General features: G+C 40.8%; 175 protein-coding genes, 1 tRNA gene and 1 pseudogene (2 of these 177 only partly in view). 70 read left to right on the top strand and 107 right to left on the bottom strand.

Going from position 1 to position 230,686, the window contains the following annotated elements; genetic code table 11:
- From ABTV71_RS18780 to ABTV71_RS18805, 6 genes are all read left to right on the top strand, one after another.
- Window positions 1-332, top strand: the final stretch of a protein-coding gene (locus ABTV71_RS18780; RefSeq protein WP_121123534.1) for an alpha/beta hydrolase. The gene continues 487 nt to the left of window position 1, outside the view; the window shows 332 of its 819 coding nt (coding positions 488-819); its start codon lies beyond the left edge, outside the window; it ends in the stop codon at window positions 330-332.
- Window positions 319-1,182, top strand: a complete 864-nt coding sequence (locus ABTV71_RS18785) for a DMT family transporter (RefSeq protein WP_433900677.1) — start codon at window positions 319-321, stop codon at window positions 1,180-1,182. The genes ABTV71_RS18780 and ABTV71_RS18785 overlap by 14 nt, the downstream gene beginning before the upstream one ends.
- Window positions 1,183-1,198: 16 nt before the next feature.
- A complete protein-coding gene (locus ABTV71_RS18790) occupies window positions 1,199-1,588 on the top strand; it encodes a hypothetical protein (RefSeq protein ID WP_433900678.1) in 390 nt (129 codons plus the stop codon).
- A gap of 54 nt (window positions 1,589-1,642) precedes the next feature.
- Window positions 1,643-3,166, top strand: a complete 1,524-nt coding sequence (locus ABTV71_RS18795) for a sulfatase-like hydrolase/transferase (protein WP_433900679.1) — start codon at window positions 1,643-1,645, stop codon at window positions 3,164-3,166.
- 14 nt (window positions 3,167-3,180) lie between these two features.
- Window positions 3,181-3,438, top strand: a complete 258-nt coding sequence (locus tag ABTV71_RS18800; RefSeq protein WP_245971299.1) for a sulfatase-like hydrolase/transferase — start codon at window positions 3,181-3,183, stop codon at window positions 3,436-3,438.
- A 557-nt stretch (window positions 3,439-3,995) separates the two neighbouring features.
- Window positions 3,996-4,586, top strand: a complete 591-nt coding sequence (locus ABTV71_RS18805; RefSeq protein WP_121123544.1) for a riboflavin synthase — start codon at window positions 3,996-3,998, stop codon at window positions 4,584-4,586.
- A 140-nt stretch (window positions 4,587-4,726) separates the two neighbouring features.
- On the opposite strand, the gene ABTV71_RS18810 is transcribed toward ABTV71_RS18805, so the two are convergent.
- Both ABTV71_RS18810 and ABTV71_RS18815 read right to left on the bottom strand, forming a co-directional pair.
- Window positions 4,727-6,526, bottom strand: coding sequence for a chloride channel protein (locus tag ABTV71_RS18810; RefSeq protein WP_121123546.1), 1,800 nt, complete (start codon window positions 6,524-6,526; stop codon window positions 4,727-4,729).
- Between the two features lie 6 nt (window positions 6,527-6,532).
- Window positions 6,533-7,471, bottom strand: a complete 939-nt coding sequence (locus ABTV71_RS18815; protein WP_104381078.1) for a hydrogen peroxide-inducible genes activator — start codon at window positions 7,469-7,471, stop codon at window positions 6,533-6,535.
- A gap of 225 nt (window positions 7,472-7,696) precedes the next feature.
- On the opposite strand from ABTV71_RS18815, the gene ABTV71_RS18820 reads away from it, so the two are divergent.
- Window positions 7,697-9,859 (top strand): S46 family peptidase, encoded by a 2,163-nt coding sequence (locus ABTV71_RS18820; protein WP_433900680.1) that lies wholly within the window; start codon window positions 7,697-7,699, stop codon window positions 9,857-9,859.
- A 108-nt stretch (window positions 9,860-9,967) separates the two neighbouring features.
- Here the strand turns inward: ABTV71_RS18820 and ABTV71_RS18825 are convergent, their stop codons facing one another.
- The gene (locus ABTV71_RS18825; RefSeq protein WP_433900681.1) at window positions 9,968-11,140 is read right to left on the bottom strand and encodes a MalY/PatB family protein; all 1,173 of its coding nucleotides are present in this window, start codon (window positions 11,138-11,140) and stop codon (window positions 9,968-9,970) included.
- Window positions 11,141-11,380: 240 nt separating this feature from the next.
- On the opposite strand from ABTV71_RS18825, the gene ABTV71_RS18830 reads away from it, so the two are divergent.
- Window positions 11,381-11,776 carry a diacylglycerol kinase family protein gene (locus ABTV71_RS18830; protein ID WP_121124077.1) on the top strand — a complete coding sequence of 132 codons (396 nt, stop codon included), beginning with the start codon at window positions 11,381-11,383 and terminating at the stop codon, window positions 11,774-11,776.
- On the opposite strand, the gene ABTV71_RS18835 is transcribed toward ABTV71_RS18830, so the two are convergent.
- From ABTV71_RS18835 to ABTV71_RS18880, 10 genes are all read right to left on the bottom strand, one after another.
- A complete protein-coding gene (locus ABTV71_RS18835) occupies window positions 11,756-12,223 on the bottom strand; it encodes a hypothetical protein (protein ID WP_121123550.1) in 468 nt (155 codons plus the stop codon). The two genes, ABTV71_RS18830 and ABTV71_RS18835, sit on opposite strands and share 21 nt — an antisense overlap.
- Window positions 12,224-12,872: 649 nt before the next feature.
- Window positions 12,873-14,606 carry a thiamine pyrophosphate-dependent enzyme gene (locus ABTV71_RS18840; RefSeq protein WP_245971301.1) on the bottom strand — a complete coding sequence of 578 codons (1,734 nt, stop codon included), beginning with the start codon at window positions 14,604-14,606 and terminating at the stop codon, window positions 12,873-12,875.
- A 257-nt stretch (window positions 14,607-14,863) separates the two neighbouring features.
- Entirely contained in the window at window positions 14,864-16,645 is a 1,782-nt protein-coding gene (locus tag ABTV71_RS18845; protein ID WP_433900682.1) for a glycoside hydrolase domain-containing protein, read from the bottom strand.
- Between the two features lie 74 nt (window positions 16,646-16,719).
- Window positions 16,720-17,502 carry a zinc-dependent peptidase gene (locus ABTV71_RS18850; RefSeq protein ID WP_433900683.1) on the bottom strand — a complete coding sequence of 261 codons (783 nt, stop codon included), beginning with the start codon at window positions 17,500-17,502 and terminating at the stop codon, window positions 16,720-16,722.
- A 1-nt stretch (window position 17,503) separates the two neighbouring features.
- Window positions 17,504-18,265 carry a hypothetical protein gene (locus ABTV71_RS18855; RefSeq protein WP_433900684.1) on the bottom strand — a complete coding sequence of 254 codons (762 nt, stop codon included), beginning with the start codon at window positions 18,263-18,265 and terminating at the stop codon, window positions 17,504-17,506.
- 59 nt (window positions 18,266-18,324) lie between these two features.
- Window positions 18,325-19,608 carry a glucose-1-phosphate adenylyltransferase gene (locus tag ABTV71_RS18860; protein WP_121123560.1) on the bottom strand — a complete coding sequence of 428 codons (1,284 nt, stop codon included), beginning with the start codon at window positions 19,606-19,608 and terminating at the stop codon, window positions 18,325-18,327.
- Between the two features lie 6 nt (window positions 19,609-19,614).
- Complete coding sequence (locus tag ABTV71_RS18865) at window positions 19,615-21,027, bottom strand: glycogen synthase (protein ID WP_433900685.1); 1,413 nt, start codon at window positions 21,025-21,027, stop codon at window positions 19,615-19,617.
- A gap of 89 nt (window positions 21,028-21,116) precedes the next feature.
- A complete protein-coding gene (gene glgB / locus ABTV71_RS18870; protein ID WP_433900686.1) occupies window positions 21,117-23,075 on the bottom strand; it encodes a 1,4-alpha-glucan branching protein GlgB in 1,959 nt (652 codons plus the stop codon).
- A 2-nt stretch (window positions 23,076-23,077) separates the two neighbouring features.
- Window positions 23,078-25,537 carry a glycoside hydrolase family 31 protein gene (locus ABTV71_RS18875; RefSeq protein ID WP_121123564.1) on the bottom strand — a complete coding sequence of 820 codons (2,460 nt, stop codon included), beginning with the start codon at window positions 25,535-25,537 and terminating at the stop codon, window positions 23,078-23,080.
- Between the two features lie 142 nt (window positions 25,538-25,679).
- Window positions 25,680-26,153, bottom strand: a complete 474-nt coding sequence (locus ABTV71_RS18880) for a Dps family protein (protein WP_121123566.1) — start codon at window positions 26,151-26,153, stop codon at window positions 25,680-25,682.
- 148 nt (window positions 26,154-26,301) lie between these two features.
- Here ABTV71_RS18880 and ABTV71_RS18885 point away from each other — a divergent pair, with 148 nt between their 5' ends.
- Window positions 26,302-27,990, top strand: a complete 1,689-nt coding sequence (locus tag ABTV71_RS18885; RefSeq protein WP_433900687.1) for a pseudouridine synthase — start codon at window positions 26,302-26,304, stop codon at window positions 27,988-27,990.
- A gap of 301 nt (window positions 27,991-28,291) precedes the next feature.
- A complete protein-coding gene (locus ABTV71_RS18890; protein ID WP_433900688.1) occupies window positions 28,292-30,889 on the top strand; it encodes a DUF5686 family protein in 2,598 nt (865 codons plus the stop codon).
- Window positions 30,890-31,437: 548 nt separating this feature from the next.
- On the opposite strand, the gene ABTV71_RS18895 is transcribed toward ABTV71_RS18890, so the two are convergent.
- Both ABTV71_RS18895 and ABTV71_RS18900 read right to left on the bottom strand, forming a co-directional pair.
- Window positions 31,438-33,120, bottom strand: coding sequence for a protein-disulfide reductase DsbD family protein (locus ABTV71_RS18895; RefSeq protein WP_121123572.1), 1,683 nt, complete (start codon window positions 33,118-33,120; stop codon window positions 31,438-31,440).
- Window positions 33,121-33,237: 117 nt separating this feature from the next.
- Window positions 33,238-34,305: a PLP-dependent cysteine synthase family protein gene (locus tag ABTV71_RS18900; RefSeq protein ID WP_121123574.1), complete on the bottom strand. Its 1,068-nt coding sequence runs from the start codon at window positions 34,303-34,305 to the stop codon at window positions 33,238-33,240.
- Between the two features lie 158 nt (window positions 34,306-34,463).
- On the opposite strand from ABTV71_RS18900, the gene ABTV71_RS18905 reads away from it, so the two are divergent.
- A complete protein-coding gene (locus tag ABTV71_RS18905; RefSeq protein WP_433903721.1) occupies window positions 34,464-34,925 on the top strand; it encodes an Lrp/AsnC family transcriptional regulator in 462 nt (153 codons plus the stop codon).
- 89 nt (window positions 34,926-35,014) lie between these two features.
- Here ABTV71_RS18905 and ABTV71_RS18910 read toward each other — a convergent pair whose 3' ends face one another.
- The 3 genes from ABTV71_RS18910 to yihA form a co-directional block, all read right to left on the bottom strand.
- Window positions 35,015-36,691 (bottom strand): PNGase F N-terminal domain-containing protein, encoded by a 1,677-nt coding sequence (locus ABTV71_RS18910; protein ID WP_433900689.1) that lies wholly within the window; start codon window positions 36,689-36,691, stop codon window positions 35,015-35,017.
- Between the two features lie 79 nt (window positions 36,692-36,770).
- On the bottom strand, window positions 36,771-37,625 hold the full coding sequence (locus ABTV71_RS18915) for a UbiA-like polyprenyltransferase (protein WP_433900690.1): 855 nt from the start codon (window positions 37,623-37,625) through the stop codon (window positions 36,771-36,773).
- A 97-nt stretch (window positions 37,626-37,722) separates the two neighbouring features.
- A complete protein-coding gene (yihA, locus tag ABTV71_RS18920) occupies window positions 37,723-38,352 on the bottom strand; it encodes a ribosome biogenesis GTP-binding protein YihA/YsxC (protein ID WP_433900691.1) in 630 nt (209 codons plus the stop codon).
- A gap of 189 nt (window positions 38,353-38,541) precedes the next feature.
- Here yihA and ABTV71_RS18925 point away from each other — a divergent pair, with 189 nt between their 5' ends.
- Window positions 38,542-39,477, top strand: coding sequence for an ABC transporter ATP-binding protein (locus tag ABTV71_RS18925; protein ID WP_433900692.1), 936 nt, complete (start codon window positions 38,542-38,544; stop codon window positions 39,475-39,477).
- On the top strand, window positions 39,470-40,795 hold the full coding sequence (locus tag ABTV71_RS18930) for an ABC transporter permease (protein WP_433900693.1): 1,326 nt from the start codon (window positions 39,470-39,472) through the stop codon (window positions 40,793-40,795). Before ABTV71_RS18925 ends, ABTV71_RS18930 begins: the two co-directional genes overlap by 8 nt.
- A gap of 161 nt (window positions 40,796-40,956) precedes the next feature.
- Here ABTV71_RS18930 and ABTV71_RS18935 read toward each other — a convergent pair whose 3' ends face one another.
- A complete protein-coding gene (locus ABTV71_RS18935) occupies window positions 40,957-41,484 on the bottom strand; it encodes an Mpo1-like protein (protein ID WP_121123587.1) in 528 nt (175 codons plus the stop codon).
- Between the two features lie 140 nt (window positions 41,485-41,624).
- On the opposite strand from ABTV71_RS18935, the gene ABTV71_RS18940 reads away from it, so the two are divergent.
- Window positions 41,625-42,275: an HAD-IA family hydrolase gene (locus ABTV71_RS18940; protein ID WP_121123589.1), complete on the top strand. Its 651-nt coding sequence runs from the start codon at window positions 41,625-41,627 to the stop codon at window positions 42,273-42,275.
- 57 nt (window positions 42,276-42,332) lie between these two features.
- Here the strand turns inward: ABTV71_RS18940 and rny are convergent, their stop codons facing one another.
- The 4 genes from rny to pheT form a co-directional block, all read right to left on the bottom strand.
- Entirely contained in the window at window positions 42,333-43,886 is a 1,554-nt protein-coding gene (rny, locus tag ABTV71_RS18945) for a ribonuclease Y (protein WP_104381053.1), read from the bottom strand.
- Between the two features lie 421 nt (window positions 43,887-44,307).
- Entirely contained in the window at window positions 44,308-44,598 is a 291-nt protein-coding gene (locus ABTV71_RS18950; RefSeq protein WP_121123591.1) for a cell division protein ZapA, read from the bottom strand.
- Window positions 44,599-44,655: 57 nt separating this feature from the next.
- Window positions 44,656-44,961, bottom strand: a complete 306-nt coding sequence (locus ABTV71_RS18955) for a hypothetical protein (RefSeq protein ID WP_077432703.1) — start codon at window positions 44,959-44,961, stop codon at window positions 44,656-44,658.
- Between the two features lie 40 nt (window positions 44,962-45,001).
- Complete coding sequence (gene pheT / locus ABTV71_RS18960; RefSeq protein WP_433900694.1) at window positions 45,002-47,398, bottom strand: phenylalanine--tRNA ligase subunit beta; 2,397 nt, start codon at window positions 47,396-47,398, stop codon at window positions 45,002-45,004.
- Window positions 47,399-47,861: 463 nt separating this feature from the next.
- On the opposite strand from pheT, the gene purL reads away from it, so the two are divergent.
- A complete protein-coding gene (purL, locus tag ABTV71_RS18965; RefSeq protein ID WP_433900695.1) occupies window positions 47,862-51,536 on the top strand; it encodes a phosphoribosylformylglycinamidine synthase in 3,675 nt (1,224 codons plus the stop codon).
- Window positions 51,537-51,580: 44 nt separating this feature from the next.
- On the opposite strand, the gene ABTV71_RS18970 is transcribed toward purL, so the two are convergent.
- A complete protein-coding gene (locus tag ABTV71_RS18970; RefSeq protein WP_121123595.1) occupies window positions 51,581-52,027 on the bottom strand; it encodes a DoxX family protein in 447 nt (148 codons plus the stop codon).
- A gap of 134 nt (window positions 52,028-52,161) precedes the next feature.
- Window positions 52,162-53,076 (bottom strand): AEC family transporter, encoded by a 915-nt coding sequence (locus ABTV71_RS18975; RefSeq protein ID WP_121123597.1) that lies wholly within the window; start codon window positions 53,074-53,076, stop codon window positions 52,162-52,164.
- A 107-nt stretch (window positions 53,077-53,183) separates the two neighbouring features.
- Between ABTV71_RS18975 and ABTV71_RS18980 the strand changes: the two genes are divergently transcribed.
- The gene (locus ABTV71_RS18980; protein WP_433900696.1) at window positions 53,184-54,017 is read left to right on the top strand and encodes an AraC family transcriptional regulator; all 834 of its coding nucleotides are present in this window, start codon (window positions 53,184-53,186) and stop codon (window positions 54,015-54,017) included.
- 31 nt (window positions 54,018-54,048) lie between these two features.
- On the opposite strand, the gene ABTV71_RS18985 is transcribed toward ABTV71_RS18980, so the two are convergent.
- The 12 genes from ABTV71_RS18985 to ABTV71_RS19040 all read right to left on the bottom strand — a co-directional run bounded on the left by ABTV71_RS18985 (window position 54,049) and on the right by ABTV71_RS19040 (window position 69,060).
- Window positions 54,049-56,391 (bottom strand): mechanosensitive ion channel family protein, encoded by a 2,343-nt coding sequence (locus ABTV71_RS18985; RefSeq protein WP_121123601.1) that lies wholly within the window; start codon window positions 56,389-56,391, stop codon window positions 54,049-54,051.
- Between the two features lie 120 nt (window positions 56,392-56,511).
- A complete protein-coding gene (locus ABTV71_RS18990) occupies window positions 56,512-57,915 on the bottom strand; it encodes a radical SAM protein (protein ID WP_433900697.1) in 1,404 nt (467 codons plus the stop codon).
- A gap of 13 nt (window positions 57,916-57,928) precedes the next feature.
- Complete coding sequence (locus ABTV71_RS18995) at window positions 57,929-58,165, bottom strand: hypothetical protein (RefSeq protein WP_121123605.1); 237 nt, start codon at window positions 58,163-58,165, stop codon at window positions 57,929-57,931.
- A 3-nt stretch (window positions 58,166-58,168) separates the two neighbouring features.
- Window positions 58,169-58,930 (bottom strand): prolipoprotein diacylglyceryl transferase, encoded by a 762-nt coding sequence (locus tag ABTV71_RS19000; RefSeq protein WP_433900698.1) that lies wholly within the window; start codon window positions 58,928-58,930, stop codon window positions 58,169-58,171.
- A gap of 104 nt (window positions 58,931-59,034) precedes the next feature.
- A complete protein-coding gene (lysA, locus tag ABTV71_RS19005; protein WP_121123607.1) occupies window positions 59,035-60,195 on the bottom strand; it encodes a diaminopimelate decarboxylase in 1,161 nt (386 codons plus the stop codon).
- A gap of 15 nt (window positions 60,196-60,210) precedes the next feature.
- Window positions 60,211-61,524 carry an aspartate kinase gene (locus ABTV71_RS19010; RefSeq protein WP_433900699.1) on the bottom strand — a complete coding sequence of 438 codons (1,314 nt, stop codon included), beginning with the start codon at window positions 61,522-61,524 and terminating at the stop codon, window positions 60,211-60,213.
- 123 nt (window positions 61,525-61,647) lie between these two features.
- Window positions 61,648-62,595 carry a D-2-hydroxyacid dehydrogenase gene (locus ABTV71_RS19015; RefSeq protein ID WP_433900700.1) on the bottom strand — a complete coding sequence of 316 codons (948 nt, stop codon included), beginning with the start codon at window positions 62,593-62,595 and terminating at the stop codon, window positions 61,648-61,650.
- A gap of 152 nt (window positions 62,596-62,747) precedes the next feature.
- Window positions 62,748-63,818, bottom strand: coding sequence for a 3-phosphoserine/phosphohydroxythreonine transaminase (serC, locus tag ABTV71_RS19020; RefSeq protein WP_121123613.1), 1,071 nt, complete (start codon window positions 63,816-63,818; stop codon window positions 62,748-62,750).
- A gap of 187 nt (window positions 63,819-64,005) precedes the next feature.
- Window positions 64,006-64,263, bottom strand: a complete 258-nt coding sequence (locus tag ABTV71_RS19025; protein WP_433900701.1) for a hypothetical protein — start codon at window positions 64,261-64,263, stop codon at window positions 64,006-64,008.
- A 55-nt stretch (window positions 64,264-64,318) separates the two neighbouring features.
- Complete coding sequence (icd, locus tag ABTV71_RS19030) at window positions 64,319-65,581, bottom strand: NADP-dependent isocitrate dehydrogenase (RefSeq protein ID WP_433900702.1); 1,263 nt, start codon at window positions 65,579-65,581, stop codon at window positions 64,319-64,321.
- A 26-nt stretch (window positions 65,582-65,607) separates the two neighbouring features.
- The gene (locus ABTV71_RS19035) at window positions 65,608-67,731 is read right to left on the bottom strand and encodes a cation:proton antiporter (RefSeq protein WP_121123618.1); all 2,124 of its coding nucleotides are present in this window, start codon (window positions 67,729-67,731) and stop codon (window positions 65,608-65,610) included.
- A 111-nt stretch (window positions 67,732-67,842) separates the two neighbouring features.
- Window positions 67,843-69,060 (bottom strand): ABC transporter permease, encoded by a 1,218-nt coding sequence (locus tag ABTV71_RS19040; protein WP_121123620.1) that lies wholly within the window; start codon window positions 69,058-69,060, stop codon window positions 67,843-67,845.
- 149 nt (window positions 69,061-69,209) lie between these two features.
- Between ABTV71_RS19040 and fmt the strand changes: the two genes are divergently transcribed.
- On the top strand, window positions 69,210-70,127 hold the full coding sequence (fmt, locus tag ABTV71_RS19045) for a methionyl-tRNA formyltransferase (protein WP_433900703.1): 918 nt from the start codon (window positions 69,210-69,212) through the stop codon (window positions 70,125-70,127).
- Between the two features lie 5 nt (window positions 70,128-70,132).
- Here fmt and ABTV71_RS19050 read toward each other — a convergent pair whose 3' ends face one another.
- Complete coding sequence (locus tag ABTV71_RS19050) at window positions 70,133-70,345, bottom strand: helix-turn-helix domain-containing protein (RefSeq protein WP_121123624.1); 213 nt, start codon at window positions 70,343-70,345, stop codon at window positions 70,133-70,135.
- A 388-nt stretch (window positions 70,346-70,733) separates the two neighbouring features.
- On the opposite strand from ABTV71_RS19050, the gene ABTV71_RS19055 reads away from it, so the two are divergent.
- On the top strand, window positions 70,734-71,594 hold the full coding sequence (locus tag ABTV71_RS19055) for a sigma-70 family RNA polymerase sigma factor (RefSeq protein WP_028068906.1): 861 nt from the start codon (window positions 70,734-70,736) through the stop codon (window positions 71,592-71,594).
- Window positions 71,595-71,723: 129 nt separating this feature from the next.
- Here ABTV71_RS19055 and ABTV71_RS19060 read toward each other — a convergent pair whose 3' ends face one another.
- Window positions 71,724-74,579 carry a M16 family metallopeptidase gene (locus tag ABTV71_RS19060; RefSeq protein ID WP_433900704.1) on the bottom strand — a complete coding sequence of 952 codons (2,856 nt, stop codon included), beginning with the start codon at window positions 74,577-74,579 and terminating at the stop codon, window positions 71,724-71,726.
- A 223-nt stretch (window positions 74,580-74,802) separates the two neighbouring features.
- Here ABTV71_RS19060 and xerD point away from each other — a divergent pair, with 223 nt between their 5' ends.
- Window positions 74,803-75,705 carry a site-specific tyrosine recombinase XerD gene (xerD, locus tag ABTV71_RS19065; RefSeq protein WP_433900705.1) on the top strand — a complete coding sequence of 301 codons (903 nt, stop codon included), beginning with the start codon at window positions 74,803-74,805 and terminating at the stop codon, window positions 75,703-75,705.
- A 324-nt stretch (window positions 75,706-76,029) separates the two neighbouring features.
- Window positions 76,030-76,101: transfer RNA gene (locus ABTV71_RS19070), tRNA-Arg, on the top strand.
- Between the two features lie 125 nt (window positions 76,102-76,226).
- On the opposite strand, the gene ABTV71_RS19075 is transcribed toward ABTV71_RS19070, so the two are convergent.
- From ABTV71_RS19075 to ABTV71_RS19085, 3 genes are all read right to left on the bottom strand, one after another.
- Entirely contained in the window at window positions 76,227-77,321 is a 1,095-nt protein-coding gene (locus ABTV71_RS19075; RefSeq protein WP_433900706.1) for an acyl-CoA dehydrogenase, read from the bottom strand.
- Window positions 77,296-77,916: a nicotinamide riboside transporter PnuC gene (pnuC, locus tag ABTV71_RS19080; protein ID WP_433900707.1), complete on the bottom strand. Its 621-nt coding sequence runs from the start codon at window positions 77,914-77,916 to the stop codon at window positions 77,296-77,298. Before pnuC ends, ABTV71_RS19075 begins: the two co-directional genes overlap by 26 nt.
- 213 nt (window positions 77,917-78,129) lie before the next feature.
- Window positions 78,130-79,629 (bottom strand): malate:quinone oxidoreductase, encoded by a 1,500-nt coding sequence (locus tag ABTV71_RS19085; protein ID WP_121123634.1) that lies wholly within the window; start codon window positions 79,627-79,629, stop codon window positions 78,130-78,132.
- Between the two features lie 315 nt (window positions 79,630-79,944).
- Here ABTV71_RS19085 and fabG point away from each other — a divergent pair, with 315 nt between their 5' ends.
- Together fabG and ABTV71_RS19095 are read left to right on the top strand one after the other, a co-directional pair.
- Window positions 79,945-80,688: a 3-oxoacyl-[acyl-carrier-protein] reductase gene (fabG, locus tag ABTV71_RS19090; protein ID WP_121123636.1), complete on the top strand. Its 744-nt coding sequence runs from the start codon at window positions 79,945-79,947 to the stop codon at window positions 80,686-80,688.
- Window positions 80,689-80,826: 138 nt separating this feature from the next.
- Window positions 80,827-81,807 carry an acyl transferase gene (locus ABTV71_RS19095; RefSeq protein ID WP_433900708.1) on the top strand — a complete coding sequence of 327 codons (981 nt, stop codon included), beginning with the start codon at window positions 80,827-80,829 and terminating at the stop codon, window positions 81,805-81,807.
- 94 nt (window positions 81,808-81,901) lie between these two features.
- Here the strand turns inward: ABTV71_RS19095 and ypfJ are convergent, their stop codons facing one another.
- Window positions 81,902-82,771, bottom strand: coding sequence for a KPN_02809 family neutral zinc metallopeptidase (gene ypfJ, locus ABTV71_RS19100; protein ID WP_433900709.1), 870 nt, complete (start codon window positions 82,769-82,771; stop codon window positions 81,902-81,904).
- A gap of 168 nt (window positions 82,772-82,939) precedes the next feature.
- On the opposite strand from ypfJ, the gene ABTV71_RS19105 reads away from it, so the two are divergent.
- The gene (locus ABTV71_RS19105; protein WP_433900710.1) at window positions 82,940-83,521 is read left to right on the top strand and encodes a PhnA domain-containing protein; all 582 of its coding nucleotides are present in this window, start codon (window positions 82,940-82,942) and stop codon (window positions 83,519-83,521) included.
- Window positions 83,522-83,614: 93 nt separating this feature from the next.
- Here ABTV71_RS19105 and ABTV71_RS19110 read toward each other — a convergent pair whose 3' ends face one another.
- Window positions 83,615-84,541 (bottom strand): polysaccharide deacetylase family protein, encoded by a 927-nt coding sequence (locus ABTV71_RS19110; RefSeq protein WP_121123644.1) that lies wholly within the window; start codon window positions 84,539-84,541, stop codon window positions 83,615-83,617.
- Window positions 84,542-84,851: 310 nt separating this feature from the next.
- The gene (locus tag ABTV71_RS19115; protein WP_121123646.1) at window positions 84,852-85,367 is read right to left on the bottom strand and encodes a hypothetical protein; all 516 of its coding nucleotides are present in this window, start codon (window positions 85,365-85,367) and stop codon (window positions 84,852-84,854) included.
- A gap of 216 nt (window positions 85,368-85,583) precedes the next feature.
- On the opposite strand from ABTV71_RS19115, the gene ABTV71_RS19120 reads away from it, so the two are divergent.
- Entirely contained in the window at window positions 85,584-86,159 is a 576-nt protein-coding gene (locus ABTV71_RS19120; protein WP_121123649.1) for an NADPH-dependent FMN reductase, read from the top strand.
- Between the two features lie 39 nt (window positions 86,160-86,198).
- Here ABTV71_RS19120 and ABTV71_RS19125 read toward each other — a convergent pair whose 3' ends face one another.
- Window positions 86,199-87,065, bottom strand: a complete 867-nt coding sequence (locus ABTV71_RS19125; RefSeq protein ID WP_121123651.1) for an aminotransferase class IV — start codon at window positions 87,063-87,065, stop codon at window positions 86,199-86,201.
- 20 nt (window positions 87,066-87,085) lie between these two features.
- Window positions 87,086-88,132 (bottom strand): RluA family pseudouridine synthase, encoded by a 1,047-nt coding sequence (locus tag ABTV71_RS19130; RefSeq protein ID WP_121123653.1) that lies wholly within the window; start codon window positions 88,130-88,132, stop codon window positions 87,086-87,088.
- Between the two features lie 18 nt (window positions 88,133-88,150).
- Between ABTV71_RS19130 and ABTV71_RS19135 the strand changes: the two genes are divergently transcribed.
- The 7 genes from ABTV71_RS19135 (at window position 88,151) to ABTV71_RS19165 (ending at window position 94,722) form a co-directional block, all read left to right on the top strand.
- A complete protein-coding gene (locus tag ABTV71_RS19135; RefSeq protein WP_433900711.1) occupies window positions 88,151-89,086 on the top strand; it encodes a 1-aminocyclopropane-1-carboxylate deaminase/D-cysteine desulfhydrase in 936 nt (311 codons plus the stop codon).
- A 109-nt stretch (window positions 89,087-89,195) separates the two neighbouring features.
- Window positions 89,196-89,759, top strand: coding sequence for an NADPH-dependent FMN reductase (locus tag ABTV71_RS19140; protein WP_121123655.1), 564 nt, complete (start codon window positions 89,196-89,198; stop codon window positions 89,757-89,759).
- A 77-nt stretch (window positions 89,760-89,836) separates the two neighbouring features.
- Window positions 89,837-90,415 carry a DJ-1/PfpI family protein gene (locus ABTV71_RS19145; RefSeq protein WP_121123657.1) on the top strand — a complete coding sequence of 193 codons (579 nt, stop codon included), beginning with the start codon at window positions 89,837-89,839 and terminating at the stop codon, window positions 90,413-90,415.
- A 10-nt stretch (window positions 90,416-90,425) separates the two neighbouring features.
- Window positions 90,426-90,803: a hypothetical protein gene (locus ABTV71_RS19150; RefSeq protein WP_121123659.1), complete on the top strand. Its 378-nt coding sequence runs from the start codon at window positions 90,426-90,428 to the stop codon at window positions 90,801-90,803.
- Window positions 90,804-90,966: 163 nt separating this feature from the next.
- Window positions 90,967-93,036, top strand: coding sequence for a polyphosphate kinase 1 (gene ppk1, locus ABTV71_RS19155; RefSeq protein ID WP_121123661.1), 2,070 nt, complete (start codon window positions 90,967-90,969; stop codon window positions 93,034-93,036).
- 134 nt (window positions 93,037-93,170) lie between these two features.
- Entirely contained in the window at window positions 93,171-93,848 is a 678-nt protein-coding gene (locus ABTV71_RS19160; protein ID WP_433900712.1) for a M15 family metallopeptidase, read from the top strand.
- A 1-nt stretch (window position 93,849) separates the two neighbouring features.
- Window positions 93,850-94,722: a helix-turn-helix domain-containing protein gene (locus tag ABTV71_RS19165; RefSeq protein WP_433900713.1), complete on the top strand. Its 873-nt coding sequence runs from the start codon at window positions 93,850-93,852 to the stop codon at window positions 94,720-94,722.
- Here the strand turns inward: ABTV71_RS19165 and ABTV71_RS19170 are convergent, their stop codons facing one another.
- The 6 genes from ABTV71_RS19170 to ABTV71_RS19195 all read right to left on the bottom strand — a co-directional run bounded on the left by ABTV71_RS19170 (window position 94,723) and on the right by ABTV71_RS19195 (window position 100,507).
- The gene (locus ABTV71_RS19170; protein WP_433900714.1) at window positions 94,723-95,430 is read right to left on the bottom strand and encodes an HAD family hydrolase; all 708 of its coding nucleotides are present in this window, start codon (window positions 95,428-95,430) and stop codon (window positions 94,723-94,725) included.
- Between the two features lie 2 nt (window positions 95,431-95,432).
- Complete coding sequence (locus ABTV71_RS19175; RefSeq protein WP_121123668.1) at window positions 95,433-96,422, bottom strand: lysylphosphatidylglycerol synthase transmembrane domain-containing protein; 990 nt, start codon at window positions 96,420-96,422, stop codon at window positions 95,433-95,435.
- The gene (locus tag ABTV71_RS19180; protein ID WP_433900715.1) at window positions 96,412-97,365 is read right to left on the bottom strand and encodes a CDP-alcohol phosphatidyltransferase family protein; all 954 of its coding nucleotides are present in this window, start codon (window positions 97,363-97,365) and stop codon (window positions 96,412-96,414) included. The genes ABTV71_RS19175 and ABTV71_RS19180 overlap by 11 nt, the downstream gene beginning before the upstream one ends.
- Entirely contained in the window at window positions 97,346-98,239 is an 894-nt protein-coding gene (locus tag ABTV71_RS19185; protein ID WP_121123672.1) for a hypothetical protein, read from the bottom strand. Before ABTV71_RS19185 ends, ABTV71_RS19180 begins: the two co-directional genes overlap by 20 nt.
- A 4-nt stretch (window positions 98,240-98,243) precedes the next feature.
- Window positions 98,244-98,981: a nucleotidyltransferase family protein gene (locus ABTV71_RS19190; RefSeq protein ID WP_245971304.1), complete on the bottom strand. Its 738-nt coding sequence runs from the start codon at window positions 98,979-98,981 to the stop codon at window positions 98,244-98,246.
- Between the two features lie 197 nt (window positions 98,982-99,178).
- A complete protein-coding gene (locus ABTV71_RS19195) occupies window positions 99,179-100,507 on the bottom strand; it encodes an inositol-3-phosphate synthase (RefSeq protein WP_108633174.1) in 1,329 nt (442 codons plus the stop codon).
- A gap of 555 nt (window positions 100,508-101,062) precedes the next feature.
- On the opposite strand from ABTV71_RS19195, the gene ABTV71_RS19200 reads away from it, so the two are divergent.
- Complete coding sequence (locus ABTV71_RS19200) at window positions 101,063-102,922, top strand: CocE/NonD family hydrolase (RefSeq protein ID WP_433900716.1); 1,860 nt, start codon at window positions 101,063-101,065, stop codon at window positions 102,920-102,922.
- 116 nt (window positions 102,923-103,038) lie between these two features.
- Here the strand turns inward: ABTV71_RS19200 and ABTV71_RS19205 are convergent, their stop codons facing one another.
- Complete coding sequence (locus tag ABTV71_RS19205; protein ID WP_433900717.1) at window positions 103,039-103,914, bottom strand: MFS transporter; 876 nt, start codon at window positions 103,912-103,914, stop codon at window positions 103,039-103,041.
- A 23-nt stretch (window positions 103,915-103,937) separates the two neighbouring features.
- Between ABTV71_RS19205 and ABTV71_RS19210 the strand changes: the two genes are divergently transcribed.
- The 3 genes from ABTV71_RS19210 to ABTV71_RS19220 all read left to right on the top strand — a co-directional run bounded on the left by ABTV71_RS19210 (window position 103,938) and on the right by ABTV71_RS19220 (window position 107,299).
- Window positions 103,938-104,468, top strand: coding sequence for a helix-turn-helix domain-containing protein (locus ABTV71_RS19210; protein WP_121123678.1), 531 nt, complete (start codon window positions 103,938-103,940; stop codon window positions 104,466-104,468).
- 862 nt (window positions 104,469-105,330) lie between these two features.
- Window positions 105,331-106,644, top strand: coding sequence for an NYN domain-containing protein (locus ABTV71_RS19215; protein WP_433900718.1), 1,314 nt, complete (start codon window positions 105,331-105,333; stop codon window positions 106,642-106,644).
- Window positions 106,645-106,936: 292 nt separating this feature from the next.
- Window positions 106,937-107,299 (top strand): hypothetical protein, encoded by a 363-nt coding sequence (locus ABTV71_RS19220; RefSeq protein ID WP_433900719.1) that lies wholly within the window; start codon window positions 106,937-106,939, stop codon window positions 107,297-107,299.
- Between the two features lie 120 nt (window positions 107,300-107,419).
- On the opposite strand, the gene ABTV71_RS19225 is transcribed toward ABTV71_RS19220, so the two are convergent.
- Complete coding sequence (locus tag ABTV71_RS19225; RefSeq protein ID WP_121123684.1) at window positions 107,420-108,085, bottom strand: DUF2625 domain-containing protein; 666 nt, start codon at window positions 108,083-108,085, stop codon at window positions 107,420-107,422.
- A gap of 223 nt (window positions 108,086-108,308) precedes the next feature.
- On the opposite strand from ABTV71_RS19225, the gene ABTV71_RS19230 reads away from it, so the two are divergent.
- On the top strand, window positions 108,309-108,845 hold the full coding sequence (locus ABTV71_RS19230; protein WP_121123686.1) for a YfiT family bacillithiol transferase: 537 nt from the start codon (window positions 108,309-108,311) through the stop codon (window positions 108,843-108,845).
- 66 nt (window positions 108,846-108,911) lie between these two features.
- Here the strand turns inward: ABTV71_RS19230 and ABTV71_RS19235 are convergent, their stop codons facing one another.
- The 9 genes from ABTV71_RS19235 to ABTV71_RS19275 form a co-directional block, all read right to left on the bottom strand.
- The gene (locus ABTV71_RS19235; RefSeq protein WP_433900720.1) at window positions 108,912-109,142 is read right to left on the bottom strand and encodes a hypothetical protein; all 231 of its coding nucleotides are present in this window, start codon (window positions 109,140-109,142) and stop codon (window positions 108,912-108,914) included.
- Between the two features lie 8 nt (window positions 109,143-109,150).
- On the bottom strand, window positions 109,151-111,724 hold the full coding sequence (locus tag ABTV71_RS19240; protein ID WP_433900721.1) for an SEL1-like repeat protein: 2,574 nt from the start codon (window positions 111,722-111,724) through the stop codon (window positions 109,151-109,153).
- Window positions 111,725-111,733: 9 nt separating this feature from the next.
- The gene (locus ABTV71_RS19245; protein WP_433900722.1) at window positions 111,734-114,211 is read right to left on the bottom strand and encodes an SEL1-like repeat protein; all 2,478 of its coding nucleotides are present in this window, start codon (window positions 114,209-114,211) and stop codon (window positions 111,734-111,736) included.
- A gap of 196 nt (window positions 114,212-114,407) precedes the next feature.
- Window positions 114,408-115,247 carry a hypothetical protein gene (locus ABTV71_RS19250; protein WP_433900723.1) on the bottom strand — a complete coding sequence of 280 codons (840 nt, stop codon included), beginning with the start codon at window positions 115,245-115,247 and terminating at the stop codon, window positions 114,408-114,410.
- A 342-nt stretch (window positions 115,248-115,589) separates the two neighbouring features.
- The gene (locus ABTV71_RS19255; RefSeq protein ID WP_433900724.1) at window positions 115,590-116,297 is read right to left on the bottom strand and encodes an NUDIX hydrolase; all 708 of its coding nucleotides are present in this window, start codon (window positions 116,295-116,297) and stop codon (window positions 115,590-115,592) included.
- A 1-nt stretch (window position 116,298) separates the two neighbouring features.
- A complete protein-coding gene (locus ABTV71_RS19260; protein WP_433900725.1) occupies window positions 116,299-117,213 on the bottom strand; it encodes a hypothetical protein in 915 nt (304 codons plus the stop codon).
- Between the two features lie 92 nt (window positions 117,214-117,305).
- A complete protein-coding gene (gene nadE, locus ABTV71_RS19265; protein WP_433900726.1) occupies window positions 117,306-118,088 on the bottom strand; it encodes an NAD(+) synthase in 783 nt (260 codons plus the stop codon).
- Complete coding sequence (locus ABTV71_RS19270) at window positions 118,078-119,586, bottom strand: nicotinate phosphoribosyltransferase (protein ID WP_433900727.1); 1,509 nt, start codon at window positions 119,584-119,586, stop codon at window positions 118,078-118,080. Before ABTV71_RS19270 ends, nadE begins: the two co-directional genes overlap by 11 nt.
- Window positions 119,579-120,388 (bottom strand): phosphoribosyltransferase family protein, encoded by an 810-nt coding sequence (locus ABTV71_RS19275; protein WP_121124093.1) that lies wholly within the window; start codon window positions 120,386-120,388, stop codon window positions 119,579-119,581. Before ABTV71_RS19275 ends, ABTV71_RS19270 begins: the two co-directional genes overlap by 8 nt.
- 400 nt (window positions 120,389-120,788) lie before the next feature.
- Between ABTV71_RS19275 and ABTV71_RS19280 the strand changes: the two genes are divergently transcribed.
- The 3 genes from ABTV71_RS19280 to ABTV71_RS19290 all read left to right on the top strand — a co-directional run bounded on the left by ABTV71_RS19280 (window position 120,789) and on the right by ABTV71_RS19290 (window position 123,231).
- Window positions 120,789-121,283, top strand: coding sequence for a hypothetical protein (locus ABTV71_RS19280; protein WP_433900728.1), 495 nt, complete (start codon window positions 120,789-120,791; stop codon window positions 121,281-121,283).
- A 79-nt stretch (window positions 121,284-121,362) separates the two neighbouring features.
- Entirely contained in the window at window positions 121,363-122,232 is an 870-nt protein-coding gene (locus tag ABTV71_RS19285) for a hypothetical protein (RefSeq protein WP_433900729.1), read from the top strand.
- Window positions 122,233-122,553: 321 nt separating this feature from the next.
- Window positions 122,554-123,231 (top strand): YiiX family permuted papain-like enzyme, encoded by a 678-nt coding sequence (locus ABTV71_RS19290; protein ID WP_433900730.1) that lies wholly within the window; start codon window positions 122,554-122,556, stop codon window positions 123,229-123,231.
- Window positions 123,232-123,248: 17 nt separating this feature from the next.
- Here ABTV71_RS19290 and ABTV71_RS19295 read toward each other — a convergent pair whose 3' ends face one another.
- From ABTV71_RS19295 to ABTV71_RS19325, 7 genes are all read right to left on the bottom strand, one after another.
- On the bottom strand, window positions 123,249-124,253 hold the full coding sequence (locus tag ABTV71_RS19295; RefSeq protein ID WP_433900731.1) for a Gfo/Idh/MocA family protein: 1,005 nt from the start codon (window positions 124,251-124,253) through the stop codon (window positions 123,249-123,251).
- Window positions 124,246-125,445: a M20 metallopeptidase family protein gene (locus tag ABTV71_RS19300; protein ID WP_433900732.1), complete on the bottom strand. Its 1,200-nt coding sequence runs from the start codon at window positions 125,443-125,445 to the stop codon at window positions 124,246-124,248. The genes ABTV71_RS19295 and ABTV71_RS19300 overlap by 8 nt, the downstream gene beginning before the upstream one ends.
- A 77-nt stretch (window positions 125,446-125,522) precedes the next feature.
- The gene (locus ABTV71_RS19305) at window positions 125,523-127,088 is read right to left on the bottom strand and encodes an SLC5 family protein (protein ID WP_433900733.1); all 1,566 of its coding nucleotides are present in this window, start codon (window positions 127,086-127,088) and stop codon (window positions 125,523-125,525) included.
- The gene (locus tag ABTV71_RS19310; RefSeq protein WP_433900734.1) at window positions 127,069-128,460 is read right to left on the bottom strand and encodes a hypothetical protein; all 1,392 of its coding nucleotides are present in this window, start codon (window positions 128,458-128,460) and stop codon (window positions 127,069-127,071) included. The genes ABTV71_RS19305 and ABTV71_RS19310 overlap by 20 nt, the downstream gene beginning before the upstream one ends.
- A gap of 3 nt (window positions 128,461-128,463) precedes the next feature.
- Window positions 128,464-129,234 (bottom strand): SDR family NAD(P)-dependent oxidoreductase, encoded by a 771-nt coding sequence (locus ABTV71_RS19315; RefSeq protein ID WP_433900735.1) that lies wholly within the window; start codon window positions 129,232-129,234, stop codon window positions 128,464-128,466.
- A 13-nt stretch (window positions 129,235-129,247) separates the two neighbouring features.
- A complete protein-coding gene (dgoD, locus tag ABTV71_RS19320) occupies window positions 129,248-130,426 on the bottom strand; it encodes a galactonate dehydratase (RefSeq protein WP_121123724.1) in 1,179 nt (392 codons plus the stop codon).
- 8 nt (window positions 130,427-130,434) lie between these two features.
- The gene (locus ABTV71_RS19325; RefSeq protein ID WP_121123726.1) at window positions 130,435-131,757 is read right to left on the bottom strand and encodes an aspartate aminotransferase family protein; all 1,323 of its coding nucleotides are present in this window, start codon (window positions 131,755-131,757) and stop codon (window positions 130,435-130,437) included.
- A gap of 155 nt (window positions 131,758-131,912) precedes the next feature.
- Between ABTV71_RS19325 and ABTV71_RS19330 the strand changes: the two genes are divergently transcribed.
- Entirely contained in the window at window positions 131,913-132,710 is a 798-nt protein-coding gene (locus tag ABTV71_RS19330; protein WP_433900736.1) for an SMP-30/gluconolactonase/LRE family protein, read from the top strand.
- Window positions 132,711-132,748: 38 nt separating this feature from the next.
- On the opposite strand, the gene ABTV71_RS19335 is transcribed toward ABTV71_RS19330, so the two are convergent.
- The 4 genes from ABTV71_RS19335 to ABTV71_RS19350 all read right to left on the bottom strand — a co-directional run bounded on the left by ABTV71_RS19335 (window position 132,749) and on the right by ABTV71_RS19350 (window position 140,984).
- Window positions 132,749-133,387, bottom strand: a complete 639-nt coding sequence (locus tag ABTV71_RS19335; RefSeq protein WP_121123730.1) for a GntR family transcriptional regulator — start codon at window positions 133,385-133,387, stop codon at window positions 132,749-132,751.
- 70 nt (window positions 133,388-133,457) lie between these two features.
- The gene (locus ABTV71_RS19340; protein WP_121123732.1) at window positions 133,458-136,181 is read right to left on the bottom strand and encodes a hypothetical protein; all 2,724 of its coding nucleotides are present in this window, start codon (window positions 136,179-136,181) and stop codon (window positions 133,458-133,460) included.
- A 55-nt stretch (window positions 136,182-136,236) separates the two neighbouring features.
- The gene (locus ABTV71_RS19345) at window positions 136,237-137,856 is read right to left on the bottom strand and encodes a RagB/SusD family nutrient uptake outer membrane protein (protein ID WP_183078658.1); all 1,620 of its coding nucleotides are present in this window, start codon (window positions 137,854-137,856) and stop codon (window positions 136,237-136,239) included.
- Between the two features lie 11 nt (window positions 137,857-137,867).
- On the bottom strand, window positions 137,868-140,984 hold the full coding sequence (locus tag ABTV71_RS19350; RefSeq protein ID WP_433900737.1) for a SusC/RagA family TonB-linked outer membrane protein: 3,117 nt from the start codon (window positions 140,982-140,984) through the stop codon (window positions 137,868-137,870).
- Window positions 140,985-141,359: 375 nt separating this feature from the next.
- Between ABTV71_RS19350 and ABTV71_RS19355 the strand changes: the two genes are divergently transcribed.
- The 7 genes from ABTV71_RS19355 (at window position 141,360) to ABTV71_RS19385 (ending at window position 152,169) form a co-directional block, all read left to right on the top strand.
- Window positions 141,360-142,883 carry a PQQ-dependent sugar dehydrogenase gene (locus tag ABTV71_RS19355; RefSeq protein ID WP_433900738.1) on the top strand — a complete coding sequence of 508 codons (1,524 nt, stop codon included), beginning with the start codon at window positions 141,360-141,362 and terminating at the stop codon, window positions 142,881-142,883.
- 4 nt (window positions 142,884-142,887) lie between these two features.
- Window positions 142,888-144,120: an Nramp family divalent metal transporter gene (locus ABTV71_RS19360; protein ID WP_121123741.1), complete on the top strand. Its 1,233-nt coding sequence runs from the start codon at window positions 142,888-142,890 to the stop codon at window positions 144,118-144,120.
- A gap of 7 nt (window positions 144,121-144,127) precedes the next feature.
- A complete protein-coding gene (locus ABTV71_RS19365; RefSeq protein WP_121123743.1) occupies window positions 144,128-145,150 on the top strand; it encodes an NAD-dependent epimerase/dehydratase family protein in 1,023 nt (340 codons plus the stop codon).
- Window positions 145,151-145,168: 18 nt separating this feature from the next.
- Window positions 145,169-146,227, top strand: coding sequence for a dihydrodipicolinate synthase family protein (locus ABTV71_RS19370; protein WP_433900739.1), 1,059 nt, complete (start codon window positions 145,169-145,171; stop codon window positions 146,225-146,227).
- 32 nt (window positions 146,228-146,259) lie between these two features.
- Entirely contained in the window at window positions 146,260-149,328 is a 3,069-nt protein-coding gene (locus tag ABTV71_RS19375; protein WP_433900740.1) for a SusC/RagA family TonB-linked outer membrane protein, read from the top strand.
- 19 nt (window positions 149,329-149,347) lie between these two features.
- Window positions 149,348-150,823: a RagB/SusD family nutrient uptake outer membrane protein gene (locus tag ABTV71_RS19380; protein WP_433900741.1), complete on the top strand. Its 1,476-nt coding sequence runs from the start codon at window positions 149,348-149,350 to the stop codon at window positions 150,821-150,823.
- 146 nt (window positions 150,824-150,969) lie between these two features.
- Window positions 150,970-152,169 carry an MFS transporter gene (locus ABTV71_RS19385; RefSeq protein ID WP_121123751.1) on the top strand — a complete coding sequence of 400 codons (1,200 nt, stop codon included), beginning with the start codon at window positions 150,970-150,972 and terminating at the stop codon, window positions 152,167-152,169.
- A 182-nt stretch (window positions 152,170-152,351) separates the two neighbouring features.
- Here ABTV71_RS19385 and ABTV71_RS19390 read toward each other — a convergent pair whose 3' ends face one another.
- The 9 genes from ABTV71_RS19390 to ABTV71_RS19430 form a co-directional block, all read right to left on the bottom strand.
- Entirely contained in the window at window positions 152,352-156,527 is a 4,176-nt protein-coding gene (locus tag ABTV71_RS19390) for a hybrid sensor histidine kinase/response regulator transcription factor (protein WP_433900742.1), read from the bottom strand.
- A 62-nt stretch (window positions 156,528-156,589) separates the two neighbouring features.
- The gene (locus ABTV71_RS19395; protein ID WP_433900743.1) at window positions 156,590-159,295 is read right to left on the bottom strand and encodes a hypothetical protein; all 2,706 of its coding nucleotides are present in this window, start codon (window positions 159,293-159,295) and stop codon (window positions 156,590-156,592) included.
- A 73-nt stretch (window positions 159,296-159,368) separates the two neighbouring features.
- Window positions 159,369-160,556: an alginate lyase family protein gene (locus ABTV71_RS19400; protein WP_433900744.1), complete on the bottom strand. Its 1,188-nt coding sequence runs from the start codon at window positions 160,554-160,556 to the stop codon at window positions 159,369-159,371.
- 19 nt (window positions 160,557-160,575) lie between these two features.
- Window positions 160,576-163,146 (bottom strand): glycoside hydrolase family 95 protein, encoded by a 2,571-nt coding sequence (locus ABTV71_RS19405; protein ID WP_433900745.1) that lies wholly within the window; start codon window positions 163,144-163,146, stop codon window positions 160,576-160,578.
- A 4-nt stretch (window positions 163,147-163,150) separates the two neighbouring features.
- Window positions 163,151-165,625, bottom strand: a complete 2,475-nt coding sequence (locus ABTV71_RS19410) for a glycoside hydrolase family 2 TIM barrel-domain containing protein (protein ID WP_433900746.1) — start codon at window positions 165,623-165,625, stop codon at window positions 163,151-163,153.
- 36 nt (window positions 165,626-165,661) lie between these two features.
- Window positions 165,662-167,116, bottom strand: coding sequence for an alpha-L-fucosidase (locus ABTV71_RS19415; RefSeq protein WP_433900747.1), 1,455 nt, complete (start codon window positions 167,114-167,116; stop codon window positions 165,662-165,664).
- 18 nt (window positions 167,117-167,134) lie between these two features.
- Window positions 167,135-167,404: a carboxypeptidase-like regulatory domain-containing protein gene (locus ABTV71_RS19420; RefSeq protein ID WP_433900748.1), complete on the bottom strand. Its 270-nt coding sequence runs from the start codon at window positions 167,402-167,404 to the stop codon at window positions 167,135-167,137.
- 342 nt (window positions 167,405-167,746) lie between these two features.
- Window positions 167,747-169,261, bottom strand: a complete 1,515-nt coding sequence (locus tag ABTV71_RS19425) for a RagB/SusD family nutrient uptake outer membrane protein (RefSeq protein ID WP_433900749.1) — start codon at window positions 169,259-169,261, stop codon at window positions 167,747-167,749.
- A gap of 115 nt (window positions 169,262-169,376) precedes the next feature.
- Window positions 169,377-172,478, bottom strand: a complete 3,102-nt coding sequence (locus ABTV71_RS19430; RefSeq protein WP_433900750.1) for a SusC/RagA family TonB-linked outer membrane protein — start codon at window positions 172,476-172,478, stop codon at window positions 169,377-169,379.
- A gap of 384 nt (window positions 172,479-172,862) precedes the next feature.
- Between ABTV71_RS19430 and ABTV71_RS19435 the strand changes: the two genes are divergently transcribed.
- From ABTV71_RS19435 to bglX, 5 genes are all read left to right on the top strand, one after another.
- Window positions 172,863-175,685 (top strand): triple tyrosine motif-containing protein, encoded by a 2,823-nt coding sequence (locus ABTV71_RS19435; protein ID WP_433900751.1) that lies wholly within the window; start codon window positions 172,863-172,865, stop codon window positions 175,683-175,685.
- Between the two features lie 266 nt (window positions 175,686-175,951).
- Complete coding sequence (locus tag ABTV71_RS19440; RefSeq protein WP_433900752.1) at window positions 175,952-179,056, top strand: SusC/RagA family TonB-linked outer membrane protein; 3,105 nt, start codon at window positions 175,952-175,954, stop codon at window positions 179,054-179,056.
- Window positions 179,057-179,075: 19 nt separating this feature from the next.
- Window positions 179,076-180,506, top strand: a complete 1,431-nt coding sequence (locus ABTV71_RS19445) for a RagB/SusD family nutrient uptake outer membrane protein (protein WP_433900753.1) — start codon at window positions 179,076-179,078, stop codon at window positions 180,504-180,506.
- Between the two features lie 70 nt (window positions 180,507-180,576).
- Window positions 180,577-181,962: a glucoamylase family protein gene (locus ABTV71_RS19450; protein ID WP_433900754.1), complete on the top strand. Its 1,386-nt coding sequence runs from the start codon at window positions 180,577-180,579 to the stop codon at window positions 181,960-181,962.
- A 195-nt stretch (window positions 181,963-182,157) separates the two neighbouring features.
- A complete protein-coding gene (gene bglX / locus ABTV71_RS19455; RefSeq protein ID WP_121123775.1) occupies window positions 182,158-184,434 on the top strand; it encodes a beta-glucosidase BglX in 2,277 nt (758 codons plus the stop codon).
- A 67-nt stretch (window positions 184,435-184,501) separates the two neighbouring features.
- On the opposite strand, the gene ABTV71_RS19460 is transcribed toward bglX, so the two are convergent.
- Together ABTV71_RS19460 and ABTV71_RS19465 are read right to left on the bottom strand one after the other, a co-directional pair.
- Window positions 184,502-185,869, bottom strand: a complete 1,368-nt coding sequence (locus tag ABTV71_RS19460) for a sulfatase-like hydrolase/transferase (protein ID WP_433900755.1) — start codon at window positions 185,867-185,869, stop codon at window positions 184,502-184,504.
- 291 nt (window positions 185,870-186,160) lie between these two features.
- Entirely contained in the window at window positions 186,161-187,147 is a 987-nt protein-coding gene (locus ABTV71_RS19465) for a hypothetical protein (RefSeq protein WP_433900756.1), read from the bottom strand.
- Window positions 187,148-187,396: 249 nt separating this feature from the next.
- Between ABTV71_RS19465 and ABTV71_RS19470 the strand changes: the two genes are divergently transcribed.
- Window positions 187,397-188,740 carry a cytochrome ubiquinol oxidase subunit I gene (locus ABTV71_RS19470; protein ID WP_433900757.1) on the top strand — a complete coding sequence of 448 codons (1,344 nt, stop codon included), beginning with the start codon at window positions 187,397-187,399 and terminating at the stop codon, window positions 188,738-188,740.
- Between the two features lie 5 nt (window positions 188,741-188,745).
- Window positions 188,746-189,822 carry a cytochrome d ubiquinol oxidase subunit II gene (gene cydB / locus ABTV71_RS19475; RefSeq protein WP_433900758.1) on the top strand — a complete coding sequence of 359 codons (1,077 nt, stop codon included), beginning with the start codon at window positions 188,746-188,748 and terminating at the stop codon, window positions 189,820-189,822.
- A 17-nt stretch (window positions 189,823-189,839) separates the two neighbouring features.
- Here cydB and ABTV71_RS19480 read toward each other — a convergent pair whose 3' ends face one another.
- From ABTV71_RS19480 to ABTV71_RS19500, 5 genes are all read right to left on the bottom strand, one after another.
- Window positions 189,840-190,463 carry a response regulator transcription factor gene (locus ABTV71_RS19480; protein ID WP_433900759.1) on the bottom strand — a complete coding sequence of 208 codons (624 nt, stop codon included), beginning with the start codon at window positions 190,461-190,463 and terminating at the stop codon, window positions 189,840-189,842.
- Window positions 190,464-190,477: 14 nt separating this feature from the next.
- Window positions 190,478-192,424, bottom strand: coding sequence for an ATP-binding protein (locus ABTV71_RS19485; RefSeq protein WP_433900760.1), 1,947 nt, complete (start codon window positions 192,422-192,424; stop codon window positions 190,478-190,480).
- Window positions 192,425-192,681: 257 nt separating this feature from the next.
- The gene (locus ABTV71_RS19490; RefSeq protein ID WP_121123788.1) at window positions 192,682-193,254 is read right to left on the bottom strand and encodes an NADPH-dependent FMN reductase; all 573 of its coding nucleotides are present in this window, start codon (window positions 193,252-193,254) and stop codon (window positions 192,682-192,684) included.
- Window positions 193,255-193,260: 6 nt separating this feature from the next.
- Complete coding sequence (locus tag ABTV71_RS19495; protein ID WP_433900761.1) at window positions 193,261-193,752, bottom strand: DUF2480 family protein; 492 nt, start codon at window positions 193,750-193,752, stop codon at window positions 193,261-193,263.
- Window positions 193,753-193,797: 45 nt separating this feature from the next.
- Window positions 193,798-194,421 carry a superoxide dismutase gene (locus ABTV71_RS19500; RefSeq protein ID WP_433900762.1) on the bottom strand — a complete coding sequence of 208 codons (624 nt, stop codon included), beginning with the start codon at window positions 194,419-194,421 and terminating at the stop codon, window positions 193,798-193,800.
- 197 nt (window positions 194,422-194,618) lie between these two features.
- On the opposite strand from ABTV71_RS19500, the gene ABTV71_RS19505 reads away from it, so the two are divergent.
- The 3 genes from ABTV71_RS19505 (at window position 194,619) to fabF (ending at window position 197,223) form a co-directional block, all read left to right on the top strand.
- Window positions 194,619-195,245: a helix-turn-helix transcriptional regulator gene (locus ABTV71_RS19505; protein ID WP_433900763.1), complete on the top strand. Its 627-nt coding sequence runs from the start codon at window positions 194,619-194,621 to the stop codon at window positions 195,243-195,245.
- 84 nt (window positions 195,246-195,329) lie between these two features.
- Window positions 195,330-195,923, top strand: a complete 594-nt coding sequence (locus ABTV71_RS19510; RefSeq protein ID WP_433900764.1) for a TetR/AcrR family transcriptional regulator — start codon at window positions 195,330-195,332, stop codon at window positions 195,921-195,923.
- A gap of 61 nt (window positions 195,924-195,984) precedes the next feature.
- Complete coding sequence (gene fabF, locus ABTV71_RS19515; protein ID WP_433900765.1) at window positions 195,985-197,223, top strand: beta-ketoacyl-ACP synthase II; 1,239 nt, start codon at window positions 195,985-195,987, stop codon at window positions 197,221-197,223.
- 543 nt (window positions 197,224-197,766) lie between these two features.
- Here fabF and ABTV71_RS19520 read toward each other — a convergent pair.
- The 4 genes and pseudogenes from ABTV71_RS19520 to ABTV71_RS19535 form a co-directional block, all read right to left on the bottom strand.
- A pseudogene (locus ABTV71_RS19520) lies at window positions 197,767-197,939 on the bottom strand (transposase); the annotation flags it as partial.
- A 59-nt stretch (window positions 197,940-197,998) separates the two neighbouring features.
- Complete coding sequence (locus tag ABTV71_RS19525; protein ID WP_433900766.1) at window positions 197,999-199,510, bottom strand: SusD/RagB family nutrient-binding outer membrane lipoprotein; 1,512 nt, start codon at window positions 199,508-199,510, stop codon at window positions 197,999-198,001.
- Between the two features lie 43 nt (window positions 199,511-199,553).
- A complete protein-coding gene (locus ABTV71_RS19530) occupies window positions 199,554-202,787 on the bottom strand; it encodes a SusC/RagA family TonB-linked outer membrane protein (RefSeq protein ID WP_121123800.1) in 3,234 nt (1,077 codons plus the stop codon).
- Window positions 202,788-203,125: 338 nt separating this feature from the next.
- Window positions 203,126-204,010, bottom strand: coding sequence for an AraC family transcriptional regulator (locus ABTV71_RS19535; RefSeq protein ID WP_121123803.1), 885 nt, complete (start codon window positions 204,008-204,010; stop codon window positions 203,126-203,128).
- Window positions 204,011-204,548: 538 nt separating this feature from the next.
- Here ABTV71_RS19535 and ABTV71_RS19540 point away from each other — a divergent pair.
- From ABTV71_RS19540 to ABTV71_RS19550, 3 genes are all read left to right on the top strand, one after another.
- Window positions 204,549-205,937 carry an aminopeptidase P family protein gene (locus ABTV71_RS19540; protein WP_433900767.1) on the top strand — a complete coding sequence of 463 codons (1,389 nt, stop codon included), beginning with the start codon at window positions 204,549-204,551 and terminating at the stop codon, window positions 205,935-205,937.
- A 68-nt stretch (window positions 205,938-206,005) separates the two neighbouring features.
- Window positions 206,006-208,180: a DPP IV N-terminal domain-containing protein gene (locus ABTV71_RS19545; protein ID WP_433900768.1), complete on the top strand. Its 2,175-nt coding sequence runs from the start codon at window positions 206,006-206,008 to the stop codon at window positions 208,178-208,180.
- A gap of 4 nt (window positions 208,181-208,184) precedes the next feature.
- Entirely contained in the window at window positions 208,185-209,858 is a 1,674-nt protein-coding gene (locus ABTV71_RS19550) for a M1 family metallopeptidase (protein ID WP_433900769.1), read from the top strand.
- Between the two features lie 497 nt (window positions 209,859-210,355).
- On the opposite strand, the gene ABTV71_RS19555 is transcribed toward ABTV71_RS19550, so the two are convergent.
- Window positions 210,356-210,886, bottom strand: coding sequence for an NAD(P)H-dependent oxidoreductase (locus ABTV71_RS19555; RefSeq protein ID WP_433900770.1), 531 nt, complete (start codon window positions 210,884-210,886; stop codon window positions 210,356-210,358).
- Between the two features lie 160 nt (window positions 210,887-211,046).
- On the opposite strand from ABTV71_RS19555, the gene ABTV71_RS19560 reads away from it, so the two are divergent.
- Window positions 211,047-211,406 (top strand): winged helix-turn-helix transcriptional regulator, encoded by a 360-nt coding sequence (locus tag ABTV71_RS19560; protein WP_121123811.1) that lies wholly within the window; start codon window positions 211,047-211,049, stop codon window positions 211,404-211,406.
- Window positions 211,407-211,956: 550 nt separating this feature from the next.
- Here ABTV71_RS19560 and ABTV71_RS19565 read toward each other — a convergent pair.
- The 4 genes from ABTV71_RS19565 to ABTV71_RS19580 form a co-directional block, all read right to left on the bottom strand.
- Entirely contained in the window at window positions 211,957-213,372 is a 1,416-nt protein-coding gene (locus ABTV71_RS19565) for a Gfo/Idh/MocA family oxidoreductase (protein WP_121123813.1), read from the bottom strand.
- Window positions 213,373-213,383: 11 nt separating this feature from the next.
- Window positions 213,384-214,775: a 3-keto-disaccharide hydrolase gene (locus ABTV71_RS19570; protein ID WP_121123815.1), complete on the bottom strand. Its 1,392-nt coding sequence runs from the start codon at window positions 214,773-214,775 to the stop codon at window positions 213,384-213,386.
- Window positions 214,776-215,112: 337 nt separating this feature from the next.
- Window positions 215,113-215,613: a DUF2199 domain-containing protein gene (locus tag ABTV71_RS19575; RefSeq protein ID WP_121123817.1), complete on the bottom strand. Its 501-nt coding sequence runs from the start codon at window positions 215,611-215,613 to the stop codon at window positions 215,113-215,115.
- Between the two features lie 223 nt (window positions 215,614-215,836).
- Window positions 215,837-215,974, bottom strand: coding sequence for a glycoside hydrolase domain-containing protein (locus ABTV71_RS19580; RefSeq protein WP_433903722.1), 138 nt, complete (start codon window positions 215,972-215,974; stop codon window positions 215,837-215,839).
- A 571-nt stretch (window positions 215,975-216,545) separates the two neighbouring features.
- Between ABTV71_RS19580 and ABTV71_RS19585 the strand changes: the two genes are divergently transcribed.
- On the top strand, window positions 216,546-217,031 hold the full coding sequence (locus ABTV71_RS19585) for a hypothetical protein (RefSeq protein ID WP_121123819.1): 486 nt from the start codon (window positions 216,546-216,548) through the stop codon (window positions 217,029-217,031).
- A gap of 26 nt (window positions 217,032-217,057) precedes the next feature.
- On the opposite strand, the gene ABTV71_RS19590 is transcribed toward ABTV71_RS19585, so the two are convergent.
- The 4 genes from ABTV71_RS19590 to ABTV71_RS19605 form a co-directional block, all read right to left on the bottom strand.
- Complete coding sequence (locus ABTV71_RS19590; RefSeq protein ID WP_433900771.1) at window positions 217,058-217,636, bottom strand: Crp/Fnr family transcriptional regulator; 579 nt, start codon at window positions 217,634-217,636, stop codon at window positions 217,058-217,060.
- A gap of 434 nt (window positions 217,637-218,070) precedes the next feature.
- Complete coding sequence (locus ABTV71_RS19595) at window positions 218,071-219,177, bottom strand: AAA family ATPase (RefSeq protein WP_433900772.1); 1,107 nt, start codon at window positions 219,175-219,177, stop codon at window positions 218,071-218,073.
- Complete coding sequence (locus tag ABTV71_RS19600; RefSeq protein WP_433900773.1) at window positions 219,178-219,879, bottom strand: RNA ligase family protein; 702 nt, start codon at window positions 219,877-219,879, stop codon at window positions 219,178-219,180.
- 265 nt (window positions 219,880-220,144) lie between these two features.
- On the bottom strand, window positions 220,145-221,116 hold the full coding sequence (locus ABTV71_RS19605) for a hypothetical protein (protein WP_433900774.1): 972 nt from the start codon (window positions 221,114-221,116) through the stop codon (window positions 220,145-220,147).
- Window positions 221,117-221,652: 536 nt separating this feature from the next.
- Here ABTV71_RS19605 and ABTV71_RS19610 point away from each other — a divergent pair.
- Window positions 221,653-222,048, top strand: a complete 396-nt coding sequence (locus ABTV71_RS19610) for a hypothetical protein (RefSeq protein ID WP_121123828.1) — start codon at window positions 221,653-221,655, stop codon at window positions 222,046-222,048.
- Window positions 222,049-222,404: 356 nt separating this feature from the next.
- On the opposite strand, the gene ABTV71_RS19615 is transcribed toward ABTV71_RS19610, so the two are convergent.
- Both ABTV71_RS19615 and ABTV71_RS19620 read right to left on the bottom strand, forming a co-directional pair.
- On the bottom strand, window positions 222,405-222,701 hold the full coding sequence (locus tag ABTV71_RS19615; RefSeq protein WP_147430363.1) for a hypothetical protein: 297 nt from the start codon (window positions 222,699-222,701) through the stop codon (window positions 222,405-222,407).
- A 542-nt stretch (window positions 222,702-223,243) separates the two neighbouring features.
- Complete coding sequence (locus ABTV71_RS19620; protein ID WP_433900775.1) at window positions 223,244-224,947, bottom strand: Eco57I restriction-modification methylase domain-containing protein; 1,704 nt, start codon at window positions 224,945-224,947, stop codon at window positions 223,244-223,246.
- 98 nt (window positions 224,948-225,045) lie between these two features.
- On the opposite strand from ABTV71_RS19620, the gene ABTV71_RS19625 reads away from it, so the two are divergent.
- The 4 genes from ABTV71_RS19625 to ABTV71_RS19640 all read left to right on the top strand — a co-directional run bounded on the left by ABTV71_RS19625 (window position 225,046) and on the right by ABTV71_RS19640 (window position 227,451).
- Complete coding sequence (locus ABTV71_RS19625; protein ID WP_262707634.1) at window positions 225,046-225,177, top strand: hypothetical protein; 132 nt, start codon at window positions 225,046-225,048, stop codon at window positions 225,175-225,177.
- A gap of 197 nt (window positions 225,178-225,374) precedes the next feature.
- A complete protein-coding gene (locus ABTV71_RS19630; protein WP_121123837.1) occupies window positions 225,375-225,908 on the top strand; it encodes a GNAT family N-acetyltransferase in 534 nt (177 codons plus the stop codon).
- A 253-nt stretch (window positions 225,909-226,161) separates the two neighbouring features.
- Complete coding sequence (locus ABTV71_RS19635) at window positions 226,162-226,692, top strand: NADPH-dependent FMN reductase (protein ID WP_433900776.1); 531 nt, start codon at window positions 226,162-226,164, stop codon at window positions 226,690-226,692.
- Window positions 226,693-226,707: 15 nt separating this feature from the next.
- Window positions 226,708-227,451, top strand: a complete 744-nt coding sequence (locus ABTV71_RS19640; protein ID WP_433900777.1) for a hypothetical protein — start codon at window positions 226,708-226,710, stop codon at window positions 227,449-227,451.
- 44 nt (window positions 227,452-227,495) lie between these two features.
- Here ABTV71_RS19640 and ABTV71_RS19645 read toward each other — a convergent pair whose 3' ends face one another.
- A complete protein-coding gene (locus ABTV71_RS19645; RefSeq protein ID WP_433900778.1) occupies window positions 227,496-227,831 on the bottom strand; it encodes a winged helix-turn-helix transcriptional regulator in 336 nt (111 codons plus the stop codon).
- Between the two features lie 111 nt (window positions 227,832-227,942).
- Between ABTV71_RS19645 and ABTV71_RS19650 the strand changes: the two genes are divergently transcribed.
- The 3 genes from ABTV71_RS19650 to ABTV71_RS19660 all read left to right on the top strand — a co-directional run.
- Window positions 227,943-229,007, top strand: a complete 1,065-nt coding sequence (locus ABTV71_RS19650) for an NADH:flavin oxidoreductase (RefSeq protein ID WP_121123843.1) — start codon at window positions 227,943-227,945, stop codon at window positions 229,005-229,007.
- 231 nt (window positions 229,008-229,238) lie between these two features.
- Window positions 229,239-229,901, top strand: coding sequence for an alpha/beta hydrolase (locus ABTV71_RS19655; RefSeq protein ID WP_433900779.1), 663 nt, complete (start codon window positions 229,239-229,241; stop codon window positions 229,899-229,901).
- 275 nt (window positions 229,902-230,176) lie between these two features.
- Window positions 230,177-230,686: the 5' portion of an RNA polymerase sigma factor gene (locus tag ABTV71_RS19660; protein ID WP_121123847.1), read on the top strand. The gene runs 78 nt beyond the window's last position; 510 of the gene's 588 nt are visible here — the first part of the coding sequence; it begins with the start codon at window positions 230,177-230,179; the stop codon falls past the right edge of the window.

The following is a 230,686-nucleotide window of genomic DNA, read 5'->3' on the forward strand; positions in this document are numbered from 1 at the left end:
GCGCCATTGATTTTAACCACTTTGGCAAAGGATATCAAGATTACCAAGTTGACAAGGTACTCGGCGAGTTAGAAGAGCTATCCCCAAGTTTCCGAATCTATAACAATGTGGATAAAATGATCCATAATGAGCAGCGATATATACTGGATTGCGGCACTGAAGATATCCAAATGCTGGAAATGAACCGATCCTTGCACCAACAGCTAACAGACAAAAATATAGAGCATCTGTACATAGAGTCTCCCGGGGCACACGATTCCGCTTATTGGCACAAATCGCTAGTCAATCAATTGGTCCTGTTTCAAAATTATTTTGGCCATGAAGGATTATAAATCTATTCTTTACGTCGCCGCGGGGGCCTGCAGCTACGGTTTGCTCGCTACACTCGTCAAATATGCCAATAAGCTAGGGATTCATACTAGCGTATTGACTTTTTTGCAATTCTTGATAGGATTCCTGTTTTTGCTGGGATTCAATTATTTTTCAAAATCAAAAATACAGGAACAGGCAAACCTGACCGTAAAATTAAAACTAACTGCCTGGGGAATGTCTCTCGGATTGACATCAACACTGTATTACCTTGCCATACAATATATACCTGTATCTGTGGGAATTATCCTACTCATGCAATCCATTTGGATAAGCTTAATAGTTGAAGCGCTAATCAGAAAAAAAATGCCTTCAAAAGCAAAAATAATAGGTGTTATCACCGTCTTATTGGGAACCGCTCTTTCAACCGATATCTTATCAGAAACAAAGGCCTTGGACACAAGAGGCCTCTTACTCGGCTTTGGGGCCGGCATCAGTTATGCCGTTGCCATTTTTTCATCCAGCAATATCGCCAATCAGCTATCAAGTCCTGTCCGAAGCCTGTTTTTGGTACTCGGTGGGCTCCTCCTGATCATTATTTTCTGGAATATACAAATTGTTCAGCAGATGACGCTGAAAGCCTTACCTTGGGGACTGATCATCGCCTTGTTTGGTACAGTTCTTCCCCCCCTATTCTTTACGCGGGGTATTCCCAGGACCGGTATCGCTTTGGGAAATATCATTTCCAGCCTGGAGATTCCCATATCTACCATCTCCGCGGTCTTATTACTGCACGAAACCGTCTCAGGGATTCAGTGGGTCGGCATAGTGCTTATCCTACTTGCTGTCACTGTTATCAATCTCCGAAAATAATGGCAAAGGATGCTCCATGTTGTTTTTCAAGATAAGCACATCGAGGATCTTTTTCAGTGCTGAAGCACGTTTTATTCGCGCCTGTCAGTACTTCTACCTATCACAGTACTGCGGGGACGTCCCTCTGGTGATCAAAACATTGACACCTGACGAAGCCGATCTTGTCTCAAAAAATAAAAAACAGGATTTGGTCGAATGTGAACTGCAAGATACTGTAAATGATTTCTTAAATGGTGATTTCTACGGCTCACCATATCCTGTGGCCAAAAATATCCGCGTAAAGTCCGGCGGAATCAGAGACAGCTTTAGCCGCAGGTATGTAACAAGAAAATCCTTTAGAGCCGGTCAGGACAGCCATTGGCCGATTCCGCAAAATGAAATTGATATCAATCCAAATTTAAAATAGTATATTGGGATCTGTCGTTTTAATGATGGATTCTTATCAACGTATTTGTACAATATGAAAAAGACCTTATTTCTTACCATTCTTCTTTCCTCAAGTCTGGCGATAACCCTGCCCGCGACCTCACTGGCCCAAAAAATAAGTAAACCGAACGTCATCTATATTTACGCCGATGATCTTGGTTTCGGTGATTTGAGCAGCTATGGCGCCAAACAGATTGAAACACCTCACTTGGATAAATTGGCCCAAAACGGCACACGCTTTACCAATGCACATAGTACCTCTGCAACCTGTACTCCCTCCCGTTTTGCGTTGATAACAGGGACCTATCCCTGGCGCCAGGATGGAACCGGGATTCTGCCCGGTGACGCCAAACTGATTGTCCCGACAGACAAAATTACACTGCCCAAAGTCTTTAAAAATGCAGGTTATGCTACAGCAATTGTCGGTAAATGGCATATGGGACTTGGTAACGAAGTCAAAAAAGATTGGAATGCAGCCATCAAACCTGGCCCTAACGATGTCGGGTTTGATTATTCTTTTATCTTTCCCGCAACAGCAGATCGAGTTCCGACCGTATTCTTAGAAAATGATCAGGTTGTTGCGACCGAAGCAAACGACCCTATCCTGGTCGATTATGAGAGAAAAATAGGCAATGATCCAACGGGAAAAGAACATCCAGAATTACTCAAAATGCAATCTTCCCCCGGTCAAGGCCACAACCAGACAATTGTCAATGGCATCGGACGAATTGGTTACATGAGCGGCGGTACGCGTGCTCGCTGGGTAGACGAAGAAGTTTCCACAACCTTTCTACATAAAGCACAGGACTTTATTGCACAACATCAGAATAAACCTTTTTTTCTTTACTTCTGTTTGACAGAGCCCCATGTACCCCGTATGCCAGCCACACAGTTTAGAGGCAAAAGCAAGCTCGGTTACCGCGGTGATGCCATTCTCCAATTGGATTGGACGGTCGGACAGATCCACCAGCAATTACAGCTACTGGGAATGGACAAAAACACCATTATTATCTTCAGCAGCGACAATGGTCCTGTACTAGATGATGGCTATGTGGACGGTGCAGTGGCTCAACTCAATGGACATCAGCCCGCAGGACCGCTCAGAGGTGGTAAATATAGCATCTTTGAAGGCGGAACACGCGTACCGTTTATCGTCAGTGGGCAAGGGATTGCCAAAGGCAAAGTGTCCAATGCACTGATCAGTCAGATGGATCTGTTGGCAACAAGTGCACAACTTGTAGGCGTAAGATTAAAAGCCGACGAAGCAAAAGACAGCAAGGCTTTATTAAAAACCTTAACCGGTGAAAACCCCAAAGGGCGCAGCACCATGGTTCAGCATGCCCAAACCCTTGCCATTGTCAAGGACGACTGGAAATATATCGCGCCAAGTAAAGGTATCCCCTATATGAAATTGACGGATACCGAAACCGGAAATCTCCCCGAAGATCAATTGTATGACCTTAAAAATGATATTGGAGAGAAAAACAATGTTGCAGCTAAATATCCCGAAAAAGTGACCGAGTTAAAACAGTTATTGGAAGAAGAGCAAAAAAAATGAAAAGCAGATAGGTTTTGCTATTTTCCTATTACCCAAGAGCCACCTATGCTGGTATGATTACTTACTTGGATGATCAGGTAGGCCTGATCATGAAACGTATCCAATCGTTGGGTCTAGTTGATACCATTATCCTATTCTCCAGTGACAATGGCCCAGGTTTCAATGGCGGTAGCATTTTGGAAGGCCCGGAAACCGAAGAAATCTGCAAAGCACTGGATACTACGCCTTCAAAAATCTACTATGCCCGTTCTAAGGCACTACAGGCCTTATAAGAACGTTTCAAATCTAAGAATTTTGAATATCTGCTCCTGATTTCAATGTCTATTTTACATACCCTCAAAAACTAAGCAGATCGCTTATCTATTGAATCCACTACCATTAAGATAAAAATACACTAAAAGAAGACAAGCACTTGTAAAACAATGATTTACTTTAAAATAAAAAAGCTTAGCATCCGGTCGGGCGACCTGCTAAGCTTTTATAAATACCTCTTTGTAAGAGGCAATCAACCTAAACCTATCACAAAGATAGTGCTTCCAATGATATAAACAAAAATTTTGTAATATTTTTTTTCAACTCCCATAAATTTGTTTTGGCATAGCTATGACAAAAGGAATAGTAAGTGTACATTATACACACAATCTTTTTACTATTTCTAATAAGCCCTTATTTACCATACCCTATTAATGCCGTTTCTATTACAGTATTTATCTTGGTCATGAATTATGTTTACAATAGATTATTCTGTCATTCATGCGTCTATTTTGTTCACAAAAACAATGTTTCCTTTGATTATTTAGTAACTTTGATTCAATCAAAATTTTATTACATGTTTACCGGAATCATAGAAACCTTAGGAAAAATCGAACATATTGAACATGAAAAAAGCAACATCCACTTTTATGTCAGCTCCTCGATCTCCAATGAACTTAAAATTGATCAGAGTGTAAGCCATAACGGTGTATGTCTAACGGTTGTCGGATTGGATGATCAGGTACACAAGGTAACAGCGATAGATGAAACCTTGCAAAAAACCAATCTGGCACAGTTGAAAATCGGAGATCTGGTTAACATTGAACGATGTACTTTAGCTGGCGGAAGATTTGACGGACATATCGTCCAGGGGCACGTCGATCAGACCGCCACCTGTATCAAGAAGACAGATGAAAACGGTAGTTTTATTTTTACTTTTCAATACGATCCCAACAAGCTGAATATCACGGTAGAGAAAGGATCCATCACCGTTAATGGTATCAGTTTGACTGTGGTCGATTCCCATGATGACCGATTTTCCGTGGCGATCATTCCGTACACCCTCGAACACACCAATCTTCAACGAGTCGAAGTAGGCTCGACAGTCAATATCGAATTTGATATTATTGGAAAATACGTCACAAAAATTATGGCGATGCGCGGCTAATTCAGCCCGAGCAATACTTACATGGATTAATATCAAATAATGCATATGTCCATGTAAGTGTCTGATAAGTGTCAAGATAATTGAGAAGAACAGTAAAAAATTTGCTAGCGCCCTTATTTATGAGCAGTCCAAATAGGGTTTTACTCCAGATAATGTCCCTGACGGATAAGAAGTGCACGATATTTATTAAAGACGCTGGATTTGGATACAAAGCCCATATATTTGTTTTCATCCCCAAGCACAGGTAATATCCATGTGTCGTCCTTGTTCATCTTAGCCATGACTATTTCCATATTCTCATTGATCCCAACGGTATCATTTGGCTTCTGTGCCAATTTTTCAAATGGGGTATCCCCCCCTTCTACCTCTCCTAGCAGAACCGAAAAAAGAAACTCACTATAGAGAAGCCCAATAAATTTACCTTCATGGCTCACCACGGGGAAAATATTGCGTTTGCTATGGATGATATCTGTCTGTCGGCTTTTGGGTGTTTCATCGGGTCGCAAAATGACAAAATTAGTTTCCAGAACATATTTAATCCGCATCATACTCAGTACAGAGCGGTCCTTGTCTTCGTACGAAATTAAGTCACCCGACTCAGCCAATACTTTCGTATAGATCGAATGTTTCAATACAGCGCGGTTAATCAGATAGGAAATTGAACAGACCAGCATCAAGGGTACCATCAGCGTATAGCCGCCGGTCACTTCTGCGATCAGGAAGATACCCGTTAACGGTGCATGCATAATACCGCTCAGCGCACCCGCCATACCAGCAACCACAAAATTCGGCACATTTAATTCCGCTATTCCGGTCAAATTTATACCGTAGGAAAAGGCAAACCCCAATAGCCCGCCCATCACCAGACTCGGTCCGAACACTCCCCCGTTCCCACCTCCATTCAACGTAAACAATGCAGCAAAAGATTTTCCAAATAAAGTCAGAACTGTATAGCCCAGCACCACCATGCCCATGTCTTTATAATCAGAAAACAAACTGTTTTTTACAATCGAGTTAAATTGTCCATTGAGAATCTGCTGGATCGTAATATAGCCTTCACCATAAAGAGCCGGAAAGACAAAAATCATAAGTCCCAGGGATATACCGCTTACCCAAACTTTGTTGTATGGGTTTTTTATTCTTGAAAACCATTTTCCTACCGTACTGGAGACACGGGCAAAATAGATTGTATACAAGCCAATCAATACCGCCAATAACAAATAAAATAGCAACGCTGAGATCTGCCAGTCCGAATTGAATGTACTGAATAAAGGTTCACTGTACAGAAGCCGCGATACGACCGAAGCAAGCGCCGAAGAAATCAAAAGTGGAATAAAAACTGGAATGGAGAATTCGGGAAGCAATATTTCTATCGCAAAGATCATTCCCGCCAAGGGACTGTTAAATGCGCCCGAAATTCCCGCCGCCGCCCCACAGGCCAAAAGCATGGTAACCTCCTTGTATTGCAGGCCAAAAAAGCGGGCAATATTGGAACCAATTGACGAACCGCCTAAAGCAACCGGAGCTTCCAATCCACAAGATCCTCCAAAACCTACCGTAATTGCTGAAGTGACAACCTGTGAATAGATATTGCTTGGATCCAATCGGCTACCCTTGCGGCTGATGGCATAGATAATGGGTGTAATTCCATGTTCCATCTTCTTACCCTTCAAAAATTTCCGGACAAAAAACACGCTCAATAATATCCCAATTAATGGGAAAATCAAATAAACGGAATACTTAACCTTCCAGTCAATATCATCCTGAATTGTCGCCGCAATAAAATGCGTTAGTCTTTTTAAAACAGACGCCATCAGCCCACCAACAATACCAACTAAAAAGGCTAAGAGAATAATAAAGTTTCTGTTCGAAACTTTTCTCATCCGCCATTGATTGATCTGATCTATCTTCTTAAAAAAACGTACACTGAGATTTGCCATGTCTTCTTATTGAAAGCTCAACACTTCCTTTTTCTTTTTTGTTTTGAATTTATCGGGTACCACTGCTAATATTTCTTTTTCCAATGCCTGGATTGCATGTCGTTTAACATAATTCTGAGTCGTAACCAAAGATATTTCCCGCACAGGCTCCGGTGATTTGAAATACCGGATCTTATCCAGCTGCTCGTCCACGTAATCCGAGATTGATAGCTCAGGCAATATTGTTATACCATCATTGATATCCACCATTCTTTTGAGGGTTTCAACGCTGCCGGTATTATATTCAAAACGTCCGGAGAGATCCTGATTATGTTTATGATGACAGATATTGAGCACCTGCCCACGCATACAATGTCCTTCATTGAGCAACCAGAGCTTGTCATCAGCAATATCATCACCACTTAACACTTTTTTTGAAAACAAGGGACTATTTTCAGAGATATAAGCGACAAAATTTTCATAAAATAAAGGTGATTCCAGTATGCCCGGATCATTTAACGGTGTCGAAAGTACACCACAATCCAAAAGACCAACTTTCAGTTCATGAACTATACGTTCGGTCGTATATTCCCAGATCTGCAATTGTAGCTTAGGGTACTTTTCCATAAAAGTTGTCAGTACTTTGGGCAGCAAATATGGCGCAATTGTCGGAATAACCCCAACTTTTAACGTTCCCTCGATCTCGCCCTTTTTATCTTGTACAATCTCATTGATCTTCCGGCTCTCGGTCAAGACCAATCTAGCCTGGAGAATGATTTTCTCTCCAATTTCAGTAGGCACGACAGGCTGGCGGCTCCGGTCAAAGATTTTGGCTCCCAACGATTCCTCCAGTTTCTGGATCTGCATACTTAATGTCGGTTGTGTCACAAAACACTTTTCAGCTGCAGCGACAAAACTACGATAAGTATCAACAGCAATGATATATTCCAATTGGATTAAGGTCATGTTAAAATCTTTAAAGCGCAAAATTACGAATACTCCTGTAAAACGATGGCAAATACACAATATTTAAGGCTTGACCATTGCCCGCGCTATCATATAATACAATAAATACCTTGCCAAAAAGCTGTAATTGTTCTGCAATTATGACAATAGTTGACAGAAAAGTCGAATCATCAAAAAGCTTTTCTTAATTTTGGAGATTTACAACAGTTGACATTTAAGAATCCTATGAAGTTTAAACATCATACTACAATTGCATTGGCACTATTGTTATCCGCTACAAATGTCCCACTTGGTAAAGCAAATCCAGACGAAGGGATGTATCCGTTGAGTGACCTGAATAGAGCCGGATTAAAAAAAGCCGGACTAAAGATCAATGAAAAGGACATTTACAATCCCGGTCAAGTTGGACTGGTGGACGCTTTGGTTCAGGTCAGCGGATGTACTGGATCTTTCGTTTCCAATCGCGGCTTGATCATTACCAATCATCACTGTGCGTTTTCAGCCGTTCAATTGGCCAGTACTGCCATCAACAATTATCTTAAAAATGGTTTTGTGGCACAAAATCAGGAACAGGAGATTGAAGCAAAAGGATTAAAAATAAGAATTACAGATTCGTACGAAGATGTATCGGCTAAAATATTAAATGCTGTAGCTAATATCAGTGATCCGGTCGAACGCATTAATACGATCAAAAGAAAACAAGAAGAACTTGTTAGACAGGCCGAAAAAGAAGATCCAACGATCAAAGCCGAAGTCTCCGAAATGTTCATCGGCAAGAGTTACGTACTGTTTCGCTACAAAACGATCGAAGATGTTCGTTTGGTGTATATTCCACGTCAAAATATTGGTGAGTTTGGAGGTGAAACCGACAATTGGGTATGGCCACGCCATACAGGCGACTATTCATTCCTTCGAGCCTACGTTGGTAAAGATGGAAAATCGGCGTCCTTTTCGAAAGATAATGTGCCTTACCAGCCAAAAAAACACCTGAAAGTCAATCCAAATGGCGTGAATGAAAATGATTTCACCTTTATCTTGGGTTATCCGGGGAAAACATTCCGACACCGTCCCGCACAGTATATCAAATACCAACAAGATTATTTATTACCCTATGTTTCTAACCTGTACGATTTCCAGAATAGGCAAATGGAAGAAGCAGGCAAAGACAATACGGATATCGCACTCTCTCTCGCAACACGGATCAAACGTAACGCCAATGTACTCAAGAATTACCGCGGTAAGCTAAAAGGACTGCGTGGTATAGACCTTCTCTCAACCAAAAAGCAAGAAGATGAGGCCCTGGCAGCATTTATTTTAAGCAAACCCGAACTTAAAGATAAGTATGGCAATCTGTTAAACGATATCGCTGCCTACTACAGGCTCAGTGATCAAGATGCGCTGAAAGAGCTCTGGATTAACAATATTTATAACAGCACCAGTTTACTGAAAGTTGCCCGGGACCTGAATACCTTAAAAGTTGCAATGATTAAAGAGCGATCTTCACAAACAGCCAAGCAGTTGTTTGATTACAATGTTGAACAGCTTAAAAAGAGCATTCAGGAGACTTATGAAAGCTACAACAAACAAGCCGACGAACGTATTTTTGGGAAAATGCTCGCCGACGCTGCTGCTTTCCGGGATAAAAATCAGATTATGGCAGTTCAAAAGCTTCAATTGGACACCGAATCGGCCAATAACTATGCGACGCAAATCATCAATGGTAGTAAATTAACTGATCAAAACTATATTTTAAATACAGTTTTGGCCAATGCAAGCGCCTTACAACAATTTGATGACAAGCTATTGAATTTTCAAAACGAACTGGACAATGATATTGTCATCTTCGCTGCCGAACAGAAAAGACGTGAAGGGGTTTTGAATAAACTGATGGGTGACTATGTCGCTGTAAAGGAAATCTTTCAGGCCAAAAACTTCGTTCCGGATGCCAATTCCACCCTGCGTTTGACCTATGGGCACATCAAGGGATATGCTCCTGCAGATGCCACCTATATGAAGCCTTTCACGACCATTGAAGGAATTATTCAAAAAGGAAACCTCGGTCTGCCCGAATTTGACTATCCGCAGGAAATCAAGACTGCTTATCTCAATAAAAACTTCGGTCCATACCTCAAGAAAGACTTGGGATCGGTTCCTGTCAATATACTGTATGATATGGATACAACGGGCGGTAACTCCGGCTCCCCCATCATGAACGCAAATGGTGAGTTGATAGGTGTAAACTTTGACCGTGCTTACGATGCCACAATAAACGATTTTGCTTGGAATGAACGCTATAGCCGATCTATTGGTGTGGATATCCGTTATGTGCTCTGGGTCGCTGACAAAATTGATAATGCAAATTTTATCTTAAAGGAAATGGGTATATAACCATAACCACACACTGCGAAGGCCCCCCTGCAATAAAAAAGCATCTGAATCAAATTGTTCAGGTGCTTTTTTACAATCAGGATATACCAAATTAAGTTCAATGGCACGTTATTCTCCTGCCAGATTCAGCAGTACCCGTTTCAATCTGTTTAATCCTTCCAGTAAAATGGGTCTGGCACAGGCAATATTCAGACGGATAAAAAAATCACTGCCTTTACCGTACATGGCACCAACATTTACCTGTAAGTGAGCATCCTCCAGTAACATCTGTCCCAGCTTTCGGCTAGGGATTTTCAAAGCCGAACAGTCTATCCAGACCAAATATGTACCCTCCAACGGAACAACTTTCAACGCCGGCAGATGCCCAGCCACAAAATTTTTTAAATAACGATAGTTATGATGGATATAGACCAGCGCTTGCTGCAACCAGTCCTCGCCATGTTGATAAGCAGCAATTAGCCCCGTGATCGCGAACGGACTTATGCTCGCAATCTCATTGACCAGAAAGGCATGCTGCACCTTCTTGTTCAGCAGCGGATCTGCTACAATGACAGTGGCAACTTGTAACCCTGCCAGATTAAAGGTTTTACTTGGCGCAATGCAGGTTATTGTATTCGCAAGAAAGTCCGAATTGATCGTTCCGAAAGGAATATGCTGATTTCCTTCAAAAACCAGGTCGCAATGGATTTCATCCGAGACAACAAGAACATCATGCTTTAGGCAGATTTCACCAAGGCGTTCAAGCTCCCCCTTGGTCCACACCCTACCCGCCGGATTGTGTGGACTGCAGAGGATAAAAAGTTTTACCTTTGGATCGCTCGCTTTAACTTCGAAGTCTTCGAAGTCTATCGTATATTGTCCATCTAGGTACCGGAGGTCATTAGAAACTACCTCACAGCCATTGCGTTCGATGGATGAAAAAAAACAGTGATACACGGGTTCCTGGATGAGCACTTTGTCTCCAGTTTCGGTCAATGCGGCAACAATTGCCGACAGGGCCGGCACAACACCCAAAACCGGAAGTATCCATTCGCGCTGCAATGGAAAACCATGTTTACGTTTAGACCAGTCTGATACCGCTTCATAAAAAGCATCCGGAACTTTCGCATAGCCATAAACGCCATGTTGGACACGTTCCGTCAGCGCCTCTATAACCTGCCTTGAAACAGAAAAATCCATATCAGCAACCCAAAGCGGGATTAAATCAACATAGTCCAGCTGGTTCCATTTTACGGAATCGGTGCCCCTACGGTCGATTATTTCATCAAAATTGTAGATCATAAGGCAATTTACTCAAAAATAAAACGTATTGCCAATAAAATCATTGGGAAAAATTGCTTACCAAAATGATTCAAATCCAGCTCAAAACACAATGGATATCCCTCGGCAAAACAATTACAGATCGGTAAAGTGAGCTATTAGCAAAAGTTACGCAAATTAGACCAACTTCAGCAGCAAACATAAATTAAGTCAGTGCAAAACAAAGGGAAAGATTATATTTACATAAAATTTAAGAACGATATGGCCAGGGGCAATTTTTCATGGAAAGATAGAATCCGAAGTTTTAGTCACGCCCTCAACGGATTAAAAATTGTTGGGCAAGAAGAACATAATTTCAGGATACACCTCGTTGTAGCAATTTTAGTAATTATACTTTCCTGTCTGCTCCGAATCAGCCGTTATGAATGGCTGGCCATTATTCTTTCCATCGGTTTTGTTCTCGTTTGTGAATTGCTTAATACCACCATCGAACACCTCGCTGATTTTATCTGCCGGGAAAAAAATCCCAGCATCAAAAAAATCAAGGACATTGCCGCGGCAGCAGTTCTGCTAAGCAGTCTAATGGCCTTGCTGATCGGACTGATCATATTCACCCCAAAGCTCCTGTCAATGAACTCATTGTCCCAGCTTTTCTAAAACAAATTTCTGATCATATACCAATTTGTCCGGAGCAACAAATGACATCTTACCGCCTTTATCTTCCATTGCACCATATCCTTCAACGACGCGGTTTTTACCAAATTTGAAAGCTACCTGACGGATGGATTGCTGTCCCTCGGAGGAAAAGGTATAGTCCGCCAATAAAATGCTGTCTTTAAGAACACCATCTATATGCCCTATATTTCGATCTTTCTCTTTCCAGATATAATTGAGATCGCCATGTACCTTATCGCCATCAATAGCGATTGTTAACGAAATTGTATCTCCGTTTTTGAGGTATTGATAAGTCCCATTTTCAGCAACTACTGCTGTAGCACTTGTGATATCTGACCCCATTTGTACAGGGTCACTTTGCTTTTTTCCGGTTTGCTGACAGGCAGCGGCAAAAACCAGTAATGACAATCCAAAATTGATTATTTTCATGTGAATAATTTCTTTTAAAATATGCAGCTAAAGCTGATCAATACGCGTTGGGGAAAGTCTGTTCACACCGTGATCGATACTGCCGAACAGCTTATATCCTCTATCTTCGTTTATTGATATAAATAGCAATCAAAACAGTATATTGTTTTAAATAACTAACATTTAATATTTTGGAATTAAGAAAACAAAAATCACACCAATATTGTTTATAAGTTATAATGCGATAAAAGATTAAAAATAAACAATTTAGGAACAATAAAATTATCCCTAGCGTATTGTAAAGCTAATTTTTATTAGTAAATTGTACACTATAAAATTCAGGAATTCTTAACCAATATTAGTATGAAAGATGTAAGCTTTAAGAAATTTGATAGTGGGTGTACATCCCTCGCTAAATTATCCATTGAAACAGATTTGGCTATTATTGTTAAAGAGAACGTTTCTATTTCTTCGGAATCGAAAATAGAAAAGCTTCGACGCTGTAAAGAAGAGTTATTGAAAAGCCTTTGGTTCGTTCAGCGCCAGTGTTGATATTTAATTCATTAAATTAATAGTCCGAACATTTTTTCTTGAAAAAGAAAGCCTCCCCAACTCTATTTTATATTGGAGAGGCTTTTTTATGATGGATTAAGCGTGTTGTTCAGCATTATCAGAGCGATTTCAAGTGCTTATAGTTTGATTTGATGGTATCCCAGACTTCTTCAAAGTTGCCTGACAGCATCAATTTCGCCATACTTTCGGTCATTCCCTTCATTTGGCTAAAGGAAATTTTAGGAGGCATGGCCAAGGCATTTGGACTGGTATAAATATCAATAAGCACAGGTTCATCCATTATGCGAAACGCTTCACTGAGTACACCATCGACCGCTTCTGGTTGAGTCACGGTAAATGCGCGGATTCCCATCGCCTGTGCGACCATGGCGAAATCCGGATTGACCATATTCGTTTCCTGATCCTTCAAACCGGCCACCTGCATCTCTAGCTTGACCATCCCAAGCGAACGGTTATTAAATACGATCAGTTTTATTGGCAGATTATACTGTTTTATCGTAGCCAAGTCCCCGAGCAGCATCGAAAGACCTCCATCACCGCAGAAAGCTATAATCTGTCTTTCAGGATGTGTCAATGCTGCACCAATTGCCATCGGCATGGCATTCGCCATGGATCCGTGATTAAATGATCCAAGCATCTTACGATCCCGCCGCTGATTGATATAGCGTGCTCCCCATACACAGGACATGCCTGTATCCACCAAAAAAATAGCGTCGTCGCTCGCCTTTTGGTCAATCGTATGGGCCACAAACTCCGGTTGAATAGCACATTCACTACCCGAATCATCCACATAGATCATTAAATCCTCTTTTACTTTCTCGTAAGCTGCCAATTGTTTTTCAAGAAAACCTGAATCGCTTCTTGCCTCCACAAATGGTAAGACAGCTTTCAGCGTATGCTCAATATCGCCGACCAGGCCATAATCCACGATCGACCGTCGGCCGAGTTTCTCTCCTTCGATATCTATCTGAACAATCGTTTTATTGGTAGGTATAAAATCCTTATAGGGAAAATCTGTTCCCAATAACAGGATTAGATCGGAATGGTGCATACTCTGAAAGGCCGAGGCAGTTCCCAAAAGTCCTGTCATACCGATTTCATTGGGATTGTCCCGTTGAATATCCAATTTAGCCTTAAACGAATAGCCTACCGGTGCATGAATTTTCTGGGAGAGCTGAACAATCTGTTGCCGCGCATTCTTAGCACCAACACCACAGAATAAGGTCACTTTTTCTGCCTGATTGATATATTGTGCCAAACGACCAATTTCCAGATCAGAGGGTCTCACCTGTGGCTGTGTAAAAAACACTTTTGAAGAAGTATTCATATGAACGGCTTCCATTTCAGAAACATCCCCCGGTAAGCCGATGACAGCAACATCGCGTTTGGAAATCGCTTGCTGTAATGCGTTTTGAACCATACGCTGTACCTGTTCCGGACGGGTAATCATCTGATTATAACAAGAACAGTCGTCAAACAATTTAATCGGATTGGTTTCTTGGAAATAGTCTGTACCAAACTCATAGGTGGCACAGGTCGAAGCAATTACCAACATCGGAACACGTGTCTTATGCGCCTCGTAAACACCATTGATCAGGTGAACATGGCCTGGCCCACTACTTCCAGCACAGCAGGCAATCCCGTGCAGATCCGCTTCGGCGGTCGCAGCAAATGCACCGACCTCCTCATGCCTAACATGTATCCATTGCATGGTTCCATCCTCATGAACAGCCTCATTAAAAAAATTCAAACTATCTCCCGTCACGGCATAAATACGTTTGATTCCCGCATCTTTTAAAATACCAACGATCTGGTGTGCTACATTTTTCATACCCATATGATGATTTAAGATTTTGATATCACGACGATGTGTTGATTACGCTATCGCTTCTTTATAACAACAATATTGCGAAACAATGGTTTTGGGTATTCTATTATTGAAGAAAGTACATACCGATCGATCCGTAGTTTTCAGAACAGAGATGACGATTGCAGGCCACGTTTTGCAAGAAAGACGCTGCCTAAAAAAACAGGCTGCTCCCATCGTATCGAGGAGCAGCCTGTTTATTCAACGCTATGAAAGTTTGGTTACTTGATCTTATTGGATAATTCGGTTACAAATGCTTTAGCATCATTGAGGTCATCATTCCAGGCAGCATAACGTCTAGATTTTTTTAGTTTGGCAATTTTTGCATTCAGTTTTGCCAAATTCGTTTGATCGTTAGATTTTTCCAACTTTTCTTTCAGTATATTCACTTTGGTAAAATCCTGAATACCTTCCAACATACGCTCATAACGAATCGAGCTACGACCTTGCGGATAAACAATATAAGTGTCTCCAGCGGGCCATGTACGGAATCGTGAATCCTGCAGCGGATTGGCTACCCAGGAATTAAAGGCCCAACGTAACGCGCCATCAAATCCCGCAGCGAGTGCGTACCACCCCAGATAGGTCGATTCTGCCGGATCAGAAAATGTAAATTGATTTGGAAACTCATCTGAACAGCAAACATAGAATGTAGTGATATACCCTTTTTTACGTCTTTCAATTAAATCATTTTGATCGAAAGGATCGCCTACAGCAACACTGATATCGGTACTTTTTTGATAACGCTTATAACTTTTATGGTTGTCTGCAAAAGCAATTCCAAATTCAGGTACAACACGTTCCAAAAGTTCTACTGCTGGATCCATCTGCTCCTGTGCCCGCTCATCCATCGCGATATTGGTAATTTTCAACCAACCTTTGGCGCTGACATGTTTACTAAAATCCTTTAAGAAAGGTGTCCATAGCTCCTCAAATACTGGCGTTCCGGGTTTTGCGACAACATTGACCAGTTCATTTTTTGCTTCATCAAAATAATGTACTTCATTATTCCATGGCAATAATGAATAGCAATTGATCTGTTTGTTAATTCCCAGATCCATCATAAATTGCACCCACCTGTCAAATACCGCATAGTTATAACTCCAGGATCCGTCTTTTGCTTTCTTCCAGGTAATCATATCCGCATAGGGATCATAAGTCTGTACATTCCAGGCATCCTTATTTAACGTCGCCGTAATGACCTTCTGCCCTGCAGCAGCCAGCTGCTTCATTGTTGGCTTTAAGGCTTCAAAATGCTCATCACTCCACATCTTAACATTGTTGACACGTGCTACGGATGATGGATGTTGCCACTGATCCAAATGGAATGACCATTGTGAAGCTGGTGGTAATACCTGATCTTGAACATTAACAGTCAGATCCAAATTTTGTATCACCTTACCTTTTTGTTTAACAGCAATGACTGTCTTATATTGACCTGCCGCTGCTCCAGCAGGTACTTTTACAGTAATCCATACCGGACGGACGCGCTTTGCTTCGAGATTATAGCTTTTGAGATCATCCAACATATCTGCAGAAAGTGCGGCCTTAAAGTCCTCAGGTTTACGATAACCACATCCCTCCGCAAATTCATCTGTCATCACATAGCGAACAAATCGTGCTTGTACGGCTTCAGCCGAAATAGATTTGCCAGTAGTTGATTTTAAATCACCTGTCGAAACAACAACATCAGAGGCTGCTGAACTAGTCCACAGGAGTATCTGCGCAGATACCTGCTCCCCTTTCCAGGCATCCACCCTGTTATTGGGCTGGATAGCGATGTTGGGATTTAAAGATTTTGGAAAACGTTTATCGATCGACACAAACGATGCGTGCACACCAGGTTTAACATTTGACCAATCAGAAAGCGTATCCCTTGACGGGTCCGCCATTTCAGTAAAGGTCGTCCCCACAGCATAACGCCCCTGAGAAAAACCTTGATTATTGCCGCAAAATAATAGACATGCGAATGCAATAGTAGAATAAATAGTAGTTTTAGGCATAACAGTTGTAATTAACAAAAAAAGCAAACATTTTCTGTTTGCTTTAAAAATACTAAAATTTTATTTATCTCCACTTAACTTTGCTCAAAAATTCTAGAAAGTGCAGTATAGAGTTCTGGATGGTTTTTTTGAAATTTCGTTGGATTTTCAAAAAAGTATTCGGATGCGACAGCAAAAAACTCTCCGGGATTAGTCATGCCGTAAGTGTCAATATCGGATGTATGTTCTTTGATCTTGTTAATTTCCTCCCGTATTAAATTCATAAAAGGAATTATGGCAGCCTTATCCAATAAATAAGTCGGAACGCCGTCTACTGTACCATCTGTTTTGTCAATGAGATGCACAAATTCGTGGATCGCGGTATTCTGTCCGTCATTTGGATTTTCAAAACCATATTCCAATGCCGATTTGGATAAAATCATCTGTCCATTCATAGCACCCTCACCTACCATTCCCATAATATTCCGGTTTGCATGTCCTTCGAATTGGTAATCTGCATTAAAGTGTGATGGGTAAACCATAATATTGGTCAGGTTTGGATAAGTCCATTTCTTAAAGGCAAATATCGGAATAACGGCGCTCGCAGCAATGAGCATATAATCTTTCAGTTCCAGGGTTACTCCCACACCTTCAATCTTGACCGTATCCAAAAATGCCAGACAGCGCGTTTCAAACTCCTGTTTATCGACAACTGAAAGATGACGATAGTAGGCAACCTCCTGTTCCAGTATATTTTTCCCCTCATCACTCAAAACACGTTTAATTGCCTTATTATTTTTAGAAGTACGGTTCAACAGGTAATAGACAACATAAATCACTACTGGTAAGAGCAGTATAATAAAAATCTTTTCCAACATATTATTTTATCTTTATCCAACGTGGGTCTCTGGCTTGCAAATTACGCAAAAAGCCTTTAAAATGAGATGTCCCAAATAAGATTAAAATTTTCTGCTGAGGGGCATCAGCCACCAGGGAGGCCAGATTTTCTTCTCTTTGCTGCATAACAAATTCTTTGTCAAACTTATTTTTGAGCGCTGTTTTTATCGGTTTGCAGCTATAAGGTGCATTTAGTGGGGTATTATAGTCGCAGGCATCCAGCTGTATGGTACCATAACGGTATTCAAAATCATCCAGTAATTTGTTTTTAGGAATGTCAGCATTGACAGCAGTTTCATAGTTGACCAGAAAAAAAGAATAATCCGGCTGGCTGATAATACGCTGTCCCAGTTTGCGGTACAATGGAGCTCTCAATACGCGGGAAGTATCTCCGGGAGTTTCAATACATTGCTGCAGTCCGAGGCGATTACCAGTCAATTTTCTAAACTTGCGGTCATAAAGGTCGCGTTGAGCTGCGCTATCCACCTGATAAGCGATACTTTCATAAAAAACGACATATCCTGATTTTTGAAGAGAATCTACAGCAGTCTGTATCTGATCATAATATACGCGAGTCCCTAAATGCCGCATCGGAATATAAATGATACGGCGATCGCCGTTATGGAGTTCAAATTTCCGCGATGCATCCCGCAAAACGCCTGTACTCTGCACCATTAGGGAAGTATCACAGGCGGCCAGTACGATCAACACAAAAACAAGGGAGATAATCTGTTTTAACTGCATTTTTTTATTACAATAACACGCAATTATAACAATATATTATCTCCCTTGTTTAAATAAATTTATACTGTTGTCAGCCCGATAGTGGTACCACTCGGGATAACGGCATTTTTCTTGATGACCACGATGCCATCACAAACCGTGTAAGTCTGGTGGTTAGCATCCAATAAATGAGGACCGCCATTGATGCGAACATCATTTCCAATGCGACAGTTCTTATCCAGAATCGCATTTTCGATATAGCAACGTTCTCCTACTCCTACAATAGGCATATTTTTTCTTTTGGCTTCGTCCATATCTGAAAAGTCCTCGTAATAGTCTGATCCCATCATATAGGTCCCGCGTACCACCGAACCGATACCGATACGCGAACGCACACCGATCACAGAACGGTCGATCTTATCGGCATGAATAATACATCCATCGGAAATAACGGAGTTGATCAAGGTTGTCCCCGAAATCTTAGATGGTGGCAACATGCGTGGTCGCGTAAAAACCGTATTTTTATCAAACAGGTTAAAGGCCGGAATATTATCGGTCAGCCCGATATTGGCTTCATAAAATGAGCCGATCGTTCCGATATCTGTCCAATAGCCCTCATATTGATAACTGAGCACTTTTATATTTTCAATCGCATCCGGGATAATTTCTTTTCCAAAATCCATCCCACTGTTTTCTTCCAGCAGACGTTTTAGTACACCTTTACTAAACACATATATACCCATAGATGCGAGGTACTCCCTTCCCTCCGACTTCAAATGATCGCTCACTTCTGAACTCCAGTCCGCCAGCTGTTCCCGATTGGGTTTCTCTATAAACGAGGTAATGTGGTTGTGCTCATCCGATTTAAGAATTCCAAATCCTGTTGCGTCTTTGCCGTTGACAGGAATGGTCGCAATTGTCAAATCGCCTTCATTCTGTACGTGAAAATCCACAAGTGCATCAAAATCCATCTGATAAAGCTGATCCCCTGACAAAATTAAGACGTAATCGTAATCTATGCTTGCCAGCTTTTTGAAGGATCTGCGCACGGCATCTGCTGTACCTTCAAACCATTTGTCACCATCATTAGTTTGTTCAGCCGCTAAAATGTCGACAAAACCCTTACTAAAAATACTAAAGTTGTACGTATTCTTAATATGCGAATTCAATGAGGACGAATTGAATTGTGTCAACACAAAAATCTTATTGAATCCCGAATTGAGACAATTCGAGATGGGGATATCAACCAAGCGATATTTTCCTGCAATAGGAACAGCTGGTTTAGACCGTTGATCGGTCAAAGGATATAGACGCGAGCCCCTTCCCCCGCCCAGAACGATAGCTACTACATTGTGATGTGACATATCAAATTAAATTAATTGGTTATATAGACTTATGTATTTTGCTGCGGATTTATCCCAGGAAAAATCCAAACTCATTATTTTGTGCTGGTTGTCCTCAAATTCAATCCTATTTTCATAGTATTCGACCGCCCGGATAACCGCCTTTCTGATTTCAGCCACCTCAAGCGACTCAAAACCAACGCCGTACCCATTGTTTTCCAAATCAATGACCGTATCTTTCAGACCACCCACACGGTGTACAATCGGCAAAGTACCATACTTCATGGCATAAAGCTGATTGAGCCCACAGGGTTCAACCCGTGAAGGCATCAAAAGAAAGTCTGCGCTTGCATAAAGCCAGTGCGCAAGATTTTCATCATAACCAAAGAACACATCCAAATTTTCTATCTTTTCATCCACGAGCATTTTTACCCGTGACTGAATTGCCGGATCCCCGGCACCCAATATAAATATACTCAATCTGCCCGAAAAATTTTCCGTCAAATCCAAAATTATATCCGGCAACAGATCAGCGCCTTTTTCGGTCGCAAAACGCCCTATAAATACGAGCAAAGGGAGCTTCGGATCAATTTTATATTGTTGCGCAAGTGCCTGCTTATTTTTAAGTTTACCTGCAAAGGCTGAAGCAAGATCGTAATTTTCAATCAAGGTATAGTCTTTATCCGGACTCCAGATATCCCAATCAATTCCATTGACGATACCGACGGACTTGTGACGCTCGTCATAAAACAGATGCTGGAGACCATTTGCCTCCACGTAGAGTTCTTCAAGATACCCCTCCGAAACGGTCGTATAGGCGTCACAGCACTTAATCAATGCGGCAAGTGGATTGATCAGACCATCCCAATCCAAAAGCCCCCATTTCCAGCTGTCGAATCCGGGTAATAGAATTGCCTTGCTCCAATGTGTCCAGCCCTGGTATTGACCGTTGTGTACTGTCGCAACAGTCATCACTCCGGAAAGGAAATTATATTCATTGCTATACTTCATCAGAAAAGGCATCAAGCCAACATGATGATCATGGCAATGCACAATATCCGGTATTATTGCCTTCGCTTTGAACCAGTTTAATACCGCATGCTGAAAAGCTATAAACTGCTCTCCTTCATCCGGATAACAGTAGACCTCCTGACGATCCAGTTTACCCGGTATTTTTATTAAATAGAGTTCAAAACCAAGTGTGTTTTCTTTTTCTTTAAAAACAGAATAGTTCAATAATTCAGACCCTTGATAAAAAGCTCCCTCTTGAATTACATCAAAGGAATGCTCCCTAACAAATGGGCGATCATACCAAGGCATGATCACCGCCGCTTCCACGCCAAGTTTAGTTTGATACTTGGGCAGTGCACCAACGACATCCGCAAGACCACCAACCTTGGCAATTGGGTAACATTCGACACTTAAATGAAATACTTTCATCTGTACATATTTTTCCTCCATCGCGCAGATGGAACTTATCCTATTAAAATTTACTTTCACCGACCCTCTCCGGTCATGGACACATCACCCTAAACAGGAACGCGTTCCGCAGACTTCACGGGAGCGGTTTCTTCTCGATCCTTCTTACGTTTGAGGATATAGCCACCAAGCGGTGGAAGATCTACCTGAGCAGACTGCGCCCGGTTCATCCAATGCAGTTGTTCACTTGCAACATGTTGACTACAGATTCCTGAACCGAAATAATGAAGATCGTCCGAACTTAATACCACTTCCCATTCACCAGCATAAGGCAGACCTATTCGAAAATCTTCACGGACAACAGGCGTCAGGTTGATTACGATCACCGTATCATTCCAGGAGTCAAAAGCTTTACGCCAATAGACCAAAACCGAATTTTCCCGGTCGCCGGCATCTATCCATTCAAATCCAGATGAATCAAAAGCTCTTTGAAAGAGACTGGGCTGCTGCCGATACATCGCATTTAAGTCTGCCACAAATTTTTTCATTCCCTGATGCGGCATAAATTCCAGCAGATGCCAATCGAGCGATTGATTCACGTTCCATTCAGACGTTTGGCCGAACTCGCCCCCCATAAACAGCAGTTTAGTTCCCGAAAAAGTGTACATAAACAGGTATAAAGCCCTCAAATTGGCAAATTTTTGCCACTCATCACCGGGCATTTTATAAATAAGAGGCTGTTTTCCGTAGACAACTTCATCGTGAGACAAAGGAAGCATGAAATTCTCATGAAATGCATATACTGTAGCAAAAGTGATGCGATCATGATGGTACTTTCTATTGATCGGGTCTTCCTTAAAATAATCCAGGGTATCGTGCATCCACCCCATCATCCATTTCATCCCAAAACCCAAGCCTCCGGCATAGGTCGGCCTACTCACTCCCGGCCAGGATGTAGATTCTTCAGCGATCGTCTGCACATCTGGAAAATGAGCATACACAGCCTCGTTAAATTCTTTTAGAAATTGAACAGCTTCGAGGTTTTCATTACCACCAAACTCATTCGGAATCCATTCACCCGCATTTCGGCTATAGTCTAGGTATAACATCGAAGCCACAGCATCGACACGAAGCCCATCGATGTGAAAGCGATCCAGCCAATAGAAAGCATTGCTGATCAGGAATGAACGCACTTCATTGCGTCCATAATTAAAAATATAGGACTGCCAGTCTGGATGAAAACCTTTCCGCGGGTCTTCATGCTCATAGAGACTCGTACCATCAAAACGAAAAAGTCCGTGGGCATCCCCCGGAAAATGTGAAGGCACCCAATCCAGTAGCACGCCAATACCCGCAGCATGTAATTCATCAATCAAGAACATCAGATCCTGAGCGGAGCCATACCGCGAACTTGCTGCAAAATAACCCGTAATCTGATAACCCCAGGAAGGATAATAGGGGTGCTCCATCAGCGGCATAAATTCCACATGTGTAAAATTCATTCCCTTAACATAAGTCACCAATTGCACGGCGATCTCGCGGTAATTTAATAGTGTATCCGGGCTCTCCGGATCCCTTGCCCATGACCCCAAATGCAGTTCGTAGACCGACCAAGGTTGATCCAGTCTATTCTTTACGATACGCTCCTTCATCCAGTTGCCATCATTCCATTCATACCAAGTCGAATGAACAATGGAAGCTGTCTTAGGGGCTACCTCCCACCTGAATGCAAATGGATCACCTTTTTCCAGTTCCTCTCCCGATGAAGTCTGAACACAATATTTATAGGTTTCACCATTGGCTATTCCGGGAATGAATCCTTCCCAGATGCCACTGGTATCCCAACGGACATTTAACGGATGACTCCCCTTGTCCCAAAAATTGAAGTTTCCCGTTACGGAAACGGATTTTGCATTTGGGGCCCAAACCGCAAAATAAACGCCTCTTTCACCCTCTACTTCCAGTTCATGCGAACCAAATTTTTCATACAGTTTGAAATGCCTGCCCGCCTGGAACAGTGCGACATCAAATTCCGAAAAAAGACTATGCGGTATTACTTGATTGGCCATGTTTAACCCTCGATCAATATGTTATCAAATTCACGTGCGACATTAATCCAATATCGCCCCTGTTCATCTTGTTGTACTTTTGTGTCTATTCCATCTGTTTTTACTTTTTTTACCCTAAACGGCAACCCGATCAATTGCAATTTATATTCTTCGTACCGCTCCGTAAATAATCCATCGCGGGTCTGTTTGATTGACAGGGAATCTTTTAATCCGGACACCGTAAAGCATTTCTCCAGATAAATATCCTGCTCATACGCGAAGGTATCACCATGATCGGAATACACGTAAGAACGATGCACCCCCTCCGAAAAATAGATATTCAATTGCAGTTCCTCCACTTTCTTTTCTCCGGTATACTGCATGACGGGATATTCCGGAATAACTGATCCACCACGAATAAATAGTGGCATTTCATCCAAAGGTGTTGCAATGGTATGTTCCTTGCCGCCCACATATACCGCGTTACTAAAATAATAGAACCAATCTCCTGCAGGAAGGTAGACAATCTTGCTTTTCTGGCCGGGCTGCAACACTGGCGACACCAATATTTTATCGCCAAAACAGAACTCCTCTTCCCGCTGCCAATTGGTCGGAATATGTTGCTCAACCATTGAAATAGGACGTAAGATCGGATAGCCATATTTGGTCTGTTCCCAAAAACAGGTGTAGATATATGGCAAAAGCTGATAGCGCAGCTCAATAAATTTTTTATTTATTTTTTCCCAATCTTCACCAAAGCTCCAGGGCTCGCGGTCACGGGTATCACCTGCGGAATGCACACGCATAAATGGTGAAAAAACGCCAAATTGCATCCATCGCGTAAAAAGCTCACCATCCGGTTCCCCTGTAAATCCGCCAATGTCGGTTCCACAGAAAGACATTCCTGAGGTCGACAAGCGTTGCAACTGTAAAGTCCCCAGTTTGAGATGCTCCCAGCTGGCTAAGTTATCTCCTGTCCATACCGAGGAATAACGCTGTGTGCCTGCATAAGCCGCTCGTGTAATGGTAAATGGCCTTTTATTCTTATAGAGTTTCTTCAGGCCGTCGTAGGTCGCACGCACCATCTGCATGCCGTAGACATTATGTGCTTTTCGATGTGACCCGCGATGGCCATCATATTGATGTCTGACATCATCCGGAAATGTCCCTCGACCAAAAACCGCTGGTTCATTCATATCGTTCCAAAAGCCCGCAACTCCGTCCTCCACTAGTCCCTGGTATAAAGTTCCCCACCATTGACGAACTTCAGGATTCGTAAAGTCAGGAAATTGACAGCGTCCGGGCCAAACAAATCCCTCCATAAAATAATCATCGCCCCTTCGACAGAAATATCTATTCTCCTTTCCTTCTCTAAATACCCAGTAATTTTCGTCAACCTTAATTCCCGGATCAATCATAACCACCGTCTTAAAGCCCTCATTGGCAAGATCGGCAATCATTTTCTTCGGATTTGGGAAATATTGCTTATTCCAGGTAAAACAGCGGTACCCATCCATATAGTCAATGTCCAGGTATATGGCGTCACATGGGATCTGTCTTTTACGGAATTCTTCGGCCACCTTGCGTACATTCGCTTCCGGGTAATAACTCCATCGGCACTGGTGGTACCCAATAGCCCATAATGGTGGCAAATAATGTGTACCGGTTAAGGTATGATACCTTCGGATTACATCAATAATATGGGGGCCATGAATATAATAATATTGCAATTCACCACCCTCAGACCAGAAACTGGTCTTACCCTGATCTTCAGCGGCAAAGTCAAAATAGGTTTTAAAGGTATTATCAAAGAAAATGCCGTAGGCTTCCCCATCTTTCAACCCGATGTAAAAAGGGATCGTTTTGTACAAAGGATCCTGATCGTAAGCAAATGCATAAGTATCCGAATTCCAGTTTTTTAATCGCTTTCCGCGAAGGTTAAGTTTGGTTGCCTTGTCGCCTAGCCCATAAAATGCTTCGTTTTCAAAAGCTACCTTTGTACTATAGACGTAATATCCGCCGAAATCCGGATTTTCCTCCCAATGCATAGGTGCCTGATCCGCATTAAACAATTTTCCGGCCCGATCCGAGAAAGAAATCAAAAAATCTTCTTTATTGATCCGGCAGGAAATCGTGTTCGTATGCACACTATAATGATCTTCTTCCTCTTTACACTGATGGATGCTGACGCGATGATCTTTCTTTGCCAGCGCATAGGAAAAGTCTTCTAAAAACGTTCCTTGTGGCGCCAATCGAACACGAACAATCTCATCAGTTACGATCTTAATCTCCACTTTTGCCTTACCATCGGAAAAATAGTATGATTTATCGTTTTGGTTGTGGGATACAACATTTTCGAGGTATTTCTTTTCAATTTTGGGCAGATCCAATACCGGATTGTTCACATGATGCATACTCTCCAAAGTACCATCATTTTCTTCCTCGTTTAGTGTGGTTTGATTTAGGTTGTCGTCTTCAAGCATAGCTGTATTATATTAAATGTTTCTGAAGGCTTAATTCCTCTTTAAGATAGAAAAATTATCCCGCGCCGACAACAAATCATACAAAAAAAATCCTGCCAACTCAAATGGGCAGGATTGTTTGTATGAAATGAGTCTGTCTTTACTATTTTATAAAATGGGCACGGAGCATCCAGGCCATTTTTTCATGTTTTTCCAATAAGCCGACCAAAAAATCCTCCGTACCATTATCCGCCGTACCTTCGACAACTGCAATATCAGCACGAATCGACATCGCAATAGACTCATGATCTGTTAACAACTCTTTGTAATAAGACTGGCTATCGGTCTTTTCCGATGTGGATTCTGTCAAACGTGTTAATTTCAGATATTTATCAAATGAACCCACGGCATAATGGCCCAAGGTACGAATACGTTCCGCAACTTCATCAATAACTTCGGCCAGCTCATCGTATTGGGATTCCAAAAATAAATGAGCAGCATGAAAATCAGCTCCCTCGACATTCCAATGCGCATTGCGTGTTTTCATGTAGATAATATGCTCATCAGCCAATAAGACATTGAGCAATTTCGCAACTTTTTTTAAGTCTGCATCTTTAATTCCAATTGAAGTTTTCATATCGTGTTTATTTGTTAACTATAGCTTTTAATTGCTTAGTTAAATTTACCAAAAAAAGCAGGTAAAACAAAAAAAAGCGGTGTTAAAATGTCATTTCAATCGCATAATAACCGTATTTTTGCGAGCAAACTATCATTAAAGGAAGACTGTGAGTACTTTAGACAACAACGCTTATTTTCATGCATTCAAGGAAGATATTTCGGGCATCGAACTCCCGTTGCGATTCACTTTTCCATTTTGCTATGAGCCGCATCCGCTAGCCATTATTGCTGCGCAAGAACTCCAGGCCTACCTTGAGATACAAAACGAGTGGACACATAACTTTGGTCTTGAAGAAAATAATGACGGTCATGCCATCGGCAAGATGTTCGGTATATTGGTTGTCCGCGATCAGCAGCATCGCCTCGGATATCTTGCCGCTGTATCAGGCAAGCTTGCCGGCAGCAACAAACACAGACACTTTGTCCCCCCTATATTTGACATGCTTGAAAGGGATGGCTTCTTTTTAAATGAAGAAGTACACTTAAATGCGCTTAACAGAAAAATTGAACTTCTTGAAAACAGCGAGGAACTGGCACAAACAAAAAGCAATCTCAATAGACTAAAAGACCAATGGGACACAACGCTTGACCTGCTCAAAACAAAACTCAGAAATCAGAAAAAAGAACGTAAGGAAACCCGAACTAGATTGCGCCCTATCCTGTCAGACGAAGCGTATGAAACGCTGATGGAAGATATGCGCAGCCAAAGCTTAAAGGATAAACAAGAACTTCAGCGCTATCAATATAACATGCATCTGGCCCTGGAATCGGAGAACCTTAAGCTCCAACAATTGCTTTCCGATATTTTGGCAATGAAAGAGGAGCGCAAGATCCGATCAGGCAATCTGCAAAGACAACTTTTTGAACAATATAATTTTTTGAATGCTGAAGGGCAGCCAAAGAATGTGATTGCCATTTTTCAGGATTTTGACCAAAGTACCCCCCCTGCAGGTGCCGGAGAATGTGCTGCGCCGAAATTGTTGCAATATGCCTACAGCCACAACCTTACCCCCATAGCATTGGCCGAGTTTTGGTGGGGCTGTTCGCCTGCTTCCGAAATCCGCAGACATAAAAATTATTATCCGGCCTGCCGTAAAAAATGTGAACCTATTCTGGGATACATGCTTCAGGGACTTACCGTCGACCCGAATCCCATGCAACAGGAAACAACATTGCAAACGGAACTCCCCCAGATCTATGAGGATGAAGATATTATTGTCTTCAACAAGCCCGCAGAGTTTTTATCCGTTCCCGGTATATATGTGAAAGATTCCGTCTATAATCGTGTTCTCAAACGCTATCCAAATGCCGGCCCGATTATTATCCACCGTCTGGACATGTCCACGTCGGGACTTTTGGTTGTAGCCAAAAACAAGATGGCGCATCAATTCATACAGGATCAATTTATACAACATACCATAACGAAGGAGTACATTGCTTTACTCGACGGTGTTATTGAACAGGAATGTGGGCTGATTGATCTGCCCCTTCGTGTGGATTTGGATGACAGACCCCGGCAAATGGTGTGTTATACCCATGGAAAGCCAGCTCAGACCAAATGGGAAAGAATTGCTGTCGAAAATGGTAAAACACGAGTTCGATTCTACCCATTAACAGGCCGGACACATCAACTCCGTATGCACGCTGTTCACCCAGAGGGACTGAATACTCCTATCTTCGGTGATGATCTATATGGCAGAAAAGCCAATAGATTACATCTGCATGCTGCTTTTATTAAATTTATTCACCCAGGCTCCAGACAGGAAATCTCTTTTCAAATCCCATCCGATTTTTAGCAACATTGACTATATCGTTACAAAAGTCAATAAATAGTGGACTGGAAAATCATCGTGAAGTCAAAATGTGGAGGTTAAATAATTGATCTAAATCAATTATTTAATACAAACCGCTAAAAAACAACGATTTAAACCTTAAAAGAAGGAACTAGGTTTCTTTTATTACATTACAATAAGATTTTAATTATTCTTAATTTTTTGTTTCCTTTGTTCACTGATTTTTTGATTTTAATACTTATAAAGTCAGAAATAAAGTAAAAACAAGAAAACAATTTTGAATTTTCAAGATTATAGCAATATAATGGAAGCTAAAATAAACGCACAGACCTTCATAAATAAACTCTTTCTCTCGATAACATTCTTGCTATCAGCATCTCTTGTATTCGCACAGACCAAAACGGTTACGGGTACGGTCAAAGATGCAAAGACAAAGGCCCCCATTGCTTACGCCACCGTTGCGGTCGTTGGCGCTCCTGCTGCTGCAGGAACCTCAACATCGACCAATGCAAATGGTGAGTTTAAGCTGGTTTTCCCGACATCTTATGTCAAAATCAGAGCCAGCTATGTTGGCTATGACAATAAGGATGCTTTCGTTACCAACGATGCTATACAGACCAAGGAAATCCTGATGGATGCACAGGACAATATGCTGGAGGAAGTTGTTGTCAAAGCCAAAAAGAAAAAATACAGCAACAAAGACAATCCTGCCGTTGCCCTAATACGTAAGGTCATTGAAAATAAAGATAAAAACCGACTGTCGGGACAACAATATGCTGAATTTGATCAATACGAAAAGATGTCTTTGGGATTGAGCAATCTTTCAGAAAAATTCGTCAACAAAAAAATCTTTAAGAACTATCAGTTTCTTTTCGAAACCGATGATTCGGCTAAAACCGCCAATAAATATGTTTTGCCGGCTTTTATCGAAGAGAAAATGTCCAAAGTGTACTACCGTAAAGATCCGAGCAAAACCAAACAATATATTTTGGGGGATCAACGCGCGCAGTTTGACCCTAAATTTATAGATAATGATGGTCTGGCAGCCTATTTTAATAAACTCTACGAACAAGTTGATATTTATGACAACAACATTTCATTGGTAACCAACCAGTTTTTGAGTCCGATTGCGAATTCTGCACCTACATTTTATAAGTTTTTCATTACCGATACCATCAAAACTTCTCAGCCTTGGCTGGTCGAATTGAGCTTCGTTCCCCGCAATAAAGCAGATATGTTGTTTAAAGGGCAACTATATGTTACACTGGATGGCAATTACGCCGTTCAAGGGGCGAACATGACTGTTGCGGATGATATCAACCTAAATTTTGTACGCGACCTTCAGGTTCAGCTCAAATTCGAAAAAGACAATAAGAGCAGATTCTACCTAAAGACAAGTACATTGGGAATTGATTTTTCATTAACTGAAAAAGGAATGGGTATCCGCGGAAGCCGAACGGTCAATTACAACAACTATAAAGTCGGTGTGCAACAACCCGACAGCATTTACGATGGCCCATCAACGGTAATAGCTTACAATGTCGAGAATAAAAAAGCGACAAAGTCCTTATTTGAAACACAACGCCCTTTGGCTTTGGCACAGAATGAACTGAATATCTACCACAATATAGATACGCTACAGAAAATTCCTTCTTTCAGAACCTTCATGGATATTGCGGCCCTGCTTCTTTCGGGGTACAAACAAGCCGGTCCGGTGGAAATTGGTCCAGTAAATACATTTTACAGTTTTAACCCTGTTGAAGGCTTTCGCTTGCGTGTGGGCGGTCGTACAACCGAATCACTGAGCAAACGTTTCTATGCAGAGAGTTATGCGGCTTATGGGTTCAAGGATCAGAAATGGAAGTACTTTTTCAGTGGGACTTATGCCTTTAACAACAAGTCGGTATACTCCTTCCCTATGCACTATATCAGAGCCTCCTATAAAAAGGATACCAAAATTCCCGGACAAAAGCTCGAGTTTATTCAGGAAGACAACTTTTTGTTATCCTTCAAACGCGGTGATAATGACCGTTATATCTACGAAACCAACTACGGGCTAGAATATAAAAAAGAATTCTTGAACCACCTGGCTATTGGTGCTGGATTTAATATTAACAAACAAACTCCGGCGGGTAGCCTAACCTATCAAATGTTGGGTGAAAACGGACAAAACAAATTATTCAACGAATTAAATACAACAGAATTGTCGGTCAACTTTAGATACGCTCCGCATGAAGAATTTTACCAAGGTAAAATCTATCGTACGCCGATCTTCAATCAATACCCCATATTCACATTCAATTATACAGCAGGAATTAAAGGTCTGGCAAAAGGGGAATATAATTACCATAGTTTCAACGTGGGCGCATTCAAGCGTTTTTACCTAAGTCAATTTGGTTTTGCTGATGTAACCGCGGAAGGAAACTATATCGCTGGAAAAGAGATACCATTTCCTTTCCTGACAATCCACCGTGCAAACCAGACTTATGCGTACCAGTTAAACTCGTACAACTTAATGAATTTTCTGGAATTTGTCAGTGACCACAACGCTTCCATCAATGTGCAGTATTACATGAATGGGTTCCTGTTGAATAAAATCCCATTGATCAAAAAGCTTAAGTTACGCGAGGTATTTAGTTTCAAAGGTGTCTATGGTGGTCTTCGTAAAGAAAATGATCCAGACGACCCAAATTATGGTTCTAAAGTGTTTGCATGGCAACGCAATGCTGAAGATATCCAAAGTTCATATACCTTCGGTTCTGAACCTTATATGGAGGCCAGTATCGGTTTGTCCAACATCTTTAAAATTTTGCGTGTGGACTACGTCAAACGTCTGAATTACCTTGACCATGTGGACGCTCCAGCCTGGGGGATCCGTGCACGGGTCAGATTTGACTTCTAATAGTTTCCGTAAATTTATATTATAATTTGAGGCCCTGTCAATTGAGAGAATGATAGGGCCTTTTTTCTTATTTACAACGTCTGCCATTTGATCCTTATCCCATGATATTTGCCCATCTTTCTTTGTCGGTTTATCCGATTGCGGTTCGGCTTGGCGAAAAACTTCGAAATCTTTAACCCTAGCTGACTCCAAGTTAAGGGAGTAATTCGGGGCATATTTGTATCTGATTCGGAATAGGTTCGGGACAGGTTCGCTCCCGCTAGCAGGTATGAGTGTGGTAATTACGTCATAAGTACCCGATAAATGCGTCAGAGACTCGGACTCAACACGGACTCATCATAGACTCAATACGGACTCACCCCGGCTTTAGGGCGAAGTAGATACGGCACTGTGCCGAAGCGTTGGCGGAGCTAATTCGATGGTAAACGAATGACTCCCTAAAAAAGTACGATATGAAGAAGCATTGCATGATCGAAAAACTAGGTTTTACGCAAAAAAAAATCCCCATTGCAAACAGCAAAGGGGATAAAATTAGAATATGACGATGGTTAGTTTTTCTTTTTGAATGCATCTACACCGCTCTGTAGAAATGCTTTGTATTCTTCAACATTGTAATTTGCCCCACTTTGAGGAACCAGCACCTGACCGTTCGGATCAACAATCACATACAATGGCTGCGAATTACTATTGAATGCGGAAGCTTGAAAATCGCTGTTTTTGTTTCCGATAGTCTTTATTTTTTTATTGCTGTATGCAGAAACTATCTGCTCATTGACCGGCAATTCGGTTTTATCATCCACAAACAACTCGGCCATGATAAACTCTTCTTTCAACAACTTGGCTACCGCAGGATCTGTCCATACGTTTGCCTCCATTTTACGGCAGTTAACACAATTCCAGCCTGTAAAATCAATCAAAACAGGTTTATTAAGCTCTTTCGCCGTTGCTAAAGCCTGATCGTAATCATAATAGGGATCAAAGCCTTTTGGTGTACCACGCTCGTGAAAAATTTCAGCATATTTTTTGACTTTTCCATCTGTATGCGCAGCAGTGCCACTGCCAACTCCAGTGGATAAATCAAAATCCTGGGTTGCCGATGGCGGCAAAAAGGCTGAAATAGACTTTAAGGGAGCGCCCCATAAACCGGGAATCATATACACCACGAAGGAAAAAACAACAATAGCGAGTATTGTTCTCGGAACAGACAGAAATTTGAGATCGCTATCGTGGGAAAATTTAATTTTACCGATCAGATAAAGCCCCATCAAACCAAATACGGCGATCCATAAAGAGAGGAATACTTCTCTGTCCAACCAGTTCCAATGGTAAGCCAAATCTACATTTGACAAAAATTTCAATGCCAAAGCCAGCTCCAAAAAACCAAGTACCACTTTTACACTGTTCAACCAGCCACCTGATTTGGGCAGCGATTTAAGCATTGATGGGAACATAGCGAATAAACCAAATGGAATAGCCAAGGCAATAGAGAATCCCAACATACCTATGGCAGGCCCCAATCGTTCACCTTTTGACGCTGCTTCCACCAGAAGCGTTCCGATAATCGGCCCGGTACAGGAAAACGACACTAACGATAAACTAAATGCCATAAAAAACAAACCTACAAGCCCACCTTTATCCGACTTGGCGTCCATTTTATTCACAAAAGAGCTTGGCAAAGTAATTTCAAATGCACCGAAGAATGAGGCCGCAAATACCACCAACAGCAAAAAGAAAATAAAATTAAAAATGCCATTGGTCGAAAGGGCATTCAGCGCATCAGAACCGAATGCAATAGTAATGATCATGCCCAAAGCGACATAGATCACAATGATGAATAATCCGTACAATAAAGCCTTGCTAATGCCACTGGCGCGGCTACCGGACTGCTTGGTGAAGAAGCTTACGGTTAAAGGAAGCATCGGAAATATACAAGGCATCAATAAAGCTGCGAAGCCTCCGACCAAGCCTGCGATAAAAATGCTCCAAAGTGACTTTTTTCCACCTTCTGCCGAACCACCTGCTTCAGCTGTAGCAGCCACCGTTGTCTTATTGGAGTCAATTTGAGCTGTAACCGTGTCAGGTGACTCTTCAAAAGATAAAGAATCCGGACTGATTGTACCATCCGTGAATTCGATACCATCCGGGCTAACCGTACTGTCCTGCTGCGCAAACATTGCAAGAGGAAAGATGAGCAGGAATAAAAGGGTTAATAGTTTAAAATTAGTTTTCATCAGAATATCATGTGTTTTTCATATTTTATTTTGCTTTGAGATTTGTTCTTGTGTAAATAAAACCCGAGGAGCAATACACTCCCCGAGTTCACTATAAACATATGAAACTAAATCTTACTATGCTCCAAATACAGGATTTGGCAACCTACAAATCGGTTGAAAACCCAGAAAATCAACATCGCTGGATAAATAGCCCGGTTTAACAGGTTCATCTTTCACCAAATCCGTACTTAAATATTTTTTATTGTCATCACATAGTAGCGTGACGACAACTGCTCCGTCCCCCAACTCCTGTTGTAACTTAATTGCTCCGATAACATTGGCTCCCGAGGAAATTCCAACGGCAAGCCCCAATTGCCTTGACAGCTTCTGAGCCATAATGATCGAATCGCCATCGTTGGCACAAACAACACGATCCAGTTCATCCAAATTCACAATCGCCGGAATAAATTCATCGGATATACCCTGAATACGGTGTGAACCGACTTTATGTCCTGTCGTTAATGTTGGACTTTCCGCCGGCTCCAAGGGATGTACGCGCACAGCTGGGTTCACCTTCCGCAAGCTGCGCCCTACGCCCATGACGGTTCCACCTGTTCCCACTCCTGCCACAAAGGCGTCAGCGATCAAACCCTGTTCTTCCAATTGTTTCACAATTTCATAACCGGTCGTTTTCTCATGTGCTTCAGCGTTATATTGATTTTCAAACTGTCGTGGAAGAAAAACACCACCAGCGGCAGCAAGCTCTTCGCTCAAACGAATGCTACCTAAAAAACCACCTTCTTCTTTGCTGATCAGCTGAATATCGGCCCCCATGCTTCTGATAATATCGGTACGCTCTTTGCTCAACCAATTTGGCATGATGATCTTTACCTGATGTCCCAAAGCTTTACCAATTGCCGAAAAAGCAATTCCTGTATTTCCACTTGTAGCTTCAATCACAACATCAGTTGGTCTAATTTGGCAATTCATATATGCTTTGTACAAGATATATAAAGCCATTCTATCTTTGATACTACCTGTTAAATTATAATTCTCACATTTTACGAATACCCGGCCTGGCTTACCTTTGTAGGTATACTGCAATTCCAACATTGGCGTGTTACCGACCAATCTCCACAAATGCTTAAATCTTTTGTCCAATGCAGGTGATAAACATGCACTTAGTAATTCTTGTTCAGCCATTTTTATATAAATGATTATTCTGTTGCAAAATTGGGCAATAACAAGATATTATTCAATACAGAACTATAACTTCAATAAAAATTCAATAAAAATAAACCGATAACAATAAATTATTCATTCTAACATTGTAATTTTGCAACAACACCGAAAATATTCATATTATGGAATTGGATGATACCGATCTAAAATTATTGCGCTTATTACAGCACGATGCTTCATTAAGTAATAAGGAACTCTCCTTCGAATTGAATAAGTCAATCGCCGCAGTGCACGAAAGGGTAAAAAAGTTAAAAAGGCTGGGTTATATCAAAAAAACAGTAGCGATCCTGGATCGGCACAAAATCGGAATTGGACTGATTTCGTTTTCACAGGTATTCCTGAAAGCGCATACATTTGAGGTTTTGAACGAATTTGAAAAAGAAGTGGCGAAGTTTCCCGAAGTTATGGAATGCTATCAGATGGCTGGATCTTATGATTTCATGTTACGCATTGCTACCAAAGACATGGATGCTTATCACATCTTTTTAAGACACCGTCTGGCGGTGCTCCCGCAGGTCAATACCGTACAGACTTATTTTGTATTATCGGAAACAAAGAGTGAAACTGCTTATCCACTATAATACGTAGGGACAGGCCAAATACTCCGCTCCAAAAAAAAGTACGAGGTATTGATTTCAATACGATCAATACCTCACCTATATCATTCCATCTAATCGAACAGTAAGGTTCCCGTTACGTTCCAGCTGCTGAAACTTGTTCCTTCCGGAGCGCCTTGTGGGATCTGAACCTGCAATTTGTAATCACCAGCTTTTAAATCGCCCAGATCGATATAAATCGGAGGTGTAACCGTTCCCGGACACCAATTGGAGCGACTTAAATCGGACGAAGATAGTCCAGTTGCAAAATTACCCGAAGCGGGATTGGATAAACGGTAAGAACCGCAGTCGTTACGCCAGGGTGTATATTTAAACAGTAAGGCATCGTTTAGAAAAATACGGTTTTCTTTGGGTACAAATTCATCGCCATTTCCCCAACCACCATGACCGGTTGTGATGTAGCGTAATTGTACATTTTTAGCGTCCTGATCCAAATGAAACGAGAGCGTCAGCCCTTTATCCTGATCAAACATGGATCCATACTCCTGCCCCCCCATTTCCATCACATTGGTCGTCGTAAATAAGGACATGGTCTTTTTTAATTCCCCTTCCGATCCAGCTTCAAAACCAGGGTGAATTGTGAGCTCAACGCTAATTTCATGACCATTCTTATCATAATTGCCAATGAAAGCGCCTACGTATACCTCCTGCTCACTCAACATCCCAGCGAGTTCGGACACATCTTGCCTGTAAAGTACCGAATCCTGCCAAACCTTATCCTTTAACTGAAGATAGTTAAACTGCTTAACACCAAATGGAGTAAAAAACCGCATCAATTCAACGATAGGTTCGAAAGTGGTAGTCCTCACCACACCTTGGTAACTTTTCCCATTACCATTTTCATACTTCGGCAAGGTCGACATGCCGTTTTTCATCCCATCCAAAAAGCTCTGTGCTTTATTGGCTGGGATAATAAAAACAGATCCGGTCCGGTCATAGGCATCACCTTTTGATTGCTCCACAAGCTGAACAAAAACGTTATCGCTAAATTTGATTTTCGGTATTTTTACCTTTTTGACAATGACTGTACCATTTGCAAAACGCAGGATTGAATCAGATTTGACATCCTCGGAAAAACGAATGCGCTCTTTTTGAAAGACAGGAAGCCGTATAAAACGATTTTTCCAAATAAGGTCTTTATAGGAAAGTTCATCATAGCGCTTTTCGCTTCCTTTTAGCTTCAATTGATCAGGAATCGTATTCACTTTCTCCACTTTCGTAGCAAAAGTCCTTGTATTGCCATTTCTGATTACTTCCAATACTAGCCCTAGATCCTGTCCCAGTTCGCTCGGAGCTCCTTTTATCCCCAATTTATCCGTATACCATAGCTCAATCTTATTGGAATTGATACTGGTTTCTACTTTTTTACAGGGATAGCCCAAGATGGTCTTGGTCTCGTTGGTTGCTGTAAATTTCTGTTTGGAAAGCGCCTGAGCATCCCCTGTCAGAATAAGGGAACCATCTTTCAGTTTCGCAATTTTAAGCAGGTTACTGCCAGCCGACCGCTCCACCAACACACGTTCATAGGGCGGCAACAATTGTCCTTTTATATCTTTTTCCGAACTTACATACGTTTCATTCGCATTGGCATACACCAATACTGCATTTTGATTAGCAGGCGTATTCCCGTTAAAACTTTGATTATACTGGATGACATAGCTCGTAAGCCTCTGGGCATAAGAAGACAATGACAGACATAACATTGAAACAAAAAGGATATTTTTCTTCATCGGATACATAGTGGATTAAACACAAAAATAAGAAAGGCTTTAGGAATTCCTAAAGCCTTTCTTATTTTATGCTAAAACGTTATTTAATCAACCAGATATCTAAAAGATAAAAGACTGCAAAAATCACCGACGCGTAACCATTAGTGGTCATAAAATCGCGGTTTACACGACTTAGATCGGTCGACGAAAACAGGGTATGTTGATAGATCAGCAAGGCTGCATAAAACGCAACTCCTAAATAATAAATCCAACCAACGGGCATTAAAAAAGCTGGTATTAAAACAAATATAAAAGATAGCACATGTAAACATTCGGATACCCGCATCGCTCCTTTTGTCCCTAACCATACCGGAATGGAGTTCAACTTATTCGCCCGGTCAAAGGCTTCATCCTGCAATGCATAAATTATATCAAAGCCACTGACCCAAGTCAATACAGCAAAGCCATACAGCACGGGGGCAATTGCAAATTGTCCCGTGATCACCATATAAGCCCCTATTGGTGCTAAGCCCAGTCCCGCACCAAGGACCAAATGGCACAACGGTGTAATTCGTTTCGTGTAAGAATAAAAAAGCACAACGAAGAGTGCAATGGGCGACAGCATAAAGCACAGCGAATTTATAAAATAAGTCGCCATGACAAAAAGTAAGCAATTGACAATGGTAAAGATCAGTGCATTCCGGGCCGAAATTTTCCCTGCCGGAATATCACGCATTACCGTCCTTGGATTAATGGCATCAATGTCCCGATCCAAATACCTATTGAAGGCCATGGCTGCATTCCTGGCAGTTACCATGCACAATAACATCAATAGCAACAGTTTCCAGGAAAAGACATATTCAGTGGTATGCAGGGCCAAAAAGAAGCCTATAAGGGCAAATGGTAATGCAAATACACTGTGTGCAAACAAAACTAAAGAAAGATACTTCTTCATGAGGTGATCTTAATGGATTTTAAAACGTTCGCCAATCTCTCGGCAATGATCAGGATGACCACGCCATGATATTAACGAATTTTAATTTTTGAAATACTTAAAACGGCATTCTTTCCTCCGGTTCAGGCCCTACAAATCGGCGATTGACTTCATCAATGGTTTCCAGAATCGGTTCATGGCCCACTTTCTTCTCAGCCGAGGTCAAAAAGACCGGCGGCACCTCTTCGAACCATTGCAACAGCTCCTTTTTAAATTTTGCAATATTCGCATCAGATTTTACTGCTGATTGCTTGTCTGCTTTGGTAAAGACCAACATAAAAGGTAAACCGCATTCACCCAACCAATAACAGAAATCAAGATCGATCTTCTGTGGTTCGAGACGACTGTCTACTAAAACAAATACACATTGTAAATTGTCTCTATGCGTGAGGTATCTGCGAATGAATTTCTCCCATTCATTTCGACTTGTTTTGGACGCCTTGGCGAATCCATAACCGGGTAAATCGACCAGATACCAGGTATCATCTATAATAAAATGATTGATCAACTGAGTCTTACCGGGTTTTTGAGAGGTTTTGGCAAGCCCTTTCTTATTTGTCATTGCATTGATCAAAGAAGATTTACCTACATTAGAACGACCTATAAAGGCGTACTCAGGCAAATTTGGCGCAGGTAATTTGTCAACTCTCGTGTTGCTACACACGAATTCGGCTTTTTTTACTTCCATGGAACAAAGGTACATTAAATGAATCCGTTTGGCAAGGTTTAACCCCTCTATGCGGTAAAAAACTGAACAGCCAATCTGTAACATTTTAAGATGGCCAGATACTAATAGTCAAATAAACAAGTGTATATTAACAACAGATACTATATGCTATATTTTTCGCCATATTGAATTTAATTAAACCCTAAAAAGATGTTACTAGAAATCAATCATGTCACCAAGGATTACGCCAATCACCGTGCATTGGACGATGTTTCCCTTCAAATTCCAAAAGGTAAAATTTTTGGGTTATTGGGACCAAATGGGGCCGGCAAAACATCCCTTATCCGGATAATCAATCAAATTACCGCTCCCGATGCCGGCGAAATCCTATTTAACGGCGAAGCTTTGGGACCACAACATGTTTCCCAAATCGGGTATTTACCCGAAGAACGGGGATTGTACAAGAAAATGAAAATCGGCGATCAAATGTTGTATCTTGCCCAACTTAAAGGACTATCCAAAAAAGAGGCGCTACTACGCATCAACGATTGGTGTGAACGTCTTGATATCTTATCTTGGTGGGATAAGAAAATAGAAGATCTCAGTAAAGGTATGCAACAGAAAGTACAATTTGTCGCTACTGTTATTCACCAGCCCCAATTGATTATTCTGGATGAACCCTTTTCGGGATTTGATCCGGTCAATGCCAATATCATCAAAGAGCAGATTTTACGATTGAATAAGGAAGGAGCCACCATCATCTTTTCGACACACCGCATGGAAACGGTCGAAGAACTTTGTGATAATATTGCACTCATCAACCGATCAAAGAAAATACTGGATGGCGCTGTTCAAGCGATAAAAAAAGAATACCGGAATCAGACCTACAAATTAGAATATACAGCTACCGAAGATAATTTTCTTCTGTCTAATGACACCCTCTTCGAAGTCATAACCTCAACAAAGGTCGAAAAAACATACGTCACTATAATTCAGCTAAATAGAAATATTCATATAAATGATGTATTAATACATTTTTTACCACAAATACAGCTAAATCAATTGATAGAAATCGTACCTTCCATAGGGGATATTTTCATCCAAAAAGTTACTCAAGTCTCACCAACAGCCAACGAACATGCATAAAATATTACTTATTATTCAACGGGAATATCTGTCCCGCGTCAAGAAAAAATCTTTTATTGTGATGACCTTTGCCGTGCCTCTATTCTTTTTTGCATTATATGCAGGCATGTTCTACCTGACTAAAAAAAGCTTCAAAGATGCGCACACTGAGGTTTTTGTAATTGATGGGCAGGGTGACTTTGCGGGGAAACTCCAAAGCAATAAAAACGTAAGCTATACGGTCAGCAAGTTAGATCTAAAGGCCCAAAAAGCGCAGCTCACGCAAAGCGAAGGAAAACAATCGATCTTATACATTCCCAAGGATATTCTTAGCAGCCAAAAGGCCGAACTTATTACCAGCGGCAAAACAAGTTTTGTCACGCAAGAGATCATAGGCGGACAACTGGAAGAAATCATTCGCGAAAAAGAGTATAAAGCTAAGGGAATAGACTTGCAGATCATCCAGTCTATCAAACCCAAAGTCGCCATAGATGCCAAAGAGATCACGGCTGACGGTGAGGAGAAAAACAGCAATACTGCTATCGCCATGGGACTTGGTGTCGCCCTGGCCATCCTGGTTTATCTCTCCCTGTTTCTGTATGGCGCGCAGGTGATGCGTGGTATCATCGAAGAGAAGAGCAACCGCATCATTGAAGTCATTATTTCTTCCGTCAAGCCTTTTCAGCTTATGATGGGTAAAATTGTTGGGATTGGGATGGTCGGTCTCACTCAATTTGTGATGTGGCTGCTGCTTACAGGGGGCCTTTTTATAACGGCAACACTGTTGTTTGTCAATCCACAGGATATGCAGGAGGTCGCTGCCAGTCAGCCCGGAACTGGCAGTATGGGAACGGTATCCAAAGCAATCGGACAAAGCGGATCCGCCTACATTCTCGCCTCCCTCCAAAGTTTTAATTTTACCGAAGTCATCATCTTTTTCTTTCTGTTTTTTATTGCCGGATACCTGCTGTATAGCGCTATTTTTGCTGCTGCTGGTTCCGCTGTAGACAATGAAACAGAAGCCAATCAGTTTTCCATGCCCATTACCATGCCCCTATTGTTAACGTATATCCTGTCATTTGGTGTCATTATCAACGATCCCAATGGGCCCATTGCCACTTGGTTGAGCTTTATTCCGTTTACTTCACCTATTGCCATGTTGGTACGGATACCTTTTGGCGTGCCGATGTGGCAGATATTAACCTCATTGGCCTTATTGATTTCGACATTCTTATTAATCACTTGGGCTGCTGCCCGAATCTATCGTGTTGGCATCCTCATCTATGGTAAAAAAGCAAGCCTTAAGGAAATCATCAAATGGTTCAATTATAAAAATTGATGAGCTTGATCACAATAACGAGTCGAAAAAATTAACAGAAAAGGCCAGATCGCATGGTGCAATCTGGCCTTTCTTATATTATATCATATACCAGATAAGATCGTCTCTTATTTTGCTACAAAAGCATGCTTTCCTGCTAAGAAAACTATCTTATAGATTGTTTAATACCTAATATTGAACTTCTGAAATACAAAATGCCATAACCATATCGGGCCAATGAGCAGGAATTGTAGAAACTGTTTTCCGCTGATTGCTTTTTTCTCTTTTCCTTTACCAACATACAACGCCGCCAGTGCGAGCAAAGCAATCGCAAGGCACACCCATATCACTGCAGGGCCACCATTTTTTTGCACATATTCCAATTGCACAATAAAGTAGCTCATTGCCCCGATCGAGAATAAAATTGCATAAGACAGGGTCGCGGATAGCTTAAGGTAAAAATAGATAACAACCGCAATGAAGAAAGAACCCCAATTCAAAAAAGTATGCCAATTGAGCTTCACTAAAAATTCAAACTGTGGGAAAGGAATCATCCAGATACAGCCCATCACGCCGAAGAATAGCAGCGGCAAAAAGATAATCTGAATCATGCGATTGGTCGGGTCTTGAAAATTAGTGTCCAACTCCTCAAAATAGGTATCTACCGGACGCTTCGGCTCTACTTCCTGAACTTTCTTCTTTTGTTTCATTCGGCAAATTTAATAAATATTGGTCTGCCGAGACGGTTACGCAACATAATAAATATTATTTTTTGGTCTGTGGCTTGTCATTAAATGCATTCTTCTGGCTTTAGCTGGCAATCTCCTATCCAATTCCGTATTATTGCAGCATGAAGTCTTATAAACACATCCTATTTGATCTTGATGGAACCTTGACCGACCCTGCTGAGGGCATCACCAAATGCATCGCTTATGCACTCGAAGCCAAGGGAATTATTACGTCCGATCTGGATAGTCTTAAACCGCTGATCGGGCCGCCATTGAAAGATACATTCATGCACAGCTACGGATTTGAGGAACAGGAAGCTTTGGCCTGTGTGGAAAAATACCGCGAACGCTTTGCCACCAAGGGTTTGTATGAGAATATACTTTTTAATGGTATTCCCGAGCTACTGGAAGGCCTCAAATCGAAAGATTATAAGGTTTACTTGGCAACATCCAAACCCGAAATCTTTGCGCACAGGATATTGCAGCACTTTGCTATAGACCAGTATTTCGATTTCGCCGGAGGAAGTGCCCTGGACGATTCCAGGCCTACAAAAACCAGCGTCATTCAATATGTGATGGAAAATGCTCATCTAACGAACCCGCATGACTGTATCATGATCGGCGACCGCAAACATGATCTTATCGGTGCCCGAGAGACAAACATGGATGCCGTTGCTGTGCTTTATGGTTATGGTAGCAAAGCGGAACTCGAACAGGAATCGCCAGCCTTTCTCCTGCACAGTGTTGCAGATCTAATTGAATTTTTTGAATAATAAAAAAACTCCAACCTATAATAGATTGGAGCTTTTTCAAGATTGATCCCTCAGGATCTATTTCGCATAAGACACGGATCTCGTCTCACGGATAACAGTTACTTTAATCTGTCCCGGGTAAGTCATTTCCGTTTGGATACGATTGGAGATATCGGCAGCCAGTATCTCTGACTGTGCGTCAGATACCTTCTCGCTTTCCACAATAACACGCAATTCACGTCCCGCTTGGATGGCGAAGGTTTTTTCCACACCTGGATACGATAATGCCAGGTCCTCCAGTTCTTTCAGACGTTTGATATAGCTTTCAACGACTTCACGGCGTGCTCCCGGGCGTGCTCCAGAAATGGCATCACATGCCTGTACAACAGGCGAAATCAACGCTGTCATTTCGATCTCATCGTGGTGCGCACCGATTGCATTACACACATCAGGATGTTCTTTGTATTTCTCAGCTAACTGCATACCTAAAATTGCGTGTGGCAATTCCGGGTTATCGTCAGGCACTTTACCAATATCGTGGAGCAATCCGGCACGTTTTGCGTGTTTGACGTTCAGGCCAAGCTCTGCAGCCATTGTTGCTGCGAAATTGGCAACCTCACGGGAGTGCTGTAAAAGGTTCTGACCATAAGAAGAACGGTAACGCATACGTCCGACCATACGGATCAGTTCAGGATGCAATCCATGAATACCCAGATCAATGGCAGTACGTTCACCAATCTCAACAATCTCATCTTCAATCTGTGTACGTGTTTTTGCGACAACCTCCTCAATACGAGCTGGGTGGATACGGCCATCCGTTACAAGACGGTGTAAAGCCAAACGGGCAATCTCACGACGTACGGGATCGAAACCAGAAAGGATAATTGCTTCCGGTGTATCATCCACGATGATCTCTACACCTGTTGCAGCTTCCAATGCACGGATATTACGGCCCTCACGACCTATAATACGACCCTTGATCTCATCATTTTCGATATTGAAAATAGACACTGTGTTTTCGATTGCGGATTCGGTAGCAGTACGTTGAATTGTTTGGATAACGACTTTTTTCGCTTCTTTCGTCGCGGTCAATTTCGCTTCGTCCACAATATCTTTGATCTGAATCATGGCTTGGGAACGGGCTTCCTCTCGCAATGAATCCACCAACTGGTTTTTAGCCTCGTCCGCCGTAACACCGGCGATACTCTCCAATTGTTTGATCTGCTGTAATTTTAAAGCCTCAACTTCTTCGGATTTCTTTTCATTGAGTTCAACCAATTTATCCAATTGCTTCTTTTTGGTGTCCACCTCCTGCTTATCGCGATTGATGCTTTCCAGCTTTTGATTAATGGATTGTTCTTTCTGTCTCAACGTATTCTCCTTTTGGTTAATGGTATTGTTACGTTGATTCACCTCCTTTTCGTGTTCGGATTTCAATTGAAGGAATTTTTCTTTCGCCTCTAATAGGCGTTTCTTCTTAATGTGTTCTCCTTCTTGCTCTGCATCTTTTAGTATGCTATTTACCTTATCTTTGGCTTCCTGTTCTTGTTTTTTGAATAACAGAACCAATAGATAACGACCTATAACTACACCAACAATCAGAGAAATTATGATATAAATTGCGACGTCCATGTATGTATAATTGTATTATATATGTTTGTTTTTATTAATTACTAAATTTTTTAGATAAAACTCTCCATTCTCCCCCTACCATCGCATAAGCTGACTTATTGACATCGGGTATTCTATTTACAGTCGCTATTAGAAATGCAGGGGAATTGAATCCAATCTGATTCAGTCCGCTTGCAAGCCGGACAATTGCCCGCTGATTTCCAAACAAAAAAAAACCGCAATTAAATTTAAACAGGTCTCATGTATTATTAAACTTCGTGATTACATAATTAGGCTTAGATTATGACCCAGATGGCTTTCGCAAAATGGCCTATATCTTTTTGCGCCTGTAATATTGAAGCGTTAAGTTTAAAATAGTGACAACCCGAATTTAATTGCGGCAAATTCGTCGTTTTAAGCTCTAAATATAAAGAACGTAAATTTATTTTTTAAAGAAATCCGTCAACAACTGGTCAAGCTCCTGTACTGAATTCTCCAGACCCACTTCGTGGTTCTGGGATTGTCGCTCCGCATTTAACATCCGCGTAGCAAACTGCAATACACACATGGATAGCAGATCCTGCTTATCTCTCACAGTATAGTTTTCCTGCAATTCCTTTATTTTTTCATTTATCAATTTCGCAGCATGTCGAATCACTTCTTCCTCAGCGCTTTCCACCCTAAGGGGATAAACACGGTCTGCGATATTTATTTTTATGGAAATCTCTCCCATTTCTTTGAGCTTTTTAACGTTGTATTAGTTTAAATTCCGATGATCGCTAAATTCCAACTACTTCAACAAACTAATACACTTGTCTATTTCTCGCACAAAATCGTTAATTTTTTGTTTTGTGTCAAGTATTTTTTCATTAATTGCTTCCTTATCCGTTTCTGAATCCAAGGTTCGCGCTACTGCCAATGCCTTGACCTTCTCTTCCAGCTGCTTGCTTTTATCGTTGCTCGCATCGAAAGCCACTTTTAAGGATTGTACCTCTAATTTAAGCAAATCATTTTCTTCTTGCAAGACTTCGCACATTTGAATTAAGTTTTTCGTTTTCTCAACGATCAGATTCATTTGTGAAGACAATGTTGCCATAGCGTAAATCGAATATTACCAATTAATGTTATATCTCTGTTTAACCGCGCACTTCTGCGCTTAGTTCCTTCTCAAAATTAACAATTAATTTTTGAACTATCGCATCAATTTGTTTATCGGTCAATGTTTTTTCTTCATCTTGCAAGATAAAGCTCAGAGCATAAGACTTTTTCCCTTCCGGAATTTTATCACCTTTATACACATCAAACACATTTACTTCCTTTAAAAGCTTGCGTTCGGTCTTTTGAGCGACAAATTGAAGTTTATCAAAGCTGATATTTTCGTCAATTAATAACGATAAATCACGGCGTACCGCGGGGAATTTCGACACTTCTTTGTATTGAATGTTATTTTTACGAATGATTTTCATCAAGACATCCCAGTCAAAATCCGCGAAGAAAACCTGCCCCTCAACATCTGCTTTTTTCAAGTTGGCATGAGCTACCGCACCGAAAGACACCAGACATTTCTGGCCTTTCAGATAACTCAATCCGTAGGCAAAGTGATGGCTCGGCGCATCTTGTATTTGTATACCCTCAATCTTCAGACGTTTAACAATTGTATCAACTGCAGCTTTAAGGGTATAGAAATTAACGTTTCCCTTTTTACTATTCCACTGTTCGGCTTCTTCTCTACCGCTTATTGCAAAAGTCAAATGTTGCGTTTCTTTATATCCATCCCCATCCAACGCGTATGTTTTACCAAATTCGAAGAATTTCAGATCAAAATTTCTGCGTTTCTGATTATATTCAATGGCATTTAACACCGAGAACAACATGTTTTGACGCATGGTATCCAAATCCGAACTCAATGGATTGAACAATTTTACCGCGGTCTCGCTGTCATCCGCATAATCAAGCTTTGTCAACGAATTCGCTAATATTTCACGGAATCCGTTACCGATCAACAAATCAGCCAGCTGATTTAAGACGACTTCCTTATCTGGCTTTTCAACGGTATTTAAGGAAGCCTTAATTTGGGATTTTAGCTCAATATTATTGTAACCATAAATCCGTAATACCTCTTCGACCACATCTACTTCACGCGTTACATCGACACGATAAGCAGGCACCAAAACATCTAGCCCCTCGGCGGTCTCTGAAGCAACCTCTATACCTAATGCCACAATAATGGCTTTAATTTCTTCATTGGGAATGGCCTGTCCGATCAAACGCACCACATTCGCATAACTAACATGGAATGAAAATGGTTTGATTTCTACCGGATACTCATCTTTAATCGTAGAGGAAATCGTACCGCCTGCAATTTCCTGAATCAAGAGTGCAGCACGTTTTAACGCGTCAACAGTACTATTCGGATCTGTACCGCGCTCGAATCGGAATGAAGCGTCTGTTTTCAAGCCATGCCGTTTAGAAGTCTTACGGACCGAAACCGCATTGAAGTAAGCCGATTCAAGAAACACATTTGTCGTCTCCGTGGAGACACCTGAATGTGCACCACCAAAAACACCCGCGATACACATTGGTTTTTCAGCATCTGCAATCACCAGATCTTCAGTAGAAAGTATCCGCTCAACAGCATCCAATGTGACAAATTTTTCACCTTCTTTTGCCGTACGGACAATTACTTTATTACCTGCAATCTTATCCGCATCAAACGCATGCAATGGTTGCCCAAGATCATGCAATATATAATTGGTGATATCAACAATGTTATTGATCGGGCGTACGCCGATTACATTTAGTTTTTCCTTCAGCCAGTCTGGCGATTCACCTACCTGAACGCCAGAAATATTGATTCCACTATATCGTGGGCATGAAATAGTATCCGCAACAACAACCGCAGTTCCCACTTCTTCACCGGGCTGAAATGCAGAAAGATCTGTTTTTTTGATATTCGTACGGAAGTAAGCAGCGATATCGCGTGCCACACCTAAGTGGGAAGCCGCATCCGCTCGATTCGGTGTAAGACCAATTTCGTAGCGGTAATCATCCTGAATATTGAAATGATCTTTTACCAATGTGCCTACCGCAACATCAGCAGGTAATTCAACGATACCAGCATGGGATGTACCCAAACCGATCTCATCCTCACCACATAACATTCCTTCGGATACCTCTCCGCGTATTTTAGATTTGGTTATCTTAAATGGTTCTCCGGTCAAAGGGTGACATGTCGTACCTACTGTTGCCACAATTACCTTCAATCCGGTACGGCAATTTGGTGCGCCACATACGATATTCAATAATTCGGAAGCGCCCACATCAACTGTGGTGACGCGTAATTTATTCGCATTGGGGTGTTGCTCACAAGTTTTAACCTCGCCGACAACCAAACCATCCAATCCTCCCGGGATACTCTGTACGACATCCAGCGCTTCTACTTCCAATCCTGTATTTGTCAAGATCAAAGATAATTCCTCCGGAGTCGAATCTATATTAACGTGTTGTTTTAACCAATTATATGAAATGTTCATCTCGAATTTGATTTGATGCACAAACTTAGATAAATTTGAGGTTATATACAACGTCAATTTGGTGATCCACCCCATGGTCCCTGCATTCCATCCGCTAAGTTTTAATCCAGAGACGGGCCAGCAGGCAGGCGGGAAAATATACGTTTATCCGACACAAAAATAGATATGCGATAAAGTCTAATACGATAAATGCACATCAAATGAAGAATGTTTAACTCGAATCATCTAGAAAATTTATTGATTATGAGCGGCTTTGAGACTCCCATCCTAATACTGGCTAGACTCATCACATTTATTGACAGGAATTAACACAACTTACATTTAATTAGAAAAGAACAGCTATTTTACTCTTTTTTCAAACGAACGACCACCTTGATTTTTTAATCAAAATTCAATCATTTCCATAAAAATAATATGTAACTTTGTGCTTTAATTTGAAGAACGTTCAAAACAAACATTTATAATGATTCATTTCTTTGAGAACCCATCGAACACCGTGTATGGTGTTCAAAGCGTAAACTCTTTATCACAAGAAGACATTACTAAACTCAACTGGCTATTCGGCAACGCCAAAAAACTCGACGACCAAACCCTTAACCATTACTTTGTAGGCCCCCGCGCAGCGATGGTCACTCCTTGGAGTACCAATGCAGTAGAAATCACACAGAACATGGGTATTGAAGGAATTGTTCGTATCGAAGAATTTCAACCGGTACCAGCAGATTTCAATGATTTCGATCCAATGATTTCGCAAAAATTCAGTATGTTGACGCAAAACATGTATACAGTCAACATTAGTCCTGAAGCTATTTTGGAAATTGAAGACATTGATGCCTATAACAAATCCGAAGGATTGGCATTAAATCCGGAGGAAGTAACTTACCTCAATAACCTCGCCGTTAAATTAGGCCGTCTTTTGACAGACTCTGAAGTTTTTGCTTTTTCACAAGCCAATTCCGAACACTGTAGACATAAGATCTTCAATGGTACTTTTATCATTGACGGTGAAGAGCAACCTACTTCTCTATTTAAATTAATCAAGAAAACTTCCGAAACAAATCCCAATGAGATCGTTTCAGCCTATAAAGACAACGTAGCCTTTATTAAAGGTCCACGTGTCACTCAGTTTGCTCCTAAATCGGCCGACAAACCAGACTTTTATGAGGAAAAATCCTTTGATTCGGTCTTATCCGTAAAAGCGGAAACACACAATTTTCCAACGACTGTAGAGCCGTTTTCCGGAGCTGCTACAGGTTCCGGTGGTGAAATTCGTGACCGTATGGCCGGTGGTCAAGGTGCTATTCCTTTGGCTGGTACAGCTGTCTATATGACAGCCTACTCCCGTTTATTACAAGATCGTCCTTGGGAGAAAGCCATGCAAGAGCGCCAATGGCTTTACCAAACTCCCGTGGATATCCTAATCAAAGCTTCCAATGGAGCTTCCGACTTCGGCAATAAATTCGGGCAACCCCTAATTACAGGATCTGTACTGACCTTCGAACACGAAGAGGATGGCCGCAAACTTGGCTACGATAAGGTAATCATGCAAGCTGGCGGTGTGGGATACGGAAAATTAGATCAAGCAAAAAAACATACCCCAAAAACAGGTGATAAAATCGTCATCTTAGGTGGTGAAAATTACCGCATAGGCATGGGCGGTGCTGCTGTATCCTCTGCGGATACGGGCGCTTTCGGTTCGGGAATTGAACTGAATGCGATCCAACGCTCAAATCCGGAAATGCAAAAACGTGCAGCCAATGCCGTTAGAGGCTTGGTGGAATCAGACCATAATCCTATTGTTTCTATCCATGACCACGGCGCTGGCGGACACCTAAACTGCCTATCCGAACTGGTCGAGGAGACAGGCGGTTTAATCGACCTTGATGCGCTTCCTGTGGGTGATCCTACACTTTCAGCGAAAGAAATCATTGGTAATGAATCGCAGGAAAGAATGGGCTTGGTGATTGCTGAAGATGACATTGCAACTCTTAAACGTGTTGCTGACCGCGAGCGTGCACCAATGTACACGGTAGGTGATGTCACAGGTGACCATCGTTTTACGTTTGCTTCCAAGAGCAATGGTGCAAAGCCAATGGATTATGCTTTAGAGGATTTCTTTGGTTCATCACCAAAAACTTTTATGCGTGATAAAACCATCACCCGTAACTATGCAGATCTTAGCTATGACTCTGCCAATATCCCCAATTATTTAAATCAGGTTTTGCAATTGGAGGCAGTGGCTTCTAAAGATTGGTTGACCAATAAAGTGGACCGTTGCGTCGGTGGCCGTGTTGCCAAACAGCAATGTGCAGGCCCGTTGCAGTTGCCTTTAAATAACGTTGGCGTCATGGCTCTTGACTACAAAGGAAAAGAAGGTATCGCCACTACGATAGGGCACTCTCCTGTGGCGGCATTGATTGATCCAGCAGCTGCCAGTAAAACTGCTATTGCAGAATCATTATCAAATATCGTATTTGCGCCGATCATAAACGGTCTTGCAGGTATTTCACTATCAGCAAACTGGATGTGGGCAGCAAATAATGAAGGTGAAGACGCTAGACTTTACCAAGCCGTGAAAGCATGTTCGGATTTTGCCATCGCATTAGGAATCAATATTCCTACCGGAAAAGATTCATTGTCGATGAAGCAAAAATATCCAAATGGCGAAAATGTAATCGCTCCCGGCACATTGATTATATCTGCGGCTGGAAATTGTACGGATATTACCAAAGTAGTAGAACCTGTCTTAAACAAAAATGCAGGCTCCATCTATTACATCAACCTATCAAAAGACAACTTCAAATTAGGTGGTTCTTCTTTCGCGCAGGTTGTCAATAAACTGGGCACGGAAGTTCCTACAATCCAAGATGCTAACTATTTCAAAACAGCATTTGATACCGTTCAGCAATTAATCAACGATAACCAGATCGAAGCCGGTCATGATATCGGATCCGGTGGTCTGATCACAACATTGTTGGAAATGACATTTGCCGATGTTAACCTAGCTGCGAACTATGATCTTTCAGGTTTAAATGAATCTGACTCAGTGAAAGTGCTGTTCAGTGAAAATATCGGCCTTGTACTACAGGCGAAGGATGATGCTGTTTTCGAGCAAGCTGTCACAGAAGCTGGCGTTGATGCCATAAAAATCGGTCATGCGATCGCAGGAACTACAGTGACCATCAAAAACGGAGAAGAGAACTTCAGCTTTGATGTTGCCGCAACACGTGATGTTTGGTCAACCACTTCATTTCTATTGGATTCCAGACAATCGAAAAACGGAATGGCTCAACAGCGTTTCGATAACTATAAAAATCAACCGTTAACATTTACCTTTCCAAGTCAGTTCAATGGCAAAAAACCGGTGATTGACGGAAGTAAAGCTCGTCCAAAATCGGCCATTCTTCGTGAGAAAGGTTCCAATTCGGAGCGCGAGATGGCAAATGCGATGTTCTTGGCAGGTTTTGATGTAAAGGATGTCCATATGACAGATTTGATTTCAGGCCGTGAGACATTGGAAGATATCCAATTTATCGGTGCCGTTGGCGGATTCTCCAATTCGGATGTACTGGGTTCGGCAAAAGGATGGGCCGGAGCATTCCTATACAATGAGAAAGCAAAAAAGGCATTGACCGATTTCTTTGCGCGCCCAGACACCCTTTCAGTTGGTATCTGTAATGGGTGCCAGTTATTTATGGAATTGGAAATGATCAATCCTGAACACGAGGTTCATGGTAAAATGTTGCACAACACCTCGGGCAAACACGAATCAAATTTTGTTTCGGTGAAAGTTCAGGAAAACAACTCCGTTATGCTTTCTACATTAGCTGGAAGTACATTGGGTGTTTGGATTTCACATGGTGAAGGAAAATTCAATCTACCACTTGCAGAAGAACAATACAATATTGTTGCCAAATACGGTTATGAGCAATATCCACATAATCCAAATGGTTCGGATTACAATACAGCGATGATCTGTGATAAAACTGGACGTCACTTAGCAACGATGCCTCATATCGAGCGTTCGATTTTCCAATGGCATTGGGCAAACTATCCAAAAGGACGCCAAGATGAGGTTTCTCCTTGGTTAGAAGCATTCATCAATGCACGCAATTGGATTGACAACCAAAGCAAATAACAAACGAAAAGATAAAAGCTCCTTCATTTATGAAGGAGCTTTTTTTAGATATCCCTTTTGTATCCAGGTTTGTTCATCATATTGTCAAGGGAGTATTTTCCAGATCCCATGACCATAAAAAAGATCAACAAAAAGAATACGACTATCGAAAGCCACAATTCGGAATTCAAATAACTAAAGCCGTTAGTGATGTTGACAAAAAAGACAGCTCCCACCAGGACAGGAAACAGCAATAAGGCCGCTAAACGGGTTTGAAAACCCAAAATAAGAAATAGGCCACCGACCAGATGCGTAAAGACGACATAGTGAACAGCTCCCCATATGGACAGGTGAAAACTGCTCTGCTCAATCATGTGCTCAACCACTTGCCTATCGTTTACGAAACTTACCCCCTTCGCAAAAATCATAATGCCCAGGGCAATTCTTAGGTAATCAATCCATTGGGGGTGGTGGACGTTTCCCCAATGTTCAATTTTATGTATCAGGTTCATAATATACCTCCTTTTATAGATGGTTATAATAGCTATAACAGCTGAAACACAAAAAAGTTGTTCCTAGTATCATTTTAATACAAAAGCTATTGCGGTCACGCGGTCTGGAGAGAATCAGAATGTCGTAAGACAGATCAGGTAATCACAAACTGAATCACTAGATCCCATAATGCAGTCGTTATTAGTCCCGCTACAATACTAAAACCGATCACTAAGTTCACCAATTTTGTATTGAGGTGATATTGTTCGGCAATAATACCCGAAGTGACCAACGTAGGCATAGCAGCTTCAAAAATGCTGATCCGTGCCACAGGACCTTTTACACCCAACAGCAATGCAAATGACAAGACCAACAGTGGAGCCAAAATCAATTTATAGATCATGGCTGTACTGATCTGTGCGGCTTGTTGACGCCAGCCATCAAACTTCAATTGTAAACCGATAGAGAATAGTGCCAATGGTCCTACCGTCGCCACAAGCTTTTCAAAAAAAGGCTCGGCCATACTGAAGTCAACAAATTGGGATAACGTCAACGCGAGGAGACATCCGATCAAAGGTGGAAAAGTAATCAGCTTCCATAGCATGAATTTTGCGTCGATGGACTGCCCTTCATGCAGATTTGCTTTTAGGGCATTGATAATCCCCACAGTGGACAATAAGATAAACGTTGTCTGGTCACAAATAATAGCTATCGGCAACTGTGCCTCTCCGAAATAGGCCATAATCAACGGAAACCCAATAAAAGAGGTATTGCTGTAGCCTGCTGCCAACTCCAGACTGCTTCTGGAACGTTGTTTATAGGATTTTCGCTTACAGTACCATTCCATAAATAACCAGCTTCCAGCCCACACCAAAATCGCTGAAAAAATCGGAAACAGCATCGCTGAAGACCAGACAATCTTTGGGATATACTTGAAGGAAACTGCCGGAAGTGCAAAATAAAGGATCCAAGTATTGATTCCTTTATGCGCCTCAGCATGGATCAACTTTGCTTTTCTTAATAGCATACCAGCGCCAATACAAAACGCAATCATTATAAAATTAACCATGTTTTTCCTACCATTTAAGACAACACAAAAGTGCAATAGTAGCCCTAGGAAAAACATGTATAAATACATTATTTTTATGTACATTTATAACTATCTATCAAAAGAACATGCGAAAAAAACAATTTGAACCATTATTGATCAGCGAATTTGTGGAAGATACCTTTCACCTGCCCATGCATGAGCAGAATTACTATGAATTAGTTTACATTCGTTCCGGACGTGGGAAGCAGGTCATCAATAAATTTGAATTGGATTACGAACGTGGTGATATTTTTCTTGTTAGTCCTGCGGATAGGCACTACTTCAACATACAGGAAAAAACACACTTTCTGTTTATTCTTTTTACGGACAGCTATTTTTTGCAAAATCGACGCCAGCAAAAATTATACGCATGGATTATGGAGTTAATGAATGATAGAGGGCTAAGAGAAAATAAACTCGTCCTCACCGAACACCATCGTTTGATCTTTTCTCATCTTATGGAGGCAGTCAGGTTATACAGCCTTGCAGGAGTCAGTCAGACGGCACAGTGGCTATTTGATCAACTACTTGCCATCTTTGGACTTTATAAAGAAATATCCGAGATAAAACGCTTGCCGCAAACATATTCTCTCAGGCTGGACAGCTCGATTTCGGCTTATATCCATCAGCATATTTTTACGCCTGAGCATCTTCAGGTAAAAACAATCGCGCAGAAATTTAATATCGCTCCGACTTATTTTGGCATCTATTTTAAGAAAAATTTTGGCAATAGCCTAAGAGACTACATCAACATGTACCGCATCGAATTAATCGAACATAGACTTAAATCCACCGCATATACACTAAAACAGATTGCTCAGGAATTAGGATTTGTTGATGAAAGCCATTTGTCCCATTTCTATAAGCGTACAAAGGGATACAGTCCAAAAGCCTATAGACAACAACTGCGGAAGAAATAATCCGCCACATTACAAGAGCTAACAAACGCTTTTAATTATTTTTAGGAGATAGAATACTATAGAATTTCAATCCATTTTCTTCAAACTGCTTATAAAGGATAATCAGCACATCATTTTTAAAAGATGAGACGTTCGCGGCGAAATTCACCCAGCAGGAAACGCTTAAATAGATCATTTCTTCGCTGATATCTTGCACACTGATACCGCTATCCCGTTCTTTGACGAAATATGGACTCGCCGTCATTGCATCATTAATCCATTGCTTCGCCTGATCAAGGTCTGCCTTCCGATCAATATGAAGCACAAAACTTGCTTTGCTATACTCCTGAGATAAGGTCCAGTTGACAACCCTACCCGAAAGTAAATCACCGTTGGGAATAATCACATCAGCGCCGTCTGCGGTTTTCAATACACTGGCACGGATACCGATCTCTTTGACACGCCCTTTTTTGTCGGCCAGTTCGATCTGATCGCCCACCCGAAAAGGCTTATCAAAAACAAGAATGATCCCCGACACAAAATTATTAATGATATTTTGCATCCCTAAACCGATCCCAACACTCAATGCTCCAATGACAACGGTAAGTTTATCAAGGCTCATACCCAAAGCCGAGATAGCCATGAAAAAGCCGATCAGAATAATCGCCAAACGAAATAACGGAAAGAGCGTCATTTTCTGATTATAGGCCTGATTTAGCTGACCATCTTCACCACCGAGCACAATGAGACTGATATTCTTTTGAAACCAATTGGCTACAAGCAACAGCAGTACCGCAACAACGAGATTGCCTAAGGTAAAGGAGATGCTGCCGATGCTGCGCACCTTGCCAAAAAACGTCTCACTAAGTCCCAATAAGGTGTCAATAAACTGAAGGTTATTTGCCAGGACAATAATTGCCAACAGGACGCAAATAATACGAAGAATCTCTGTTATAATTGCCAAGGTGCGCTGCTCATTAAAGCGCATCCAGAACCCCGACACCAAACGATCCTTTTTAAATTGGTTACGGACATCTGCTTTGATCATATCAGCAAAATACTGTAAGGTAAATGACTGCACCAAACCAACCGCACATGCAATGCTGAAGCTGCGTGAATGCTCCACATGTCCAATAACGTTCAACGTAATCGCCGTAATATTTAAAATGGCAAATACAACATAGATAAAATTGCTGATATACCCCGGACTTTCGGGATTCTTAATTCGCCGCTTGGTATAACTGACCAATCCCAAGGCAATCAGATTAAAGCCTATACAAATAATACGCAAAAACAGATCGTCACTTACAATCATATTGACAAAAACATCCAACAGATAAAAGATGATCAGAATCAATGCGATATTACGTTGCTGCCCAGTGATTTTATAACGCAAGAGAAACATGAAGATTGACATGATCACCAGCTGGGAAGCCTGTAAAATGAAGGACGGTGTAAAAAAATTGACAAAAGGCAATAAGGTCAGCAGAAAAATAATAGTTTTCCCAACAATGGCATCGATGGAAAGCTTATGTTCCGGATCGTGTTGCTTCAGAATATAAGCCACCCGGACAATCCAGTACGCATAGGCCAGCCCCAGAACAATCAACAAAATCCGGCTCGCCCAATCCGTCCGGTTGACATATTTGTCTATGGATTTATTATTACTATAATTACTACGGATATTGTCCAGGAGTACGTCTTTCGAAATACTTTTCGTATTGGCTTTCCATATTGAGTTCTTGCCCGGTGCAACATCCGATTTCTTTGCAGCAGCTTTTGTTTCCGGAATCAGGTCTAATCTATTGAGATGCCGCTGATCCTTGATGATAAGCTCATCAATTGTACGATTGATCGATTCCAGGGAATCCATCTTTGCAGCCAGCCGAAGTTGGGCAGTATTAAGATATTGATGCGCGCGCGCGTGATTGCTGGCACTGATATCATATCGCTTGATGATACCCCGGATCTGATCTTGTGTGCTACTTAAACTGCCGGAATAATTTGCAATACTTCCTTTAATAGATCTCAGCTGTTTAATTTCTTCGGAAATTGCGTTTTTTATAGTCGCGACGGAGTCTTTTGCTGAATTGCCACTAACCGCCGCATACGAATTGGATCTTTCATTTAGCTGAGCCACAAATTCCGCCATTGATGCCGTACGAATATTGGACAGGAACGTCAGATTGATTTTTCGCAGGTCATTGCGCAGCGAATCATTCCCCATTCGCGTCGAATCGGTACTGAATCTTCTATTTAAACCCGTATGTGATACCGACCCGTCGGTATTGGCCATTCCTCTTCTTACCTGCACCGAATCTTGTCCGACGGCATAGAGCTGTAATGCCAATAAACTGATAACCGTAATGAAATGCTTAACGCTGCTCAATTTCATATTCCCAAATTATTAATCTCCTTCAATAATAGCCATTTCGATCTTCCAGAAGAACTACAAAACGAGGTTTCAGAAATAAACCTTTCCTATTATTTTCCAGCAAAAATAGTTTATACAAGTCTAAAATCGAATAGCATCCGATAATTTAAGTTCCTCCAGACGTTTGATCTTATCATCACGGTAAAAGAGATTCATTGTCTCAAAAGGGATTAGTTTCAGATCTTTATTGACAATATGTACGCATGATTTTTTGACCGCGCGGACATCGAAATCATAGGCATCCATAAAATTCATGATAATGATGCGGAAAAGATTATCATAATCGAGTTCAGGAGCACAGACCTCAGGCAGACAGCATAACAGCTGATTCACCTTGGGTTTTACTTTATCCACCGAAATACCAGTACTAAAAATATCCAACAACTGCATCTGAACACCGGTATCCTGCTCATATACAATGGTATTACGGGATTGATTATTTAACAGTACGGCGGGATCAATATGTCGTGTCAATGGAATCTTTTCCTCACCGATCTTTAGCACATAGCCCATCGCCAGAGCGTCCGGGTTACACGGAACCGGAATGATATCATGCGGATTCAACAAGGGATACTGATCCAGGATTTCCTGCCTGACCTCAGTCAGTGTCATTTTATGCTGTGGAGCATCCTGTGCGTTTCGTCCGGCGATCTCCACCGGCTGGAAGGTTACCCCACGGACACAACGCTGATTCAAAGCATACTCCAGTATCGCTCCGATCTCATCGTCATTGGTCCCCTTCTCCAGAACCACAACGAGCGTCGTACTCAGGTTTAATGCATTGAGCTTTTCAATCGCTTTTTTGCGCACATCAGTCAGATCCTTTCCCCTAAATTTTTCCAGTACTTCCGGACGGAAAGAATCAAATTGCAGGTAAATTTCAAATTCTGGAGCGTAGGTTGCAAGTTGTTCGGCAAATCCGGGGTCATTTGCAATTCGGATACCATTGGTATTCAGCATCAAATGTTTTATCGGTTTTGTTTTTGCGATATCCAGAATTTTAAAAAATTCGGGATGGATCGTGGGCTCTCCCCCGCTGATCTGAACAACATCCGGCTCACCTTCGCTTTCAACGATCTTGTCTAGCATACGTTCGATTTCCTCCAGCGAACGATGCCGCCCATAATGGGGTGAAGACATGGCATAGCAGGTCGGACAGGTCAGATTGCAACGATCGGTCACTTCGACGATCGAAAGGCAGCTGTGCTGCTCGTGATCAACACATAAACCACAATCGTAAGGGCAGCCATAGTGAACATCTTTGTCAAATTTCAAAGGCGTCTCAGATGCTTTATTATAGTTCCGGATATTTTTATAGTATTCCACATCAGTCGCAATCAACGTTTTGAAAAAACCGTGATCGGGGCAACTTTTGGTCATAAAGACTTTTTCATCTTCGATGATAATCTTTGCACCTACACGCGAAAGACAAGTCGGACACAAACTAATGGTATAATCGTAATAGGTGTAATTTCTAACTGGCATATATCTATCGCTATTAATTTAGTGCTATTCCACAGGCAATCCCGCCAGCGATCATTGCTCCGATACCCCCCAATAATACTTTCAGCCAAGGGTTAACATTAAATGTAGATTCCTTATTATTGGATTTTATAATCGAACCGATAATGATGACCAAAAGTGCTATTCCAATGACTACAGCACCGCCAAACAGTAAAAACAAGCCCAACATAGCTGTGTTTTCCGAACCAAATGATCCTTCGAGTAAATACATAATTTAGACCCTCCTTTCTAGGTGCGTATTCTTCAATAAATAAATATAATAAATTATCACAATAAGACAGGTAATCTGTATGGTACTGATCCCAAAAAGAATGATTGCTCTTGGCTTAATAAAATCCAATAGAAAACGAAAGCTAAAATAACTGAGCATAAAAAGTTGAAAGAGTAAACCATTCTGGAATATAAATCTTCGCTTAAACCACTGCAATGAAACAAATAACAGCATCAGAAATGCAATTTCGTACAAGGCCACCGGATGTCTTCGATAAGCATCCCCAAGGTACATCCCCAAGGGGCAGTCTGTAGGCAAGCCATAAGTCTGCTCGAATACCCCCGTGTAAAAACAACCTATCCTTCCGATCATAATCGCAACTATCAGGGGAAATACCATGAGATCGCCGGTGCTCTCTTTCTTGCCCATGATTTTTTTCATCAGTTCCACCCCGAGCAGCCCACCCGCCAAGCCGCCTACAATGGTATTATTTAACCAGATGTAACGCATTTTGCTCACCGCATTCAACAGTTCCTCTGGACGTTCCAGCGAACCAATGATATGGGATCCGATCAAGGCGCCTAAGGCCGCCGCAATAACAATCAAAAGTGAATTGGTATGCCCTAAACTCTCCTTATCTTTCCATTTCAGCAGCTGATAATAACGCATCCCCATAAACATCCCCAATCCTTCCATAAACGGATGTAAGAGGAAGGTTTTTCCAAATAGAGCAATGGTAACCGGAAATTCAATCGCTGTAAGCATAAACAAGTATACAAAAGACAATTCAGATATCTCTCACAAAAAAACAAAAGCCGGTCCATAAAATGAACCGGCTCTTTAAATCTGTTTTCGTCTAAAATCACTTCTTACAGTTGATCGCTGTAGACAAATCTGATTTCTTCTCTCAAATTATAATGGGAGGCCATGACCTCACCATAGGCTCCCGCTGAGCGGATAGCGATCAAATCCCCCCGTTTTGATACAGGCAAAGACACTTCCTTCCCAAAGCAGTCCGAGGATTCACAAATTGGCCCCACAACATCATAGTTTAGCGCTTCCGCCCCCGTGCCTTCACTGATATTTTCCATTTTATGGTAGGCCTGGTACAAAGCCGGACGCATCAATTCGGTCATTCCCGCGTCCAGTACCAAAAAGTTTTTCTTGACGCCATTCTTGACATATAATACACGGCTCACTAAGCTTCCACATTGAGCAACCAAAGCTCTGCCCAGTTCAAAATGAACTTCCTGATGTGGCTTGCGCTCCAAGAACCGGTCAAAAATGTCAAAATAAGACTCAAAATCCGGAATCGGATTGCCATCCGGGTCTTTATAGTCTATCCCAAGCCCCCCACCAACGTTCAGCACACGAATCTGTGTTCCGCGTTCCTCAAACCAGTTCTTCCACTCGTTGACCTTGACACACAAACTTTTGAATACCGTCATATCGGTAATCTGAGAGCCCACGTGAAAGTGTAACCCCACCAATTCGATAAAATCACATTTCTTGAGAACAGCTGCGCATTTCTCCAGATCCGCATTTGGAATACCAAATTTGTTCTCGTCGAGTCCTGTTGTAATATAATGGTGAGTATGCGCATCAACATTGGGATTTATTCGCAAAGCAACATTGGCTTTTACACCTTGTTTTGAAGCTAGTTCATTAATCACTTCAAGCTCCTGAATAGACTCCACATTGAACGCAAAGATATTTTGCTGTAGGGCATAATTGATCTCCTTATCCGATTTTCCAACCCCCGCAAAAGTAATATTTTGCGGTGCAAAACCACATTCGATAGCCTTTTTTACTTCGTTTCCGCTCACACAGTCCGCACCGAAGCCGATCTGTTGCACCGCTTTTAATAACACATCGTTAAAATTAGCTTTCAATGCATAATGAACATGAAATCCCCTTTTGTGGGAAGCAACATAAGCTGCTTCCAAAGTTTTGTTTAACACGGCCAAGTCATAGTAATAAAACGGGGTTTCTTTCTCTGCAAATTTTGCCGCAATAGCTGTATTTATCATATAAAACCTACTTTCTTAAAATAAACGATTATGCAATGAACGTAAAGCCTCCGTTTTATGATCCGAATTCAATAAAATGGATACATTAAAGTCCGAACCGCCATAGGAAATCATACGAACCGGAAGATGTTTTACAGCATCAAGTACACGTGCAGCATAACCATGGCTATTCAGACCGAAGTCACCGACCACACAAACAATGGTCTGGTCGCCATCTACTGTAACAGAACCAAAGTCTTCAACTTCCTTAATAATATCAGCTAAATTTGTTGTATCATCTATGGTCAACGAAACTGCTACTTCTGACGTAGTAATCATATCGATCGGTGTTTTATAGCGTTCGAAAATCTCGAAAACACGACGCAAGAAACCGTAAGCAAGCAACATCCTTGAGGAATGAATATGAATGGCGGTGATACCATCTTTTGCGGCTATCGCACGGATACAACCTTTTTGTGCACCATCTTTGCTAATTAATGTGCCTTTGGCATTCGGTTCCATCGTATTTAACAGACGGACCGGCACGTTGTATTTTTGTGCAGGAAATACAGACTGTGGATGCAATATTTTTGCCCCAAAATACGCTAATTCGGCAGCCTCGTCAAAGCTAAGGTGCGCAATTGGCGTGGTACCTTTTACGACACGCGGATCATTGTTGTGCATACCGTCAATGTCTGTCCAGATCTGAACTTCGTCGGCACGGATAGCTGCTCCGATCAATGAAGCTGTATAATCCGATCCACCGCGGCGTAAGTTATCAATTTCACCAAATGAATTTCTACAGATAAATCCTTGTGTGATAAACAAAGTATTCTCCGGGTGCTGAGCCAAAATTGTACTCAATTTTTCGCCGATATATTCCACCATTGGCTCATTGTCCTCATCGATTTTCATAAAATCCAATGCCGGCAACAAGATGGATGAGATGCCGATTTCATTGAGGTAAAAATGCCATAATGCGGTAGACATCAATTCCCCTTGTGCCAAAATAATTTTCTCTTCAATTGGCGTAAACAGCTCATTTGCCAAGCTGGAAATTAGGTTAAAATGATAGTCGATGAGCTCCTTGCCATTTTTATAGCCAGCTTCAGTATTAAAAAGTTCCTTAATAAGGTCTTCGTACTTATCCTTGTGCTTCTTGATCAAATCCTTAGCCTCGTCCTTCTTACCTACGGTGTAAGCCTGGCCAATTTCCACTAAAGCATTTGTCGTTCCAGCTACCGCGGACAACACAACGATCTGACGTTCCGAAGGGTTTACAATATCCAACAACCCTTTGATACGTACTGCACTTCCTACTGAAGTACCACCAAATTTTAAAACTTTCATACTAAAGTTACAATTATTAAATTTCTGTGCGCCAATATAGGCAATTCATGAATTTATATTAAAAAAAATGCGGCACAAAATCATGAAAGTTTTGTGCCGCATATATGGTTCTATGCGGAAGAATTACTTCTTCAAGTTTTCGATCAGTAGACCGGCCAATTCTTCGCCGATTCTTTCTTGTGCTTCATTTGTCGCTGCACCAATATGTGGTGTCAACGAAATCTTTGGATGTTTTAAAATTTCCTCACGTGGAGTGGGCTCGTTGTCGAATACATCTAAACCCGCGAATGCAACTTTGCCAGCATCCAATGCCTTCACCAACTCCAGTTCATCAATAACACCCCCTCTGGAAGCGTTCACCAAGCCAACACCATCTTTCAATAATGGGAATTCCGCAGCACCGATCGCTGGTTTATCCAAAAATGGTACATGCAAGGAGATAAAGTCAGAAACTTTCAACAAGTCCGTCATTTCAACCTGTTTGATCGGAACCTCAACCTGAATACCCCCAGAAAGTTCAATGGTAAGTCCTTTTGGGCCTTCAAACAGATCTGTATAAACGACATCCATTCCCAAACCAATGGCGATCTTAGCGACCTCACGACCGATACGGCCAAAGCCTACGATACCGATTGTTTTACCGCGAAGTTCAGTTCCCGCACCGTACGCCTTTTTCAAAGCACCGAATTTGGTATTTCCTTCAACAGGCATTTTCCGGTTGGCGTCATATAAAAAACGTACGCCATTCAATAGGTGTGCAAAAACTAATTCAGCAACGGATAAAGACGATGCAGCCGGTGTATTCACAACAGCGATGCCTTTTGAACGCGCATACTCCACGTCAATATTATCCATTCCCACGCCACCACGACCGATTACTTTCAAATTTGGACAGCCGTCGATCAACTCCTGACGTACCTTAGTTGCACTACGTACAGTAATAGCGTCATAAGCAAGCAACTTTTCCGCTAATTCCTCCTGAGGTATATGGTTTGTATCTACAGTATGACCGGCATCTTCCAACATTTTCTTTCCCAGTGGATCTATACCGTCATTTGCTAATATTTTCATCCTTATAATTATTTATGTGGGCCGATTTTCATTGTATCAATGACTTTGTAAACCCTGTTTGCTTTTTATGAGATGAGGTAAACAAACCTTTTGAAGATCAACGATGATCTCCATGAAGCCGGTTTATTCCATCAGCATACTTTTAATCAATTTTATAATTTGTGCGTATCTTCAAATTCTTTCATCGCATCGATTAACGCATTCACACTGCTCAATGGCAATGCGTTGTAGATTGAAGCTCTAAATCCACCTACCGAACGGTGTCCTTTAATGCCAATCAGATTACGTTCTTTCGCCAGAGTCAAAAATTCCGCTTCCAGTTCAGGCGTATCCATGACAAAAGTCACATTCATACGTGAACGATCTTCAACAGCCGCAGTTCCTTTAAATAAAGGATTGCGGTCAATTTCATCATACAGCGCACGTGCTTTAATGATATTCTCCTGCTCCAAAACAGCAACGCCACCTTTTGCTTTTAACCAGCGCAAATTCAACATCGAAACAAAGATCGAATAAACCGGAGGCGTATTATACATGGAACCGCCATCGATATGCAATTTATAATCTAACATCGAAGGCAATACACGTCCTGATTTACCCAAAATATCATCCTTAACAACAACTAAAGTCACACCGGCAGGGCCCATATTTTTTTGTGCTCCGGCATAGATCAAATCGTAATCTGCGACATTGATCTCGCGGGAAAAAATATCTGAAGACATATCCACAACTACTGGCAATTCCGTAGCTGGTTTTTCAAACACCTCGGTACCATAAATTGTATTATTTGCGGTATAGTGAAAATAAGCAGCATCCGAAGGGATTGAATATCCTTTAGGAATATAAGAATAGTTCTTATCTATCGAGGAGGCTACAACATCTACTGTTCCGAATTTCTTTGCTTCTTTTAAGGCCTTTGTCGCCCATACACCTGTATCTAAATAAGCAGCTTTACCGCCTTCAGGTAAAAGGTTTAAGGGTGCCATCGCAAATTGCAGACTTGCTCCACCTTGCAAGAAAAGAATCGAATATCCTTGTGGTACGGCTAATAATTCGCGTACTAACTGAGTCGCCTCATCTATCACTGCTTCAAACTCTTTGGAACGGTGAGAGATCTCTAAAATTGATAAACCTGTGTTGTTAAAATCAATTACAGCTTCTGAGGCTTGTTGAAATACTTCCTTTGGCAGAATACATGGACCTGCTCCAAAATTATGTTTCATTGATGTTATAGTTTGTTTGATTGCCCTTTCTGAACCCTAGTAAAGCAATCTGTTGTTTTAAAAACCAAAGGTAAAATAAAATTATATATTTTTCAACTATTCTGTTTTTTTATTGATAATTTACAAAATTATGATTGATTTCAATAAAAATATCACACAACAACATACCGATTGGTTGTTAAAATAATCACAGAAGAAGGACCTTCCAGGCCATATCTAATTGATTATCTTGCAAATACTCTTTCGCTTTAAGCTGAAGATGGACATTGCGTGAGGATTGATCACCGATAAAGGCATTTAATAATTCATAGATTTCAGGCAGGGATGTAATTTCATCCACTTCTTGTGGTGTAGGCAAACGGTCTTTCTGAGCCAGTTTAATTTTATCTTCCGCACTAAATACGGTGGATTCTTTTACAAAAAGGGGAAGTTGATCGTGATGCATAAAAAAGCAGAAATTTTAATCAAATTTCTGCTTAATATCTTAAAAAAGAAAATTCTTATAATTTTTCAATGATCCGATCTGCGAACTCACTGGTTTTGACCAATATTGCATCATCCATTAGATTGTAAAAATCCACGGTCACCGTTTTTGCGATAATGGTTTCCCCAAGTGCCTTTACGATAGCTGCAGAAGCCTCTGTCCAGCCTAAATATTCGAGCATCATCACTCCACTGAGAATAACAGATGACGGATTCATGGTATTTGTATTTGCAAATCGTGGTGCCGTACCATGAGTAGCTTCAAAAACGGCATGCCCGGTCTTAAAGTTTATGTTCGCTCCAGGCGCTATTCCTATCCCGCCAACCATAGCTGCAAGGGCATCGGAGATATAATCGCCGTTTAAATTCAACGTAGCCACTACCGAAAAATCACGTGGATTAAGCAAGATCTGTTGCAAGAAATTATCCGCAATGATATCCTTGATCAGGATTTTGCCCGAAGCTAAAGCTTCTTTCTGTTCCTGGTTGGCAGCTGACTCACCTTTCTCTGCTTTGGTTCGCTCCCATTGCCCCCAGGTATAGGTTTTATCCGCAAATTCTGTTTCTGCAACCTCGAAACCCCAGATTTTAAAAGCCCCTTCGGTATATTTCATGATATTTCCCTTGTGGACGATGGTCACCGAAGGTAATCCATATTGAATGGCATGTTCGATCGCCGCGCGAACCAGACGTTTGGATCCTTCTTCAGAAACCAATTTGACGCCAACCCCTGTCGTACTCGAAAAGTTATAATCAATATCAAGTTCGTCATGAAGGAAATCCTGCAATTTATTGGATTCAGCACTGCCAGCCTGAAACTCTATCCCCGCATAAATGTCTTCGGTATTTTCCCGAAAAATTACCATATCCACATACTCGGGATGTCTGACCGGAGAGGGCACACCTTCAAACCATTTTGTAGGTCTTTGACAGACGTAGAGATCCAGATCCTTCCGCAAGGCTACATTCAAAGAGCGGATACCACCGCCTACAGGTGTGGTCAAAGGTCCTTTTATACCCACCAGATATTCGCGTAATACAGTTAAAGTTTCCTTCGGCAACCACTCTCCTGTTTCATGAAATGCTTTTTCCCCTGCCAAAACTTCTTTCCAGCTGATTTTCCGCCGTCCATTGTATACCTTCTCTACAGCACGATCAAAAACACGCACTGCCGCATGCCATAGGTCAGGGCCTATGCCATCACCGATGATAAAAGGAATCGTTGGGAAATCTGGAACCTGTAATTTTCCTTCATTGGACATTGTAATTTTATTCGACATAAATCTGCATTTTTAGCGGATAGCAACTATCCTTTATTAAACATATTTCCAATCTCTTTACTAATCTTCCGGAATATCGGTGCAGCCTCAACATCCTCATATTCGTCGATATGTGCATTCTCTATTCTACTAGGAAACACCAAAACAAGGTTTTCGTTTGCGTAGATACGATCTAATTTTTTTGCAACACCATCCAGCGAATCCCGATAGGATACTTCCCCATTCCGTGCAGAAACAAAGATAAACATGGAATCATCTTCCTTAAACGCTTTTAGTCCCTGCAAATTATCCCAATCATCGTAATGCCTGAACGTCACGGGAACAGAGTTTTTAATATCGATGAGATGCGCATTGACCGCCGCAGCAGACCGCGTATCAACGACGAAAGAAATAGGAACAGAGAGCTCCTGAGCAAGTTTGATCACCTTTTCCAACCAGTATTCAAAACCAAACTCAGCCTCACACATCGGCGGAGCAAACACAACAATGGATTTATTGGAAATAAATGGCTTTTTAAAATGACAGAGCATTACATTGGCCGACGTTCTGTTGAGAATACTTTCTGTTTTTTCGCCGACAAATTTATCCATAAAATTGGCTGCGCTTGGCCAGCCCAGCACAATACAATTTGCCGACACCTCTTTTGCTGACCGGGCCACACCGCTGGCAATATTTAAATCTATCGTTGCACTGATATTGACATTTGTCTCTGAACCCGAAGCATAACGCACCATGTTGTCCAAATTTTTACGTGCGCGGGCCATATTCAGTTGTGCCTGCTCATTATCCTTTACTACAGATACAATACTCACTGGATAGGTACACTTTTTACTCTTGATGTAAGTTGAAAAATCAAGGATCGGCTCCATATTATCCATATTAGCAATAGAGATCAGGATATTTTCATCTTTCTCTTTTACCACATCGGTATGCTCCTCATCCTGTTCGCCATCCATAACCACTTTTTTAGAAGCATTTCCCGTGACGATGGTCGCAACTATACAGGTTACCAAAATGAGCAAAATTGTTCCGTTCAGCACATTTTCATCTATAATTCCGTTTTTGTGACCGACCATTATAACCGCCAATGTAGCAGCAGCATGCGCGCTACTCAGACCGAAAATCAGGTTGCGCTGCCCACGGCTATACTTAAATATTTTCTGTGTCAGCCAAGCCGCCACATATTTCCCCGCAATAGCCACAATCGTGAGCGTACCGGCTATAATTAATGCCTGAGGTCCTTTCAAAATAACACTTACATCCACAATCATACCTACAGATATAAGAAAAAAAGGAATGAAAATAGCATTACCAATGAATTCGATTCGATTCATCAGTGCTGAAGAATGTGGTATCAATTTATTCAAAGCCAATCCCGCCACAAACGCTCCGATAATGGGTTCCAAACCCGCTATTTCTGCCAGAAAGGCAGCAAAAAATACAACGGAAAGCACAAAAATATAGTTTGCTGTCTTTTCACTGCCCAGCCGCTCAAAAAACCATTTCGCAATCCTTGGAATAATACCAAACATTATAAAGAGGAAAATCGCAAAGGAAATACCGAGTGTAACCCAAAATTCATTTCCTATATTCCCTTGTGACACACCTGTAATGACAGCCAGGATAATGAGCACCGCCGTATCAGTCAGAATCGTTCCACCAATGGTAATCGCCACCGCTTCCATCTTAGAAATCCCATAACTATTCACGATGGGATAAGACACCAAAGTATGCGTCGCAAACATACTTGATATCAACAGACTCGCCAGCACATCATAGCCCAACAGGAAATGACAAACGGGATAACCGATGCTTATGGGAACGATAAATGTAAAAAAACCAAACAGTAAGCTTTTATTTTTAGTTTTTTTGAATTCATTCATATCCAGTTCCAGCCCGGCAATAAACATGATATATAAAAGCCCTATGGTCGAAAATAGGTTAATAGCTGAATTTTTCTCCAGCCAATTTAATCCGTGGGGGCCAATAATGACACCGGAGATTATCAGTCCGATAATACCCGGTACTTTAATTGGCCGAAGGATGATTGGGGAAAGAAGAATAATAAAGAGTACCAGTGAAAAAATAAGTACAGGATTTTGTAAAGGCGCTTCAAAAGCTTGGGAAATATGCTCGAAAGTTTTATTCATATGTGCTCGTATGCTATCGGTAAAATATATCTATTATTTCCTTACTAGCCGAAAATAGCTAACAACCCTAAAAATACGATTTTTCCTGCAAAACGAGTCCTAAAAAAAGGCCTACTTAAAAGAAATTGCTTTTATCGGACTAATCTTGGTAATTAACATCGAAGGAATAAACAGGGAAACCATACCAATGAAGACTACAGCAAGATTGACCAATACAACGTCTGACCAATAAAGCTTTACAGCCACATAAGAAATATAGTAGGTTTGCTCATCCAACTTAAAAAAATGGGTATAATCCTGCAGAAAATAAAAGCCTAAACCGATGAGATTACCGATCAGCAGACCAAGACCGATCAGGTATAATGCGCTATACATAAACACCCGCCGAATACCCGCATTATGGTAGCCCAGAGCCTTTAAAATACCGATCATGGAGGTACGCTCAAGGATAGTAATCAATAAGGCCGAAATCATATTGATAATAGCTACCACAGTCATGAGTATAAAGATAATCTTGGTATTCATATCCAGTAGATCCAACCACTGGAAAATATCCGGCACCTGATCTTTAATATTGATTGCCTGCATATCAATCGGCAGCATATCCTCTATTTTAGCTGTTGTCGGTCCCAGCTGACTGAAATCTTTAATCCGAATTTCATACCCCCCTACCTCATTGTCATCAAGATTGCTCAGTTTTCTAATGAGGTTAAGCGACCCGATCACGTACACCTTGTCCAGTTCTTCCGAGCCTGTATTAAATATTCCTTTAATGACAAACTTTCTTTTACGGATAGGCTCCTGAACAAAATACATAATAAAATCATCACCTACCTTTAGGAGAAGCCGGTCGGCCAGATATTTAGAGATTAAAATCTGATTATCCACAGTCTCAGACTTAAAGTCTATCGTATCCCCTTCGAGCAGCATATTTTTTATCGGCTGCTGATCATATAGTGAATCTATTCCTTTTAAAACAACACCTTCCACCTCATCATTCACATTGATGATGCCAGCCTTCGTCGCAAATGCGTTGATGGAATACACTTGCGGATTCGCTAATATGGTTTTATGAAGTTTGGGTGTAAGTGAAATCGGTGAATTTTCGTAGGATTTATTTAGATCGTAACGCAAGACCAGTATATCCGCAAAAAAGCCGCGTTGCTTGCTAATAATTTCCCCTTTAAATCCCCGCAAAACAGCAATAGAGATAATAATGGCAGCAATGGCTAGCGCAATTGCACCAATTGTAACCCGAACAATCAATTTGGAGAAAGTCCGTTTACCGGAAAATGCTATTCGATTTGCTAAAAAATAAGGAAAATTCAAGCTTTCAATATATTTATGTAACTTCGCAAAGTTATAAAAATTTGTTATTTACAAAACTGTAATAACAAATAATTGGCGCTTTCGCGGCGGATTGATTATCCGCCAAGTTATTGATTAATTTTAAGAATTTTATAAAAAACACCTCTACTATGCGTATCATTTTCATGGGGACCCCTGACTTTGCTGTTGCTTCACTTAAAGCACTCATTCAATCTGGCGAACAAGTCGTTGCTGTAGTGACGGTACCGGACAAGCCTGCAGGTCGCGGACAAAAAATTCATGAATCAGCAGTTAAGGTATACGCTAAACAACATAATATCCCCGTACTTCAACCCTTCAAACTTCGCGATGAGGCTTTTTTGACTGAACTAAAGAGCTATCAGGCCGACCTTCAGATCGTAGTTGCATTCCGCATGTTACCCGAAATGGTCTGGAATATGCCGAAATACGGCACAATAAACGTCCACGCTTCTTTACTTCCACAGTACAGGGGGGCTGCACCGATAAATCATGCCATTATGAACGGTGAAAAAGAATCTGGCGTGACCACATTCCTATTGCAGCATGAAATTGACACGGGAAATATACTGTTGGCCAAAAAAGTTGCTATCCTAGAAATGGACACTGCCGGAGATCTTCACGACAAGCTGATGCATGCAGGAGCCCAAACATTGCTCCAAACAATCCAGGCGTTAAAAGCAGGAACTTTGCAACCTAAAAGCCAAGACAACATAGTTCCAACAACCTCATTGAAACATGCACCAAAAATCTTCAAAGATGATTGTAAAATCAACTGGAATCAATCTACCGACGTTGTTTACAACTTTATACGCGGACTTAGTCCTTACCCAACAGCATTCACAACCCTGAAAGACAAAGTCTTAAAAATATATCAAACGGAAAAAGAGCAAACAGCTATTGCTGTCGCTCCCGGAACAATAGAGACAGATCAAAAAAGCTATTTAAAGTTTGCAACGCAAGATGGCTATATCAGCGTATCAGAACTGCAGCTGGAAGGCAAAAAGAAAATGAATGTCGTAGACTTTTTAAAAGGCTACAGATTCTAGATTTTCTAATCACCACCGTCATAATATTGTAACAAATCACCAGGCTGGCAGTCTAGCGCTTTACATATTGCTTCAAGTGTATCTAACCGCAGGGCCTTGGCCTTTTGGTTTTTTATGATTGAAAGATTAGAAAGCGTAATCCCTACACTATCACTCAATTGGTTAAGTGACATTTTTTTCTCTTTCATTATTTTATCCAAATGAATTAAGATTGGCATATTATAATTTTTATTCCTTTAAATTTATTTAATGTCTCTAGTAAAACAAAACATATATCTTTTTGTTTTATCATAAAATTATCATTTTAAAATAAATTGAAAGAATGCAGCCCACGTAACATATCTGATATCATTAGGTAAATTACTTGAGAATAGAAAAAAAATAAAAATAGTTAGGGCTTTAAATATCAATCAGTTGAATATTAAAGCTACAATTGAGGAAGAAAAACATTATTAAATGGAATAGTTTTTGATGGTGTAAAATGAAGGTCTACCAAATCATAACTCATTATAGATGAGCGGATAGATAATCCATTTTCCATTAATAATTCAAAAATTTTTCGTATTTTCGCAAACATTTCTTAGAGAGGAGAATTAATAAAAATTAATGAGACAGCTCAAAATTACACAATCTATCACCAATCGTGAGTCCCAGTCTTTGGACAAATACTTACATGAAATTGGTAAAGTAGACTTAATTACAGCAGAAGAAGAAGTAGAATTAGCACAGCGCATCCGCGAAGGCGATCAAGTTGCCTTGGAAAAATTGACTAAAACCAACCTTCGTTTCGTAGTATCAGTAGCAAAACAATATCAAAATCAAGGATTGACCTTAGGTGATTTAATCAATGAAGGCAACCTGGGCTTAATTAAAGCAGCTAAACGTTTTGACGAAACAAAGGGTTTTAAATTTATTTCTTATGCCGTTTGGTGGATTCGCCAATCTATTCTTCAAGCAATTGCTGAACAATCACGTATCGTACGTCTGCCATTGAACCAAGTCGGTTCTCTAAGCAAAATCAGTAAGGCTTTCTCAAAACTAGAACAGGAATACGAGCGGGAGCCATCTCCTGAAGAACTGGCAGATATCCTTGAAACCACCGTTGATAAGGTTTCGGACACCTTAAGTAATTCTGGCCGTCACGTATCCATGGATGCCCCCTTTGTTCAAGGTGAAGAAAACACACTCTTGGACGTATTGGAAAACCATGATCCAGATACGGATAGCTCTTTAATTGATGAATCTCTTTCAGAAGAAATCAAGCGATCATTGGCAACTTTAACAGAAAGAGAACGTGAAATCATCGTTCTATTCTTTGGATTAGGTTCCAACCACCAACTGTCGCTTGAAGAAATCGGCGAGAAATTCAATTTGACACGGGAACGCGTACGTCAAATTAAAGACAAGGCTCTTCAACGTTTGAGACACACTTCAAGAAGCAAAATCTTAAAATCTTATTTAGGTTAAAAAAGATATTTATTGAAATTTTTAGCAATCCCAATCAGAAATGATTGGGATTTTTTTTATACAATAAAAAGGGTCGTTTACTTGATGCAGTAAACGACCCTTTTTATTGTATGTGCAATGGATTCTACCCTATTTAGAGTCTGGCATCAAAATAAATTCAAAAAGTCGATCTTTTTTCAAATATTTTCCCGCGACATCCTGTACAGATTTCGGCGTGACTTTATTCAGGTTCTCCGTGCGACGTGTATATCTACTGATATCCAGATCATTTTGGTAAGAACTGGAGATATAATTCAGCCAATAGCCGTTCTCCCGCAGGTTTAATTCGTTCTGCCTTCTTTGTTCCGCCACAAATTTTTCGATATCCACCTTTTCTGGACCTTGATCCTGAATCTTTTTCACCTCGTCCAATGCCGAAGCGATCAATGCATCCGCTTTATCTACCGCCGAACCGAAACCAATTGAAAAGGCATAACGTGCTTTAGGAAGTTTATTGAAACCGGAACGGGCACCGACGCCATACACACCGCCTTCTTTCTCACGCAATCGTTCAAGTAATTTGATCGTCAACACACTCTCCAAAGCTTCCATATTAACATTTTCAGCTTCACTATAGTCATAGTCTCCATAATAAGCCAATTGCGTACTTGCCTTCTGCTCCTTGCCTTTGTGCACGACAACACGCTCCCCTTTAGCCGGCTCCAGAATATTTAAGTCTTTATAGTTCTCTCCCCTTTTGACTGCAGGTAGAGAGGCAAGATAAGTCTCAATATAGGGTTTAATCTGGTTTTCATCAAATGATCCTACAATAGTAAAAACGAAATCCGAAGCATCTGCAAATCGTTCTTTATAAATTGCCAATGCACGATTCGGATCAATCTTTGTAAGCGTTTCGACTGTCGGGTTTTGTCTCCGAACATTATTACCATAGAGCACCTCTTTTACTTTATCTGAAAAGACATTATTGGGATCGCTCAGCCTGTTCTCCAATGATCCTTTTGCTCTGGTCATAGTACTCTGAAAGATATCGCTATCCAGCCGTGGTTCCGTAAAATAACCATAAATTAACTCAAAGGCATTTTTCAGGCCTTCTTTATCTGTGCGACCAGAGATACCCTCATAGCGCTCGGAAATATACGGTGAAATCGAAACCTCCTTCCCAGCAAGATATTTCGTTAATTCGACATTACTCATTTGTCCAACACCACTTGCGTCCACCAATGAGGATGCATTTGAGGCCGAGAAATAATCCGCATCAGGGTATAACGATGTTCCCCCCGGGCTATAAGCCACAATCTGAATTTCGTCATTCTTAAAATCTGTTGGTTTTAAGATCACCTTCACGCCATTGCTCAATTGCAATTCCTTCGCTTGAACCGCGCCAATGTCTTTTGAAGACAGAATAGTACCCTTGACAGGCTCTTTGGATAGCAAAGGCAGATTAGAGACCTTATCTTCGTAAGCAGAGACCGGAGTATCTTCGACAGCCTTTACCCAGCCTAGAACAGCTTGTTCCGTAGGCAGGTTAGCTTTTTCCTTTTCGGGGCCCATAATCAATATATCACGATTTAAATCGGTATAATATTTTTTGACCAAGGCATTTACCTCTTCCAGTTTTAAGGTGGGCAATAATTGTTTCGTTAAGTTATAAGAAGCCTCATTACTCAAGGCAGGTTCGTGGTCAATAAAGTAGTTCAGATAACGGTTGACATAGCTATCGGATTTTTTCTTATCCCGCTCGATATAGGCCATTTCATTGCCCTTCTTCATATCAGCGAGCGCCCGATCAAGCTCAGTCTGTGTAAAGCCGTATTTTTGGATACGCTCAAATTCGGTCAACATCGCTTTAAACCCTGATTCCAGTTCTCCCGGTTTGGGTACCACCACTAGGGAGAATGTATTTAAGTTAGCCACGAAATCGCCGATACTACCCCCTGCTTGCATAAAAGGTGGATTGGGTTGCTGCATCAGCTCAGAAAAACGGCCAGCAATCATCTGATTGAAAATGCTTTTGAGCAATTCATTACGGTAATCTCCAACGGTAACCACCTTTTCCTTTTCGTTCTTGATCAGGATCTGGGCTACGGTATAAGGAAGTTCTGGATCCGAGATCGTCAAAAATTGATTTTTATTCAACAGATCGACCCGAAACTCTTTACGTGGAAGAACCTTCTTCGGCATCGTCATATCCGAAAATAACGCCTTCACTTTTTCTTCGATTGCTTTAGGATCAATATCACCTACAATAATGAGCGCCTGCAGATCTGGGCGGTACCAGTCCTGGTGAAACTTACGTATTTCGCTATATGGAAAGGTCTTTAAAATTTCTTCCGTACCAATCGGTAAACGTTTTGAATAAAGAGATCCGTTGAGTACCATCGGAAAATACTGATCTTGCAGACGTTGTTGCACGCCCCTTCCCCCACGTTTCTCTTCCAAAATTACCCCACGTTCTTTATCAATTTCCTCTCCATCCAATAAAGCATCTTGTGCCCAGTCGCGCATGACCTGCAATCCATTTTTCAACAATTCTGGATCATCCGACGGTATAGGTAATTGATAGACTGTTTGATCAAAACTGGTATAGGCATTCAGATCCGAGCCAAACCGGACACCAGCTTTCTGGAGGTAATTGACAAGTTCATTTTTTGGAAAATGCTTCAGACCATTAAAGTTCATGTGTTCCAAAAAATGCGCCAACCCGAGCTGCTTTTCATTTTCCAGGATCGAACCAGCTTTCATGCCCAAATACATCGTAACGCGGCCCTTGGGCTCTGTATTTTTACGGATAAAATATGTAAATCCATTTTTTAGTTTACCGGTGACAACTTCATTGTCGAAAGGCAATTTTTGATTTAAGGCCAAACTATCCTGTGACAGAATAGCTCTGGCTTCCGCCCTCAAGCTGGTTGGCATTTTTGCTTCTACTCCATAGAAAGTCGCGGGTAGTAAAAAGACTAATGCAAGTGGTTTAATGAATTTCATACAAAAAAACTCTTTTTTTTAATTTTTTGCTATTTGTTTATATTAGGGTAAACGGGACTGGAGACCAATTGTCCCGATAGATAGTGAATACGGATAAAATATTTTTAATATCCCTTACGGGATGGAGCTTCTCATTCCTATTGCTCATGTTTTGTAAAAAATACGCTTAAAAATACAGAATATCTTTCGAAAAGAACAATAGTTAATTGTAATTTTGTTGCAAATGGATTTCAGCAACTGGCAGGTCATAAAAAAAGAATTCGAGCAATTTCTAAAGTTCGAACGGGGTTTAAGCATCAACTCAATAGACGCCTATCTGAACGATGTTTCTAAATTCCAGGTCTATTGTGAGGATAACAACCTCGTTTTAAATCAGATTGCCCGCAAAGATATTCAGCATTTTCTACAGTGGTTGCAGGAATTTAATATCTCGCCGTTCACACAATCGCGTTTGATATCCGGACTGAAAACATTTTTTAGTTTTTTGATCATCGAACATGAACTGGACAACAATCCGACAGAACTGCTGCAGGCACCACGGCTGAGCAGAAAACTGCCGAGTGTATTGAGCATTCATGAAATTGACCAATTGATTGCAGCCATAGATCTTTCCAGCACGGAGGGCGAACGCAATAAAACAATTATTGAAGTATTATATGGTTGTGGACTGCGGGTATCCGAACTCGTCAACCTCAAAATATCCAATTTGTTTCTCGATGTAGAATTTATCAAAGTGGAAGGCAAAGGCAGTAAAGAACGACTGATTCCCATCGGTCAGCAGGCGATCAAACACTTGAGGCTCTATTTGGATTCCGTTAGACCACATATTAAAATCAAAGATGGGAATGAGGACATTGTATTTCTGAACAGAAGAGGTTCGGCTTTATCTAGGGTGATGATCTTTCTGATCATTAAGGAACTTGCTCAAAAAATTGGATTGCAAAAGACGGTTAGCCCCCATACATTTAGACATAGCTTTGCCTCTCACCTCGTTGAAGGCGGTGCTGATCTAAGGGCTGTACAAGATATGTTGGGGCATGAAAGCATTACAACGACTGAAATATATACACATATCGATCGGGATTACCTCCATTCCATCATCACGCAATACCATCCCAGATCTTAATCTGTTATCGGTTGGGTAAATCAATACATAAGTTTAAAACGGTTGTTGTGCCAAATGCAATGATATTTTTTGCCACCCTACCCAATGGAATTTGCAGTCCGAATAAAGCACCCGAGCAAACAGTGCAGCACAACTTAAACGCAACCATGAATACATATTACTAATAGACAAAAAGTTAGGTCAGAAAATCGGAATGGCATAAATTATAAAAGCTGGGCGGCTAAAACAAGGATGGCCATGCTGCTGAAATTCCCCGTTCAAAAGTTTAAATTTTATCGCAAAGATTATTTGTAAGATCTGGAAAATAGTATATCTTTGCGACACGTTCCCGTAGTTCAATGGATAGAATTTCAGATTCCGGTTCTGACGATGTGGGTTCGACCCCCGCCGGGAACACATCCTATTTAACAATAAAAAAGACGATCAATTGATCGTCTTTTTTATTTAACAACTATAACTCCAAGTTCTTCAAGTATCTCCAGCTAACATTCTATTGCTAGCATGCTTGTCTAGCCCCAAATTTAGGACAAATTCTTTTGCAGCAATTTATGCTGAGATGCCGTAAATATATTCCGAAATAAAATATTGATTTCATTGTCAGTTTTTGCGCCCGAAATCCCCGTATGGGGATAGAGTTTAATGACATTAGATAGAATAATCTCCACAAAGTCTCTACTTTCCATTGCTATACGCTCATATAAAGTGGTATTATCAGCTTCATTCTCAAGATTATCCCAAGATCGAACAGCAAGCTCCATGATACTATTTTCCCTAGCTGTATAGTCCTGCTGCATTTCATCCAACATCCGAAAAGCAGCTTTACTTTCCGCGCTTTCCCATCTCCCACCATTAGACTTCAATACAAATAACTTCTCGATCAAATCCAAAAACCGATGATACATCCCCATAAAGTTTACCAGTAAGGTCAACTCTGCAAACGGCATAAAAGGGTATTGGTAGAGTAGCTCCGTCCGTGTACTTTTTGAGGCATCGATAAAAAATGACTGATGCTCATCCACCCGTATATTGTCTAGCGAAAAGGAATGCGATGCTGTCGCCTCCAGGCCAAATGTATCCCAATCATAATGAATCAATACAAATTCACGCGCCACAAAGAACGATTTTACAAGTGGGTCTCCCCCCTCATCCAATAGCGGCTTTCCATCCTCCTGAATATAGGCGTTCAAGGTAAAGTGTGTCAAGTGGGGAGCTCCGGTAGCATATTTCCAAAGCCCTTTCAGGCGATAAGATTTACCCTCACGTTCAGCCACACCAGCAACCTGACCACTGCCGCCAAAACATACCGTTTTTGAGTTGAAAATATCCTGTCCGACCGCTGGATCAATAAAGCCAGTAAAAAGATTCGCACCGGCACATAAAGTTACTGTCCACGCCAATCCCCCATCATGATAAGCCAGCTCCTTCAACAAAGAAAGCCCACTGACCAAATCCAGCCCCAGGCCATTCAAAGATTGTGGTACCCAGATTTTAAACCACTTGTTCCGGTATATTAGCTCAAGCTGCTCATTAGACAAACTCTTTTGCTGAATTCCTTTGCGTTGCTGGTCCTTAAGAACAGCGATATCCCCATCAATCAGTTGCATATTTCTTTTCATCACTTAATATTCTCCGCCAATTAAAATACCCACTAAAAGCCATCACAAATAAAAATAAGGTTAAAGCAGCATACAGGAATAAACCCTTGTGCATCAGCAAAGGAATCGCCATCAGATTGCTGATGTTAAGCAAAATCCAATTTTCAAGTTTACGTTTCGCCAGCAGCCACATCCCCGCCCATGCTGTGCAGGAAACAAAGGAGTCCCATAGCGGAACATCTGAATCAGTTAAATGCACCAGACCAAAATAGAACGACAGAAAACCTGCCACACAGATAAAACCAACGATCTGCCAATCGCTGACTGTACTACGACTGATCGGCACTATATTATCACTGCTATATTTCCAGTAGATCCAGCCATAAACACTCATGACAAGATAATACAGATGCAACAATATTTCGGCGTATAATTTTGCATGGAATAAAACATATACCGAGATAATGATACCTATAATCCCAAAGAGGTAATTGACCGATTTATTCTGTCGCGAAAACCAAACCTGCAGGATACCAAAACAGACCCCCAGCCATTCGGCTATTGTGGCCTGTTGTATTTGTTTAATAAAAGCTTCGAAAATTGTCTCAGAAGTCATTCAAATGTTTATTATTTTGTGTAATTACATAATAAACTTACGAGCGGAAAAACGGATGTTTTTATTGAAATTAAAATCCCTACGCCAGCATTACCCGGATCAGGTATATAAAAGCGATTGTACAAGGCCGTACAATCGCCTTTATTGGGTATAATCTCAGCCCGGATGACATAGTCATTTCCGAGCACCCCATAAGTATATTGTTTATTGAAATTAATCTATATCAATTAATTTCAATGTTTTATGCGTACGGATACGAGTTTCACGGCAAAGCTCAGCATCATCATTTAATGACTTACCATGTGAAGGAATCATCTCGCGCAGTTTTTTGCGGTATTCATCTGATTTAGCACGCTCAGGGAAACATTTCTTTAAGAGACTGATCATGATCGCCACCGAAGTAGATGCACCTGGCGACGCGCCCAATAAGGCTGCGATAGAACCATCTGCACTCGATACCACTTCGGTACCAAACTCTAAAATCCCCCCTTTTTTCTCATCTTTTTTAATCACCTGTACACGTTGGCCAGCTTTTTCAATAACCCAATCTTCTAATTTAGCGGTTGGCATAAATTGTTTCAGCGATTCCAATTTATCTTTAGGAGATTTCATAACCTCTGTAATGAGATATTTGGTCAATGGCAAATTATCAAGTCCCGCGGATAACATCGGACGGATATTGGATAATTTGATTGAAGCCGGCAAATCAAAATAAGAACCCTGTTTCAAAAATTTGGTCGAGAAACCAGCATATGGACCGAAAAGTAAAGCTTGCTTACCATCGATGTAACGTGTATCCAAATGTGGTACAGACATCGGTGGAGCACCAACAGATGCTTTACCATAGACTTTAGCATGATGCGTATTGATAATATCTTCGTTTACGCATCTCAACCATTGTCCCCCCACAGGAAATCCACCATAACCTTTCGCTTCTGGGATACCCGATTTCTCCAACAACAACAAGGAGTGCCCGCCAGCGCCTATAAAAACAAACTTCGCTTTTAGCTCTCTCTTTTTCCCTGTTTTCAGATCCTTCACTTCGATTTCCCAACGGCCATCATCCTCACGGTCGATATCAACAACTTCATGGTTTAAGGAAATTGAAATATTTTCTTTGTTTGCCAGATTGTTAATCAAATCACGTGTCAATGAACCGAAATTCACGTCAGTACCTAAATCCATCTTGGTCGCAGCAATTTTCTCACTTGCATCCCGCCCTTCCATCATCAAAGGAATCCATGATTTCAAGAGTTCTGCATCTTCGGTATATTCCATGCCCTTAAACAAAGTCTGGGTATTCATCGTCTCCCATCTTGTCTTCAGGAATTTCACATCTTTTTCACCAAAAACCGCACTCATGTGTGGAATGCTGCGGATAAAATTCTCCGGTTGGGCAATAATTCCTTTATCAACCAAGTACGACCAAAACTGCTTCGATACTTCGAATTGCTCTGCAATTTTAACAGCTTTATCAACTTTTACCGAACCATCTTTTTGTTCCGGTGTATAATTCAATTCGCACAAGGCCGAGTGGCCTGTGCCAGCATTATTCCAAGCGTCAGAGCTCTCAGCCGCCACAACATCCAAACGCTCAAGAATTTCAATATTAACGTCTGGGCTTAATTCATTGATTAGTGTACCCAAAGTAGCACTCATAATACCGGCGCCGATTAGAACAACGTCAACTTCTTTATTTGATTTTTTGCTCATGTTTTTGTGATTGATGCAAATTTAATATAGTTTTTGGTAAACGCCCAAGTCTTTTGTCAAAAAACTGTACTTTTTAGGAACACTTATTCAAAAATACCATTGATTTATTAAAATAATCCTAAGTGTTGGCAAAATTTCACTTTTCTCATCTCCAAACACCATACACATGATATCGCCTATTCTGCCGGCCATGAATAGCCGCAAATCACACCACCACTTGGCGCGTTTTGAATCCTTATTTATCGAAAGATTTTGTGTTATAATATAGTTTTAACATTTTTGCAAAAACATCAACGAATAACATTACACTCTTATATGAAACTACTTGAAGGAAAAATTGCTTTGGTAACTGGAGCATCAAAAGGAATTGGAAGAAAAATTGCCGAAGTGTTTGCACAACACGGTGCCAATGTCGCTTTCACTTACCTTTCGTCTGTAGAAAAGGGACAAGCGCTGGAAAAAGAGCTTCAAGCCTACGGAACAAAAGTAATCGGCTATCGTTCTGATGCTTCAAAATTTGAAGAAGCAGAACAACTGGTCAACGCAATCGTTGCAGATTTCGGAAGCCTGGATATTGTAGTCAATAATGCCGGCATCACAAAGGATGGTCTGCTTATGCGTATGACAGAAGAAAACTGGGATGATGTATTGAACGTTAACTTGAAATCCGTATTTAATGTAACAAAAGCGGCCTCAAAAATAATGATGAAAAACCGTAAAGGCTCTTTCATCAACATGTCTTCCGTTGTTGGCGTTCAGGGAAATGCTGGTCAATCAAATTATGCTGCTTCCAAAGCAGGTATTATAGGATTCACCAAATCCATTGCGAAAGAATTAGGTTCTCGCAATATTCGCGCGAACGTGGTTGCTCCAGGATTTATCCGTACGGAAATGACAGATATATTAGACCCTAAAGTGATAGCAACATGGGAAGCAGGAATTCCATTGAAACGCGCCGGATCTCCAGAAGATGTTGCCAATGCATGCCTATACCTTGCATCTGATTTATCCGCATACGTAACTGGACAGGTTCTTCCTGTTGACGGTGGTATGCTGTAGCATACAGCTTTCAACATAAATGCGCCTGCTGCTGGAATTCAGCAGCAGGCGCATTTATATTATTACGACTGCCGGCTCCGGCTTTTCTACTCAATATTTCTAAATTTTAGCTAATTTTGTCCAACAAATTTAAATGCTATGACGAATTGGACGGATTTTCTTGAAATTCAAACGGAAGACGATTTTAATCAACGTTGTTTGGATACTTATCACTTCCAGCTGCAGCATTGTCAGGTCTACCGCGACTATGTTTCGCTAATAGGCAAAGAAAAAAATCAAGTCCAGCATTATACGGACATCCCCTTCCTCCCAATCGAATTTTTTAAAACACAAAAAGTACTGGCTACCGGAATGACCCCTCAAATTGTATTTTCAAGTTCAGGAACAACGGGCATGGTCACTTCTAAGCACCTTATTGCTGATGTATCCATCTACGAGCGTACTTTTCGCCGTATATTTGAAGATTTTTACGGACCAATTACAGATATCGCTATTTTAGCCCTACTGCCGTCCTATCTGGAAAGAAGTGGTTCCTCCTTGATCTATATGATCGATGACTTGATGAGACAAAGTAAGCAAGTGGAGACCAATTATTTCCTCTACAATCATCAGGAATTATATAATACACTTGTCCAATTAAAAAATAACGGAACCAAAACCATCCTTTTCGGCGTCACCTATGCCTTGCTTGATTTTATTGAGCAATATGCTTTTGACTTTCCGGAACTCATTATTATGGAAACGGGCGGAATGAAAGGTAAACGTAAAGAAATGGTCAAACAGGAGATCCACCGGCTGCTTGAAGATGCCTTCAAGATCAGTGGGATCCACTCAGAATATGGCATGACCGAATTGCTGTCACAGGGCTACTCTTCGGGGCAGGGAATTTTCCATTTACCAAAATGGATGAAAGTGCTAATACGTGATACAAATGATCCGCTGAGTTTAATCTCCTTCGACAGCACAGGCGGCATTAATGTCATCGACCTGGCCAATCGGTATTCCTGCTCATTTATTGCAACACAGGATTTAGGAAAGGTATATCAAGATGGCTCATTTGAGATATTGGGGCGCTTTGACCAAAGCGATATTCGGGGCTGCAATTTATTAGTTCAATAAAAACACCCTAAAAGTTTTGTCCGACTTGTAGGGTGCAGTTCAATATAATGCTTCTCTTATTTATAGATAAAATTATCCAGCAACCCGTTCTTTATTATCTCAGACTTGGATCTTCAAATGTATTTCCTGCACGCATATCGCCAGAGTCATATCCTTTCTTAAACCAGGCCATACGTTGTGCTGAGGTTCCATGAGTAAAAGACTCTGGGACGGCATACCCCTGTGCGGCGGTCTGTAACTTATCGTCACCTACTGCTTCTGCTGCTTTCATTCCATCCATAATATCGTTATAATCTATTTTTATATCCGTATATTCATTGAGATAATGTGCCCACACTCCAGCATAGAAATCGGCCTGAAGTTCTGTCATAACCGATATCTTGTTATTTTCGCTCTCACTTAGTTTACTCCGGGCTTGATTCGTTTTAGGTAACAATCCCACCAGTTGCTGAATATGGTGTCCTACCTCATGCGCAATCACATAGGCCATGGCAAATTCGCCCTTCGCTCCGAACTTATCTGAAAGTTCACGGTTAAAAGTCAGGTCCAGATAGATTTTCTGATCTCCGGGGCAATAAAACGGGCCATATGAAGCCTGTCCCATTCCACAACCATCTGTTTGTGTACCACCATCGTAAAAAACCAAGGTAGCGGGCGTATAATTTTGCTGCATTTGTTCCTTAAATAATTTGGCCCAGACATCTTCTGTACTCTGAAGTACGGTCAGGGAAAACTCTGTCAGCCTCTTTTCTTCAGGATTTAGGTCGCGCGGCTGTCCGGACTGCTCCGTCTGTGTACCCATATTTTGCGCCTGCTGCAACAACTGCATGGGATCTCCCCCCATCAGAAAACCAATGACCAATACGATGATCCCACCAATACCGCCCAATGCAATCTTTCCACCACCAGACATCCCCCTACGATCCTCAAAATTGCCACTTTGTTTACCTCCTTGCCATTTCATATGCTATATTCTTATTTCAGTTAATAATCTTTTCCAATCTCGTTAGTGTACAAATTCAATACCAATATGGCGGTAAGTCCCATTTTTTTCCAAAAAACAAGCTTTATTTCAAGTGTTAAGACTTACTACAATTTATATTCTTATTTTTGGGCTTTTATAGAAACAGATATGAAATTAGAAGAACAATTACTCGCGCGGGCTGGAGGAAAATGTGAGCTGACAGGCGCTGAAACGGATGTAGTAACCTATATTTTACCACCAGAAACCAGTTCTACTTTGGATAACACCCTACTGATTTCAGCAACCTTGGCCAACCAGCTCAACAAAACGGAGCAATTAAATCCGGAAGATTGGAAATTCTTGCCTAACGCCATGTGGTCAGAAATACCTGCCATACAAATTGTCTGCTGGCGTATGTTAAGTCGTCTGAAAAATGAAGGCTGGGCTTCCGAAGCACTCGATATCCTCTATCTTGATGATAAAACGTTAGCGGAGGCAAAGAAAACCGGTGATCATGAAAATGATGGCTATGTTTCCTTTCATGAAGATAGCATTGGTCAAAGACTATTGGAGGGTGATACCGTTGTATTGACAAAAACACTGGATGTAAAAGGTTCTTCACTGAAAGCGACCTTAGGTACCGTGGTCAAAAATATCCGTTTAGTAGCTGATAATATTGAGCAGATTGAAGGAAAAATAGAAGGCCAGACCATCGTCATATTGACAAAATACCTACGCAAACAAAATTAAGAAAAAATAGCCTTCCACTTATAAATTTAGCCCCAAACTAGTTTCGAAAGACGATTAGTTTGGGGCTAAATAATAATAAATAGCACAAATGCTCTACTTTGGATAATTACGCATAAACTCAAAACGATAGTTTGGATGCTGTTTTAAGCTGTCAATCAAATCTGACAATAATTTTTGCCCCTTTTTTGTTTGGTACATATTATCGTGTGTCAAAAGTACCACATTATTTTTTGTATAAGACGTACCTTTCCGAAGTAAGTTTTTCATCTGCGTATACAGCTGATTGACCGTTAAATCTGGTTTACCGGTCACCCCATTAATTTTCCATTCACAGTCCCAGCCCATAACTTTATAACCATTTTGATGTAAAAGCTCGGCCGTAGAAGCACCGCTTTTCAGGTCAACCTTTTTACGGTCACCTACATACCAGATATTTCGCCCCGGAAGTCTAACAATTTTATGCTGCAAGCCCAGAGACTGTTCTGCCAATTCGAAATCTTCAAATGCCGTCTGTGGATTTGAGTAAAATGTAGTATACTTATCATGTGCATGCCAGTAACTATGATTATAGCAATCAACCAACGGATTATTTTTATAACGCTCCGTAAAACCATGCAGTTTTTTACTCATCTTGTCATGAGCGCCAATCAAAAACGCATTGATTTTAATGCCTTTGGCCGTAGCGATAGAATCTAAATATTGGCTACCATTAAGCGGGCCATCATCAAAAGTAAGGTAAATATATCGCGGTGAAACAGAATCTGTCAATAAAACTGTGGTATCTTTAGCACCAGTATAAGAAACATCCGCCTCTATTTTGGTAATGGAATCCTTACGTAGCGAATCCACTTTTGTAATAGAATCCTGCACAACAATTAGACTATCTTTCCTGTGCTGTACAGAATCGACAGTAACATTTTTCTCTTCTTTTTTGCCGCTATTTTGATTACAAGACCCTAGTCCCAACGCGGTCATTCCCAAACTCATCCATATCAGGCTTGATTTAATTACTTTTCCCATTACAAAAATTAACTTACAGGTCACATTCTATCTCAAACATGCAAAATCCGCCCTTTTAAGTTGTTTAGCATGTTCATGTCGCAAAATTAAGATTATTTTCACGAATCAGCGTGTTATATCTTTCGATTTATTCGTCCCACTATATTTTATTGAACATCATGTTATAAAATTATAGCATAGGCAAAGGCACACGGAGCGGAGCGAATACTATGTTTTATCAAAATAATAACATAAAAAAAGAACCTACCACAAGGTAGGCCCTTTCTTATTAAACGATTAAGATACTCAAAATGGACACTTCTTCATCCAACTAATCTCTGTGCCTTCCTCCATGCCCATGATCGTGTCCACGTCCATGCCCTCTACCTCTATCATAATCTCTTCTACTTTCTTTCCAGGAGTGACTCCGCCTTACACTACGCTCACTTGCGAAAGAGTAACCGCTGCGCCGGTGATGACTATCACGGATAGACACCTGTCTACCACGTGAGTGACCGTATCTACTTCTATAACGGTCATGATGATGCCAAGGATTACGATCATTGATCACAACTTTATGTGCTCGATAAAAATCATAATGTCGATATCTTCTCGGCAAGCTTGCTCTTCGTATCCAGCCACCATTATCGTAATAAACATAACATCTTGCAGGCACATCATAATACATATTATATTCAGGAATATAATAATAACGAGCATAATCATAACCTACTGGTCCCCAGCTTGGCTGACTTCCGATATTTACGCTAATGCTTACCTGTGCATCTGCCTTCCCTGTCACGAAAAGTCCTGCAACAATAGCAGCGGTGTACAACAATTTTTTCATAAGTAGCTCCTCCCTTAGTTTTGTAATTTCTTCTTTACATTACGACACAAACTGTATGCAAAAGATTAAAAGATAAATGTTAATTTTTGTTAACAAAAACTTAACTTATTCAGCATAAACAGCTTAGTTTTAACTTCATCTTATTTTACAGGGAAACTTTTTGGGATACAAATTGTTCAACCAATAGTACTTTTCATACATTAACTGGAATTTGGAATGAATACTTACAACATTGGAATCATCGTCGGCAGCTTAAGGAAACAATCCTATAATAAAAAAATAGCGGCGTTTATCTGCGAACAACCGGCTAACAAGTTTAACTATCGGGTGATCGAAATTGGTGATCTTCCCTTATATAATCAAGATTTTGATGATGAAGGCAACCCACCTGAAAGTTATGTCCGCTTTCGAAAAGAAATCGCTGCACTTGATGCAGTTCTTTTTATAACACCTGAATATAATCGCTCCGTCCCCGCCGTCTTAAAAAACGCTATAGATGTGGGATCCCGACCTTATGGTAAAAATAAATGGGATGGCAAACCCGGCGCTATTATCTCCTCTTCAACGGGAGCTTACGGGGCGTTCGGAGCAAATCATCACATACGGCAGTCACTGGTATTTGTTAATATTTATCCTATGCAGCAGCCGGAAGCATATCTCGGAAATATAAAAGACTGTATCGGTGAAAATGGAAAAATCGAACTCCAGAAAACAAAAGATTTTTTACTCAGCTTCAAAAGAGCTTTTGAACATTGGATCATCCGAATCGTACACACAAAAGGCCAAGATTAATCGCTTGGCCTTTTGTCTTTGTTATTTATTTGTGCAAGCTTAATTTTGCTCCTCGTTTGAATCGTAATTCCAACTTAACAGTTTGTCCTGCAATATACGTGATATCTTATTGAAATAGCGTTTTTGTTTATAGCCCATGACCCATTGGACCCCTTGTACCGCATTTGTACAGAAAATTTCATCTGCCCTTTTCATGATCTCGGGGCTAATCTGCGCCTCCACTACTTCAATCCCTTCCGCCCTGGCCATATCCATCACAACTCGACGCATGACTCCTTCAATACAACCTTCAGAAAGCGCAGGCGTATAAAGTATTTTCTCATAATACACAAAGATATTGGAAGTCAGAGACTCACAAAGGTAGCCCTCCTGATTTAAAATCAACACATCATCAAAGGCCATTTTTTTCTTGTATATACCCGCCAGCACATAAATTTGTGAATTGAGTGATTTTAATCTTGACAAGTCACTATAAGGTTTTTTAAACTCACTATATAAGCCCACAATCAGACCGACTTTCTTATCCCTCAGATTGGGTTCTATACGCTGTACCTGCAAGACAAATCCCGGTTTGTTTGTCGTTGGGCTGTATAGCCCCCCACCCATTCGGAATATAATCAGTCGAATGCGAACCTGCTGTCCCAACATATTATTCTTACGAATCAGTTCCTCTGATCTTGAACGAATAAAAAATTCATCGAAAAGATTTGCATCATCAAGATGTATCAATTCCATTCCCTGCTGTAAGCGCACTACGTGAAAATTCAGAAAACGGATATCACCATCCTTATACAACATGGTTTCAAACAAACCATCACCATAGCGAAAGCCTCTATTTTCTATGCTAAATATTTCCTGTTCTTCCGGCACTACATTGCCATTAAAATTGATATAGTTTGTCGGCATCTTTGTTTATTTTCTAAATTTTAATCATTTTCTACAGCCATGGAATTTGCGGCGTAACCGCGCCACTTTTCTAAAGCTAAACGAAAATCTTCGGGATATGGTACCTCAAAATACATATTTTCTTTTGTAGTTGGATGAATAAATCCCAATACCTGTGCATGGAGCGCCTGACGTGGAAGCAGGGCGAAGCAATTGTCCACAAATTGCTTATACTTTGAAAATACAGTCCCTTTTAATATCTTATCGCCACCATACATTGCGTCATTAAACAATGGATGGCCAATAGACTGCATGTGGGTCCGGATTTGATGCGTACGGCCCGTCTCCAGCTGACATTCGATCATGGTCACGTAGCCTAATCGTTCCAGCACTTTGTAGTGCGTCACAGACCACCTCCCTTTATCTTCGCTATCGTACATGGCCATGATACGCCTATCTTTCAAATGACGACCAATATATCCCGTAATCGTTCCGTCTTCCTTCAGATCTCCCCATACCAGCGCAATGTATTTGCGGGTGATACTATGGTCAAAAAACTGTTTAGCCAAAAATGCCATCGATTTTTCATTCTTGGCAATCACCAATAATCCTGAAGTATCTTTGTCTATCCGGTGTACTAGCCCTGGACGGTCTGAATTTCCAGGCAACTGCGGCAGCTGCTGTATATGGTAAGTCAATGCATTGACCAAAGTACCCGTATAATTATTATAGCCCGGATGCACCACCATCCCCGCTTCTTTATTGACAATTAATACATCATCGTCTTCATATTTTATATCCAGGGGAATATCTTCTGGATAAACTTCATTGTCACGTGGTGGATCGGGCAATACCAAAGTAATGACATCATCCGGTCTGACTTTATAACTCGCCTTGATCTCTTTTCCATTGACCATGACAGAACCTGCTTCAATGGCATGCTGAATTTTACTTCTTGTCGCATTTTCCACCCTATTCATCAGATATTTATCAATACGGAGTAAAGCTTGCCCCTTATCCACTTCAATTCGTAGATGTTCAAATAACTCTTGTTCTTCTTGATCTTGCGATCCCATTTGTTCGGTCATGCTACAAAAATAAACCAAATGAAACAATTTTCGTTAACTTTGTTTTCATTTAATGTTATGTTGTCATTCAAAATCCATAGCCCCGAAACAGAAATCACGTTACCTCTATGGGAAAAAAAGCATATCAAGGTGACGCTGAAGCGGGATGACCTGATCCACCCCTTCATTTCAGGTAATAAATGGAGAAAATTGAAATACAATCTTCAGGAGGCTTTACAGCTTCAGAAAAATCATATCGTTACTTTTGGAGGTGCATGGAGCAACCATCTATTGGCGACTGCTTGCGCAGGAGCTACTTTCCGGTTCAAAACAACAGCTTTTGTCAGAGGTGATGAACAGGCTAACAACCCTGTTCTGACCATGTGTCAATTATTTGGCATGCAACTTATTTATGTGGACCGCGATTCCTATCGGGACAAGGAGCAGCTCTATCGTATGTATTTCGATCAGGACCCAACAACTTTCTATATCCACGAAGGCGGTTACGGCCTCCTAGGCGCCAAAGGATGTGCCGAACTTGTCGATGAACTCCAACAGGATTACCAACATATCTTTACGGCCTGTGGTACCGGAACCACCCTTGCCGGAATTGCTAACGCAATTGATAAAAAAGATCTTTTCACACAGGTACATGGCGTACCTGTACTAAAGAATGGCGGTTTTATCAATGACGAGGTCGCCCAGCTTTACCCCCACCTTCCGCCCCCTATTTTGCATCTGGATTATCATTTTGGCGGCTATGCCAAAACAACACCGGATCTCCTCGCATTCACCCAGCATTTTATTGCCAGCACAGGCATCATGATCGAACCCACCTATACCGGAAAATTGCTCTATGCCGTGGATGATCTGATCAGAAAGGATTATTTCACACCCGCTGATCAACTGCTGGTAGTGCACACAGGCGGACTCACGGGGCTGCTGGGGATGTACCAACGGTTTGTTTTTAATTGACCTAGATCAATAAATGTGATATTATGCCCTCAGCAGACATTCGACTGACATTTTTTTTATGATTATGTTGTAAGTTTGACCAGTTTAAAAATTAAAAACTTATACACAGATGAAAATACTAGCATTTGCAGGAACAAGTAATAAAAACTCTATCAACAAAATCTTTGTAACGAGTACCTCGAAATATTATAAAGAAGCGGATGACAGCATAGAGCTCCTTGATCTCAATCATTTCGAAATGCCTATTTATTCTTATGATAAGGAAGTAGAATTGGGTATTCCACAGTTGGCCCATGATTTTGCCGCGAAGATGGATGCGGCAGATTTCCTGCTCATTTCATTGGCAGAACACAACGGATCCTACACTTCAGCCTACAAAAATATTGTAGACTGGGTTTCGCGCATCCCAAATCGCAAAACGTTCAATGGCAAACCAGTTTTCTTACTGGCAACTGCTCCCGGACCGATGGGTGGATCCACTGTATTAAATGCAGCAGTCAATAGAATCACGTGGGACGGTGCTGAAATCCTGGATTCATTCTCCCTTCCTGAATTCCATAAAAACTTTGAAGAAGGAAAAGGTATTATCAATCCAACTTTAAGAAGCCAGCTCGAAGCGAAAGTACGTAAGACTAAACGTCTCCTTGCAGAGAAATTGGCTGTCCAAGGTTAACAAAAGATTAACAAATAATCATTGTGAAAACCTCTTTTAATACGTAAATTCAAAACCTATTAAAAGAGGTTTTTGATATGGCAAAAAAAATATTATTACTGGTTGGAGATTTTGTAGAAGACTACGAAGCAATGGTTCCATTTCAAGCAATGGGATCAATAGGAATAACAGTTGATGCCATCGCCCCCGATCGAAAAAAGGGTGATGTCGTACCTACTGCTGTACATGATTTTACTGGCGACCAAACGTATAAGGAACTACGGGGACATAATTTTGCGATCAATAAGGATTTTGATCAGGTTAATCCCGAAGAATACGATGGACTCTATATCGCGGGTGGTCGTTCGGCGGAATATATCCGCCTTAATCAACGCGTATTGGAGATTACAAAACATTTCTTTGAAAAGAATAAACCTGTCGCAGCAATCTGTCATGGAATTCAGGTATTGACAGCGGCAAAAGTTTTGACAGGACGTACATTGACTGCCTATGTAGCAGTGGGACCAGATATTGAACTGGCAGGCGGAACTTGGAAAAATATTCCAGCTGACCAAGCTATTGTGGATGGAAATCTGGTGACCTCTCCTGCTTGGCCGGGACATCAGGCTATCCTCAAAGAATTTTATAAATTATTGGAGATAAACATTACTATTTAAGCGTATTTTAATGAAGAAGAATAAAAAGGTGTGGCTTTTGGTCATCCCGATTTTAGTGCTGTTGGGTTTTATTTTAAAAGATACTTTCAATCAGAAAAGTATAGAAGATCTTCCCGGCGGGTTTAAAGAAGTTGCTTTTGTCAGGAATGAACAAAATAAAGGTGGAATTATCCGCATCTATGCCGTTACAGTAGGTGATGTGTTGAATGCAGATTACACGGGCTGTCTGGAGCTACTTCCGGTCAATGATTACGGTAGTACAACAACTGTATATTTTTTCGATCGTACGGCTCCTTATCCAACAAGCCTGACAATTGATGCCCCACATTTTGACAGTAGCAAATATAAAGCGATTCAGATCTCCAAAAAATACGGGAAAAAGAAATAGTCAGGTATAAGATTGCTATTTACCCCAAAAAGTTTCGCACTTTTTGGGGTATTTTTTTGGGCAAGATGAAGAAAAAATAAATTAATAATTCTTTAACACGAAAAAGTTCGTTTATCGCATCCATAGCTCTAGTTTTGCATCTGAAATTTATGTATATTTAGCTATGGCGAAAAAATTTATTCCTAGAGATATCAGTTGGTTAAGCTTTAATGGCAGGGTATTGCAAGAAGCTGCAGATGAGTCTGTTCCTTTACCCTTAAGGATCAAATTTTTAGGTATATTTTCCAATAACCTGGATGAATTTTTCCGTGTTCGGGTTGCCGGGCTCAAACGTGCTATTGACCTCAAAGACAAAAGTGCCAATCAATCTTTTTATGAAGATCCGCAGTTGATTTTGGAAGAGCTCAATGTCCGCGTAATCAAACAGCAAAAGAAATTTGACAATACCTGGAACCGAATCCAAAAGGAGATGGCCAAGCAAAATGTCTTTATCAAAACGAGTGAAGAACTAAGTCCGGAACAACAAAAATTTGTCAGCGAGTATTATCAGGATGATGTGGAATCAAATGTCATCCCTCTGATCCTCGATGATGTCCGTCCAATGCCTTATATCCGTGATAAGAGCCTCTATCTGGGTATTGCCATGGGGAAAAGTGAATGGCAATATGAAACTAAGTTTGCTTTAATTGAAATCCCTACGAGCCAAAATGGACGCTTCGTCCAGTTGCCTGCACCAAAGGATGAAAAACATATTATCCTTCTCGAAGATGTCATCAAGTTCAATCTTCCGTTGATATTCTCCTATTTTGGCTTTGATGTTTTCCATGCACATGTGTTTAAAGTCACAAAAGATGCTGAATTTGATATCGACAACGACATCAATACAACGTTGGTCGAAAAAATAAGTAAGGGGGTCAAGAATAGGCGTAAAGGTAAACCGACACGTTTTATTTTTGATCAGGAGATGAATCCAAAACTCGTGGAGTTTCTGATCAAAAAGCTCAACCTATCAAAAAAAGACAGTATCATACCCGGACAGAAGATCCATAATTTTAAACATTTTATGGACTTTCCGAATGTATTTAAGTCTTATTATCAGCCGCAGGAACGAACTTCATTCCCACATCCCTATTTTCAAAACTATGAGCGAGTCACCGATACTGTATTAAAAAAGGATGTACTCCTGTCTTTTCCTTACCATGAGTTTCGGCCGATCATCGATTTATTACGCGAAGCAGCAATGGATCCGGATGTAAAAACAATACAAATTACCGCCTACCGCTTGGCTTCGAATTCTAAGGTCGCCAATGCGTTGATCAATGCTGCACGAAATGGAAAGGAAGTAACGGTCATGCTTGAACTGCGCGCACGATTTGATGAAGAGAATAACCTGGACTGGAAAGAGAAGCTAGAACTTGAAGGAATTAAAGTACTTACAGGTATTCCCAATAAAAAAGTACACGCCAAATTATGTGTCATTAAAAAACGGACAGGTGCAAAAACCATTCAGTATGGTTTTGTCAGTACAGGAAATATCAATGAGAAAACAGCTAAATTATATGGAGATTATTGTCTCTTGACCAGCAATAGGGATGTCATCGCTGACATCAATAAAGTGTTCAACTATCTCAGACGGCCCAAATCCAACCCAGCTGACATAATCAAAAACTGTAAAAGTTTATTGATCTGTCCTATCGATATGCGCAGGGAACTGCTGCATTTTATCGATCTGGAAATAGCTGAAGCCAAAGCTGGCCGAAAAGCATCCATCATTATCAAAGTAAACTCACTGAGCGACAAAGACATGATTAAAAAGCTCTATGATGCAGCAAACGCCGGGGTTAAAATAGATCTGATTATTCGGGGAATTTATTGTGCGACGAACCAAAAAACATTTAAATTACCCATGAATGCGATTTCAATCGTGGATGAATATCTCGAGCATGCAAGGGTCATGTATTTTTATAATGCCGGTAAAGAGCTGATGTATATCTCCTCAGCAGATTGGATGACCCGAAATCTAGATCACCGTATTGAAGCCGCTGTAAAAATCACGAGTAAGAAGATCAAGGAAGACCTCAAGGAAATGCTTTACATACAGCTCAATGACAACGTCAAGGCTCGTATGCTGAACAATTCCTTGAGCAATCATTATGTTGAAAATAAAAAGGATCCCTGTCGCTCACAGATTGAGATCTACAAATACTTAAAAAAGAAAATAACGGATCATTAAGATAAGTCCCGACACCCCTCAGGTCTTCATTGCCTGAGGGTTTGCGCATTTACCATCCTTATTACTGGCCATAAGGGCTATGTAGCTGACATCTCGATGCTGGAATTGAGCATCTAAAGTTGTATCTTCAACCCATGAAACTCAATTTTTGTCTGTCCATTAGTCTTGTATTTTTTGCCTTCCAATTGAAAGCCCAGCAAAAAATGCCGCAAAACTTCGCCTATGTAAAAGAATTTATTCCAACAATTAGTCTGGATATGCGTTACTTTGGAAGCCATAACTTTACGGGCCGCCCTGTTCACGGCTATGAAAAACCAGTCGCCATCCTGACCAAGCGTGCCGCATTGGCCCTACAACAAGTCGAAAAACATCTGAACAAACAAGGTCTGGCATTAAAAATATTCGACGCCTATCGTCCGCAACGGGCTGTTGATCATTTCAAAGCTTGGTCACTGGTTATCAACGATACCATCGCTAAGCGCGAGTTCTATCCACAGTTAGATAAAAAAAACTTATTTAAACTGGGCTTTATTGCCAGCAAGTCTGGTCATAGTCGAGGTAGTACCGTCGACTTAACTTTGATCGATCTCACTAATAAGAAAGAACTCGATATGGGAGCACCCTTTGATTTCTTTGGTGATATCTCCCACCACAACTATTCAAATCTAACAACAAAACAAAAAGAAAATCGCAAAATACTTCGTGAAGCCATGGCTAAATTTGGCTTTAAAGCCTACGATAAAGAATGGTGGCATTACACCCTAAAGGATGAACCTTATCGTAAAACGTATTTTGATTTTATTGTGAAATAATATGCCCATCATAGATCAACACCTCAACAACAAAGATTTTTTTGCTTTTCACATCAAAGGAAACAGATCCAAGCCAGTATTCAGTCCGCAGCAGCAGCTTATATTGGCGAACAAGAATCTTTATTCACTCTGTTTAATAAAAAAGGGGGAAACATCTTTTATGATTAATGATGAGCGGGTACAGGTCGGGCAGCATCACCTGCTCTTGACCAGTCCATCCTCGAAAGTTAACGGTGCATCTGTTTCCAAATCTTGGGACTGCGAAGTTTATCTGATTTTCTTCAGCATAGATTTTATCTTCAAATTGGACTTTCGAAAAGATTTTTTTGAGCTCACAAAAAAATCACTCGCCTTGGATAATAGTCATGTCTTCGCTCTTTCGATGCAGGATGCCACAAACTTGTCCAATCTGTTTAAACAGTTTATCCATTACGAGAAACAGGGGCATGATTATATTTTCAAACCAAAGATTATCAAATCTCTGGCTGAAGTGCTGTTCTGTGAAATTGCGCGCCTGGCAAGTCAAAATTTCAAAAATATACCTTTCGTACCCTCACGAAAAAGAGAAATATTGGCCAATTTCTACCTACTGCTAAAACAGTCTTTTCGTCAGGACCATACCGTGCAGTTTTATGCTTCAGAACTTGGTATCACCCCAAAACATCTCTCGGTGATCACAAAAGAACTTACAGGAAAGTCAGCGATAGAATTAATACAGAATGTACTGGTGGAAGAGGCTAAATACTTGCTCCGCCAAGGGCTTTCGATCGGAGAAATCGCGAAGCAACTGCATTTTTCAGACCAGTCCTTTTTTGGGAAATTCTTTAAGCGAAATGTAGGCATATCGCCTAAAGAATTTCGTCAAAAAGCATGATTAAACAAAATCACGGAGATCAAAAATAGTCTTAAATTGCCTATCCGCGGCAGAAATATCCTGCAACTTATCTTCTCCCCAGGTCTGTCCTTTCAACCATAGTGTCTGACAACCTACAGCCTTAGCTGGAGCCATATCTTTACTATAGGAATCACCGACGACCAAGATCTCTGCAGCAGGTAATCCCATTGCTTCTACACCGAGCGCATAAATCGCAGGGTCTGGTTTACGTACGCCCACGACGGCTGACTCAACAACCGCTTTAAAATAAGATAAAATACCAAAATCAGCCAGTACAGCCTTTAGATTGCCATAGAAATTAGAAACCATTACAATAGGATACTGCTCGCCTAGCGCAACCAATAACGGCTTTACCCGGGCAACCGTATCTTTGGCTAGAGAATAACCATCAAACGCAATTTTATCGGCCTGTTCCTTCTCCAGATCATAGCCAGCAGCAATAAGGTACTCAAACTGCACCTTCAATTTTGCTTTAAGCACCTCCAAGAAGTTAAACTCCGGTTTGATAATCGGTTGAATCGCCATCTGCCTTTCGGCATAAGCATATGCTTCTTGAAATGAATTTAGGTTGACCGGAACTTGATACTTTTCGTAGCCGGACCATATTACCGCTCCCCAGTGCCCCCCATTTGTATCCAACGTTCCACCGTAATCAAAAATAATTCCCTTAATTATAAACTTATCCATTGTTATTTCTTTTTAACTAAACTCATCCAGCCCAAACCGATAATGATCCAAACGATTTCTCTGATCCTGGTCACAATGCCCATAAAAATACCGACAGAAGCCGGTAGGCCGATGCTCATCACTGCCATCGCCAACCCACCTTCACGTGTCCCCAATTGCATCGGGAAGAAAAACACGAGATTGGCAAATAGTGAGGAACCCGAACTGATAATCATGGCATCGATAAAATCTATATTGATATCCAAGGCCAGACCGATAAAATAAATTTCAAAACACCCAATTACCCGTGCGACAAACTCCCAGAAGAGAGCCGTATAAAATCGGCCCCTCCGGTTTTGAAATAAATTTTTCACCTGTTGATCAACATCGTTCAGTGTCTCGAACTTCGCTTCCAGCAGGTTATTGATTTTTTTTCCAACCAAAGGCAAACCTGACAAAGCCCTCAATAAAGAAACCGTAATTCCCTTTTTATAGAATTTTGTAAATAACCAAGTACAGACAATAGCCATCACAAAAATCACAGCACAGGCGACATTGACCAATGTACTGGCCGGTACAAACCAGAGGATCAGAAAAACAGACACTACCCAAAATAAAATATGGGATAGAATATGCATAACTCCATATAACAGAACGGATGAACCTGCTTTTGAACCACCAACATAATTTTTAAGCTCAATAATTCGGTAAGGCTCCCCCCCTAGTGCGACAAATGGTGTAATGTAATTAATTGCATACCCCGACACAGTCAATTGCAATACTTTCCAAAAAGGAACATCGGTCTGCGGCAATTGCGGTTCCTGAATAATCGCTTTAAAAGCGATGGCGTTCATCCAGTAAAGGACTGCCCAGCTGCCCAGTACCGGCAAAAACCACCAACCGATTTTCTCCAGATTAATCCAAATCTCCTCAACTCCCATCGCACGAATCATATAAGCCAAGGTGCCTATACCGATCAGCATAAAGAGTACTTTATAGATTTTACTCCCCATAGGTTGGATCGTTTGTTAACTTATCTACGAAATAACCACTTACCCTTTCCTGTCTGTTGCACATATAGATTAAGATCGGATTTAATACAAACATGTCAAAGAAAAAGTAAATCCATGGTTGCCCGATAAACAACCAAACAAAGAGAAAGATTACCCGGGTATTGAACTGTACAATATTCGTGTATTTCATCAATGGTTTATTTTTCATTCTGAAATCAACCATCAGTTGTTTTGGTAAATCATCTTTATATCGAGATTTGACGATATGCAGCAGTTTCTGCAATTTTGGCGATAACTTTTCCTGATTTCGGGTATACCCCATGTAACCGTTCAACACAAATTTGCTGAAAAAGTTTTTCTTCCAGGAAAGCGCATCATAATCAACTTTCAAATCGCGTGTATTATCCAACTCACTACCAGCTTTACCCTTAATAAAAAATAGGTGGACATTACGATAATAGTCGGCCATTGCAGATTGTATCATATGGGATACTCCGGCAAGGATACAGAACACCCAAAGCCAATCTGTCCAGCCTTCGTTGATACTCCGCAAACAAATAGCGATATGAATGGACGCAAACCAAAAATCACCTGCAAAACCATCCAAAATACGACCAAAACGACTCTTATTATCTGTCATTCGTGCCAATTGTCCATCTGCGCTATCCAGGGAGTTCGCGAAGATCAGTAGCAACATCCCGATCACATTTATCCATAAATCGCCATAATAAAATAAAATACCCGCAGCAACACCAAAGAAAATACTTATAATAGTCACTGCATTGGGTGTAATCCCGATTTTAGCGCATACTTGTGCAATACGAAATCCAATAGGTCTATAAAACCAGACATCTATTTTCTCTTCGGTATCGTTGGATTTTAAAGATTGTTCGAATGCACTCAAATTCTCTTCTTCGACTACATTAACTTGTTCTCTCTGCATTTTGGTTCTTTTCAGTAAATTTATGGTAAACCATTTGCGCAATGGCTTCAGCGGCCTCAGCTCGACAAGGGGCAAAGCTTGGCCAATCATTCAGATCAATAATATGAAATTCTCCATTTGAATCGATTATTACATCACCGCCATAGATGTGGACATCCAATACTTCTGCTGCGCGGTTGGCTACTTGCTTTAAATCAGCCAAATCAAACGGAAAATGGACAACTTCATCATTAATTTGCTCATACAAATCATATTTATGATGATTATGCTCATAGGGATAAAAATAGAAAAAGAAATCGGTGTCCCTCACCGCATAGAACTTCAGTAAATCCCCGGCCAAATGTTCGGATATTACAGCTTCTTTAATTCCCCGAAGGGCGTATTCGTTCAAGATATGCTGTGCTTCTTTGAGGCTGGCAGCAAAGGTAACGTCCTCTTTATGGATGGCATGGAAATCGCCGCGTTTGATCCAGACGCCTTTCCCTTTCAACTTTTCAAAAATCGACTGCATATCTGCGACGGTAGAGATGACAATACTTTTAGGGTATGGAATCCCACCTTCCAACAATTTGAGTGTCATGTTTTTTCGAAAGCAGTTTTCAATACCAAAACCTGAATTCAATACATGAACGCCATTATTTTGAAGTGATTGCAGCTTCTTAACCAAGGTTTTTGTTCTTCCCATCGTCAGGATATTTCCCTGTTTTACGGAATCAGAAGCTAAAAATTCATCCTCATTGCAAATTTCAACGGCTGCACCTTTTTCGGTTAATTTTAGCACAACTTCGTTAAATATTGCAGCATCATTCCCCACGTGATTGGGTGAAAAGCGATTTTTACGCGTCACGCCTAAAATAGAAATCATTTCGCTCATTTTATTAACTAACTTCCTCACTCAAAAACCGTTCCGCTACAATGCGATCCTTTAAGTGATCGATATCCACCACCTTCTCGAATACAAAAGCTTCAACGTTCAAATCGTTTTCTAAAAGCGCACGTTGAAAATTACGCATTCTGGAATTTCCAGCAGCGACAGAGCGGAGTGCACAGTCCATCGCAGCCTTGCGAAAGCAATAAATCCCTCCCGAAACAAATTTTGTCCCGGCCGTAGCCTTGTCCAAAAATGCTTCTACATTTAATTCATCGTCTGTATTCACATAAAGTGGGCTCTCGTCATCCACAAATGGTGTCACAGCCATAAAGGCGTCTGCATCTGACTGACGGAAAGCAGTAAGGTATTCATGAAATTCGTGGGGTTTAAAAACAGTATCTGTAGTCGTCAGACAGCAGGAAGTCCAAGCAGGATTGCTTTTGACCAACAAAGCAAAACTATGCAAAGAACTTGGGGTGTCCTCCTCGATCAGGATGATAGGTAGTTCAAATGCTGTATGTGTTAAAAACGTCTTCAATTCAGGTGATTGTCTATTGATAATAACATGCACTTGCTGTGCACCTTCTTTAGCAAAAACGCGAATCAATCGTTCAATCAATGGAACTCCATGTAAGGGTAGCAAGGGCTTAGGTAAATTGAACCCTTCTTTTCGCAATCGAGATCCTTCTCCCGCCGCAATAATAGCAAATTCCATTCCTTCTAATTGCAAAATAAAATCATTCATTAAAAAAGTAAAACCCCTGTCACCATACTAGCGTTTGCAAACGCAAAAGTTTACAGCGGGTTATTGACGGGTAATTATTTGATAGCCTCCCTATCCTATTTTTTAATAGTGCAAATCTGCAGGCCACGATATAATTATCCCGAAGAAAAAGGGGAAGAATCACCCGAAGTAATTGTTCCCCTTTTTATAAAGGTAATCTATTGAATACTATCTACCAACTCTTGGTAATAATCCAGTCCCAAGTGAGTAATCAAGTCCTCGCCCATAATATGACGCAAGGTATTTTGTAATTTCATCAATTGTTTGAAGATATCATGCTCAGGAGGTAAACCCGGTGCCGTTTGTGGTGATTTCAAATAGAAAGACAACCATTCCTGGATACCTGACATACCAGCACGTTGTGCCAAATCAATAAACAATGCCAAATCCAAAGCAACTGGAGCAGCCAAAATTGAATCTCGGCACAAGAAGTTGATCTTGATTTGCATTTTGTAACCCAACCAGCCAAAGATATCGATGTTGTCCCAAGACTCTTTGTTGTCTCCGTGAGGAGGATAATAATTGATCCGTACCTTGTGGTATAAATCACCGTATAATTCGGGGTTCTTTTTCGCATCTAGAATTTCTTCCAATACGGATAATTTAGAAACTTCTTTTGTTTTGAAGTTTTCTGGATCATCCAATACCAAGCCATCGCGGTTACCCAAGATATTTGTAGAGAACCATCCTTCTACCCCAAGTGCTCTTGCCTGAAGACCCGGAGCAACAATTGTTTTCATCAATGTTTGACCTGTTTTGAAGTCTTTTCCAGCAATTGCAACGCCATGTTCATGAGCTAATTCTACAATAGCAGGAACATCACACGTTAAGTTAGGTGCACCGTTAACATAAGGAGCGCCTTCTTTTATAGCTGCATAACAATAGATCATACTCGGTGGAATACGTTGATCATCATTATCCAAAGCTTCTTCTAATTTTGCAATTGTTGAGAAGGCTTCATTTGTCTCAATATAGCGTTCAGTAGAACCACACCATACCAATACGACACGGTCTAAGCCGTTTTTTTCTTTAAATTCACGGATATCACGTTGCACAGCATCAGCCAGCTCACGACGCGTCTTTTCCGTTTTAATGTGCGTACCGTCTAAATTCTTCACAAAATTGCGATCAAAGACAGCTTTCATCGGTTGAATTGCTTCCAATTCAGCTTTTACGGCATCAAGTTGACCTTGTTCCAATACCTGTGCTTTTGAAGCTGCCTCATAGACGTTATCCTCATAAACATCCCAACCACCAAAAACTACATCTTCCAACTTTGCCAAAGGGACGAAATCCTTTATTAATGGATTTCTATTCTCCGTGCGCTTACCTAAACGGATTCTGCTCAATTGCGAAACAGATCCTATCGGTTTTGAAAAACCCTTGTTTATAGATGCCACACCAGCGATCAATGTTGTAGCCACAGCACCCAATCCCGGAATAAGAATACCCAATTTGCCATTGGCATCTTTCACTTGTTGTCCCATATTAATTCTATATACTTAATTTGTTATTTAATTGATGTTTTATGATAAAATAATTCTTAAAATTAGCTTAAAAAAACATATTTCATACCCATTGTCACTTTATTTATAAAATCGTGACAATTGCTGTTTCAAGGCCTATCCGAATACAAAAGAACGAAGATAAAATACAATTCCGACCGAACTCGGGATCACTCATCTCATTGAAATTTAAGCCATTTGAACATACCTTGAAAAATAAAATATAATCATAACTAATTTTACTCAATATATTAACATTAAAAAACTAATCCAAATACAATTCAAAAAAAGTTATTCTTTCTAAAAAATTGGTCAATTTTTCTTTTTCCAATCCGCATAAATATGACAATAAAATTGGAAAATGATTTCGGGAGCGTTACCTTTAGACTTAAATTGATGAAACCATCGTGAGCTCAAATCAGCTAACAAAACCAAAAATATTCGCTCATGATAGCTACATTCTCATTAAGAAAACAAACCGAGTGTAAAGAATCCATGTAAAACATGATAAATCGACATTCCTAAATCATTATTTAAATGAAAACTACAATTTCGTTTCTGGCTTTAACACTTGTTACGGTAAGCCAGCTACATGCGCAGACGACCACAGATTCCGCTTATGTCAGAGATCATTATGAAAAAACCGAAGTAAAGGTTCCGATGAGAGATGGTAAGAAATTGTTTACTGTGATCTACAGCCCCAAAGACAAATCCAAAAAATACCCTGTTTTATTGAATCGAACACCCTACACGGTAGGCCCTTATGGCCAAAACGAATACAAAAAAAGTTTAGGCAACTTCCCTGCAATGATGCGGGACGGTTATATCTTCGTCTATCAGGATGTGCGTGGAAAATGGATGAGTGAAGGCGATTTTGAAGACGTTCGCCCCACAAATCTCAGTAAGGATAAAAAAGCGATTGATGAAAGCACGGACACTTATGACGCTTTGGAATGGTTACAGAAAAATCTGAAGAATTACAGTGGCAAAGCGGGGCTTTATGGTATCTCTTATCCGGGATTTTATTCTACGGTCGGACTGATCAAAACGCATCCGAGCCTCAAAGCTGTTTCACCACAGGCTCCGGTAACCGATTGGTTTATCGGTGATGATTTCCATCACAATGGTGTTCTATTCTTGCAGGATGCTTTCACATTTATGTCGACCTTTGGCGTTCCCCGCCCTAAACCAATTACACCAGATCAATTTAACAGTAAGATTCAGATCAATGAATTAGATAAATACAATTTTTTCCTTGAAGCCGGAACCGCCAGAGAACTCAAAGAAAAATATTTCGGTGATTCTGTCCAATTCTGGAATAACCTCTTTAAGCATCCGAATTACGATGACTTCTGGAAAACCCGTGTCGTCACCAATTATCTACAGGACGTGAAACCGGCGGTTATGGTTGTTGGCGGCTTTTTCGATGCCGAGGATGCTTACGGAACATTTAAAACCTATCAATCCATTGAAGAAAAGAGCAAAAAAAACAATTCAATTCTGGTTGCAGGCCCCTGGTATCATGGTGGCTGGGTACGCGCAACAGGAGATTACTTAGGTGACATCCAATTTGAGAAAAAAACAAGCGTCACCTACCAGGAAAAATTTGAACAACCATTTTTCAGCCATCATTTAAAACAAGAAGGCAGCTTCTCTCCAGCCGAGGCCAATATCTTTATTTCCGGAAGCAATGAATGGAAGCAATTTGAACAATGGCCACCTAAGAATGTCGAAACAAAAAAGCTTTATTTTCAACCACAGGGTAAACTTGATTTTGAGAAAGTCCAACGCACAGATTCATGGGATGAATATGTAACAGATCCCAACAAACCAGTTCCACACCAAGGCGGATTAATCCAGAACCGTACCCGCGAGTATATGGTCGATGATCAGCGTTTTGCAGCCAGTCGTCCAGATGTCATGGTCTATCAGACAGCACCATTGACGGAAGACATCACGATTGTTGGACCGATCAAGAATTTTCTAAAAGTAGCATCAACAGGTACTGATGCGGATTATGTTGTTAAACTCATCGATGTATATCCCAACGATGCGCCGAGTTTTGATGGAAAACCAATGGCGGGATACCAGATGATGGTCAGAGGAGAGATCATGGCGGGGAAATATCGAAATGGCTTCGACAAACCGCAACCATTGACACCGGGCATGGTGGAAAAAGTAGACTTCGTTATGCCTGATGTTGCCCATACCTTTAAAAAAGGACATCGTATCATGGTTCAAGTGCAAAACTCATGGTTCCCATTGGCTGAACGAAATCCACAAGTATTTATGGAGCCCTATACAGCGACCAAAGCCGATTTCCGTAAAGCGACACAACGCATTTTTCATGATGTCAACAATGCGACCTATATCGAATTTGATATCCTAAAAGATTAAGAGTAACTGATCACTGGATACCTGATAACGAAAATCAACCAGTAGCAAAACACATGCGGCCCGGTATTCTTAAATATCGGGTCGCATGTGTTTTGTGAGGCACTGTTTTTACTGTTTTAAGATTCTTCGACGAATTTGTTTTCCGCTGCTTTTATCCCTGTAATCAACAGGAAGATAATGCTGCCGGCAAGAAAATAAAAAGAGTAATTCCAGGAGGGGTCAACCTCGTGCAGTTTTCCAAAAATTGGTGGACCAAATGCTGCTATCAGATAACCGACCGACTGTGCCATTCCCGAAATTTTAATTGCATTTGCCGTGGTTTTTGCCCTTAAACTAAAAAAGAGAATAGAAAGGCTAAAAGACATACCATTGGAAAGTCCGAGCAATACGGCCGCAACATAAATACCCTCAAGCTTAAATAGAAAAAAGATCAGTATACTGCCCAACATGCCAGCCGCAACAGCAACAGCCATTAACCGCTGATCTTTCATCCTGTGTGCAATAATAGGTCCGAAAAACATAATGGGAATCATCGCAATCTGAATCAGAAATAATAACCAGCCAGTATCTTTAGCCGCCATTCCATAGTCGACCAATACCTTAGGTAACCAAGAAATCAGGCTATAATAAACCAATGATTGAATACCCATAAATATACTGATATACCAAGCCAATCTGGATCTAAAAATATGCCCAATACCGCTCTTCGATTGTTGCTTCTGGCCTGGAGAGGCATCTTTCGGTCCAGCGAATTGATCAAAAAAGACAGTGATAATTGTGAGTATCGCCAATACGCCCCACAGCCCTAAAGAACCCTGCCATCCCAATCCTGTCCATTCCCCAATACGTAGACTAAAGCCCGATGCAAACGCCGCCGTCAAATTCATTGCTACAGCAAAAATTCCCGTCATCAGTCCGATATGATGGGGAAAATTGGTTTTAATATAACCCGATGCCACCACATTACCCACACATATTCCTAATCCGATCATAACATTCGGAAAGCATCAAATTGATGATCCTTTTTTTCGATATCGAACAAGACGAACCATTTTTCGAAAACGTTCAGATATTTGCAGCTCCGAAAGTACTACAGGAAATGATCCGCTATGCTGAAAAGTGGTCAAAATTAACGGAAGAAAATGAAAACGAAAAAATCTTCCTGCGCGCGCTTCTCAACGAGCTTCCTGCATTCGGAGCGCGATTATTACATTTGGAAATTACGCTGCCCAACGAAAATAGACTGCAGACAGTTTTAAGTCACTTGCATGACCACTATACCCATCCCATCAAAATGGAAGATATTGCCTTGTTATCCAATCTCTCCTTACGGACCATAGAGCGCCTCTTTAAAAAAGAGACCGGAATGACACTAGTCAAGTACCAACAATTGCTTCGGATCATTAAAAGCCTTGAACTTTTAAGTATGGGCGAACTGACAATCTCTCAAATCGCATATAAAGTGGGGTATCAAAGCATACAAGCATTCACCAATAGCTTTTATACCGTTATGGGCTATCGCCCATCTGCATTTATTCAGCGTTGATCACCGGTTTCACTATCTCAGCAGTGCGTCTTGTACCATTTTAATTTCATCTTCTCTTTTTTCAAACTTCAGAGACCATGATCTGCTCCATTGCAGAACCGTCCTTACCATATCTGGTAAAGAATAATACCTGATGGATATCAACTTGTATAATAACAGTGTAATTACAGAGTATTTACAGGGGGTTTACAGGGGTATAACAGGGGTAAATCCCTTTTATACCCTTGTTAATATGGTCTAAATATAATGTTATTTCGTTTTTAAATACGATTTTGGTTTTATCTTGATATAAAGTTGGCCACAAATCATCAACAACCATTATCAAATTTATAAATAGTGATTTCAGATTAAAAAGCGGAAACGATGGTCAATTTTGCCTTAAGATCATATACCGGGATAGCGGATATAGCGAATCTCACATGATCATTATCTTTGAAATAAGTTTAGCAAACGGAGTTTGTAGTTTTTTAGCCACAAAAATAATCGCTCAGAAAAAATAATTTAAACAATACTTGCATAAGTGTGAAAAACACACTATCTTTGTATCATCATAATTTAGGTTTATAATTGGTTATTTAAGGTTTTCATTCTCCCCGTTTGAAAACCTTTTTTTTGTGCCTACGCTTCATATTAAGCGCTATTTTATCTTCCACTTCCGATGCCCCTGTTATAATATTATTCATAAAATAAGGTAGGAAATATTCCAAAATAATGTCCCTCAGCAAATCATCCCTCAAATTAAATTTTCAAAAAATTCAATAATTCTTCAACAATAACGTATTTTTAACCGTATGTTCAAAAAATAGGAAAATCCTATTGGTGGCGTACACCTAATATTACATCGAAATATAATTAAACATATATGGCAGAACATGGGGATTTACAAATCGCAATATTAATCGATGCGGATAATGTTTCTTATCGAAAGATCGAAGAAATTCTGAACGAAGTCAAACGCTACGGTATACCTACGATCAAACGGATCTATGGTGACTGGACAAATCCCTATGTTGAAAAATGGAAGGATAAGCTCCTCACCCATGCAATCACGCCTATCCAACAATACAGTTACACTCAGGGCAAAAACTCCACGGACTCGGCACTCATTATTGATGCAATGGACATCCTGCATTCCGATAGGGTTGATGGATTCTGTATTGTATCAAGTGATAGTGACTTTACTAGGCTGGCGACACGGTTAAGAGAATCCGGCAAATTGGTGATCGGTATCGGAGAGAAAAAAACGCCGAAACCTTTCATCGCTTCTTGCGACAAATTTATTTATGTTGAGATCTTTGAAAAGAATCCAAAGAAGGAACCCAACACAAAGAAAAAACAGCAAAACCAACCCAAACTTGTACCTGCAGACAATCCAACCAGTATAGCTGTGCTTGATGAAGAGACGCTGGAATTATTAAAAGACACTGTTGATGACACCGCAGATGAAAATGGCTGGGCATTTTTAGGGGAAATTGGCAGTCTTTTCAATAAAAGAAAACCAGATTTTGATGCGCGAAACTATGGTTACGATAAAATGTCCCACCTTTTTAAAGCGTACAAAGAAGATTTTGAAATCGAAGAACGCAATACGGACAAATCGCGTATAAAACATTATTATATTCGAAATATTATCAAGCGACCTCTATCAGCCGTCAACACTTCGTCAGTAACAGAAGATAAAAAAGAGGCTTCGGCTAACGATGTAAATACATCCGAGGTTTCCAAAAAGCCAACGAATCAAAACACACAGAAAAAAGGCCGACAAGATAAAAAACGTTCGGATCAATCCCCTGAAAATCGGCCAAAAGAAGTAGTACCTGCGCCCGCTCAACAAGCGAATGAGCAAAAAACAGCGGAAACGATCTCCCAGGGCGACTCTATGAATACCATGTTGTTTCCAGCAAAAGGAAATAAGATTACTGCCGATGATGCAAAAAAGGCGCAAATCCGAATTACAAAAGATTTTAAACCCTTATTTCCTACAAAATCACAGAAGCTCCGGATCGTTATCGATTCCAACGAGTATGAATGTAACTTCACTTTCCGTGGACGCGGATTCCATATCCTTAAACTAGGAAAAGAAGCAGCAACACAACTTGGACTCGCAGAAGGAATTCAACTGGAAATAACGAAACTCAACGAGCATACCTATGCGCTCCAAAATCAACCTAGCTAGGATCACTTTTTATTGAGCAAAAAAGACATGATTGCTGATCGAAGAAAAGATAATTGTTCGGTCAGCGATCAATATAGATTCTCCTCCCCCTCTCGCTCGCTGTTAAAATTCACTGAAAACAGCTAGAATATCCTTTCTATTTCCAGTTATATTTGTAACTATCCGAGGGCTCCAATTTTGTTTGGGAGATAATCTTCGGTCTAAAAAGAATCCTTTACGAACTAGATGGTTGGTCTGATTGCCGACATGTAAATCTTCGATGATGAAAATGAGTCTATATCTTGTAATAACAATGTTTTTATCTATTCTCCTGTTGCTAGCCTGTGATCCTGTACGGACGATCCAGATTGAAGCAAAGAAAAAGGATACACATATTTTATTATACCTGAAATCAACTGGCAGCAAGCACATCGGAATTTCTTCGAAAACAAATCCCATTGAGATATCCCTCTATACGAATCCGCAATTCAGGCAGCATTTTTCAATTGGAAGATGGGATGAAACCTCGATTAAATACTTATTGATCAATCAAATTGATTCGATAATCGTTCTAAACAGACAGCAAAAACAAGCTTATACAACACCGATGTGTATTCAGCAATATTTAATATCTAAACGAAAGACGTTTTCAAAACATGTAATCCAGATAAAGTAATCTGTTTATCTTCAATAAAATTGTCCATCTTGCGCTTGGGTAAGCTGGTTCGCTAATAAATTTCCAACTAAACCAGCGTTTCGAAAACGGTGACCATCGAACCTCCTAACTGCTGAAAAGCTATCTTCCGCCAGCAAATTCCATTGTAAAATGGTAGTTTTCATCGATTGGAACAACTTTTCTATCAACTTTCCGGAAATCGCGGGCCTGTTCCGTCCACAAAAAAGGATAAAATGAAAATACTTGATTGCCATTCAATTTTTGCACATCATCGGCCCAATTCTTCCATTTAAATGTTTCATAAAATTGACGGATGTCCCCCCTCAGTGTCCAATAAATAAAATCAGAATAGCCACACTCTAAGCTTTCCCATTGCAAACTGTCCTGCGCAAAATAATAGACCTGTCCTATCCCTTCGCCCAAAGCGCCGGCATTAATCGCAAAATAGCCCCCCAAAACATCATCGGCAATTAGCAAAAAACCACCTTTCTCCCCTTCTTTGTCAAAACTCTTTCCTTTGTTCCACTCCATGATACCTCGGTTCAATTTAACTGAACCCGAGCCCAATATCCGTAGCCACCCACCGTCAATGAGTATTCCTCCGGTTTGATGAATAATGGCGCCCATAGGTGATTTTGTAGTAATCTGAGCTCTCAGCAGCTCCTCATCTGCACGTTTTGGATTCCTGGGCAGTACTTCATAAGGATTGCTAGCTCCCTTCATCCATTCTTCGACCAGACTCCATCCTGAATCTGTCGGATTAATCAACTCATTTAAACTCTTCATTCCTTGCACTCTATGTCCAAAAAAAAACGTACCTTCCCTATTTCCCTAACGCATCGATTATAGAAAAAAATAAAGTGATGCATCTCGAATTGCCGAAATTACCATAATTCTTCCTGTCATCCAAATCACATAAGTATGTTTGTTAGAGCCAAAAAAATGATCTTACCGTTACTTAACACATAAAACATATGAACCTTCAAGCAATTTTCGTTAAATTTAAACCATGCAACATGAATTAGAAAAACTTCGATATCCCATAGGCCGCTTTGCCGTACCAGATCAGATTAACAAACAATTATTAAGCGATTGGATAAAAACAATTGCAGACTTCCCGACCCGCCTAAAATCCGAAGTCAGTGACCTACCGGATAGTGCACTGGAAAAACGATATCGCCCAGATGGCTGGACGATCAGACAAGTGGTGCATCATTGCGCGGATAGTCATATGAATAGTTTTGTCCGTTTTAAGTTAGCCCTGACAGAAGATGACCCGACCATAAAACTATACGAAGAAAACCTGTGGGCCGAACTTCCAGATGCAAAATACAATCCAATTGAAAGCTCTCTTAGATTGCTAGAAGGCTTACACCAACGTTGGGAAATCCTGCTCAAGAGTCTGAGTGACGAGCAACTTGAACGAGCCTTTATTCATCCGGTTACCAAACGCTATATTTCCCTTAAAGTAAATATAGGTCTCTATGCCTGGCATTGTAATCACCATTTGATGCATATCGTCAACGCAAAAAATAGATCGGTCTAACGATAAAGTCTTATTTTCAGGTAGCTGCCAAAAAAGTCAATGCGCCCCCTTGTGAATTGCGTATTCTTAGGCCATCAGCGACAGCGCGATAATAAATGCACCAAAGGCTCCCAAAGCAAGGCCTACGATACCTGCGATCAAAAATGTCCGCAGGTAATAGCCAAACGTTTTGGTCTTTTTCTGGATGATATGGATAATCCCCACTATCATAAAATAACCTAAACCTAAGCCGAAAAACAGCATAAAGGCTAGGTCGATCAGCATGCCTGTGAAATCTAAATTCGCAGAAGATAACATCGTACAGGTTATTTTTTCTTTTTAAACAGTTTACTGAAAAAGGATGAACTACTATTTCCTGTAGGTTCGTCCTTTGCTTCTACTGCTCCACTTTTCTCGTCCGCCCAAATCAACAATTCGGGTTCAATATCCAACTTGTGTTGTCGGGCAAAGTTCGACCAGTAGGCATGTTTTTCCTGATCCCTAAAGTCGGGATCATTTTTATAATAACCCAATAAACTTTCTGTAGCAGACTCATAGACACTATAACGATTTGCCCGCTCAAAATAATGAATGGCTTTTTTACTGTCCTTTTTAAATTTTAACCCCGCATCATACATCAAACCGTAATAAATATTGGAATAGCTATCTGCTTTATCTCTCTTCAGATAAACGAGTAGGCGGTCATAGTCATCTAAACTGTAATAAATCGAAGCAATATTGCGATTATTTTCAACCAGTTTCAACTCCGCTTTTTTGTAGTAATCCAATGCTTTTTCGAGATCTTCTTCTACATAGGTCCCACTAAAATAGAAATAACCCAAGTTGGATAATGCATAGCCATTCCCAAGATCAGCCCCTTTGTTATAGGCCTCAAAAGCTTTTTTTAGATCCGATGTATAGCCTATTCCATGCTGGTATAGATAACCGATGCTATTCCAAGAAGACGCATACCCCCTTTTGGCGGACCGCTCATAGTATGCAATTCCTTTTTTCAGGTCCAGAAAACGTGTGTCTTCATTATCGGTATCCGTATAGATATTACCGAGCTCATACATACTGCTTTCATTGTCCTGATCAGCTGAAAATGTAAAGTAACGGATGGCATTTTCGATGTCTCCATTTCTCCAGCAATCCATGGCCATGTGATACAATGTATAGCTATCATAAGCGGATTCAAAATCTACACCCCGATCCGATTTCCACTGGGTGAAAAAATGGTCAAAAACCTCAAGTTCCTTTCCTTCCAGCTTGTCCAGTGCCTGGATATAATATCCATACTGATCTTGGGGCACCTCTTCCAATCCCTCATATCCTTTATTGAACAGTTTGCCGTCGCGCAACATCATTAGATCTTGATAGTGTCGTACACTACCACAGATAAAATCGAAGGATTCACTCAGTTCTTTGCTATCAGTATCGTAGTAATAATACCCGCCCACCTGATCTTGCAGTATAAAATAGTCCATCAGTGCATAGCTGATTGTGGCATAATGTGCTGACAATGGAATCAGCCAGCTTCTAGTCTCCGTGTGATAGATTCCTCTTTCCGATTCGGTTTCGATGATATAACAATTATAGGCACCATTACCAAAATCTGCACCTCCCTGTATAGATTTAATCGTCAGATCTTGCAGCAGAAAACCTTTGCTAGCGAGGTCATACAGAAAATATTTACCTTCCGAAAGGTAATATAATGCACTGAGCCCATTCATGGCATTTAGCACAGCCACATCTTTTACCAAAAGGGAGCCGTCTGCTGCATGGACTGATTTCTTTTTTTTATTATTTAAATTGACTGCGTAAAAATCAAACAACAATTCGTTCAAAACCCCTTCTGGATACTCGCCCAATAGAACACCATGATTGGAATAATATTTACGTAGTTTGCTATTCGCTATCGGTTGATAAATAAAGCCCTCGTAGTCTATTTCAAAAGGCTCATCAGAACCTGTCGTATGCAAGCCCTTACCTTCGGCATCGATAATGTCATATTTTCCGTCCCGCTGACCCTGGTAGAATCCATAAGCAAAATCGTCCAAAACCTCATAGTTCAAGGGAATAATTGTAGCGCCGGTTTCCACGTCCACTAAGCCATGCTTGCCCGCTAAACTCACTTTTCCTACAATCCTGCCACGGCCACTCTGTACAGGCGCTGCAGCGTCGTAAATACAGGGAATAGCCTCTTCGCCCTTTCTATTTAAATAGCCAAACAAACCTTCTTTCTCAACAACGGCAAAGCCATTGTAATCAAAGTCTCCGATCTCGTCATAACGGGGTTCAACTTTCACCTCACCCTTTGCATTCCGGATTCCCCAACATCCCTTTTCTTCAAAAAACTGGTTATCAAGACTATCAATCGCTTCCGTATTCCACCAGCCCAGTCCATAGTTGCTCCACTCAGCTTCTAGCATCGCTAAAAAAGAATCATAGCCTGAGCGGCTCAAAATAGGATAAAGCGCTGATAACGACTGCTTCTCTATTGCTTTTTCGTAATACAGGTTCTTCTCATGAATTTCAAATGCAAAATCCTTTGCTTGTTGGCTATGTTTGACCTCAGACATATTAAAAACATCACGCGCATTGATCTGGAAGCATTCAAATGGAAGTCCATGCAGAAAATCGAACATTTTTTCGATGGTCAACAGGACTGCTGCATTGGATATCAAGTTATATTCCCGAATAAGCAGATCGTAGAATTTCCGTAATTTTAAAACACCCGACTCTTTTTCAGCATATACCAAGGTACCTTTCGCTTTTGGATTTGCGGCAAACAAGGGCAGCAACAGATCTGGAATGACATAGTTCCATTCACCCAAATAAGCATGGAAATACTCCTGATCTTTTTTATCTGTGTTATAAATATAAATTCGATGTGCCATATTCTTTTTTTATTCTTCAATATCAACGTCATTGTTTTTAGCAAAATCCAACCAAAAACTGTATTTAGCGGCATCTGCAAACGTTCCATTTTTATAGTAATACAAGAGACGATTGACGGCATATGCATAGGTAGCGTTTTCGTTTGCCTGTTCGTAGTAACGCAGCGCCTTTACCATACTCTGTTTCACACCCCAGCCTTCTTCATACAAAATCCCATAATAAATTGCAGCATACTGCCCCGCTTTATCCTTTTTCAGATAACGTAAAAGATTAGCGTAATCTTTCTGTTGATAATAAATTTCAGCTATCTGTGCATCGTTGTCGATGCCTTCTTTTTCAGCCTGCTTAAAATAATGCAAGGCTTGCCCATAGTCCTGTTCAAGATGCTCTCCTTCATAATACCAGTTACCAAGGTTACTCATGGCCTGCCCTTCCCCAAGTGCTGCTGCTTTTTGGTATGCTGCTAAGGCTTGGGGAATATCAGGCGGCAGGCCGAGTCCTGTAGCGTAGATAAAGCCTAAATTAGTCCAAGCTTGCGCATGGTCCTGCGCCACAGCCTTTTCGTAGAATCCAATTGCCTTGGGAATATCGAGAAAGTCTGGCTGATCTGTATCACTATGGATATTTCCAAGTAGGTATTGACAGTCGGCGCTACCTCGGGAAGCTCCGATTGTCAACAAAGGTATAGCTTCGGCTATCTTACCGGCCCAATTTAATTTCCGCGCTTTTTCATATAGCGTCTCGTTATCGAGATAAGATTCGTAGCCCGCTCCCTTCCGTTTTGTCCATGCGTGATAAAATTGTACAAAATAATTCTGGTCGGTTCCTTGCAAATTATATTTTTCGGAATACAAACGGCCAAATGCTGTTTCAGGAAATTCAGCTATATTTCTTTTTTGATCTACATAAAACAGCCTTTCTCCTTTAAATAAGAGCAAGAATTCACCTTCGCTTCGTTCCGGATGTGGATCATGTATCGGCGCACTGACATAATCGTAAAGTTCGCTACAGAAATTCACTTTTGTATCAAAATACCGCATGCCTTCGGGCTGCTGAATGCGCATAAAGTCCATATAGCAGTATTCGATTTTTAGATAAGCCGGATCCGGTTCGAGCAGCCATTGATCCAGGTAAGCTTCATATATCCCCTGCCCTTTGGCACAGGCAACAACGAAGACATCATTTCGGAATTTTTTGATGCTATCTACCAAGACCTTATGAATGGACCGATCGACTAGGCGGAATAGGTCATGCGCGAGTGAATAAATCTGCCATTGTTTATTTTTAAGGTAAGCGATACTCCTATAATCATCCAGAACGATGATCCGATCAATCTCTTCATCCAGCACAGTACCATCGGGCTTGATAACTGAAATCTTCCGCTGCAACTTATTGGGTTTGATCCAAAAGTAAGCACTGGGAAGAGCCTGTAGGCTATCTTCCAGAAAACTGCCTAAATAGTGGCCATCCATACGAAAGTATTTCCGCTTCAGGCTACCTTTTTGCCGCTTATAAAAAAGCTTACTGTAATCGTATCCAAAAGGTTCATCCGCCGATTCAGCAATAACCTGTGTTCCATCAGCAGCAAAAAGAAAATAGTCATCGCCTTGCTTTGCGTTCAAAAAACCGCGGGCTAACCAGTCCAATTTATCATAAGCAGCGTGTAAGGAAAGTTGTTTACTTTCAATATGCAATACACCACGCTTACCGTCGATTTCAACTTCGGCATAGTTAACGCCATCAATGACCTGTGCATCAAAAGCATCAACATAGTGACAGGGAATAATTTCTTCTCCCCGCTCGTTGATATAACCAAATAGATGATCCAGTTCAACCACAGCAATCCCGGCTTCGTTAAACTCAAATATTTCATCATATTTTGCAACAGCCAGGATATTCCCAAGTCTGTCTTTCAAACCCTGTTTTCCATTTTCTTCAAAGACTTCGCCCCCCTCTTTCTGAAAAGCATGTTCTTCCCAAAGGCCCAAGCCATAGTTGATCCAATCTGTCTCGAGCATTTCCAGGAAAGTATCGTAGCCAGACAATCGCAAGATCTTCTGTAAAGGATCCAAACTTTGTTGCTCAAACGCCTGTGTATATGCTGCTCCCGTCGTCCTGATCTCATCGACCCAGTCACTCGCCTGTTCCGTAGGTTTTTCCACATTCATGGTGAAGACATCCCGTGCATCGATCTGAAAAGCATCGAACGGTAAACTTTCCAAAAACTCAAACATCTTATTGACAGGTTCCGTATATTTCCTTTTGTAATGCAATTGATAAACATCGGCAAGCAGCGTATAAAAATAGCGCAGCCTTGCAATACCATCTTCCCTATTGGCATAAAGCTGTGTACCCCTGGCATGGATACCCGAAGAAAATAGCGGGAGCATCAGGGCTGGTATTTCATAATTCCATTCGGCCAGATGTGCTTCAAATGTTTCTTTTGTTTTAGAGTTTACATTATATATATAAATACGATGCGCCATAATCTGATTGCTCGATAGTCTTAAAATAGATTGTGCTTACCGCAATATGATGAAAACGGTAAGCCCTGTACCTAAAGCAGTAAAAATACAGCTATGATTAAATATTCTGCTTAGCGGAAAATAGGGATTTTTCAAATAATTACGGAAGGTGATTCTACAGAAGCCATGGCGATTGATCGACATCACGATGATGTTTTCAATCTTCGGAAATAATATCTAGCCTATAAAAGCCAGCTCGCTTGTCATGTGGTGCTCCATAGAAAAAATTCCGAAAGTACACCTGCTGATCGCCTTTCCAAAAGATCTCTTTTAAGGTACATAGCTCAAAGTTGTCGTTCCAGTCCAGAGGAATCTGCGCATAAGTCAGATAGCCTCCGTTTTCCTTTTTTTGCAAAAAGTAACTGGAACATTCCTGTCCGTTAAACATGCCGTTCAACCTATATTTCTTATGTTTTGAGAAATAGACATAGTCCAAATTACCGATCTCTTCGACATCCCATTTCCCCTGACGAAGATCCAGTGCCTGATCTGTCGTATGCCCTCCTTCCAACAACAAAATCTCTTCGGACGGAAAATATTTTACAAACATGCTCTCGAGCAGATCAATCGTACTTTCTGTTTTTCCGGCCTCCAGCAATCGACCATCATTAAATCGTACCAGAGCAATTAAATCTCCCTCCACCAGGGTGTCGACTTCCATGTCCTTACCCGGAGTATAACCTCCAAATTTGACACGTCCCTGCAACATCTTCTTTACAAGGTTTATGTCACTGACCGAAGCAATGGTATCTCTCCTATACTCGGCCTGTTGCTGCTCCTTAAAAAAGCTGATGGAATCTATCTTATAAATTCTGATCATTTTATCTTGAAAGACAAGCGAATCCACAGCTGGCTTTTTCATTGGCGCAAGCTTTCCGGCGGAAATCTTCGTGGAAATGTCCGCAGCATTTTTTACCTGATTTCTTTGGCATGCCATACATAACGTTAAAATAATGGCAGCGCAATAAAGTGCTTTCTTCATAACTAAGTTATTCATAAGATATTTGTCTAATATCGTATTTTAGCCGCACATTACTAAAGATAACTCAATTTACGGGCCGTGACAATCAATATTCGATTTGTAAAGATTATAAAAACCGAACGTTCCGAGTTTATTCTGAGGAGAATTGAAAAAGAGCCAATTTTTGAACTAAAGATTATTGGCGAGCCATTTTTTCTGAAAAACAAGAGAATCGCCAAATTCTACACACAGGATGCGTTAATTGGTCATTTTGAAGTATATGACTGTGGAGACTTTCAAGGATAACTGTGCCTTTCAATGAATATATCCACCAAGCATCATCGGACACATATGAGCATGGTGGATAGTTAACTGCGATCAGATTTCAAAGTAAAATCCGCCTTCCTTCAGTTGCTCGTATTTTACTTTGTCGAAACTATAGATTTTTGCTGCTCTGGCATGCCTATCCTTCTGCATGTCGCTATGGTCCATTAGCAAGCCCATGCTCAGCATCTTTTTACGAAAATTGCCCCGATCTATTGAACGCTGGAGTACTGTTTCATACAAGTTGTGCAGCTCAGGTAACGTAAATTGTGTTGGCAGCAGTTCAAACCCGATCGGTTGGTAACGGATTTTACCTTTCAGCCGTTCGACCGCGACAGACAAGATCTGCTGATGATCAAATGCCAAATCAGCCACCTCTTTTAAATTAAACCATTGCACCGCATCGATGTCTAGTCCGGCCTCCAGGATATATTCGGTCGGCTTGACCAGCGCAAAATAGGCTACACTGATGACCCGTCCCCGTGGATCACGGTTCAGCTCTGAGAAAGTATAAAGTTGCTCAAGAAAGATATTGCTGAGCCCAGCTTCTTCGGACAATTTACGTAGCGCACATTCATCCGCAGTTTCATCCTCCTGAATAAAGCCACCGGGAAATGCCCATTTCCCTAAGTAAGGTTCTATCGCCCGTTTGGTTAATAACAGTTTAAGTTGATTTTTTTCAAAACCAAAGATCACACAATCGACTGTAACGGCGGGTCTGGGATATTCGTAGGTGTATTTTTTTTGAGCGGAAGCCATCATCTTATAAAATTATGTCAGTGGACTTTTTGATCTGTATACCATACCTTTCATGTAGTGACTCAAAGGCTTGCTGTGTAGATTCTTCGAAACCAGCAATAGGTGACATACAGTCGATCAGTAAGGTAATGCGGGAGGTAATCGCTTTATCCTCCGCAAAATATTCCAATATCTGCGTTGCAGAAGCCAATACACAGTGACTTGATGCCTGCCCAGCAATATAAATGGCATCGTAGGCCCGAATAGCTTCAAGTACAGCATGATTGACAAATTTATTGTTATCATATTCAGCCTTGATGATGCCGTACATTTCAGTATAGGGATCCTGTCCTTTATAGACTAAGAAAGGCTTGGACTGGCGTAGAGCGCTGTGAAAATAGAGCATATTGGCAAATTGACTTTCCAATTGCGCCCCCGAGCTGCCCTCCAGGCAATGATATGGCCAGATGCACAGCTCTTTTTTCCCTTCGGTTTCTAAATTTTTAAGATAAACCAATGATTGTTCAAGTGTATCCGCATGGGAAACAGTCCAGGTTCCATCCATAACATCCCGATAACGGATGACTGTAAATGGTTTAGGCTGATTTCCCTTCCTGTCCACCCACCAGTCTGCATGAAAGATCTGCAGTAGCGAATGACAGTCGAGGCTGCACATAACCTGCGTCAAAGAAGCCATATTGTTGTACATCCATTGGGTCAGCCGGTGTACATCAGCACGCGAACCAGCGACTGGTAGACTGCCAATGGATTCCATAAAATCGTTTTGTATGTCAATAGCCAAAAGCAGTGACCGTTTTTTATCGGCAGAAGCGGGCGGGATTTGCTCCTGCCCCGCCAATGACAATATGGACGGAATATGATCCCTTTTTTCGGATGCTATATGACTTACCTCAACGATCTGTTCATATCTTGTTTTCATCTGTCAGTAATTCAATATTTATGTATTCAATTTCACATTCCTTTAGGTGATAAAATTTTAAACCTAACTGATTTCTAGCTTTAGTTTTTTTATCAGCCCTTAAATGTTGGAATTGCAGCAAACTTATGAGCAGACTGTTGTTGACGTCTACGGATCAGTTCATCTATCGTCGGATCACCGGATGTGCCAGTCAGAATAAATCCGTCAATCTGTGCATAGCTCATGCCCAATTCTTCTTCATCTGTCTGTCCTTCCCATAACCCTGCTGAAGGACTCTTATCTTGAATGGATTCGGGGACACCCAGATATTTTGCCAGCGTATATACTTCTTGTTTGGTAACCATGGCCAGGGGATTAAGATCATAAGCGCCATCTCCCCATTTGGTAAAATAACCCACAGTCGCTTCGGCCATATTGCCGGTACCGATCACAAAACGGCTCCCCAATTGTGCAAATTGATAGAGATAAGTCATGCGGACCCGCGGCCGGATATTGGCCAAACTCAACACACGGTTGGATTCACTGGAAGCTGCAATATAAGCTTCATTATTGATGGTCAGCGCATCGACCGCAGGTTTGATATCAAAGATATGGTAAGGGAAATTAAATTTTTCGATAAGCTCCATACCATGTGCATGGCTCTTGCTATTGTTCATGTCACTGCCATAGGGCATCATGATCAAATGGACATCCACTTTGGCCAAATGACATAGGCAAGCAACCACACTACAGTCAATACCGCCACTCATGCCAAGTACCAAACCTTGACGGTTTGCCGCATTCACCTGACCCGCAATCCATGAAGCCATTTGTTGGGCGTACTGTGCAACGTTTTCATCATTGATGAAAAACGGTTTTCTTAGGTTATTCTCCATATACTCTTATTGATTCTGTTTGTAATCTGTTTCTTATTTCCTTAAAACTAACGGTGCTGACAAACGCTCCGTCCAAAAAACACTCTTTAAGCAAGTTGCTATCATTCAATTGTTCGATGGTGGTTGGATTGAGATCGTCTATCAAGCGAAAATCATTGTTTTCAAATACAACGGCAACCATACCTTTTTGGGATTTCTTAAAATTTCCGGTATCTGTGGCCGGTCTTTTTTGAATAGCTTTAAACTGACCGTCAACAATTTCGGCCGTCCCCTTTAAAGCGAAACCAAAGGTATCTCTTGTGACATACTGATAGGTATAGGATCCTATTCCAAGTATGGTGTTGGTCGAGGCAAAACCTTTCGCCATCAAACCTTCGCAGATCTTAGTTGCCCGTTCCACGGTAATGGAATCGCCATACACAACCCCAATATGCGGATCAAGTTCTTTGAAACCTTTCGCATTGACTGTCCCACCAAAGAGTTCAAATAAACGTTCAACAATCCCTTTTTGAACTGTTTCGTGGTCAGCTTCCGGATCACCACAGATAATCTTAACAGGGTCGCCACTATCCGGCCGAATGACAACTTTACCTTCCCGTCCCATGATCAAATCTTTCAATTGTGGCAATACATGATCCACAACATGCCATAGATCATAGGTATCGGACACAATCGAAATGTTTCCGCTGGGATAAACCTCCGTAATCAAATGTCGGAAGGCTTCAACCTCCTGTTCGCCGTAAGAACACATCACACTATGCTCTGTTGAAGGCGTGTAAATCATGACATCACTTGTAGCTGCGTAATAGGTCTTGAGGTATTCCCGAACGGAGAGTGTTGCAGAAACACCGAAGCTTAGTAAATGCCCGCCTGCAGTGCGATAAGCTGTTTCAGGCGATCCCATGCCGCGCATGGAGAAGTCTCCGGCTTGTGTGAATACCCTACTGACATCGCCTGTTTTTTCTGCAAAACCCATCAACAATCTTTTGTATTGATCGGCAATAGTCGCAGCAGTCATCGGGGACCAGATATAGGCAGAGAGTTGTGTTTCGAGGTAACCCGGCAACCAGAAGAAATCCGGGTGGGTGTTCTCGATCGTAAACATCGGCACGCCTATCGGCACGAGACTGCCCTCTTTCAAGGCTTTCACCTTAATCGGAAGATACCTCAAACGATGTAAAGCGCGTATATGTTGTGACTGATGTGTATTCGCAAAATTGCTATTGGTCATCGCGAACACTTCACGAATGGCTTCTTCATACTGCGCGACAACAGCTTCCTCAGGTTGGGCGAAAAAATATTCATCGAATGAATTACTGATCTCGGCAAGGGCACCCTGCAAGCCGAAGAAAACAACATGGCTTATGCCTGGGATCCGTGACATCCGGGGAGTCCAGGTTTCGTATACCCATTCTGTATGTGCTGGATATTGATCCTTGTGACACAATTTGTAACCGTCCGTCCAGAGAATCGGATTTTTGCTCATTGCTCTAAACATAGCTTTCAGTGGTTAAGTTGATATAATTTAATTTAGGATGCGTGGTGTTCATCATAGAATCTGTCGTGAAAACAAGGTCGATCGGTGAATCTTCTTCCAGTAAAGCCCCCTTGAAAACCCTTGGCTCACAGTGTGTCACCAACAGATAGATTTCACTTGCTCCCATCTCCTTTAGAATTTTTCCCGCCCAGAGAAATGTTCCACCTGCAGAACATAAATCATCGACAATAATGCATTTAGCACCTTTTACAATGTTGCCTGTTTTTAATTTCATCGCTTCGATACGCCCCGTCTGTGGGTTGCGTTGCTTTTCAAAGACACAGGCATCTTCGTAGCCACTATTTAAATAGCGTGCTGCTGCCCCTTTATCCGGAAATACAATGCGGTCATTGTCCGAGAATTTCAGTTTTTCCATCAGTTTCGGCAGCCAGTCCAAAGCTGGATAAATCGCTACACTATTTTCCAACAATGTGAGGGTTGTTTCAGAATGTGGCTCTATAACATAAACTTTATCAAACTGCAAACTATTGATAAATGCAGCGACATATTTTAGGGTAAACAGGTCGCCCTCAATTTTGCGGTCCATACGACTGTAGGGCATATAACGAATCCATAATTTACAACTTGCGCCTGCTTCTTCAAGTCGTTTCTTGACAAAAAACAAACGGATCAAATCGCCATCTTCCTGATAGGTAAATTCAAGCAGATTATCCGCTTTGATCCACTGATCGAAATCCTTCACTTTCGTTTCTCCATTCGGAAACCGTTCGGTGATGAGCTGATGTTTATTTAATATAATCATTTTTCTTTTTTTACAGCCACTCAAGTTGAGTACTTTTTACTCAGCAAATATGCATATTATTTTCACCTTGACAAAATTTATTGAGTACTTTTTACTCAATAAACCAAAACAAACACGCAAACACTTAATTTACAGTGAAATAACTTTTATTAAAATCATCTTATTTATTAATGAGGCTTAGTAAAAAATCACAGTTTTACCTTCTGTGCATCTAAACATACGCAAACAAACTCAAAAATCCGCTTGAAAATGAGAAACACAGACCGGCCAAGAGGCCGTATAAAATTGGCTGAATACCGGGATAGTATCTTTCGCTGAAAACCGGATCTTTGTCTTTAAGACAAACAAGTTAAGCGAATCGATCGCAATCATTGACTGCCAAAGAAGATAAAATATGCGCATGAACACATCAGATTTAATCAATAAGGATATCGAAGCTATTTTACAAATTGAATATCAGGACATCACGCAGGTCGTCAAAGATTATCAGGACGTTCCGATCAGTGAGGAAGATCAGGAAGCCTTATATGCCTATAATCTGCTTTACATGAATATACATTCCTTATCGGAACAGGAATATCTTGATGCGTTTAATCAATTGGGTGAAAAATATCCCAATTATGGTCTCACCGGGGAAAATGACCACAGCAGAACAATTGCCGAACTGGAGCGGTTGAAACAGGCGTTCAGCCAACTTTGCTTACAAACCGAGCAAGGGCAGTATTTACTTCAACTCAAACTCAAGAGTATTGATCTGGACATTCAAGTATATCGAAAACTGATGCAATTGCCTATTACTCCGGCCATTCAAGCCGACATCGACCTGCTGGAATCAGCCTCCTATAAACTTACAGATGAGATTGAGGCAATTTTAGCGCAATATGATGTTGAATAATTTGTATTTTTTTCGAGCATTGCTTTTGCGGATATCAACGTATATATGCTGTTTATCCGTTAGTCTAAGCACACTCTTATTGCCGCAGCAGACTTGGGCGGTTTTGCCTGATCAACTCCAACAGCAATCGTTCAGTCCCTATTCAATCAATGACGATGGCTATTTACACTATAATCTACAGGTAAATGATAGCAGCTATCTTGCTATAGCATTGAATCTGAATACCCTATTCTCAGGCACAAACCTCGAGAATCTTAGGCTGAAACAGTATGAATTAACTGACTCAGAACTGAAAATCAGCAGTTATCAGGGTTCTCCCATTTCTGTTAATTATCAGATTATCGATAACAAAATCAAGTTATTGACGACCAAAAACAGGCCGCCCAACCTTAAATTACACAGTCATTTGTTTTCCTTAGGATTCATTGAAGAGCTGACAGCATTATTTTCGGGAAACGATTTAGAACAATTAAAACGGCTCAACTGGGGGACTATACCCAAAGAAAATATATTCTTATTTTTAAGCCAATTGAACGATTTCTCCAACACAGCGGAGTTTGGTTACAATGTAATTCACAATATGTTGGCCAATAAAAACTATGCTGTGGCAAAGTTTTTTTACAACTCATTTCTGACAAAAAATAAGAATTTCAATGACTTCGAGTTGCTTAAAATGGCTATCGAACAGGACGACTTGGATTTTATCAAAAAAACATCCTTAAACAGTTTAAACATCTGGGGGATAGATGAGGTCAAATTCGACTATAGTTTTACACAATGCACCTTGCTTGGTAAAGCCATACTTCAAAAAAACAAGGCTATCGCACGCTATCTTTTGGATCATGGTGCTTCAACAGAAAAGGTATACAAAGATGAAACAGAAGTACTTAATGCAATTCAATTCGCAGAGCAGGTGAAAGCAAGAAAGCTATTTGATCTTTTTAAATAAAACAACACCTATCACACATCAAATTATCTATCAATCTAATAACTCTAAACTTAAAAACAATTCATAGCCATAAGATAAGGATAACAACTTATGATATACACTAATTCTGGTCGTATAGGGATTGAATAACAGCATAGCTATTTAAGGGAATAACAAGATTGAAAAATCAATTCATATTCAGCGCATACTAACAACAGCTAAAATAACGTTACCAAAACAAGGTGATACAGATAAATCTATAAATTATGCCGATACGTTTCGTATCTTGCTGGAATAAAAGATGATAGCAGATTATATGATCCTATTAAAAAATTTACACGTATGAAAAAAATAGCTGTATTTGTCCTGTTGATCATTTGCACGCTGCTGATCGGGCGATCTTATTTCCATATTAACGCAACGAAAGCTCAAAATGGATCTTTAGACAAAAAAGTTAAAAGTAGCGTGATGCTTCCCCTATTAAAAGATGGAGATATGATCTTTCAGTCATCCATCTCCCCTCAATGTAAAGCTGTACAACTGGCGACACACTCACCCTATTCCCACTGTGGATTAATTTTTCATGAACAGGGAAAACCTTATGTACTTGAGGCTGTTCAGCCCGTAACAGTTACCAGCTTGACAGATTGGATCGCTCGAGGAAAGAACAAACATTATGTTATCAAACGGCTTAAAGAAGCAGACAAAGTACTATCGGCGGAGGTTTTCGCTAAAATGAAAGGGATCGGTGAGGGATTTTTGGGTAAAAATTATGATGCTACATTCGAATGGTCGGACAGTAGAATTTATTGTTCAGAACTGATCTGGAAAATCTACAAGCGGGGGGCTGGAATTGAAGTAGGCAAACTGGAAAAACTCAAAGATTTTGATCTCAGTAGCGCCGAGGTCAAAAGCAAGCTCAAAGAACGTTATGACAATCATATCCCTTTGGAGGAAACAGTAATTTCGCCGGCATCGATTTTCAATAGCGATCTTTTGATAACGGTAGCGAGCAACTAAACAAGCCTTACACGATATCAGCCCCCAAGCTTGTCTAGCTTCTGCAACTTAACGGGGGCGCCACCATTCAATTTACTCTCTTCCGCAGCGTCAATAAAAGCACAAATTGCTAAGGTTTCCCGCTCATCCACCGGACTTTGCCCAGTTTGAAAAAAAGGAAGTATACGATCCAGCAAGGGGCCATAACCCATAAATTGCCCCAGATGAACAATCTGGTCTTTCAGAAAGACCGTTCCACCAAAATCATCCTTCCCTTCCCGGATACCACGAACCGAGGCAATCCGGCCATCATCCCATTGACCAATATACATGGAAGTTCCCCTTTCTTCTACTGTTCGCACCGTGATACAGCCCGGCCCCATTAAGGCAAACAACATTTCCACCGCATGGATTCCATACCAATATAGATCCTTGTGCGACGGATCCGTCACAGCCGGACTATAAACATCAGCTCCAACGACTTTACTTTTATCAAGCTCCTGCAGACCGACAATGTAACGTAAAGAACTGGAGGAAAACACAGGACAGCCGTACTTGCGGGCAGCTTCAAATATTTGTAGCGCATCGGTATACGAATTGGCTATAGGCTTATCAATAAACAATGGTTTTCGAGCCTTGAGAACTTCAAGAGCCTGTTGTAAATGCAGGTTTCCGTCATTCGTCTCCAAAAACACATAATCCACTTGTTTGAGTAGCTGAGCGATACTGGAAACAACCGTGACGCCATATTGCTGAATTTCGGCCATGATCTTGGGGATACGCTCCACGCTAAGCGCGATCGTTTTACTACCATAAGGATAAGCCGCAACAACCGAAAATTGCCCATATAAACTATCGGCACTGGCCATATTGATCGCTTTTGTGAAAGCGATGGAATGCGTACTGTCCAAACCGATAATACCAATCTTTTTCTTCTTCAGCTTTGGTAATATCAGACTGAACCCTTCTTTAGAAAAATCGGCTTTTGTTTGAAAAGAAAGCCCCAATGGCAATAAAGAAAGTAAGAAATGTTTTCTATCCATTGGACTCATTCAATAAGGAAACAGCACTATTCACCAAAGCCGAAATCGCCGTCTCAAACGCTTTTTCATCAAGATTGAACTGTGGATTATGAAGCCCAAATTGGGTATTAACGCTGTCATTATTCGTGCCCACCAACATAAATAAAGCTGGGTACCGATAGGAGTAATAAGCAAAATCTTCTGCTGCCATCCAGATTTCCAAATCTTGCACGACTTCATTTCCCATGCTTCTTTGTAGGATACTTTTTACTTTCCCGGTCAATTTGGGATCATTATTCAATGCAGGATACCCACGGCGCACTTCCACCTCCGCTGTCGCACCCAAAGCCTCGGGCAATGTCCGTGCAATTGTCGCTACAGTCTCCAACGCCTCCTTGCGCCAGGTTTCATCCATGGTACGGAAGGTACCGGCCAACTTGACCTCCTCGGGAATGACATTCGCTGCACCATCGCCAATAAAACGGCCAAAAGTCAATACGGATGGAATACCGGGGTTTGCCTTACGGCTGACCAGCTGCTGTAACGTGTTCAGTAGCTGGGCGGCAATCATAATTGGGTCAACAGCACGATGTGGCTCGGCCGCATGGCCGCCACGTCCTTTAATGGTAAAATAAAACTCATCGCTTGAAGCCATAAAGCGTCCGGGGCGTAAACCTATTTTTCCTAAAGGTACACGTGGACTGACATGCATACCCAAAACCGCTTTAATCTTTCCACCGAAAGACTCCAAGATACCGGACTCCAAGATCTGGATCGCACCGCCGGGAATCTTTTCTTCTGCGGGCTGGAACAAGAGCACAATTTTTCCTGAAAACTCGGTTTTATATCCCTTTAAGATTGTAGCAACCCCCAATAGATTTGCCGTATGAAAATCGTGACCACAAGCGTGCATAATACCCTCATTTGTGGACTTGTATAGCACATCATTCTGTTCGTGAATAGGTAATGCATCAATATCAGCCCGCAAAACCACGACATCGTCACTTAAGGATTTTTGGCCCTCAAGCACGGCAACCACACCTGTATTGGCAACAACTTTAAACGGAATATCGAGCCGGGTCAACTTCTCTTGGATATACGCACTCGTCTCATATTCCTGAAAAGAAAGTTCAGGGTGCTGATGAATATGCCGGCGGATGGCAACAATCTCTGGGAAAATAGCTTCAATTTCAGCGTCTAATTCTTTCAACATAGCATTCTTCATCGATGTATTGGTAAAAAAATATTTCAGTTACGATACTTTCATAAAAAATCGTTCAACAAGTTAAGTTAAAAATAGCGTACATAAAAATACAGCACCATCCCTGTGATAATTATCCACCAGAGGGTTGGATTCTGAAAGCCACGGTAAGAAGCTTGATCCCCTTCGGTCATCTGAAACGAATCGCGTGTCAATACCAGGTTTTTCAAACGCGCTTCCGGAACGGCCGGTGTACATAAACTGACCAGTACACAGGCGATCATGCAAGTCCAGAACACCATGCCAGTTCTGTTAAAAAATGGCATGTCAGGAAGTACATATTCCAAAAGCAACGAAAGTGGAATGGTCAATAAGCCAGCCGTTAATGCGCCTTGTGCCGTAGTCCGCTTCCAAAAGACCCCCATCAGAAACATGGTAGCTATACCCGGTGTAAATAAACCATACAGATTCATCAGGTAGAGGAATACAGGTTTGTCGGAATAACTAATCAATACGACAGCACTCATAATACCAAGTACAATAATGGCGACTCCTGAACGTTTACCAAAACGGATCGCTTGATCATCAGTAGCGTTCTTATTGATGTATTGACTGTAAATATCTACTGTGAGTATGGTTGTACAGGAATTTATAGCGCCTGAAATATGAGACATAATTGCAGAGATGAGACCGGCCATAACCAGCCCGATTAGCCCTTTAGGCAGCAGTGTTTCTACGAGCGTCGCAAATAACAGATCCGGCTGATCTAAATGTGGTAAAAATTTGGGTGCTACCAAAGCGGGAATGGTTATGATCAGCGGTACCAGAAATTTAAGGTAATCACCGAAAATAACCCCCATACGGCCATGCCATTCATTTTTTGCTGCCAATACGCGCTGAACAATAAATTGATTGGTCGCACAGTAGAATACACTGATACAAAGCAAACCGCCTAGATACATTGTCCAGGGAAAGTCGGGATCAGACGCCGGATAGAACATCTTCCAGTCTTTGGATGATTCCACGACGGACTGAAATCCGCCTGCCGCATTAATGGTAGCGAAGGTCAGGACGATACCGCCGAGCACCAGGATAACCAGTTGCACCATTTCGGTCCAGATAACGGCTTTCAGCCCACCTAAAACCGTATACAAGCCCGTCAAAATCGCCATGCCGAAAATACTATACAGAATGGGAATACCAAATAAAGCATGTAAAGAGAGTCCGCCCAGATAGAGCACCGCACCGATCTCCACAAATACGTAGGTAAATAAAATCAAGATTGCATAGAGTACCCGTGTGGCATTTCCATATCTTTTTTCAAGATATTCTGGAATTGTATAAAAACCATTGCGTATGTAGAAAGGCAGAAATATCCAAAGCAGCGCATTAAAACCGATCAATATGGCGCCCCATTCCAAGGTGATGGCGACAAACCCACGGCTATAGGCCGCTCCCATGGCACCAACAAGATGATGACTACTGATATTTGCGGCAATAATACTCCCTCCGATCATCCACCAAGGCAACTTATCACCTGCCAAAAAATAGTCCCGTTTGGACGAAGAACTTTTTTTCGAAGCATATAATCCCAATACGACGATACCGACTATGTATACCGCAAAAATAATGACATCAATCCAATCTAGTTTCATCGGTCAGTAATGTTTGAATTCCTAATTTCGTTTGTTCAATAAGTATCTCGAGGCTACCTCGTTCGTATGGACTCTGCCATACGGCATAGATATCATTATCATAGAGCTGTGCCGGCGCGAGGTAGCCCACATAACCGTTGGCGATATTGATAAAGGCAATGGTATGGTTGGGAAATTCGGCCCGTATAATTGACTGGTAACAAGAGTATGCTTCATTGGCCTGAGCCACCAAAATTGCGTCCCCCATTTTCCAGAGCCATACCGGAATGCTTGCTTCCCGCTGATCAGCAATGGTCTTGCGGGTATTGTATTTTCGCCAAAGGCGGTCTTTTATAACCCGATCCGAACAGCTTTCATATTCCTCAAAAATAGATTCAAGGCTCGGCAAGTTTTTGTAGGGCACTTGTACTGTATGCACAAGTTGCTTGAATTCAGTCGATAATACCTGTTTTTGAAAACTCCAACAAGCCAACGGTGCTCCCGAAATTAACGCTTTGTCAAACACCCAAGACTGAGCTGCATGATCTTCCTGAGCCAATGTTGCAAGCACCGCATAGCCCAACTGTCGACCATTTGCTTCGACCAAAGCAGGATCTTTGACATACTGACGTTTGGGAGCCAGATCACCTGATGCACCTTGCAGGAACAAACAGGGAACTTTCACGACCGCTTCCACCGTATGCCGCATTTCACCAACAAAATCAGGAGAAAGCAGTTCATTTTCATGGGCAAAGCTCGTCGGATGACAGGCATAATTGCAGATCAATGCCTTCAATTTTTCGGTGTTATCGTACACACGTCCGAGCAATAAGGTATGGTCAGCTTCTTTTGCAGGATTAAACCCGATGAGGTATTCGCCGTCAAGTTCCAGATCCCGATTACAGGCCAGATCACAGACCCCATAACTCCAATGTAAACTCCCTTCGAACAATCCATCCTTTGCCTGCTGGATACAGCTGATCGCCTGCACTTTTAAGAATTCCAGATACGGCGGAATCAACTCACCTCCGGGTTGATGTATATCCGTAGAACAGATACTGGGACCAGCATGCGTATGTGAAAGTGTAAAAACCAGCTGTGATGCAGTCAGATCGAAATGATCAAGCAATGCAAAACGCAATGCCCGTTCGTCTTCCGCATTTTTCCACCAGCCCAGATCTGCTGTCAATATGATGGCAGGGGGAGAATCAACAGGCGCCATATACAGACAATGCATCAACAAGGGTTGGTGCACACCAACAGCCTGATCAGCTGTGGCAGCCCCCCAATTGCGTGAATAGATTCCTAAAGCGGGCGTAATATCACATTGGCCAAGTCCAATTTTGGCCCGTAAACTACCTGTTGTTTCTTTTCTTGGATCCTTTTGTTCCATGATCTAAGGTCTAATTAATGAGAGGCCTCCATCCAGTATGATACTTGTCCCCGTCATCTGTCTGCAGTTGTCAGAGCATATCCAAAGCACCTGTTTGGCTATTTCTTCCGCTTCGAGAATACCCCCCAGCGGCACCACCGCAGCTGCCTTTTTTTGAAGCGCGGCATCCTTGGACCAAACCACTTTACTCAATCCCGCATTGACATAACCGGGTGCAATTTCGTTAACACGGATTCCATCAACAGCATATTCAAGTGCCATGGCTTGACAAAGCATCCGTAAGCCAGCTTTGGAAACGCTGTATGCCGGCAGATTCTGGTGCACGGCATGCCCTGCCCAACTCCCCAAAAAGACAATATTCCCCTGAACACCAGTAGCAACAAATGCTTTAGCACAGGCGTTGGCCAGAAAAAAAGCACCGTCCAGATTGACCGCCATTTCATTTTTCCATGCGGTATTGCTGAGCTCCCGAAAATTTTGAATCGTGACGCAGGCCGCATTGGCAATACAGATCGCTATTGTTCCAAGTTCCCTCTGTACACGATCAACCCAAGCCTCCACCTGATCAGCATCTGAGACATCAACCTGATCGTAAAATAAGCTGGCCTGAGATTCTTCGAGCAAAGGCCAGCGCTCTTTGGCGAGCGCTGGCACAAAACGATCCGCAATACAGACAATTGCCTCCGTCGCCAGAAAAGCCTCGGCTATTGCCCTGCCAATATCACCAAGTCCGCCACTGATCAAAACTACTTTGTTCTTATATTCTGCTCTCATATCTACTTAAAATCTACCAGTCACCAACACTGCCATCTTTGTAAAATGTACGCTGTAAAATTTCCTGCTGGAACGGGTGCTTTTTCACCTCTTCTTCATTGATTTCAATACCCAGGCCCGCACGTATATTGGGGAGGACAATACGGCCTTTTTCTTGCACCGTAAATCCTTCACTGACGACATCTTGCCGCCATTCAACATCTTTGTGAACACTTTCACAGATGATGTACGAAGGTGTTGCGAAGCCCAACTCGATAGAAGCAGCTGTGCTTACAGGTCCCTGTGGATTATGCGGCGCCATGGACACGCGATAAGCATCCGCCAAAGCAGCTATTTTACGGGCTTCGGATAATCCACCGCAATGTGTAATATCAGGTTGAATAACACTTACCGCACGTTTTTCAAGCATATCCCGAAAAGCATGCACACCGATCAGGCGCTCTCCAGAAGCGATAGGTGTCGCCACTGCCCGTTGGATCAGGGCAATATCCTCCATGGTTTCGGGCCAGCATGGCTCCTCAAAAAAGTACAGACCGTAAGGTTCCAGCGCTTTGGCAAACTGCATGCCCATGCGTGGACTAGGACGCGCATGGCAATCTACCATGATATCGATATCATCACCTACGGCATCGCGCATTGCCTTTACGCAGGCCTCCGCATATTTAATCGGGCGAAGCCCTTCCAGGGACATCGTTTCCGGAACAGCCATCGATTTAAAAGCTGTAAAACCTTCATCAACGGCCTTTAAGGCAAGATCACCAAAACGTTTGGCGTCGTCCGGTGCTGTTTCGTAAAAATCTTCCATTCGCCCCCCCCCCAAATGACAATAGAGACGGATATAATCCCGTACACGACCACCCCACAATTCATGGCAGGGTACGTTATGAATTTTACCTAAAATATCCCATAGGGCGATATCGATACCACTGATTGCCGTTCCGCGGACAATTCCGTTCCCATGCCAAAAATGCTGGCGATACATCATCTGCCACAGATATTCAATGCGGCGTGGATCCTCGCCGACCAACAGCTGAGAAATATCTTTAATTGCACCAACGACACTTTGTGTATGCCACTCCAACGTCGCCTCACCCCAGCCCCAAAGTCCGGGCTGATCGGTTATAATTTTAACAAAAATCCAGTTTCGCATGCGCGCATGGCATACAAAGGTTTCGATAGCGGTTATTTTCATAGTCAGGGTTACAAAGTTTTTATTACACGTGCTGTCGCTTCTAAGGTCCGGTCAATATCATCTTCCGTATGTGCAAAGGAAATGCTTCCCTGCTTAATTGCAGCCGGGAAATTAAAGATCCCTTCTTTTATGAGATTTTTGCGGTAGCGGATATCCAGTTCGAAATCATGATTATCCAGAATATCGTGAAAATTAAGCGGCGCATGATCCATAAAGTAAGTACAGAAGGCTGAGCCTTGACGAGCGACAAAAAATGGTATGCCTAATTTAGGAAATATTTCCTGATATCCCTGTTCCAAACGTGCGCCCAAATGTTCAACATGCTTATAGACTTGGTGCTCAGGACTAGAAAGTTTCTTCAATGTTGCAATTGCTGCAGCCGTAGTCAACGGAAAAGCATTGAATGTTCCCGCAATCATGACCCGCCGGGCTTTATCTGGATCAACAAAATAATCCATGTACTTTTTCTTTCCAGCTATTACTCCCAAAGGATAACCATTCGCTACCGCCTTCCCAAAGGTGGAAAGATCTGGCTGAACACCACAAATGGATTGATAACCACCTAAAGCATGTCTAAATCCGGTCTTTACCTCATCAAAGATCAACAAGAAACCCTGCTCATCCGCGAGCTTACGAAGTCCTTCCAAGTATCCCGGTTGCGGCTTAACAATACCGATATTCTGTAAAATAGGTTCCAATAAAATACAGGCTACCGAATACTTCTGCAACACATAGCGAACACTATCCAGATCATTGTAATTGATGACATGTACCAAATCAGAGTGGTTTTTGGGAACCCCGGCACTCAGTGAGTCAAAGGGGTATTCACCGGGACTTTGATAAGATCCGATATCAGCTTTTTGGCTGATTACATTGCAGGCCACATCATTATGCCAACCATTGTATCCACCCTGCATGACGATGATATGATCGCGTCCCGTTACCGCACGGGCGATCCGAATCGCATGATAAGTGGCCTCGGATCCCGTTGTCGTGATCTGCACGCTCTCAGCATTGGGCACCGATGCACAAAACAGTTCCGCAAACTCCCCTTCCAATAAAGTGGGCCCTGCTCCCATCAGCACCTGCTGTTCCTGAAGCGTCTTCAATACCGCAGCATTGACATCCGGATCATTATGACCAAGAAAGGAAGCGGCAAATCCAGCCTGATAATCGATATAACTATTTCCGTCGATATCCTCCACATGGCTACCATTTCCCTTAACGAAGCAGATATTGGGATCCGACTTTCTGTTCAACGATACCACACCTCCTGGTATCCATTTTGCATTCTCGCGCAATATTGCGGCTGATCTTTCGTTTTCTTGCATGCTTATTAAAAGTTTTGCTTTTATTGTTTTTATAATTGGAGCGACTGCTTCGTATCTAATCCGTGATACAGCAATCTTTTAAATATACGCTATTTTATGTATACCAAATTACAATATTTTTGTATACATTTAAAATAAATTTTAAAATAATTCAGATGAACATACTTATTGACGGCCTACACTTTCCAGAAGGCCCCGCCTTTGATCAGCAAGGCACGATATGGCTGGTAGAAAAAGAAGCCGGCAACCTAATCCGTTACCGGGACAACAAGTACGATCGCATACAGGTTGACGGGCATCCCAACGGAATTGCCATTGCGCCAGATGGAACGGTCTGGTTCTGCGACGCTTTACAAAACAGCATCCGTAGGTATAATCCTGTCGACAGCAGTTGCGACACACTCTTGAATAAACTCGACGGCAAAGCATTAAAAATGCCCAACGATTTATGTTTTGACAGCAACGGAAATCTGTTATTTACCTGTCCGGGGAGCGAATTGACAGATGGAACAGGCTATATCTGCTGCCTAAGGACCAATGGCATGGCGCATGTCGTCCATCAGAATATGTACTATCCGAACGGACTAGCCTTTACCCCCAACAGCAGCCAATTATATATTGCCGAAACAGGCAGTAAATGGATCTGGAAAATGAACTGGAATGCCTTATCATGTCAAATGGATTCCATTGAAAAATTTGCACTTGCAGGTGGACAGATCGGACCCGATGGGCTCGCATTTGATGAGGAAGGCAATTTATTTGTTGCCATATATGGCTCAGGGCATATCCTCGCACTGGATCAAAGCGGCATAGCCACTGAAAAAATTCAAACAGCAGGACAAAACCCTACCAACTGCGCTTTAGACCCATACGGAACGATGGGACTGATTATTACAGAAGCAGAAAAGGGTCAATTACTCCAACTGAATCATACAAAAAAGGGGATATTATAATATATATCCCCTTGTCTTTCGTATATTCCAGCGAGACTTTACACAAGCTCCAAAGCTTCCTGCTCACCTCGATCGAGGTGATGCACCAACGTCTCATAAGCCTTGTTCCAATCATTCGCTTTTAATGCATCCACAATTGCACGATGCTCTTGTTCGGTATCCAGATAATCCTCCATCTGCCCCAGAATGGCACCTAATTTCATGTGAAATAAAGGAATATTGCTATTTTTATAAATAGCAATTAATCTGGAATTGCAAGTCCCTTCGATAATACGTTCATGAAAGCGCACATCAGCCTCACAGGCTCCACCATAATACCCTTTGCTCACCATATCCGAAAAGTCATTGCAGATCAATTCCAAATCATCAATCAGTTCCTTATTCTTTTTTGAAAACAAAATCTTTAAAGCACCGACTTCAAGCAATTCACGCAGCTCACGGATATCCCGCACATCCTCGACGGTCATCTTTTTCACAAAACAACCTCCTTTTTCACCGAACTCCACCAGACTCTCTCCCGCCAAACGCATAAAGGCTTCACGAACAGCTACCCTGCTTACAGCCAACTTATCAGCCCAGGCACTTTCAACCAACCGCGCCCCACCGGCGAGCTGACTTGATAAAATCTTCTTGCGGACTTCCAAATAAACTTTGTTGGCAAGCGAATCCTCTTTCATATTGTATACAATTTTCTACAAAAATAAGAATACAAAATCATTTAAAAAATTTAAACAATATATTCCTTTACTAAAACACCCCCTCGCGGGCACCATACTGTCTCCCCGGTGACAAATAGAATAGCTCTGCCTTAGATTTCCAACTGGTCGTATGATTCCCTTTGAGGATATTTATATTAAAGCTACTATTTTTCGATGGATTTTTCACATTCCAGAAACCATCTTTCAGACCCACGACAATCACTTCGTACTCCTGATCTGCAGGAACAGCGATTTCAACTGTCTTATCGATATATCGATCGGGTTTGGCGATAACAAGCACGCGGTCTGCAATCCGAATCAGGTAATAATCCTCCTTTTCCTCGTAATTCACCTGTAATTTTGCTTCGGCACTTTCCACCATTTGAAAAACCGTCGCATAGCTCACCTGCGTACTTTTAGCTTTTGGGCTAACCAAAACCCGCGCACCCCGCGCCTCAGGCCAAGGCGATTTCACCTGATACAGGTCCCCAAATACAAAAGCCGTGGAATCACCGGCATAAACGTTCACCTCCCGATCGACCACCGCAGGCTTAAACATATCGACATAGGTCGTCCCGCCCACATTCTTAAACTGACTATTCAAAACAAACCCTGCTCCATTAACGACCGGTTTATTCAGCGTATTAATCTGCCAGTAGGGCTGAAATTCGCTATTATTGGTTTTCAATTCATCCAATAACACAATAGCAGCAGGCACATCTTTTCGTTTCAGATTCAAAAACAGAAAACTCTTTGCATACGACTTTACTTTGGAGGAATAGGCCGCGGTAAGGTCTGCATTAAAGTAACTGTAGGCAGGCTGGATAGGATCCGTACCAAATGCCGAAGCCCTGATTTCCCCGGTATGGTACCAAGAATCGCCGAGCACTTCCGCTACGGTACGCGGAAAGCGCTGACTAAAGCGCGTCCCACCATCATTAGTTTTGGTCCGGAATAAAAGCGGTTCAGCAGGATCGCGAACCAATAGCATACTGTGCGCCGCGGAGCGCTTATTAAAATTAAAGTCATAAGGTGATCCATAAGAAAGATATAACCCCAGATCACCCACCTGAATACCATGATGATAAATCTGTAAGGCACCGGCATCCGCATGTTGATGATTTCCAAAATGATAACCACCACCTTTTATCTCCGCAACGACATCCTTACTTGTCTTCTCCTCACTCCATCCTGTCCGGGCAACCATAGCCCCCAAAATAGGCCCAAAATCTTTGGTCAGCGGCAGCTTTGAGCGATCGAAATCCGCTTTGAGCTTCGGATCATTTAACAACAGAAACAGCACTGGATTATCAGGCAAACCACCCTGTTTCAAAAATTCGGCCTTGATCATTGCATTTCCCGAATAAGCGTAACAAAGAAGCATTGTCTGAGGGTTCTTCCAATAAAAATCATCACTGGAATTATATTTCACATTAAACATATCGCCATCACGCAGCATTTTCCCGTCGGGTGTACGCATGTACAACCAATAATAGGGCATATTCTTGATGTTATCATCAAATACGGGATAACCCAGCATACGATAATACAACCAGGCAGCATGCATCTCCCAGCCAAAACGATAACCACCATAGTCAACCCCCTGGTTGTGCCGTGGAGACTGATATTCAAACTTACGCATCGGCACAAGCTGCTCCAGCACGCTATAAGCAACATATTTATAGGGCTCAGGATCTTCATCATATACAGCCAAACTCCATGACAGCATATCCCGGCAGATCTGTGCTTCATTACCATGGCCGTTTATAATACTTTCCAGTCCGTAAAATGGCGGCCAGCCCACCTCCATATCCATGACCAATCGCTTAAAGTCCTTCCGCATTTGATTCTTAACAGCAGCATTCATCAGTGGATAACACCAATCGTAGACCAGTGCCCCCGTATAGATTGCCCGTCCCAATTCACGGGTAATATCACCATGTGTCACATTCCCAAATTCCAGAACTGACAAATAACGCGAAGCAAGATCCACAGCTTCTCGCCCAATCCGTTCATTCTGTGTCATGAGGTAGTAAAATGCTTTCTGCTCAATAACATGCTCCAGCCTTTCATTATAAAACATTTCCTGATGCTCATTGGTCGGAAAAGTATAAGGCGCTAAAGCCGCAACTTCCACTTTAGCCCATGCCGAACCATGCTCTTCAGACAAGAGCCGTTCTCGGACAATAGGTAAACTTTCTTTATTTACCCACAACCTTGGCCTTTCTTGCGGGGGCGTAATTTTAGGCTGATAATGCACAGCTGCTAAAGGTGCCGCAGGCGGAACATAAGGTCTGACGCGCAACCCCAGCAGCATTAAATTTGCAGGTAGCCAGATTTTCAATTTTTCCGATGCGTTCAGCAACTCAAATTTTCCAAGCTCCTGATGCCCCCCTTTCAGATTATCATACACAATACGTTTTGTCACCCGCTGTCCACCCAGTTGAAAATAGGCAACTTTTGTCATTAAACCTGTTTCATCTTCTTGTTTTAGCCGCTCCAGATCCTGAGGTCGAGCATCCGACTCCAACACATACCAGCCCGCCTGTGGCACCTTAACCGCTACTTCAATATCTGCCAAACGATCAGGGTAACCAGCAACGGGAACGGTTTTCAATACCAGCCCCCGCTCGCTTCCTCCCTTTGATCTTTCATAAAAGGCGGTCTTTTTATTTAAGTCACCCCGACTCAAGTCAACCAGAATTTCTTTTTGCTGCGCGGACGAAACTGACGTCAACACCAACACCAAAAACAACGAAAAATATATCTTCATCAAACTTATCACCAATGATACAATACAACTATTTAGCCAAACCGGCGGAAGTATTTTACTCCCAGCCCGGATTTTGTGTCAAATTTGGATTCACATCCCTTTCTGCCTGCGGAATAGGCCACAGATAATAATGGTCCGGAAACCCCCGCTGTCTGATCTGAGTCCCGTTAAAATCTGTCATCCAAACTTTATCCACAACATCTTTTGCGATCTTCCATCGCCGGATATCCGAATACCGTTGTCCCTCACCAGCTAGCTCCACCATGCGTTCGTGACGTATTTTTTCACGCATAATTTCCTTACTCAAGCCAGCAGGCAGATCAGGCATTTTAACTCGTTTACGAACCGCATTCACCGCATCATAAACCGTTTGATCAGGCGCACCCAAAGCCTCATTCTTTGCTTCGGCATACATCAGCAGCACGTCTGCCAGGCGAATCAAAGGAAAATTTTGCGGCATATTATCCTGAAGCGTATAAACAGAACCTGTCTCCACAAATTTGCGCCATGCATAACTGCCATTTGTCCACACAGGCACATAGGCATTCGGATCGGTGTTTGCTACCGGAAACTTATACAGATAAGTCACACCACCACGCCCCACGAAAGTCGACCACGGCACAACGACAGACTGTTGTAGACGCGGATCACGTTTCTCAAAAAGCTTACGCACCGAAACCTCATCTTTCCAGTCCTCCACACTATTGGGGTTAAAAGGCTCCCCTTTTGCATTGGTATAATTCGCAAAATCAAAAGCCGTCCCATCTTCCATATCAAAAGCATTGACAAGCTGAGGCGTGGGCCTTGTCCTTTGGGACCCTGTCGTCGCACCCCGCGCATTTCCGTAATTACGATCGGTCGCTATACCATGTCCCTGCTCAGCAATATATTGCACATCAAAGATCACTTCACTATTGTTATTGCCAGCAACCCGAAACAAAGTATGGAAATCAGCAAGCAACTTGCGGTCACTTTTATCCATCAGCTCCTTAAAATCAGCAGCAGCTTTTGCATATTCCTTCGCCCAAAGATGTGCTTTGCCCCGCATGGCAAGGGCAGCCCATTTGGTCACGCGCCCCTTATTTGAGGCATCATAAGTATCCGGCAATGCCTCATAAGCTTCGGTCATGTCTTTGACTATAAACTCATACACCTCTTTCTCTGTATTTCGGGGCTCATAAGATTCATCCACATTAATAGGACTGTCATACAAAGGAACTCCACCGAAATAATCCCATAATTTAAAATAAAAATACCCCCGGAAAAACTTCGCCTCACCCATACTCCGTCTTTTTATAGCTTCACTCATTGTGATGGCAGGAATATTCTTCAGGGCCGTATTTGCACGATATACTCCTTTAAAAAATATTCCCCAGGAGGTCAGGTAAAAACCTGCATTGGCGGGAAAAACACCCGTTGTCAATCCCGTTGCAAAAGACTGATAGGATATGTCGGTAAAATCATCCATCATCCCATAAATTACAATACTATTGGTAAATTCCCTATTGGCATGGTAAAGGGTATTCACCCCCATGACAGCATCTTGCTCAGACTTCCAAAAACTCTCCTCCGAGAGACCGACCAATGAATTCCGGTCCAAAAAATCACTACAAGAACTCAGTAGTGCCAATGCAAGTGATGATGCAATTATTATTTTGTTAAATTTCTTAATCATGGCTTTTCGTCTTAAAATGTTACATTTAAACCAACTACCCATTGTTTCATTAAGGGATAAGAGACACTGGCGTTTTCTGGATTATAACCTTTAAACTTTGTGAATGTAAAGTAATTCTCCAGATTAGCGAATACGCGCAATCTATCCACTTTAAATTTCGCCGAAGCCTCTTTTGGCAGCGCATAACCCAGCTGTAGCGATTTTATTCTCAAAAACGAGGTATTCTGCAGCCAGTAGTCACTGTATACGGTATTTAAAGCACTGCCTGAAGTACGCAATCGCGGATATTCGGTAGAATGGTTTTCAGGTGTCCAGCGATTTAATATTTCCGCATTCTGCAAGAAACCTTCATTGATGTTGAAGGTATTAAAACCATCATTACCCCAATATTGCTTCACACCGCCAACACCCTGGGCAACGACGTTCAGATCAAAACCTTTGTAACCCGCATTCACACTCAGTCCGTAGGTAACTTTAGGCAATCCTGAGTAATTCTTGACAACCCTATCCTCCTCGTTGAAGACTTTATCACCGTTCACATCTTTGTACAACATATCCCCCGGCTTAGGCTCCCCACCCACATACGTCCCAAAAGTATAACCATCTGCCTTCAATTGATCAATTTCACTTTGATCCTGTATAATCCGATCAAATTCAAGCATATAAAAACTATTGAAAGGCTTTCCTTCCATCGTAATATAACTTTCATTGATTGATCTATTGCCGTTGAACTTAATCACTTTATTATTCAGGAAGGACAGGTTACCATTCAGACCATAAGACCAATCTGCACCTATTTTCCCAAAATACCCAAGCTGAAGATCAACTCCTCTATTACGCATCTCGGCAATATTCTGCCAAGGCGGCGAGAAGTTACCCATAACCATCGGAATAGGAATCTTCGTCAGGATATCTGAGGTGTTACGATCAAAATATTCTGCGCTAAAATTCAACCTGTTATTTAATAAGGCAAGATCCAAACCGATATTAGCGATCGTTGTCGTTTCCCACTTAATTTTGCTGTTCGCAATTTCCTTTGGCGCCACCCCTTGCTTCAACTGACCACCGAATGGATACAGATAGGAACCGTATACGACTTGATAAGTATAATCGCCGATTCTATTATTCCCCAATCTGCCCCATGAACCACGAATTTTAATTTCATCAAATACAGCTTTCAAAGGCTGGGCAAACTCTTCCTCCGTTACACGCCAGCCCGCTGAAAAGGATGGAAAGAAACCCCATCTATTCTCCTTTGCAAATCGGGAAGAACCGTCATAGCGTGCATTTGCTTCAAATAAATATTTCCCTTTAAAATCATAATTCAAACGGCCAAAATAAGACCGGAGAGCATCATCTGTTCCGGAACCATTAATCGCTTCAAGGTTTGCCCCCGCATCCAGAATATAGATCGCATCATCCCCCAATATATCATTCTTTTTTGCATCAAATTTGTCCATACGGTTATACTGCTGATCAAAACCCAGCAATACCGCCAAATGATGATTTTCCGCAATTGTTTCACGGTACCGCAACAAGGTATTCAGCACTGTTGTATAATTACGGATGCTACCATTGAACAAACTACTTACGCTTGGCTTTTTTTGATATTCCAATCCAGTCTGTAAGTTCCACAAGGCGTAAGGCCGCACATATTCCCAATTCCGGTTATTATTGTAATTAAAACCAAAACTACTTTCCCACTCCAGATTTTCCATAAAATTCACGACACTAAAAAACTTAAGCCCAAGCTTTTGCCTTTCGTAGTCACCCCGAATATTATCTACATAAGCTCTTGGATTAGCCCCCTGAGGCAGCCCCGGGAACATCTCCCCTCCATAACGGCCGTCCTCATACCGTGGCACGACCCCCGGCGTCGTATTACGTATCGCTCCAAAAAAGCTATTCACATCCAGAGGCTGCCGGTTTGACCAGGTACCAAAAACATTTCCGCCCAACGTCAAGATATTCTTGATCTTCGTATCGGCATTGATCCGAAAATCATATTTTTTGTAACCAGAATTATCCACTACTCCTTTATTATCCAGAAAACCCAAAGACATGGCAAAGTTTCCTTTTTTTCCGCCGCCACGAACAGCCAGCGTATGTTCAGTTAACGGCGAGGTATTCAGCATTTCCTTGTACCAATCTGTATTTGGATATAACGGATTACCCGCTGCCGACTCCTTTCTCCAGGTATCAATTAACTCAGCACTATATTTTTCGCGCCCTTCCGACTCATTAACAAGCTCCATATGAGTTGCCATATCGGTTATAAAATCAATATTTTTAGCCACTTGCTGGCGCCCGAAGTACCCATTATAGGTCACTGTAAAGTCTTCTCCCTTTCCGCGCTTGGTAGTGACCAATATAACACCATTCGCAGCCCGAGAACCATATATTGCAGCCGATGACGCATCCTTCAAAACAGATATGCTTTCCACATCATTGGGATTGACATCATTCAACGCACCGGGCACCCCGTCAATGACAACCAAAGGAGACGCATCATTCATTGTCCCCTTACCACGAATCAACAGATCAAATCCTTCCGCACCGGGACTACCGGAGGTCTGCGCAATATTAAGTCCGGAAGCCTTACCTACCAATGCGGAAGCCAAATTCATATTTGGCCGGCTCACCGTTGACTCATCAAACCTAACACTGGAAACAGACCCCGTAAGGGTCTCTTTCTTCTGCTTACCATAACCGACGACAACGACTTCATCAAGGGTACTTTCATTCGTTTCAAGCACCACAGCCTGCACATCCCTTGCCGAGGCGACCTTCGTACTAAAACCGATCAGACGAAACTGAATCTGATCCGAAGAAGATCCGTTCACTTTGAACCGCCCCTCCTGATCTGTCACTGTAACAGAGGAATTTTTAAGGTTGCGCACCTCCACCCCGGCCAATGGCTGACCTTTTGCATCGAGCACTTGCCCAACGATCTGCTGTTGAAAATTTGCTGCGCCCCCGGCCGAATTAAGAACGCGTTGAACGGGAATCTTTTCCACGTGAGGAAAAGACGGAACAGTGGCAAATGCACCCATTGAAATAAAAGGCAGTCCAACCAAAAGACATTTCCTGTTTATCACATCCCGGATTTTAATCTGTTTTAGTATCATGAATACTCAGGTTAAAGTGGTTAAATAAATGATTTATAAGCTCTTCAGTTTATTGGTATTTTAAAGAAGCGGCATTTCGTTTTATAATTTTACAATGACTTCGCTTCTATATTTCATCATAGTGAATACAATAATATATAATTTTTGTATACAATTCAATATTTTTTTTACTTTTTTACAAAACAGCCGTCTTAATAAATACAGATAAACCTAATAAAATCATCTATAGAATTAACTCACAACAACACTAAATCGAATTTAGCAATGCACATCCAATAATTTTGTATACAAATTACATTATTTTTTGTATATTTATTTTTAATAAACTAATTTTGACATAACCAGATAAATCAAAAAAGTAACCATTGACCGACAATGAAACAACAAATAAACTGTGTTTGCCTATTGCTATTGACATCCTTGCTATCTTCCTGTTCTACACGGAACGAAAAGGAGACAACGATAGTCAATAGCATCCAACTTGAAAACAGCATACTTTCTTTATCCAAGGAAGCCGTTGGCCTGCAGGTTCCATGGGATTTACAATACGACCATGTAAATCAGGCTATCTTATTTTCGGAAATCGGCGGAAGTATCCGAAGGTTGGATATACAAACAAAAAAAATCACTTTAGTTGATAGCCTAAAAGACGTCTACCATCAGCGTACGCTCGGGCTATTAGGCATGTCTTTGTATCAGCCTGAAAACGAACAGGCTTATCTCTATCTTTCCTATACCAGTAAAAGAGACAGTCTTATTTTTTCAAATTTATACCGCTACGATTACAGTGCCGATGGCAGACTGTCCAACCCAAAACTCCTGTTACAGATACCTGGCAATACCGGACATAACGGTTCGCGCGTCATTGTATCTTCTGACAAGAAAGTTTATTGGGCGACAGGCGATGCAGCAAGCGATACCTTTGCACAGGATAGCACTTCGTTAAATGGAAAGATCTTGCGGTTAAACCTGGATGGTACGGTTCCTTCGGATAATCCGATGGCAAACAGCTATGTATATGCCTGGGGTTTTCGTAATATGCAGGGACTTACCCATAACAATAAAGGTACGATCTACAGCTCCGAACATGGGGATGCCATTGAAGATGAGATTAATCTTATCCAGCCCCTTAAAAATTATGGCTGGCCGCAAATTGAAGGTATGATTGATACCGAAAAGGAGAAAGCCATAGCCAAGCTAAGCCCTCGAACTGAACCCATAAAATCGTGGACACCAGTTGTTGCCCCATCCGGAATGGCTTATTATGGTGCCGCAACCATCCCTGAATGGCAGAATAGCTTGATTTTAGCAACGCTAAAAAACCAGTCCTTACGGATTCTGAAATTATCAGCCGATGGCAAAAAGATAACCGATGAAAAAGTCTTATTTAAAGATCAGCTTGGTCGCTTGCGTTCAGTATTGGTTTTACCCAATGGCGATATCTATTTCTGTTCGAGCAACCGTGACTGGAATCCGCAAAAAGGATTTCCGAAGCCAGATGACGATGTTATTTATCGGCTTCGCCTTTCAGACAAGGCGGTCGCTCCCATCCTTAAGCCACAAACTGCCAACGCTATCCCGCCGACCGTAAAAAACGGGCAAACATTATACGATTCCTATTGTGCTTCCTGTCACAAATCTGACGGTAAGGGACTGACAAATACATTTCCGCCATTAACACAGTCAGCCACGGTCATTGGTGAGCCCAAAACACTATTAAAGCTGCTTTTACATGGACTGAATGGTCAGTCGATCAATGGGGTCAACTATGAGGGTGCAATGCCAGCATTTTCGTTTCTCAAAGACGAGGAGGTCATCGCGGTTGCAAATTATATTCGAACTCATTTTGGGAATAATGCCTCTAAAATCAACCAACAGAACTTAACCTCATTACGCTAAATTTATGGAACAGCAACAAGCTCCCAAACGCTCCTTATTCAAGAACTGGTTATCCATCCTGGGACCGGGGGTCATTACTGCGGCACTGGTTTTCGGCCCGAGTAAAATGACCATTACATCAAAAATGGGTGCCGATTACGGTTTTTCCCTCCTTTGGGTCGTCGTTGTCGCCATCTGTTTTATGACAGTTTTCACCAATATGGCGGCACGCATCGGCATCGCCCGTGACGAATCCCTCCTCACTTTAATCCGAAATAAATTCGGGAAAACTATATCCATTGTTATTGGCATCGGCATTTTTCTTGTCGCCACCTGCTTCCAATCGGGCAACGCCACCGGGGTGTCTATTTCCATTTCGGAGGCAACAGGGACAAATCCGCAATTTTGGATTATTGTGTTCAATGTGATCGGTATTCTGCTACTCTTCTTTAAATCATTCTACGCACTACTGGAAAAATTAATGCTGGCATTGATTATTCTTATGCTCTTTGCCTTTCTTTCAACAGCAATCATGATTGAGACACCTTTAGGCGACTTTCTTAAAGGATTTGTACCGGGTATTCCCCCTGGCTCAGTCGGCCTGATCATTGCTTTTACGGCTTCCTGTTTTTCAATTGTGGGCGCTTTCTATCAGAGCTATCTCGTACAATCCCGGCGCAAATTATCCGGCGATCAGCAGACAACCCAAAGGCAGCTCATGGGAAGCCGGATCGGTATCATTATCCTTGGCATTATGAGTGCCGCCGTGATGGTATGTGCCGCGAACACACTCCATCCTCAGGGCATCAAACTGAGTTCGGCTGCTGAAATGGGTCGAGCGCTGGAGCCGCTTTTAGGAACTTATGCTTCGCACCTCTTTTTCGTCGGACTGTTTGGAGCCTCTTTTTCGTCCTTAATCGGAAACGCCGTCCTCGGCGGATCATTACTCGGTGATACCTTTGGTTATGGCAATAACCTGAACCATCCGAAAGTCAAGCTGTTCATTTCCATGGTTATGATTTTTGGTTCTGTCATTGCCCTTATCTTCGGAAACCTACCCTTGGAACTAATTGTTTTTGCGCAAAGTATCACCATTTTCCTTGTCCCTTTTATTGGTATTATCCTATTTCTTATCGCCAACGATAAGGAGATCATGGGCGATCTCCGAAACAAACCATTGACGAAATTGTGGGCCATCCTGGGACTTGTATTGCTCGTCGCCCTAGCTATCAGTAATTTTTACAATTTAATCAAATAAATCAGCTATGAACAACAACACTTTAGCAGCATTAGAGCAACAGATACTCGCGCCATCGGCGGAGCTCATTGAAGACATAAAAAAAATCCAGGGGGATATTCTATTCTTAGGAATCGGCGGAAAAATGGGACCAAGTATGGCTAAATTGGCTATCCGGGCGATTGAGGCTGCTGGCATTGAAAAAAAAGTTATTGGCGTATCGCGCTTTTCAACAAAAGAGTTACAGCAGGAATTAGAAGATATCGGTATCTCGACCATTGCCTGCGACCTATTGGATCCTAATCAGCTCAAACAGCTACCGCAGGTCCCCAATGTTATTTACCTGGCTGGGCATAAATTCGGTACAACCGGAAATGAGGACTTCACCTGGGCGATGAACACCTACCTCCCCGGAATGGTAGCCTCCCATTTCGAAAAATCCAATATTGTCGCCTTTTCATCGGGCAATGTACTTCCTTTTGTGCCCATCAATCGTGCCGGAGTTTCTGAAGAGACTACACCGGAACCTGTGGGTGAATACGCACAATCCTGCTTGGGCCGAGAGCGCATTTTCGAATATTTTGCCAAGAAAAACCATACGCCGACCCTTATCTATAGACTAAACTACGCTGTCGATTTTCGCTATGGCGTATTGGTTGAAATAGCAAAAGCTGTCAAGGAGCAATTGCCCATAGACCTGACAACCGAAAACGTGAATGTAATCTGGCAAGGGGATGCGAATGAAATTGCTTTAAGATCCTTATTGCACTGCCAGACTCCTGCCAAAATATTAAATGTCACCGGTCCCGAAATCCTATCTATACGTTGGATTGCTGAGCGATTTGGCGAACATTTCAACAGCACACCAGTATTTATAAACCAAGCTGCAGGAACTGCCTTGCTCAACAATGCCTCTGAATGCCATCGTCTATTTGGCTATCCAAAAACGACCATTCGGGAAGCTATTGCTATTACGGCACACTGGTTAATGAACGGCGGTGAGCTCTGGAACAAAGACACCCATTTTCAAGAAAGAAAAGGGAAATTCTAAAGAAAAACAATTATTCCAATGAAAAAATTAGACGCTAATTTACAACAACATCTCCAGGCCGGCACGGTCATCCCTGCCCATCCCCTGGCTCTTCATGAGGATCGTAGTATAGATGAGGAGTCTCAACGTCTTTTGACAAAATATTATATCGCGAGCGGAGCTGGAGGAATCGCCGTCGCCGTACATTCTACCCAGTTCGAAATTCGTGATCCAAAAATCAACTTATTCGAAACTGTTTTAAAATGGGCCAGCGAAGAGGTGGACAAGGCACAGCTTCAACGCCCCTTCCTTAAGATTGCAGGCATCTGCGGGCCTACTGAGCAAGCGATACAGGAAGCAAACACGGCGCTTAAATATAGTTATGATATTGGCTTATTAAGTATGGGCGGGCTCAATGGATGGACAGAAAAGGCTATACTTGATCGGGTACGCGCAATTGCCGCTGTCATTCCGGTATTTGGATTCTATCTTCAACCCTCGGTGGGCGGGCGTATTTTTTCCTATTCTTTTTGGCAGGAGTTTGTCGAAATAGAAAATGTTGTTGCCATCAAATGTGCTTCTTTTAATCGTTACCAAACACTGGATGTCATGCGTGCGCTCGCAAATTCAAATCGTAGTGATCAAATCGCCATGTATACAGGCAATGATGACAATATCGTCAATGACTTAATGACCACCTATCAATTTCCAGTGAACGGAAAGATCGTTGAGATTGATTTTAAAGGAGGATTACTGGGGCATTGGGCCGTGTGGACGCAAAAAGCAGTAACGCTTCTGGATGAAATTAAAGCCTACAAATGTAATCCTGATAATCAGACAGCAAGTCACCTTTTAAGCAAAGCCATTGCAATAACAGACAGTAATGCTGCATTTTTTGATCCGGCAAATGCTTTTCACGGTTGTATACCGGGGCTCCATGAAGTCCTTACGCGCCAAGGCTTGATGAAAGGTACCTGGTGTATCAATCCAAAGGAGCAACTATCGCCGGGGCAAAAAGAGGAAATTGACCGTGTGTACAGCGATTATCCAGAACTAAACGACGATGCATTCGTGCAAAATTTCTTAGGTCGAAGATAACAGTTACTACGTACTACTTTACAAACTAAATTATGGCAAAATTAACCAATATCTCCTGCCTTTTGCTCTGCGCAACATGTGGCGCTAGCCCACTCTTTTCAGTAGCCCAACAAGCAATGACCTATAATGGTTTGGTCAAGGATAAGCAGCTTAATGTAGGCCTAGCTGGAGCTACCATAAGAACCTCCAGCGGAAAGTACACTTCAACAGATAACGAAGGAAAATTTCAGCTCCTGACATCACCGGGGGATTCTCTGACCATCACCTCTGTGGGGTATGATAGCTACCGGGTAGCCCTGACCAGTACTCCAACACTTATTATCCCCCTAGTCAAGTCGGCAACCCAGTTGGAAGAAACCGTTGTCATTGGCTATGGTTCGATCAAAAAAAGTTCTCTAACCGCCTCGGTGTCAAAAATTGAAAATAAAAATTTGGACCAGGTTCCAAGCGCAAGGCCGGAGACCGCACTTCAGGGTAGATTACCTGGATTAAATATCTCGCAGACCCGAAGTACCCCGGGTGCCGCTCCCGTCATACGTATTCGCGGTATAGGCTCAATTTCTGCTGGAAATGATCCGCTTCTGGTCGTTGACGGATTCCCTGGGGCGAGCTGGTCCAATATCAATGCAAATGACATTGAATCCATCGAAGTACTGAAAGATGCATCAGCGGCATCAATATATGGGTCGCGTGCTTCTGGCGGGGTCATCATCATTACCACAAGAACAGGGAAAGCGGGTAAGCCCGTGGTACGTGCAAATGTCCTGGCGGGATGGTCACAACCTATCCTGCATGACGATTTTATGAACAGCCAAGAGTATTATGAAACCATTATCAAATATCAGAATCGCGAATACTTTTATGTAGGTGGTGATACCAGCCTCCCACTGTGGGGGGACTCACGACGCCCTGCAGGCTACCAGGTGAATCCGGATATACTGAATGGTAACGACGTCAACTGGCAAAATGCAGTGACCAAAAATGCGCCTTTTCAAAGTTATGATCTTTCCGTAACCGGGGGTACTGAACAGAGTAAATATTACCTCTCTGCAGTTTATAAAGACCAACAGGGAACTCTATTAAACACCTTTTTCAAGAGTTATGGCATGCGAGCTTCCGTAGACACGAAGATCAACGAACGGTTCCAGATCGGTGCAATGCTCAACCCAACCTATCAGTCAGCTCGCACCTCCCCATTGACAATGGACTCCTACAATAAATACCCACCATTTGTTGCGATCCAAAATCCGGATGGAAGCTACCCTAAAGCACGGGACTATTGGGGCTTCAACGTATCCTCACAAGCCAACCCAATGGGAATCTTGATGGGAACCAATAATCAGGGACAGACACTCAGTGCATTGGGCAATATCTATGCCGTCTACAAAATCCTCGATGGCCTGACATTGAAAACGACCCTGAATGCAAATATGTTTTACAACAATACGGACAAGTTTCAAGCTTCTTGGGCATCCAATACCGGACTTTCCTCGGGCAGTGCCGCAGATTCCCGCATCATCACGCTGCTCAATGAAAACACGTTAAATTATAACAGAACGTTTGCCCAACATCATGATGTTTCTTTAATGGCAGGCGCTTCTTACCAAAAAGCTACAAGCCGAAATATCAATTTACTGGCCGTCAACGGAACATTCAACAACAATATAATTGAAACATTAAATAATGCTTTGATCAATCCCAACGGAAGCAATACCTTAAAATCCGTCTGGGGAATGATTTCTTATTTTGGACGTGCAAATTACGCGTATAAAGAAAAATACTTACTCTCTGCCTCCATCCGTACAGACGGTTCGTCGCGGTTCGGACCCGATAACAAATGGGGGCTATTTCCCTCAGCATCCGCAGCCTGGCGTATTAGCAAAGAAAATTTTATGCTGGACCAAGAGCTGATCTCCGACTTTAAATTGCGTGCAAGTCTGGGAAATTCAGGCAATATGAACATTGGCGATTTCGCTTATTTAGGCTTGGTCACTGGGGGATTATATACAGTAAATGATCAAACACAGAACTGGTTAGCACAAAGCAGTTTTGGCAATAACAAACTAAGCTGGGAAAAAACCAATGAGTTTGACCTTGGTATTGACCTGTCGTTTTGGACAAATCGACTTTCAATCACCGCCGACTACTACCGTAAACGTACAAAAAACCTGCTCTACCAAGTCTCCATCCCCGGTACAACCGGCTTCACCAGCTCACTATCCAATATTGGCGAAATCGAAAACAAAGGCTTCGAATTTGATCTGAACAGCAAAAATCTCATTGGCAAATTGAAATGGAACACAAATTTCAACTTCTCATTCAACCGTAACAAAGTGATTAATCTGGGCGGTGTCAATGAAAGGATGACGTCCATTTCCTATGGTATGAACTGGCTACTTCGCGTGGGCGAGCCGATGTTTTCCTACTACGGATATAAACATATTGGCGTTTTCCAGAGTGAGGAACAACTAAACAGTTTACCGAAACTGACAGGTGAAAAGCTTGGTAATCCCATTTATGAAGATATCAATAAAGATGGCAAAATAACAGCTGACGACCGTAGCATCCTTGGTAACTTTATGCCCAAAAGTTACTGGGGGATGACCAATACATTTTCTTACCGCAACTTCGATCTTTCTTTCACCCTGCAAGCCGTAATCGGATCAAAAATGTACAATTTCGAGAATCAGTTTTATCAGGGTTCTGTATTGGGGAATATGAGAAAGTCGCTGGTTGCCGGCTCTTGGTGGTCGCCACAAGAACCCGGCGATGGCCATACTCCAGCCTTGTCCCTGAGCCAACTAAGTTTTAATGCCAATTCGGACCTTTACATCGAAGATGCCTCTTTTTTGGCTTTGCGTAATATCAATTTTGGGTACACTTTCCCGACAGATTTATCTTCAAAAATGGGCATAAAGAGCCTTCGGCTATTTACCTCGGTAAACAATGCTTTCTTATTGACAAAAAAAGGTTTTCACGCCTACAACCCCGAAGGTTATACGGGTGGTGAAGTCGGCGGTATCAGCAGTACGCCCGGTTATAATGTGGGCTCTGAACCCATAAGCCGTGTGTACACCTTTGGATTAAATCTCAGTTTTTAATTATTAATGTGTGCCTATCATGAAATTAAACACAACAATCCTGCTACTGGCTTCAAGTTTGCTGTTCGGCAGCTGTACGGATGAATTATTGAACACAATTCCACCATCATCTCTGACAGACATCAATTATTACAATGATGCTAACGATATGGAAAAAGCCGTCCTCGGTATTTATGCTAAAATGCAAAGCCGAAAGCCAAATGATTATCAGTTGCTGGAGCTTTCTTCCGATAATTTATATGGATCAACCAATACCGGTTTTGCGGGCATTCCTGAAATAGATGCATTGGCCATCTCTCCGACCAATCCTATCCTGACCGCTTTCTGGCAGGAAAGCTATGCGGGAATTTTTAGGGCCAATGCCGTAATTTCGAATATAGACAAACCTAAAGATTATACTGAGAGCAAAAAAAATCAGCACCTGGGCGAAGCTAAGTTTATGCGGGCTTTATTTTATTTTGATCTGGCCCGAACTTTTGGTGCTGTTCCTAAAGTACTTACAGCATTGTCCATTGACGAAGCCAGGCAATACAAAAGAAGTGCTACGGAAGCGATTTACGATCAAATCATTCAGGACCTGAACGATGCAATTGAAAAACTTCCATTAAAATCAGCTTTATCCAGAAATCGGGCAAGCAAGGAAGCAGCTCTTGCACTGCTTGGTAAAGTATATGTGGCAAAAAAAGACTGGACGAACGCCGAGACCGTGTTGCGACAATTTTTCACCAGTTATGGAGATAATTATATGCTGGTCGCTGACTATAATCAGTTGTGGTCACTGGAAAACGAGAACAATAGTGAGGTTCTTTTCAGCATTGGCTATACCGACGGTACCAACGGTCAAGACCTGTCCACAGCATTTGTTCCCAATGGCGGAATTTATAATCTGGTGTCCCGTGGTTCTGAGGTTGCTCTCCCCTCCTGGAGTCTACATAAGAAGATTCAGGCTGATGATACACGTCTTCGCAAGACGGTTGAATCAAATTATTTTTCCGCAGTATCAGGCGGACAAAATGCTATCTATTTTCCATATGCCTCCAAATTTATTGTCAAACACACGGCATTGGCAGCGGGATTGGATCTTCCCGTTCTTCGATTGGCCGATGTCATTTTATTGTATGCAGAAGCGCTGAATGAAAACGGCAAACTTGGCGATGCAATAACACAGCTCAATAAAATACGTCAAAGGGCATTCGGAAGTCAAAATCATAACTACAGCATCGATCAGCTGACACAAAAAGACCAATTTGTTACCGCACTGCTCGATGAACGACAGATCGAGCTAGCCTTTGAATGCGAACGGTGGTACGATCTGGTCCGTCAAGGAAAAATGACGGCAGTGATGAAGGTCGAAGAACGTAATTACAATCCTTCCTCGCAGATCGCTCAGAAAGTCACGTTATCCCCCAAAGATTATATGCATCTTTTCCCGATTCCACAAACAGAAATCGATCTGGTCGGAAAGACCATCCTTGAGCAGAATCCAGGCTATTAAAACGCATATATAGCAATGTTGGTCATCACCAGCATTGCTATATTATAAGTTTGCCGCACAGGCTGTTTGATTTTCACAATAATTTGTTTGAATTCTATATATTTTGTTTCCATTAATGGAATTATTTTTGTCGACAAATTATCAAGATGGAAAAAAACACTAAACCCAGACAATCTTTTATTCCGACGATACTGGCTTTTGCACTTGTTCCAATAACAGGGCTTGCTACCGACATCTATCTCCCTTCGATGCCACAAATGGCTCTGGAACTCGGTCTCAGCGAAGGTCATATCCAGTTAACGCTTTCATTGTTCCTAATCAGTTATGGTGTCGCACAATTCTTCACTGGCGCGCTTGTAGATGCATGGGGACGATATAAAACTAATCTGATTTCATTGTTTCTATTTATCCTTAGTTTTTGGATAACCGCAACCACACATAATATCTGGGTCATTTACGGCATGCGTATTTTGCAGGGTATTCTTTCTGCATTCGTCGTCATTTCCAAACGGGCTTACTTTGTCGATGTGTACGAGGGCGAGCAGCGCAAACATTACCTCAGTATTATGACCATCGTCTGGTCAATCGGGCCTATTATTGCTCCCTTTATTGGCGGATACCTGCAAACACAGTTTGGATGGCGGTCTAATTTTATGGTTCTTGCCGTTTATAGTGCTATCCTTTTTGTGCTGGAATTGATCTTCTCTGGAGAGACGATCAAACAAAGAAAACCATTGCACATCAGCTATCTTATCGGCGAATTTAAAATGATGTTAAAGACAAATGACTTCACCTTCGGCGTATTGATGTGCGGGATATCTTATGGACTTGTTATGTTTTATAACCTTAGTGGTCCATTTTTCATCGAACACCAACTGGGTTACGGGGCAATCACGACAGGGTATACATCACTTATCATGGGATTGGCCTGGATGTGCGGAGGCTTTATTGGAAAAGCGTTGATCAAAAGAGCCCTCCTCCCCAAATTGCGAATTGCTAATTTCATTCAGATCATCTTGGTGTTAGTCATGATTGTGGTCTCTCCTTATATAGCAAATTTATATACGTTGACATTCTTCGCGTTTGCCATCCATTGCACGGCCGGATTTATATTTAATAACTATTTCAGTTATTGTCTGGGCAGATTTCCATTGTCTGCCGGGATTGCGGGCGGATTAGTCGGGGGAATTACCTACCTGGTCACATCCTCCCTAAGTTATGGCACCGTCAGCCTGGTCAACCCTTCGTCTCAGCTTGAAATCGGACTGGGCTATGCCTTATTTGCGGTACTGGGCTTGTTCACTCTTCTTTTCATTAGTAAGCTAGCTAAAACGAATAGGCTGTAATATAAACAGATAAAACTACACTGTAGATTTTAAGCCACACATTCCGATAACGAGGTTATTTTATTTTGGAATAAGTTTAAAAACAGTTATCTTTGTATCATCATAATTTAGGTTTATAATTGGTTATTGAAGGTTTTCATTCTCCCCGTTTGAAAACCTTTTTTTGTGCGATACAATTTCCTTTAATTTTCTTTCACACTAAATTTCTCGATGTAGGTACGCGGACTTTCTTTATAGAATTTCTTAAAGGTTTTACTAAAATATTTTGGATCATTGAAACCTACTTGATAGGCAACTTCACTGATACTCAGCTCACTGTTGTGTACTAATATTTGTGCTGCTTTTTTTAGTCGGACCATATTGATAAATTCGACCAGATTGAGGCCAGTTTGCTGTTTTATTTTACGGTATAAAACGGATCGGCTCACCCCTATTGCCTTCGTCAATTCCTGTACCCCGAAGTTTTCACAGCCCAAGTTTTCCTCCATCACCCCCAGTACCTGATCCAAAAAACGCGTTCTTTCGGTTGTCGCTGTTTCTTGGCCGCCTAGCAGATAATTCTGTACAAACTTTTCTTCCAAACGTTTTCTTGTCTGTATAATGTTTGTTATTTTCTGAATCAGATGCGGCATACTGAATGGCTTGGTAATATAATCGTCGGTACCAATTTCAAAAGCTTCAGTAATATAAGGGTCCGCCGTTCGGGCAGTCAATAAAATAACGGGAATGTGGTTTGTGCTATTATCATTTTTTATTTGCTGTAATAATGTTATCCCATCACAATTGGGCATCGTTACGTCAGAAATAATAATGTCAGGCTGCATCGTATGAACTAATGCCAGCGCCTCATTTCCGTCATTGGCCTCTAACACCAAATATTTCTTGCGTAAATTTTCAGAAAGGAAACATCTGAGCTCCACATTATCTTCAGCCACAAGTATAATCGGTTTTTCATCTGCTATGCGTTCCGCTTCCACTTCGTTTTTTTCGGGATTATCCAGCTGTTGATCCGTGTGCTCGGCCACATCGGATTCAGCCATATTCGTTAAAAGATCCGTGGTACTTGTGGCATCCATACCCAAATTCTGCTGTGGCAGACTAATCCTGAAAACAGTGTTGTACGCCAAAGCTTCTTTCGCCATATTACTTTCGACAGTTAACAAGCCGCCATGTAAATGGATAATGGATCGTGACAATGCAAGTCCAATGCCACTGCTGGTGGCGACAATTCCGTCAGTATTTGCCTGGTAAAATTGTTCAAATACATGAGGAATATCTTTTGCCGGAATCCCTCTACCGGAATCCCATACGGAAATAAGTAGTCTGGTATCAACTCCATCATCCTGCAATTCGCTTTGTACTTTTATCCGTCCCCCCTTATCTGTAAATTTAAAGGCATTGTAGATCAGATTGACAAGTACTTTTTCAAACTGTTCAGGATCCAGCATTGTCCTGTAATCAAAGGGGATATTATTTTCGAGAAAAAACTGGATGTTGTTCTTTTCTGCTATAAAATGGAAGTTTAATAAAACATTTTTAAGGTATTCGGCGACCAGGACTTTCTGATAGTTAAGTTTCATTTTTCCACCCTCCTGTTTTCGAAAATCAAGCAGCTGGTTAACCAGATTCATTAAACGGTCAGCATTCCGTGTGGCATAGCCCAAATGTTCTTTTGCGTACTCCGATAGCGAATGATCCGTTTTCAACTGGTTCAAGGGACCTATAATCAACGACAAAGGTGTACGGAACTCATGTGAGATATTTGTAAAGAAATTCAGTTTAGCTTCGTGCAATTCCTCTTGTTTTTCGGAAGCGAGCTTCCGAATCAAAAGGTCGCGTTTTAGTTTATTTCGACCATGAAAAAAACGAATAATTAAAAATACAACAAAGCCTAAAATCAAAAAATAACCGGTATAGGCCCACCATGTTTTCCATGGCGCAGGCAGAATCCTTATTTTTAACACCCGTGGCTTTTCATTCCAGATACCATCGTTATTAGATCCTTTTATCCAGAGTTCATAATTGCCCGGATCTAAATTCGTGTAGGTCGCTACCGGATTTGTTACGTAATTCCAATCCTGATCAAAACCTTTTAAATAATAGGCATATTGGTTTTTTTCGGGATGAACATAATTCAACACACTGAATTCTAAGCTAAATACATTCTGATTATGATCCAGCACCAATTCATCGATCATGGAAATATCCTTGGCGATTACGCCATCCACGTCAGGTCTGACAGTACGGTTAAACAGTTTGAGATCGGTAAACTGTATCGGCGGCACATAACTATTCACACTCAGACTATCGGGATTGAACAGGGTAAAGCCAGAAAAACTACCGAAAGCGAATTTTCCGTCGCGCAGTATTGTGGCTGCATTTTGAATATACTCATTCCCAGGTAAGCCATCCACTTTTGTATAACTTCTAACGCTTCCTGTCTGCGGATCGAAACAGGTAATCCCAGTGTTGGTACTCAACCATAATTTGTTTTTAAGATCGCTCAAAATACCAAAAACATTGTTTATCGGTAGACCATTCTGTTTATTGAAACGCTTAAAAGCTTTCTTTTCGGGTAGATACCGATTTAGCCCCCCCATATAGGTTCCGATCCAGATCTGTCCTTTTCTATCTTCATGAATGCTGATAATATCGTTGCCGCTAATCGAAAGGGTGTCATTTTTGTGGTTGAAAAAAGAGACGAATTTATCTGTCCCTGCTATTTTGAGATTTAGCCCATTGGAAGTCCCTATCCATAAGTTACCTTTGGAATCCTCCATGACTGCTCTAACCATATTAGATCTCAACTGTTTACCGGCAACGTTGAAGGTCTGAAAATAACCGGTTTTTTGATTTTTCCGCTGTACCTGCAAACCGCCACCAAATGTTCCGATCCAAATATCCCCCTGACGATCTTCCAACAGCGCATAGACATTATTGTTAGCTAGCCCATTTGTCGCATTTGGATCAAAACGAAAATGTTCGTATGCCTGCTGCCCCTTACGCCTCAAATTTAATCCACCATCATAAGTACCAACCCATAAATTTCCCTCCCGATCGCGACAGATAGATTTCACATTGTTATGGCTTAAGCTTCCAGCATTATTTTTATCGTGCCTTTCATTAAAAAATGAATTGGTATATCGGTTAAAATAATTCAATCCACCACCTTCTGTACCTATGACTAGTTCTCCATTCGGATTCTCCAAAAAAGCGCTGACTACATTATAGCTCAAGCTATTCCTTCGGGACTGATGCGTAAAGTTTTGAAAATTAGGTATATCCTTATCATAGATATTAATTCCGCCAAAATAGGTTCCGATCCAAATAGAACCTCTTTTATCCTGAAAAATTGGTCGAATAGAGTTGTTACTTAAACTATTGGGATTATTATCGTCAGCCTGTACAAATAATAGCTTTCCATTTCGGTACAGATAGAGACCATTGAATGTTCCAATCCAGATGCTCCCATCATCAGCCTTCTTTAGTGAACGAACATCTTGGTTTGCTAAATTTGCAGTCTGGCTGTCATGACCAATCAGGGAAGATACTTCGCCCGTATTTTCATTGATTATTTTTATGCCGTTGTATTTCGTTCCTACCCAAAAAACTCCTGGGGAAAATTCCAGTACAGCCTGAAATCGTTGATTTACTTTATTAACCAGTCCTTTCTGATTGAAATAGGTCCGTAACACTTTCAATCTATTGCCATCCTTAGAAGCTGACTGCATCAGTACGATTGCATCATCTGTACAAAACCATAATCTTTTCTTCCCGTCCTCGTATATCGTCCTAAAATTTCTAAAATACGAGCGGCCATTGCTCCCTTCAACCGTAATCTCATTAAAAACAAGCTCTGCCTCCAAATGAGGGCCTTCTTTTATCCGGTATAATCCAACATTTGTTGCGACCCAAATTAGGTCTTTAGAATCCTGGAAAATCTGATGCACATTTACTTCTATCTTCCCACTTGTACTCTCCACGACTGGCAAAGGAATACGCGTAAAATTATCTGCATCACGATTGTATAGGTTAAGGCCACCTGTTGTGCCTACCCAAAGTCGTTTTTTCCTGTCTTCAGTAATCGCCTGTATAAAATTATGTTCTAAAGAAACACTATCCTGAGGATTGCTTCTGTAAATTGTAAACTTGCGGCCATCATATTTATTCAGTCCGTCGCGGGTGCCGATCCACATAAATCCCAAGTGGTCCTGTTCAATAGCAAAAACACTACCTTGCGACAAACCTTCGTTTACATCCAGATGTAAAAAACGATAGTTCTTTTCCTGTGCATGAGAAATAGAAAAGGTAATCAGTGAACTAAAAACCCAGAATATACAAATACGCAATGGCATCATAAGGAATATAATTGAAATGGATAGGCTAAAAATAATCATTCCATTCTATAAAACACCAATAGTTATTTATTTAACCTATCATTTAGTTGTTGCTCATAAAGCGACTCAATCCGCATTTTTTTGTTTTGATTTTCCCAAAATCCCATGGGCCTATCTTTAAATCTTCCGGGGATTTTTTCGCCCCTTACTCCTATCGCAAAATTTTGTCCGGATGCCCAGGGCCGCTGTACTGTCGCTCCCCGGACTTTACAATTCCATAATACCTGTGTGACTCCGGCCCAGCCATGCCCGCTTCCCCAGTTACCCCGATCCTGAACATTAATTTCGCCATCGGTCGTAATCTGATCGTACAGGGTGCCTACTGCCCAACGATGATGTGGGCCAATATCCGCATGGGTATTCGTTGCAGTGGACAAGCTAAAAACGTTTGGTCCCAAAGTTCTTGCTCCCGTGACATAGTCATGCCTTCCTTCTGTGGTATATAATTGAGTAAACAGATTGAGCTGTCCATTGTTATTGAATGAATACCTACGTCCCCCTGTAATTTGAGATTTGGGATCCAGGCATTTCGAGTTGATGACGGATGTTTGTTTTGCGAAGGCTCCCAAGCTTACCGCCGCATAACCAAAATAGCGTGCTGTAATGTTGCGTACCCAGGCATTTTCAACTTTATCAAGCTCAACGGCTATCCAGCCATGGTTTTCGTCCGTTTCATTGGCAAATTCGGATTCAAAACGTAAATTTTCAACCCCTACTTCCTGAATACGTCCCGGAAACTTAAACGGGACGACCGATACTTTACCGAACTGAGGATCTATGGCCATAACGACCGGATTATCCAAAAACAGCGTATCTCCGCTAATAGCTGCGATAACACGTTCAAATTTCAATTTATATTCTTTGGTTGTCCATTGTTTTGTTCCTTCCCTTGCTATAATTTGGTCCATTTTAACTGCTTTAATCCACGCCGCATTGAGTTCATAAGAAAGAAGTACTGATGCCCCTTTCTGAAAATCGCGACCGTCATCCACAACGACATACTTACTTCCGACGGGGATATATATTGACTGAACCACATGTCCTTTAGCCTGATCTTCGACATAGTTACCATCACCTGAAATTTTCAATAGGCTACGCTGTTGCTTTCCTGTCGCACGCAATAGCGTTTCACCTTCTGCATCCCCTTCTCCTCTCAATACGATACCACTCGATTTGATGAGTAAACTGCCGGGGATATTGTAAGTTCCTTTTTTCAGCATTATCGTCCCTCTATATCCATCTTTATCGAGGGGTTTTCTTGCTATTTCATCGATAGCCCCCTGTATCATCTGCTGATCAGTCCCATCTGCTGTAGGGCGCAATGTGATAATGCTGGCGACAGTGGGAAGCGGTCGATCCCCTTGGTGATAGCCAACCCGACTGAAATCAGGGACCATATTTCCCTTATCATCCGGAAAATAGATGAGTTTACCCTCGGGGTCTTTTCGAACCAGGCTAGACTGTGTCCGTCCTGAGCGTAAGTTTTCCTCCCGAAGCAAAGCTTCTAAAAAATAGTAGTCAGCATAACTTAAGGGCTTATCGACCTCTGAATTGGATGGTTTTGATCCCGTACTATGCAGTAATATAAATCCCTTATTTTTATTTTGGGGGGACATATATCCATCAATTAGATTTGATAATATCGTACGTGCCCTGTCTAGATGCTCCTTTCCCTGATTACTAAACGTACTCAATTCCAATAATCCGGATGCGATCACGGTCGCAGCTGAAACATCCCTCGGTTCATTTGGAATATGAGGTGCATCAAAATCCCAATAAGGGATTAAATCCTTAGGCATTCGAGGATGGGCAAAAAGCCAGTGTGCGACTTTCTCGGCTTGCTCTAGGTATTTCGGATCACCTGTTTCGCGATAGCACATGGTATAACCATACAGGGCCCATGCCTCGCCCCTAGCCCAGGTAGACTCATCACTAAAACCCTGGTGTGTATTTCTGTGCTTTATTTGACCGGTGACAGGATTATAGTCAATGACATGATAAGTGCTGTAATCCGACCTAAAATGGTTTTTCATTGTTGTGTTTGCATGGCTAACAGCAATGTGGTAATAAGTAGAATCCCCCGTCAGTTTTGTTGCTTCAAAAAGCAACTCCAGATTGAGCATGTTATCAATAATGACCGGAAAATCCCAACGATGGCTATTATGATCCCAAGAACGGATGCATCCGACCTTGGGGTTAAAGCGTGTTGCCAAAGTTTTAGCGGATTGGATAATGACATCCCTATAATGTGCATTGGCCGTAAGACGATAACCGTTACCAACACTACAGAAAATCTTAAAGCCCATGTCATGGGTTTTCCCATTATACTGTTCGCCCTCTATACCTCCAGTCAATTCACCCGCCAGCTCTTTCCATTTATGTTTGCCGGATTTCTCATACAAATACCATAAAACCCCGGGGTAAAATCCACTTGTCCAATCGCCACGCTTTACTGCCACTAACTCGTTGTTTTCAGATAGTGTACGTGGAGAAGCCAAGGTAGAATCCGCTTTTTTTAGCACCTGTAGCTCTTCATAGAGCAATTGCGACTGCCGATCAGCAAGGACCCAGGCTTTTTTCAATTGACTGGTGCTCTGGGCTTTCATTTCCTCAGCACCACAAAGGATATACGTTATGCACAACATCCAAATGACAAACCGTTTTCTGCGGTTAAAACGACTCGAAACATCTACGTATTTTGATAGCAGCCTATTTATATTGAAAATCATATTACATTTAGGTTTATTTAAGTAAAAGGTTAATGGTCAGATTTATCGTTGGAATAGCATTATTACACGGTGATTATAGCCAGATTAAAGGATTGCGGATAGGCAAGTTACGAATGACCTCTTCCTCCTTGGGATTATGATCCAGCCTAGCCCAAAGTTTCAAATAGGTACTGTCTTGGTAAGCATTTGCGGCAAAGACAAGAGCAGGCTGAGCAATAGGCCACTGCTCCCAGTACATTACGTCTTTTTGATAAGGCCATTTGGCTTTATCTTCGATATAAGGGATCATGAAATCGATCCCTTTTTTTATTGTACGCCCATCGGACAGCGTGTGTTGCCATAGCGGTTCATCTACTGTTGATAGGATATGACAAATCATGGCCATTGCATCTAGGTTAAAAAGTGAATATCCAAAAGGTTTCGTGCGTTGAAGTTCCCGTGGAAAACTACCGTCTTTTTCCATCTGATTGGGCAGTAAAATTTGTTGATAGCGTTCACTGCACATCTTGAGCAAAGCTGTATCCTTTACTAAGCTGGCAAAGGAGGCCACCTGCATCACCCAACAGGTGCCATGATTATTTGCTGCATTCATTTCATCTTTACCGTATTGATGCTCCGTCAACCAGCGTAAATAGGCAGCAAACCAACGATGTATGGCCTCTTTGGTTGACTGTGGAAAGTTTGGATCATTTTCGAGCACTTTTACGCCCTGCGCCACTTCCATTAAATGAATGGTATCAATAATCCCGATACCACGCCCTGTAAATCGTCCTTGCACAGCTTGCGCATACAGCAAATTTGGACTCATCATGGTCGTCGAATCAACAAACCAGGCATTCAAATGGAGCAGCGCCTGTTGCACGTATTTTTTATCCGGCTGCAAACGATAAGCAGAGGCTAATCCGCCTATGATTCTGCTAAAGCGGATCATGGCTTTTCGATGGGCGACAAAATTGGCAGGATTACTCATGCCGTCCCGTTGAATATAAGGTGCATGGGCATCCTTTGGATCGGGCCACCAATAGTCACCCTCCGAGTAAAAATCATGAATCCCCCCGCTGCTTCGAACCGCAGGATAGGCCGCGACGGTTATAGGCATCTGCTTCATCGCCCATTTTGACTGCTTCTTTATAATAGGACGCAAAACGGCCGCGATCTCTCTGTTAAAATATGTATTGGGTTGCTTCGCCCCTGTCAATAGTGGGAGCAGCACAATCCCAATAAATGTGTAAACTAGTCTGGAGATTGATTTTAAATTCATTTCCTTAGATTTTTATGAGCTATATCGGGATTATACGGTACTCCTTGCCCCTGACAGTTTGAAATTCAATTTCAAAGGTTTCTTTGGTTGACAAGGAAGATAACTTTTCGCGATCAAGGATATGGTATTCTAATGAACCTGGCTTGTATAGCAATTCATTTTCTACTCGGGAGCCGCTGTCGTCGTGCAGTCCAATGACTTTCACAGGAATAGCGGTGCGCAACTTGCATATACCACCTATATTGGAAACGATGCGTGCCCGTTGCAATTTATTATCCTTCCAATCCATGTCCACCGTAAAGTTTCCTCGCGCTTTAATTCCCCTGATATGTCCTGCCGGCCACTCATCTGGCAAAGCTGGCAATAGATGAACTGCACCATCATGACTTTGCAAAAGCATTTCAGTCATTCCGGCGGTTGCGCCAAAATTGCCGTCGATCTGAAAAGGAGGATGTGCATCGAATAAGTTCGGATAAGCACCACCACCGCTCATCTGCGCGCGATCCAGTTTGGGATCAATAAAGTTAAGCGCGTCCTTAAGAATTTTATAAGCGTGGTTTCCATCCTGTAATCTTGCCCACCAATTTGTTTTCCATGCCATCGACCAACCTGTACTTACATCACCGCGCAAAAGCAACGATTTTTTTGCCGCAGCGGCCAATTCACTATTTGCTGTAACGCTAATCTGATTACCGGGAAAGAGTCCAAAAAGATGTGAAATATGCCTATGCTGATCTTTGGGATCATCCCAATCTTTAAACCATTCTTGCAATTGACCATACTGCCCGACCCGATAAGGATATAGCTTTGCTCTTGCCTGTTCCAATGTCGACTTAAATTCAGGATCAACCTGTAGCACATCGCACGAACGAATTACCGCGGTAAATAACTCGCGGATAATGGCCATATCCATTGTGGAAGCCAAGGTCAATTGATATTCCTTCCCTGCTATTTTAATTGTATTTTCAGGTGATGTAGAAGGGTTTGTGATCAGGTATTTATTTTCAGGATCAGCAATTAACCAGTGTAACATAAACTGGGCAGCCCCTTTCATCAGTGGATAGGCTTTATTTTGAAGAAAAGATTTATCTCCAGTAAAGCGATAATGTTCCCACAGGTGCGTACTGAACCAAGCCGCAGCCATTGGCCATGCAGACCATCTCGGCATGCCTTTAGGATCCCAGTCATACCCTCCCGGAGGAGAGGTCTTAGCCCACAAGTCCGAATTATGGTGAACTACCCAGCCTTCCTTTATGTTGTAATTTACAGCTGCAGTTTTTGCTCCATTGACGGCCAGTTCCTCCATAAAATCAAATAGCGGCTGATGGCATTCGGACAAGTTGGTATTTTCCGCCAGCCAATAATTCATTTCGGTATTGATATTCGTGGTGTAATTACTTCCCCAAGGCGGCTGTACCTGATCATTCCAGATCCCCTGTAAATTAGCAGGCCTTCCACCTTGTCTCGAACTTGCGATCAGCAGGTAACGGCCAAAATGATAATACAAAGTCAGTAAATCCAGATCCGTAGGACCTTTTGAAAATTGCATAATCCGCTGATCCGTCGGTAAATTTGCCTGTGTTGAAATTCCAGCCAGTTCAAAATCTACCCTGTTAAACAGCGACCTATAATCTTTCTGATGATCAGCAAGCAGTGTTGTAAAGTTTTTTACCGCCACCTGTTTCATTAAACGGTTAACTGTCGCCTTTACATCTTTTCCTGCCTGGCTCGGCGATTTGTCGAAACCATTAAAGCTGGTCGCTTCTGTCAATAATAATAGCACCTCGTCGGCTCCCGTAATACGAAGCTTATCTTTTTCCTGTTGTACTTTCCCTCCTTTTGCCTCTACTTTGACACGCATTTCGAAAGTCATCCCCTTTCCCTCAAGGCTATCGTAAACCACCTGTTTAGGTTCGTAATCCCGGTTGGCCACAAAACTGGGGGCTTTGCCCACAAGGCTTAATACATCGTCGCCGAGTGCTGAAACGGTACTTTTCAGTTTACTGGTCATGGACAGATCCAAAGTGATCGATTTCGCTTTATTTGCTATTAAGCGAATGACCAAAGCTTTGTCGGGATAGCTGACAAAGCTTTCTCTTTGATATTGAACACCTTTATACGTATAACTTACCGTACTTACGGCCCCTTCTAAATTCAAATCTCTCCGGTAAGCTTTTACCGCTTTCTCGTCATGGTGAAAATCTAACCATAGATCGCCCATAGGTAAATAACGTGCCGAATAAGGGCCTTGCATTTTCTTCCAGAGCACAGCAGCCTCTTCATATTTACCCGCCAAAATAGCTTCACGTACCAATGGCAAAATTTGAGGTCCATTGGGGTTATTTCCAGCCTCAGGTTCGCCAGACCATAGGGTATTATCGTTAATCTGAAAACGATCCCTGCTCACCCCGCCAAAGACCATGGCTCCTGTCGTACCGTTACCCAGAGGTAGTGCCTCCTCCCAATATGCAGCGGGTTTATCGTACCACAGTTCGCGCTTCTTTTGCTTATGCTGTGCATGGCTATAAGTCGCAGTTATCACTATCCCGAGCAAAAGAAAAAAGCGCAAATTAGCGTTCAATTTTATCATCTCATTATTTTTCAATTGTCAACAAAGTACTTTTTGATTCGTCCATCCGTCCGGACACAACTGCTTTTCCTGTCGATAAGCGAAGCCGTACCAAAGCTCTTCCATTATATGCCTGTACTTTTCGCGCCCCTATGGACGTTCCCTGATCAATGATCAGCTCACCATCTCCTGTAGCATCAAAATAAATCCAGTTTTTGGCATCCAGACAAAGAATACCATCTTTATCCAATACCTTGGCCTGCACCGTTATGACATCATCTTCCCGTTTAATTTCTTCAACCTGTAATTTTGTGGGTTTTCCCCAGGCTTGAGTCTGATACACTTGTTCTATTTCATCTGTCAGTAGTTCCTTGCCATTTTTGCTAACCGCTTTTATCTGATTTTTTCCCTCACGTAACTTCACCATCCAACGCAAGCCGGCAGCAGGGAAATCTTGGCTATTTCTTTTCTTTATCCCCTGACTTTCGCCATTGACAAATAGTTCGACTTCTTTCGCGTTAGAATATACTTTAATCATCTTCGCTTCATCAGTCTGTCCCCAACGAACAGGCCAGGTATGTCCATAGATATGCAACATAGGTTTTGAAGTCCAGTACGATTGAAATACATAATAGGACTCTTTTTTTGTAAAATCACGTTCGACGACACCTTTCTGATTGACGTAGGGAACAGGATTATCAGGCCGAACAGGTGTAGAAAAGTCCTTAAAAGGCCAATATGCGGTACCGGTAAGCCATGGCATAGTTTCCTGTTCTTTGAGGTGCCAATCAATCAAATTACAGATATAACTTTCACTCCAGTCGCCGTCCTTAGAAACTCTGGCGGCGCCACCGACGAGCGATGCATCTCCCGCCCGTTCATCGGTCGTACCATCACCTTCTATTTTGGCTAATGCCCGATCCGGATCTTCGGCATGTCGACGAGCGTGACTATCTCCGCCCCATTCTACGTGGAGAAAATGTTTGACCTTTTTCATTTCTTCTGTTGAGGCCGTTTTATAATCAGTATACACGCCACGATACCAACCAGCCCAGATTGAGGGTGAATACACATCAACAATATCTTTACAAAAGTCACAACGTCGTATGGCTGTTTTTCGACTGGGATCCAATTGGTGGGAAAGTTCATGCAGTTCGCGCATAAATGTCCTGATTTTCTCTTTGTCGAATTCAGGGAAATCGCCAGGCCAATCATTTTCATTACCTAGACCCCAGATAATGATAGAAGGGTGATTATAGTGCTGCTCAATCATATTTGTCAACATCCGTTTTCCCTGTTGCTGATAGATTTCACCGCCCAAGCCACCACGGCACCAAGGGATTTCCTCCCAGACCAAAATTCCGAGGCTGTCACAGGCTTCGAGCACCCTGCGGCTTTGCTGATAATGCCCCAACCGAATGAAATTGACGCCCATCTCTTTCATCATCGTCATTTCTTGTAAAATCTGTGCATCTGTCATCGCCGCTCCTACAGCAGCATGATCTTCATGACGATGCGTGCCCTGAAGCAAAAGTCTTTTCCCATTTAATAAAAAGGGACCATTATTTTTAAATTCCACATGCCGGAAACCAAAAAGACTCTCTTCTTTAAATGTCTGTCCATTGCTTTTGACGATAGTTACCAAACGATACAAAGCGGGATGATCCGGGCTCCACAATTCAGGTTTTTTAACCGTTAATTTTCCAAAGTCAAGTGATCCTCCCACTGAACGAGCAAGCGGTGTTTGAGTCAATAGCAATTTACCGGAAGGGTCATAAAGCTGTGTTTCGACATCAAAACTTGAGCTGTTGGATTGTGTTAATAGGCGACCACGGATTTGCAATACGCCCTGTTTTCCATCAACATCGACTGTGGGGCTAACAAAGACTTTTTCTAAGGCCGTCTGTGGTACATATTTCAAATTCAGGTGGCGATAGATACCTCCATAAAGATTAAAATCGGAAAGATCCGAGGGAATCATTTCGAGGTCACGTGAGTTATCTACCCGAATTGAAACAGGTATCTTTCCTTTAAACCGTGTTTTATAGGCATCTGTTTTTTTAAACTGTTCGACAGCCTCAGTAATATCTACTGTCCATTCATCATAGCCGCCGACATGTTCCCCAACCTTTTGCGTATGGATATAAACCGTAGACTTTTGTCCCGCACCTTCAAAATGAAGCAATGTACGACCATTCGGATAGGGGTTTTCTATGGTTAAGGTCTTTCTATACCAACCTGGGCCTTGATAATAATTGACAGCTGGATCAACGGCATCTAAGGCATTGTAACAATGAGGCAAACTAACTGTTTGCCATAGGGGAACGGATTCCGGGTTACCTGCTCCGACCGGCCTTACAGCTTCCCAAATCCCTCCGAGATCACTCTTCAGAAAGTCCCATTCTTGATCAATGCGTCTTGATACCTGTGCTTGGAGCTGTAACGTGCCAAACCCCAAGAGCAGTGTAAGTATTTTATAAAGTTTATTTTCTTTTATCATTAATGTGCTTCTCTTTTCTTAATCTTTAGATTTGGATTATTCATCCAAGGCTCCGGTTTTCATTTTTTTTGCGGTATTGGTCTTATCTCTTTCAAGCTTTCCGGCCAACTCAATTTTGATCACAGTTGCCACGGGATCAATCGCCTGTTTGGGAATTTCAATTTTGATCGTTTCAGGCTGTGATTTCACCTTAAGCATCTTACCATTCGCTAGAAAACTGGTTTTTAAAACTTTATTTTTTATTGGAAGAACGACCGTGCCATCTTGAGGCCAGTCAAATATGGTCAGATAAAGCAGGGTCTTGTTTCCCTGTTCCTTCATTGTACATCTTCCCCACTCAAATGGCTGCAGAGGACTGCTTTTGGTTGCGTAAATTGCTTCACTGTTTATTTTCATCCATTTGCCTATGGTCGCCAACCTATCTATGCTTTCCTGCGGGAAGGTGCCATTGGGTTTTGGGCCGACATTGAGCAAATAATTCCCTCCTTTTGATGCGATATCAACCAAATTACGGATCAATGTTTCTGCCGACTTCCATTTATGATCAGACGTACGAAATCCCCAGGTTCCGTTCATGGTCATACAAGTTTCCCAATGCTTTCCTTCCAATTCGCTCCAATCTGGAATTTTCTGTTCTGGCGTCTTTGTATCACCCGGAAAATTTGGTCTTTTCAAGCGATCATTGGTAATAATATTGGGTTGCAGATGCAGTTGTTCCTGTAACATGCTCGCAGCTTCGTCAGTCATATTTGTTGGCGTATCCCACCATAAGACAGAAATATCACCATAGTTACTCAAAAGCTCTTTCACCTGCGGCACAGATACGTTTTTGATATAGTCATCAAAACTCACGGTTTCTTGCTTTGGATCCCAATGGCCTTTATGCGCTAAGGTATAGGCATCTATTTTGGCTGAGTCCGGATTGGGCCAGCCTTCGCGCATGAGTTTTCGCGCTGCCGAGCCTCCGGGATTATTCCAGTCTTGCGCCTGTGAATAATAGAAGCCCAATTTGATTCCATACTTCTTACAGGCGGCGGCTAAAGGCTTCAACAGATCCTTACCATAAGGAGTCGCATCAACCATATTCCATTTGCTGGTTTTGGTTTCGAACAACGCAAAACCGTCGTGATGTTTGGCTGTAATAATGAGGTATTTCATACCGGCATCTTTCGCCATCCGCACCCATTCGTCGGGATTATATTGTATAGGATTAAAATGGCCTGCCATTGCCTGATATTCGTCAACAGGGATTTTTGACCGATTCATAATCCATTCCGCTCCACCCCGAGCTTGTTCATGACCACGATAGACACCGCCAAATTGTGCGTATACACCCCAATGGATAAACATACCAAACCGGGCTTCTTCCCACCATTTCATCCGTAGGCTATCCGGTAATTTATTTTCTTGCGCCATTGATGCGCCACTTGACATTCCGGAGACCAAAAGCACCAGGAATAGTATTTTATACATGTTGAGTTTAGTTTTCATGCCTATAATGGTTACATTTTAAAAGCCTTTTTTTATTAAACAATTTGACTCCTTCAATACGAAATTGATATGATCCTTTTTATTGACCGCTATTTCGGTTTTCTCTCTACCAACGAAAAAGAAAAACAACAAATCAGTATCCTTGGCAATAATCTGATAATTGCCGGAAGCATCTGTGACAGTCCCATTCTGTGCGCCTTTAATCCGTGCTGCCCCACCCGCCAGTGAGGTTATTCCTGATATTTTCAACTGTGACCGTCCAAACACTTGTACCGCGACCAAACTCATCAGCGAAAACAAAAGCCTCCTTTTTCCCTACCGCTTTAGCTATCGATGTTATCATAATTGTCTTGGTTTATCTGGTTAGCTAACTCAATAAATGAAACCAAAGATCAAGAATAGCTCTCGCCCAAGAGGGGTATTTTTCGTTCAAATAGGTGGAAAAAATGTCTTTTTTCTTGATTTGTGGTGGAATTAAATGGATTTTGAATAAAATTAAATTTTCAATCACTGTTTCTTTGCTGACAATGGTATAAAAATGCGCTGTCTATACTCAAAAAGAAAATATCAACCTATTTATAAGTTGATATTTCCTCTCATTTAGCGTCACATTAGCCTGGTACTGCTGTTCTAATACCCTGGATTTTGAGGCAGTAAATTTGTATTACGTGCGATTTCATCCTGAGGAATAGGCATCAGTGCATGAAAATCTTTTACTTTTGATTGGCTTTCATAGGCTCCCTGCCTAGTAAATGCATCCACTACTTGTCCCCAACGTTTGATATCATACCATCTTTTCCATTCAAAAGCCAACTCAACACGACGTTCCTCCTGCACTGCTTTTCGAAAATCTGTCTGTGACATACCCGTTGCCAGGTCGGCAGGATAATGCTGTACGCCCTGTGGCGTATACCTTGCTCTAGCCCGAACAGCATTTATATAGCTATATGCCTTTTCTGTCGGTCCGCCTTTACTTTCATTTAATGCCTCAGCTGCCATTAATAGAACTTCAGCATAGCGAAAGATCACGTGTTTGATATCAGAGTCCGAACCATCCGCTCCAGCATTAGAGCCCGGGTGCAAACACCATTTTGCGGTATGTATACGTGGCCATTTCCATTTCTGATAAGGTGTCATCACTCCCTTTACCGGTGTTTCGGTCAGAAAACTAATTTTCTTTCTGTAATCTTGGTCAGAAAAGCTATCATATACACCGGTTGATGGTACAAGAACGCTCCATCCCAACATATCAGCATCTCGTACACCGGTCATCGGCGCCGTATAATCTTGGTTGGATGCATTTTCTCCGGTAATTCCCCCCAGAAAATCAACTACCCAGACATGCTCAGTCTGAAAACCGAGATCGGCATCCCATAGGCTATTATAATCTTTGACCAGAGCATACTGGTATTTGTTTGCATCATTGATCACAGCCTCAGCCATCTTAGCGGCATCATCCCATTTTTTCAAGACCATATAGACCGAAGCCAACAACGTCTGAGCGGCACCTTTGGATGGTCTTGCTTTGTTGTTATTGGCATAGGTATCTGGCAAATTCGCTATCGCATATTCACAATCTGCGATGATATTGTCATACACCTTTGCTGTTGGAGTTTTGCTGATAGCAATTACCTTGCTTGGATCACTGACAAATTCACCAATATAAGGGATATCCCCAAATAGTTGAACCAAGTGATAGTAATATAGCGCCCGAAGTAACCTCGCTTCGGCAATGAGGGCGGATTTTTTAGCCTCATTCATTGTGACGGCTGGAATACCATCTATTGCGGCATTTGCAGCGCCAATGCCCAGATAAGCGGTTTTCCATACCGCGAGTAGATCCTGATTGCTCGCGTCGTGTGTAAAACTGTTCAACTGAATCCGACTAGATTGCGTACCAATATCCGCAATATCAATGTCATCACCCAGCAATTGCAGTACCATGGTCAATCGCCGTCCATAAAAATCTGCATTGGCTAGCAATCCGTAAATCCCCATCACGGAAGCTTCTGCATCCGCTTCCGTCTTAAAATATTGTTTAGGATCCAAAATACTTACCGGTTCCTCGTTGAGTTTGGTACAGGAAAACAAGCTGGTGAAACACAGCGTTGTAAGTAGGATACGATATATAGTTATCTTTTTCATTAGCATGAATTATTAACAGGTGTCTATTTCGAGCATTTAGCTGAAAATTGCCACACCCGGATTATTTATTTTTATTTAACTACCATTAATGTTACTTAGACGGTTCTTAGTCATGTCAAAACCTTAGATTTAAGCCAAGGGTATATGATTTAATGTTGGGGTAACCCATGTAATCCAATCCGACATTCCGGTTGGAGTCCTGATAGCTTACCTCAGGATCAAAACCCGTGTAATTGGTCCATGTCCATATATTTTGTGCACTGACATATATTCTTAAATATTTAAGATGAATTTTCTCGAGTGACTTTTCTGAAAAATTATAGCCAAGAGCAAGATTCTTTAAGCGGAGGTAAGAGCCATCTTCTACCCAGCGCGAGGAAACTTCGGGATTGTTGGTTGAGCTTGCCCTTGGTACGTCAGTATTGGTATTTTCTGGTGTCCAGCGTCGCAGTGCATCCTTTGTAGCATTTCCTTTTCCGGCCATCCAATCCAGTTCCATTCGTGTGATATTCAACATATCATTGCCATAACTTCCTTGCATAAAAATATTCAGATCAAAATTCTTATACTTAAAATCATTGTTAAAACCGAAGGTGAAATCAGGATTTGGATTGCCTATAATCGTACGGTCGTCAGCATTGACAACACCATTTGCACCGGCGGTCAATTGGTTATTTTTATCGCGCCCAAATAAATCCTTATAGCGAATATCTCCAGGCTTCTTATTTGGTTGTGCGCTAAAATCATCGCCCTGCTGATAAATTCCATCTGTCACCCATCCAAAAAATGCTCCGAGTACTTCACCTTCACGTAGCAGCTGTGAATCGGTTGAAAGCATGTGGCCCGGGATCGTATTATATCGAATCTCGCCGCCTGGAAGCTGCAAAATTTTGTTGCGATTGAAACTGATGTTAAAATCTGTTTTCCATCCAAAGGCACCGTTGAGATTGGTTGTCTGCAAACCAAATTCCCAACCTTTGTTTTGTACACTTCCCACATTCTGAAGTGCCGTAGTAAAACCTGAATAGAGGGGCAGTGGCACCTGATACAAGAGATTGATCGTTTTTTTGTAATAATAGTCTACTGATAGGTTGATTCGGCTCTTTAGCATACCGATATCCAATCCGGCGTCTGTCTGTTTGGTCGTTTCCCAAGTCAGATTCGGGTTGGCAACATTGGTCGGCCGCACTGCATTAACTGGACTTCCGCCCATTGTTGTCAAGGTAGGTGAAAATCTAGCCAAGGATTGGTACGAACCAATTTCAGAGTTTCCGGTTTCGCCATAACTTGTTCGCAATTTTAAATTGCTCAGCCAATCGATCGATTTCATAAATGGTTCCTGACTCAGGTTCCAGGCAAGCGCCCCAGAAGGAAAGAAAGCCCATTTATTGTTGTCACCAAACTTCGAGGAACCATCATACCTACCTGTAGCAGTAATAAAGTAACGATTTTTGTAATTGTAGTTTAAACGTCCATAAAATGAAGACATTACCCAATCTTCAAGATTCGAAGATGCATTTTGATAATTGGAACCAGCACCTAGATTCCAATAACTAAAGCTGTCTGAAATGAAATTTCGATTATTGGCCTGCCAGGTTTCATTTCTAGAACTCTGATAGGAATAACCAGCCATCGCATTCAGATTATGGTCTTCGCGAATGGTTTGCGTATAGGTCAGAAAGTTTTCATTAATCAAATTGGTGTTTTTATGTGCCGCGATCGATCCAACTCCACCGAAATTTCTGCCTTCGACAAGTTCTTTTGAGACATAATTACCTGTACGTTGATTGCTGACCTGTACACCAAAGGTGCTGCGAAAGATCAGATTTTTGAGAATCCCCAACTCCACAAATCCATTCCCCTGAAACAGATCTGTAATCACTTCGTTTTTCCTTTCCATGGCAGCAGCCACCGGATTATCATGCGGGTCACCGAACTGCTTCAAGGTGTATTTTCCTTCGTCATCGTAAACTCCCTGTGTAGGTTCAAAACGCAGGGCTGCGGAGATCACCCCCGCACCTGTCGTTCCGCTACTTCCTTCCTGTGTTCTTACACCGTTTAATTTATTGCGGTTAAACAGCAGTCTTGTTCCGATTTTGATGCGATCAGAAACCTTCATCTCTAAATTTGAAGTCCCTGAAAGTCTTCTAAAATCCGAGTTTATCACAGTTCCCTTTTGTCCAAAATGACTGACGGAAGTATAATATCTGATATTGTCACTGCCTCCCGACACGGAGACCTGATTATTCAACTGGTTTCCATTTCTAAAAATCAGGTCCTGCCAGTCGGTTCCTTCACCCAGGGCCCCTGGATCTTTAAATGGTAGATTATTATTCCCAGCATTCTTATAGGTATCGTTAATATAGGAGGCAAATTCCGACGCATTTAATAGCGAAAGGCGCTTCCCTACTTTCTGTGAAGCAAAGGAATTATTTAATTCAATAATAGGTTTACCCGAACGTCCTTTTTTCGTTGTTATCATGATCACCCCATTGGCACCTCGGGAGCCATAGATAGCTGTTGCAGAAGCGTCTTTTAACACCTCGATAGATTCGACATCTTCGGGAGCGGGTGCCGAACTACCGGGAAAACCATCAACCACATACAATGGATCACTACTCGCATTGATGGAACTACCGCCCCTAATCCGTACGCGAGGAGCTTTGCCGGGTTCTCCATTCGTGCTGGTCACTGAGACCCCAGGGGCTCTTCCCTGTAAAGCTTGTGCAGTACCTGCCAAGGGGAATGCATTAATTTGATTCGCATTAATGGAAGACACGGAACCTGTTAAATCACTTTTTCGCTGTGTTCCATAGCCCACGACGACAACCTCATCCATCAGTGACTCATTCGGCTGTAAGGTGAGCTGTACTGTCTTTTGATTTGCGGCGAGTTTAATTTCTTGTCCGGCGTAGCCGATGGAAGAAAAAGTTAAAGTTGCATGCGCAGGTACCTTAATTATAAATTCCCCTTTATCGTTGGTCTGGGTACTTCGATCGGGGATTCCTTTTACACTTATGGATACCCCCTGCAAAGGAGAATTATCCTTGTTGACAACCTTACCTCTGATTTCTGATTCTTCCTGATTAATTTGAAGATGGGTACTTCTGTCTTGGCTTTTAGTTATTCCCAATGATAGTCCCGGTGACAAAAATATTGCCATGGAAGCATAGGGAATAAGCGCACAGGGCCCTCTTCCGAAAAGCTTTGATTTCATAATTTTACTGTTTAGTGTTTTTTGGGTTTACATTTTGATTGATGGATTCACTCCTTGAGCAATTCGTTTGAATCCAAATCTAATTTTTAAAGATTTGTTCAAGTCATAGTTGTCTTTTGTTTGGTTATTTGTTTCCAAGGTAATTAAAAAACAAGTAGACTTCACTGAATTATACTATTAAAAATGCGAAAACGATTTCGACTATTTTATCAAAAAAACAGCTTAGAATGTCTATAATAACATTCATCTGCGGCCCGGATTCTCCCATTTGCAATAAAATCTATATATTGCTTTTCAAATCAATTTAAAGTGAGGGATTCAATGATATCAAAAAAATATAGCGTTAACTATATCTTTTGGTTTTGTGCTTTTTTTATTCTTAATATGAATACTGGTTATGGCCAGACAATCATACCCACAGGCACGCCGTTTGTAAAGCAATACAAAAAAAGTCAATACAAGGCAGGCAACCAGAATTGGTCTTTGGCTATTGATCAAGAAGGACGGATCTTTAGCGCCAATACGGAAGGATTACTACGATTTGACGGACAATACTGGCGGATGTACCCACTTCCTAACCATTCAATGGTCCGAAGTGTTGCTGTTGATAAAGCCGGAAGAGTATTTACAGGCGGGCGGGGTGAATTTGGTTACTGGACGTCAGGACCCTTTGGTGAGATGACTTATCATAGCCTATCCAAATTGGTCGCGGATAAGACTTATTTTCCAAATGAAGAAATCTGGAAAATTATTGTGGAGGATAATCGTGTATTCTTCCATACCTTTTCCAAGTCCTATATCTGGGAGAATAATAAAATCAGACCACTGACGGCTAAAGGCGAGCCGTTCTTATTTCCCCATCAGCTCAACGGTCAACTTTTCTTTGAACAGTTACCTAGTGGTCTACATGAATTCAAAGCTGGGAAACTGGTACCTGTACAAGGTAAGGAGACCCTCCGGGACAAAAATGTTTTAGCGATATTACCCTATGATAAGGATAACTCAATAATAGCAACCGCGCGACATGGACTTTATCTGATGTCGTCCAACGGGATAATTAAACAATGGTCAATTTCGGCCAATACCATCCTCAGTCAATCTCAGATAAATAACGGCATTTATCTATACGATGGGCAATATGCTTTTGGCACCATTCAAAATGGTGTGATTATTATCAACAAAGCTGGAGAAGTTGTCCAACATATCAATAAAAATAATGGTTTACAGAACAATACGGTACTTAGTATTGTAAAGGATAAACAACAAAATATCTGGGTAGGGCTAGATAATGGAATTGACCGTATTGAAATCAACTCTTCTTTATCTTTCTACACCGACTTTGTAGGCAAAATAGGTACGGTGTATACTTCAATTATTTACCGGGGGAAAATTTACCTAGGGACAAATAAGGGCTTATTCGTCAGTGAATGGAAGGGTCTAAACAACTATAATTCATTAGATTTCACACAAGTCCCCAATTCAAATGGTCAAGTCTGGACATTGGCTATTTTTGGCGATGACCTCATTTGTGGTCATAACGAAGGAACATTTAAATTGGTCAGCGGTAAACTGGAAAAGATCTCCCAAATTACAGGGGGGTGGATATTCAAACCTATTTTTGGAACGAAGAATATTCTCCAGGGGAATTATACTGGATTATCAAAATTTGTTTTTGATGGCACACAGATTCTATTTGTCCAGCAATTTTCTTCGATCAAGGAACCTGTTCGATTTTTAGCACAAAAAGACAACCATTCATTTTGGATCGGGGATTGGGGACAGGTACAGTTAATTGATTTTGATCCGAGCTTCCAAAAAGCACACATTCAGTTTACATCAATGCAAGACAGCCTTGCTGCTAAACGAAGATTTACTGGAATTTATACCCTGGAAAATAATCTCGTTTTCGCTACGGACAGTGGATTCATGCAATTTGACAACATTGTGAAGCGCTTTACTTATTCCGATGAATTAAACAATGCCTTAGGGAGTTATAAAAATTCAAATAAGATTATCCCTATCAATACCAACAGCTATTGGTTTATTCAGAAAACAAAAATCGCCAAGGTCGATTTTGATAGCAAAGGAAAACTGAAGATAGATTCCAATCTGCTCAGCCCTTTGCAAGATCGCATGATGAATAATTATGAAAATATCCTTCCTATTGAAAATCACTACTATCTGATTGGGTTGGATGATGGTTTTGCTATCTATCGGAATTCAGGTCAAGATCGTAAATATATATTGCCTCCTCCTCAGATCGCTCAATTGACCAATCTTACAACCGGAGAAACGATTATACCGAATGGAGACCTTAGGCTGGCATCATCCGAGAATAACCTCAGGGTGAGTTTCTCAAGCCCCTATTACTCCTCTTCACCATTACAATATCAGTATTACTTAGAAGGTTATTCGGATAAATGGTCGGATTGGAGTGAAACAGCTTATCAAGATTTTACAAACTTGCCGTATGGGGATTTCGAAATTAAGATACGGGCCAGAACCAACACCGGCTTGACTTCGGAGGTACGGACAATATCTTTTACAATTCAATATCCCTGGTACCTATCATGGTGGGCAAAAATCTGCTATATTTTGATGGTTACAGGATTGATTTATCTTATTTATAATTTCAATCTTCAACGAGAAAGAAAAAGACAGTTTCAAGCGAAGCGAAAATGGTTAGAAGAAAAGAAAATTGCTCTGGAAAGGGATGCCGAACAACAGGAGAAAGAATGGATTAAATTAAAGAACCAACAATTGGAAGCTCAGCTCAGCCTAAAGAACAAGGAACTGGCCAATGCAGCGCTCAATATCGTCTATAAAAATGAAATGTTAAACAATCTACATGATGAACTCAAACAGCTCAAAGATGCAGAAGGAAACAGACTCAGTTCCGACGAATTGAAAAAAATAAATAAGCTAATCGAAGACGCCCATAACGACGATCGTGATTGGCATATTTTTGAAAAAAGTTTTAATGAATCACATGAGAATTTCTTTAAAAAATTAAAGCAGGAGTTTCCGGATCTTGTTCCTAATGATTTAAAACTATGTGCTTATTTACGGCTCAATATGTCCAGTAAAGAGATTGCTTCTCTGCTCAACATCAGTACGCGAGGTGTCGAGATCAGACGCTACCGATTGCGCAAAAAATTAGGCCTACCAACTGACAAAAACTTGTCCGAATTTCTGTTGGAACGTTAAAATTTCGCTACAAAGACTACATCATTACCACACAAGCGCTTTAGTGTAAAAACAACACTAAAGCGCTCTTTTTTTTACGCGAAATAAAATATTAAACATTTCAAAAACAGAGTTTTAAAATAAATTCAAAACAATATTGAGAAAGCATAAATACAGTGTAGTAGTGATGTGAAAATGTTAAATTTTGGCGAAGTTGTACTACATCAACATATTTGCTCCAGGGAAATAACCAACTGTATTTTAAACAAACACCAAAAATTTACGATATGAGGAATCTATCCGCATTATTTTTGACATCCATGGTCGTCTCGGTTGCCTATGGACAAACTTCTATACAAGGGGTAGTCAAAGATGGCTCAAGCATGGTATCCATGCCCGGGGTCACCATTAGTATTAAAGGGAAAACAGTATCTACAAAAACCGACGCAACGGGGAAATTTCAGATCAATGCCTCTCCTACCGATTCATTGGTATTTAACTTTCTAGGTTACCGTACACAAACGGTATACATCGGAAACCAAACGCAACTCAGCGTTTTTCTAGAGAATGAAAATAAAGCATTAGAAGAGGTTGTTGTCATCGGTTACGGTACGCAAAAAAAGGCTGACCTGACGGGATCAATTAGCTCCTTAAAATCATCCGACATCACTAAACAGCCCGCGATGTCAGCCATGCAATCCATTCAGGGTAAAGCCGCGGGGCTAAATATTGTTGCCAATGAAGCACCGGGATCTTCACCAAATGTCATTATTCGGGGTTTGGGAACCGCATTGTCAGGAAGGAATCCTTTATATGTAGTTGATGGTATCGCACAAGATGATATTAATAATATCAATCCTTCGGATATTGAATCTATGGATGTATTAAAAGATGCTTCTTCGGCTTCCATCTATGGATTAAGAGCTGCAAATGGTGTCATTATTGTAACCACAAAAAAAGGTAAAGCGGGTACTGTTAGCATCAATTACGAAAGTTATGCTGGAATGAAGAAAATTCTCAATCGTGTAAAAATGGCCAATGGGGATCAATTCAGGACCTACTTTAATGAAAATTTGCAATCTCTTGGAATAACCAATTGGGAAATAAAAGAAAAACAGCCTAATAACACCGATTGGTATGACGAATTGATCAAGACTGGATCGGTATTTAACAATGCTGTAAACATCGCTGGTGGTACCGAAAAAGTCGATTATTTTGTTTCAGCAAACAACTTTACTGAAAATGGTATTCTGGATGGGTCCAAATATGTTCGTAATACGATACGTAACAACAATGTTTATAAATTTTTAGAAAATAGGCTGAAGTTTTCGCAAAATCTCAATTTAACCTTGACAAATGCTACACCAAAGCCCAATAGCGCTTTTACAACGGCATATAAACAGTCGCCATTAGTTCCTTTAACGTATTCCAATGGCCGTTATGGGATTGGCCGGGTGAATCAAAATACCGGAATAGTTGGTATAGATGGAACAAGTGGACAAACCATAGGAAATTTAAATACAATTGGCAACCCTGTTTATGAGGTTCTCAGACAAAATGAACGAACAAATACGTTACGACTTCAGGGGAGCTTCGAAGGTGAATTTAAAATTACAGACTATTTAAAAATAAATTCACGCATTGGGGCAAACAAATTCTACTCAAAACAACGTGTCTTCACTGACATTAAAGATCGTTGGCTCAATGCAAATCCTTTACGAGCAGAAAGTGAATTCTATAAAGACAAAGGAGATAGGCCAGGGAATACCGATTACGCTGATAACAGTTTGAAATACGAAAATCTTGAACAGTTCAGATGGTCATGGGAAAACTTCTTAACATTTAACAAGACATTTGATAAGCACAATATCGAAGCTGTGGTGGGGATGTCTCGCGAAAAATATGACATTAACAGTATGAATAGCCAAATGGGCTATAATGTTCCAGAACAAGAGCAGTATTGGAATATCAATTTAGCAAAAGGAAAATCAGATGGTTATGACATCGTTTCATTGCAGACGTACTATACGCCTAGAGCCCTAGCTTCTTATTTTGGTCGAGTACAATACAATTATGACAGCCGTTATTATTTAACTGCAACCGTACGCAGGGATGCTTCAAGTGTATTTCGTAACTCGGGCAAATATTGGGGAACATTTCCATCCTTTGGTTTTGGCTGGACTGCATCCAACGAACAATTCATGAAAGACATCAGTTGGATCAACTTCTTAAAAGTCAGAGCAAACTATGGACATTTAGGTAACCAGAATATTCCTTTAAATGTGTATAATATTTTCTCAAGTCCAGAAAGTTCTAATTACAATTATGTTTTTGGCCCTGAACAGAATATGGTATACGGTAGTGCAAAAGGAACACCACCAGTCGACCTGAGCTGGGAAGTCACTAAGGAAGCTGGTCTCGGAATTGACTTCACGCTGTTCAATAATCTATCAGGATCTGTAGATTATTACCATAAAAAGAATACCAATACCATTCTAGACGTCACCCCAATCTATTCTTCGCCAGACGAAAAAAACTATTATGCCCATGGCGCCAAGGTATTAAATCAAGGAGTTGAAGCCGCATTAAATTGGAACAAAAGTATATCTCCAGATTTTAGCTATTCCGTGGGTGTCAACTATTCCTATAACAGCAACAAAGTAACAGATGTTGTCCATACTTATGATGGTGCTACTGGTGGAAGTTTGAACAATGGCGAAATAACGAAACAGTTACGGGTCGGACAGCCAATTTACGGTTGGTGGATGTTTGAATCCATCGGTGTATTTCAGGATGCGGATGATATCGCGAATAATCCTTCCTTCGGACCTGCTAAGCCAGGTTATCTAAAATATAAAGATCAAAATGGTGATGGTGTAATTGATACAAGAGATAAAAAATTCTTTGGTTCATTTATACCAAGTTCAACATACGGCATTAATCTTGGCATCAATTACAAAGCTATTGATTTCAATATTTCGGGTTATGGTGTTGCGGGAAATAAGATTTATAACGGAATGAAAAGTACGCGTACTGATGGCGGAGAAAATATTGCGCTGTCAACTTTTGAGAACCGTTGGACCGGTCCCGGCTCTACCAACGTCCACCCGGGTGCTGAAAGGGCAATTTGGGCTTCAAGTTATTTCTTAGAATCCGGCAGTTACTTCCGCATCAACAACATTACTGTGGGCTATACTTTTGATAAACTTTATAACTCAAAATCAAAATTGCGACTTTATGTAACCGCTCAGAATCCATTTATGTTTACCAACTATAGTGGCTTCTCTCCAGAATTGGCTGGTGACGGCAGTCCCAACCTCACTTCAGGCATAGAGCTTTCGGCTTATCCGACTACGCGCAATTTCCTTTTTGGACTTAACATGCAATTTTAATCTTTAAAATTACAACATCATGAAAATTAATAAACTCTATATAGCGATCGTGCTGAGTGCCGGTTTGACATTACATTCCTGCAAAGACAGCAAATTTTTAGATGTGCCTTCAAAAGAAAACGTTGAAGCAGAAGATAGTGGAACCGTCTATACTCCCGAGCAATTTGTGAACGGTGTGTACGGTATGTTTACGGATTGGGATTATGCGTTTTCTTTTTTAGGTATAACTGAAATGATTTCAGATAATGCGGACAAAGGAAGTTCCTCAACAGATTCAGGAGGTGACAAATTATTATTGGATAATCTTACTTACACATCCACCGCCGGTTCATTTCAATCGATGTGGGCACGCTGGTATAAATCTATCGGTCGCGCGACGAGAGCCATCGAATATACAGAAAGTTATGGTTTAACCGACGAGGCCTATAAAAACAGACTTATCGGAGAGGCTAGGTTTCTTCGGGCACTCAACTATTTTTATTTGGTACGCGGCTGGGGAGATGTACCAATTCAAGAACGTGACTATATCAAAAGAGAGCCCGCAGCCGAAGTTTATGCTCATATTGAAGCTGATCTTCAATTTGCTATTAACAACCTGCCTATTAAATCTGCTTATGCAGCTAAGGACCTGGGGAGAGCGACAAAAGGTGCGGCTCAAGGTTTGTTATCGAAAGTAGCGTTGTATCAAAAGAAGTGGCAACAAGCCGCCGATCTAGCAAAAGCAGTTATCAATTCTGGGGGGTACAGCCTAGAAACTGATTATGCTAAAATTTGGAGACTGGAAGGTGAGAATGGTCCTGAATCTTTATTTGAGTGGCAAGCACGCGGAACATCCATTGCACACGGTATCCAACAATATAGCCAGGTGCAAGCTCCTCGTGGTGGTGCGGTTAATCTAGGATGGGGCTTTAATATTCCAAGCCAAAATTTGTTGGATGCTTTTAATGCCGAAAAAGACAATATCCGTCGGGATGCAACCATTATTTTTAGAGGTGAAACCCTTTACGATGGTAGACTAATTGACAGTGGAGTGGAAAATCCAATGTATAATGAAAAGGCTTATTCTTCGGCGAATGGTGGAGCTGGTGATACAGATAAAAATGTACGTTACCTGCGGTTGGGTGAAATTTACTTAATATTAGCAGAGGCTTCCAACGAATTAGGAAACAGTAATGAGGCTTTAAACGCTTTAAACACTATACGTAAACGGGTAAAGTTAGCCGAAATAACTACTACAGATCAGGCACAGCTCCGTCAATTAATCTGGAAGGAAAGGCGTCTCGAACTAGCCTTTGAACATGATCGCTGGTTCGATCTTATACGAACACAACAAGCAAAAACTGCAATGGCCGCGAATGGAAAAACTTTTCAGGATAAAATGTTGCTTTTCCCGATTCCGGAAGAGCAACGTATCCAAACGCCAGAAATGCCGCAAAATCCTGGCTGGTAACACAAAAAATAACTCCGTTCAAACGGCTTTTAGCCGTTTGAACATTTTTTAGACTTTAAACAACATATCCATGAGAAATCGAATAGCATATACTTACCTAACCGGTATTGCTTTGGCCCTTCTTCTCAGCAGTTCATGCCGAAACACTTCCTCCGTCAGTACTGAGAATGCGTCCAACGGTGATTCTATAAGCCACCCTATTATCAATGAAGATTCTTTGTTAACAAATATCCAGCAACAGACCTTTCAATATTTCTGGGAAGGTGCCGAACCAACATCGGGATTGGCACGTGAACGTATTCATATGGACGGTGTCTACCCTGAGAATGATCGTAATGTTGTGACGATCGGTGGTAGCGGTTTCGGTCTTATGAGCATGATTGTCGCCATGGAACGTGGATTTATCAGCCAAGAACAAGGGGTTCAAAAGTTGGATCACATCATGAATTATTTGGGCAAAATCGAACGATTCAAAGGCGCATGGGCACATTGGTATGATGGCGAACTGGGTACAGCCAAGCCTTTTAGTGAAAAAGACAATGGCGGAGATATTGTTGAAACTGCGTTTCTAGCACAAGGCTTACTGACGGTTCGTGAGTACCTGAAGGACAAAAGCGATGCGGCCAAAGCCGTTGCACAAAAAGCAGATAAACTCTGGAAAGAAATCGATTGGAATCACTATACAAATGGACAGAATGTGCTTTATTGGCACTGGAGCCCTAAATTTAACTTTCAGCAAAACCATCCAGTCAGAGGGTATGATGAATGTTTGATTACCTATATTTTGGCAGCTTCTTCTCCCTCCCACCCTATTGCTCCCAGTGTATACCATGAAGGATGGGCAAGATCTGGCGGGATTAAAAGCACGGCTAAAAAATATGATATTCCGCTAGCAATTAAACAGAATGCTAAAGAAGGCGAAGTAGGCCCTCTTTTTTGGGAACACTATTCTTACTTGGGATTAAGCCCAAAAGGCCTAAAAGATCAATATGCTGATTATTGGGAGGTAACCAGCAATCATGTCAAAATAAATTTAGCTTATGCCAAGCTCAACCCTAAAGGCTATAAAGGCTATGGGCCCGACAAAGGCTGGGGCTGGACAGCCAGTTATTCCATCAAAGGCTACGATGCACACCATCCGGACAACGATCCCGGCGTAATCTCGCCAACAGCAGCCTTGTCTTCCATGCCCTACACTCCGCACGAAAGTATCCAATTTGCGCAATACCTAAATAATCAATTGAGCGATAAAGTTTGGGGCAAATATGGCTACTATGATGCCTATAGCGAAACTGCCAACTGGTTTCCGCAACGTTATCTCGCGATCGATCAGGGACCTATTGTTGTCATGATCGAAAACTACAGAACAGGAAAAATCTGGGACTTATTCATGCAAGCACCGGAGATTCAGCAGGGATTGAAAAAACTTGGTTTTACGAGTCCCTATCTAAAGTAGTGGTTAATTTGGAATCATTTTTAATCTGTCACACGTTGAAAATGGTTCCACCCACGAAAATATAAAATTATCAACAACGGGCTCGATAATCTACCTCAAGCTTATTTTATAAATAAATATTACAATCAGCAACCAAATCAGGTGTTATGCGCTCAATTAAAATATTTAGTTCATAACGTATAAAAAAATAATACAATGAAAAAAGTAGTAGGAACATTCCTTCTTGCATTTCTAGGCTGGCATGTAAGTCCCGCACAGTCAACTCAAAAAATGGATGAGTTCATTAACCAGCTTATGGCCAAGATGACAGTCGAAGAAAAGATCGGGCAGCTAAATCTTGTTACCGGCGGCGAGGCGACAACTGGAACAACGGTTTCCACAGACGTGGAAGCTAAAATTCGAAATGGCCAGATTGGAGGTATCTTTAGTATGAGTACACCATCCAAAATTCGTAAGACCCAAGAAATTGCAATCAAGCAGTCCAGACTCAATATCCCGATTATCTTTGGGATGGATGTCATACACGGCTACCGCACTGTTTTTCCTATTCCATTGGGACTTGCAGCTACATGGGATATGGGCTTAATTCAACAATCTGCCCGCATAGCGGCAGAAGAAGCGACAGCAGATGGCATTAATTGGGCATTTTCGCCGATGGTGGATATTTCCAGAGACCCGAGATGGGGACGTATTTCCGAAGGCGCAGGTGAAGATACTTACCTAAGTTCAAAAGTTGCTGAGGCTATTGTCCATGGCTTCCAAGGGGATAATTTAGCAGCACACAACACGATGATGGCCTGTGTCAAACATTTTGCACTCTACGGCGCAGCAGAAGCCGGACGGGACTATAATAGCACGGACATGAGCCTCCATCGCATGTACAATGAATATCTACCGCCTTACAAAGCAGCTATAGATGCCGGAGCCGGCAGTATAATGACCTCCTTCAACGATATTAATGGCGTACCCGCATCAGCCAACAAATGGTTGATGACCGATGTGCTACGCAAGCAGTGGGGTTTTAAGGGCTTAGTTGTAACAGATTATACGGCGGTCAATGAACTCACAGCGCACGGCCTCGGCGATCTACAACAAGTCTCAGCATTAAGCCTGAACGCAGGTATTGACATGGATATGGTGGGCGAAGGTTTTCTCACAACACTAAAAAAATCGCTTGACGAAGGCAAGGTTAAACTCGCTGATATCGACAGAGCTTGTCGTTTTGTGTTGGAAGCAAAATATAAATTAGGACTATTCGAAGATCCATACCGTTATTGTAATGATCAGCGTGCAAAAAGTGTGATAGGTTCGGCTGCCAATCATGCTAAAGCAAGAGAAATTGCCGCTAAATCATTCGTTTTGTTGAAAAATGAAAATCAGATTCTTCCGTTAAAAAAAACGGGCACAGTTGCCGTCATTGGCCCTTTAGCCAATTCAGGAGCGAATATGCCGGGTACTTGGAGCGTGAGTGCAGAATTAGAGAAAACAGCATCATTAGTAGAAGGGATGAAGGCGGTGCTGGGTAATAAAGTAAATATCCTCACACATCTTGGAACTAATCTGCTGGAAGATTCTACCTACCAAAAGCACGCGACAATGTTTGGGCGTACAATAGTAAGAGATCCTCGGAAAGAAGAAGAAATTATCGCAGATGCCGTAAAAATTGCTCAACAATCAGATGTTGTTGTTGCTGCGCTTGGAGAATCTTCAGAAATGTCCGGAGAAAGCTCAAGCCGCTCCGAGCTGGACATACCTAAAAATCAACAAAATCTTTTGAAAGCATTATTGGCGACCGGAAAGCCAGTCGTGCTTGTCTTATTTACCGGTAGACCGCTTACGCTTACTTGGGAGGATGCTCATGTACCTGCAATATTAAATGTTTGGTTTGGTGGATCGGAAACAGGAAAAGCAGTTGCTGACGTACTATTTGGTGATGTTGTTCCTTCAGGTAAAATTACAGCGACCTTTCCTAGAAATGTGGGGCAAATTCCGATTTATTATGCACATAAAAATACAGGAAGACCTTATGGAAATTCCGGGGATTTTGAAAAGTTTAAATCGAATTATTTAGATGTTAGCAATTCCCCACTCTACCCTTTCGGTTACGGGTTGAGTTATACGAGCTTTGCTTATGGAGAGATTCAGCTAGATAAAAACACATTGGATAACGACGGTACCATTCAAGCACGCATTGATATTAGCAATACAGGTCATTACGACGCAGAGGAGACCGTTCAATTATATATCCAGGACCTAGTTGGTTCTGTCACCCGCCCGGTTAAAGAATTAAAAGGTTTTCAAAAGATATTTCTGAAGAAAGGCGAAGTCAGATCCGTGAAATTTGATATTCAACTTAAAGATCTCAAGTTCTTCAATAATGATCTTAATTATGTTGCTGAACCGGGGGATTTTAAAATTTACATTGGCCCCAATAGTCGAGATGTTAAGGAAGTTTCCTTCAAACTACTTTAAGCTAAAACAGTTTAAAAAAGCGATACCTTCAGAAGGTGTCGCTTTTTTTTAGAATTTGATTCATCTTTTACTTCATATTCCCATCAAATCCCTCGAATAATGTTCGAAGTTCTTGCGCTATCTCCGGATAATCCATTATGATATTTGTTCTTTCGCTTGGATCCCATGCAATATTATGTAATTCTTCTACCGCATCATAAGGTTTTCCAGATATCTGATTGACGCCAGCTGGTATACGCCTATATTTCCAATCTCCCGACCGGACAGCTTCAACATGGCCGTAGTTTACCAAAAATATCGGGCGATGTGCTGTTTTTAGATCTTCCGCTTTACCATTTAGTAAGGTATCTATCGACTGACCGTCGATATTTTTTTCTGGAAGAGGGGCCCCTGTCCATTTTGCTATCGTTGGCAACAGATCCAGATTACTTATTGCTTGTCTAAGCACCTTACCTTCCTGTGCATATCCTTTTCCGTATACGATGAATGGAACACGAACCCCACCTTCAGTAGTTTCAGCTTTCGACCCTTTAAATACACCAGCTGTGCCTACATGCCAGTTTTTGGTGGCATGGTCGTCCGACATCCGTGAAGGATAGGCAATCCAGGGACCGTTATCACTTGAGAAAATCAAAATCGTATTCTCCGCCAATCCTTTTTTCTCTACGGTCTTCCAAAGCTCGGCAAAATTATGGTCTAACTCACGCATGACTGCTCCTAACGGGCCTGCATTCTGCTGATCGGCAAACTTATTGTTTTTGTTGGCAAAAGCCAATGGAAGATGTGGGTAATTGTGCGCGTAATATAAAAAGAATGGATGATCTTTATCCTGATTTTCTATAAAATCGACTGTTTCTTTATGGTATAAGGCACTTAAATCCGAATCATCGGGCGATATTACCTCTGGCTTCCTATTTCTAAAAATTTTTATGACTGAATCTGTTTTTACATAAGGGTCACGATAATCATGGCTATATAACATACCATAAAAAAAATCGAATCCTTGCTTATTGGGATGATGATAAGCTTGTTTATCGCCAAGATGCCACTTACCGATCAGACCTGTCCGATAACCTACCTTTTTTAGCAGCTCGGCAATGGTTTCTTCTTCATCAGGTAGTCCGAGATTTGATCCCGGGCCAATTGGCGCCGGTAGATTATAACGAGAAGCATATCGTCCGGTTAGCAACGATGCCCGAGAAGGGGTACAAGAGGGGGTTGACACCATAAAGTTTGTTGCCCGCACACCTTTGCTGGCAATAGAATCCAAAAAAGGGGTTGAAATATTCGGGCTCCCATAGCAGCCGAGGTCACTATACCCTAAATCATCTGTAAGAATCAGAATTATATTGGGCCTCTTAGTTTGTGCATTAACAAATGTAGCGAAGAGAAGAAACATGGTCATTGCCATGAAAAGTTTGGTATACCGGATCATGATAGCATTATTTAATTGGAAACATTGTCGCAATATAAGAAAATACGAACAAGTGCCAACGCCAATCGAAAACTTGTTTCTATTTTGAAGACATTGAGGGAGGCGAGCGCCCCCCCTAATGCCAATTTGAGAAAAGATAAGGGAAATTATCTCTCACAAATATAAAAGATATTTCAATATAATCTACCAATTCAATAGACATTATTAAAAACACGGAAAAAATTAGATATCCTATGAACAAAAAAACTCCCGCCACGCTAATTATCAGCAATTTAAAAGTTTCTTAGATATTTATTTGAGGGACTGAAGATAGCGTTTAATTAGGATTATACCTTCCTCATGAAGTACAGTGGTTCCCTTTTGAGGCATGTGCATCTCACCCAATACCGACATTCGTCCAATAATTTTTGCCTGTTTAAGCCAGATTCCAGTTTCGTTAATCGGGCTTTCGAATCTAAGATCCAGCATAGTCATATAGGCTGTTCCCATAGGGTTATGGCAATGTGCGCAATTCACCTCCAGATAGGCTCTCGCCCTGTGCGCAGTAGATTGGCTAAGGTCATCGTAGCTAGGTAGCGAACTTAGTTTTCCCAATAGTTGAATATCTAGTATATCTTTACGTTTCAAATATTCCAACTGCTGGATTGTATCACGGTCCCGAAAGACTACCCGATTTAAATTTCTGATCTTTGGACCTATAGGTAGTATGCGATCTCCCTGGCGATGACAGGCAATACAATCTTTGCGGGAAGGAATAATATAATTTGTCTGCCTTTTTACGCTTTTACCATCCAAAAATAAAACGGGGACCGCTGCGCTGTCAGCTAGTAAGAACGCTTCATCCTGAGTCGAATTCCATTGATAGGCCGCGGCATTCCATTGCCCATTTTCGTTGATCAGAAGACGTGTTTCCAACAATAACAATTTTGATTCCTGCGGATTGGCGCTTTGCGGGTAGAAAAAAGTTTTGGCGATAATGGTACCATCCGGAAAATTTGGTAATCCATCGTCCGATGCAACTATCTTCTTTCCTTTCGGAAGAAAAATAACACGTCTTTTGTCGGCGTAGTCCGTAAACAATGCAGAAGCTAATTCGTAAGAAGTACCTTGGTCGTTGGGAACAAGATCAGCTATTTTTCCTTTAAACAATCCATATTCGGATAATTTATCCCGAAATGTGACATTATCCTTCGCAACTTTTCCCCTGTCCTTATTGTTGAGTACAATAAAAAGTATAGGTATCAGCAAAACACCCATTAAAATTAACGCTTTTTTCATGTCTCCGATATTCCTCGTCCTTTTCGCTATTTTCCATTACGTGGACGAAGATAAGACAAAAAAACAGACTTATTAAAAGGCTATTTTATCCAATCCATTGCTGATCTATTTTCTTGTATAAATGACAAGGGAACCACGGTTTATTTTTTTGATAATATTACATTTTGTCAAAAAAATAAAGCGCATTAAGGGGGCGGCACGACAAAAAAATGGTTATATTTAAATGTCATTAACCAAAACTTCGGATCCATGGAGGACATGATTCTTTATAATCGGCTTCAATTTGCCTTTACAATCACATTCCACTATCTATTTCCCCAATTGACCATGGGATTATCATTGATGATTGTTTATTTCAAATGGAAATTTCTACAGACTCACAATGAAGATTACAACAATGTTTCAAAATTCTGGATGAAGATCTTTGCGCTCAATTTTACAATGGGTGTGGTGACGGGGATTCCAATGGAGTTTCAGTTCGGAACAAATTGGGCAAAATTCTCTGAACTTACCGGTGGAATTATTGGACAGACTTTGGCAATGGAAGGAATGTTTTCATTTTTTCTAGAATCCTCTTTTTTGGGAATGTTTCTCTTTGGAGAAAAATTACTCGGTCACAAATTTCACTTTCTCGCAGGATTGATGGTATTCATTGGCTCCTGGGCCAGTGGCTTTCTGATCATTGCCACGCATTCCTGGATGCAGCACCCTGTGGGTTATGAAATTCTTGAAAACGGGAAGTTCGTACTGAACAACTTTAGTTCATTGTTTACCAACCCGTGGTTATGGCCGTCTTATCTCCATAATCAAGCGGCATCCTTAGTAACAAGTTCTTTTTTTGTTGCCTCCATCGGAGCTTTCTATCTCCTAAGCGACAGACATAGCAAATTTGGAAAGATATTCGTTAAAAGTGGCGTTGTCTTTGGCGCCATTTCATCCATTATGCTTGCATTCCCAACAGGCGATCTTGCCGCCAAAAATGTGGTTAAATACCAACCTGCTGCATTTGCAGCCATGGAAGGTATCTTTAAAACAGAGAAGGGCGGATCCGAAATTATCCTGATCGGCCAACCTGATATGGAAAACAAAAAACTTGATAATAAAATTGCTGTTCCAAATGTCTTAAGTTTCCTGACCTACCAACGCTGGGATGCTGAAATAAAAGGACTAAACGAGTTCGACGACTCATTACATCCCACGAATGTTCCCGGACTTTATTATAGCTATCATATCATGGTAGGTCTAGGTACAATATTTATCGGAATAATGGTATTGGGCAGTTTCCTGCTTTGGCGAAATAAATTGTATCAAAGCAAATGGTTGCTGTGGATTATTATGTTTATGATTCCTTTTCCTTATATCGCCAATACGGCAGGCTGGTATACATCCGAACTAGGACGACAACCTTGGTTGGTATACAATCTAATGCGTATGGTAGATGGCGTATCGCCCACGGTATCTTCTGGTAATACGTTATTTACCTTATTGGGATTTGTCGGACTTTATATTCTTTTGGGATTGTTGTTCCTTATGTTAGTATTGAAAATTATTCGAAAAGGCCCCGAGCCTCATACTCATATCGCTTTAAACTAATTGTCATGGAAATATTCTGGTTTGTTGTATTAACTTTCATGTTGGGTATCTATGTCGTCCTCGACGGTTATGATTTTGGAGCAGGAATTGTACATTTATTTTTCGCAAAGACCGAACAGGAGAAGAAGGCTGTAACAAATGCAATCGGTCCATTTTGGGATGCCAATGAAGTTTGGCTGATCGCATCTGGTGGAGTTTTATTTTTTGCTTTTCCCACACTTTATGCGTCATCTTTCAGCGGATTCTACCTCCCGCTTATGCTGGTATTATGGTTACTGATCTTTAGGGCAATAAGCCTTGAACTGAGAGGCCAAGTGCACCATAGGCTTTGGGAAGCCTTATGGGACAAAGCTTTTGGTCTGGCGAGCCTACTTCTTGCACTTTTTTTTGGAGCCGCTTTAGGCAATGTGGTCCGCGGTGTTAACCTCGGTATGGTCGAAAATGGCGTATCTACTCAGGAACCGCATTATTTCTTCTTAGCACTCTGGAATCCCACTTTTGATCCTCTGGCCGAGCATCAAGGCATTATTGACTGGTTTACAGTGATATTAGGTTTAGTGGCAGTCGTCACCCTGACTATCCATGGTGCGGGATGGGTCATATTAAAAACATCCAGTACTTTAAATAATCGGCTTAAAAATATCATATTTAAACTGAATTTCGTATTACTTGTATTGGTCATACTATCTGCTTATGTCTGGCATTATGTAAAACCAATCTCCTTAAATAATCTACAAAATCATTATTGGCTCTGGATATTCCCGTTGATTGCAACGGTTGGCCTGCTGGGACAATTTTGGATCAGGACGTTCAAAAAAGATGGTACAGGTTTTATGTTCTCTTCTCTATTTATACTGGGAAGCTTTGCAACAACAGTGGCTTCTATGTTTCCAACCTTATTACCGTCAACCAATGAGGTAAACCCCTCGCTTACCATCCAAAATGCCGCTGCACATGAATATGGCCTATCCGTGGGTTTGGGATGGTTTATTTTTGCAGCAATTTTGGTCGTCGCCTATTTTTTTATTCAATTTAGGGTCTTTAAAGGAAAACTGGATGATGTTGGCTATGGTGAACATTAAAACAATTATATAACATCTTAAAGACCTAATAATTTGTGCTTTAAGGCAAGTTGTACCAATTCGACCATATTTTTCACCTTAAACTTTGTCAAGAGATTACGTCGATGTGTTTCTACCGTAACAGGACTTAAAAACAGCTTCTCCGCAATCTGATTACTGGTATGACCATTGGATATCATAATTAAAATCTCTTTTTCCCTTCGTGTTAAATGTGGAAGATCTTCCATGGAAGTGACAGCTCCAGCATAAAGACCCTTTGCTTTATCACAGAGCGCTTCTTTTCCATTTAATCCAAGCTTTACACAACGAAGGAACTCTCCGTTGGACACATCTTTTAATATGTAACCATTTCCCCCATTTTGCATGAACTGAAAAATAAGATTACGATCTGCCAGATTACTCAGTGCAATAACCGGAATCATAGGAAACAACTTTTTAACCTGCAAACAGACGTCCAATCCGCTGGTATTCACAAGCTGCATATCCATAAGCACCAAATCTACTCTTGTACAATCCAAAAATTCGATCAATGATACTTCCTCCAGAAATGAATATACTTTATACCCGTTTTGGTTATTGAGAAAGGACGTTACGCCTTCCAATAATAAAGGATGGTCATCTAATATGGCAATAATTTTCATACATTAGTTTTTAACTAAACACTTACTCCTATTTCAATCTGCGTACCCGATCCAAGTTTGCTCTGCATATCAATAGATCCATTGATCCACTTGATTCTGTTGACCATATTATTTAATCCCATTCCATAATTTGCCGCGGAAGAATCAAACCCTTTTCCATTGTCTTCTATCAAAACCTGCAATATTCCCTGTGATTTACTTACCTGAACAATAATAAGATCTGCATCCGCATATTTCAATGCGTTTGAGATCGCTTCCTGGACAATCCGATAGATTGCCAACCCTTTTTGAAAGTCCAGACGTACTTCGTCCTCATAATTTTCAAATTGGATCTGAACCTTATTATTTCTCATCGAAAGACATAATTGCTCCAATGCTGCTATCAGACCAAATTGCCGTAATGACTCGGGCATCAGATTATGCGATATCCGTCGAACTTCACCCAAAATATCGTTCAGTTTGTGCGGTAATTCCTTCGTCAAATCGAATTCGCCTGCCTGCTCTCCAGCGATCTTAAACTTTAATCCTGTCAACATTCCGCCAATACTATCGTGCAGATCCTGTGCGATACGCTGCCGTTCCTGCTCTTCAGCTTTGAGCATGGACTCGGAAATTTGTAACTGCTTTTCCTTTGCCAATTTCTCTAAAGCAATCTCATGATTCATCTGGATCTGTCCATTCAGTTTCCGTTGTTTTCTATAGGAAAAGGTGACAAATAAAACAATGATTAAAAGTAAAATAGCAATACCTAAAACAAGAAAGATCTTTAATTGATTGCGATCTTTTTCTGCACGTAGGTTTAAAATCAATTTTTCTTTTTCTATACTTTTGTATTTAGTCTCCATTTCGTTCATCTTCTCCAAAAGCTGGACCTTCTGAATACTATCGGCGAGCTTACCCGCCACATTGGACATCTTTAGTGCCTCTTTGTAATCCCCCATCAATTCATTCACAGCAGCCAATTGGCTATAAACAATTTTACTGTTGGAAAGATCGCGTGTCAGCAAACCATTTTTTATGATCTCCTCCAATGGTAATTTGGCTTCAGCATATTTTTTTTGCATCAAGTAGACATTAAACTTTCTAAACAGCATCATCTGGTAGAATTTCCAATTGTTCATTTTCTTCGACCAGCCCAAACCCATATCCAGCATACGTAACGCTTCATCTGTCTGTTGTTTTGTTGTAAAATAGAGCGCTTCATTATAATAATAATTGGGTAGCTGAGAAGAATTTGGATTTTTAGCTAAAAGGAATTTAGCTTTGTCCAATAGTAGTCGAGCCTCTTTTGATTTTACCTGATAACAATAGGTACTGACAGCATTTAGATAAGCTACCAATAGCGCAGTGCTTGCTGGTTGTTGTTCAAGCTGTTTAATCGCCAGCTGATGATATTCATCGGCTTTTGCCAATTGATTGGATGACATAAAGGTCATACCGATCATGGTATTTATTGCACCTTCCATGAGCGGGTCCTGTGCTTTGGCATAGGGCATACATTTACTATTGAGTATATCCAAAAAATCAGCAAATCCTTTTTTTGGAAATCGAATTAGGCCCAGATTATACCAGGCTTTAGCTAAGAGTTCCTGCTGAAAAGGCTGCTTAGCATTTGCCAGGATATCCACACATTTTTGAGCTTCGCCCCCCGCACGCTTACTATCTAAAAATTGGCCGTAGAAGAAGCTTTTGTAAAGTGCCGCCATGGCCTGAAGGCTTCTAAATGGTTTGGCCATTCGCTCCCCCTGCCGCATATTTTCCCAGAATTTCAATGTATCACGAAACCTGTAGTAATCTGCCAAATAGAAGTACTGTAGCGTTTTTACGCTGTCATCTGAAGTTGATTTCAATAACATTTCCGCATCGGTTCGATATTTCTCTTCATTTAAAGGCAGAAAACCTTGTGCATTCGTCGTCTGTACAGCAAAATGCATTGCACAACATACAATTAACTTTAACAAAACCCGACATTGTAATCCCATCTAATCAGATACCTTATAGAATATGAAACGATAAAAACAGTTTATTGCATTTTTTTGAGATGCGCCTCGTTAAATGTGTGATTCCCGAAAATTCGGCGGACACGAACTCTTCGGCACATGGTTCTTCAAAACTAAGCAATTTTAAAAACATATAAAGCACCTCAATGGAGATCGAGGTGCTTTATTATTACTGATGCAGCAATAATTTTTAAACTGCTTTTAGGAAAATACTATTTTCAGGAACGTCCCAACAGTGTTTCAAATACTGCTGCTCGTGTGGTTGCGATATTGATCAACAGGTCCAATTTACGTTTATAATCCGACGAGATCTCCTTAGAGCCTGTGTTTTCAAATAGTTCCCTTTTAACAATAGGTACACTAAAAGGTAAAGTCCATGCCCGTAATGATTTTGCTATTGCATCCATAGCGTTGATCCCTTGTAAAGCCTGTACACCATCCGCCCAACAAACCAGTCCTATATTTTTATCGGTGAGATATGCCGGACTGTTCTTTGCGCTTATCTCCAGCCAATCCAAACAGTTTTTCATTACCCCCGGCACACTTCCGTGATATAAAGGAGATAACCAAAAATGCACGTCTGCCTCCAGAAAGAGATTGTTCATGATCTTTACACTATTGGGTATCCTGCTGAGGCTTGTATCAAATAGTGGTATCCCACTATCCGCAAGGTTAAAAACACTATGCTCAACACCAAGCTGATTCAATCGTTCAGCGAAATAATTAGACAAGACTCCGGAAGTAGATTCTTGTCTCCGCTCCAAGGCGCCATTAAATATTAATGCTTTCATTGTTTCTTATGCTCTTTTAAAAATAACTTTTGGCATCCCGACCTCTCCGTACATCAATGTTGTAACAATCGGAATTAAGCGTGCAGCAGCTAACATATAAAGTGATTCTGGCATATTTGGCCTTGCCCTCACAACCACTTTTTGATCCTGATAATGCGACAAATCTGCCCGCTTCAAATTCTGGGCCCATAATTCCAGTTCCAATGCGCCCACACTTTTAAAATCGTAATAAGCCACATCAGTATGGAATTTATCGGCTAAAGCCATATAGATCCAGGGGGGGATGATGGCATCAACAGAACAAGTAAAAGCAACGGCTTTGCCTATAAAGGGTGTCAATTCCAATGCAGCAAGAGCCGCTTTAAACTCCTTTTCTTTGACGATTATTTCTTGGAAAAACAGTTTCTTGATGTCAAATTCTATAATTTCAAGTGTGGTTTTGAAATCAATGAGATCGAGCGCCATTATACCCGAATTTTCAACCTTATTTACAAACATATCTTTACGTAATTATCATCCCGGTTTGATGGAAATTTAAACCGATTAAATTAATTTACCGATGGTCTCTTCGTATTTTTTTTCGACTACAGACCAATCCAGGATAGACCAAAAAGCATCTAAATAATCCGCTCTTTTATTCTGATATTTCAAATAATAAGCATGTTCCCACACGTCAACACCTAAAATTGGTACTCCTCTACTCATCAATTGGGTGTCCATTAAGGGATTGTCTTGATTAGGTGTGGCAACGACGTCCAATGCACCATTGTACTTCACATAGAGCCAGGACCATCCAGAACCAAATTGTCCAAGCCCTGCATTTTTTATCTTTATTTTCAACTCATCCAAAGAACCAAAAGTCGCTTCTATTTCTTTGGCCAGTCTTCCAGTGGGTACGATTTTTGGGGCTGGAGATAAGATTTCCCAGAACAAAGAATGATTGTAATGACCGCCAGCGTTGTTCCGAATCGCAGGACCATACTGGCTTACCTGTGCCAAAAGGCCTTCTAATTCAACATTTTCCGTCGTTGTATCCAGTGCTTTATTTAGGTTATCAACATAAGCTTGATGGTGTCTGTGGTGATGGATAGTCATTGTTTCCTGATCAAAATAAGGTTCAAGCGCTTCATAAGGATAAGGTAAATCTGGTAATTGAAATTTGTTCATGATATTTTGAATTTTATTGTTTTTATAATAAGTCAAAGCTAAATAATAGACTTTAATAAAACAACCAAAAAGTTGTTTTATTAAAGTCATAAAATTAATTATATTCTGCAGATAGCTTAAAAAAAGGTCATTGTAACTACATGTAGAAAAAGTAGTATCTTTGTTCAGAAATATTAAAACAACTTTTTTATTGTCAAATGCAAAAAACACCTGCGGATAGAATATTGATGTTATTAAAAATGCGAGGTGAAGTTACCGCCGCCCAGGTTGCCACGGAGCTGTTGATCACAAAAGAAGGTGCCCGCAAACACCTCCTCAACCTTGCCAATCAGGGACTTATTGAATCCTATGCAAGAAGCGAGGGGATCGGTCGACCGTCTACCTACTATTGTCTTTCAGCCCTGGGACTATCAAAATTTCCGGATAGTCACGCTGATATTACTGTCCAGCTGCTTCAATCCATTAAACAATTGCTCGGCGAAAATGCACTGGATCTATTGATCACTGATCGTGAAACAAAAGTATACCAACGGTATAAAAATGCATTATCTGGTATGGAGACGCTGGAGAAAAAACTTGATATGATGGCAACCGAGCGAACAGAAGAAGGATATATGGCAGAATGGAAAAAAGAGGCAGAATCCTACCTTTTCATTGAGAATCACTGCCCCATATGTGCTGCAGCAACAGAATGCCAAGGTTTTTGTCGTTCTGAGCTTCACAATTTTCAACAACTAATCGGACCATCCTACACAATCAACCGGATAGAGTATATCATCGAAGATGGTACTCGTTGCACCTATCGTATTACCGAAAAAAAATAGTGTAACTTTTTCAGTTACTTCTTATATAACCAATAATATACCAATAAGTATTTTTTATATTTGCAGTCAGAAAACAGCGATATCATGTCAAAAGCAGAACAGACCCGACAATTTATCATTGAAAAAACGGCCCCTATTTTTAACAAAAAGGGCTATTTTGCGACTTCCCTTTCCGACATCACTACTGCTACTGGCTTAACAAAAGGCAGTATATACGGTAATTTTAAGGACAAAGATGACTTGGCTCTTCATGTTTATAGTTATCAAAGCAAAAAAATAGCGGATGGAGTAGATCAACACATTACCCAACAAAGGACAGCTCTAAAGAAACTCTTTGCTGTTTTTGATTTCTACAAAGAAAATTTTAAAAATATCGCTGCTTCGGGCGGGTGCCCACTAATGAATACCGCTATCGAAGCTGATGACTCCTTGCCTTTTTTGCTTCCTAAAGTCAGACGATCATTTACACTTTGGAAGCAACGACTGATTTCGATACTAGAAGAAGGAGTTAACAATGGAGAGTTTAAAGAGCATATTTCTACAGAACATTTTGCCCTTACCTTCATGGCTATGATCGAAGGCGGTATTTTACTTTCAAAAATTTCAGGACGTGGCAAAGATTTAGCTATTGTATTGGATAATATGAAAGAAATGGTAAACCGGGAGATCAAAATCTAATTTTTTTTAAACATACACATACCAATCGGTATATTGATAAATTAATTTTAATATCATAAAAATGAAAAGAGTTGTAATTACCGGAATGGGGACAATCAACCCATTAGGAGATAACATTGATACATTCTGGGATAATATTTTACGTGGTGAAAACCGTACAGCTATCATCAGCCGCTTTGACGCGTCTTTATTTCGGACACAAATCGCGAGCGAAATCAAAAACTTTCAACCGGAAAAATACCTCGAGCGAAATGAGATCAAGAGAAGTGATCTATTTACTCAATACGCCCTATATAGTGCGTCGCAAGCCTTAGAAGATTCCGGCTTAGATCCAAATACAATGGATCCATTTGATATTGGTGTTATCTGGGGTGTTGGACAGGGGGGAATGGAAACATTCGAAAATGAAGTTGAAAACTATGTGACAGGTAATTATATCCCTCGCTTCAGCCCGTTTTTCGTCCCAAGGCTTATTGTGAATATGGCTTCGGGAATGATATCGATGAAATTTGGTCTGCAGGGGATCAATTATACAACTGTATCTGCCTGTGCAACCTCCAATACGGCGTTCATGGATGCTTTCAATTACATTCGGTTAGGAAAGGCAAAAGTCTTTATCAGCGGCGGCTCAGAAGCACCTATTACCCCTGCCTCAGTAGGAGGTTTCTCTGCAATGAAAGCAATGTCGGGCAGGCATGATGATCCCAAAACAGCAAGCAGGCCATTTGATCGAGATCGAGATGGATTTGTCATGGGAGAAGGCGCCGGGGCCCTGATACTGGAAGAATATGAGCATGCCAAGAAAAGAGGGGCAAAAATCTATGCCGAGCTTGTTGGCGCATCCATGACAGCTGATGCCTATCACATGACTTCGCCTCACCCAGAAGGCATAGGTGCGGCCAAGGCAATGTCGCTTGCTCTGGAAGAAGCCCAAATAAACAGTGATCAGTTGGATTACTTAAATCTTCATGCCACCTCTACTCCTGTTGGTGATATTGCTGAACTGAAAGCAATGCAACTGGCATTTGGCAAATCCAGCAACCTTTGGGTCAGTTCGACCAAGTCAATGACCGGCCATCTGCTCGGTGCTGCCGGAGCAATTGAAGCGATTATTGCCATAAAGTCCATAAACAATAATGTAATTCCTGCGACTATAAACATCGAAAATATCGATCCAGCAATCCCTGAGGGAATCAACATTGTTGTAAACCAACCTTTGGAAAAAACGGTGCACACAGCGATGAGCAATGCCTTCGGTTTTGGCGGACACAATTCAAGTATTCTTTTTAAAAAGATTTAACATTTTTTAAAAAAAAAGACTTGACAAAGTGTAATATAGACACTACCTTTGTAGTATCATAATTTAGGTTTATAATTGGTTATTTAAGGTTTTCATTCTCCCCGTTTGAAAACCTTTTTTTATGTTCAGTGGGTAACCGGAGGTTTTCAATCGCAACGTTACGTTTTTTAGCAAACTAGATTTTTTTATTTTTAACCGAATACGACAAAACTATTTGGCCCATTTCTCCATTTACCAGATATAAATCTGTTGGGTACCTTCAATAGTGTGTCACTGATGTTATTTTTCAGAACGGAGTCCGTGTCTTATCGACTATTTACCCCTTCTTCGAAGATGATTCGAGGCATCTTCGGGCCTTATTCGTACTTGGGGGCAGATAAGAGCGTTTTCTGACAGCCATGCTAGCGTCTTATCTCCGAGTATAACTCGGACTCACCACGGACTCATGTCGCTCTCACCACGGATACACCCCGACCCTGATACGGAGATGTACCGGAGGAGACACGAAACGATAGCGAAGCAGAGGTCTTGCGTCCATGCCATAATCAGAACATTCAAAATCCCGCCCCTGTCATGGATGACTAAATGAAACCTGAAACCATAGAAGCAGCCCATTGTAGATTTTCCAACTTCGGCTATTCCTTTACCCCCCCTCTGTTCGCCTTAATCCGCTTATTCTTGCAAACCCTAACCGGTGTCGAATCAATAAAAGAAATCATAAAAAAACAGCGGGATAACCGAAGTTACCCCGCTGCGTAAAAATAAACATATGAAACTATTCTTTACCATTATCTTTAGCCCACCATAGTCGCTTACCCCAATTGTAATCCACCGTTCCAGCTGCAGCTGCGTTAACATTCTCTGTATTATACAAATACTCATTATTCGGATACGGCAAACGCCACGGTTGATCGGTGTGTACTTTTTTGAATTTTTGAATTTTCGAAGGATAGTTTGTAGTTGGTATACCGGTTCTCCTATATAAGCTCCATGCTTCAAAATTTTCTTTAAACAACGCTACCCACATATCCCAATAAATACGGTTTTTAGTATTATCAAATTTACCTGCATCAGCGAGATAAGCCGCTATTTCATCTGCTGCGATATTATTATCTTGCATGGACAATGTAACCGCTGTTTCATAAGCCGTTTTTGCTGAAATACCAACATTGTATCCGGATAAAGCTGCTTCAGCTAACAAGTAATAGGTTTCACAAGCCCTATAGAAAGGTACCGCTCCAGCGGGATCATTAATATAATGATCGCCAATCCAAGAAATCGAGGTTGAAGGAGACGGATTTGTCAATGAACCATTTACAAATCCAACATACTTACCTTCATTATTTTTCCGAGCGATCGAAGCAATCCTTGGATCTTTGGTCTCAACTAAATGATCAATAAAAATATCAAACATTCCCCAATTATTGATTCGATTACCGTTGATACCTGATTCATACCAAGGTTCCATATAGGGTAAAGTACCAGGGAAAAACATCTGGCAGTTTTCTGCGTTTGTCTCAATAATAGGATATTTCTCTTTATTGCCCGCAATTTCCTCAATAGTAGATTTTGCCAATGCCGGCGCAACAGAAGAAATTCGCATTGCCATCCGTAAGCGCAGCGCATTACAGAATTTTTGCCACCTTAACATTTGCTCTTTTATATCTGCACTTCCACTATTGGTTTTTCCATAGATAACATCATAATCCCCCATTTCATCTGTACCTATACCCGCCGCCATTTCATCAGCAATTGATTTAAGGTCGGCCAATACAGCAGGGAAAATGTCTTCCTGTTTATCATATTTCGCTTTCAAGATGGAGCCGTCCTCTGGACGTCCTTTAAACGCCTCTGAATAAGGAATATCCCCCCAGCCATCCAATAAATAGGACCACATATAATTATTCCATATCCTGGCAACAAGCCGAATATTTTTGTAACTCTCTGCTGTAGCCTCTGTTTTTTTCAATAAATCCTTCATTTGGGTGATATTGTAGTAACAAGCAGCCCATCGATTACCATAGGTATTATTCGAAGGAATTAATCCGCCCAAATTATCTGGATATTGAATTTTAACAATATAACCTGCAAATGTTCCATATCCGTCAACATCGCCACCGAATTGGTCTCCGGCATACCGCATGACATTTACCAACATGTTTTGGGGCGGAACATCTGACAATGCATCTGGATCGGTATTAATTTTTTCAAAATTTTTAGTACATCCCGATACTAAAAGTGCAGCTAGAACTGGTGTATATTTAAGTTTTTTAATAAAAGTATTCATAATTATAAAATTATTTTTATTACGTTTTAACCTAATAAAGAAATTAAAATGTAAAACCAAGTTTAAGACCTATACTTCTTGAATTAGGGACGGTCGCCTGTTCAAATCCTACTCCTCTTGAATCACTCGAAACACCACCTGCTTCTGGATCTAGACGCATCGTATTAGACTTATGCACCCACAACATAGCTAAGTTCGTTCCCGTAACAGAAATATTGGCACGCTTAATTCCTTTTATTTTACTATAGAGATGTTTAGGTAAGTTATATGATATATAAGCTTCTCTCAATTTCAAAAAAGAACCATCAAAAACATACATTTCAGCGATTCCACCGTTTTCGTACCAATCTTGAGCACTAGTTTCAATCGTATTTTCAACCCAGCCATCTTTTCCGTCCGACATCGCGAATCTTTCATTCGTCATTACATCTCTACCTGCCACAATTGCGCGTTCACGGATGCCATTCGCGGCTGTAATTTCAGCAATACCTGTCGTGTAACCATGGGACATTGTTTGCGACCACACATCGCCACCTTTTCGAAAGTCGAGCATAAATCCAAATCTGAAATCCTTGATGGTAAAGTCGTTGCGCATAGAGGCTAAGAAATCAGGGACAGCTTGACCAATATCCTGACCGTCCAATGGGGTAGAAACCAATCCATTATTACCTACTTTTATTGCCCCCTTCATTGGACCTTTTTCTACACGATCAAAACCAGAGCCAACTAAAGTTCCCCAAGGTTTACCCACAGATGCCATATTGGAAATACCCCAAGTCCAGCCAAGCCTGTAATCTTTTAAATCCAATTGTGGATAAAGTTCAACAACTTTATTTTTATCCCTCGAGAAGTTAACTGTTGTTGTCCAATTTAGTCCATCTTCTCTTTTTAGGATATCCCCTCTTAACTGCAATTCAACCCCTTTGCTTTTGATCTCACCGGCGTTCAGGAAGATAGAACTAAAACCAACCACATTAGATGTTGCCACCTGAAGCAATTGTTTTTTGTTAGTTTTGTTATAGTAGGTAAAATCCACATGTAAACGATCTTTGAATAAACCTAACTCAGTTCCGACTTCGTATGAAGTAATTGCTTCGGGTTCTAAGCCTTCAATCGCATAAGTCATACTCTTATACATCTGAGCTAAATTATTATAGGAATCTGTCTGTGCATAGTAATAATTTCCGTTTTGATATGGACGCGTTGCATTACCTACCTTCACAATGTTGAACCTCAATTTCCAAAAATTCAGGTAATCACTTTTTAATCCTTCAAAACTAGCCGTAGGCAACCAACTTAAACTTGCTGAAGGATAGAAAAATGATTTTTTCAGTGTTGAAGACCAATCATTCCGTGCGGTTAAATCTAAATATAACTGGTCTCGCCAACCTAAATTGGCTTGTGCATAGACAGAGTTTGATCGACCTTTAGAATGATCCATTAAAGTATAAGCATCCCCAATTTTATTACTGATCGTATAGACTCCTAGTACGTTCAACCCTCTCGCTCCCAACGTGTTTGTTTCAAACTGGTAATCCCGATAATTAGCACCCAAAATCCCTGTCAAGCTCAGGTCTCCAAATTGCTTATTGAAGTTTGCGATAAAATCTGCATTGAATTCAGAATTACTATTCTTCATTTCATCGAATTTTCCATTTTTATTGTCGAAATTAAAATAGGTTGTCTCGAAAGTATGTGTATTATAATAATCCAATCCCACCCGACCTTCAAATCTCAAGAAATCAAAAGGTTGATAATGCAATGAAGTTTTCCCAAATATACGATTCATTTTAAGAGCATTTTGAGACTCATGCATGGTATAGAATGGATTCATATGATAGGCGGAATTCCAGTTGTAATAGGTATAATTTCCGACCTCATCACGTTGATCCCAATTATTTTTCAGATCTTGCATATCTACCTGACGACCGAACCAGATCAATCCATTCATCGGATTAGCACTATCGTAACCTTGCATTACGAGATTATTACTTTCAGTACGTGTGAAATTACTCATAATGTCATAAGAAACTTTATCGCTTAACTTATATTCATTATTTAATTGGGCTGTATATTTCTTTTGATCCGTATTGGGTACCGTTCCGCGCTGATCTCTAAAGGAAATGGAGGCCCGGGTAGAAGATTTATCTGTTTTAGAAAGTAAAGAAATATTATGATTTTGAGAAAAGCCTGTCTGAAAAAATTGCTTCACATTATTTTTATGGGAATTCCATGGAGTCGCCTGGCGTACACCGTTCACTACAGGGCTATTAAATTGTGGAATCATTAACCCAATATCCATTCTTGGCCCCCAAGATTCATCAATATTATCATTGACACCAAATTCTCCTGTTCCGTCGACATAACTAAAAGAATTTTTAACAACATAATCCTGATACGACTCTCCTCCGCCTAAGGTATTATAACTATACTCATCTCCTCTGGACCCTTGACCGTATAAATTTTGATACTTTGGTAAATTGGCAGCTCTATCAATAGAAAAATTACCATCATAGGAAATTTGTACCCCATTGGCAGCCCGTTTGCCGGATTTTGTGGTAATCATAATAACACCGGCCCCTGCTCGCATACCGTATAGAGCCGCAGCTCCACCTTTCAAGATATTAAAACTTTCAATGTCATCCGGGTTAATGTCATTCAAGCCCGACCCATAATCAACCCCTGTGTAGGTATTATCACCCGAACGTTGTGCATCATTTGTAATTGGGATACCATCTACAACAATCAATGGTTGCTGATCTTTTTGTAATGAGGAATTGCCTCGAATTGAAATACGAGCCGAAGAACCTATTGCACCACCAAATTGATTGACCTGCACTCCCGCTGCTTTACCTGCCAAAGCCCCCGTTAAACTATGCTGTCCCGCATCAGTTAACGCACTCGCTTTAATTTCTTGAGTAGCATAACCTAAAGATTTTTTTTCTCTAGTAATGCCCATGGCAGTTACAACTACCTCATCCAAATTTCTTTCATCGGACAATAGAGTAACTTCTAGCGTGGTCTGATTGGTCAGATTAACTTCCTTACGACCATAACCAATAGCCGAAACACTTAGTTGTCCTGCCTGTTTGTAGTTTATCGTAAATTCTCCATTTTGCCCGGTCTGTGTACCGGTTCCATCTCTAAGAGTGATTGTAACTCCAGGGATAGGTTTCCCGTCTTGGTCGACCACCTTCCCTTTCAAAACTGTTTGCGCATATACTGCCGAGCTTACTAAGACCGTAGCGGCTAGCATAGCAATGCTTTTTCTGTTCATAAGTTTAGTTTCAGATGTTTAGTTTATAGTGCTTTTTTATTATGAACTAAGTTATCAACCTCTCATCCTCTTTACTAACCGAATCTTGACAAGTATTACCCGATTATTAACCACAAATGTTAAATAAAATCAATAAATATCAAGATACAACACCGAAACAGCACAAATAAAAACATATACATGCTTAATTTTCCATCATATCCTAAGAAACAACAAGAAAAACCAAAATAAAAAACGAAAATTTAAAACAAAAACAAGATAAAGCAAAAAAATCATCTCATATTTGACATCCAAAGAAGAAATATTAGAAAAAAATCCACATTGAAAGGTTCTTATATTTATATAACGGAGTAAAGTGTCTGTTTATAGTTTTGAACATATTCTTTGGGGTTACAACCTATAATCTGTTTAAATACGCGGTTAAAATTGGTAATACTATTGAATCCGCAATTGTACGCGATTAACGAAACACTGTCTAGATGATCTTCATTCAATTGACTACAAACCTCTTTAACTCGTATTCGATTTAAATATGCGACAAAAGTAACACCACAATGTTTTTTAAAATACCGACAAAATGCCTGAGGCGTAAGATTGGCGTAATCGGCAACATCTTCTAGGCTAAGGTCATGTTTATGGTTTTCTTTGATATAATTACAGATTAGATTAATTCGATTTGAGCTATGAACTGTATCAGATACCGCCTCTCCTCTTTCTGAACAAAGCGGATCCGTTTCCCTTGATATAGTCGCCAAAGATCGCAAAAGATAGAAAAAATGCATCAGTTTATCCATCTGATCTGAAGATTTCAATTGTAAAATTCTTTCTGAAATTTGCGTAAAATATTCATCTGGAATTTTAAAACCACATGAATTATTGTAAATAAAATGATTTAGCGATTCAAATTCCTCCAAAGAAAACATTAACTTGAGCTTGCCATTTGGATCAAAAAAAATAGATATAGAGCGAGATTCATTTGAAAAACCATCCTGAGAAGACGACTTAAATACATGTGGTTGATTTGCCCCCAAGAAGAAAATATCATTTTCCTTAAAAGGGTGCAACGTATCTTCAACAATCAATATTCCCTTTCCTTTTACTATCCACATAAGCTGTGCTTCTTGGTGCCTGTGAAGATGCGGATAAAAAGTTTCTAAAATATCTTCTTGTACAGTTAGGCTTTGGCCCTGCATACTGGGCACATTAAATTGGAGCGTTTTCATAGGATTTCATAAGTTTATGTTCAAAACTACTGTTTAGTTAACATAAATATAACAACTACGAAACAAGTAAAGATATCGTTCGCAACAGATGTAAAAACAAAAACAAAATATGTATATAAAGGGATAATATTTAGCATATTTACTGATTATGCAATCGGTAAGGCATAAAATCACATAAAATACCCTAATATTTTAAAAAACATGGTTAAAATACAATTAGACTTTGATAAATTGTGATAATTAATATTCAATATAAACTTCGAACTTTATTTAATACCAATATTATTTTGTTTTGATGCATAAATCACTTGTAGTAAGCAATTGTAACAGCATAAAAGTATCAAGCGTATAAACAATTTATTGACGACGCTTATTTCGCGAATCAAGAGATAAATTTTTAACGATATTAGCCAGCATATTATAATATGAATGACACCATTTAATCTCAACTAAACGCTAACACACAACAGAATAAAAATTAGTTTTGATATTTTCATCAGATAACGGCTCTATTGCCGCTCTTAATTTTCAAAAATTTATGTTTAACACAAATATCTATACTACCCGCAGGAACGAACTCACGACAAAATTTACTTCAGGTAAAGTTTTGTTGTTGGGAAACATTGAAAATCCGATCAATTTTGAACACAATACTTACCCTTTTCGTCAAGATAGCAGTTTTTTATATTATATCGGTATAAAAAGTCCTCAATTGGCCGCTGTGATCGATATTGACCAAGGAGAGACAATACTATTTGGTAACGAAATGACCATCGATGAAATTGTCTGGATGGGACAACAGCAGACTCTGGCGGAAAAAGCTACCCTTTCAGGCATCCATAAGGTACTTCCTTTTGAGCAACTCTTTGACTATCTAAAAAAAGGGGAGAAAAATTTGATCCATTACCTCCCGCCCTATCAATCACACAACAAATTATTGCTTGGAAAATTGCTTAATTGTCCGGTTGAACAGCTTCAACCATCTATCGTTTTAATTCAGACCGTAGCCGCACAACGCAGTATTAAATCAGCGGAGGAAATTGTTGAATTAGAGAAAGCTGTGGACGTCGCTGTGGATATGCACCGTCTTGCCATTCAGATGACCAGACCAGGCCGTTATGAGTATCAGATCAGCAATGCCATGCAGCATTTCGCACAAGATCAGGGCATGTCTTTTTCCTATCCTCCGATCGTTACCAAACGAGGTGAAATATTGCATAACCACATGCAATTTCATCAAGTTCACGAGGGAGACCTTTTGTTAAACGACTCGGGTGTTGAAACATCACTGGGATATGCCTCCGACCTAACGCGTACCTTTCCCGTAGGCAGACGCTTCACATCTTTACAGGAGGAAATTTATCAGATCGTTTTACATGCTTTTAAATCTGCCGAACGCTTATTAACTGTTGGAGCTCGCTTTAAAGATATCCACTTAAAAGCCTGTGAAGCACTTGTCGAGGGCCTGATACAAGTTGGATTTATGAAAGGTAACGTGCAAGATGCAGTAGTTAACCATGCACATGCTTTATTCTTTCAATGTGGACTCGGCCACCTCATCGGTTTGGATGTACATGATATGGAGGATCTCGGTGAACAATATGTAGGCTATACCGAAACCGAACCTAAAGACACCAAGACTTTTGGTCTTAAATCCCTGCGACTAGGCAAGCAGTTAGAAGTGGGCAACGCACTTACCGTTGAACCGGGCATCTATCTCATCCCCGAGCTCACACAGCTTTGGGAGCAGCAAAATCTACACAAGGATTTTGTTAATTATGATTTTCTGAAAAAACACCTCAAATTTGGCGGTATCCGTATCGAAGATAATTATATCATGCAGGAAAATGGGGCAAGGCGTTTGGGAAAATACCTTGAACGGGAGGTAAATGAAATCTATCAGCTTAAAGACAGTGCTCCCAATTAGGGATACCGGGAGCCAAAATGGCAAACCCCTGTGCGTTGAATATTTGACTTACAAAACATCATAAACAAATGAATCGAATTAGACATTTTATTATAGTCAATCTGTTATTAGTTCTCTACGTATCCAATCCACTCTTTGCTCAGAGACTCTGGATGGAAAATGGTGATCAATATTATGAATTTTCGGATAAAGGAATAGAAACCGTCAATCCAAAAAACGGTTCCAGAACAATCTTTTTATCTCATGAATTACTTGTTCCTCAGGGAATGAAAACAGCATTAAAAGTCGAGAATTTTTCGATATCCAAGAATAGGGAACTAATTTTAATCTATACCAATAGCAAAAAGGTTTGGCGAGAAAATACAAGAGGCGATTATTGGGTGTACAACAAGAAATCCAATCAATTGAAGCAAATAGGCCGTCAATTTCCATCATCCCAACTGATGTTTGCCAAATTTAATCCTCAAGCCAATAAAGTGGCTTATGTTAACAAAACAGACCATAATATTTATGTGGAGGATTTAACGAATGGAAATATAAACGCCGTAACGGAGGATGGGACAGACCGTATGATCAATGGAACTTTCGATTGGGTTTATGAGGAAGAGTTTGGTTGCAAAGATGGTTTTAGATGGTCGCCTGATGGTCTCTCTATCGCCTACTGGAAACTTGACGCAAACAGTATCCGTAATTTTCTAATGATTAATAATACGGATAGTCTCTACTCTTTTACCATTCCTGTAGAATATCCGAAAGTAGGACAGTCTCCAAGCGCTTGTTCCATATGGACTTATGAACTTGCTAGCGGAAAGAATAGCCGCATAAACATTCCGGGAGATCCTGAACAGCATTATATTCCACGTATGGAATGGTGTATGGACAGCAAACAGCTTATTTTTCAGCAACTCAATAGGAAACAAAATGAAAGTAAGATCTACACAGCTTCCATTGCTACTCATGAAGCTCAAGCAATACATCGCGAAACGAGCGATTCCTGGATTGACATCAAGGCAAGATGGAATAATAATGATCCTTCGGGCTGGGACTGGATACAGGATGGAAAAGCATTTATATGGGTATCGGAAAAAGAGGGCTGGCGAAAAATCTATCAAATTGACTTAAAAGGAAATGAAAAGCTCATTACGAAAGCGGATTATGACATTATCAATCTTGATTTTCTAGATCCAAAAGGAGAAATAATCTATTTCACTGCTTCTCCCAGCAATGCGACTCAAAAATATCTGTATAGTGTCTCTACTAAAGGTGGCTCTCCAAAAAGGCTCACACCTGCATCGTTTGAGGGAACTTGCGATTATGATATTTCGAAAGATGGCAAGATTGCTATCTTCAGCTTTAGCAACCGTGCCGAGCTCAAGCAAGATGCTATTATCGAGCTCCCTACACACCGGACAGTAGTGGATTTTGAGGTTAAACGTGAAAAGAAAGTCAGTGATGGCATAGCCGAATTTTTCAAAGTTAAGACTACTGAAGGTGTCGAACTAGATGGCTGGATGGTCAAACCGCTGGATTTCGATCCGAATAAAAAGTATCCAGTAGTCTTTATGGTATATGGTGAACCTGCTTCACAAACTGTAATCGACAACTTTAGCGCAGGTTATAACAGCTTGTATAAAGGAAATATGGCCCAGGACGGATACGTTTATATTTCTTTGGATAACCGGGGCACACCTGCTCCTAAAGGTAGCCTATGGCGCAAAAGTATCTACCGTAAAATCGGTCAGCTCAATATTCGTGATCAAGCATTAGCCACACAGGAAATATTAAAATGGTCTTTTGTAGATAATTCGCGCATCGCAGTCTGGGGATGGAGCGGAGGTGGTTCGAGTACACTCAATTTGCTTGGACAATACCCACAAATCTATAAAACAGGTATTGCAATAGCCGCTGTTGCCAATCAACTACTTTATGATAATGTTTATCAAGAACGTTATATGGGACTTCCACAAGAAAATCTAGCAGATTTTGAAAATGGGTCACCATTGAAGTATGCCAAAAATATTAAAGGAAATCTACTGTATATACACGGCACCGGAGACGATAATGTTCATTATCAGAATGCGGAAGTTCTTATAGACGAATTCATAAAAAATAATGTACAATTTCAGTTAATGTCCTATCCTAACCGTAGTCATTCCATTAGTGAAGGAGAAGGGACTCACGAACACCTAAGAACGTTATTTACGAATTATTTAAAACTACATTGCCCTCCAGGCGGAAGATAAGCGAATGAAAAGAACACTATTATATGCGCTAGGTACCTATGGTATTTTGGTCGCAGGCTACCAGCAATCCAACGCGCAACTGATGAAAGAAAAAAATGAATTCACGCGAGCGGATTCATTGCGGGGATATCTCACACCATTGCGCACTTGCTACGATATCCAATATTATCATTTGGACGTGAAAGTAGATGTAGACAATAAATTCATTTCAGGTTCAAACTTATTCCGCTTTAAGGCCACAGAAGATTTTGAACGTTTACAATTCGATCTGTTTGCCAATCTTAAAATTAATAAGGTTATCTATCAAGGGAAAGAGCTCTCATTTACAAGAGAATACAACGCTGTTTTTTTGAACTTTCCTACTAAAATCACCAAAGGTGCGCAAAGTGAATTCACAGTGTATTATGAAGGTCATCCCACAGAGGCAGCACGCGCTCCCTGGGACGGTGGCTTTGACTGGAAAAAAGACAGCAATGGTAAACCTTGGGTGGCTACAGCCTGCCAAGGTATGGGCGCTAGCGTCTGGTGGCCTAATAAAGACCATCAATACGATGAAGTCGACAGTATGATGATTTCGATCGCTGTCCCAAAAGAAGTAATGAACGTATCTAATGGGCGATTGGTAAAAGTGGAAAAAATGAAGGACGGATACAACAAATACCATTGGAAAGTTGCCAATCCGATCAACAACTACAATGTAGCCATCAATATTGGAGACTATATTCATTTTCAAGAAAAATACAAAGGTGAAAAAGGTCCTTTGGATGTCGACTACTATATCTTGCGAGAGAATGATAAAACAGAAAAAAAGTCTCATCTTCAAAAAAATGCCAGACAGACGTTAGAAGCATTTGAGCATTGGTTTGGTCCATATCCTTTTTATGCAGATGGTTACAAACTGGTCGAAACGTATCATACGGGTATGGAACATCAAAGTGCTATTGCCTATGGCAATCATTATCAGAATGGATATCGTGGAAACGATGCTTCGGGAACAGGTTGGGGGAAAAAATGGGATTTCATTGTCGTACACGAATCGGGCCACGAATGGTTCGGCAACAACATCACCGCTGCTGATCTCGCTGATATGTGGATCCACGAAAGCTTCACCAACTATTCTGAAGCCTTGTTCATTGATTACTTTTATGGTAAAGAAGCTAGTCAAGCTTATGTCCACGGCATTCGACGTGGCATTCAAAATGATATCCCCATGCAGGGACCGTATCACGTAAACAAAGAAGGTTCCGGTGATATGTATCCCAAGGGCGGTGTTATGCTCAACATGATCCGTACGATGATAGCTAATGATGATAAGTGGCGCACCTTATTACGAGGCTTGAACAGCAATTTTTACCATCAACAGGTTGATTACAATGATATTGTCCGTTATTTAAGTCAGCAAACTGGTTTGGATCTATCAAAAGTATTTGAACAGTATGTTCAGCATGCATCTATCCCGACATTAGAGATCCAACAGGATGCTTCCGGAGCAATACTGGGAAGATGGATTAGCGAAGTCAAAGGGTTTCATATGCCAATACATATTGGAATAAAGGGTAAAAACAGACAATTGGTCCATTTAGATCAGCATTTTAGAGCAATTAAAATTCCGGGATTAAATAAAGAAAATATTGATATAGACACGTTCAATTATTATGTCGGGGTTTTATCAGAGTAATGTTTCTTCAAGGATCTGACACTGTGCTCTAACAAAAGTATATAGCTATTTTTGGAGCACAGTGTTTATACGTTAATTTTCTTAACACCAATCTATATACAATAAGTCCCTTGGTCTTCTTATGAATTAATCAACTCTGAACTAATACTCTCCCTTTTTGCTTTGTCTTAGATCAGAGAGACAGAAGAAAATAAAATTAAAAAAAACTTGCAAGTGTGTATAAAATACACTATCTTTGAACTATCATAATTTAGGTTTATAATTGGTTATTTAAGGTTTTCATTCTCCCCGTTTGAAAACCTTTTTTTTTGTCCTTACCTCTTACCAGGATAAATAAAATTTAGCGCGATTAAGATTGATTGAAAATGATAAATTCTCTTCAGATCATTCTTCATTAAGCGATTATAATCTAATAGCCATCGAATTTCGTACTTTAAGTTTCTGGATCATCATTTCCAAATTAGTGAATGGTATAGCGGTCGAAATACCAGACGCGCCTACAGCTGTTCTAAAAAATCAAGATACAGCGGAACACTCCGTTCGACCCATTCTTCCGAAGTATTTTGTTCAATGCCATAATATGCAAAAAATGGTCTATAATTCGCGTGAATATAATTAAAGGTGATTTCAAATGGACTAGTCAATTGATCCAAGTTATATTTGTACTTGCCTGTAGTGGAATACTCTTTTTCATCAACCCCAACAGACAATGCCAATGCAATTCTCTTGCCCGCTAACTTATAACCACTTGACTTTCCATAGGCCCAACCGTATGTCAACACCTCATCCAGCCACTTTTTAAAAAACGGGGGGCAATTAAACCAATAAAAAGGAAACTGAAATACAATTTTATCATACTTTTCAATCAATTGTTGTTCCTCCTTTACATCTATTTTTTCATCAGGGTACTTCTCATGCAATTGATGAATTTCATAGTTTTCTGGGTATTTTTTCAATTCTTCAATCCACCTTTTATTAACGATTGATTCATTTATATTTGGGTGAATTATCATTACTAACGTTTTCATTATATCTAGTTATTCAAAAGTTTTATATACTATTTACCACGCGCCATCTGATAACTGTAATAGTTTCATTGGCGTTGCTAGCTGGGATTAAAAATAGATAGATATTTCTTATTTTGGTACAGTGGTAACCCAATGTTCGGTACTATAAAAAATGTAGGTGATGACAAAAATCAAAGAAAGTTCCAGTAATTTCGCCAACAGGCAAATGTTAGCAAATGAGTGTCCTGAAGTATTTGCTGCTCATATTATTGGTGGTCAATGGTCTTTAGCTATCTGTTGCTATCTAATCAACGGAAGTCTTCGATACAATGAAATTAAAAAGTGTCTTCCAAATATTACCGAACGCATGTTGACGTTGCAATTGCGAAAATTAGAGAAAAGTGGAGTTGTAAAACGTACGATATATCCAGAAGTGCCGCCACGAGTAACATATGAATTGACCCCAATCGGTCATGAATTATCCCCTATTATTAGCGAACTTGGAAAATGGGGAGAAAAACTAAAAGGACTCTCTCCTTAATCTTTATTGACATTTCTGAAAAAGGTAAGCGAAAATATTGAATTTCAGCTTGCCCCAAACACCTTGTTGTTAATTTATTATAGCATCAAAAAGTCTGATCCCAACCTCTTTTGATACAGCCATTATCATATTGATATTTTTATTTTAAAATAAATTTGCATAGTGTATAAAATACACTTATATTTGTACTATCATAATTTAGGTTTATAATTGGTTATTGAAGGTTTTCATTCTCCCCGTTTGAAAACCTTTTTTGTTTGTATCTATATCCATTTTTTTAACTCCCTTCCCCTCCCATTAGTCAGGCCAGATGCCAGTTCTCATCATCACTATCCTAAGGCATAGGAACAAAATTATTTACATTGACTCTTATATTTCCATCAAGATAGATCAAAATACATTCGATTTGTCTCCTCCAATACAATAAATTGGAGCATATTTTAGGTTGAATGATAGTAAACCAGTTGGCTTCTCGATAAAAGCCCAATAAACAAAAAGCGAGGTATAAATTAAATATCCCTCGCTTTTTTATAGTTCAAAAATGATCAGATTACATTTTATAATATTGCTCCCAGCCTCTTGCGGGAGGAGGTCCGGCCAAGAGTGCATTGGCAAATTTATCGTTACTGATTTCCCTTTTTATGGGATCAAAGACCAATTTGGCATTTAAACGCTGGGCAATTACTCCCAGACAGAATACTTGACTCAGAGGTCCGGCGATCTCAAAAGCAGACCTTGTTTTTTCTTCTCCCTTACATGCTTTTAAGAAGTTAGTAAAATGATTAGAGGGAGATTTTGGAATTTCCGGAAGACGGGATTCCATTTCCTTGGCTTTCGTCTCAGGAATGATCTGTAGAATACTAGCATGAGAACCACCTTTGAACGTCAGATCCTTTCCATAAATAATTTTTCCGGGGTTTAATTTTGCTGGTTCCAATTTACCTGTACTAGGAGCTGGAATATTCGGATCCAATCCCGAAACTCCATAACCATCTGGTATCGGTGGTAAATTATTTAACCCATCATACCAATTAATGTCAACCGCAGGCATTCTTTTCCGTTTGGGAAAATGAAATTTCAGTGTCGAAGACATGGGAAAAAAATACGAATTATGTCCCTCAAGTTTAACGGCACTGACTTCCGTTGGCAGCCCAAGGTCCAAAAATTCATGCGCAGTATCTAATATATGTGCTCCCCAATCACCGAGAGCTCCCATCCCAAAATCATACCAACAACGCCATTGCCCATTCACAAAATCTTTATTATAGTTGTGACCTAGTGTTTGCATTTGCCATAGTTCCCAATCCAACGTTTCCGGGATTATTTCAGCGGCAGGAAATCCTTTCATATTCACATCCCATCCATGCCATCTCCGCGGCATGTTCATATGTGCGTCTATCCGAGTGACATCTTTAATTATTCCAGCTTCCTTCCAAGCCTTAAATTGAAAGTAATTTGCTTCGGAATGTCCCTGATTTCCCATTTGTGTTACAAGCTTTGAGTTCCTCCTGGCTTTATTGGTCATTAATTCAACTTCGAGGAATGTTCGCGCCATTGGCTTTTCCACATAGACATGTTTTCCAAGATCGAGGGCTAACATAGTTATCGCAAAATGGGAAAAATCAGGTGTTCCAATACTAACCGCATCGATCTGATTTCCCATTTTATCAAACATAACTCTAAAGTCTTTAAACTTTGGTGCATCAGGAAACATTGCCAGAATTTCCTGCGTTTGCTTCGCCCCCAGATCAACATCGCATAATGCAACAATATTACAAAGTCCGGTTTTATAAAGCTCCTTTATAATCTCTGCAGCCCGATTCCCTAAACCTACACAGGCTAAATTGACGCGTTCATTTGGTGTTGCCAGATTGACTTTCCCCAGGACACTATTCGATAACATTACAGCACCAGCTGCAATAACAGATTGTTTAACAAAGCTTCTGCGTGATAAATAATGGTTCATAAACTCTAAGCTTAGTTTGGTGTATTAATCTTTATACTGCGAAATGAAACCCTATCCCCGTGATCTTGCAATAGGATAAATCCTTCTTTTGCCTCACCAAAGTTATCCCAGTCCTTATATTTACTGATAGCAACAAGGTCCTTGAACTCCTTCGATCCTCTTTCGTAACTCAGCATCTTAATTCCATTCAGATAGTGTTCAACTTTATTGTCGGCTGTCACCACTACTCTTCCCCTATTCCATTCGCCTATCGGTCTCCGGGAACGTGCATCCTTATTTGATGTGATGAGGTCATAAAGAGAGGCTAAAGTACGATTACCATCTCTTCCTAACTTCGCATCGGGATGCAAGTCATCGTCAAGCACTTGGTATTCAAGACCAATAGCCGATCCTTTGGACTTTTCTTTTAATGTTACAAAATACTTGACACCACTATTGGCCCCGGGGCTAAGCTTAAATTCAAAAGATAGATCAAATACGGCGTACTTATCCTTTGTTACAATATCACCGCCATTAGTAGACTCACCGCCATCAGATTTCAGAACTGTCAATTGCCCATCCTTAATCTCCCAGCCGCGATCAGGAAATTTATTCCCATGGATACTGCGCCATCCATTATTTGTTTTTCCGTCAAATAAAAGCTTAACTCCTTTTTTCTTTTCGGCGTCAATGACTTCATTTGGTTTTAAATTTACAATGTAGACCTCCTTCGGAAAAGCTTTTGACTTTAGATCGCTTGTTTTGATTTTAACATTTTTGAAATAGACCTTCTTTCCATCTAATTCTGAGGGGATACTATGTACTTGTAGCCCGATGAAGCCTGTCCTGTCAATTGTGTCCACTACATAGGAAACGGGTACATCGTTGATCCAAGTACGCAGCTCATCGCCAATCGCCTCGATTCTAATGTGGTTATATTCCTCAGCTTTATATGCCTTTTTAGCGTTTTCATTGAGATCTAGTGGATAGATCCAACCACGGCGTGCCTCATCATAGATGCCACCTGTCCAAGCCCTGGATGAGGGGTCTATCTCCACTTGTCTTCCGTACACTCTACCACGCCCATCATTAGCTTTAGGATCTAGATGACTTCGGGTCTGGATTCCTGAATTTGTTTGACTCCCTTCGAGCTTAACATCCAGTTCCAATATGAAATCACCATATTCTTTCTCGGTAATCAAAAATGAATTGGGAGTGCCTTTCGTCATTCGCCCCACGATTGCATCTCCCTCAATAGAATAAGGAGCTTTTCCGCCTACAGATTTCCAGCCATTCAGCGTTTTTCCATCAAAAAGGTCTGTCCACCCTTTTTCCGTATCCTTATTTATCTGCGCATGCGATAAAATTGAATTCCCAACCATCGCTGCCATCAAGACAGACTTAAATATTGTGTTTCTCTTCATTGTGATAGTTACTTCTTGAGCTCATATGCTCGGTTTATTTATTGAATATTGGTTTGTTACTCATATCATGTGCACCTATTTTTCCATATTGGAATACTAAAGTTATTATGTAATCTAATCCCTTTCGATCCAGGAGATCGGTGCGCTGCCTTTACCTAATGGTTATTTATCCAATTGCTTTAATAAAACAATATATTAATTAATATAGGTCAAATGAACCATGTTGTGCGATTTATTTACGAAAACGTTTGAAACATCAAAAAATCTAATGGGGTTCAAAAAACGATTTTGCATCTAAGCAATGCACATGAACAAAAAGCAAATTTAGTTTTATGGTCTACAAAACCGAATTAACCCGTAACATAGCTTCATCCCTATGGATACCATTTAACCAATCCTGTACCAACTGGTGTTCCGATTCGTAAGGTATCAATAGCGGACGACACCCATCTAATTGGGTAACAACCTGCATATAAAGTCCTATTGTAGAGCTTTCATAATCCTCTATTTCATTACTGAGCATACCAAAGTAATTTTTTTCCTCGGCTTCTTTATTTGCAAACATCAGGCGATATTCGTCCATCGTTTCTTTACTCACCGAAACCCAGACACCGTAATCCAAAGTTTCATCGTGGTTCAAAATCGGAACCTGCAAAACAGTTCGGATAAAATAATCTATTTGGTCTTCGTGGTGAATGACGCAAAAATCATCATCTTTATCCGTAAATTTTTCTTTATCCACCGAGTTTAATATATCATAGTGAAAGGGAGCATTAAACGCTAAGGATGGCAATTCAGTATGTTCTACACCACAATTTTGACAAATAAAATTATTCATATATCTTCATTCAAAAAAAGAATTTTCTCTTACAAACTTAATCAAACTTTTAAATCTCCATAAAAATTAATTCTATTGTTAGAAGTCATCTTCTAGGTTCACCCATCAGAATTTCGGCCTAATCTTCAATTACCCGATAACTCTAATCTTTTCGGTGCCCCAATTTCGATTGGGATTAGCGCATTTTTCACCAAAATTTAAAGTAATTCGATTAAAAACCTGACTAGCCATTTTTAGCGCATGCTTCCCGGTGCAATCGGATATATCCACTGGTAGCTAATACATACCAGCCAGACATCTGTCCTACATCCTCATTCGTTACCAGACCTTCGAACGTATGTTGATATTCTTGTTTCCAAATTTCACGAGACTACTTTATGTAAGCCAAGGTGTTGTAACTCCGGAAGAAATCTTCCCTAAACCATAATAGGTTCCTGCTTGCTCCACACTGGTATTTGCACCGATAAATGAGTTTATACGCTAATTCAAAGTCAACTACCCATGCACTGTACAATTTGAAAAAATAAAGTATAGCTAAACTCCGAAAGAAATCTATCTGAACCACAATCTTGTGTCGACTGCGTCTGATGCCCCATAAACGTAATAATACTTTATGTTTTGATCAGATCATCTGTGTAATTTTTTTTCGATTTTACCTTTTCAAAGTTATGGAGGGAGCCTGGCAATACTGAGATGTTCTTCTATTTTAAAAAATAAATTAAAAACAATCATTAAAAAATTTGGAGAAAAAGAAAATTATATACAACTTCAAAGCACAAACATATATTCCAAATCGGCTACAAAGTAGACAAAGGAAATTTTTTTATTTTAAAAAGACGATTTCATCCTTGAACATTTCAATGATAGAATTTCAGATTAGTTTTTTTGCAGAAAAACTTTACTTACATGTATAGACAGTAGCATTATAAAATATGACAACCACCCCCATTAAGGTATATACGGTAATTTCAAAAGAGATTAAAGAAGATCCAGATGTATTCACCAATCTAGAGGGTGTTTTTTCTACTTACGAAAAAGCACAGGAATATATCGACCATTTTTTTGGCAATGCGAAATACGGCTATCGTTCCATCGTAACGACACTTTTGGATCCCTTCCAAGAGGAAATCCAAAATAACGATTCTTATTACAGTATTTCTTCCCAGTTGATTGACAACAAATTAGAAATAGAGATCTGTAAAACTTCATTTGCAGTGGTTCTTTCCGAAGTTGGAAAACTGCGTATAGAAGAAGCGACTTCCGAAAGACCTTTGGAAATCAACCTGCATTGCTTTGCTAGATCTGAAGAGAAAGCTATTGAAAAATTCAAAAATTTAGTCAAGAATTATTCAAAAGAACAGAATCTATACTTTCAAATGCTACCTTACCGAATAACAGATTCGAATCAATGCTATTAGTTTGCAAATTGTTTTTTAAGCCGATTCTATATTTTAGAACCAATTTTTTTTCGAATTTCACTCAGATATTCGGGGGTAAAACCTAGAAAAGATGCAATAAGATATTGTGGTACACGTTGCACGAAATCTGGATACTTACGTAGCATATCGCGATAAAACTCTTCTTTAGGTAATGAAAAAAGATATTTAACACGCATTTGCGCAGCCGCATAAGCCCTCTGATACACAAAACGAAAATAGCGTTCCATTATAGGAAATTCTAGCATCAATTTTTCTTGGTTTTCTTGACTGATATATAAAATCTCTGATTTTTCGACAGCTTGAATGTAGAAGGAACTAACAAGCTTATGTTCATAGGCCATAATATCTGTAAGCCACCAGTTTTCAATCGCAAATTCTGTTGTTTGCTCTACACCTTTTTCATTGACAAAAAACTTACGCAATATTCCTTTCAATACAAAGTAGTGATATCGACAGACTCTCCCCTCTTCTAGCAAGTTCTCTTTTTTAGCTATTGAAATAATATCAAAGTACTTTGATATTATTTCAAATGTATAATCATCGATTTGGATAAATTTCTCTAAATGTGTTCTAAATGTTTCCAATACATTTTAATTTATTTTTATAATCAAAATTTCACCTCCACGCGCAGGGTACTTTAAAGCTAACACCCGTCCAAACATTCTGGTCATCAGCAATACGATCAGCATCTGTACTGGATTTCCAAAAGCACCTTGAGAAAAACCAATGATAAATACCAAAAGTGGTCGCTGAGAATAAGCAGCTTCATCTGGAGCCCAGTTTTTTTATTGCGATATAAAGTAAAGCCTCCCTAAAAATTAACTCTTCAAAGAAAACCGCTTTTATGGCCCACCATGTACTATGGAACAAATTATGAGCAGATAATGGTGTGTTATAGAGCCAAAAATTGTGTGCAGCTGTGAACTTTATAAAATGACAAACTGCACATGGAGATATGATTTTTGTAACTAATCTCACAAGTTTATTTTTGCATCAGACTTTTTTTATTTCCTCATTATTAAACCAAATAAAGTACCTCGTGTGCCTCTGTCAGCTGCGGGACATCCAAATTATGAAGCATTTTATCTAATACTACGTCAGGAAGAGGGTATGCTCTGTTCCGATTTTGCAAACGCCATTGGCTGTACGGTTTTTCAATATAGACCAATTTAACATAGGCCTGATAGCTTATAAACAAATCGATCAACTGTTGACGCATTAATGTTGTAATGTTTGTTGCATTCCAGATAAAATCCTGTCCCCTGCGCAAATAAATCTTTGCCTGTTCTTTTGCTTGCTGCACTACCCAGCCGTTCCGTTTTCTATCTGTTGGATCTATCCGGTATCTACGACGAATATCGTCCAGACTAATGACAGGGATATCCTCATTATGATTAGTTACATAATGGTCTTTGCCCATTCCTGGTAATCCAGCTAGCATAGTAACCTTAGATCTGAACCTATCAAAAGGAACATAATCCACATAACCGTCCGCTTGGTTGAAGTAAGTAAATTGTGCATTCAGTGTGGCAAAAGACCGTGGCGAATACCAGCAACCGATTTCTCTTGTATACAGTTCAAAAAGCTCTAATACATCAAGTAATGCGGTTTGATCCTGACAGATTCTCCCTTTGGCGTCGGCTTCAGCCAACAGTTTCAACTCGGGCATATTTACCCGCAATGATGCTTCCAAGGCGCTACGCATTGGGTCAACTTTATCCATCAGCCACAACGGCAGTCCATGATACCGGACTAACCCTACGATTTCTTCCCGAAGGGCAAAAGGTGTCTCCACATCACGGAACAAAATCTCACGTGCTGTCTGTGCCCCCTTCCGCGCATGACCAGGCGAACTGACCCTTCCCTTTCCGTCTACCGATGAGGTAGATCGTTTTTCGACATCATGCAGCAATGCCGCTGCCCAAAGTAGCTCCTGCCGTTGCCTATTAAGCTCCCTGTAGTCACTTGATTGTTGTAACTGTTCAAGTACTAGCTGTGTATGGATAGCAACATTCCCCTCTGCATGATGAACGGGATCCTGCGGAACATTCCGCATGTCCGCTACCCAGGAAAACTGTTTTTCCAATTTCAACCAGTCTTTATCTGCTGTTAGTTTCCATTCCATCTAGCTAATTCTCCTTTCCCAAATAAGCTTTGTTCTTTTCCATGATTTTGTCCAATGTTCATCCGTCTGTACATGTCCTTTTCGCACATACTTAAAGACATTATGTTGAAACATGGAAACTGGATAAGCATCCGCATTCCGACAGACTAGACCTTCTGAGGTACATTTGGTCCCTTGTATTGGATCCGTAGAGCCTAACACCGAAGGCTGGGAAGCTAGATTTTGAACGGTTTCTTCCAATTGTATTAGCTGTTGTATGCCTGCTACCTTTTCAGACCTCAACACCGGTACCAAAGGCAAATCAAACAAAGCTGCATAGAAGCTTACTTCCTCCCATGAAAGCCATGTATCTTTAACCCGAACGGCAAACACATAATAATAATGTTCCAATTGCGTATACTCGATTGAATGTACGGCATAAAGGTTTTCGCCAAAAAACTCCAGATTACCTAAATCATTCTTTAAGCGTCCCCAATGTTCACGCAACTGCGCGGTCCATGGAGAAGTTGTGGGTGCCGCATGCGACCGGGCAAATACCCCCCGCCTAGATAGACAGTTGTTTTCGCCATCCAATTTTTCGGTATAAAGTAATTCTGAAAAAGATTGAATATCCTTCCAGTATCCATAATTAAAACGATCGTCGCTACTTGTTCCGGGTGAAAAAGGGAAATGATAGGTGCGACCATATTTTGTTGATTCCATTTTTTTAAACTAAAGTGAATAATGTTGATTTAAGCACATAGGAATAGAAGCAATCAGGTTGGGTATTTCTCCCATCTGATTACGTATCCCTATATATTTGATACCGCATTACATGACTCTGTGTTTAAAAAGATATAACATTAATGATCTGTTGCGACAAAAATAGATAATTTTCTTAAAATAAAAAACTGTTGTACCAGCAGGCACAACAGAATAACCAAAACCTATAAATAAAAGTTCTTATATTAATGAGGTCTGATGTTATCTAGATGTTAATAGGCGCATCCCAGCCAATACGGGAGTAATCCTCCTGATTGTTTAAGAAAAGTTTTACTTGATGCCCCCTAAGCCCTTTTCCTGTCCGCAATATTTCATTAAGCTGCTCCTGTCGAATATTTTGAAGCAACATCTTCTCAATAAAGGGCTGCAGCTTCAGGTCATCTGCCACACGTTTGATCGGATATTGCACAAAGAACATATTTATTGCATAATTTTTTGATATTTTGACAAGCCAGTTTTCCATGCCAGCCTTCTTTAGTTGATCGAAAATTGTCGGACAGTCCAATATTGTTCCGTTACGCAAGATAATGCATTTGGTCTCTGCTGTAGTGTAGATCGCAACAAGATCAACAAATCGCAGCTGGTGAAGGTTGATCTGTTGGACAAGCTCTCCCCTTTTAGCCAGCAGATCAGCCAAGAGATAGACGTCGATATTGTCGATGTCCATTCCATAGAATTGCTCTTTCTTCTTTAAACTATTTTCTTTTATTTTCCAGGATTCATTTCGCGAAACGATCGGTGCAGTTTGTTCAAATTGTCCAAAAGTCTCTCTTTTTTTTATCAAAGGTCTTCCCTGTGTTACCATTTGTCCAGAAACAGCCAATTCTTTCTCTGAACTCACATTGCTTACAACATGCATAAGTGGCCTGTTATAGAAAACAGCCAAATTCTGCCTTTGGCCAATGGAATGATAGAGCAGTGACCAATTTTCACACATATACACCATCAGGCTGTAGGATACAAAAATAGTAGCATAGCGTATTCCATAGATTTGCATATGTAGCTCAAAAAGAAGCGAACGTTCAACAGAAGACTGGCTATAAACAAAGATAATCGCAACATACAATAATAAAAATGGAAAAACAGACACTAAAAGGAGCGAAAAAAAAGCGATAAAATGTAGGATAATATCAAGACCAGGAATATTCTTTGCCTGCTCCCCTATTCGTTCACGCATATAAGGTACGCTCCAATATGTTGGCAGATTAAGCACAAGTGATACCATTGTCGCCCCAATCCAAAAAACACAGATCATTATGACAACCAAAATCCAATATTTAAACTGATCTGATCGTTCCAAAAAACCTTGAAACGATATTGTTTTCAGATTAAAAACAATAGACAGCATCAGCGAGCAAAAAAAATAAACGATAGATTTCATGACGTTTCTCCGAAATAATCTTTTTAGGATAACAAAATTGAATAAATTACTCACAAAACTATACCAATATAATAAATAATATCGAAATTATAAAACAAAAGAACATACAAACGATAATATTTATGAAATAATTAATAAAACCATAACATTCTTCCGAGCCAAGATTTAGGAATAAACCGTTAATAATTGTTATTTTAGATCAGCATTCGTTGCTTGTGAAGGTTCAAACAACCAATAACCTACATTTCATTGCCGTGTTATCATATTTTTAGGTAAAAAAAAGATAATTTATAATAAAATTTTGAGATATTGTAATATAATGAATTCAAATAATGAAACAACAATTCAACAACCATGGCGTAGCCAAAGTACAATTTCGAATCTTGGCGCTGCCAGAAAGTTTATTAGCAATTGAAACAAATGCTATTCGTCGAAATTTTCTATCTTGGATGGAAGCAAATTTCGCACTGACTACAAGTCAAAAATTTCAATTGATGACCATGCCCGATGATCTACAGAACACCTTAAGTCAAGCTATTGCCAATAGCTATGAACTCGGAAAGGCCGTTCAATTTTTCAAAGAGACGACTTCTAAAGACGATCAGCCCGATTTGAAGGACATCGTGATCAATGGTGCCGAAACAATGGCGGACCTAAACAGCACTAGTAGAACAGCAGCTTTCGTCGGCCAACTGGCGATCAATATTCGCTATAAAGTAAACATGTAATTTATCCAAGATAATATTATACCACAATGGACTAGCCTTACAAGTACCTTTAACATCTATATCCCGTTTACGTTCAATCCCTTAACAGAAAATAAACGGGATATTGTATCCAAAGTTTTCCAGATAATAATTCCTGTCGATATAAAAAGGCTATGCAACATAATCAGCAAAAGATTCTAATACGCTATTTTTTCTGTCCACAGCAATTAGACGTCTCGCGTCTTGTAAGTGAACCATTGCATATGAACTACCCAATATCATATGCACTGCAATAATATTGCCCGAAGCCTTGTCCGTTTGTCAAAGGAGCCAATTATCGCAGATCAAACAGCATACCCCATCCACAATAAACTATATTAGATCTGCAATTGCAGGCGGATCCAGTTTAAGACGAAAAGTAAAATAAATGCAGTTAGCATATACACTTCTATTTTATTTACTTTAGCCGGTCCAAATTTCCAGACGCAGATACGATCGATAATAAGCAACAGCAGGATTGGAATCAATCCGAATATTCCAATGTATATCGCCATTAATTTATCGGGAGCAGAGTGTCCAGTAGCCAAAATTGTAACCGTGACGGCAACACCGATAAACCCCAATATCCCAAGGATCAAGAAAAGAGTACCTTTTGTTTTTAAGAATTTTATCATTACCTGTTGTTTATCACCAGCTATTTCTAACACATCATGCAGAGACAATTGGCTTCTCCCCCCTGTTTTCCAAATTTACACATCCCGATGTGCTAAAAAATCAAAAACAAGCCCCCGAAAGCCGGGGGCGAGTGGCTCAAAGCCGGTTCATTTTTCTAGTTCGCTAGGGAATGTTCCGAGCCTCGCAGCCAAAGATAGTAGCTAAGGTAGTTAATTTAAATCATAGTATTATGCTCAGACTTCAATTTAGGCTCAGATCCTATAGATCCTATACATATAGATCAGTTCTTGAAAAAATATCTATATTTAAAGACCGGACATATGGCAGTTCGGCTATTGGACAGAAGTCATGGACAATTTTCTCCAATGGACATTAGTACCTTAAAACATGATAAGTTGAACACACCACGCGAAAAATAAGAAAGTAGAGAAACCAAAAGCTATAGGCGCAATTTTCCACTTCTATTTTGAAAGGTCTGCAAATAAATAAGATCAAGATAAAAACTCCCCAAAAAAGCAACTCTTGGAGGCGCTGGTCTTCGTTAAAAGAAATCCCGACAAAGTCCATATGCCTCATTAATTAATTTGTTCAGTTTATTTTCCAGATCGGATTTATCCAAGGTTTCCGTATTATTCAGTTGTTTAACAAGGGCCACTACAGCTTGAAAGTTTGCACTGGAGAATCTAGGAAGAGGGTAGTTTTCAATATATTGAGAAAAATAACGCTTTCTTCCCGCATAAAGTTTATTGTTATACATCAGTGAATGATAATAATTCATTAATCTGGAGTTACAGACGCCCTGAATGAATAAAAGGATATCAAGATCTTTCTCGTTTGTCGCTGCCATCCAATAGCAGTTTCCGTTCACCAACTTACCACTGGAGTCAAAACAAAATCGGGGCTCTATACTAATATCCGGAAATACAACTTTGGGGAGTTTCCAGAGAGCCGGGTTTTGGGGAACCCAGATTTCATACCAGCCGCGGCCAGATTTTAGCACATAGTGCCTGTTATTTAGTACTTCAAAATTACTGAGCAAATATTCTTTTGTCCTCGGATAATCCTCCAGATTTATTCGATTACATTTGCCCTTGTTATCAAAATGAGGATATAGTATTCTTAAATCCGTTTCAGGCGTCCCCCACGCTTTAATGTTCTCCTGTGATATCAAATCATACATTAATTCTGCCTCGGGCTCAATGATATCATAAGCACCCCAATCTTTACGAATAAAGACCTTATCGGCGGTTGTCTTGACGCCTATTTTTACTTTAAAATGATCTCTTACTCTGGAAAAACAAGCCGCCTCGATTTTGCGCACAAATTCCTCTTCCCTCAAATCGAGCAAAATCCAGTTGCTTTTATTGGATGAATCAAATTTTACAGCACCGGATGTACATACATAGGAATTCTCATTATGTTTAAAATTGCCAACATAGTTATTTTTCAATGCCTCATAAATCGACATTTTTTTACCTTCTAGCCTTGTTTTTTTATTAAAGTCTTGATAAATTTTAAAGAACTGACAGCTTTCCGTGCTATCGGTACGTGTTTTTCTTCCTATAAATATAGCCGGCAATACTGCAGCATCGAATAATTTTGTATCGCCCAGATCTATGATTTCCAATATCTCATAATTCTCCCTCAGAAACTCCCGGATACTTTCCCCACTTTTTGTATTCAAATATTTGTTTGATGTAATAACACCCAAAATCCCACCCTCCTTTAAAGCAAATGTCATTGCCTTAACAAAAGGAAAGTACAAATCCACTTTCCCTTTAAGTCCATACTTTTTGGATATCTGCTGAGCATAGGCTGCGCCTAATAGCTGGGTTCTAACGTAAGGCGGATTGGCAATAATGATATCAGCACATTGATTCATATCCATGGAAATACCATTAGATGTTCCAAAACGGGTATCATCAAAGGAAATACTTTCCAGGAAGTCAGCATACTGAACCAGGTATCTCGATTCGCCAAAGTGGCTTTCAAGCCTTGTCTCTGCCTTACGCAAGTAATTATAATTGATATCAATGCCCCTCAACTCAAAGGTTATTTTTTTCGAGACCAATTCCTTTCCAATGCTAAGTAATAAGGCTCCATCCCCACAAGAAGGATCTAATACCCTGACCGAATCTTTAGTATTGTATTTTAGTATTTTTTCCGCCAAAAAATCAGCAAGCAATACAGGGGTAAATGTTGCTCCATTTTTCTTGATATTTAGATTATCTTTTATAGTATTCATAAATATGCTCAAAGTTATCAAATTACACTCTACTCGCCCCATCATCTGAGAAATTCGTTCAGATGATTTTTGTTATCTTCGACCATTAAATACTATAAATGGACAATCACATCATTGATAAGGTCGCATCAATTCACATTGCCAATAAGAAGATCTTAAGTAGGCAGTCAAAGATCAAGACAAACTTTATTTCCCATGTGGAAAAAGAGAACATGGTAAAACTGATTTAATATGTCCAGGAGAAAAATCCGTGAGGAGTTAAATGTAGATATCATCGCGCATAGTATAGCTAAACTAAAACACGACCTCAATTGTTCTTTTATTTAATTTGTAATGTTGTGAGTAACCAGAAAATACCATTTAATTCTTTTTCAAATACAAAATCTTCTTAATCTATTATTTACAACCGTTTTATAATATCAAAAGGATGAACAACTTTCCAAGAATAGAAACTGAAAGACTTATTCTCGACAAAATAACAATGGAAGATATTCCACAGATTGTATTATATCTCCAGGATAAAGTATTTTCCGATTATACGTCGAATATCCCATACCCGTACCGGAAGGAAGATGCTGAGTTTTGGCTGAAACTATCAGCCGAAAGCTTTCAAAACCGTAAAGGAATCACCTTTGCAATTCGAGAAAAAAAAGGAAAATTGCTCGGTGCCATAGGGCTTCACGATGAAGGCTCGGATAAAGCCGAATTAGGTTACTGGATAGGCATTCCAAACTGGAATAAAGGCTATGTCACTGAAGCTGCGAAAGCTGTAATTGACTACGGGTTCAGCGAACTGAATTTCAACAAAATATTTGCGACTTATTTCCCTCATAACCCAGCTTCAGGAAAAGTTCTAGGCAAGATAGGAATGAAAAAAGAGGCGGTATTAAAACAACACTTAAAAAAAGATGGTAAATATTATGATATCCCAATGTATTCAATTTTTAAAGAAGACAGATAAGATTAACGTGCCAGAAAAACAACATTCTAATTTCCATACGCTATCAGCAATAATCATAATTTTGCTTCATTCCCGCTGTAGAATAAGCTATTCAAGAGGATAAAATAGACCTATGACGCTAGTCCATTTTTTAAAAGGGACATCGACCTTTGTTGGATTGTCGAATACACTATGAGCGAATAATGAAATAACGAATTATCTTATTGAAAAATTCGGTAAATTTAGACTATAGACAACCATAATAAAATATAACATGAAAATATTTGCCTTTGCTGGAAGCAATTCCTCTACGTCGATCAATAAACAATTGGTCAAGTTTGTTCTGAAAAGTTTTGTTAACCATGAAATCAACCTAATTGATCTAAACGATTATAACATGCCTGTTTTTTCTGTCGATTTGGAAAAAAATGGTTTTCCGGAAGAAGCACATCATTTTTTGGATAATATCACCAAAAGCGATATTATTATCTGTTCGTTGGCGGAAAACAACCGTTCCTATAGCGCTGCTTTTAAGAATGTTTTTGACTGGGCTTCCCGAATAAATGTCAAGGTGTTTCAAGACAAACCCATGTTACTAATGACCACCTCCCCTGGTGGTTATGGCGGTGGAAATGTGATGTCCGAGGCACAAAAATTCTTTCCACAATTTGGTGCTATCATCAAAGAAACCTTTTCCCTGCCAAAATTCTATGAGAATTTTGATCCGAACAATGGTGTCATTAACCCAGAATTCTTAACGGCACTTAACCTAAAAATAGAAAATTTTAAGAAACAACTCGTGTAGCAAAATTTCTATTATATGTTAAGATTGCCCCATAGGATTTGTCTCCTTGCCTTATCTATAGCACCATTTTTTCTAAGTGCACAAACCAAGGAAGCTGGTCTTCTTCTTCCTACTGTAGACACTTTACGTTATACGAGCAATTATTGTTGCATTCTATCCCCCAAAAACGGATTTAAACTATACGATACGCCAAATGGAAAAGTAATCGGAAAATTAAAGATGGAAATCAGGGAAGATGACAATCAATCACCATATTTCATTTATTTCGCAACAGCCGATGACAAAAAGAAGCTTACGACGGAAAATTTCAAATTAATCGGCAATGAAGTTTACGCTATTCCATTTTATGAAAAGCTGGACGGTTTCATTCGTGTTCTAACAAAAATGGGAAATTATTGGATTTCGGTTAAAGAGCTAAACAATATGAGCTTTTCAGCGAAGCCATGGATTAATTTTCTATTGGAAGAAAATGAAAAAGTACTTGGTTATTATGCCAAATCCCCCGGACTTCGAATCAGAAAAGAACCCAATACCTCAAGCGATATTATTGAAGCCATTCGAGGGGATCTATTTGAAATCAAACTATCCAATCAAATAAAGGGGCAATGGTGTAAGGTCAGGGTGACAAAATATAGAGAACATCCTTGTGAAACCGACCTTGATGACAAAGACAATATTGAACGCATCATCCAAGGTTGGCTAAAAATTATCGATGATGAAGGTAATTCAAACCTCTGGTATTATGCTAAAGGATGTTGATGGCTAAACAAAGCGATTTGATGAGAAATCAAATTGATTTGCTATCACATGGAAATTCCGTCTGCATAATATTCCTCATTCCATTTCGCCAACTGGCACATGATTGGAATAAGTGCCTTCCCTTTTTGAGTCAGCGTGTATTCTACCCGAGGAGGTAACTCTTTAAATTCTTCTCTCAAAATAATGCCATCTTCCTCCAATTCTTTTAACGAGGATGTCAGCACTTTTCGAGAAATATTTTCGATCAATGCATCGAGTTGTCCAAATCGGGCTTTCCGATCTCTTAGCGTGTATATAATAATGGGCTTCCATCTTGTTCCCAAAATTCCCATGGAGCGTTGCATTGCGCATGAACAATTTTTAAAATCAGTTCTTTTCATTGTCAAAACATTTGATAGTTACACAAAGGTAACTACTTTACACTATTAATAGTTACAAAAATACACTATTTAAAATATCTTTGTAAAGAAATTCGTATATGATATAAAAAAATGAGCATACAAACACTTTTCAGTTCATTCCAATACAAAAATCTTGTATTAAAAAACCGTTTCGTCATGGCCCCCATGACACGAGCATTTTCTGTTGATGGAATCCCTGGAGATGCCGTTACAGGTTACTATGAACGACGGGCAGCCGGAGACGTTGGTTTGATTCTAACCGAGGGAACCGTCATCGAGCGGCCCGCATCAAAAAACTTAAAGGACATTCCAAATTTCCATGGCGACCAAGCATTAAAGGGCTGGAAAAACATTGTCGAGGCTGTCCACGCAAAAGGAGGTAAAATAGCTCCTCAACTATGGCATGTAGGGTATACACCGATGCAGTGGACGCCGCCGGCAGCTTTTGAAAGTCCCGACACAATGACTTTGGCCGATATAGAAAATACTATTCAAGCGTATGCTGATGCAGCAAAATCTGCGAAAGAGCTAGGTTTCGATGCTTTTGAAATACATGCTGCTCATGGTTACTTGATTGATCAATTCTTTTGGGAGGAGATGAACCACAGATCAGATGAATTCGGTGGGAAAACGATAAAAGAGCGTTCCAGATTTGCTGTCGAAGTAGTAAAAGCAATGCGAAAAGCTGTTGGACCCGATTTTGTAATTATCATCAGACTATCACAATGGAAACAGCAAGATTACGCTGCGAAATTAGCCCCTACCCCAAAGCTGATGGAAGACTGGATCTTACCATTAGTCGACGCGGGCATAGATATTTTCCATGGAAGTCAACGACGCTATTGGGAGCCAGAATTTGAGGGTAGTGATTTAAATTTCGCCGGATGGCTAAAAAAAGTCTCCGGTCAACCGACAATAACGGTGGGTTCAGTAGGACTTGATAAAGATTTTGGCGAGGTATTTACAAATTCAGAATTTAAGTCATCTCCAGCTTCACTGGATGAATTAGTACGTCGATATGAAAGAGGGGACTTTGATTTGGTCGCAGTAGGTCGTGCGATCTTACAAGATCCAAATTGGGTAAAGAAAGTTCAAGCAGAACAATTCGAAGACTTATCTGTCTTTGAGGCCAAAAGCTTAGCAACTTTGTCTTAGCCAGATCAATGATCTAAGTATGCTAGTAATTGTTATTAACGGTTATATGATAAAAATCCGTAAAAGAAGAGCATTCACTTTTATGGATAAAACAAGATATCCATTCCTGTTTGGGTATCTTGTTTTTTCAAAATAAATCATGTGAACTTCCCCTTGCCCAATATTTTTCTGATTTTGGATATCGACACATTATTAATAAATTGTAGTCAAAATACATTTAAGCCTTTCATCATGTCCGATACCCATATTTATATACTTAGTGGATTAGGTGTTGACCGAAGAGTATTCTATAAAATAAATTTTAAGGGCTTAAATGTGACATACCTCGATTGGATCGCCCCGATTCCAACAGAATCAATTTCATGCTATGCACGACGATTATCCGCTAAAATTACGACAGAAAGCCCCGTTCTTATTGGATTATCTTTCGGAGGAATGGTTGCTATGGAAATCGCTACAATTATTGATGTAAAACAAGTTATTTTACTCGCATCTGCAAAAGAAGATAACGAACTACCTAAACTTTTTAAGCTTATTGGAACACTTAGACTCCATAAATTTATTCCTACTTCAGTTCTAAAATCACATCATATTTTATCAAATTATTTCTTTGGTATAAGCTTAAAAGAAGATAAAATGATGCTTAAACAAATACTACAAGAGACCGATGCTAAATTTCTGTCTTGGGCGATCAGCCAAATCGTAAATTGGAAAAACAAGACTATCCCCAACAACTTGATCCATATCCATGGCAGCAAAGACCGCATTATCCCCATTAGAAATGTACTCCCCACTTTTATCATTCAAAGAGCTGGTCATTTTATGACAATCACTCATGCAAAAGAAATTGAAACACTCATACAGAAGATATTACTAAAAGATCTAAAGCACTAATAGCTATATCTAATCAGTGACGATCTATCAGCTGAACAACTGCGATAAGGAAGTTTAATGACTAACTTTGGATAAATATTAGAAACAAAAACAGGTTAATTTTCCTCCATTTGATGGTAGCTTATATTTTCAGGTTATCTTTCAACGAATGAAAATTATCAGCACCAATTATTTTAATATCAGGGGAAAAAATTATATATCCCCTTCTATCATCCAAAATCTTTTCTTATCCTTTCATTTATGTCCAAAATTCATTTAATTTGTTTTACCAGCACATGGAAGACATATCAGACGAATCCAAATTATTCTCAGCTTTTCTAAGAAAAGATGAAAAAGCTTTTGAATTCCTATTTCATAGGTTTTATTCGCCCTTATGCCTATATGCGATCAAGTTCGATATAGAAAAAGAAAGTGCGGAGGAGCTTGTCCAGGATGTTCTTTTAAAAATTTGGTCAACAGACTTTCATTTTGATTCTTACGACAAGCTAAAGTCATTTCTTTATCTGAGCACAAAAAATGCAGCTATCAATTACCTGGACAAGCGAAAAAGACGCTTGACTAATTATGATAATTATGCCAATCAAATAAACAACATTGTTGAAGACGATAGCAGGTGGATCATTTATGCAGAAACATTACAGCTCATCAAAAATGCTTTGGAAAAACTGCCTACTCAATGTGCTGCCGTTATGAAATTGAATATTTTGGATGGGCTTGACACTAAAGAAATTGCACAAAAATTAAATATAACAAGCAGCACTGTTTACTCGCAGAAAACAAAAGGT

The sequence above is a fragment of the Sphingobacterium puteale genome (assembly GCF_050986225.1).
GTDB lineage: Bacteria > Bacteroidota > Bacteroidia > Sphingobacteriales > Sphingobacteriaceae > Sphingobacterium > Sphingobacterium puteale.

Bases quoted from the DNA above. Each gene is read 5' to 3' on its own strand.
- ABTV71_RS18785 (WP_433900677.1), top strand. From the start codon at position 319: ATGAAGGATTATAAATCTATTCTTTACGTCGCCGCGGGGGCCTGCAGC.
- ABTV71_RS18790 (WP_433900678.1), top strand. From the start codon at position 1,199: ATGTTGTTTTTCAAGATAAGCACATCGAGGATCTTTTTCAGTGCTGAA.
- ABTV71_RS18795 (WP_433900679.1), top strand. From the start codon at position 1,643: ATGAAAAAGACCTTATTTCTTACCATTCTTCTTTCCTCAAGTCTGGCG.
- ABTV71_RS18805 (WP_121123544.1), top strand. From the start codon at position 3,996: ATGTTTACCGGAATCATAGAAACCTTAGGAAAAATCGAACATATTGAA.
- ABTV71_RS18810 (WP_121123546.1), bottom strand. From the start codon at position 6,526: ATGGCAAATCTCAGTGTACGTTTTTTTAAGAAGATAGATCAGATCAAT.
- ABTV71_RS18815 (WP_104381078.1), bottom strand. From the start codon at position 7,471: ATGACCTTAATCCAATTGGAATATATCATTGCTGTTGATACTTATCGT.
- ABTV71_RS18820 (WP_433900680.1), top strand. From the start codon at position 7,697: ATGAAGTTTAAACATCATACTACAATTGCATTGGCACTATTGTTATCC.
- ABTV71_RS18825 (WP_433900681.1), bottom strand. From the start codon at position 11,140: ATGATCTACAATTTTGATGAAATAATCGACCGTAGGGGCACCGATTCC.
- ABTV71_RS18830 (WP_121124077.1), top strand. From the start codon at position 11,381: ATGGCCAGGGGCAATTTTTCATGGAAAGATAGAATCCGAAGTTTTAGT.
- ABTV71_RS18835 (WP_121123550.1), bottom strand. From the start codon at position 12,223: ATGAAAATAATCAATTTTGGATTGTCATTACTGGTTTTTGCCGCTGCC.
- ABTV71_RS18840 (WP_245971301.1), bottom strand. From the start codon at position 14,606: ATGAAAAATGTAGCACACCAGATCGTTGGTATTTTAAAAGATGCGGGA.
- ABTV71_RS18845 (WP_433900682.1), bottom strand. From the start codon at position 16,645: ATGCCTAAAACTACTATTTATTCTACTATTGCATTCGCATGTCTATTA.
- ABTV71_RS18850 (WP_433900683.1), bottom strand. From the start codon at position 17,502: ATGTTGGAAAAGATTTTTATTATACTGCTCTTACCAGTAGTGATTTAT.
- ABTV71_RS18855 (WP_433900684.1), bottom strand. From the start codon at position 18,265: ATGCAGTTAAAACAGATTATCTCCCTTGTTTTTGTGTTGATCGTACTG.
- ABTV71_RS18860 (WP_121123560.1), bottom strand. From the start codon at position 19,608: ATGTCACATCACAATGTAGTAGCTATCGTTCTGGGCGGGGGAAGGGGC.
- ABTV71_RS18865 (WP_433900685.1), bottom strand. From the start codon at position 21,027: ATGAAAGTATTTCATTTAAGTGTCGAATGTTACCCAATTGCCAAGGTT.
- glgB (WP_433900686.1), bottom strand. From the start codon at position 23,075: ATGGCCAATCAAGTAATACCGCATAGTCTTTTTTCGGAATTTGATGTC.
- ABTV71_RS18875 (WP_121123564.1), bottom strand. From the start codon at position 25,537: ATGCTTGAAGACGACAACCTAAATCAAACCACACTAAACGAGGAAGAA.
- ABTV71_RS18880 (WP_121123566.1), bottom strand. From the start codon at position 26,153: ATGAAAACTTCAATTGGAATTAAAGATGCAGACTTAAAAAAAGTTGCG.
- ABTV71_RS18890 (WP_433900688.1), top strand. From the start codon at position 28,292: ATGGAAGCTAAAATAAACGCACAGACCTTCATAAATAAACTCTTTCTC.
- ABTV71_RS18895 (WP_121123572.1), bottom strand. From the start codon at position 33,120: ATGAAAACTAATTTTAAACTATTAACCCTTTTATTCCTGCTCATCTTT.
- ABTV71_RS18900 (WP_121123574.1), bottom strand. From the start codon at position 34,305: ATGGCTGAACAAGAATTACTAAGTGCATGTTTATCACCTGCATTGGAC.
- ABTV71_RS18910 (WP_433900689.1), bottom strand. From the start codon at position 36,691: ATGAAGAAAAATATCCTTTTTGTTTCAATGTTATGTCTGTCATTGTCT.
- ABTV71_RS18915 (WP_433900690.1), bottom strand. From the start codon at position 37,625: ATGAAGAAGTATCTTTCTTTAGTTTTGTTTGCACACAGTGTATTTGCA.
- yihA (WP_433900691.1), bottom strand. From the start codon at position 38,352: ATGGAAGTAAAAAAAGCCGAATTCGTGTGTAGCAACACGAGAGTTGAC.
- ABTV71_RS18925 (WP_433900692.1), top strand. From the start codon at position 38,542: ATGTTACTAGAAATCAATCATGTCACCAAGGATTACGCCAATCACCGT.
- ABTV71_RS18930 (WP_433900693.1), top strand. From the start codon at position 39,470: ATGCATAAAATATTACTTATTATTCAACGGGAATATCTGTCCCGCGTC.
- ABTV71_RS18935 (WP_121123587.1), bottom strand. From the start codon at position 41,484: ATGAAACAAAAGAAGAAAGTTCAGGAAGTAGAGCCGAAGCGTCCGGTA.
- ABTV71_RS18940 (WP_121123589.1), top strand. From the start codon at position 41,625: ATGAAGTCTTATAAACACATCCTATTTGATCTTGATGGAACCTTGACC.
- rny (WP_104381053.1), bottom strand. From the start codon at position 43,886: ATGGACGTCGCAATTTATATCATAATTTCTCTGATTGTTGGTGTAGTT.
- ABTV71_RS18950 (WP_121123591.1), bottom strand. From the start codon at position 44,598: ATGGGAGAGATTTCCATAAAAATAAATATCGCAGACCGTGTTTATCCC.
- ABTV71_RS18955 (WP_077432703.1), bottom strand. From the start codon at position 44,961: ATGGCAACATTGTCTTCACAAATGAATCTGATCGTTGAGAAAACGAAA.
- pheT (WP_433900694.1), bottom strand. From the start codon at position 47,398: ATGAACATTTCATATAATTGGTTAAAACAACACGTTAATATAGATTCG.
- purL (WP_433900695.1), top strand. From the start codon at position 47,862: ATGATTCATTTCTTTGAGAACCCATCGAACACCGTGTATGGTGTTCAA.
- ABTV71_RS18970 (WP_121123595.1), bottom strand. From the start codon at position 52,027: ATGAACCTGATACATAAAATTGAACATTGGGGAAACGTCCACCACCCC.
- ABTV71_RS18975 (WP_121123597.1), bottom strand. From the start codon at position 53,076: ATGGTTAATTTTATAATGATTGCGTTTTGTATTGGCGCTGGTATGCTA.
- ABTV71_RS18980 (WP_433900696.1), top strand. From the start codon at position 53,184: ATGCGAAAAAAACAATTTGAACCATTATTGATCAGCGAATTTGTGGAA.
- ABTV71_RS18985 (WP_121123601.1), bottom strand. From the start codon at position 56,391: ATGAAATTGAGCAGCGTTAAGCATTTCATTACGGTTATCAGTTTATTG.
- ABTV71_RS18990 (WP_433900697.1), bottom strand. From the start codon at position 57,915: ATGCCAGTTAGAAATTACACCTATTACGATTATACCATTAGTTTGTGT.
- ABTV71_RS18995 (WP_121123605.1), bottom strand. From the start codon at position 58,165: ATGTATTTACTCGAAGGATCATTTGGTTCGGAAAACACAGCTATGTTG.
- ABTV71_RS19000 (WP_433900698.1), bottom strand. From the start codon at position 58,930: ATGCTTACAGCGATTGAATTTCCGGTTACCATTGCTCTATTTGGAAAA.
- lysA (WP_121123607.1), bottom strand. From the start codon at position 60,195: ATGATAAATACAGCTATTGCGGCAAAATTTGCAGAGAAAGAAACCCCG.
- ABTV71_RS19010 (WP_433900699.1), bottom strand. From the start codon at position 61,524: ATGAAAGTTTTAAAATTTGGTGGTACTTCAGTAGGAAGTGCAGTACGT.
- ABTV71_RS19015 (WP_433900700.1), bottom strand. From the start codon at position 62,595: ATGAAAATATTAGCAAATGACGGTATAGATCCACTGGGAAAGAAAATG.
- serC (WP_121123613.1), bottom strand. From the start codon at position 63,818: ATGAAACATAATTTTGGAGCAGGTCCATGTATTCTGCCAAAGGAAGTA.
- ABTV71_RS19025 (WP_433900701.1), bottom strand. From the start codon at position 64,263: ATGCATCACGATCAACTTCCCCTTTTTGTAAAAGAATCCACCGTATTT.
- icd (WP_433900702.1), bottom strand. From the start codon at position 65,581: ATGTCGAATAAAATTACAATGTCCAATGAAGGAAAATTACAGGTTCCA.
- ABTV71_RS19035 (WP_121123618.1), bottom strand. From the start codon at position 67,731: ATGAATAAAACTTTCGAGCATATTTCCCAAGCTTTTGAAGCGCCTTTA.
- fmt (WP_433900703.1), top strand. From the start codon at position 69,210: ATGCGTATCATTTTCATGGGGACCCCTGACTTTGCTGTTGCTTCACTT.
- ABTV71_RS19050 (WP_121123624.1), bottom strand. From the start codon at position 70,345: ATGCCAATCTTAATTCATTTGGATAAAATAATGAAAGAGAAAAAAATG.
- ABTV71_RS19055 (WP_028068906.1), top strand. From the start codon at position 70,734: ATGAGACAGCTCAAAATTACACAATCTATCACCAATCGTGAGTCCCAG.
- ABTV71_RS19060 (WP_433900704.1), bottom strand. From the start codon at position 74,579: ATGAAATTCATTAAACCACTTGCATTAGTCTTTTTACTACCCGCGACT.
- xerD (WP_433900705.1), top strand. From the start codon at position 74,803: ATGGATTTCAGCAACTGGCAGGTCATAAAAAAAGAATTCGAGCAATTT.
- ABTV71_RS19075 (WP_433900706.1), bottom strand. From the start codon at position 77,321: ATGAAAAGAAATATGCAACTGATTGATGGGGATATCGCTGTTCTTAAG.
- pnuC (WP_433900707.1), bottom strand. From the start codon at position 77,916: ATGACTTCTGAGACAATTTTCGAAGCTTTTATTAAACAAATACAACAG.
- ABTV71_RS19085 (WP_121123634.1), bottom strand. From the start codon at position 79,629: ATGAGCAAAAAATCAAATAAAGAAGTTGACGTTGTTCTAATCGGCGCC.
- fabG (WP_121123636.1), top strand. From the start codon at position 79,945: ATGAAACTACTTGAAGGAAAAATTGCTTTGGTAACTGGAGCATCAAAA.
- ABTV71_RS19095 (WP_433900708.1), top strand. From the start codon at position 80,827: ATGACGAATTGGACGGATTTTCTTGAAATTCAAACGGAAGACGATTTT.
- ypfJ (WP_433900709.1), bottom strand. From the start codon at position 82,771: ATGAAATGGCAAGGAGGTAAACAAAGTGGCAATTTTGAGGATCGTAGG.
- ABTV71_RS19105 (WP_433900710.1), top strand. From the start codon at position 82,940: ATGAAATTAGAAGAACAATTACTCGCGCGGGCTGGAGGAAAATGTGAG.
- ABTV71_RS19110 (WP_121123644.1), bottom strand. From the start codon at position 84,541: ATGGGAAAAGTAATTAAATCAAGCCTGATATGGATGAGTTTGGGAATG.
- ABTV71_RS19115 (WP_121123646.1), bottom strand. From the start codon at position 85,367: ATGAAAAAATTGTTGTACACCGCTGCTATTGTTGCAGGACTTTTCGTG.
- ABTV71_RS19120 (WP_121123649.1), top strand. From the start codon at position 85,584: ATGAATACTTACAACATTGGAATCATCGTCGGCAGCTTAAGGAAACAA.
- ABTV71_RS19125 (WP_121123651.1), bottom strand. From the start codon at position 87,065: ATGCCGACAAACTATATCAATTTTAATGGCAATGTAGTGCCGGAAGAA.
- ABTV71_RS19130 (WP_121123653.1), bottom strand. From the start codon at position 88,132: ATGACCGAACAAATGGGATCGCAAGATCAAGAAGAACAAGAGTTATTT.
- ABTV71_RS19135 (WP_433900711.1), top strand. From the start codon at position 88,151: ATGAAACAATTTTCGTTAACTTTGTTTTCATTTAATGTTATGTTGTCA.
- ABTV71_RS19140 (WP_121123655.1), top strand. From the start codon at position 89,196: ATGAAAATACTAGCATTTGCAGGAACAAGTAATAAAAACTCTATCAAC.
- ABTV71_RS19145 (WP_121123657.1), top strand. From the start codon at position 89,837: ATGGCAAAAAAAATATTATTACTGGTTGGAGATTTTGTAGAAGACTAC.
- ABTV71_RS19150 (WP_121123659.1), top strand. From the start codon at position 90,426: ATGAAGAAGAATAAAAAGGTGTGGCTTTTGGTCATCCCGATTTTAGTG.
- ppk1 (WP_121123661.1), top strand. From the start codon at position 90,967: ATGGCGAAAAAATTTATTCCTAGAGATATCAGTTGGTTAAGCTTTAAT.
- ABTV71_RS19160 (WP_433900712.1), top strand. From the start codon at position 93,171: ATGAAACTCAATTTTTGTCTGTCCATTAGTCTTGTATTTTTTGCCTTC.
- ABTV71_RS19165 (WP_433900713.1), top strand. From the start codon at position 93,850: ATGCCCATCATAGATCAACACCTCAACAACAAAGATTTTTTTGCTTTT.
- ABTV71_RS19170 (WP_433900714.1), bottom strand. From the start codon at position 95,430: ATGGATAAGTTTATAATTAAGGGAATTATTTTTGATTACGGTGGAACG.
- ABTV71_RS19175 (WP_121123668.1), bottom strand. From the start codon at position 96,422: ATGGGGAGTAAAATCTATAAAGTACTCTTTATGCTGATCGGTATAGGC.
- ABTV71_RS19180 (WP_433900715.1), bottom strand. From the start codon at position 97,365: ATGCAGAGAGAACAAGTTAATGTAGTCGAAGAAGAGAATTTGAGTGCA.
- ABTV71_RS19185 (WP_121123672.1), bottom strand. From the start codon at position 98,239: ATGAGCGAAATGATTTCTATTTTAGGCGTGACGCGTAAAAATCGCTTT.
- ABTV71_RS19190 (WP_245971304.1), bottom strand. From the start codon at position 98,981: ATGAATGATTTTATTTTGCAATTAGAAGGAATGGAATTTGCTATTATT.
- ABTV71_RS19195 (WP_108633174.1), bottom strand. From the start codon at position 100,507: ATGGGACAACAAGTGAAAGATGCCAATGGCAAATTGGGTATTCTTATT.
- ABTV71_RS19200 (WP_433900716.1), top strand. From the start codon at position 101,063: ATGAAAACTACAATTTCGTTTCTGGCTTTAACACTTGTTACGGTAAGC.
- ABTV71_RS19205 (WP_433900717.1), bottom strand. From the start codon at position 103,914: ATGATCGGATTAGGAATATGTGTGGGTAATGTGGTGGCATCGGGTTAT.
- ABTV71_RS19210 (WP_121123678.1), top strand. From the start codon at position 103,938: ATGATCCTTTTTTTCGATATCGAACAAGACGAACCATTTTTCGAAAAC.
- ABTV71_RS19215 (WP_433900718.1), top strand. From the start codon at position 105,331: ATGGCAGAACATGGGGATTTACAAATCGCAATATTAATCGATGCGGAT.
- ABTV71_RS19220 (WP_433900719.1), top strand. From the start codon at position 106,937: ATGTTTTTATCTATTCTCCTGTTGCTAGCCTGTGATCCTGTACGGACG.
- ABTV71_RS19225 (WP_121123684.1), bottom strand. From the start codon at position 108,085: ATGAAGAGTTTAAATGAGTTGATTAATCCGACAGATTCAGGATGGAGT.
- ABTV71_RS19230 (WP_121123686.1), top strand. From the start codon at position 108,309: ATGCAACATGAATTAGAAAAACTTCGATATCCCATAGGCCGCTTTGCC.
- ABTV71_RS19235 (WP_433900720.1), bottom strand. From the start codon at position 109,142: ATGTTATCTTCTGCGAATTTAGATTTCACAGGCATGCTGATCGACCTA.
- ABTV71_RS19240 (WP_433900721.1), bottom strand. From the start codon at position 111,724: ATGGCACATCGAATTTATATTTATAACACAGATAAAAAAGATCAGGAG.
- ABTV71_RS19245 (WP_433900722.1), bottom strand. From the start codon at position 114,211: ATGGCGCATCGTATTTATATATATAATGTAAACTCTAAAACAAAAGAA.
- ABTV71_RS19250 (WP_433900723.1), bottom strand. From the start codon at position 115,247: ATGAATAACTTAGTTATGAAGAAAGCACTTTATTGCGCTGCCATTATT.
- ABTV71_RS19255 (WP_433900724.1), bottom strand. From the start codon at position 116,297: ATGATGGCTTCCGCTCAAAAAAAATACACCTACGAATATCCCAGACCC.
- ABTV71_RS19260 (WP_433900725.1), bottom strand. From the start codon at position 117,213: ATGAAAACAAGATATGAACAGATCGTTGAGGTAAGTCATATAGCATCC.
- nadE (WP_433900726.1), bottom strand. From the start codon at position 118,088: ATGGAGAATAACCTAAGAAAACCGTTTTTCATCAATGATGAAAACGTT.
- ABTV71_RS19270 (WP_433900727.1), bottom strand. From the start codon at position 119,586: ATGTTTAGAGCAATGAGCAAAAATCCGATTCTCTGGACGGACGGTTAC.
- ABTV71_RS19275 (WP_121124093.1), bottom strand. From the start codon at position 120,388: ATGATTATATTAAATAAACATCAGCTCATCACCGAACGGTTTCCGAAT.
- ABTV71_RS19280 (WP_433900728.1), top strand. From the start codon at position 120,789: ATGAACACATCAGATTTAATCAATAAGGATATCGAAGCTATTTTACAA.
- ABTV71_RS19290 (WP_433900730.1), top strand. From the start codon at position 122,554: ATGAAAAAAATAGCTGTATTTGTCCTGTTGATCATTTGCACGCTGCTG.
- ABTV71_RS19295 (WP_433900731.1), bottom strand. From the start codon at position 124,253: ATGGATAGAAAACATTTCTTACTTTCTTTATTGCCATTGGGGCTTTCT.
- ABTV71_RS19300 (WP_433900732.1), bottom strand. From the start codon at position 125,445: ATGTTGAAAGAATTAGACGCTGAAATTGAAGCTATTTTCCCAGAGATT.
- ABTV71_RS19305 (WP_433900733.1), bottom strand. From the start codon at position 127,088: ATGAAACTAGATTGGATTGATGTCATTATTTTTGCGGTATACATAGTC.
- ABTV71_RS19310 (WP_433900734.1), bottom strand. From the start codon at position 128,460: ATGGAACAAAAGGATCCAAGAAAAGAAACAACAGGTAGTTTACGGGCC.
- ABTV71_RS19315 (WP_433900735.1), bottom strand. From the start codon at position 129,234: ATGAGAGCAGAATATAAGAACAAAGTAGTTTTGATCAGTGGCGGACTT.
- dgoD (WP_121123724.1), bottom strand. From the start codon at position 130,426: ATGAAAATAACCGCTATCGAAACCTTTGTATGCCATGCGCGCATGCGA.
- ABTV71_RS19325 (WP_121123726.1), bottom strand. From the start codon at position 131,757: ATGCAAGAAAACGAAAGATCAGCCGCAATATTGCGCGAGAATGCAAAA.
- ABTV71_RS19330 (WP_433900736.1), top strand. From the start codon at position 131,913: ATGAACATACTTATTGACGGCCTACACTTTCCAGAAGGCCCCGCCTTT.
- ABTV71_RS19335 (WP_121123730.1), bottom strand. From the start codon at position 133,387: ATGAAAGAGGATTCGCTTGCCAACAAAGTTTATTTGGAAGTCCGCAAG.
- ABTV71_RS19340 (WP_121123732.1), bottom strand. From the start codon at position 136,181: ATGAAGATATATTTTTCGTTGTTTTTGGTGTTGGTGTTGACGTCAGTT.
- ABTV71_RS19345 (WP_183078658.1), bottom strand. From the start codon at position 137,856: ATGATTAAGAAATTTAACAAAATAATAATTGCATCATCACTTGCATTG.
- ABTV71_RS19350 (WP_433900737.1), bottom strand. From the start codon at position 140,984: ATGATACTAAAACAGATTAAAATCCGGGATGTGATAAACAGGAAATGT.
- ABTV71_RS19355 (WP_433900738.1), top strand. From the start codon at position 141,360: ATGAAACAACAAATAAACTGTGTTTGCCTATTGCTATTGACATCCTTG.
- ABTV71_RS19360 (WP_121123741.1), top strand. From the start codon at position 142,888: ATGGAACAGCAACAAGCTCCCAAACGCTCCTTATTCAAGAACTGGTTA.
- ABTV71_RS19365 (WP_121123743.1), top strand. From the start codon at position 144,128: ATGAACAACAACACTTTAGCAGCATTAGAGCAACAGATACTCGCGCCA.
- ABTV71_RS19370 (WP_433900739.1), top strand. From the start codon at position 145,169: ATGAAAAAATTAGACGCTAATTTACAACAACATCTCCAGGCCGGCACG.
- ABTV71_RS19375 (WP_433900740.1), top strand. From the start codon at position 146,260: ATGGCAAAATTAACCAATATCTCCTGCCTTTTGCTCTGCGCAACATGT.
- ABTV71_RS19380 (WP_433900741.1), top strand. From the start codon at position 149,348: ATGAAATTAAACACAACAATCCTGCTACTGGCTTCAAGTTTGCTGTTC.
- ABTV71_RS19385 (WP_121123751.1), top strand. From the start codon at position 150,970: ATGGAAAAAAACACTAAACCCAGACAATCTTTTATTCCGACGATACTG.
- ABTV71_RS19390 (WP_433900742.1), bottom strand. From the start codon at position 156,527: ATGATGCCATTGCGTATTTGTATATTCTGGGTTTTTAGTTCACTGATT.
- ABTV71_RS19395 (WP_433900743.1), bottom strand. From the start codon at position 159,295: ATGATTTTCAATATAAATAGGCTGCTATCAAAATACGTAGATGTTTCG.
- ABTV71_RS19400 (WP_433900744.1), bottom strand. From the start codon at position 160,556: ATGAATTTAAAATCAATCTCCAGACTAGTTTACACATTTATTGGGATT.
- ABTV71_RS19405 (WP_433900745.1), bottom strand. From the start codon at position 163,146: ATGATAAAATTGAACGCTAATTTGCGCTTTTTTCTTTTGCTCGGGATA.
- ABTV71_RS19410 (WP_433900746.1), bottom strand. From the start codon at position 165,625: ATGATAAAAGAAAATAAACTTTATAAAATACTTACACTGCTCTTGGGG.
- ABTV71_RS19415 (WP_433900747.1), bottom strand. From the start codon at position 167,116: ATGAAAACTAAACTCAACATGTATAAAATACTATTCCTGGTGCTTTTG.
- ABTV71_RS19420 (WP_433900748.1), bottom strand. From the start codon at position 167,404: ATGAGTTTGGTCGCGGTACAAGTGTTTGGACGGTCACAGTTGAAAATA.
- ABTV71_RS19425 (WP_433900749.1), bottom strand. From the start codon at position 169,261: ATGAAAAAGATAACTATATATCGTATCCTACTTACAACGCTGTGTTTC.
- ABTV71_RS19430 (WP_433900750.1), bottom strand. From the start codon at position 172,478: ATGAAATCAAAGCTTTTCGGAAGAGGGCCCTGTGCGCTTATTCCCTAT.
- ABTV71_RS19435 (WP_433900751.1), top strand. From the start codon at position 172,863: ATGAATACTGGTTATGGCCAGACAATCATACCCACAGGCACGCCGTTT.
- ABTV71_RS19440 (WP_433900752.1), top strand. From the start codon at position 175,952: ATGAGGAATCTATCCGCATTATTTTTGACATCCATGGTCGTCTCGGTT.
- ABTV71_RS19445 (WP_433900753.1), top strand. From the start codon at position 179,076: ATGAAAATTAATAAACTCTATATAGCGATCGTGCTGAGTGCCGGTTTG.
- ABTV71_RS19450 (WP_433900754.1), top strand. From the start codon at position 180,577: ATGAGAAATCGAATAGCATATACTTACCTAACCGGTATTGCTTTGGCC.
- bglX (WP_121123775.1), top strand. From the start codon at position 182,158: ATGAAAAAAGTAGTAGGAACATTCCTTCTTGCATTTCTAGGCTGGCAT.
- ABTV71_RS19460 (WP_433900755.1), bottom strand. From the start codon at position 185,869: ATGATCCGGTATACCAAACTTTTCATGGCAATGACCATGTTTCTTCTC.
- ABTV71_RS19465 (WP_433900756.1), bottom strand. From the start codon at position 187,147: ATGAAAAAAGCGTTAATTTTAATGGGTGTTTTGCTGATACCTATACTT.
- ABTV71_RS19470 (WP_433900757.1), top strand. From the start codon at position 187,397: ATGGAGGACATGATTCTTTATAATCGGCTTCAATTTGCCTTTACAATC.
- cydB (WP_433900758.1), top strand. From the start codon at position 188,746: ATGGAAATATTCTGGTTTGTTGTATTAACTTTCATGTTGGGTATCTAT.
- ABTV71_RS19480 (WP_433900759.1), bottom strand. From the start codon at position 190,463: ATGAAAATTATTGCCATATTAGATGACCATCCTTTATTATTGGAAGGC.
- ABTV71_RS19490 (WP_121123788.1), bottom strand. From the start codon at position 193,254: ATGAAAGCATTAATATTTAATGGCGCCTTGGAGCGGAGACAAGAATCT.
- ABTV71_RS19495 (WP_433900761.1), bottom strand. From the start codon at position 193,752: ATGTTTGTAAATAAGGTTGAAAATTCGGGTATAATGGCGCTCGATCTC.
- ABTV71_RS19500 (WP_433900762.1), bottom strand. From the start codon at position 194,421: ATGAACAAATTTCAATTACCAGATTTACCTTATCCTTATGAAGCGCTT.
- ABTV71_RS19505 (WP_433900763.1), top strand. From the start codon at position 194,619: ATGCAAAAAACACCTGCGGATAGAATATTGATGTTATTAAAAATGCGA.
- ABTV71_RS19510 (WP_433900764.1), top strand. From the start codon at position 195,330: ATGTCAAAAGCAGAACAGACCCGACAATTTATCATTGAAAAAACGGCC.
- fabF (WP_433900765.1), top strand. From the start codon at position 195,985: ATGAAAAGAGTTGTAATTACCGGAATGGGGACAATCAACCCATTAGGA.
- ABTV71_RS19525 (WP_433900766.1), bottom strand. From the start codon at position 199,510: ATGAATACTTTTATTAAAAAACTTAAATATACACCAGTTCTAGCTGCA.
- ABTV71_RS19530 (WP_121123800.1), bottom strand. From the start codon at position 202,787: ATGAACAGAAAAAGCATTGCTATGCTAGCCGCTACGGTCTTAGTAAGC.
- ABTV71_RS19535 (WP_121123803.1), bottom strand. From the start codon at position 204,010: ATGAAAACGCTCCAATTTAATGTGCCCAGTATGCAGGGCCAAAGCCTA.
- ABTV71_RS19540 (WP_433900767.1), top strand. From the start codon at position 204,549: ATGTTTAACACAAATATCTATACTACCCGCAGGAACGAACTCACGACA.
- ABTV71_RS19545 (WP_433900768.1), top strand. From the start codon at position 206,006: ATGAATCGAATTAGACATTTTATTATAGTCAATCTGTTATTAGTTCTC.
- ABTV71_RS19550 (WP_433900769.1), top strand. From the start codon at position 208,185: ATGAAAAGAACACTATTATATGCGCTAGGTACCTATGGTATTTTGGTC.
- ABTV71_RS19555 (WP_433900770.1), bottom strand. From the start codon at position 210,886: ATGAAAACGTTAGTAATGATAATTCACCCAAATATAAATGAATCAATC.
- ABTV71_RS19560 (WP_121123811.1), top strand. From the start codon at position 211,047: ATGACAAAAATCAAAGAAAGTTCCAGTAATTTCGCCAACAGGCAAATG.
- ABTV71_RS19565 (WP_121123813.1), bottom strand. From the start codon at position 213,372: ATGAACCATTATTTATCACGCAGAAGCTTTGTTAAACAATCTGTTATT.
- ABTV71_RS19570 (WP_121123815.1), bottom strand. From the start codon at position 214,775: ATGAAGAGAAACACAATATTTAAGTCTGTCTTGATGGCAGCGATGGTT.
- ABTV71_RS19575 (WP_121123817.1), bottom strand. From the start codon at position 215,613: ATGAATAATTTTATTTGTCAAAATTGTGGTGTAGAACATACTGAATTG.
- ABTV71_RS19585 (WP_121123819.1), top strand. From the start codon at position 216,546: ATGACAACCACCCCCATTAAGGTATATACGGTAATTTCAAAAGAGATT.
- ABTV71_RS19595 (WP_433900772.1), bottom strand. From the start codon at position 219,177: ATGGAATGGAAACTAACAGCAGATAAAGACTGGTTGAAATTGGAAAAA.
- ABTV71_RS19600 (WP_433900773.1), bottom strand. From the start codon at position 219,879: ATGGAATCAACAAAATATGGTCGCACCTATCATTTCCCTTTTTCACCC.
- ABTV71_RS19605 (WP_433900774.1), bottom strand. From the start codon at position 221,116: ATGCGTGAACGAATAGGGGAGCAGGCAAAGAATATTCCTGGTCTTGAT.
- ABTV71_RS19610 (WP_121123828.1), top strand. From the start codon at position 221,653: ATGAAACAACAATTCAACAACCATGGCGTAGCCAAAGTACAATTTCGA.
- ABTV71_RS19615 (WP_147430363.1), bottom strand. From the start codon at position 222,701: ATGATAAAATTCTTAAAAACAAAAGGTACTCTTTTCTTGATCCTTGGG.
- ABTV71_RS19620 (WP_433900775.1), bottom strand. From the start codon at position 224,947: ATGAATACTATAAAAGATAATCTAAATATCAAGAAAAATGGAGCAACA.
- ABTV71_RS19625 (WP_262707634.1), top strand. From the start codon at position 225,046: ATGGACAATCACATCATTGATAAGGTCGCATCAATTCACATTGCCAAT.
- ABTV71_RS19630 (WP_121123837.1), top strand. From the start codon at position 225,375: ATGAACAACTTTCCAAGAATAGAAACTGAAAGACTTATTCTCGACAAA.
- ABTV71_RS19635 (WP_433900776.1), top strand. From the start codon at position 226,162: ATGAAAATATTTGCCTTTGCTGGAAGCAATTCCTCTACGTCGATCAAT.
- ABTV71_RS19640 (WP_433900777.1), top strand. From the start codon at position 226,708: ATGTTAAGATTGCCCCATAGGATTTGTCTCCTTGCCTTATCTATAGCA.
- ABTV71_RS19645 (WP_433900778.1), bottom strand. From the start codon at position 227,831: ATGAAAAGAACTGATTTTAAAAATTGTTCATGCGCAATGCAACGCTCC.
- ABTV71_RS19650 (WP_121123843.1), top strand. From the start codon at position 227,943: ATGAGCATACAAACACTTTTCAGTTCATTCCAATACAAAAATCTTGTA.
- ABTV71_RS19655 (WP_433900779.1), top strand. From the start codon at position 229,239: ATGTCCGATACCCATATTTATATACTTAGTGGATTAGGTGTTGACCGA.